At 64.7% G+C, this 179,230-nt stretch carries 185 protein-coding genes, 1 tRNA gene, 1 other RNA gene and 2 pseudogenes (1 of these 189 cut by a window edge); 70 read left to right on the plus strand and 119 right to left on the minus strand.

Going from position 1 to position 179,230, the window contains the following annotated elements:
* From infB to rimP, 3 genes are all read right to left on the minus strand, one after another.
* On the minus strand, positions 1 to 357 hold the start of the coding sequence (gene infB, locus DFO50_RS06835; RefSeq protein WP_028499892.1) for a translation initiation factor IF-2. The gene continues 2,544 nt to the left of window position 1, outside the view; 357 of the gene's 2,901 nt are visible here — the first part of the coding sequence; it begins with the start codon at positions 355 to 357; its stop codon lies beyond the left edge, outside the window.
* 49 nt (positions 358 to 406) lie between these two features.
* Positions 407 to 1,903 carry a transcription termination factor NusA gene (nusA, locus tag DFO50_RS06840; RefSeq protein WP_028499893.1) on the minus strand — a complete coding sequence of 499 codons (1,497 nt, stop codon included), beginning with the start codon at positions 1,901 to 1,903 and terminating at the stop codon, positions 407 to 409.
* Between the two features lie 72 nt (positions 1,904 to 1,975).
* Complete coding sequence (gene rimP, locus DFO50_RS06845) at positions 1,976 to 2,401, minus strand: ribosome maturation factor RimP (RefSeq protein WP_028499894.1); 426 nt, start codon at positions 2,399 to 2,401, stop codon at positions 1,976 to 1,978.
* Between the two features lie 284 nt (positions 2,402 to 2,685).
* Between rimP and DFO50_RS06850 the strand changes: the two genes are divergently transcribed.
* From DFO50_RS06850 to DFO50_RS06890, 9 genes are all read left to right on the plus strand, one after another.
* Positions 2,686 to 4,362 carry an AMP-binding protein gene (locus DFO50_RS06850; RefSeq protein WP_028499895.1) on the plus strand — a complete coding sequence of 559 codons (1,677 nt, stop codon included), beginning with the start codon at positions 2,686 to 2,688 and terminating at the stop codon, positions 4,360 to 4,362.
* 336 nt (positions 4,363 to 4,698) lie between these two features.
* Positions 4,699 to 5,046: an arsenate reductase gene (locus tag DFO50_RS06855; RefSeq protein WP_028499896.1), complete on the plus strand. Its 348-nt coding sequence runs from the start codon at positions 4,699 to 4,701 to the stop codon at positions 5,044 to 5,046.
* The gene (dapE, locus tag DFO50_RS06860) at positions 5,046 to 6,176 is read left to right on the plus strand and encodes a succinyl-diaminopimelate desuccinylase (protein WP_028499897.1); all 1,131 of its coding nucleotides are present in this window, start codon (positions 5,046 to 5,048) and stop codon (positions 6,174 to 6,176) included. The genes DFO50_RS06855 and dapE overlap by 1 nt, the downstream gene beginning before the upstream one ends.
* Positions 6,177 to 6,328: 152 nt before the next feature.
* Positions 6,329 to 6,952 (plus strand): MarC family protein, encoded by a 624-nt coding sequence (locus tag DFO50_RS06865; RefSeq protein ID WP_028499898.1) that lies wholly within the window; start codon positions 6,329 to 6,331, stop codon positions 6,950 to 6,952.
* A 56-nt stretch (positions 6,953 to 7,008) separates the two neighbouring features.
* Positions 7,009 to 8,016 carry an isocitrate/isopropylmalate dehydrogenase family protein gene (locus DFO50_RS06870; RefSeq protein WP_112692235.1) on the plus strand — a complete coding sequence of 336 codons (1,008 nt, stop codon included), beginning with the start codon at positions 7,009 to 7,011 and terminating at the stop codon, positions 8,014 to 8,016.
* A gap of 132 nt (positions 8,017 to 8,148) precedes the next feature.
* A complete protein-coding gene (pflB, locus tag DFO50_RS06875; RefSeq protein ID WP_199489762.1) occupies positions 8,149 to 10,410 on the plus strand; it encodes a formate C-acetyltransferase in 2,262 nt (753 codons plus the stop codon).
* Complete coding sequence (gene pflA / locus DFO50_RS06880; protein WP_051528977.1) at positions 10,407 to 11,138, plus strand: pyruvate formate-lyase-activating protein; 732 nt, start codon at positions 10,407 to 10,409, stop codon at positions 11,136 to 11,138. The genes pflB and pflA overlap by 4 nt, the downstream gene beginning before the upstream one ends.
* Before the next feature lie 212 nt (positions 11,139 to 11,350).
* Complete coding sequence (locus DFO50_RS06885) at positions 11,351 to 11,671, plus strand: type II toxin-antitoxin system RelE/ParE family toxin (protein WP_146745021.1); 321 nt, start codon at positions 11,351 to 11,353, stop codon at positions 11,669 to 11,671.
* Positions 11,668 to 12,000: an addiction module antidote protein gene (locus DFO50_RS06890; protein ID WP_028499902.1), complete on the plus strand. Its 333-nt coding sequence runs from the start codon at positions 11,668 to 11,670 to the stop codon at positions 11,998 to 12,000. The genes DFO50_RS06885 and DFO50_RS06890 overlap by 4 nt, the downstream gene beginning before the upstream one ends.
* Before the next feature lie 497 nt (positions 12,001 to 12,497).
* Here the strand turns inward: DFO50_RS06890 and DFO50_RS06895 are convergent, their stop codons facing one another.
* The 4 genes from DFO50_RS06895 to DFO50_RS06910 form a co-directional block, all read right to left on the minus strand.
* A complete protein-coding gene (locus DFO50_RS06895; RefSeq protein WP_028499903.1) occupies positions 12,498 to 13,271 on the minus strand; it encodes a MetQ/NlpA family ABC transporter substrate-binding protein in 774 nt (257 codons plus the stop codon).
* 62 nt (positions 13,272 to 13,333) lie between these two features.
* A complete protein-coding gene (locus tag DFO50_RS06900; protein WP_107888568.1) occupies positions 13,334 to 14,011 on the minus strand; it encodes a methionine ABC transporter permease in 678 nt (225 codons plus the stop codon).
* Positions 14,008 to 15,021: a methionine ABC transporter ATP-binding protein gene (locus tag DFO50_RS06905; protein WP_028499905.1), complete on the minus strand. Its 1,014-nt coding sequence runs from the start codon at positions 15,019 to 15,021 to the stop codon at positions 14,008 to 14,010. Before DFO50_RS06905 ends, DFO50_RS06900 begins: the two co-directional genes overlap by 4 nt.
* 259 nt (positions 15,022 to 15,280) lie before the next feature.
* Positions 15,281 to 15,460: a hypothetical protein gene (locus DFO50_RS06910; protein WP_028499906.1), complete on the minus strand. Its 180-nt coding sequence runs from the start codon at positions 15,458 to 15,460 to the stop codon at positions 15,281 to 15,283.
* A gap of 156 nt (positions 15,461 to 15,616) precedes the next feature.
* Here DFO50_RS06910 and DFO50_RS06915 point away from each other — a divergent pair, with 156 nt between their 5' ends.
* The 3 genes from DFO50_RS06915 to DFO50_RS18805 all read left to right on the plus strand — a co-directional run bounded on the left by DFO50_RS06915 (position 15,617) and on the right by DFO50_RS18805 (position 19,679).
* A complete protein-coding gene (locus DFO50_RS06915; RefSeq protein ID WP_051528978.1) occupies positions 15,617 to 16,579 on the plus strand; it encodes an META domain-containing protein in 963 nt (320 codons plus the stop codon).
* A 98-nt stretch (positions 16,580 to 16,677) separates the two neighbouring features.
* A complete protein-coding gene (locus DFO50_RS06920) occupies positions 16,678 to 18,756 on the plus strand; it encodes a TonB-dependent siderophore receptor (RefSeq protein ID WP_112692236.1) in 2,079 nt (692 codons plus the stop codon).
* A gap of 560 nt (positions 18,757 to 19,316) precedes the next feature.
* On the plus strand, positions 19,317 to 19,679 hold the full coding sequence (locus tag DFO50_RS18805) for a hypothetical protein (protein ID WP_146745022.1): 363 nt from the start codon (positions 19,317 to 19,319) through the stop codon (positions 19,677 to 19,679).
* A 348-nt stretch (positions 19,680 to 20,027) separates the two neighbouring features.
* On the opposite strand, the gene DFO50_RS06925 is transcribed toward DFO50_RS18805, so the two are convergent.
* On the minus strand, positions 20,028 to 21,323 hold the full coding sequence (locus DFO50_RS06925; RefSeq protein ID WP_107888571.1) for a type II toxin-antitoxin system HipA family toxin: 1,296 nt from the start codon (positions 21,321 to 21,323) through the stop codon (positions 20,028 to 20,030).
* Positions 21,313 to 21,573 carry a helix-turn-helix transcriptional regulator gene (locus DFO50_RS06930; protein WP_107888572.1) on the minus strand — a complete coding sequence of 87 codons (261 nt, stop codon included), beginning with the start codon at positions 21,571 to 21,573 and terminating at the stop codon, positions 21,313 to 21,315. Before DFO50_RS06930 ends, DFO50_RS06925 begins: the two co-directional genes overlap by 11 nt.
* Before the next feature lie 194 nt (positions 21,574 to 21,767).
* On the opposite strand from DFO50_RS06930, the gene DFO50_RS19125 reads away from it, so the two are divergent.
* Positions 21,768 to 22,184, plus strand: a complete 417-nt coding sequence (locus DFO50_RS19125; RefSeq protein WP_158537411.1) for a hypothetical protein — start codon at positions 21,768 to 21,770, stop codon at positions 22,182 to 22,184.
* Positions 22,185 to 23,014: 830 nt separating this feature from the next.
* On the opposite strand, the gene DFO50_RS06940 is transcribed toward DFO50_RS19125, so the two are convergent.
* The 18 genes from DFO50_RS06940 to ilvA all read right to left on the minus strand — a co-directional run bounded on the left by DFO50_RS06940 (position 23,015) and on the right by ilvA (position 34,721).
* Positions 23,015 to 23,389, minus strand: a complete 375-nt coding sequence (locus DFO50_RS06940) for a hypothetical protein (RefSeq protein ID WP_112692237.1) — start codon at positions 23,387 to 23,389, stop codon at positions 23,015 to 23,017.
* A 21-nt stretch (positions 23,390 to 23,410) separates the two neighbouring features.
* Positions 23,411 to 23,635 (minus strand): hypothetical protein, encoded by a 225-nt coding sequence (locus DFO50_RS06945; protein WP_112692238.1) that lies wholly within the window; start codon positions 23,633 to 23,635, stop codon positions 23,411 to 23,413.
* 44 nt (positions 23,636 to 23,679) lie between these two features.
* Positions 23,680 to 23,955: a hypothetical protein gene (locus DFO50_RS06950; RefSeq protein WP_112692239.1), complete on the minus strand. Its 276-nt coding sequence runs from the start codon at positions 23,953 to 23,955 to the stop codon at positions 23,680 to 23,682.
* 299 nt (positions 23,956 to 24,254) lie between these two features.
* Complete coding sequence (locus tag DFO50_RS06955; RefSeq protein WP_112692240.1) at positions 24,255 to 26,024, minus strand: DUF927 domain-containing protein; 1,770 nt, start codon at positions 26,022 to 26,024, stop codon at positions 24,255 to 24,257.
* Positions 26,011 to 26,319 carry a hypothetical protein gene (locus DFO50_RS06960; RefSeq protein WP_112692241.1) on the minus strand — a complete coding sequence of 103 codons (309 nt, stop codon included), beginning with the start codon at positions 26,317 to 26,319 and terminating at the stop codon, positions 26,011 to 26,013. Before DFO50_RS06960 ends, DFO50_RS06955 begins: the two co-directional genes overlap by 14 nt.
* Entirely contained in the window at positions 26,316 to 26,900 is a 585-nt protein-coding gene (locus DFO50_RS19480; protein ID WP_158537412.1) for a toprim domain-containing protein, read from the minus strand. Before DFO50_RS19480 ends, DFO50_RS06960 begins: the two co-directional genes overlap by 4 nt.
* An 80-nt stretch (positions 26,901 to 26,980) precedes the next feature.
* Complete coding sequence (locus DFO50_RS19485; RefSeq protein WP_112692243.1) at positions 26,981 to 27,412, minus strand: primase-helicase zinc-binding domain-containing protein; 432 nt, start codon at positions 27,410 to 27,412, stop codon at positions 26,981 to 26,983.
* Between the two features lie 10 nt (positions 27,413 to 27,422).
* Entirely contained in the window at positions 27,423 to 27,830 is a 408-nt protein-coding gene (locus tag DFO50_RS06975) for a hypothetical protein (protein WP_112692244.1), read from the minus strand.
* Positions 27,827 to 28,282, minus strand: a complete 456-nt coding sequence (locus DFO50_RS19490) for a hypothetical protein (protein WP_233495205.1) — start codon at positions 28,280 to 28,282, stop codon at positions 27,827 to 27,829. The genes DFO50_RS06975 and DFO50_RS19490 overlap by 4 nt, the downstream gene beginning before the upstream one ends.
* Positions 28,279 to 28,965, minus strand: coding sequence for a Rha family transcriptional regulator (locus DFO50_RS06985; protein WP_112692245.1), 687 nt, complete (start codon positions 28,963 to 28,965; stop codon positions 28,279 to 28,281). Before DFO50_RS06985 ends, DFO50_RS19490 begins: the two co-directional genes overlap by 4 nt.
* Positions 28,962 to 29,312, minus strand: a complete 351-nt coding sequence (locus tag DFO50_RS06990; RefSeq protein ID WP_112692246.1) for a helix-turn-helix domain-containing protein — start codon at positions 29,310 to 29,312, stop codon at positions 28,962 to 28,964. The genes DFO50_RS06985 and DFO50_RS06990 overlap by 4 nt, the downstream gene beginning before the upstream one ends.
* A gap of 10 nt (positions 29,313 to 29,322) precedes the next feature.
* Positions 29,323 to 29,553, minus strand: coding sequence for an AlpA family transcriptional regulator (locus DFO50_RS06995; protein WP_112692247.1), 231 nt, complete (start codon positions 29,551 to 29,553; stop codon positions 29,323 to 29,325).
* Between the two features lie 10 nt (positions 29,554 to 29,563).
* Positions 29,564 to 29,791, minus strand: a complete 228-nt coding sequence (locus DFO50_RS07000) for an AlpA family transcriptional regulator (RefSeq protein ID WP_112692248.1) — start codon at positions 29,789 to 29,791, stop codon at positions 29,564 to 29,566.
* Positions 29,792 to 29,943: 152 nt separating this feature from the next.
* On the minus strand, positions 29,944 to 30,582 hold the full coding sequence (locus DFO50_RS18810; RefSeq protein WP_146745023.1) for a hypothetical protein: 639 nt from the start codon (positions 30,580 to 30,582) through the stop codon (positions 29,944 to 29,946).
* A gap of 111 nt (positions 30,583 to 30,693) precedes the next feature.
* Entirely contained in the window at positions 30,694 to 31,911 is a 1,218-nt protein-coding gene (locus DFO50_RS07005; protein ID WP_112692249.1) for an integrase arm-type DNA-binding domain-containing protein, read from the minus strand.
* Positions 31,912 to 32,088: 177 nt separating this feature from the next.
* Positions 32,089 to 32,452: a transfer-messenger RNA gene (ssrA, locus tag DFO50_RS07010) on the minus strand.
* Positions 32,453 to 32,487: 35 nt separating this feature from the next.
* Complete coding sequence (locus DFO50_RS07015; RefSeq protein ID WP_028499918.1) at positions 32,488 to 33,150, minus strand: HAD family hydrolase; 663 nt, start codon at positions 33,148 to 33,150, stop codon at positions 32,488 to 32,490.
* The gene (gene ilvA, locus DFO50_RS07020) at positions 33,147 to 34,721 is read right to left on the minus strand and encodes a threonine ammonia-lyase, biosynthetic (protein WP_255420197.1); all 1,575 of its coding nucleotides are present in this window, start codon (positions 34,719 to 34,721) and stop codon (positions 33,147 to 33,149) included. Before ilvA ends, DFO50_RS07015 begins: the two co-directional genes overlap by 4 nt.
* Before the next feature lie 140 nt (positions 34,722 to 34,861).
* On the opposite strand from ilvA, the gene DFO50_RS07025 reads away from it, so the two are divergent.
* From DFO50_RS07025 to DFO50_RS07045, 5 genes are all read left to right on the plus strand, one after another.
* The gene (locus DFO50_RS07025; RefSeq protein ID WP_028499920.1) at positions 34,862 to 36,007 is read left to right on the plus strand and encodes a D-alanyl-D-alanine carboxypeptidase family protein; all 1,146 of its coding nucleotides are present in this window, start codon (positions 34,862 to 34,864) and stop codon (positions 36,005 to 36,007) included.
* A 51-nt stretch (positions 36,008 to 36,058) separates the two neighbouring features.
* On the plus strand, positions 36,059 to 36,334 hold the full coding sequence (locus DFO50_RS07030; RefSeq protein ID WP_107888574.1) for a YbeD family protein: 276 nt from the start codon (positions 36,059 to 36,061) through the stop codon (positions 36,332 to 36,334).
* Between the two features lie 112 nt (positions 36,335 to 36,446).
* The gene (lipB, locus tag DFO50_RS07035) at positions 36,447 to 37,070 is read left to right on the plus strand and encodes a lipoyl(octanoyl) transferase LipB (RefSeq protein ID WP_028499922.1); all 624 of its coding nucleotides are present in this window, start codon (positions 36,447 to 36,449) and stop codon (positions 37,068 to 37,070) included.
* The gene (lipA, locus tag DFO50_RS07040; RefSeq protein WP_028499923.1) at positions 37,067 to 38,017 is read left to right on the plus strand and encodes a lipoyl synthase; all 951 of its coding nucleotides are present in this window, start codon (positions 37,067 to 37,069) and stop codon (positions 38,015 to 38,017) included. The genes lipB and lipA overlap by 4 nt, the downstream gene beginning before the upstream one ends.
* Positions 38,018 to 38,269: 252 nt before the next feature.
* Complete coding sequence (locus DFO50_RS07045) at positions 38,270 to 39,115, plus strand: 23S rRNA (adenine(2030)-N(6))-methyltransferase RlmJ (protein ID WP_028498327.1); 846 nt, start codon at positions 38,270 to 38,272, stop codon at positions 39,113 to 39,115.
* 2 nt (positions 39,116 to 39,117) lie between these two features.
* On the opposite strand, the gene DFO50_RS07050 is transcribed toward DFO50_RS07045, so the two are convergent.
* The 6 genes from DFO50_RS07050 to radC form a co-directional block, all read right to left on the minus strand.
* Entirely contained in the window at positions 39,118 to 39,948 is an 831-nt protein-coding gene (locus DFO50_RS07050) for an ABC transporter permease (protein WP_028498328.1), read from the minus strand.
* A gap of 23 nt (positions 39,949 to 39,971) precedes the next feature.
* Positions 39,972 to 41,231, minus strand: coding sequence for an ABC transporter permease (locus tag DFO50_RS07055; protein WP_233495206.1), 1,260 nt, complete (start codon positions 41,229 to 41,231; stop codon positions 39,972 to 39,974).
* Between the two features lie 103 nt (positions 41,232 to 41,334).
* Positions 41,335 to 42,372, minus strand: a complete 1,038-nt coding sequence (locus tag DFO50_RS07060; RefSeq protein ID WP_028498330.1) for an ABC transporter substrate-binding protein — start codon at positions 42,370 to 42,372, stop codon at positions 41,335 to 41,337.
* Between the two features lie 87 nt (positions 42,373 to 42,459).
* Complete coding sequence (locus DFO50_RS07065; RefSeq protein ID WP_112692250.1) at positions 42,460 to 43,560, minus strand: ABC transporter ATP-binding protein; 1,101 nt, start codon at positions 43,558 to 43,560, stop codon at positions 42,460 to 42,462.
* A 351-nt stretch (positions 43,561 to 43,911) separates the two neighbouring features.
* Complete coding sequence (locus DFO50_RS07070) at positions 43,912 to 44,163, minus strand: hypothetical protein (protein WP_028498332.1); 252 nt, start codon at positions 44,161 to 44,163, stop codon at positions 43,912 to 43,914.
* Between the two features lie 52 nt (positions 44,164 to 44,215).
* Positions 44,216 to 44,890, minus strand: coding sequence for a DNA repair protein RadC (gene radC / locus DFO50_RS07075; protein ID WP_112692251.1), 675 nt, complete (start codon positions 44,888 to 44,890; stop codon positions 44,216 to 44,218).
* Positions 44,891 to 45,065: 175 nt separating this feature from the next.
* Between radC and coaBC the strand changes: the two genes are divergently transcribed.
* Entirely contained in the window at positions 45,066 to 46,247 is a 1,182-nt protein-coding gene (gene coaBC / locus DFO50_RS07080) for a bifunctional phosphopantothenoylcysteine decarboxylase/phosphopantothenate--cysteine ligase CoaBC (RefSeq protein ID WP_112692252.1), read from the plus strand.
* 97 nt (positions 46,248 to 46,344) lie between these two features.
* Complete coding sequence (dut, locus tag DFO50_RS07085) at positions 46,345 to 46,794, plus strand: dUTP diphosphatase (protein WP_112692253.1); 450 nt, start codon at positions 46,345 to 46,347, stop codon at positions 46,792 to 46,794.
* Here the strand turns inward: dut and DFO50_RS07090 are convergent.
* The 3 genes from DFO50_RS07090 to DFO50_RS07100 form a co-directional block, all read right to left on the minus strand.
* Positions 46,791 to 48,290, minus strand: a complete 1,500-nt coding sequence (locus DFO50_RS07090; protein WP_112692254.1) for a tripartite tricarboxylate transporter permease — start codon at positions 48,288 to 48,290, stop codon at positions 46,791 to 46,793. The two genes, dut and DFO50_RS07090, sit on opposite strands and share 4 nt — an antisense overlap.
* A gap of 9 nt (positions 48,291 to 48,299) precedes the next feature.
* Positions 48,300 to 48,734 (minus strand): tripartite tricarboxylate transporter TctB family protein, encoded by a 435-nt coding sequence (locus DFO50_RS07095; RefSeq protein ID WP_028498337.1) that lies wholly within the window; start codon positions 48,732 to 48,734, stop codon positions 48,300 to 48,302.
* A gap of 70 nt (positions 48,735 to 48,804) precedes the next feature.
* Positions 48,805 to 49,776 (minus strand): tripartite tricarboxylate transporter substrate binding protein, encoded by a 972-nt coding sequence (locus DFO50_RS07100; protein WP_112692255.1) that lies wholly within the window; start codon positions 49,774 to 49,776, stop codon positions 48,805 to 48,807.
* Positions 49,777 to 49,998: 222 nt separating this feature from the next.
* Between DFO50_RS07100 and DFO50_RS07105 the strand changes: the two genes are divergently transcribed.
* Together DFO50_RS07105 and DFO50_RS07110 are read left to right on the plus strand one after the other, a co-directional pair.
* Complete coding sequence (locus DFO50_RS07105) at positions 49,999 to 50,679, plus strand: winged helix-turn-helix domain-containing protein (protein ID WP_028498339.1); 681 nt, start codon at positions 49,999 to 50,001, stop codon at positions 50,677 to 50,679.
* Between the two features lie 22 nt (positions 50,680 to 50,701).
* A complete protein-coding gene (locus DFO50_RS07110; protein WP_028498340.1) occupies positions 50,702 to 51,196 on the plus strand; it encodes a prolyl-tRNA synthetase associated domain-containing protein in 495 nt (164 codons plus the stop codon).
* Here DFO50_RS07110 and DFO50_RS07115 read toward each other — a convergent pair.
* Positions 51,186 to 52,358 carry an MFS transporter gene (locus DFO50_RS07115; RefSeq protein WP_112692256.1) on the minus strand — a complete coding sequence of 391 codons (1,173 nt, stop codon included), beginning with the start codon at positions 52,356 to 52,358 and terminating at the stop codon, positions 51,186 to 51,188. The two genes, DFO50_RS07110 and DFO50_RS07115, sit on opposite strands and share 11 nt — an antisense overlap.
* Positions 52,355 to 53,548, minus strand: coding sequence for a serine hydrolase (locus tag DFO50_RS07120; RefSeq protein ID WP_107888579.1), 1,194 nt, complete (start codon positions 53,546 to 53,548; stop codon positions 52,355 to 52,357). The genes DFO50_RS07115 and DFO50_RS07120 overlap by 4 nt, the downstream gene beginning before the upstream one ends.
* 115 nt (positions 53,549 to 53,663) lie before the next feature.
* On the opposite strand from DFO50_RS07120, the gene DFO50_RS07125 reads away from it, so the two are divergent.
* On the plus strand, positions 53,664 to 54,545 hold the full coding sequence (locus tag DFO50_RS07125; protein WP_028498342.1) for a LysR family transcriptional regulator: 882 nt from the start codon (positions 53,664 to 53,666) through the stop codon (positions 54,543 to 54,545).
* Between the two features lie 75 nt (positions 54,546 to 54,620).
* Here DFO50_RS07125 and DFO50_RS07130 read toward each other — a convergent pair whose 3' ends face one another.
* Entirely contained in the window at positions 54,621 to 59,414 is a 4,794-nt protein-coding gene (locus DFO50_RS07130) for an NAD-glutamate dehydrogenase (protein WP_028498343.1), read from the minus strand.
* A gap of 535 nt (positions 59,415 to 59,949) precedes the next feature.
* Between DFO50_RS07130 and DFO50_RS07135 the strand changes: the two genes are divergently transcribed.
* From DFO50_RS07135 to DFO50_RS07145, 3 genes are all read left to right on the plus strand, one after another.
* A complete protein-coding gene (locus tag DFO50_RS07135; protein ID WP_028498344.1) occupies positions 59,950 to 60,714 on the plus strand; it encodes an ABC transporter substrate-binding protein in 765 nt (254 codons plus the stop codon).
* 26 nt (positions 60,715 to 60,740) lie between these two features.
* Positions 60,741 to 61,868, plus strand: a complete 1,128-nt coding sequence (locus DFO50_RS07140; protein WP_028498345.1) for a succinylglutamate desuccinylase/aspartoacylase family protein — start codon at positions 60,741 to 60,743, stop codon at positions 61,866 to 61,868.
* A gap of 309 nt (positions 61,869 to 62,177) precedes the next feature.
* Entirely contained in the window at positions 62,178 to 63,200 is a 1,023-nt protein-coding gene (locus tag DFO50_RS07145) for a GlxA family transcriptional regulator (protein ID WP_084299850.1), read from the plus strand.
* A 61-nt stretch (positions 63,201 to 63,261) separates the two neighbouring features.
* Here DFO50_RS07145 and DFO50_RS07150 read toward each other — a convergent pair whose 3' ends face one another.
* Both DFO50_RS07150 and DFO50_RS07155 read right to left on the minus strand, forming a co-directional pair.
* Positions 63,262 to 63,624: a hypothetical protein gene (locus DFO50_RS07150; RefSeq protein ID WP_051528686.1), complete on the minus strand. Its 363-nt coding sequence runs from the start codon at positions 63,622 to 63,624 to the stop codon at positions 63,262 to 63,264.
* A gap of 55 nt (positions 63,625 to 63,679) precedes the next feature.
* Entirely contained in the window at positions 63,680 to 65,866 is a 2,187-nt protein-coding gene (locus tag DFO50_RS07155) for a patatin-like phospholipase family protein (protein WP_158537413.1), read from the minus strand.
* A 262-nt stretch (positions 65,867 to 66,128) separates the two neighbouring features.
* Between DFO50_RS07155 and rdgB the strand changes: the two genes are divergently transcribed.
* The 4 genes from rdgB to DFO50_RS07175 are packed head-to-tail and all read left to right on the plus strand — an operon-like array spanning position 66,129 to position 69,938.
* A complete protein-coding gene (gene rdgB / locus DFO50_RS07160; RefSeq protein ID WP_028498348.1) occupies positions 66,129 to 66,728 on the plus strand; it encodes an RdgB/HAM1 family non-canonical purine NTP pyrophosphatase in 600 nt (199 codons plus the stop codon).
* On the plus strand, positions 66,725 to 67,918 hold the full coding sequence (gene hemW, locus DFO50_RS07165; protein ID WP_036385258.1) for a radical SAM family heme chaperone HemW: 1,194 nt from the start codon (positions 66,725 to 66,727) through the stop codon (positions 67,916 to 67,918). Before rdgB ends, hemW begins: the two co-directional genes overlap by 4 nt.
* 1 nt (position 67,919) lies before the next feature.
* On the plus strand, positions 67,920 to 68,300 hold the full coding sequence (locus DFO50_RS07170; protein WP_028498350.1) for a RidA family protein: 381 nt from the start codon (positions 67,920 to 67,922) through the stop codon (positions 68,298 to 68,300).
* Between the two features lie 51 nt (positions 68,301 to 68,351).
* Complete coding sequence (locus tag DFO50_RS07175) at positions 68,352 to 69,938, plus strand: mechanosensitive ion channel family protein (RefSeq protein ID WP_112692257.1); 1,587 nt, start codon at positions 68,352 to 68,354, stop codon at positions 69,936 to 69,938.
* Here DFO50_RS07175 and DFO50_RS07180 read toward each other — a convergent pair whose 3' ends face one another.
* Positions 69,939 to 70,835 carry an EamA family transporter gene (locus DFO50_RS07180; protein WP_112692258.1) on the minus strand — a complete coding sequence of 299 codons (897 nt, stop codon included), beginning with the start codon at positions 70,833 to 70,835 and terminating at the stop codon, positions 69,939 to 69,941.
* 88 nt (positions 70,836 to 70,923) lie between these two features.
* Here DFO50_RS07180 and DFO50_RS18815 point away from each other — a divergent pair, with 88 nt between their 5' ends.
* The 18 genes and pseudogenes from DFO50_RS18815 (at position 70,924) to DFO50_RS07260 (ending at position 85,561) form a co-directional block, all read left to right on the plus strand.
* Positions 70,924 to 71,205, plus strand: a complete 282-nt coding sequence (locus tag DFO50_RS18815) for a hypothetical protein (RefSeq protein ID WP_146745024.1) — start codon at positions 70,924 to 70,926, stop codon at positions 71,203 to 71,205.
* Between the two features lie 20 nt (positions 71,206 to 71,225).
* Positions 71,226 to 71,411 carry a Flp family type IVb pilin gene (locus DFO50_RS07185; protein WP_199489763.1) on the plus strand — a complete coding sequence of 62 codons (186 nt, stop codon included), beginning with the start codon at positions 71,226 to 71,228 and terminating at the stop codon, positions 71,409 to 71,411.
* A 46-nt stretch (positions 71,412 to 71,457) separates the two neighbouring features.
* Positions 71,458 to 71,961 carry a prepilin peptidase gene (locus tag DFO50_RS07190; protein WP_107888587.1) on the plus strand — a complete coding sequence of 168 codons (504 nt, stop codon included), beginning with the start codon at positions 71,458 to 71,460 and terminating at the stop codon, positions 71,959 to 71,961.
* A gap of 17 nt (positions 71,962 to 71,978) precedes the next feature.
* Complete coding sequence (cpaB, locus tag DFO50_RS07195; protein WP_107888588.1) at positions 71,979 to 72,926, plus strand: Flp pilus assembly protein CpaB; 948 nt, start codon at positions 71,979 to 71,981, stop codon at positions 72,924 to 72,926.
* Positions 72,927 to 72,940: 14 nt separating this feature from the next.
* Positions 72,941 to 74,320, plus strand: coding sequence for a type II and III secretion system protein family protein (locus tag DFO50_RS07200; RefSeq protein ID WP_199489764.1), 1,380 nt, complete (start codon positions 72,941 to 72,943; stop codon positions 74,318 to 74,320).
* 14 nt (positions 74,321 to 74,334) lie between these two features.
* Positions 74,335 to 74,763 (plus strand): CpaD family pilus assembly lipoprotein, encoded by a 429-nt coding sequence (locus tag DFO50_RS07205; RefSeq protein ID WP_199489765.1) that lies wholly within the window; start codon positions 74,335 to 74,337, stop codon positions 74,761 to 74,763.
* The gene (locus DFO50_RS07210; RefSeq protein WP_112692259.1) at positions 74,760 to 75,974 is read left to right on the plus strand and encodes an AAA family ATPase; all 1,215 of its coding nucleotides are present in this window, start codon (positions 74,760 to 74,762) and stop codon (positions 75,972 to 75,974) included. Before DFO50_RS07205 ends, DFO50_RS07210 begins: the two co-directional genes overlap by 4 nt.
* A gap of 2 nt (positions 75,975 to 75,976) precedes the next feature.
* Positions 75,977 to 77,359, plus strand: coding sequence for a CpaF family protein (locus DFO50_RS07215; RefSeq protein ID WP_107888590.1), 1,383 nt, complete (start codon positions 75,977 to 75,979; stop codon positions 77,357 to 77,359).
* Positions 77,356 to 78,333: a type II secretion system F family protein gene (locus tag DFO50_RS07220; protein WP_107888591.1), complete on the plus strand. Its 978-nt coding sequence runs from the start codon at positions 77,356 to 77,358 to the stop codon at positions 78,331 to 78,333. Before DFO50_RS07215 ends, DFO50_RS07220 begins: the two co-directional genes overlap by 4 nt.
* 1 nt (position 78,334) lies before the next feature.
* Positions 78,335 to 79,279, plus strand: a complete 945-nt coding sequence (locus DFO50_RS07225) for a type II secretion system F family protein (RefSeq protein ID WP_107888592.1) — start codon at positions 78,335 to 78,337, stop codon at positions 79,277 to 79,279.
* A complete protein-coding gene (locus tag DFO50_RS07230) occupies positions 79,279 to 80,058 on the plus strand; it encodes a lipopolysaccharide assembly protein LapB (protein ID WP_107888593.1) in 780 nt (259 codons plus the stop codon). The genes DFO50_RS07225 and DFO50_RS07230 overlap by 1 nt, the downstream gene beginning before the upstream one ends.
* A complete protein-coding gene (locus DFO50_RS07235) occupies positions 80,055 to 80,600 on the plus strand; it encodes a TadE/TadG family type IV pilus assembly protein (protein WP_107888594.1) in 546 nt (181 codons plus the stop codon). Before DFO50_RS07230 ends, DFO50_RS07235 begins: the two co-directional genes overlap by 4 nt.
* Positions 80,597 to 81,190, plus strand: a complete 594-nt coding sequence (locus DFO50_RS07240; RefSeq protein WP_158537414.1) for a TadE/TadG family type IV pilus assembly protein — start codon at positions 80,597 to 80,599, stop codon at positions 81,188 to 81,190. Before DFO50_RS07235 ends, DFO50_RS07240 begins: the two co-directional genes overlap by 4 nt.
* A complete protein-coding gene (locus DFO50_RS07245; RefSeq protein ID WP_112692260.1) occupies positions 81,187 to 82,740 on the plus strand; it encodes a TadE/TadG family type IV pilus assembly protein in 1,554 nt (517 codons plus the stop codon). The genes DFO50_RS07240 and DFO50_RS07245 overlap by 4 nt, the downstream gene beginning before the upstream one ends.
* 577 nt (positions 82,741 to 83,317) lie before the next feature.
* Positions 83,318 to 83,596 (plus strand): annotated as a pseudogene (locus DFO50_RS19970) (methyl-accepting chemotaxis protein); the annotation flags it as partial.
* 24 nt (positions 83,597 to 83,620) lie between these two features.
* The gene (locus DFO50_RS19975) at positions 83,621 to 84,031 is read left to right on the plus strand and encodes a CZB domain-containing protein (RefSeq protein WP_233495217.1); all 411 of its coding nucleotides are present in this window, start codon (positions 83,621 to 83,623) and stop codon (positions 84,029 to 84,031) included.
* Between the two features lie 71 nt (positions 84,032 to 84,102).
* Positions 84,103 to 84,774, plus strand: coding sequence for an energy-coupling factor ABC transporter permease (locus DFO50_RS07255; protein ID WP_112692261.1), 672 nt, complete (start codon positions 84,103 to 84,105; stop codon positions 84,772 to 84,774).
* Between the two features lie 13 nt (positions 84,775 to 84,787).
* The gene (locus DFO50_RS07260; protein ID WP_112692262.1) at positions 84,788 to 85,561 is read left to right on the plus strand and encodes an ABC transporter permease; all 774 of its coding nucleotides are present in this window, start codon (positions 84,788 to 84,790) and stop codon (positions 85,559 to 85,561) included.
* 43 nt (positions 85,562 to 85,604) lie between these two features.
* Here the strand turns inward: DFO50_RS07260 and DFO50_RS07265 are convergent, their stop codons facing one another.
* The 29 genes and pseudogenes from DFO50_RS07265 to DFO50_RS19505 all read right to left on the minus strand — a co-directional run.
* Positions 85,605 to 85,976, minus strand: coding sequence for a tail fiber assembly protein (locus DFO50_RS07265; protein WP_112692263.1), 372 nt, complete (start codon positions 85,974 to 85,976; stop codon positions 85,605 to 85,607).
* A gap of 9 nt (positions 85,977 to 85,985) precedes the next feature.
* Positions 85,986 to 87,176: a phage tail protein gene (locus DFO50_RS07270; protein WP_112692264.1), complete on the minus strand. Its 1,191-nt coding sequence runs from the start codon at positions 87,174 to 87,176 to the stop codon at positions 85,986 to 85,988.
* Between the two features lie 13 nt (positions 87,177 to 87,189).
* Positions 87,190 to 87,318 carry a hypothetical protein gene (locus DFO50_RS19780; protein WP_255420193.1) on the minus strand — a complete coding sequence of 43 codons (129 nt, stop codon included), beginning with the start codon at positions 87,316 to 87,318 and terminating at the stop codon, positions 87,190 to 87,192.
* A 156-nt stretch (positions 87,319 to 87,474) separates the two neighbouring features.
* Positions 87,475 to 87,846, minus strand: coding sequence for a tail fiber assembly protein (locus tag DFO50_RS07275; RefSeq protein WP_199489766.1), 372 nt, complete (start codon positions 87,844 to 87,846; stop codon positions 87,475 to 87,477).
* 9 nt (positions 87,847 to 87,855) lie between these two features.
* Complete coding sequence (locus DFO50_RS07280) at positions 87,856 to 89,052, minus strand: phage tail protein (RefSeq protein ID WP_112692265.1); 1,197 nt, start codon at positions 89,050 to 89,052, stop codon at positions 87,856 to 87,858.
* A gap of 13 nt (positions 89,053 to 89,065) precedes the next feature.
* Positions 89,066 to 89,635 carry a YmfQ family protein gene (locus tag DFO50_RS07285; RefSeq protein WP_028498366.1) on the minus strand — a complete coding sequence of 190 codons (570 nt, stop codon included), beginning with the start codon at positions 89,633 to 89,635 and terminating at the stop codon, positions 89,066 to 89,068.
* Positions 89,635 to 90,696: a baseplate J/gp47 family protein gene (locus tag DFO50_RS07290; protein WP_107888603.1), complete on the minus strand. Its 1,062-nt coding sequence runs from the start codon at positions 90,694 to 90,696 to the stop codon at positions 89,635 to 89,637. Before DFO50_RS07290 ends, DFO50_RS07285 begins: the two co-directional genes overlap by 1 nt.
* Positions 90,696 to 91,055 (minus strand): phage GP46 family protein, encoded by a 360-nt coding sequence (locus DFO50_RS07295; RefSeq protein ID WP_107888604.1) that lies wholly within the window; start codon positions 91,053 to 91,055, stop codon positions 90,696 to 90,698. The genes DFO50_RS07290 and DFO50_RS07295 overlap by 1 nt, the downstream gene beginning before the upstream one ends.
* Positions 91,056 to 91,180: 125 nt before the next feature.
* A complete protein-coding gene (locus DFO50_RS07300) occupies positions 91,181 to 91,807 on the minus strand; it encodes a phage baseplate assembly protein V (protein WP_112692266.1) in 627 nt (208 codons plus the stop codon).
* Positions 91,808 to 91,819: 12 nt separating this feature from the next.
* A complete protein-coding gene (locus tag DFO50_RS07305; protein WP_036385268.1) occupies positions 91,820 to 92,893 on the minus strand; it encodes a phage baseplate assembly protein in 1,074 nt (357 codons plus the stop codon).
* Positions 92,877 to 94,157: a DNA circularization protein gene (locus tag DFO50_RS07310; RefSeq protein WP_028498370.1), complete on the minus strand. Its 1,281-nt coding sequence runs from the start codon at positions 94,155 to 94,157 to the stop codon at positions 92,877 to 92,879. Before DFO50_RS07310 ends, DFO50_RS07305 begins: the two co-directional genes overlap by 17 nt.
* Positions 94,157 to 95,749 (minus strand): hypothetical protein, encoded by a 1,593-nt coding sequence (locus DFO50_RS07315; protein WP_146745025.1) that lies wholly within the window; start codon positions 95,747 to 95,749, stop codon positions 94,157 to 94,159. The genes DFO50_RS07310 and DFO50_RS07315 overlap by 1 nt, the downstream gene beginning before the upstream one ends.
* Positions 95,750 to 95,823: 74 nt before the next feature.
* Complete coding sequence (locus DFO50_RS19130) at positions 95,824 to 95,982, minus strand: hypothetical protein (protein ID WP_156952474.1); 159 nt, start codon at positions 95,980 to 95,982, stop codon at positions 95,824 to 95,826.
* A complete protein-coding gene (locus tag DFO50_RS07325; RefSeq protein ID WP_146745026.1) occupies positions 95,955 to 96,434 on the minus strand; it encodes a hypothetical protein in 480 nt (159 codons plus the stop codon). Before DFO50_RS07325 ends, DFO50_RS19130 begins: the two co-directional genes overlap by 28 nt.
* Complete coding sequence (locus DFO50_RS07330; protein ID WP_028498374.1) at positions 96,431 to 96,805, minus strand: hypothetical protein; 375 nt, start codon at positions 96,803 to 96,805, stop codon at positions 96,431 to 96,433. Before DFO50_RS07330 ends, DFO50_RS07325 begins: the two co-directional genes overlap by 4 nt.
* A 63-nt stretch (positions 96,806 to 96,868) precedes the next feature.
* Positions 96,869 to 98,290, minus strand: coding sequence for a phage tail sheath C-terminal domain-containing protein (locus DFO50_RS07335; protein WP_112692269.1), 1,422 nt, complete (start codon positions 98,288 to 98,290; stop codon positions 96,869 to 96,871).
* Between the two features lie 76 nt (positions 98,291 to 98,366).
* On the minus strand, positions 98,367 to 99,017 hold the full coding sequence (locus tag DFO50_RS07340; protein WP_028498376.1) for a DUF1834 family protein: 651 nt from the start codon (positions 99,015 to 99,017) through the stop codon (positions 98,367 to 98,369).
* Positions 99,014 to 99,373 carry a gp436 family protein gene (locus DFO50_RS07345; protein WP_084299875.1) on the minus strand — a complete coding sequence of 120 codons (360 nt, stop codon included), beginning with the start codon at positions 99,371 to 99,373 and terminating at the stop codon, positions 99,014 to 99,016. The genes DFO50_RS07340 and DFO50_RS07345 overlap by 4 nt, the downstream gene beginning before the upstream one ends.
* Positions 99,374 to 99,602: 229 nt before the next feature.
* Entirely contained in the window at positions 99,603 to 99,827 is a 225-nt protein-coding gene (locus DFO50_RS07350) for a hypothetical protein (protein WP_028498377.1), read from the minus strand.
* Positions 99,803 to 100,033 (minus strand): TraR/DksA C4-type zinc finger protein, encoded by a 231-nt coding sequence (locus tag DFO50_RS07355; protein WP_107888609.1) that lies wholly within the window; start codon positions 100,031 to 100,033, stop codon positions 99,803 to 99,805. The genes DFO50_RS07350 and DFO50_RS07355 overlap by 25 nt, the downstream gene beginning before the upstream one ends.
* Positions 100,030 to 100,635: a hypothetical protein gene (locus tag DFO50_RS07360; protein ID WP_107888610.1), complete on the minus strand. Its 606-nt coding sequence runs from the start codon at positions 100,633 to 100,635 to the stop codon at positions 100,030 to 100,032. The genes DFO50_RS07355 and DFO50_RS07360 overlap by 4 nt, the downstream gene beginning before the upstream one ends.
* Positions 100,636 to 100,646: 11 nt before the next feature.
* Complete coding sequence (locus tag DFO50_RS07365; RefSeq protein ID WP_107888611.1) at positions 100,647 to 100,886, minus strand: hypothetical protein; 240 nt, start codon at positions 100,884 to 100,886, stop codon at positions 100,647 to 100,649.
* Entirely contained in the window at positions 100,886 to 101,293 is a 408-nt protein-coding gene (locus DFO50_RS07370) for a M15 family metallopeptidase (protein WP_028498391.1), read from the minus strand. The genes DFO50_RS07365 and DFO50_RS07370 overlap by 1 nt, the downstream gene beginning before the upstream one ends.
* Before the next feature lie 93 nt (positions 101,294 to 101,386).
* Positions 101,387 to 101,818, minus strand: coding sequence for a Mor transcription activator family protein (locus DFO50_RS07375; protein ID WP_036385411.1), 432 nt, complete (start codon positions 101,816 to 101,818; stop codon positions 101,387 to 101,389).
* 188 nt (positions 101,819 to 102,006) lie between these two features.
* Positions 102,007 to 102,618, minus strand: coding sequence for a DUF3164 family protein (locus tag DFO50_RS07380; protein WP_112692270.1), 612 nt, complete (start codon positions 102,616 to 102,618; stop codon positions 102,007 to 102,009).
* The gene (locus DFO50_RS07385) at positions 102,615 to 102,920 is read right to left on the minus strand and encodes a hypothetical protein (protein ID WP_112692271.1); all 306 of its coding nucleotides are present in this window, start codon (positions 102,918 to 102,920) and stop codon (positions 102,615 to 102,617) included. The genes DFO50_RS07380 and DFO50_RS07385 overlap by 4 nt, the downstream gene beginning before the upstream one ends.
* Entirely contained in the window at positions 102,917 to 103,663 is a 747-nt protein-coding gene (locus DFO50_RS07390; RefSeq protein ID WP_112692272.1) for an AAA family ATPase, read from the minus strand. Before DFO50_RS07390 ends, DFO50_RS07385 begins: the two co-directional genes overlap by 4 nt.
* 38 nt (positions 103,664 to 103,701) lie before the next feature.
* Entirely contained in the window at positions 103,702 to 105,837 is a 2,136-nt protein-coding gene (locus DFO50_RS07395; RefSeq protein WP_112692273.1) for a Mu transposase C-terminal domain-containing protein, read from the minus strand.
* A 134-nt stretch (positions 105,838 to 105,971) separates the two neighbouring features.
* Positions 105,972 to 106,229 (minus strand): annotated as a pseudogene (locus DFO50_RS19505) (transcriptional regulator); the annotation flags it as partial.
* Positions 106,230 to 106,446: 217 nt separating this feature from the next.
* Between DFO50_RS19505 and DFO50_RS07405 the strand changes: the two are divergent.
* A complete protein-coding gene (locus DFO50_RS07405) occupies positions 106,447 to 107,157 on the plus strand; it encodes a S24 family peptidase (RefSeq protein WP_051528694.1) in 711 nt (236 codons plus the stop codon).
* Between the two features lie 161 nt (positions 107,158 to 107,318).
* On the opposite strand, the gene nadC is transcribed toward DFO50_RS07405, so the two are convergent.
* Both nadC and DFO50_RS07415 read right to left on the minus strand, forming a co-directional pair.
* Entirely contained in the window at positions 107,319 to 108,158 is an 840-nt protein-coding gene (gene nadC, locus DFO50_RS07410) for a carboxylating nicotinate-nucleotide diphosphorylase (RefSeq protein ID WP_107888615.1), read from the minus strand.
* A 70-nt stretch (positions 108,159 to 108,228) separates the two neighbouring features.
* The gene (locus DFO50_RS07415; RefSeq protein WP_107888616.1) at positions 108,229 to 109,239 is read right to left on the minus strand and encodes a nucleoid-associated protein; all 1,011 of its coding nucleotides are present in this window, start codon (positions 109,237 to 109,239) and stop codon (positions 108,229 to 108,231) included.
* A 459-nt stretch (positions 109,240 to 109,698) separates the two neighbouring features.
* Here DFO50_RS07415 and DFO50_RS07420 point away from each other — a divergent pair, with 459 nt between their 5' ends.
* Together DFO50_RS07420 and DFO50_RS07425 are read left to right on the plus strand one after the other, a co-directional pair.
* A complete protein-coding gene (locus tag DFO50_RS07420) occupies positions 109,699 to 113,301 on the plus strand; it encodes a transporter substrate-binding domain-containing protein (protein WP_158537416.1) in 3,603 nt (1,200 codons plus the stop codon).
* A 69-nt stretch (positions 113,302 to 113,370) separates the two neighbouring features.
* Positions 113,371 to 114,129, plus strand: a complete 759-nt coding sequence (locus DFO50_RS07425) for a 2-keto-4-pentenoate hydratase (RefSeq protein WP_028498399.1) — start codon at positions 113,371 to 113,373, stop codon at positions 114,127 to 114,129.
* On the opposite strand, the gene DFO50_RS07430 is transcribed toward DFO50_RS07425, so the two are convergent.
* The 10 genes from DFO50_RS07430 to mnmH all read right to left on the minus strand — a co-directional run bounded on the left by DFO50_RS07430 (position 114,123) and on the right by mnmH (position 124,404).
* On the minus strand, positions 114,123 to 115,274 hold the full coding sequence (locus DFO50_RS07430) for a M20 aminoacylase family protein (RefSeq protein WP_028498400.1): 1,152 nt from the start codon (positions 115,272 to 115,274) through the stop codon (positions 114,123 to 114,125). The genes DFO50_RS07425 and DFO50_RS07430 overlap by 7 nt on opposite strands.
* Positions 115,275 to 115,375: 101 nt before the next feature.
* Complete coding sequence (locus DFO50_RS07435; protein ID WP_028498401.1) at positions 115,376 to 115,801, minus strand: OsmC family protein; 426 nt, start codon at positions 115,799 to 115,801, stop codon at positions 115,376 to 115,378.
* Between the two features lie 92 nt (positions 115,802 to 115,893).
* Positions 115,894 to 116,514: a CoA pyrophosphatase gene (locus DFO50_RS07440; protein WP_051528695.1), complete on the minus strand. Its 621-nt coding sequence runs from the start codon at positions 116,512 to 116,514 to the stop codon at positions 115,894 to 115,896.
* 108 nt (positions 116,515 to 116,622) lie between these two features.
* Complete coding sequence (gene rho / locus DFO50_RS07445) at positions 116,623 to 117,879, minus strand: transcription termination factor Rho (RefSeq protein WP_028498403.1); 1,257 nt, start codon at positions 117,877 to 117,879, stop codon at positions 116,623 to 116,625.
* A 119-nt stretch (positions 117,880 to 117,998) separates the two neighbouring features.
* Positions 117,999 to 118,328 carry a thioredoxin TrxA gene (gene trxA, locus DFO50_RS07450; RefSeq protein WP_028498404.1) on the minus strand — a complete coding sequence of 110 codons (330 nt, stop codon included), beginning with the start codon at positions 118,326 to 118,328 and terminating at the stop codon, positions 117,999 to 118,001.
* A gap of 110 nt (positions 118,329 to 118,438) precedes the next feature.
* A complete protein-coding gene (locus DFO50_RS07455) occupies positions 118,439 to 120,031 on the minus strand; it encodes an ABC transporter ATP-binding protein (protein WP_028498405.1) in 1,593 nt (530 codons plus the stop codon).
* The gene (locus tag DFO50_RS07460; RefSeq protein WP_028498406.1) at positions 120,028 to 121,065 is read right to left on the minus strand and encodes an ABC transporter permease; all 1,038 of its coding nucleotides are present in this window, start codon (positions 121,063 to 121,065) and stop codon (positions 120,028 to 120,030) included. Before DFO50_RS07460 ends, DFO50_RS07455 begins: the two co-directional genes overlap by 4 nt.
* Positions 121,062 to 122,117, minus strand: coding sequence for a sensor domain-containing diguanylate cyclase (locus DFO50_RS07465; RefSeq protein WP_051528696.1), 1,056 nt, complete (start codon positions 122,115 to 122,117; stop codon positions 121,062 to 121,064). Before DFO50_RS07465 ends, DFO50_RS07460 begins: the two co-directional genes overlap by 4 nt.
* A gap of 6 nt (positions 122,118 to 122,123) precedes the next feature.
* Entirely contained in the window at positions 122,124 to 123,173 is a 1,050-nt protein-coding gene (locus tag DFO50_RS07470; protein WP_199489769.1) for a microcin C ABC transporter permease YejB, read from the minus strand.
* Positions 123,174 to 123,324: 151 nt separating this feature from the next.
* Positions 123,325 to 124,404, minus strand: a complete 1,080-nt coding sequence (gene mnmH, locus DFO50_RS07475) for a tRNA 2-selenouridine(34) synthase MnmH (RefSeq protein ID WP_051528697.1) — start codon at positions 124,402 to 124,404, stop codon at positions 123,325 to 123,327.
* Positions 124,405 to 124,421: 17 nt separating this feature from the next.
* On the opposite strand from mnmH, the gene selD reads away from it, so the two are divergent.
* Positions 124,422 to 125,462: a selenide, water dikinase SelD gene (gene selD, locus DFO50_RS07480; protein WP_107888619.1), complete on the plus strand. Its 1,041-nt coding sequence runs from the start codon at positions 124,422 to 124,424 to the stop codon at positions 125,460 to 125,462.
* Between the two features lie 224 nt (positions 125,463 to 125,686).
* Here selD and DFO50_RS07485 read toward each other — a convergent pair whose 3' ends face one another.
* The gene (locus tag DFO50_RS07485) at positions 125,687 to 126,439 is read right to left on the minus strand and encodes an ATP-dependent Clp protease proteolytic subunit (protein ID WP_233495208.1); all 753 of its coding nucleotides are present in this window, start codon (positions 126,437 to 126,439) and stop codon (positions 125,687 to 125,689) included.
* A gap of 91 nt (positions 126,440 to 126,530) precedes the next feature.
* Here DFO50_RS07485 and ettA point away from each other — a divergent pair, with 91 nt between their 5' ends.
* The gene (gene ettA, locus DFO50_RS07490) at positions 126,531 to 128,198 is read left to right on the plus strand and encodes an energy-dependent translational throttle protein EttA (protein ID WP_112692274.1); all 1,668 of its coding nucleotides are present in this window, start codon (positions 126,531 to 126,533) and stop codon (positions 128,196 to 128,198) included.
* Between the two features lie 72 nt (positions 128,199 to 128,270).
* Here ettA and sodC read toward each other — a convergent pair whose 3' ends face one another.
* Entirely contained in the window at positions 128,271 to 128,795 is a 525-nt protein-coding gene (sodC, locus tag DFO50_RS07495) for a superoxide dismutase family protein (protein ID WP_028498410.1), read from the minus strand.
* Positions 128,796 to 128,948: 153 nt separating this feature from the next.
* Between sodC and DFO50_RS07500 the strand changes: the two genes are divergently transcribed.
* The 4 genes from DFO50_RS07500 to DFO50_RS07515 all read left to right on the plus strand — a co-directional run bounded on the left by DFO50_RS07500 (position 128,949) and on the right by DFO50_RS07515 (position 135,318).
* Positions 128,949 to 129,215: a hypothetical protein gene (locus tag DFO50_RS07500; RefSeq protein WP_028498411.1), complete on the plus strand. Its 267-nt coding sequence runs from the start codon at positions 128,949 to 128,951 to the stop codon at positions 129,213 to 129,215.
* Between the two features lie 412 nt (positions 129,216 to 129,627).
* Positions 129,628 to 131,253, plus strand: a complete 1,626-nt coding sequence (locus DFO50_RS07505; RefSeq protein WP_107888622.1) for a Na/Pi cotransporter family protein — start codon at positions 129,628 to 129,630, stop codon at positions 131,251 to 131,253.
* A gap of 169 nt (positions 131,254 to 131,422) precedes the next feature.
* Positions 131,423 to 133,876 (plus strand): carbohydrate-binding family V/XII, encoded by a 2,454-nt coding sequence (locus tag DFO50_RS07510; RefSeq protein WP_112692275.1) that lies wholly within the window; start codon positions 131,423 to 131,425, stop codon positions 133,874 to 133,876.
* 95 nt (positions 133,877 to 133,971) lie between these two features.
* Positions 133,972 to 135,318: a Fic family protein gene (locus DFO50_RS07515; RefSeq protein ID WP_112692276.1), complete on the plus strand. Its 1,347-nt coding sequence runs from the start codon at positions 133,972 to 133,974 to the stop codon at positions 135,316 to 135,318.
* Positions 135,319 to 135,362: 44 nt separating this feature from the next.
* Here DFO50_RS07515 and DFO50_RS07520 read toward each other — a convergent pair whose 3' ends face one another.
* From DFO50_RS07520 to DFO50_RS07540, 5 genes are all read right to left on the minus strand, one after another.
* Complete coding sequence (locus DFO50_RS07520) at positions 135,363 to 137,576, minus strand: YgiQ family radical SAM protein (RefSeq protein WP_112692277.1); 2,214 nt, start codon at positions 137,574 to 137,576, stop codon at positions 135,363 to 135,365.
* Between the two features lie 174 nt (positions 137,577 to 137,750).
* Positions 137,751 to 138,083, minus strand: a complete 333-nt coding sequence (locus DFO50_RS07525) for a multidrug efflux SMR transporter (protein ID WP_028498415.1) — start codon at positions 138,081 to 138,083, stop codon at positions 137,751 to 137,753.
* Positions 138,084 to 138,188: 105 nt separating this feature from the next.
* The gene (locus tag DFO50_RS07530) at positions 138,189 to 138,830 is read right to left on the minus strand and encodes a LysE family translocator (RefSeq protein WP_028498416.1); all 642 of its coding nucleotides are present in this window, start codon (positions 138,828 to 138,830) and stop codon (positions 138,189 to 138,191) included.
* An 82-nt stretch (positions 138,831 to 138,912) separates the two neighbouring features.
* Positions 138,913 to 140,226, minus strand: coding sequence for an ATP-binding protein (locus tag DFO50_RS07535; protein WP_112692278.1), 1,314 nt, complete (start codon positions 140,224 to 140,226; stop codon positions 138,913 to 138,915).
* The gene (locus DFO50_RS07540) at positions 140,223 to 140,897 is read right to left on the minus strand and encodes a response regulator transcription factor (RefSeq protein ID WP_036385281.1); all 675 of its coding nucleotides are present in this window, start codon (positions 140,895 to 140,897) and stop codon (positions 140,223 to 140,225) included. Before DFO50_RS07540 ends, DFO50_RS07535 begins: the two co-directional genes overlap by 4 nt.
* A 182-nt stretch (positions 140,898 to 141,079) precedes the next feature.
* On the opposite strand from DFO50_RS07540, the gene DFO50_RS07545 reads away from it, so the two are divergent.
* Positions 141,080 to 142,333 (plus strand): DUF1615 domain-containing protein, encoded by a 1,254-nt coding sequence (locus tag DFO50_RS07545; RefSeq protein WP_112692279.1) that lies wholly within the window; start codon positions 141,080 to 141,082, stop codon positions 142,331 to 142,333.
* Positions 142,334 to 142,339: 6 nt separating this feature from the next.
* Here DFO50_RS07545 and DFO50_RS07550 read toward each other — a convergent pair whose 3' ends face one another.
* A complete protein-coding gene (locus DFO50_RS07550) occupies positions 142,340 to 142,942 on the minus strand; it encodes an ACP phosphodiesterase (RefSeq protein ID WP_107888626.1) in 603 nt (200 codons plus the stop codon).
* The gene (locus tag DFO50_RS07555) at positions 142,939 to 143,856 is read right to left on the minus strand and encodes a LysR family transcriptional regulator (RefSeq protein ID WP_028498420.1); all 918 of its coding nucleotides are present in this window, start codon (positions 143,854 to 143,856) and stop codon (positions 142,939 to 142,941) included. Before DFO50_RS07555 ends, DFO50_RS07550 begins: the two co-directional genes overlap by 4 nt.
* Positions 143,857 to 143,977: 121 nt before the next feature.
* Between DFO50_RS07555 and DFO50_RS07560 the strand changes: the two genes are divergently transcribed.
* Positions 143,978 to 144,973, plus strand: a complete 996-nt coding sequence (locus DFO50_RS07560) for a bile acid:sodium symporter family protein (protein ID WP_028498421.1) — start codon at positions 143,978 to 143,980, stop codon at positions 144,971 to 144,973.
* Between the two features lie 50 nt (positions 144,974 to 145,023).
* On the opposite strand, the gene rluD is transcribed toward DFO50_RS07560, so the two are convergent.
* The gene (gene rluD / locus DFO50_RS07565) at positions 145,024 to 146,079 is read right to left on the minus strand and encodes a 23S rRNA pseudouridine(1911/1915/1917) synthase RluD (RefSeq protein ID WP_028498422.1); all 1,056 of its coding nucleotides are present in this window, start codon (positions 146,077 to 146,079) and stop codon (positions 145,024 to 145,026) included.
* Between rluD and DFO50_RS07570 the strand changes: the two genes are divergently transcribed.
* From DFO50_RS07570 to DFO50_RS07595, 6 genes are all read left to right on the plus strand, one after another.
* Complete coding sequence (locus tag DFO50_RS07570; RefSeq protein WP_028498423.1) at positions 146,078 to 146,869, plus strand: outer membrane protein assembly factor BamD; 792 nt, start codon at positions 146,078 to 146,080, stop codon at positions 146,867 to 146,869. The two genes, rluD and DFO50_RS07570, sit on opposite strands and share 2 nt — an antisense overlap.
* 169 nt (positions 146,870 to 147,038) lie before the next feature.
* A complete protein-coding gene (pgeF, locus tag DFO50_RS07575; protein WP_107890262.1) occupies positions 147,039 to 147,779 on the plus strand; it encodes a peptidoglycan editing factor PgeF in 741 nt (246 codons plus the stop codon).
* A 6-nt stretch (positions 147,780 to 147,785) separates the two neighbouring features.
* Positions 147,786 to 148,328, plus strand: coding sequence for a DUF2946 family protein (locus DFO50_RS07580; protein WP_028498425.1), 543 nt, complete (start codon positions 147,786 to 147,788; stop codon positions 148,326 to 148,328).
* A 181-nt stretch (positions 148,329 to 148,509) separates the two neighbouring features.
* Positions 148,510 to 148,719 carry a cold-shock protein gene (locus tag DFO50_RS07585; RefSeq protein ID WP_028498426.1) on the plus strand — a complete coding sequence of 70 codons (210 nt, stop codon included), beginning with the start codon at positions 148,510 to 148,512 and terminating at the stop codon, positions 148,717 to 148,719.
* Positions 148,720 to 148,896: 177 nt separating this feature from the next.
* Positions 148,897 to 149,595 carry a pirin family protein gene (locus tag DFO50_RS07590; RefSeq protein ID WP_112692280.1) on the plus strand — a complete coding sequence of 233 codons (699 nt, stop codon included), beginning with the start codon at positions 148,897 to 148,899 and terminating at the stop codon, positions 149,593 to 149,595.
* A 47-nt stretch (positions 149,596 to 149,642) separates the two neighbouring features.
* The gene (locus DFO50_RS07595; RefSeq protein ID WP_107888630.1) at positions 149,643 to 150,032 is read left to right on the plus strand and encodes a DoxX family protein; all 390 of its coding nucleotides are present in this window, start codon (positions 149,643 to 149,645) and stop codon (positions 150,030 to 150,032) included.
* A gap of 56 nt (positions 150,033 to 150,088) precedes the next feature.
* On the opposite strand, the gene DFO50_RS19135 is transcribed toward DFO50_RS07595, so the two are convergent.
* The 6 genes from DFO50_RS19135 to DFO50_RS07615 all read right to left on the minus strand — a co-directional run bounded on the left by DFO50_RS19135 (position 150,089) and on the right by DFO50_RS07615 (position 155,080).
* Positions 150,089 to 150,184 (minus strand) — tRNA-Sec (locus DFO50_RS19135).
* Between the two features lie 108 nt (positions 150,185 to 150,292).
* Entirely contained in the window at positions 150,293 to 150,496 is a 204-nt protein-coding gene (locus DFO50_RS07600) for a cold-shock protein (RefSeq protein WP_028498429.1), read from the minus strand.
* A gap of 369 nt (positions 150,497 to 150,865) precedes the next feature.
* Complete coding sequence (infA, locus tag DFO50_RS07605) at positions 150,866 to 151,138, minus strand: translation initiation factor IF-1 (protein WP_028498430.1); 273 nt, start codon at positions 151,136 to 151,138, stop codon at positions 150,866 to 150,868.
* A gap of 344 nt (positions 151,139 to 151,482) precedes the next feature.
* A complete protein-coding gene (locus DFO50_RS19140; RefSeq protein ID WP_156952477.1) occupies positions 151,483 to 151,638 on the minus strand; it encodes a hypothetical protein in 156 nt (51 codons plus the stop codon).
* Positions 151,639 to 151,895: 257 nt separating this feature from the next.
* The gene (locus DFO50_RS07610; protein WP_112692281.1) at positions 151,896 to 154,379 is read right to left on the minus strand and encodes an ABC transporter permease; all 2,484 of its coding nucleotides are present in this window, start codon (positions 154,377 to 154,379) and stop codon (positions 151,896 to 151,898) included.
* Positions 154,376 to 155,080, minus strand: coding sequence for an ABC transporter ATP-binding protein (locus DFO50_RS07615; protein ID WP_036385283.1), 705 nt, complete (start codon positions 155,078 to 155,080; stop codon positions 154,376 to 154,378). The genes DFO50_RS07610 and DFO50_RS07615 overlap by 4 nt, the downstream gene beginning before the upstream one ends.
* Between DFO50_RS07615 and DFO50_RS07620 the strand changes: the two genes are divergently transcribed.
* On the plus strand, positions 155,079 to 155,672 hold the full coding sequence (locus DFO50_RS07620; RefSeq protein ID WP_107888632.1) for an arylesterase: 594 nt from the start codon (positions 155,079 to 155,081) through the stop codon (positions 155,670 to 155,672). The genes DFO50_RS07615 and DFO50_RS07620 overlap by 2 nt on opposite strands.
* Before the next feature lie 2 nt (positions 155,673 to 155,674).
* On the opposite strand, the gene DFO50_RS07625 is transcribed toward DFO50_RS07620, so the two are convergent.
* From DFO50_RS07625 to ald, 11 genes are all read right to left on the minus strand, one after another.
* Positions 155,675 to 156,139 carry a DUF4442 domain-containing protein gene (locus DFO50_RS07625; RefSeq protein WP_199489771.1) on the minus strand — a complete coding sequence of 155 codons (465 nt, stop codon included), beginning with the start codon at positions 156,137 to 156,139 and terminating at the stop codon, positions 155,675 to 155,677.
* A 168-nt stretch (positions 156,140 to 156,307) separates the two neighbouring features.
* Positions 156,308 to 156,868, minus strand: coding sequence for an EF-hand domain-containing protein (locus tag DFO50_RS07630; RefSeq protein WP_158537417.1), 561 nt, complete (start codon positions 156,866 to 156,868; stop codon positions 156,308 to 156,310).
* A gap of 94 nt (positions 156,869 to 156,962) precedes the next feature.
* On the minus strand, positions 156,963 to 157,736 hold the full coding sequence (locus DFO50_RS07635; RefSeq protein WP_028498435.1) for an RNA methyltransferase: 774 nt from the start codon (positions 157,734 to 157,736) through the stop codon (positions 156,963 to 156,965).
* Between the two features lie 39 nt (positions 157,737 to 157,775).
* Positions 157,776 to 159,104, minus strand: a complete 1,329-nt coding sequence (locus DFO50_RS07640; RefSeq protein ID WP_036385288.1) for a hypothetical protein — start codon at positions 159,102 to 159,104, stop codon at positions 157,776 to 157,778.
* The gene (locus tag DFO50_RS07645) at positions 159,101 to 159,823 is read right to left on the minus strand and encodes a class I SAM-dependent methyltransferase (protein WP_051528701.1); all 723 of its coding nucleotides are present in this window, start codon (positions 159,821 to 159,823) and stop codon (positions 159,101 to 159,103) included. The genes DFO50_RS07640 and DFO50_RS07645 overlap by 4 nt, the downstream gene beginning before the upstream one ends.
* Positions 159,820 to 160,746: a flagellar motor protein MotB gene (gene motB, locus DFO50_RS07650; protein WP_112692282.1), complete on the minus strand. Its 927-nt coding sequence runs from the start codon at positions 160,744 to 160,746 to the stop codon at positions 159,820 to 159,822. Before motB ends, DFO50_RS07645 begins: the two co-directional genes overlap by 4 nt.
* A 79-nt stretch (positions 160,747 to 160,825) precedes the next feature.
* On the minus strand, positions 160,826 to 161,686 hold the full coding sequence (gene motA / locus DFO50_RS07655; protein WP_028498437.1) for a flagellar motor stator protein MotA: 861 nt from the start codon (positions 161,684 to 161,686) through the stop codon (positions 160,826 to 160,828).
* 293 nt (positions 161,687 to 161,979) lie between these two features.
* The gene (locus DFO50_RS07660; protein WP_028498438.1) at positions 161,980 to 163,365 is read right to left on the minus strand and encodes an aspartate aminotransferase family protein; all 1,386 of its coding nucleotides are present in this window, start codon (positions 163,363 to 163,365) and stop codon (positions 161,980 to 161,982) included.
* Positions 163,366 to 163,457: 92 nt separating this feature from the next.
* Positions 163,458 to 164,792 (minus strand): glutamine synthetase family protein, encoded by a 1,335-nt coding sequence (locus DFO50_RS07665; RefSeq protein ID WP_028498439.1) that lies wholly within the window; start codon positions 164,790 to 164,792, stop codon positions 163,458 to 163,460.
* Positions 164,793 to 164,890: 98 nt separating this feature from the next.
* Positions 164,891 to 165,643 carry a gamma-glutamyl-gamma-aminobutyrate hydrolase family protein gene (locus DFO50_RS07670; protein WP_028498440.1) on the minus strand — a complete coding sequence of 251 codons (753 nt, stop codon included), beginning with the start codon at positions 165,641 to 165,643 and terminating at the stop codon, positions 164,891 to 164,893.
* Positions 165,644 to 165,676: 33 nt separating this feature from the next.
* Positions 165,677 to 166,807 carry an alanine dehydrogenase gene (gene ald / locus DFO50_RS07675; RefSeq protein WP_112692283.1) on the minus strand — a complete coding sequence of 377 codons (1,131 nt, stop codon included), beginning with the start codon at positions 166,805 to 166,807 and terminating at the stop codon, positions 165,677 to 165,679.
* Between the two features lie 363 nt (positions 166,808 to 167,170).
* Between ald and DFO50_RS07680 the strand changes: the two genes are divergently transcribed.
* Positions 167,171 to 167,716, plus strand: coding sequence for a cupin domain-containing protein (locus DFO50_RS07680; RefSeq protein WP_028498442.1), 546 nt, complete (start codon positions 167,171 to 167,173; stop codon positions 167,714 to 167,716).
* Positions 167,717 to 167,791: 75 nt separating this feature from the next.
* Positions 167,792 to 169,279, plus strand: coding sequence for an aldehyde dehydrogenase (locus tag DFO50_RS07685; protein WP_107888635.1), 1,488 nt, complete (start codon positions 167,792 to 167,794; stop codon positions 169,277 to 169,279).
* A 133-nt stretch (positions 169,280 to 169,412) separates the two neighbouring features.
* On the opposite strand, the gene DFO50_RS07690 is transcribed toward DFO50_RS07685, so the two are convergent.
* The gene (locus DFO50_RS07690) at positions 169,413 to 170,105 is read right to left on the minus strand and encodes an LrgB family protein (protein ID WP_028498444.1); all 693 of its coding nucleotides are present in this window, start codon (positions 170,103 to 170,105) and stop codon (positions 169,413 to 169,415) included.
* The gene (locus DFO50_RS07695; protein WP_233495210.1) at positions 170,098 to 170,577 is read right to left on the minus strand and encodes a CidA/LrgA family protein; all 480 of its coding nucleotides are present in this window, start codon (positions 170,575 to 170,577) and stop codon (positions 170,098 to 170,100) included. The genes DFO50_RS07690 and DFO50_RS07695 overlap by 8 nt, the downstream gene beginning before the upstream one ends.
* Positions 170,578 to 170,720: 143 nt before the next feature.
* Here DFO50_RS07695 and DFO50_RS07700 point away from each other — a divergent pair, with 143 nt between their 5' ends.
* Positions 170,721 to 171,626, plus strand: a complete 906-nt coding sequence (locus DFO50_RS07700) for a LysR family transcriptional regulator (protein ID WP_028498445.1) — start codon at positions 170,721 to 170,723, stop codon at positions 171,624 to 171,626.
* Here DFO50_RS07700 and DFO50_RS07705 read toward each other — a convergent pair.
* The 7 genes from DFO50_RS07705 to rnhB all read right to left on the minus strand — a co-directional run bounded on the left by DFO50_RS07705 (position 171,599) and on the right by rnhB (position 178,704).
* Complete coding sequence (locus tag DFO50_RS07705) at positions 171,599 to 172,651, minus strand: malate/lactate/ureidoglycolate dehydrogenase (protein ID WP_112692284.1); 1,053 nt, start codon at positions 172,649 to 172,651, stop codon at positions 171,599 to 171,601. The genes DFO50_RS07700 and DFO50_RS07705 overlap by 28 nt on opposite strands.
* Positions 172,652 to 172,736: 85 nt before the next feature.
* A complete protein-coding gene (ribD, locus tag DFO50_RS07710; protein WP_233495211.1) occupies positions 172,737 to 173,855 on the minus strand; it encodes a bifunctional diaminohydroxyphosphoribosylaminopyrimidine deaminase/5-amino-6-(5-phosphoribosylamino)uracil reductase RibD in 1,119 nt (372 codons plus the stop codon).
* A gap of 70 nt (positions 173,856 to 173,925) precedes the next feature.
* A complete protein-coding gene (nrdR, locus tag DFO50_RS07715) occupies positions 173,926 to 174,384 on the minus strand; it encodes a transcriptional regulator NrdR (RefSeq protein WP_028498448.1) in 459 nt (152 codons plus the stop codon).
* A gap of 89 nt (positions 174,385 to 174,473) precedes the next feature.
* Entirely contained in the window at positions 174,474 to 175,721 is a 1,248-nt protein-coding gene (gene glyA / locus DFO50_RS07720) for a serine hydroxymethyltransferase (protein WP_028498449.1), read from the minus strand.
* A gap of 106 nt (positions 175,722 to 175,827) precedes the next feature.
* Positions 175,828 to 176,925 carry a hypothetical protein gene (locus DFO50_RS07725; RefSeq protein WP_051528703.1) on the minus strand — a complete coding sequence of 366 codons (1,098 nt, stop codon included), beginning with the start codon at positions 176,923 to 176,925 and terminating at the stop codon, positions 175,828 to 175,830.
* Positions 176,926 to 177,572: 647 nt separating this feature from the next.
* Positions 177,573 to 178,091 carry a DNA-deoxyinosine glycosylase gene (locus tag DFO50_RS07730; RefSeq protein WP_051528704.1) on the minus strand — a complete coding sequence of 173 codons (519 nt, stop codon included), beginning with the start codon at positions 178,089 to 178,091 and terminating at the stop codon, positions 177,573 to 177,575.
* 4 nt (positions 178,092 to 178,095) lie between these two features.
* Positions 178,096 to 178,704, minus strand: a complete 609-nt coding sequence (gene rnhB, locus DFO50_RS07735) for a ribonuclease HII (RefSeq protein ID WP_112692285.1) — start codon at positions 178,702 to 178,704, stop codon at positions 178,096 to 178,098.
* Between the two features lie 199 nt (positions 178,705 to 178,903).
* On the opposite strand from rnhB, the gene DFO50_RS19785 reads away from it, so the two are divergent.
* Positions 178,904 to 179,230: SpvB/TcaC N-terminal domain-containing protein (locus DFO50_RS19785; protein WP_304598476.1), on the plus strand; the 327-nt coding region annotated here is incomplete at its 3' end.

Genomic DNA, 179,230 nt, shown 5'->3' on the forward strand with positions numbered 1-179,230 from the left:
AACCACCGGGGCCGGCGTCACGTCGGCGACCGGCGCGGCTTCGGCTGCGGCGGTTTCCGCAGCAGCGTCTTCCGGGCGAACCAGCGTGCGTTTCTTCTTCACTTCCACCTGGATGGTGCGCGAGCGGCCAGCGGCGTCATTGGCGCGAATCTCGCTGGTTTCCTTGCGCTTCAGCATCACGCGACCCTTGTCGCCGCGCCCACCGCGCAGAAATTCCAGCAGACGTGCCTTGTCCTCACGCGACAGCGTGTCATCAATCGAGCTTTTTGCAACGCCGGCTGATCTCAGCTGCTCGAGCAACTGCTCGGGCTGCATTTTCAGCTCGCCGGCGAACTGTTTCACATTCGTCTCAAGCATGCGGTTTCCTGTTCAATCCTTCGTATCCGGTCGTCCGGTCCGCCGGGCGTCAATTCTGTTCGAACCAGTGCTCACGCGCCTTCATGATCAGGGCACGCGCTTCTTCTTCGGTGATGTTGGTCATGTCGGCGAGTTCGTCGACAGCCAGGTCGGCCAGGTCATCGCGGGTGACGATGCCGTTGTCCACCAGCTTGACCAGGATTTCCTGGTTGAGGCCTTCCAGCTTGCGAAGTTCCTCTTCGACGCTGTTGACCTTTTCTTCCGACGCAATGGCCTGCGTCAGCAAGGCTTCGCGAGCACGGCTGCGCAACTCGTTGACCGTGTCCTCATCGAAAGCGGCAATGCCCAGCATTTCCTCGACCGGCACATAGGCGATTTCCTCCAGGGAGGTAAAGCCCTCGGCCACCAGCACTTCGGCCACATCGGCGTCGACGTCGAGATTGTCCATGAACAACTGGCGCATCGCGGCGTACTCGACCTCGGTCTTTTCCTCGGCTTCGGCGACGGTCATGATGTTCAGCACCCAGCCGGTCAGCTCGGACGCCAGACGCACGTTCTGGCCGCCACGGCCGATCGCCAGCGCCAGCTGGCCCTCGTCGACCACGACATCCATCGAGTGGTTGTCTTCGTCGACCAGGATGCGTTCGACTTCTGCCGGGGACAGCGCGTTGATCACATACTGGATGATGTCGCCGGCCCACAGCACGATGTCGACGCGTTCGCCGGCCAGCTCGCCGGTGACGGCCTGGACGCGGGAACCCCGCATGCCGATACACGTGCCCTGCGGGTCGATGCGCGGGTCGTTCGCCTTGACGGCGATCTTGGCGCGGCTGCCCGGATCACGGGCGCAGCCACGGATTTCCAGCAGTTCGTCCTCGATCTCCGGCACTTCCTGCTTGAACAGTTCGACCACGAACTGCGAAGCCGTACGCGACAGGATGATCTGCGGCCCGCGACCGGTACGGTCGACGCGCAGCAGATAGGCCTTGACGCGGTCGCCCACGCGCAGGTTTTCCTTCGGGATCTGCTGCTCGCGCGGCAGCAGGGCTTCGAGCTTGCCCAGGTCGACGATCACGTTGCCACGCTCGATGCGCTTGATCGTGCCGGAAACCAGCATCTCGTTACGGTCGAGGAAATCGGTCAGGATCTGCTCGCGTTCGGCATCGCGGATGCGTTGCAGGATGACCTGCTTCGCGGTCTGCGCGCCGATGCGGCCAAATTCGACCGGCTCGACCGGTTCTTCCTTTACAGTGCCCACAACCGGTTCGACGCCGAATTCCTCGGCGTCGGACATGGCGATCTGCCGGCTGGGGAATTCGTGGTCGTTGTCTTCGACCACCGTCCAGCGGCGATAGGTTTCATATTCGCCAGACACGCGATCGATGTGCACGCGCACATCGATCTCGTCCTGACTGATCTTGTCCTGGCTGATTTTCTTTTTGGTTGCTGAGGCCAGCGCCATTTCCAGCGCGCTGAACACAATATCCTTGCTGACGTTCTTTTCACGCGCCAGCGCATCTACCAGCAGCAAAATTTCGCGACTCATGCATTCCTCCGAATTCTTGTCACCGCATCCCGGCCCACATCGGCCGACGGCCGCTTCGCCCGTTCTCCCCGATCAGAACTCGGGGTCGAGCCGCGCCTTGTCGATGCTGGCGAACGGAATGGACACACGCTCGCCATCGATATCGATATCCACATTCCCGTCGACGAGTCCGATCAGCACGCCGGCAAAATTCTTGCGTTGCCCGACCAGCACACGCGTCTTGATCTTGACCCGCTCGCCGGCGAAGCGGATATAGTCCGCCTCTTTCTTCAATGGGCGATCCAGCCCTGGCGAACTGACTTCCAGTCGCTCATAGTCCACGTTTTCGACGCTGAACAGGCGTGTCAGGTGATTGCTCACCGAAACGCAATCGTCCAGCGTGATTCCCGCCGGGCAATCGATGAACACGCGCATGCCGCCCCCTCGGGCCAGCTCGAAATCGACTAGTTCATACCCCAGGCCAGGCAGGGTATTTTCCAACAGCGTACGAACATCCATCCAATAGTTTCCGGAAATAAAAAATGGGCGAAACGCCCATCCCTAAACGATCGGATCATAACAGCTATCCGCGTCAAAGGAAACACTGTCCCCACAAGCGCTTACGCGTCGCCGACCACCGGCCCGGGCGCGCAACGCGCTTTGACGCGCAGGAAACTCCACGGCTATAGTCTCGATGTCAAACGATCGTTTGGTACACTGCAGCATGGTCATACACGACCCATACTAAATACGATCCGCTGCCGCCATCCGGCAGGCCACGCGGACAAGAGGAGGATGCATCCATGGACAAACCCTGGCTCAAGAACTATCAAAGCGGCGTCGCCACCGACATCGACATGAATACGTTCCAGTCGATCTCCGAAGTGTTCGCGCGCGCGGTCGGAAAATTCAGCGACCGCCCTGCCATGGCCAATATGGGCAAGATACTCAGCTATGCAGAACTGGATGCGAACACCCGCCATTTCGCGTCCTACCTGCAGCACACGCTGAAGCTGCCGCGCGGCAGCCGCGTGGCGATCATGATGCCCAACCTGCTGCAGTACCCGATCTGCGTATTCGGCATCCTGCGTGCCGGCTACACGGTGGTGAACGTCAACCCGCTGTATACGCCGCGTGAACTCGAGCACCAGCTGCACGATGCCGATGTCGCCGCCATCGTCATCGTCGAGAACTTCGCCCATGTACTGGACCAGGTGCTGGCCCGCACGCCGCTGAAGCACGTGATCGTCACCGGCATCGGCGACATGCTCGGCTTCCCGAAGCGCGCGCTGGTCAACTTCGTCATCCGCAACGTCAAGAAGATGGTACCGCCGTACCGGCTGACCGGCCACATCCGCTTCCTCGATGCGCTGTCCATCGGCAGCCGGCAGGCGCCGGACCCGGTCGCGCTCGGCCATGACGACATCGCCTTCCTTCAGTACACCGGCGGCACCACCGGCGTGGCCAAGGGCGCAATGCTGACGCACGGCAATATCGTCGCCAACATGCTGCAGGCCGGCGCATGGGTGAAACCGGTCGTGCGCGAAGGCCAGGAAATCATCATCACTGCGCTGCCGCTGTATCACATCTTCTCGCTGACGGCGAACCTGATGGTGTTCACCGAACTGGGCGCACTGAACGTCCTGATCACCAATCCGCGCGACATTGCCGGCTTTATCAAGGACATCAAGAAGTACCCGGTCACGTCGATCACCGGCGTCAACACGCTGTTCAATGCCCTGCTGCACCATCCGGACTTCAAGACGATCGATTTCAGCACCTGGCGCATGGCGCTGGGCGGCGGGATGGCAGTGCAGCGCGCGGTTGCCGAACGCTGGAAGGAGGTCACCGGCGTGCCGCTGATCGAGGCCTACGGTCTGACTGAAACCAGCCCGGCCGCGTGCATGAACCCGCTGAACCTGTCCGAGTACAACGGCAATATCGGCCTGCCGGTCCCGTCGACCGACATCGAAATCCGCTCGCCGGATGGTCAGCCGCTGGGCTTCAACGAGCCGGGCGAGCTGTTCATCAAGGGCCCGCAGGTCATGAAGGGTTACTGGCGGCGTCCGGACGAGACCGCCAAGGTGCTCGGCGCCGACGGTTTCCTGGCCACCGGCGACATGGCCGTGATCAGCGAGGACGGTTTCATCAAGCTGGTCGACCGCAAGAAGGACATGATCCTGGTGTCCGGTTTCAACGTCTATCCGAACGAGATCGAGGATGTCGTCGCATCGATGCCGAGGGTGCTGGAAGTCGCCTGCATCGGGGTGCCGAGCGAGAAGTCCGGTGAAATCGTCAAGATTTTCGTGGTGCGCAAGGACCCGGCCCTGACCGAAAAGGACGTGCTCGACTACTGCCGCGAAAACCTGACGGCCTACAAGGTTCCGAAGCAGGTCGAGTTCCGCGACGAACTGCCGAAGACCAACGTCGGCAAGATCCTGCGCCGCGCACTGCGTGACGAGGAAACCGCTAGGGCGTAATGTACGGCCGCGACGCTTGTGGACAGTCTGCCGCCCGCGCCCCGCGCGGGCGGGACTGCTCCCAGGGCGGGCACCATCTGCCTCAGTGGCGTCGGTGCATGCCCGACTGACAGAAAATATTGTGAGCACGGCAGTCTGCCTGATTGAGCCCTGCCTCTTCCGTCCCCGCCGCCGCGGGGAAACCTCGCTGCGCTCGTCCGTTCTTCGTCGCGACGCTTGTGGACAGTCTGTCGCCCGCGCCCCGCGCGGCCGCTTTTTTATGTTGTCCGGCGTGCTATAGTCGCCGCGCCTGATTTCCCGGCACTGCCCCCGATCCCGAAGACGAAACCGATTTCAATGAGCACCCTTTACGGCATCCCCAATTGCAGCACGGTCAAAAAGGCCCGCGCCTGGCTCGACAGCCACGCGCAGCCGGTCACCTTTCATGATTTCAAGAAAGCGGGCCTGACGCGCGCGGACGTCGAGCGCTGGCTCGAACAGCAGCCGCTTTCGGTGCTGATCAACCGCAAGGGCACCACCTGGCGTGCACTGGACGAAGCGCAAAAGGCGGCCGCAGACGAGCGGGACAGTGCCATCGAACTGATGCTGGCCCGGCCGTCGCTGATCAAGCGCCCGGTACTGGAACATGGCGGCCGCGTGCTGGTCGGTTTTGACGAAACGGTTTACGCCGGGGTATTCGCCTGATGAATCCGACGCTCTCTCTTGCCTGCGACCTGATCGCGCGCGATTCGACCACGCCGGCCGATGCCGGCTGCCAGGAACTGATGATCGAGCGACTGGCCCGCGCCGGATTCACCATCGAGCGCATGCGTTTCGCCGATGTGGACAATTTCTGGGCCCGCCGCGGCAGCGACGGTCCGCTGCTGTGCTTTGCCGGCCATACCGACGTGGTGCCGACCGGCCCGCTGGACGCCTGGCATTCGGCACCGTTCACGCCGACGATCCGCGACGGCCACCTGTTCGGTCGCGGCGCCGCAGACATGAAAGCCTCGCTGGCCGCCTTCATCACCGCAATCGAGGACTTCGTTGCCGCCCATCCGGACCATCGCGGTTCGATCGCGCTGCTGATCACCTCGGACGAAGAAGGCATCGCCACCCACGGCACACGGCAGGTAGTCGAAACCCTGGCGGCACGCAATGAACGGATCGACTGGTGCGTGGTCGGCGAACCGACATCGGCGAAAACCTTTGGCGATACGGTCAAGAACGGCCGGCGCGGATCGCTGTCCGGCAAGCTGGTGGTCAAGGGCATCCAGGGCCATATCGCCTACCCGCATCTGGCGCGCAACCCGGTGCACCTGCTGGCGCCGGCACTGGCCGAACTGGCCGCCGTCAGATGGGATGACGGCAACGCCGATTTTCCGCCAACCAGCTGGCAGGTATCGAACCTGCATGCCGGTACCGGCGCGACCAACATCATTCCCGGCACCGCCGAGCTGATGTTCAATTTCCGCTTCTCGACCGAGCACAGTGCCGACAGTCTGAAGGAACGCGTGCATGCGATTCTGGACCGGCACGGTCTGGACTATGATCTGGACTGGACCCTGTCCGGCAACCCGTTCCTGGCCCGCACCGGCCGGCTGATCGAGGCGGTCAGTGCCGCCATCGAGGCCACGACCGGCCAGCGCCCGGCGCTGAACACCACCGGCGGCACGTCGGATGGCCGTTTCATCAAGGATATCTGCCCCGAAGTGATTGAATTCGGCCCGCTGAACGCCACAATCCACAAACTCAATGAATGCGTGGCGGTCGACGATGTTGCCCGCCTGTCCGAGGTCTACCGACGCACCCTGGTCGCCCTGCTGGCCGACTGAGCAGCGCCTGAAGGCGCCGGCCCTCCACTGTTTCACCACGCCTTTCGCCGCCGCGAAGGGCGAGCCCCGCTGCCGCCGTCAGCGGGGCGTCGTCATTGCACCGGGAGCCGGCGGCCCCGGTATTTCTCTTACCGTCGAACCATAATACGAACATGGAAGTCCTGAAAATATTCATTGCGCTGCTGGTGCTGGTCAACCCGCTCGGCGCCATCCCGATCTTTATCGGCCTGACGCCGAACGCGTCGCTGGACGAGCGCAACAAGATCGCCCTCACCGCCTCCAAGGCGGTGGCCATCGTCATGGTGCTGTTCGTCCTGATCGGCGACGGCATGCTGAAATTCCTCAACATCAGCGTCGGCTCGTTCCAGGTCGGCGGCGGCATCCTGATGATGCTGATCGCCATCGCCATGATGAATGCCAAGTCGGCGCCGACCAAGACCACCAAGCAGGAGCAGGAAGAGGCCGAGTTCAAGACCAATGTCGCCGTGGTCCCGCTCGCCATTCCGCTGATGACCGGCCCGGGCACGATCTCGACCATCATCATCTACGCCAGCACGGCCAAGAACTGGATGCACCTCGGCCAGCTGATGATCGCCTGCCTGCTGTGCGCCGCCACCTGCTTTGCCGCCCTGCGCGCCGCCACGCCGATCAGCCGCATGCTCGGCCAGACCGGCATCAATATCGTCAACCGGGTCATGGGCATGGTGCTGGCAGCGGTTTCGGTCGAAGTGATCGTCAACGGCCTGTACAGCCTGTTCCCGAAACTGGCCGGCTGAGCGGACAGGCAGACGCTACAATCATCCGTATCGCATAAGCAACGGATGGTTCCGCCGTGTCTCCCCTCTCCCTTTGCGTGATCGCCGGCGACGGCATTGGTCGTGAAGTCGTGCCGGCGGCCTGCCGGGTGCTGGCACGCCTGCGTCCCGATATCGGCATGATCGAGGCCGAGGCCGGCTGGGACACGTTTCAGCGCGTCGGCCAGGCCCTGCCCGACGCCACCCTGGCCACGGCGCGCGCCTGTGGCGCCGTGCTGTTCGGCGCCGTATCGTCGCCATCACACAGGGTCGACGGCTATCGCTCGCCGATCGTCGCGCTGCGCCGTGCGCTGGATACCCATGCCAATCTGCGACCGGTCAGGCCGCTGGGCGGCATCGGGCGTCCGGATGTCGATCTGCTGATCGTGCGCGAGAACACCGAAGACCTGTATATCGGCGAGGAGCGCAGCGATGGCGACACTGCCGAGGCCATCAAGCGCATTACCCGCCATGCCAGCGAGCGGGTCGGCCGCGTGGCCGCCCGGCTTGCCGCCGGGCGCGGCGGCAGACTGACCATCGTCCACAAGGCCAATATCCTGCCGCTGACCGACGGCCTGTTCCGCGACAGCGTCCGCGCCGCAGCCAGTGGCTGGCCGGCGCTGACGCTCGACGAATGCCTGGTCGACACCGCCGCGCTGCGCCTGGTCCAGCACCCGGAACACTTCGACGTGCTGGTCGCGCCGAATCTGTACGGCGACATTCTGTCCGACCTGGCCGCTGCCCATGCCGGCGGCCTCGGCCTTGCCGCATCGCTGAATCTCGGCGAACAGTGCGCCATCGCCGAACCGGTGCATGGCTCGGCCCCCGATATCGCCGGACGCGGCATCGCCAACCCCGCCGCCACCTTCGCCTCGCTGGCCCTGCTGCTGCGCCACCACTGGCGCGATGCGGACAGCGCGTCCCGGCTGGATGCCGCCATCGACCGCGTGCTGGCACAGGGAATCCGCACACCGGACCTTGGCGGCGACGCCAGCTGCGAGCAGGTGACCCGGGCCGTCTGCGACGCCGTGCTTGCCAGCCGCTGATTTGCGCAAACGAACCCGCAACGAACAAAATCGCGGGCAATAATTTGATAAAACGCAAAAAATTGCCCCGGACAGGCGCGATAATGAATCAGATTCTCTTCATATGTATTCGTTTCCGAAACGGAGCCTGCCATGAACGCGCGCGACACGATGCTCTCTCCCTCCATTGATCCCTGGACGGGTTTCGCTCCCGGCGTCTGGCAGCAGCAAGTGGACGTCCGCGACTTCATTCAGCGCAACTACACACCCTACGACGGCGACGAGCGCTTTCTGGCGCCGGCCACCGAGCGGACCCGGGCACTGTGGCAGGCACTCGGCAGCTTGCTGGCACAGGAACGCGAACGCGGCGTGCTCGATGTATCGACCGACAGGCCGGCCGGCATCACCGCTCATGCGGTGGGGTATATCGACCGCGGGCAGGAACTGATTGTCGGCCTGCAGACCGATGCGCCACTGAAACGCGCCATCATGCCGAATGGCGGCCTGCGCATGGTCGAAAGCGGGCTGAAGGCCTATGGCTTCGAGCTCGATCCGGCCATCCGCGACATCTGGACCCGCCATCGCAAGAGCCATAACCAGGGCGTGTTCGACATCTACAGCCCTGACGTGCTGGCCGCGCGCAAGTCGGCCATCATCACCGGGCTGCCGGACGCCTATGGTCGCGGCCGCATCATCGGCGATTACCGGCGCGTCGCGCTGTATGGGACAGACGTGCTGCGCGAGCACAAACAGCACGAATTCCATGCGCTGGACAACAGCGTGTTTACCGATGACGTCATGCGCCTGCGCGAGGAACTCAGCGAGCAGTGGCGCGCGCTGGACGAATTGCGGCAGATGGCCGCCAGCTATGGTTTCGATATCAGCCGCCCGGCAGCCACTGCCCGCGAAGCGGTGCAATGGACTTATTTCGCCTATCTGGCCGCCGTCAAGGAGCAGAACGGGGCCGCAATGTCGATCGGCCGCATCTCGACCTTCCTCGACATCTACCTGCAGCGTGATCTCGACGCCGGCCTGCTCGACGAAGCCGGCGCGCAGGAGCTGGTCGACGATCTGGTCATCAAGCTGCGCATAGTCCGCTTCCTGCGCACGCCGGAATACGACCAGCTGTTTTCCGGCGACCCGACCTGGGTAACCGAATGCGTCGGTGGCATCGGCGAGGATGGCCGTCCGCTGGTAACCCGCAACAGTTTCCGTTTCCTCAACACCCTGTACAACCTCGGCCCGGCGCCGGAACCGAACCTGACCGTGCTGTGGAGCGTGCAGCTGCCGCGCGGCTTCAAGGACTTCGCGGCCCGGGTGTCGATCGAAACCAGTTCGATCCAGTACGAAAACGATGACCTGATGCGGCCGAAATGGGGCGACGACTACGGTATCGCCTGCTGCGTGTCGGCCATGCGCATTGGCAAGCAGATGCAGTTCTTCGGCGCGCGCGCCAATCTGGCCAAGGCCCTGCTGTATGCAATCAACGGCGGCGTCGATGAAAAGAGTGGCGTCACCGTCGCCACCGGTTTCGAGCCGATCCGCAGCGACGTCCTCGACTACGACGAGGTAATGGCAAAGTTCGACCCGATGATGGACTGGCTGGCCGCAACCTACGTCAAGGCGCTGAACAGCATCCACTACATGCACGACAAGTACGCGTACGAACGCATCGAGATGGCGCTGCACGACCGCGACATCGTCCGCACCATGGCCTGCGGCATCGCCGGGCTGTCGGTCGCGGCCGATTCGCTGTCGGCCATCCGCCATGCCACCGTCCACGTGATCCGCAACGAGGCCGGCCTTGCCGTCGACTTCCGCATCGATGGCGACTACCCGGCCTACGGCAACAATGACGACCGTGCCGACCGCATCGCCGTGGCACTGACGGAAAGCTTCATGCGCAAGATCGCCGCGCAGCCGTATTTCTATCGCCATGCAAAACCGACCCAGTCAGTGCTGACCATCACCTCGAATGTGGTGTACGGCAAGAAGACCGGCAATACGCCGGACGGCCGCCGCGATGGCGAACCGTTTGCACCGGGCGCCAATCCGATGAACGGCCGCGACGTCAAAGGCTTTGTCGCCGCCGGCGCCTCGGTAGCCAAGATCCCGTATGACGCGGCGCTGGACGGCATCAGCTGGACCGCGTCGGCAACGCCGGACGCACTGGGTCGCAGCGATGCCGAGCGCATCCGCAATCTGGGCAACTGCCTGGACGGTTTCGCTGCCGCCGGCGGCTTCCATGTCAACGTCAACGTGTTCAGGCGCGAGACGCTGGTCGATGCCATGCAGCACCCGGAACGCTATCCGCAGCTGACCATCCGCGTGTCCGGTTATGCGGTGAATTTCATCAAGCTGACCCGCGAGCAGCAGCTGGACGTGATCAACCGGACTTTCCACGGTGCGATGTGAACGACTGTGGCTACCTGCATTCGGTAGAAAGCGGCGCGGCGGCTGACGGGCCGGGCGTCCGGCTGGTTTTCTTCCTGTCCGGCTGCCAGTTCCGCTGCCTGTACTGTCACAACCCGGATACCTGGAAGCTGCATCACGGCCGACCGGTCACGGTCGACCAGGCCATGGCCGAGGTCGAACCGCTGGCCGGCTTTCTGCGCCTGACCGGCGGCGTCACCATCTCCGGCGGCGAACCGCTGATGCAAGCGGCGTTCGCCGGCGCGCTGTTCCGGCGCTGCCGGGCGCTCGGCCTGCATACGGCACTGGATACCCAGGGTTTTCTGCATGCCGACGTCAGCGACGACTGGTTCGATCCGGTCGATCTGGTGCTGCTCGACATCAAGCACAGCGACCCGGCCCGCTACCAGGCGCTGACCGGCCAGCCGCTGCAACCGACACTGGACTTCGCCCGCCGGCTGGTCCGGCTCGGCAAGAAGATGTGGATCCGCTACGTGCTGGTGCCGGGCTGTACCGATGACGTCGCCGATGTCGAGCGGCTGGCCGACTTTGTCGCCACGCTCGGCGATGCGGTCGAGCGCGTCGACATCCTGCCGTTCCACCAGCTCGGCGCACACAAGTGGGCCGAACTCGGCCTCGACTACCGGCTGGCGGACACCTGTCCGCCGTCACCGGCGCTGCTGGCCCGCGTCCAGCGCCAGTTCGCGGACCGGGGCCTGACGGTGTATTGATTACCGGCTGCGATCTGTCTCGGCCAAGCCACAGATCGACCCTCGCCAGCCCCCTGCGCTGGCGTCGCTGCCGGCACTTGTCCCAGTCTCTACCGGGCATGCGGCACGGCGGCTGTCGGCGCCCCCTCCTCCCCGGATTGCTTCCCTTTCCCGCTGCATGCGCTCACTCATTCATTTTGTAATTTATAAGTTACAATAAGGTGTGCATGGCCATGGAACTCCATCGTTATCAATGTCCCGATGGCACCATCCCGCTGACAAACTGGCTGGACGGACTACGGGATGCACGACTAAGAGCGAAGCTGGAAATCCGTTTCCGCAGGCTAAGTACAGGGTTGCTGGGTGACATCAAGCCTGTTGGCGAAGGGGTGCTGGAACTCCGTGAGAATTGGGGTGCCGGTTACCGCGTCTACCTGGGCCGACATGGCACGCAGCTTGTCGTCCTGCTGTGTGGAGGCGACAAGCGCACCCAGGATGCAGATATCAGGCAGGCCAGAGAATACTGGCGAGACTGGAAGCAGAGGAATACATGAGTACAAAAAAGCATGTCGCTTCGGTACCTCACCATGAAGCAACACTCGCTGAACTGCGCACAGACCGCGCTTTTGCTGTCGAGTACCTGAGACTGGCACTGGAAGAACTGGATGATCCGGGCCACCGCGCGGCCGGCCTGCTGGCACTGCGCGATGTAGCGGAAGCGCATGGCGGACTGGCCGCCATTGCACAGGAAGCTGGTATTACCCGTGAGGCGCTGTACCGCGCCTTGTCGCCCAATGGCAACCCGACGCTGAAAACCCTGCTGGCTGTACTGCACGCAGTGGGAATGCGACTGTCTGTCGCGCCCGCTCCCGCGCACGACTGACATCACCCCGCCCGAAGCTGGCTATCCCGCTTTGTGGGTGAAAAGAGTGGTGTCAGGGCGGCATGAAAAAACCGCCCCCGGTTGAGACAGGAGGCGGTTTTTCGTATTGGTGCCCGAGGCCGGGGTCGAACCGGCACGACCGAAGTCGAGGGATTTTCTTGCCACTTCGGCTTTCGCCGCCAGCGCAAGCGCTGTTCGTGGTCTGGAGCACGCCTTCACCATAGCCTTGCGGCCACAGGTGCCCGCCGTCTGCTCTCTACACCTTCCCGCGAATCGGATGATCCGGGGCTTGGCTCGGCGTTGGCTCGGCTGCATGACAGCCAGGGCGTTCACCGAATTTGACGGGCGTCACCTTCGGGGTTTCCCCCGGAGGGCTCAAATTTTCAAGTCCCTTGTGTCTACCAGTTTCACCACTCGGGCTGGCAGGGGGCAGATTCTAACCGACCTGCCCATCGCCGGCAAAGACGCCGGCGTCGGGCAGATCAGCGTTCAGGCGCTCAGAAGGCCGGAACGATCGCGCCCTGGTACTTTTCCTGCAGGAATTTCTTCACGGCCGGGCTGGTCAGGGCAGCAGCCAGCTTCTTCATTGCCGGCGACTTGGCATTGTCCGGGCGGGCAACCAGGATGTTCACGTACGGCGACTGCTTGCCTTCGATCGCCAGCGCATCCTTGGTCGGGTTCAGCTTGGCGGCCAGCGCGTAGTTGGTGTTGATCAGCGCCAGATCGACCTGATCCAGCACGCGCGGCAGCGTGGCGGCTTCCAGTTCCTTGAACTTCAGGTTCTTCGGGTTGCTGGCGATGTCCTTGGGGGTGGCCAGGATGTTGCTCGGGTTCTTCAGCTTGATGACCTTGGCCTTGTCCAGCAGCAGCAGCGCGCGGCCACCATTGGTCGGGTCGTTCGGGATTGCGACCACGGCGCCGGACTTCAGGTCGGCCAGCTTCTTGATCCTGGTCGAGTAGGCGCCGAACGGTTCGACGTGCACGCCGACCACCGACACCAGATTGGTGCCCTTGCCCTTGTTGAACTCGTCCAGGTACGGCTTGTGCTGGAAGAAGTTGGCATCCAGGCGCTTCTCGGCGACCTGCACGTTCGGTTGCACGTAGTCGGTGAACACCTTGACTTCCAGATCGACGCCTTCCTTGGCCAGGACCGGCTTGACGAATTCGAGGATTTCCGCGTGCGGCACGGCGGTGGCAGCCACGGTCAGTTTGTCAGCGGCGTGAACCTGGAACGCGGCGACGGTAGCGAGTACAGCGAGCAGTTTTTTCATGACAAGCCTTTTTGGGACGAGAGAGGACACCCGGTCCCACGGACCGGGGGACAGAAAAACGGTTATTTGCGGGAGAAATGCTGGACCAGGCGGTCGCCGATCATCTGCAGCACCTGCACCATGATCAGCAGCAGGACCACGGTGACGATCATCACGTCAGTCTGGAAGCGCTGGTAGCCATTGCGCACAGCCAGATCGCCGAGGCCACCGCCGCCAACCAGGCCGGACATGGCCGAGTACGACACCAGGGTGATGGCAGTCACGATCACGCTGGCCAGAATGCCCGGCAGCGCTTCTGGCAGCAGAGCGTTGACCACGATCTGCCGGGTGGTCGCGCCCATGGCCTGCGACGCCTCGATAATGCCGCGGTCGACTTCGCGCAGCGCCGTTTCCACCAGCCGGCCGAAGAACGGCGTGGCACCGACCACCAGCGGCGGAATGACGCCGGCCACGCCGATCGAGGTGCCGGTCAGCAGCACTGTCAGCGGAATCATCGCAATCAGCAGAATCACGAACGGCAGCGAACGCAGCAGGTTGGTGATGAACGACAGCATCGAATACAGCCGCGGGCTGTCGAGCAGTTGCTGCTTGCTGGTCAGGAACAGCAGCACGCCCAGCGGCAGCCCGAACACCACGGTAAACACCAGCGACACGGCCACCATGATTGACGTGTCCTCGGTCGCCAGCCAGATATCCATCCAGTCGACATTGGTAAACAGATCGGCAAACATCGCGTTCATGCGCGCAGTTCCTCCACAATCACGCCGAATTCGGCAATCTGACGCAACGCGGCATCCTGGTCCCCCCCCGACAGCGCCAGAATCATCTGGCCATACGGGGTGTCCTTGATGCGGTCGATGCGGCCGGACAGGATGCTGAAGTCCATCCCGGTACTGCGCGCGACCTGGACCAGCACCGGGTCATAGGTGCTTTCACCACGGAAGGTCATGCGCACGATGCGGCCCGGCACCTGGGCGAAGTCGGCGTACTGTTCGTTCTCGTCGACATGCTCGGTTTCCTGCACGAAACGCCGCGTGGTCGTGTGCTGCGGGTGCAGGAACACGTCGGCGGCATTGCCGCTCTCGACCACCTGACCACGATCCAGCACCGCGACCTTGTCGCAGATGCGGCGGATCACGTCCATTTCATGCGTAATCAGCACGATGGTCAGCCCGAGTTCGCGGTTGATCTCCGCCAGCAGTTGCAGCACCGACTGGGTGGTTTCCGGGTCCAGCGCGCTGGTCGCTTCGTCACACAGCAGGATTTTCGGGTCGGTTGCCAGCGCGCGGGCGATGCCGACGCGCTGCTTCTGCCCGCCGGACAGCTGGTTCGGATACTTGTCGGCCTGTTCGCGCAGTCCGACCCGGTCGAGCAGTTCCAGGACCCGCTTGCGGATCTCGTCCCGGGACCGGGTGCCGCTGATCTTCAGCGGAAAGGCCACGTTGTCGGCCACCGTCTTTGACGACAGCAGGTTGAAATGCTGGAAGATCATGCCGACACGCTGACGCAGCCGGCGCAGTCCTGCCGCATCGAGTGCGGTCACGTCCTCGCCGTCGATAACGACCCGGCCGGCAGTCGGACGCTCCAGCAGATTGATCAGCCGGACCAGGGTGGATTTGCCCGCACCGGAACGGCCGATGATGCCGTAAATCTCCCCGTCCTCGATCGACAGCGTGGTCCGGGCTACTGCCTGGAACGTGCCGCCGTCAGGCCGGGTGTAGGTCTTTTCGACCTCGATTAGTTCAATCATGCTCACACTTTCCGTGCCGGTCCGGCACGGCCTGAAATACAAAAGCCCGCCGATGACGATCATGGCGGGCTTCAAGAACGGCTGGCACTGGGGGCGCAATAGGCACCCCTGACGCTTTAGCAGTTTTTACGCCCGCAAGCTGTGATCAAATCGGCGTAGAAGAATGCGGCTATCGTGCCGCGTCGCTTCTATATTGTCAAATTCAAATATAACAGATGTTTATAACAAAAATGTTCTTTAGAACCGGATTTACTGTGCATCAGTGCCCAAAGCTGAACGGCGAACGCACATAGAACGGATCAAGCGCATCGAAACGACGCTTGCCCTGTCGGCGCGGCACGCGCTTTTCCAGTCGGTCCATGGCCTTGTACGCAAACCAGACCCACAGCGGCATCAAGAAGAAATAACCCAAAACGATATAAGCGATAACGGTCGCCATGATTTCCTACCTCCTGCGGCGAATTATCTCAAAAATCAGTCGCTTACTCGTCCATGACAAGGACAAGGATTTATGTTTCCGCGACCTGACCCGGGTAGCGCTGGCGCTCGGGCACCGCTCCGGTACCCTGCCGCCTGCCCTTGCCCGGAGAATCCGATGATACTGCGCGCCGGCCTTTCCCTCGTCGCCATCCTCATGCTGTCTGCCTGTGCCGCTCCCCCGTCACCTCGTGCCACCCCGGTCGCCGATGAGGCACTCACCTTCGTGACCACGCCGGATTGCGCCCCCGGCACAGTCACTATCGGTTTTGCCGGCGACCGCATGCGGATGACGACGGCCTCGCGCCATTACACGCTGCACGAAACGCCCACGGCGCACGGCATGCTGTTTGTGGCCGAGGATGACCCGCACACCTCGTTCTGGAGCGAGGATGGCAGCGCGCTGGTCATGGTGCGCGGCAAGCATTATGCAACCTGCCGGATGGACAGGCCGAAGCCGTATCGTGCCAGTGGCAACGAACCGGGCTGGTTGCTGGATCTGCACTTCGACGGCCCCGGTCTGCGTTTTTCGACCGCCCGGGGAGATATCCGGGTAAAGCTGCCGACACCCGAAGCGGTGCGCAGCGGCACCCGCACCCGCTATGCCGGCCATGCCGACGGCACACCGCTGATCGTGGATATCAGCGAGCAGCGCTGCCTCGACAGCATGAGCGGCATGCCGTATCCGGACACGGTACAGGTCCGCCATGGTGACCAGCGCTTTATCGGCTGCGGCGGCGATCCGGCCTCGCTGCTGCAGGGCGGGGAATGGCTGGTCGAGGATATCGCCGGTCGCGGGCTGATCGATGCCTCACATGTCACGATCGACTTCGGCGAAGACGGCCGCCTGTCCGGCCAGGCTTCCTGCAACAGCTATGTCGGCGGTTACCAGATCGGTGGCGAAACCCTGCGCATCCCGCTGGCAATGACGACCATGATGCACTGTGCCCCGGCACTGATGCAGCAGGAAGAGCACTTCCTCAGCCTGCTGCGGCAGGTTCGCTGGTTCGAGTTCGACGCCGACGGGGCGCTGATTCTGGTCACCGAAAGCCATGAGCGCCTGATTGCCCGCCGGGCGTAGCACTGCATACCGTAGTGAGTTCAGATGGCAAGACGGGAATTGACAGCATTTATTGATAATCATTACCATTCGCGTTTTTACCATACAAAAAACTGCAAATGGCATCTTCCGGACCGTTCCCCGCCTTTACCCTGTCACCGCTGGCCCTGGGCCTGATGTTGCTGCCCTCCTTCGTCCACGCCGACAGCGACACTGTCCTGGAAACGGTCACCGTCAGCAGCGAACAGCCGCTGGCCGATCCGCGCCTGCCCGAGGTCACCACCGCCACCCGCACCCGCACACCGGCGCGCTACGTGCCGCAGGCGATCGATGCCGTCGCGGTCAAAAACCTCGATGCCTATGGCCAGACCGACCTCAGCCAGGCACTGACGGGAGTGCCGGGGGTGGACGCCAGTGGCGACACCCGTTTCGACAGCGTCTCGATCCGCGGCTTCAGCGCGGCCAACGATCTGTATCTGGACGGCTTTCGCGATGACATGCAGTACAGCCGCGACCTCGGCAATATCGAGCGGGTCGAGGTGCTGAAAGGCCCGGCCGCCGTGCTCTATGGCCGGGGCAGCAGTGGCGGCATCGTCAACCGGGTCAGCAAAAAGCCGCAGCCGGGTCTGCCGTCCAGCGTCTCGGCCCGGGTCGGCAGCGAAGGGTTGTGGCGCCTGCAGGCTGACCTCAATGGCAGCCTGTCCGATGACATCACCGTACGCCTGAACGCCGCGCAGGAAGAGTCCGACAGCTTCCGGGGTGACGCGTTGCACAGCCGCCGCCAGTTGTTTGCTCCGTCGCTGAACTGGCGCCTGACCCCGGCGCTCAACTGGCTGGTGCAATACGAGTACGGGCTGTACGACCGCACGCCGGACCGCGGGATTCCCGGCATCAACGGCCGTCCGGCCGATGTGGCGCTGGATACCGTGTACGGCAATGCGGCACGCGACTACATCCGCGATGAAACGCAGTCGCTGCGTTCGCGCCTCAGCTACGACCTGAACGAGCACTGGCAGTTGCGCCACCTGCTCGGCGTCATCAGGCTGGACAGCGATTTCGACAACACTTACCAGACCGGCGTCAGCGGCAACCGGGTCACGCGTCAGCGCTGGATCCAGGATCTGAACGCCCTGAACATCACCAGCAACTTCGAGGCCGAGGGCCAGTTCACCACAGGCCCGCTGGCCCACCAGTTGCTGGCCGGGATTGAAATCGGCAAGCAGAAGCGTGATCCGAAGCTGTACCAGAACGCCAGCCCGGTGCCGTCACTGTCGATCACCGACCCCGATACCCGATTGCAGTACAACGGGGCGATGAAAATCAACAGCGACAACCAGCACCGGGTCGATACCCGGGCACTGTACCTGCAGGACCAGTTGAGCCTCGGCCTGTGGAAGCTGCTGGCCGGGCTGCGCTACGACCGCTTCGACATCGACAGCAGCAACCAGCTGAACGGCAAATCGGAAAGCCGCTCCAGCCATTCGCTGAGCCCGCGCATCGGGCTGGTATGGACACCGCTGCGCGACCACTCGTTCTATGCGTCGTACAGCAAGACGTTCGCTCCGGCTGGCGGCGGCACCATCGGCATCACGCCGGGGGTGACAAGCAATGCACTCGATCCGGAGTACACACGCCAGTATGAGACCGGGGTAAAAAGCGACTGGCTGGACGGCAAGCTGTCGAGCACGCTGTCGCTGTACTCGCTGGAGCTGTACAACCGCCGCACCACCGACCCGAATGATCCGTCCCGGGTGGAACTGACCGGCCTGCAGCGCACGCGCGGCATGGAACTGACGCTGACCGGCCGTCTGGTCGGCGACTGGTATGCACGCGGCGGCCTTGCCCTGCAGAACCCGGAGGTCGTCCGTGCCGAGGCCAACCGCCAGGGCAAGCGCCCGGCCAATGTGTCGCGCCATAACGGCAGCCTGTTCGTCGGCTTCGCCCCCGAGAACGGCTGGTATGCCGAAACCGGCGTAACCGCCGTCGGCCAGCGCTACGCCGACACCGCCAACAGCGTGCTGCTGCCCGGCTATGGCCGCTGGGATGCGCGCGCCGGCTATCGCACCAGAAGCTGGGATGTGGAAGCCGCCGTCACCAACCTGACCGACCACCGCTATTACGCCAGCGCCACCAGCGCCGCACAGATCCAGCCCGGCGCCCCGCGCGCGTTTCTGCTGAGCAGCAACTATCGGTTCTAGTTTCTCTCTGCCAGTCGTTCAAATGCCCTCCTGCGCAAGCAGGAGGGCACATTCGCGCGTTGTCAGGATTTATCGCGAGCAGGCATTGAACCTGATAGCATTCCGGCCCCGACGGGCAATACTTTTGCGCCGGCCGCATACCCATCCATGGCGGCATCCCGCCTTGAAGAATACAGGCTCGCCGAAAACTTGAGCAGATCATGCCTGATGCTGCAAGGACTTGTCCGGCAGGCGGAAGGGATTGACCCCTTTCTCTTGCTTGCGGGCCCATACTGATGATTGACCTGCCTTCCCTGTCTCCATTCATTTCATGAAAAATGACCATTCCTGAAAAAATTGCCGTCCTTGTGCTCGGTTGCCTGGTTGCCGGTACCACCTGGGCTCTGTCGCCTGGCCAACCGGTAAGCCCGAAGCAATTTTTCCCCAGCCGCATATTGCCGGTATACGCACCGGACTCTGAGGGGTGGATCGTGACAGGCGTGGCAAGCAATGGCCTTTCTTTCGGAAAATGAGGGGCTGAAAGTACGGAGACCTATGGGGCACAAGCATTTGTATTTGAAATGCCTCCGACCCCCGACAGCGGCAGCTTCGTTGACTTCGTCAAAAAGCGCATTGCCTCAATGAATCCTCCGCCACGGTTTGTTGAAACGGCTTCTGACTACCAATATGACGAAGATCGCACTTGTCCATGCGTCAATGTTCATATCACTTTTGATGACACGGCAGCCCTTACGCCAACAGGCAGGCAAGCGCTCAAATTGCAGGTGACGTCCCGCTATTGCCGCCACCCGGTGCAGAAAAATCTGGGCTTCGGTGTTGCCTATTCCCACCGCGGAAAGACCACCGACGAGAGCATGGAAGGTGCGGCAAGAAGCTTCATAGAAGCCATCAGTGCGCCGCAGCTGGGTAGCAATTCACCTTGAGCCCACGCCTTGCCCTGCCTGGCGACCACTTCGTTCAGGCGAGCATCATGCTGATTGACTGAAGTGTGCAGGAACCGACCGTTCATGGCTTGTCCTTGCTGTTCGCAGAATCCTGCAAACAAGTGTGGGATGGCCCCCCGCATCAAGCGACTATTGAAAGTACGCAATCGAAGCGCTGCGGGCTGCTGCGAACCATTGCGAACTCAATCGAAAAGCCTGCCGGACTGCAGGCCGGCAAGCAGGTTTTCTTGCCATGCTGGTCGCCGTGAACGTGCATCAACCCAGTCAACCTTTCAGTGCCAGTTCAATTCCCGAATCCGGGAATCGAACCCGCGTCCGCACGGTAGCTCAGACGGAGGGTTCGGCGGCCGCGTCATTTTCGGCTGCGGGGTCGGTGAGCCGTCGAATCGTCAGGGTGCAGCGTTGATCAATCAAGGTATTGATTTGCTCAACAACTGGATTGCCAGCAAAACTGTGTCCAGGGTCAGACTGGAGCTTGCGCGCCGTCGCTGGCAGTAACTTTGCCAACTCCAGAATGCGCCGTTTGGCCTGTGCCCTGGTAAAACCTACGCCTTCGGCGAACTGCTCCCAGTGCCGCACCTGAACTTCGCTGAACTTGTACTTGCTGCCAATTTTCATCGCCATCTTCTGCGTCAGTGCTGGATACACCGCCGTCGAGAGTGTGTGGTAAAACGGTGCCAGAACGGGGGCTTTGCCTGAGTAAAGCAGAGAGAAATTCTTGGCATGCGCATCATGATTGCCGATCAGCGCATTGAAGATCACGTAGTCGAGCAGTCGCAGTACCTGTGGCGCACTGGGACGCGTCGCACTGCGTACCAGGTCAAAGCACTGGACCAGATCCGGACCACCTTCATTCTGGTACTTCAGTTCGGGCACCACGCCAAGTGCCTGGCAGAAGTCCTCTTGATGGAGGCGTTGTCGGTACCCCTGCATATCGATCAGTCGGTCGTAGCGTTCAACCAGCAGAAACGAGCGATCCAATACCCGGTGGACTTTTGATTTCGCTGGCTTGAGCTGCATGGCCTCTGCCAGAGCCATGCAAAATCTTTCGTTGATCACGCTGTCGTCAACGCCGTGGATGGCCGGTTTCAGGATGTGGGAGCTAGGCGTGCCGTTGAGGGGCAGCCCGATGCGCGCACCATCGAAAACCACTGGCAACTTGTCCTGGGCACCAGCCAGGGAAAGACGCAAGCCGTCTTTGCCCGCCAGCATGGGTCGACGCGGCAATTCATCCAGGATGGCAACGACTTCGTCGTCGCTCAGCCATTGAACGTCATCGCTGCGGGTTGGCACAGGCAAAGCCTGCCCCGGCTCAAGGAACGTCACGGCCCCGGCGCATTCGCCGCCGATGTGGTCCAGCAGCGCAAAGTCGTTCTGGCCAGACACCTGAAACTGCTGCGCAATCAGGCGGCGCATCTGCCCTTCGGGTAGAAGACCGGCAAAGAAGGGACGCGTTTTGCGATCATCGAACGGTGCCGCTTGCAGGGGCAGCGAGGCTGACAAGGCAACGGTGTCTTTGTGTGACAGCCAATCGGATACGTAGCAAAAGCGTAGCCGCCCATCGACCAGTGCCAACGTGCCGACACGATCGGCGAAAAGCCAGACTTCCAGCTCATGCGCCATGGTTGCCACCCTCGCGGTGATCGTTGTCCATGGATGATGGCAACCCGCTCAACTGGATCTCTCCCCCCAGGGCATCAATGACCCGCAGTACGTTCTCTAGTCGTAAGGTGGGTTTGCCTGCTTCAAGATCGACAATGAAGCGCACCCCCACCCCGGCCGCCAGAGCCAACCGGGGCTGGGTCAGCCCGAGCTGCTTGCGGGCGGCACGTAGTGCATCGCCGAGTTGTTGAGGTGATCGAATGGATGTCATGGCTTGCTCAGTTTCCCGATCGGGAAATTATTAGCCACAATCGGACTATGTGCAAGCGAAATTTCCCGATCGGGAAATTTCAGTGTGATTAGGGCATGGCCCGGTTATTTATTTCCCGATCGGGAAATAAAAGGCAGATCTCAATTCCAGATTGACACCCATACACACCCACTGTGGCGCGACTCGCCCGTCGCATGCCCGAACTGCGCCACTACATCCGCTTTGCGGAGAACAACGGCAGCAATCACCGCAAAAACTGCAGCGAACAGTTCGGCACAACATGCCGCCTGGCGCAGCGCGAAGGCAATCTGCTCTTCCGTGAACTTCGATTTTTTCATGACAAATCTCCTGCCTGGATGGGCTCAAATTTGCCAGAAATCTCTACTTCTCTCCGCTACGGTTTTTCGGGAGGAGGCCAGGCGGAGCTGCACCTTGCAGCACGATCAGACAAGAAAAAACCCCAACCAAGGGTGGCTGGGGTTTCAGAATTGGTGGGACGGCGGCAATCACAAAACGCCTCAAAAGTGCCGCCAATGCTAGGTTTCAATGATGCCTACTTTGCCAAGTACCAACAAAAATACCAACACATTCACTTCCTTGCCCAGCCTTGAGGCCATCCGTCACGCCTTCGACGGGCCGGCATAGAGCCGCTTTCTCAGGTGCCAGGTTTGTCAGCCGGCTATTCGCGCGGGCGCTGGTCGCTAGCCGGTTGTTATCAAATGTTATGGTCCGGAGTCTTGCTGTACGCGCGCGTACTGGTCGCGTAACCCCGGTGTACGGGGATTCCCTGCGTACCTGATGCGTACCGGCTACTTGGCCGGCACTGTGTGGTTGCCTCACTTCAAGTCAGCCTGCCCCGCTCAATGACTGCGGAAATTCGGTGCCTCAGTTCGGGGCGGTAGTAACCCGTGCTCGCCCAAGCCCCTCGCTTGGGTCCAGCAACTTGCACGGGGCGCTCGTGGGCACACTGGCAACAAAAGCCAGTTTTGGCTTTTGCAATGCGTGCAGGATGCCGGGTCTACAGCTTGGCTGCCAGCCCCCTGCTTGCCGACGGGCGAAACCGGGAAATCCCGGTATGGCCGTGCCGTGCGACCAAGCCCGAAGGGCACACGTCCTTTTAGGGACTCAAATAATCCTGCGCCCCCTCTCACAGCCCATTCATGGGGTTGATTTTGAAAATCAGCCATTCGGACGGGTGCGAGCGTGTTCACCGGCCGGCGGACGGCCCGCCAGCTTTAACACCGCTTTAACATCCGACTGAGCGTGAATGCGGCGCAAACCCGCGCCAGTCAAGGAAACAGGACAGGAATGGCCCTTTAACAAAATCGCCACGGGGGAAAATTTTCTGCGCGTGAGGGAACGGGCGGTCTATGGCCTGATCCCGGCCAGACTTTCGACCGCCCCCCGCCCCCATACAGGGCAGCCGGAATCGGTCAGCAGGTCATTGCCGCACCATGCCGAACGCTTGGGAGAATCCTTCCAGCGCAAGTCTCTGCCGCCCGTCTGCGCCATCAGCCCACAGTTTGGCGGCCGCCATGTCGTGCTCCATCGTGCGGGCGCTGTAGTAGGCGGTGACGGTCATTTCGATATGGCCGTCTGCTATGGCGTTCCAGACCTCTTGCCGATCCCGCACGGCAATCAGTTGCCCATCCTTCGCCATGCCGCGCAGGGTACGGGCGACGGACTGAACGCTTCCGCCGATCTCTTCGGCTATGGTGGTTGCGGTGTAAGGTGGTATCCCGTATTCCAGCCGGTCGCGTTCGGTTTGCACTTCCAGCATTTTCAGGATTGCGCGCTTTCTGGCGGTGTCCCTCATGTCTGTTTCCTTAATGTATCGCTACGCCGCGATACGGTATTGATCGTTCGTCCGGGCAGGCTGATGGCACTTCACCACACGGCTACCCTGGTCAGTCGGTCGCTCCACCAGTTCGGCGATCACCAGCCCCTTGCGATGCAAACGGACCATCGCCGCTGACAGCTCGGGCAGCTCGCGGAATCCGTCCAGGTGCGTTTGTATCTGGCTCAGGGTCAGCTCCCGGCCGGCGTCGGACAGTAGCGCCACAATCTCCCCGGCTAGCCCTCACGGCACCCTCGCCCCGGCCTTGGTCATGCAGCCTCCGATTCCGGCAGCGCTGCCACACAGCCGGCGAACTGCTGCTGAACTTCCTGTCGAGTCGCTCCCTGCGGCACGGACAGGGCGAAGGCGTCGCCATTGGCCCGCTCGATGCGCCAGCGCCGGTACTCCCACACGTCGCCCTGCGCGGCAGCTTCGGCCGCCAGCTGCCCCATGCCGCCGTCGAACTGGCGGACGGCGGCGCGTTCCTCGAACAGCTCACGGTCGGCTTCGTCCAGCGTGGCGAGGGTGATTGATTCTTTTGTCATCACTTGCAGCCTCACATATGACGGCTTTTCTCTATATGTGCACAAAACGTGGTGGAACAGGTGAAACGGTGGAACAAACCCCGCAAACCCGCCACCATGGCCGATCTAGCTGTTCCACCGCTGTGCCACCTTGTCAGCGTGTCAGGTGGAACAAGTACGAAATGGCCGGTTTTGTTCCACCTTGATTCGGTCAGGTGGAACACAGGTGGAACAGCCAAACCCGCCACAGATAAGGCTTTCAGAGAGTTGTTCCACCGTTCCACCTGTTCCACCTGTTTTTTTCGCGCGTGTACGTTTTGCTAGTCGCCGCTGTCGTCCTGCCGGCGCACGGTGGCGGTGAAGTGATAAAAGCGCCTCGGCGTCGGGTAGTCCGGCGTGCGGTGCTTGCTGGTCGCCTTGCCGTCACTGCCACGAGTCAACATGCCGGCCTTGGCTGCCACAGCAGCAGCAACCGCCCGGTCAAAGCCATTGGCAATTTCATCCACGAATACGGACGGATGCACCAGCCAGTTCAGGCTATCGACCGCGCGGCGGAAATAACCGGCGCAATCCCGCGTCATTGGCTCGCTGTCGCCGCTGGCACTGTCCCAGAGGATGAAGCGGCTATTCCCGTGCAGGGCAAACCAGCCCTCTATCTGCTCAAGAATCAACACATCTTCCCGATTGCCAATGCCGTAGCGGTCGAGCCAGTCAGCCATGCAGCCAATCACGGCAGCGCGGCCCTCTCCAGGTGCCCAGCCGGTCAGGCCGGCATCGGTTGCCAGTTCCAGCGCTTCGGCAATCACGGCAAAGCGGGCGGCCACCCGGCGTACCTGACCGCTAACAGAGGCAGGCAACACGCCCCGCAAGTCCTCAATGGCACGACGCAGGCGGCGGGTGATGGTGTCGGGCTGGCCGGCGACGTGGGCAGTAAAGGCGCGGCCGACGGTGCCGTGCTGGGCCGTGGCGGCCTGTTCCAGCGCTTCGGCCAGATCGCCCGAACTGGCGTAGCCATTGAGCGTATCGAACACCCCTAGCCCCTTGCCGGCGTCGGCCGGCAGGCTGGCCAGCCGCACTTCCTGCCCGGCATGGGTGCGGTGGCCGCCGCTGCTCATGAAAGCGGACAAGTCGATTTCCCCAGTGGACAGCACCAGCACACGCCAACGGGCTTGCTCACGGTTGCCGCCGTCCTTGGCCCCTTGCATCTTGCCGGTGCCGTTGAACAGTCGGTAAGCCGCCATGCTGACGGCGCGTGGATCGCCCTGGCCCATCTCGTCCAGCAGCATCAGACCGTCATTGCGCGCGGCAGCAGCATTGGCTAGTGCCAGCGCGGTACTGTCCCAGTTCAATACCTGGCCGCGCGGCTCACCCCATATGCTCGCACCGGCCTTGGCGCTGGTGGTCTTGCCGCAGCCGGACGGGCCGAACAAGTGAATGCCACCCGATTCCAGCTCAACCAGATGCAGCAACGGAGCGGCCAGCGCCGCGCCGATGGCCAGCATGGGCCGGGTATTACCCCGCGCCAGCTTCGCCACGCTGTCCCGCCAGCCCTCGGCCGTGCCGCACGGCTGGTAGGCGGCGGCGCTACTGGTATCGCCGTGATAGAACACGGGCGGACGGGCCTCTCCGATTACCTCCCCGGACGGCAGAATGTATGCGCCATTGCGCCAGCCGCCGCGCTCAGTAACGTGGTGCAGCGTGGTCGCCCCTTCCCGTTGCAGGTACAGCGCCAAATGTTCCAGTGCGGCGCGGCGCGGCGAATGTGCCAGCCCGCCCGCGCGCAACTGCGCCCAGCAATCCCGCTCTCCGATGCAGGCATTTGCCATGGCAATGAGGCGCGGCTCTTTGTCGATGCGGCTGATCCACTTCACCAGACGGTAAGCGTCGCCGCCGTCGTCGATGCCGCTGCCGACAATCTCCAGACGGTCGCACAGCCACAGCGGAGGCAGTTCCACCACCTCACCGCTGTCTCGGTCGGTCTTGGTGCCGACGTAGAACACACCGTCGCGGGTCACGTCAAAGCGCGGTTTAAGCGGATCGGGCGGCAGGGTTGCCGCGTCTTTGAGGGTTTGCAGGTCATTCGCGCTCATGGCACCGCCCTCCCACTGGCAAGGCGTCGATACGCTCACCACGCGCGGCAGCTTGCCGTATGTCGTCCAGGCTGGCACGCCCAATCGGCCCGATGCAGGGGCCGGCAAGACTCAGGGCAGCAACGGCATGGGCCATGACCACCTTGTCATCCAGCGACAGGGCAGCCCAGTTGGCCGCGAAGTGTGAAAACAGCACTTCGGCAATACCGTTAGCGTCGAGAGCGCCGCCGCTGTCCGCCAGCATATCCAGCACCCCATAGACGGCCGCTTCGGCTTTCCTTGCATTCGCGCTCATGTGGCGTTCCTTTTTTGTTGTTCGCCCCACACATCCAGCCAATCCACCCCCGGCAGTTCTGGCAGCAGCACCCGCACGCGCCGGCTCTCACCTCGAAGGCGTCGCGCCAGTCGCTCGGCCACCCGCTGACCGGTGCCGCTGGCATCGTGGTCGGCAAAAACCCATACGTCGGTCGCCTCAGGCGGCAGGATCACCCGCGCCAGCCCACCGGCTGATACGCACGCCCATGCCGGCAAGCCGGAACCCTGTGCGACAGCCAGCGCGGTTTCGATGCCCTCGGCCAGCGCCAGCCGGCCCGCCTCAGGTGGGTACAGCCGTGCCGCCGCGCCCTTGCTCGCTCCCTCGCGCACGGTGGCCAGCTTCTTGGCCGGCAGCAGTTCGCCGGCGAGACACTGCGTCAGCTTGTCGCTGCTGGCGCTCAGGTAGATGCGGTGCAGGCCGGCAAGCGTGCCGTCCGGGGCCGTCAGCCGCGCCAGCAGGGCCGGGAAGCGTCCCAGCTCCACCGCGCGCCCGTTGCTGTCTGGGTGCCAGTACGGCAGCGCCGGGTGATAGCGCAGCGCAGCCGGGCAAGTGTCGGCCACCGCCCCTAGCCCGCGCCTGGCCAAGTAGCGCCCGACCGGATCGGAGGGGGAGACGGAGCGGGCGGCGTCCCATAGCGCGCTCAGACGGTCGGTACGGTCGGCGCTGGCGCAGGGTGTCGGGTTGACAGCCTCGCGGTGCGGCAGCGAGGGGTGCGACAGCTCTGCGTCGCCCGCCAGCCCCAGTACGCCAGCCCCAGTACGCCGGCGACGGCCCGTAGCGCGTCGGCAAAACCGCAATCAAGCCAGTGCTCGACCAGCGCAAAGCCGTCGCCGCCTTGGCGGTCCAGTGCGCGGCAGACGAAACGGCCGGCGTCTTTGTCAATGAACTGGAAACGGTCACGCCCACCGCAGGCCGGGCAAGGCTGGTTGCCACGCTTGCCCAGCACGGCGGCTGCAATACCCAGATCAGCCAGGATCGACGGCCAGCGCCCGGACGCGGCGGCACGCACTGTGTCGACGCCCAGACGTGACTTGCCCCCCGGTGCGTAACTTCCCGGAAAATTTGCATTCATTGTGCTGCCCTCAGTTTTGAGGAATGGGATTGGAGCGGTTGCGGCTTGCCGCAATGCGTTCGTGCGCCCAGCAACGGGCTTGAGCCGCGCCAAGCGCGTCCAGCGCGTATTGCTGCATGTCGGCCAGCAGGGATGCCAAGCAGCCGACTTGCGAGAGCACCTTGTCAGTGCCCCCGATGTCATGCCCATCGTGGTGACGGATTAGGTGGCCGATGGCCTGTAATCCGGCGATGCTGTCTACCAACATCACTTCCGCCACCGATTCAGCCAGCGCGGCATCCTCCATGGTGACATTCGGCGCGTAGCAACCAGCGCTCTCAATGAACTTGTCAGACTCTTGCAGATGTTCGCGCGCGATAGCCAGCAGTTCAAAGCCGTTCTGGTCGCAGCGGATGCCCAAGGGCTTGATGGTGTTCATGCTCGCACCTCCGACACGGTGTAACCACGGTCGGCCGGGGCGATAGCAATTCGCTTGCCTTGCTGCACCAGCAGGCGCGCCACGGCGCACGCTTCGGCATGGGTCGGGACAGTGGATACAGGAACGGCGGAGAGTGGAAACAGGACGTGGACAGCGCGCAAGGCGATGCTAGGCATGGTGGCCTCCTTGTTTTTGGAAGCCTGCCACCCGTCGCCAAACGGAGGTGGCAGGCAAATAGCGGGGTTGGCGAACCGGAACAAGGGACCGGCAGACCCGAAGGTCTCCCCACTACTGCCCGCCATAAACTGGACGCACGTGCAGCGGTGTACGGACGTAAAAAAGCCGCCGGGGTGGCGGGTATCCGCCTTGTTGCTCGGGTCGCCAAACCCGGTACCGCTATTGAACGGTACGGGGGCAATGTAGCGCGATGTGAGGGAGTGAGCAAGGGTCATGCGGCCAGCCTCCCCGGTTGCGCCGGTCCGAATAGGCGGGCGAAGTCAGTTACACGGCGTTCGGCTTCACGGTAAGCAGCCTTGTGGTCGCCACCGTCAGCCAATGTATCGGCCACCGCTGCGCTCACCAGTTGGTAAGCCGTGCTGACGGCGTTCCGCATAGCCGGCGACAGGCTGGCTCGTTGGCCGGTCTCGATGCCGAACACGCGATTAATCAGCCGCTCGACGTTGGTATGGAACACCTGTTCCGGTGCCTCGCTGCCGCGCTGCTGGGCCGTCTGCGCCATGCTGCGGGCGGCATCATGGGCCAGGTGGTAGAACGGCAGGTATTGGGTCTGGCGGGCGTCCTGCTGCTTGCGCGCCTCGCCAAAGGCCCGCACTAGCCGGAACTTCACCTCGACCGCCTGTTCGGTGTTCCGCGAGAGGGTGACGGCAAAATAGGCTTGGTCCTCATTCAGCAGGGCGAAGCGCACCGGGCGGCCGCCTTTGGAGCCCGCGAGGGGTTTCTCTGTTTGAAACCGGAAAACCCCCAGCAGCCCGAGCTTGTCCCGGTAGCGCTCCAAGTTCTGTATCAGGTTGTCGTGCTGAATGCCAAGCTCATCGGCCACGATGCGCGAGTCAATACGCGGGCCGTCCTTGGCCAGCACCAGCGCCAGGCCGGTCTCATGTGTGGTCGGTGTCATGCCTGCCCCCTTCCGCTGGTCGCAATAAAGCCGGGACGCGGCCATGCGGGCACACCCAGCGAGTAGCGCGCCACATTGCGCCGCACTCGGCCCCGGAAGGTGATTTCCGGCTCGATGGTAGTGTGGATATTGAAGCCCTTGCCGCGCAGGTCGTGAATGCGCGCAGCGGCTTCGGGAATGGCGCAATCAGCGGTCAGTTCAAAACTCAATACGCCACGTCGCGCTCGCAGGATGGAGAGGACTTCGGCGCATTGGCCGGTCACGTCGGGCGGCGTCGCGGTGCTATGATTCGCGCTGGTGTTAGCGCTCGTTTTTCCGTTGGGGAAGCGGGCGTTTTTCTTTTTCATCTCCGCCCCCTTATGCCGTCTGGCCTTGTTCATCCAGCCATTGGCGCACTGCCTCTGCGCGCCAGCAGGTCACACGCTCAGAGAGCTTGACCGGGGCCGGGAAGGTACCTTCGCGTACGCGCCGCCATAGGGTTGAAGCGGAAAAGGGCAGGACTCCGGGGGTACCGGATTTGGTGTCGCCCACCAGTAACGGCAGGCGGACGTAACCAGTCTGCGGCAAGGTAATAACATAGATTTTCATCACCGTCTCCTTATGCCGCCCGACTGACCGAAATACGCGATTCGATCCAGGCATTAACCTCGGACTCGATCCAGCCGACGGCCTCCGCGCCTAGACTGATCGGCTTCGGAAAGGTGGCGTCATAGCACGGCGACTTCGGGTTGATTTTGTCGTAGATGGTAGAACGGGAAAGCCCTATGCGGGACTCCAGTTGCTTGCGGCGAAGAATAGATAGTGCGGTTTGGATTTGTGCGGCCATGCTAGTAACTCCGTAGCATTCGCCGGAACATACCGGCATGGCTCACTATTCTTTACGTTTCCAGCAGGATAGCCACCAGTGCCCGCAAAGCTACCGCTCTGCGCAGAAACCCCGCTTTACGCATGGGTTCCGCCATGCGCAGACGGGAAAAATCAAGGTAGTTTTTTCTTTTCTGCAGCGATCACTTCGGCAAGCTTCTTGTGCGACAGAGGAACCACTCGCACCAACTTATCCGCAGCCTTAGAAGCTGAAATGGTCGGGTCAATTTCCTCACGCCAGTATTTCAGGGCATCAGCGACCAAAGCGTAATTCCCAGCATGCCGCCTCCTCGCTAGTTCAGCAGCCGGATTTGTGCCGTGTTTTTTTCCGCCCCATGCAGCCTGCAGAATTCCAGCCCAGTAGCGGGCATCAGATGCATATGTCCATGCCTCATCACGCTTATTATTTTTCTCGGCTTTCATTGCCTGAACGGCATAAGCGACAATGGTACTCATCACTTGCAGCAATGCAAAAGGGGCGTTTTCTGGATCGCGTTCACCATCAAGCGACAGCCCAATTTCATCTACTGACTTGTCCCCATTTGTAGCTGGATCAATCCATGCATCCCCAAATATATTGCTGTCAAAGAATGACTCCGGGCTTTCAAACTCCCCAAAGTCAAGCCCAGGATGATCGGTCATCAGGTCGCGGCTTAGTTCAACCCAAAAATCATTAGCGCAGCTCAAAGCGGAACCAGCCTCAGTTATTGGTGTGCGCATCTCACGCGGCATACTTTCTGTAACTTCGTTCATAACACCCCTTTCACGCATCACCCTTGAATCAGATGCCGCGCCAGCCGGGCAGGGTATCCCGGTTTTCCTCTCGTCGGAGTAGGCGCGGCTAAAGGTGCCCCAAAGAGGGGGTCAGGCAGACCGTCGGAACGGGATTACCTTGCCACCCTCTTTCAGCGTACCTAGGTAATCCGCCCACGCTTGCATCATGCGGCGGCGCTCGGGCAGGTACTCGGCATAGTTGTACGTCGCTCTGATCTGGTTACGCTCTCCGTGCGCCATTTGCCGTTCTATCGCATCGCGGTTCCACCCTTGTTCGTTCAACAGCGTTGACGCCATGTGTCGGAAGCCGTGGCCGGTCATGGTGTCCTTGTCGAAGCCGAGCCGGCGCAAGGCGGCATTAACGGTGTTCTCGCTCATCGGCCGCCCGTTGGTGCGTGCGCCGGGGAACACGTAGCGGCCGCGCCCTGTCAGCGGGTGCAGCTCGCGCAGGATGGCGGCAGCCTGATCCGACAGCGGAACAATGTGCTTTTCGCGCATTTTCATCCGCTCGGCGGGAATGACCCATGTCGCCGCGTCCAGGTCGATTTCTGCCCACTCGGCTTGCCTCAGTTCGCCAGGGCGCACAAATACCAGCGGGGCCAGTTTTAGCGCACACTGCACCGGAAATGTGCCCTGATAGCCGTCGATGGCGCGCAGTAGTTCGGCCACGCCGCGCGGGTCGGTAATGGTGGCGAACGATTGCTTGATAACTGGGGCCAGCGCTCCGACCAAATCGGCGGCGGGGTTGCGTTCCGCGCGCCCGGTAGCGATGGCATAGCGGAATACTTGGCCGACGCTCTGCATGGCCCGGTGCGCGGTGTCTACGGCCCCCCTGCCCTCGATGCGGCGCAGGACGGCCAGAAGTGACGGGGCGTCAATGTTGGCGACCGGGCGGCCTCCCATCCACGGGAAAACGTCTACCTCAAAGCGGCGCATGATCCGGTCCGCGTGTCCGTCTGTCCACGTCGGCAGGTACTTGGCGTGCCACTCACGGGCGATGGCCTCAAACGAGTTTGCTGCATTGAGCGTGCCGGCCGCCTTCTGCGCCTTGCGCGCCTCTCCCGGATCAACGCCCCCGTCCAGCAACTTGCGAGCCTCGTCGCGGCGTTCGCGGACTTCTTTCAGACTGACTCCCGGGTACACTCCCAGCGCCAAGGTCTTTTGCTTGCCCCCAAAGCGGTAGGCCAGCCGCCAGTATTTGCCCACGGCGTTGACCAGCAGGAACAGCCCCGCCCCGTCCGACAGCTTGGCCGGCTTTCCATCCTCTCTAGGCTTGGCGTTACGGCAGGCTGTATCGGTTAGCGGCATGTTGATGGCTCAATGTTGGTACGACGATTTGCACATGGTCGAAATACCAGCAAAAAAACCAACAGATGGGCCGGTATGTAGGCACACATCATGGCATGTCATGACACAAACAAAAACCCCCGAAGCCAGTAGCGACGGGGGTTTTGAACTGTTGTGCCACACTGTGACACGTAGAATTGGTGGAGACGGCGGGGATCGAACCCGCGTCCGGAAGTCCTCTACGGTGAGTTCTACATACTTAGTCTGGCCATTTGGTTTTAACCGTTGTACCGCCGACCGACAGGCTGCACATTGGCGAGTCACCTTGGATTTAGTGCCGGATCAAGTGACCCGGTCCGACACGATCCCATCTAAATGACTCTACTGCCGGTTTGACCCGGCCTGCCCGATGGGCGAGACAGTGTAGAGTCTGGTGCAATTAAGCAGCCAGAGCGTAAGATTCGTCGTTTGCGACTATATAAATTCAGTGTTTAACGGGGTGACTGAGATCCCGGTATGCCCTCATCCGCTTTGCAACCCCCGTCGAAGCCATGTCGTCCCCGAAGAGTGCAGCCTGTGCGGCTTAAGTTACAGTGATTATACACGGTACTGGCGGCAAAGCGAGACCAGTTCGTCCGGCACGTCGATGGCGTGGTCTGCGCCCCATTTTTCCGGCATTTCCGCGGCATCGATATAGCCCCAGTTGACCAGCACGGTGCGCATGCCGACCGCCCTGCCCGCCTGGATGTCGCGTTCGGCATCGCCGACGTACAGGCAGCGGGTCGGCACGATGTCGATGGCGCGGGTCGCCCAGTGCATCGGCGCCGGATCGGGTTTGGCGACGCCGGCGGTATCCCCGCTGACCACCACCGCCGGCGGCACGGCAAAGCCCAGTTCGGGCACCAGCCGGTCGGTGAAGCGCGACGGCTTGTTGGTGATGATGCCCCAGGTCAGACCGGCCGCGTCGAGGTCGCAGATCATGTCGTTGATGCCGTCGAACAGCACGGTGTCGACGGCAAAGTGGGTGTCGTACAGGTCGAGGAAGCGAAGGCGCAGCCGCTCGAAATCGGCATGGTCGCGGTCGATGCCGAAGCCGAGCCGCACCAGACCGCGCGCGCCATGGCTGGCGATCGGCCGCACCGCCTCATACGGCTGGCCGGCACGCCCCTCTTCGGCCAGCAGCGCATTCAGCGCCCAGCCGAGGTCGCGCGCCGTGTCGGCCAGCGTTCCATCGAGATCGAACAGGACGGCATCAATCATGCCTGGCTCCGCTCCAGTTTTCCCAGGAACAGTTTGTACGCCGGGTTTTCGGTCTCGTCCACATACGCATAACCGAGCTCGAACAGGAAGCGGTTGAACGCCGCATGGTCGTTCGCCGCGACCTGCACGCCAACCAGTACCCGGCCGTAATCGGTACCGTGGTTGCGATAGTGGAACAGGCTGATGTTCCAGTCGGTCCGCATCGCCGACAGGAAGCGCATCAGCGCGCCCGGCCGTTCCGGGAACTCGAAGCGGAACACGCGCTCGTCTGCAGCCGGCGCATGGCCGCCGACCAGATGGCGAATATGCAGCTTGGCCAGTTCGTTGTCGGTCAGGTCCAGCGCTTCCAGTCCGCTGGCCGCCAGTTCCGACACGATGGCGGCAACGTCGCCGCGCTTTTCCACCTGGATGCCGACAAAGACGTGCGCGGTTTTCGCATCGCCATAGCGGTAGTTGAATTCGGTGATGTTGCGGCGGCCGACCAGCGAGATGAATTTCTTGAAGCTGCCCGGGGTTTCCGGAATGGTCACCGCCAGCACCGCTTCGCGCTGTTCGCCAAGCTCCGAGCGTTCGGATACATGGCGCAGGCGGTCGAAGTTCATGTTTGCGCCGCTGGCAACGGCAATCAGCGTCTGCCCGGCCAGTTGCTCACGCTCGACATAGGCCTTGAGGCCGGCCACCGACAGTGCGCCGGCCGGTTCCAGAATGCTGCGCGTTTCCTCGAACACGTCCTTGATCGCCGCGCAGATGGCGTCGGTGTCGACCAGGATCACTTCGTCGAGAAACTCGCGGCACAGGCGGAAGGTTTCCTCGCCGGCCAGCTTGACCGCCGTCCCGTCCGAGAACAGGCCGACATCCTTGAGTTCGACCCGATGACCGACGGAGATCGAGCGCGCCATGCTGTCCGAATCGAAGGTCTGCACGCCGATCACCTTGATGTCCGGACGCAGGCGCTTGATGTAACAGGCAACCCCTGCGGCCAGCCCGCCGCCGCCGATCGCCACGAACACGGCGTGGATCGGCTTGGTGCACTGACGCAGGATTTCCATGCCGATGGTGCCCTGGCCGGCGATCACGTCCGGATCATCGAACGGCGGCACATAGGTGGCGCCGGTCGATTCGGTCAGTTTGACCGCATGCAGGTAGGCGTCGGTAAACGAATCGCCATGCAGCACGACCTTGGCGCCGCGACGGGCCACGGCATCGATCTTGATGCGCGGAGTGGTTTCCGGCATGACGATGGTCGCTTCACAGCCAAGCTTCTGCGCCGACAGTGCCACGCCGGCGGCGTGGTTGCCGGCACTGGCGGTAATCACGCCGCGCGCCAGTTCTTCCGGCGTCAGCCGGGCCATCTTGTTGTATGCGCCACGAATCTTGAACGAGAACACCGGCTGCAGGTCTTCACGCTTGATCAGAATCTGGTTCTGCAGACGGCGGGACAGGTTCGGAGCCGGTTCGAGCGGCGTTTCCTCGGCGACTTCATACACTCGCGAGGTCAGGATGCGTTGCAAATAATCTGGATTTGACATGACAAGGGGGCTGGTAGCGTTACGCGGGGATGCTGAACAGATTAGCCCAAAGCGGGCGACAGGTGTTTGAAAAGCTGCACTGCACAAATCCTGCGCCAATTGGCGGCGCAAAGCCACATCGCCGGGAATCGACGCGTATAATCCGCTCGTTTTCCGACCGCCTCCCGAGTCTTCTTTTCGCAATGAAAAAACTGATTTCTGCTGCTCTGACCGCCTCCCTGCTGCTTTCCTCGACAGCAGGTTTCGCCGCCTCGGCTTCGTTTACGCCACCGCCGCCGGAGATCGCCGGCAAGGCTTATTTCCTGTACGATTTCTACAGCGGCCGCACCATTGCCCAGATGAATCCGGACCAGCGCGTATCGCCGGCATCGCTGACCAAGCTGATGACCGCCTACGTGGTGTTCAAGAACATCAAGGCCGGCCGCCTGAAACTCGACCAGACCGTTCTGCCCTCGGCCAATGCCTGGAAAACCGGGGGCTCGCGCATGTTCGTCGACCCGCGCACGCCGGTCACGATCAATGACCTGATCCACGGCATGATCATCGTCTCCGGCAACGACGCCTGCGTCGCGCTGGCCGAGACCGTTGGCGGCAGCAGCGAGGTGTTCGTGCAGATGATGAACCGCGAAGCGGCCAATCTCGGCATGCGCAGCACCCATTTCAACAACGTCGACGGCCTGCCGGACGCGAACCACTACACGTCGGTCCGTGACCTGGCGACGGTGTCGGCCGCACTGGTGCGCGATTTCCCCGAGTTCTACCCGCTGTACTCGATGAAGTCGTTCACCTACAACCACATCACCCAGCCGAACCGCAACCTGCTGCTGTACCGCGATCCGTCGGTCGACGGCATGAAGACCGGCTACACCGATGACGCCGGTTACAACCTGGTCGCATCCAGCCACCGCGACGGTCGTCGGGTGATTTCGGTTGTCGTCGGTACGGCCAGCCCGGAAGCCCGTGCGGTCGAAAGCTCGAAATTGCTGAACTACGGCTTGCAATTCTTCGATACGCCGCGACTTTATGCTGCAAACAAACCGGTCTCGACGGTCAAGGTCTACAAAGGTAGCAGTGACAGCGTGGGCATCGGCTTCCAGCACGATATCTACTCGACGGTTCCCAAGGGCACCGCCAGCCAGATCAAGGTGCAGATGACGACGACCCAGCCGCTGATCGCCCCGGTCAAGGCCGGCCAGGCGGTCGGCAAGCTGACGCTGACGCTGGATGGCAAAACCATCGCCGAGCAACCGGTCGTCGCCCTGAAGGCGGTCGACGAAGGCGGCTTCTTCTCGCGCCTGTTCGATACCATCCGCCTCTGGTTCGCCTGACCCGCGCCGGTGGCGCGTCCGCCGTGACGCGCCACTGCTCTGGAGACTGCCGTGTCTGAAAAATCGCAAGACACCCTGCTGGAATTCCCCTGCCGCTTTCCGTTGAAAGTCATGGGGGACAAACACGAGGAATTCGTTCCCGTCGTCATCGAGGAAGTACGCATTCACGCGCCCGACTTCGATGCCGAACTCGACCTGATGATGCGCGAAAGCAGCAGCGGCCGTTATCTGTCGCTGACGCTGACGGTCAACGCCACGTCGAAGGAACAGCTCGACAACCTGTATCGCTCGCTCAGCGGCCACCCGCTGGTCAAGGTCGTGCTGTAAGCTAGCGGACCGAACGGTTTTTCCCGGACCGCCCGACGGCCTTCGCCCCGCGAAGGCCGCTCGCACATGCGCTTGCAAGAGCGGCCGGTCCGCCACCTTCATTCAGCCAACTATGCAAATTCGCCACCTCGGCCTGGCCGATTACGAACCCGTCTGGCGCGACATGCAGGCGTTCACCGACGCCCGCACTGCTGACACGCCCGACGCGCTGTGGATCGTCGAACATCCACCGGTCTATACCCTCGGCCTCGCCGGCAAGCCCGAACACCTGCTGCGCCAGACCGACATCCCGCTGGTCAGGACCGACCGCGGCGGCCAGATCACCTATCATGGCCCTGGCCAGCTGGTGGTCTACCTGCTGCTGAGCGTGCAGCGGCGCGGCTACGGCATCCGCGAGATGGTGCGCCGGATCGAGGCCGCCATCATCGATACCCTGGCCGAGTATGGCGTCGACGCGCATGGCGACGAGAATGCGCCCGGCGTCTACGTCGACGCACGCAAGATCGCCTCGCTGGGCCTGCGCATCCGCAACCACGCGACCTACCACGGCCTGAGCCTCAATGTGAACATGGACCTGGCCCCGTTCGGCTGGATCAATCCGTGTGGCTACGAGGGCCTGCAGGTCACGCAGCTGGCTGAACTCCACACCCCGGCACCGACGCTCGCCGAGGTCGCCGACAAACTGATTCCGCATCTGGCCACGCGGCTGGCGCCAACAGAGGAAGAGACTGCATGAAAATCGACAATACGGCCGGCGTAAAGCACAAGGGTGAAGCCAAGACTGCGCGCATCCCGATCAAGATCGTGCCGCTGGAAGAAAAGCTGAAGAAGCCGGAATGGATTCGTGCCAAGTTGCCGACCGGCCAGCGTTTCTTCGAGATCAAGGACATCCTGCGCAGCCAGAAGCTGCACACCGTGTGCGAAGAGGCCAGCTGTCCGAATATCGGCGAATGCTTCAGCCACGGTACCGCCACCTTCATGATCATGGGCGATATCTGCACCCGCCGCTGCCCGTTCTGCGACGTCGGCCACGGCCGCCCGAGCCCGCTGGACCCGGACGAGCCCAAGCACCTGGCCGAATCGGTCGCCGCCATGAAGCTCAAGTACGTGGTCATCACCTCGGTCGACCGCGACGACCTGCGTGATGGCGGTGCCCAGCATTTCGCCGACTGCATCAGCGCAATCCGCGCCACCTCGCCGTCGACCCAGATCGAAGTACTGGTCCCCGACTTCCGTGGCCGGCTCGACCTCGCCCTCGACATCCTGACCCGCACCCCGCCGGACGTGATGAACCACAACCTGGAAACCGCGCCGCGCCTGTACAAGCAGGCCCGCCCGGGCGCCGACTACCAGCACTCGCTGGAACTGCTGAAGCAGTACAAGGCGCTGAATCCGAAAGTGGCCACCAAGTCCGGCATCATGGTCGGCCTCGGCGAAACCGATGAAGAAGTCTACGAGGTGCTGGAAGACATGCGCGCCCACGACATCGAGATGCTGACCATCGGCCAGTACCTGCAACCGTCCAACGGCCACCTGCCGGTGCTGCGCTATGTCCATCCGGACCAGTTCAAGCAGTACGAGGACCGCGCGTACGAGATCGGCTTCAAGCATGCCGCCGTCGGCGCGATGGTGCGCTCCAGCTACCATGCCGACCGTCAGGCGATGGACGCCGGGGTGGCCTGACCCGCTCCCCCTGCCGGCAACGGCATGGACAGAAAAGCCGGGAACGCAGACGATGCGTTTCCGGCTTTTTTGCGGGTGCCGGTCAGTTCCCTGGCCTTCACTGCCTGTCTTCGCTGAGCACTGCCGGCCGGCGCAGGAACGCATGGCGGCTCATGCGGCCTGTCCGTGCCGGGGTATAATCGGCGCCCGCGCCATCGGTCCGTCACGGACCGCCCCATTTACCCGCAGCCCGCCACACCCCCACCGGTTCCCATGCTCAGTTATCGCCACGCCTTTCACGCCGGCAACCACGCCGACGTGCTGAAACACACTATTGAATTGCTGCTGCTCGACTATCTGGGCCAGAAGGACAAGCCGTACTGGTATGTCGATACCCATGCCGGTGCCGGCTGCTACGCGCTCGATCAAGGCTATGCGACGCAGAATGCCGAATTCGAAAGCGGAATCGCCCGGCTGTGGGAGCGTGACGATCTGCCGGCACCGCTGGCGCGCTATGTCGACCTGGTCAGGGAGATGAATCCGGATGGCGTGCTGCGCTTCTATCCCGGCTCGCCATACGTGGCGGCACGGGCGGTACGCAATCAGGACCGGCTGCGGCTGTTCGAGCTGCACCCGGCCGACAGCCGCATGCTGGAAGAAAACTTCGCCGACAGTGGTCGCCGGGCGCAGGTCGTGGTCGGCGACGGTTTCAACGGGCTGAAGAGCGTGATGCCGCCGCAGCCGCGGCGGGCACTGACGCTGATCGACCCGCCGTACGAAGACAAGCGCGACTACCAGCGCGTGGTGCAGGCACTGGCGGACGCCCTGCAGCGCTTCCCGACCGGCACCTTCGCCATCTGGTATCCGCTGCTGCAGCGGCTGGAAGCGCGCGAGCTGCCGGCGGCGCTGAAGCGGCTGCCGGCCAGCGGCTGGCTTAATGTCACACTGAGCGTGCAGGCGCCGTCAGCGGACGGCTTCGGCATGCATGGCAGCGGCATGTTCATCCTCAATCCGCCGTGGAACCTGCCGGACACACTGGCGACGCTGATGCCGTACCTGGTCAGCGTGCTCGGCCAGGACGACCGGGCACGCTTTACGCTGGATCACCGCATCTCGTAGCCTCAGGCCGGTTTCGGTCCACGCTTCAGCCGCTCGCCCCGGCCGCGCAACCATTCCAGCACCAGCAGCATGACGGCCGACATCAGGATCAGGATGGCGGCGGCAGCGGCGATGGTCGGGCTGATGTTCTCGCGGATGCCGGCGAACATCTGCCGGGGCAGCGTCACCTGCTCCGGTCCGGCCAGGAACAGCGTGACCACCACTTCGTCGAACGAGGTGCCGAACGCGAACAGCGCGCCGGACACGATGCCGGGTGCGATCAGCGGCAGGGTGATGCGGAAGAAAGTTCGCACCGGGTCGGCGCCAAGGCTGGCACTGGCGCGCAGCAGGTTCAGATCGAAACCGCGCAGCGTCGCGGTCACGGTAATGACCACGAACGGCACCCCGAGCGCGGCATGGACCAGGATCAGCCCGGTATAGCTGTTGGCGATGCCGAGCGGGGCGAAGAACAGGTAGGTGCCGACACCGACGATGACCACCGGCACCACCATCGGCGAGATCAGGATGCTCATCAGCAGGGCCTTGCCGGGAAAGTCGCTGCGCGCCAGTCCGAGCGAGGCCAGCGTGCCGAGCACGGTGGCGATCACGGTAGCAGCCGGGCCGACGATCAGGCTGTTCTTCAGCGAGCGCATCCACTCGTCGGCAGTGAACAGCGTTTCATACCAGCGCAGCGAGAACGATTCGATCGGGTACAGCAGGAAGGTGCTGGACGAGAACGACAGCGGCACGATCACCAGCAGCGGCAGCATCAGGAACACCAGCACGCCGACACAGAATACGCGGAAGGCCCAGAACCAGGCTTTCTCCAGCGGTGTTGCATAGACAGGCAACATGACATTCACTCCTTTCGCCGGCCTCAGCCCAGGCTCAACCGGTTGGCGCCGACCAGCTTGCTGTACACCGCGTACAGCGCCATGGTCGCCAGCAGCAGCAGGCCACCCAGTGCCGCAGCCATGCCCCAGTTGATGGTGTTGTTGGTGTAGAAGGCCACGTAGTAACTGACCATCTGGTCGTTCGGGCTGCCGAGCAGCGCCGGCGTGATGTAGTAGCCGATGGAGATGATGAATGCCAGCAGGCCACCGGCGGCAATGCCCGGCAGGGTCTGCGGGAAGTACACCCGCCAGAACGCGCCGATCGGATGGCTGCCGAGCGACACGGCGGCTCGCAGATAGGTCGGCGGTATCGACTTCATCACGCTGTACACCGGCAGGATCACGAACGGCAGCAGGATGTGGACCATCGCCACGTAGACGCCAACGCGGTTGAATGCGAGTTGCAGCGGTTCATTGATGAGTCCCAGCGCCATCAGCCCGGAGTTGACCAGTCCTTCCGATTGCAGCAGCACGATCCATGCGGCGACCCGCACCAGCACCGAGGTCCAGAACGGCAGCAGCACCACGATCATCAGCAGGTTGGCCTTGCGCGTCGGCAGGTTGGCCAGCCAGTAGGCAATCGGATAGCCAAGCAGGATGCACAGCGAGGTAATCACGACGCCCATCCACAGCGTGCGGCCGAAAATGCTCAGGTAGGCGGATTCGTCGGCCGACATCCGTTCCACCTGGCCGCTGTCGCCGACGCGCATGTCCAGCGAAGCCAGCAGGTAGTACGGGGTATAGGACGAGCCGTTGCGGGCGATCGCGTGCCAGATGGCCGGATCGTTCCAGCGTTCGTCGATGTCGACGAACTGCGTTTTCAGCGGGCCGGCGGCAGGGTCCAGCGGCATATGCCGCGCAGTCCTGGTCAGCAGGGAACGCGAACCGGCAATTTCCATGTTCAGCCGCTTGGCGGCCTGGGCCACGGTCTTGTCGGCATGGGCGCGTTCCAGATCGCGCGCCAGTGCGGCAAAGGCGGTCTCGCCCGGCACCGCCTTGCCATTCCAGTCCTGCAGCGCGACCACGGTATGCGGCAGCGTGCCGACGACTTCCGGATTGTCGACCGCCCGCTTCAGCAGGCCGGCGATCGGCAGAATGAATACCGCCAGCAGGAACACCGCCAGCGGTGCGATCAGCAGCAGGGCGCGCACGGTTTTCAGCCGCTGCTGCCGTTTCAGCTGTACTGCCAGCGGCTCGCCGTCCAGCGACATCAATTGCCCTGCGGCATTGCGGGGAAGAGTCATGTCCATCGACGTCCTCGTTACGGTCTGTGGGAAACGCCGTCATGGCGAAGTGTTGCAGGCGGGCTGCCGGCCCCCGTCGCGGCGGGCGCCGGCAGCAGCCGTCTTACTTGGCGGCCCAGGCGTTGAAGCGGTCTTCCAGCTCTTCGCCGTGATCAACCCAGAACTGGACGTCCATCGCCAGCGCGCCCTTCAGGTTCTGCGGCGAGGTCGGCAGTTCGGCCGCGACCTGCGGCGGAATCAGCTTGATGGCGGCCAGATTGCTCGGGCCGTAGGCAATGTTTTCCGAATAGGTCTTCTGCTGCGCCGGCTGGCTGGCAAAGGCGATGAACTTCATCGCTTCGGCCTTGTTCGGCGAGCCCTTCGGGATGGCCCAGCTGTCCACGTCGTAGATCGAGCCGTTCCACACCACCTTCAGGTTCTTGCCTTCCTTCTGCGCGGTTTCGATGCGCCCGTTATAGGCCGAGCTCATCACCACGTCGCCGGAGGCAAGGAACTGCGGCGGCTGCGCGCCGGCTTCCCACCACTGGATGTTCGGCTTCAGCTGGGTCAGCTTCTTGAACGCGCGCTCGACGCCGGCCTTGGTGCCGAGGGTCTTGTACACATCCTGCGGCTTGACGCCGTCCGCCAGCAGCGCAAATTCCAGTGTGTACTTGGCGCCCTTGCGCAGGCCGCGCTTGCCCGGATATTTCTTCACGTCCCAGAAGTCGCTCCAGCTGGTCGGCGCGGTCTTCAGCTTGTCGGCGTTGTAGGCGATCGCCGTGCTCCACACGAAGATGCCGATGCCGCACTCGCTGACCGTGGCCGGCTTCATGTAGCCGGACTTGGCGCCGAGCTTGCTCCAGTCGAGTTTTTCGAAGATGCCTTCCTCACAGCCGCGCAGCAGTTCCGGGGTTTCGACCTCGACCACGTCCCAGGTCGGCTTGCCGGCCTCCACCATCGCCTTGACCTTGGCGACTTCGCCGTTGTAATCGACCGGAATGATCTTGCTGTTGCCGGCCTTCTCGAACGGGCGATAGAACGCCTTTTCCTGCGCCACCCGGTTTGCGCCGCCAAACGACACCACGGTCAGGTCCTTGGCCAGCACAGGGGAACCCGCCACCACGATGGCGGCGGCAACCGCCAGTTTCATGCACTTCGACATTCCATTTCTCCTCGGGATACAACTGGGTCTTGTGACAGTGTTCGGGTGACCGCGCTTGTCCCGGCGGCCGGCGGGAAAATCCCGTACTCAGGCGGCGTCGAGCGCACGCAGGTCCTCGCGCCGCCAGCCCAGCGTCAGCCGCGCGCCGTGGCGCTGCATGCTGTCGGTCAGATCGGCGATCGGCACCTTGATAAAGAAATTGGGTTGTCCCGGCACGTTGACGCGCAGGCGGACGTGGTCGCCGAGATAGATGGTTTCGGTCAGCGTGCCCTCGATGCGGTTGTCGCAGGCAGCCGCAGCCTGGTCGAGGCGGACGCGTTCGGGGCGGATCGACAGCGTGGTCGCGTCGCCGGGCGCGTTGACACAGATGGCGCGGGCGGACAGGTCCTGCCCTTCGACCCGGGCCACACAGTAGCCGTTGTCCAGCGACACCACCTGCCCGGCCAGCACATTGTTCTCGCCGATAAACTGGGCGACGAAGCTGTTGGCTGGCGTTTCGTACAGCGCGGCCGGGCTGTCGATCTGCTGGATGATGCCGTCCTTGAACACCGCAACCCGGTCGGACATGGTCAGGGCTTCGGACTGGTCGTGGGTCACGAACACCACGGTCACGCCCAGTGTCTGGTGGATATGCTTGATTTCCAGCTGCATGTGTTCGCGCAACTGCTTGTCCAGCGCACCAAGCGGTTCATCCATCAGCACCAGCTTGGGTTCGAACACCAGCGCACGGGCCAGCGCCACCCGCTGCTGCTGCCCCCCCGACAGCTGCGACGGGTAGCGATGGGCGAGTTTGCCGAGTTCGACCATACCCAGGGCCTTCTGCACCCGTTCGGCAATCTGCGCTTTGGCGACACCGCGCACGGTCAGCGGGTAGGCCACGTTGTCACCGACGCTCATGTGCGGGAACAGTGCGTAGTTCTGGAACACCATGCCGATGCCGCGCTTGTGCGGCGGCATGCGGTTCAACAGCTGACCATCGAGCCGGATCTCGCCGGCGGTCGGCGACTCGAACCCGGCCAGCATCATCAATACCGTGGTCTTGCCGGACCCCGACGGGCCAAGCAGGGTCAGAAACTCCCCGCGGCGGATGTCGAGGTCCAGGCGTTTGACTACCAGGCTGTCGCCGTCATAGCTCTTCTGCACGCCACGGAAGCTGACCAGCGTATCGGACTGCGTCTGCTGCTCCATCTGTCTCTCCTGCTTTGATCACCAGAAATACCGCTATGCGGAACACGGTTCTATTATTTGGAACAGAATATAGCCGCCTTCATCAGGACGTAAAGTATTTGCTCTAACCGTTCCAGCCGTTGATTTGTTTACTGCAGTGCAGCAAGCAGCATGCCAGCCAGGGCGAAAATCGCCCATGTCACTGATATGAAAAGAAATTATTTTATGCAGGTATTGGATTTACCGTAGACCTGTGCCCGAAAACCGGTCCCCGATAAACCCCAACGGCATCATGGATGTGCGCAGGTTTGCGCAACGGAAAGTGCCGCCACCGCCGGTATCGACGGTGGCGGCAGGGTGTCCTGACGTCGCTCAGTGCAGGCCGGCCCGGCTCAGGAAACGCACGCTGCCGACCCCTTCGACCCAGAAAGCGCCGTCGGTCATCGGCTCGGCATCTTCGAGATCGGCCACGGTAAAGCGGATGTCGCGCCCGTCGACCTTGCATGACAGTGCCACATCATCGTCATCCGGGCAGTCGTCCGACCCGCAGATGAAATCGGGAACCGCCAGCTGGTTGTTGACGACGATATAGTCCACGCCGCCCAGCATCGTGAAGATGTTCATGACGATTCTCCTCTCCCGTCCCGGTCGATAGGGTTCGTCCCCCCGGAGCCCGCTACAGCCAGCCGCGCTCGGCGAACGATGTGCAGCACGTTGTCGTGACCACCAGATGATCCACAAGCCTGATATCGACCAGCGACAGCGCCTTGCTGAGTGTTACCGTCAGATCCCGGTCCGCCCGGCTCGGTTCCGTTTCGCCGGACGGATGGTTGTGGGCCAGGATGACGCTGGCAGCGTTATGCCGCAATGCCGACTTGATCAGCTCCCGGGTGTACACGCGGACCTCGGTCAGCGTGCCACGACTCAATTCCTCGACCGCCAGCACCCGGTTCTGTGCCGACAGGTAAACGGCGACGAAGGTTTCCCGCACCGAGAAGCCGTAGCTGAGCCGCAGATAGTCGCGCACCGCGTCCGGATGACTCAGCGCATTGGCCTGTGACACCCGTTCCGCCAGGCAGCGACGGCCGATCTCGGCCGCGGCCGCCAGTTGCGCGAGCTTGGCCGGCCCGAGTCCTGGCTGTTCGAGCAGCTCGTTGACCGGGGCATGCAGCAATCCGCCCAGTGACACGAAATGCGACAGCATGTCGCGAGCGAGGTCGATCGCGCTGCGTCCCGCCGTGCCGGTCCGCAGCAGGATGGCCAGCAGCTCGGCATCGGACAGCACCCCCGCCCCCTGCAATATCAGCCTCTCACGCGGGCGCTCGCCCGGCGGCCAGTCGGTAATCGGCATTCCTTTCCCTTCGTATTAGCTGGAAAAACGCCAGGTGGCTGGAAAACCCCCGATTCATTATGCCGATGCCGGCACCCGGCGCCTAACGGTCGCCCCGGGCCCGGAGCTTGGTTACACTTGCAGTCGACTTCGCCCCGACCGGCGGAGATTTTTCCCACCTTTCCAGGCCCGATTCATGTCCCGACATTTCCTGATTGGCGTCGCCGGTGGCGTCGCTGCGTACAAGACCTGCGAACTGGTGCGCCTGCTGGTCAAGGCGGGGCACAGCGTCGAAGTCGCCATGACCGAAGCCGCCACCCACTTCGTCGGCCCGACCACGTTCCAGGCACTGAGCGGCAACCCGGTCTATCTGAATCAGTGGGACACGCGGCCGGACAACGGGATGGCGCATATCGAGCTGACCCGCCGCGCCGATGCGTTCCTGATCGCGCCGGCGACCGCCGACCTGATTGCCCGGCTTGCCCACGGTCTGTGCGACGACCTGATCAGCACGCTGGCCGCCGCGCGGACCTGTCCGCTGATCGTGGCACCGGCCATGAACCGCCAAATGTGGGACAACCCGCCAAACCAGCGCAATATCGCCCGCCTTGTCGATGACGGCGTGACCGTGTTCGGCCCCGGTTCCGGTGCCCAGGCCTGCGGCGAGGTCGGCGACGGCCGCATGCTGGAAGCCGCCGAGCTGTTCGATCTGCTGGACGGCTTTTTCGTGCCGGACAGCCTGGCCGGACGCAGGGTGCTGCTGACAGCCGGCCCGACCTACGAGGCCATCGACCCGGTGCGCGGCATCACCAATATCTCCAGCGGCAAGATGGGGTATGCGCTGGCCCGCGCCTGCCGCGATGCCGGCGCCGAGGTGACGCTGGTCAGCGGCCCGACCGCGTTGCCGTCACCAACCGGCATCACCGTCATCCCGGTGCAATCGGCGCAGCACATGCTGTCGGCAGTCGAGGCCAGCCTGCCCGGCCAGCATGTGTTCATCTCGGTCGCCGCCGTGGCCGATTACCGGGTCGCCAATACCAGCGAGCACAAGCTGAAAAAACAGGACGGTGGCCCGCCGGCGCTGATGCTGGTCGAAAACCCGGACATCCTCGCCAGCGTGGCGGCCCGGGCCGATGCGCCGTTCTGCGTCGGTTTCGCCGCCGAAAGCCAGAATCTGCTCGACTTTGCCGAGCAGAAACGCACCCGCAAGCGCGTACCGCTGCTGGTGGCCAACCTGGCACAGCAGGCGATGGGCGCCGACGACAACGAGGTCGTGCTGCTCGACGATGCCGGTCGTCATCCCCTGCCGCGCCAGAGCAAGGACGACACTGCCCGCGCCATCGTCGCCCATCTGGCGCGGGCACTGGCCTCGCGCTGAGCACCGAGCGGACGGCGGACATTGCCGACCGGTCGCCCGAGATGCCGAACTGCGGGATAATTGCCCGTTTTGCCCTCTGCAACCCGACTGGAACGCCATGCCCACCATCGACCTGAAAATCCTCGACCCGCGCCTGCAGTCCCATCTGCCGGCCTATGCCACGACCGGTTCGGCCGGTCTCGACCTGCGCGCCGCCATCGACAGTGACATGGTCATCGCCCCGGGGGAAACCCAGCTGGTGCCGACCGGCATCGCCATTCACCTGGAAGATCCCGGCTTCGCCGCCATGATCCTGCCGCGCTCGGGACTCGGTCACAAGCATGGCATCGTGCTCGGCAATCTGGTCGGCCTGATCGACTCGGACTACCAGGGCCAGATCTTTGTCTCGATCTGGAACCGCGGCCACGAAGCGTTCCGTCTTGCGCCGCTGGAACGCATCGCGCAGATGGTGGTGGTGCCGGTAGTCCAGGTCGACTTCAGGCTGGTCGACGAATTCCCGGTCAGCGAGCGCGGCAGCGGCGGCTTCGGCTCGACCGGCAAGCGCTAGGCCAGTACCGGGCGCCGGACCAGACGGCGCCACAGCGGCGGCGCCAGCAGGATGACCGCTGCCAGCCCCCACAGCGAGATCGCGATCGGCCCCGACCAGAGGATGCCGATCGCGCCATCGGAGATCGACAGGGCCCGGCGCAGGTTCTGCTCCAGCATTTCGCCCAGCACGAAGCCGAGAATCAGCGCCGACATCGGAAAATGCATCTTGCGCAGCAGGTAGCCGAATACGCCGAACAACACCATGAGCAGCAGATCGAACGTGGTGCTGTGGATCGCATAGACCCCGACCGCGCTGATCACGGCGATCAGCGGCACCAGTGCCCAGAACGGCACCGACAGCACGCGGGTGAACAGCCCGATCAGCGGAACGTTCAGCACCAGCAGGATCGCATTGGCGATAAACAGCGAGGCGATCAGCCCCCAGACAATGTCCGGCTGCTCGATGAACAGCATCGGTCCCGGCGTGATGTTGTACAGCGTCAGCGCGCCAACCATGACTGCCGTGGTGCCGGAGCCGGGCACGCCCAGGGTCAGCATCGGCACGAAGGAACCGCAGGCCGACGCATTGTTGGCCGCCTCCGGTGCGGCCACGCCACGGATGTCGCCGTTGCCGAAACGCCCACCCTTCCCGGCCAGCCGCCTGGCCGTCATGTAGGCAATGGCGCTGGCAATGGTTGCCCCGGCGCCCGGCAGCACCCCGACCACGAAACCGATCAGCGATGAGCGCAGCATGGTCGCCCAGGTCAGCGCCAGTTCGCGCAGATTGAATATCATCCGCCCGGTCTGACGGATCACGGCCTGGCCGTCCCGGGTCTGTTCCAGCATCAGCAGAATTTCGCTGACCGAGAAGAAGCCGATGATCACCACGATGAACGGGATGCCGTCCGACAGCGACAGCAGGTCGAAGGTGAAGCGGTAGGCCCCCGAGTTGGCGTCGACGCCGACCACCGCCATCATCAGGCCGATCAGCACCGCCAGCAGCGTCTTGACCGGCTTGTCGCCGACCATGCTGCCCAGGCAGGCAATGGCAAAAATCATCAGCGCAAAGTACTCGGCCGGGCCGAAGGCCAGCGCCCATTCCGCCAGCAGCGGCGCAAACAGTACCAGGCCAATGATCGCGATGTTCGAGCCAACGAACGAGGCCAGCGCCGAGATCGACAGTGCCACGCCGGCCCAGCCCCGGCGCGCCATCGGGTTGCCGTCCAGCGCGGTCATGATCGCACCGGCGTCACCGGGCACGTTCAGCAGGATCGACGAGATCCGCCCGCCGTACTCACAGCCCATGTAGACCGCCGCCAGCAGGATCAGTGCCGTCTCCGGCGGCAGCTTCAGCGCGAAGGCCAGCGGCAGCAGAATGGCAACGCCGTTGATCGGCCCGAGTCCCGGCAGCATGCCGACAATGGTGCCGATAAAGGCGCCCAGGAAACCGACCAGCAGGTTGTCGGGCCGCAAGGCAACCATGAAGCCCTGCCACAAGTGGGAAAGCGTATCCATATCCAGTCCTTATCGATCCAGAAGCCGGCCGGCCGGCAAGGTAACATCCAGCAGCCGGTCAAAGCCGTAGTACAGCCCGATGCCGGAAATGGCCCCCAGCAGCAGGCATGCCAGCCAGCCCCCGCCGAACAGACGGCCGATACCGACGATCAGCAGCGCCGACGCCAGCGGAAAGCCGAGCCATTCGAATACCGCCGCATAAGCCAGCAGCAGCAGCGCCAGCGATGACAGACGGCCCAGGGTCGCCGCGGATGGCCAGTCGGCACGGTCCCCCCGCCGGCAGGCCAGGCAGCCGGCACAGAGCGCCATCAGCACGATGACCAGCAACGGGTAGGCACGGGGGCCGATCGGCTCGTACGAGAATGCGGCTTCGATCTGCCAGCCGATCCCGGCTGCGACGGCGCACAGCGCCAGCCACACCAGGGCAAAAACACGATCACTCATGACAGCACTCCACCATCACGCCAGCGGTCGATGCTGGCGTGAGGCATGGGAAAACGGGAGGGAGCGGGATCTAGCGGACCAGGCCAAACTCGCGCGCCTGGCGCTGGTAATCGCTTACCGACTTTTTGACGAAGGCATCCAGTTCGGCGCCATCGAGAGACAGCGGGAACAGACCGCGCGACTCGCGCAAGGCGGCAAAGCCCGGTGCCGCAGCGGCCTTGCGAAACGCGCTGACCCACCAGTCGTAGTCGGCCTGGCTGACTTTCGGTCCGACGTAGAAGCCGCGGATGATCGGCCAGCTCAGTGCGTAGCCCTGCTCGCGTGCAGTCGGTATTGCCGCAAACTTGCCCGGCAGGCGCTGGTCGGCCAGCACGGCAAGGATGCGTACCCGCTTGGCATCGATCTGGGCCGCCGCCTCGCCGATATCGCCCGACACCACCTGCACATGCCCGCCCAGCAAGGCAGTGAAGGCCTCGCCGCCGCCTTCAAAGGCGACATAGCGCATCTTGCGGTAGTCGATGCCGGCCTGGCGCGCGACCAGTGCCGACTTCATCCAGTCCTGGCTGCCGATGGTGCCACCAGCACCGAACACGATCCGCTCCGGCGTGGCCCGCAGCGCCGACATCAGCGCCTTCAGCGAGCGATACGGCGAGTCGGCGCGCACCGCGATCATGCCGTAATCGGTACCGATGGACGCCACCCAGCGCACATCGTTCACGCCGTACTTGCCGTACTTGCCAAGTGCCAGGTTCAGCAGCGAGCCACTGGAGAACGCAACCACACTGTTCGGATCACTCGCGCGCTGGGCAATCACGCTGTTGTAGGCAACGGCACCAATGCCGCCAGGCATGTAGGTCACGCGCATCGGGGCGTCGATCACCTGGCCATCGAGCAATGCGCGTTGCGCCAGCTTGCAGGTCAGGTCGAAACCGCCGCCGGGTTTGGCCGGGGCGATACATTCCGGCCGGGTCGGCGCGGCCTGGGCCTGGCCACCGGCCAGTACGGCCAGCAGCAACCACAGGGATGCGATTCGGGGGGTCATGCTGAGGCTCCTGTTTCCGGGATTCCGGAGGTAATCCAGTATTGGTTTTCTAAAAAACACTATTAATTTCAGCAACTTTCAAACAAGGAACCTGCATGCTAATTGGCAAAAGCTTTCGTCAAACTTTCATCAAGACCCGCATTTACCTGTCGATGGGAAGTGGGTAAAACCGGAGTCTGGCGATGGCGAAATGCCGTCTTTCTTCCCCCCTGCGGACCCCGAATGCGCATTCTGCTGGCAGAGCCCTTTTCCCCATGCCCGGACCGGCTGGCCGGACCGCTGCGGCATGCCGGTCATGCCGTCGACGTCATCGACGATGGCGCAATTACGGACATTGCGCTGGCCAGCGAGGACTACGCGCTGGCCATTCTCGACCTCGCCCTGCCGCGCATGGATGGCCAGGCCGTACTGTCCCGTCTGCGCGCGCGAGGCCAGCGGCTGCCGGTCCTGATGCTGGTCAGCGGCGAGCAGCCCGGCGACCGGGCGCGCATGCTCGATCTTGGCGCCGACGACTGCCTGAGCCGCCCGTTTGCCCTGGACGAGTTCGGGGCGCGACTGCGCGCCCTGCTGCGCCGTGCCCATGCCGGCAATGCCAGGGTTCTGGCCTGCGGGTCGCTGACGCTGGACACCACATCGCGGTTGTTCCAGCTTGACGAGGCACCGCTGTACCTGCCCCGGCGCGAGCAGGCCGTGCTGGAAATCCTGATGCAGAAAAGCGGGCGGCCGGTCAGCAAGGACCAGCTGTTCAATCAGGTCTTCGGGCTGGACGAAGAGGCCAATGTCGAAACCATCGAGCTGTACGTGCATCGCTTGCGCAAGAAACTCGCCGACAGTGGCGCCTCGATCCTGACCCTGCGCGGCATCGGCTACCTGCTCGAACCGGCCGGGGCTTCACCGCGCTGAGCGGGGGGCTTACACTGGCCACATGACTCCGCATACCGAATCCGACCTGTATGCGCTGCTTGATACCCTGCGTATCCCGTTTCAGCGCATCGAACACCCGGCTCTCGACCGCATTGCCGACTTTGACCAAGCCGGCATCTCGCTGCCGGGCCAGGGCATCAAGAACCTGTTTCTGCGCGATCGCAAGGGCAAGCGCTATTTCCTGCTGGTGGTCGGCGCCTACAAGACTGTCGACCTCGAACGGCTTGCGGCGCAGATCGACGTCAACCGGCTCGGCTTTGCCTCCAGTGAACGGCTGGAACAGTTCCTGGGCGTCAAGCCGGGCTCGGTCACGCCGTTCGGCCTGATCAACGATGGCGAACAGGCCGTCGAGCTGCTGCTCGACGACGGACTGGACCCTGACAAGCTGGTCGGTTTCCACCCGCTGGTCAACGACTCGACCGTCTGCCTGTCCTACGCCGATTTCCTGCGTTTTATCGACCATACCGGCCATGTCCCACGCCGCGTCAGTGCCTGAGCAGCCCGTCCGGCCGGCGATCGAACAGCCGGACTTTCAGCAGCATCGACAGCAAGGCCAGTGCGGCGAACAGCCAGCCGCTCCACAGCGCGCCCTGCATGCCGTTCGCACTGATAAAGCCGCCGCCCACCGCCGAGCCGAGCATCACCCCCAGATTGGCGGCTGAAATGTACAGGCTGGTGGCAAAGGCCGGCGCCTCCGGCGCCGCGCTGGTCAGCCACACCTGGCTGACCACCAGGCCGCTGGTGTGCACGGCGCCCCACAGCAGGCAGATGACGACCATCGCCACCAGCGAGGGCGAGCCCAGGGTGAACAGGACCAGATAGGCCCCGCCCAGTGCCAGCGGATACAGCACGGCCGTTCGCACCAGGTTTCGCCCGAGCAGGCGACCGGCCAGCAGGTTGCCGGCTACGCCGCCAACGCCGAACACCACCAGCAGGACGCTGATTGCCTCGCCGCCCAGACCGGTCACGCGGGCCAGGTATTCCGCCGCATAGCTGTAGACGGAAAACATCGTCGCAAACACCAGCACGGTGGACAGGATGTTGAGCCACAGTGCGGGTTTGCGCAGGACCGCCGATGACCGCCCGGCGGCGGATCGGCTCCCCGGCGCCCCTGCCGGCAGCATCAGCAGCAGACCGGCCCCCGCCACGCCGTTGACCAGCGCACAGAACAGGAACGACGCCTCCCAGGAGAAACGCGTGCCGATCCAGGCCGCAAGCGGTACCCCCAGCACCAGCCCCATGCTGGTGCCGACAAAGGCCATGGTGGTGGCGTGGGTGGCCCGCGATGGCGGATACAGCGCCACGGCGGCGGCAAAGGCCTGCGCGAAGAATACCGGGTGCAGCAGCGCCGGCACGATGCGCAGCAGCATCAGCGTGACGAAATCCGCCGCCCAGGCCGACAGCGCACTGCACGCGGCAAACACGAACAGCGATCCCGCCAGGACCCGGCGACGGTCGAATCGCGACAGCCACAGCACCATGAACGGTCCGCACACGGCCACGATCAGTGCGAACAACGCCACCAGCCAGCCGGCCCGGGCCACCGTGATGCCAAAACGATCGACGATCAGCGGCAGGATGCCGACCACGCCGAATTCCACGGCGTACAGACCGAACAGCCCCAGCGCAATAAAGAACAGCGGGCGGGCGGCGTTCATGGCTGCTTGCCGGACGCTGCCGCGTCCCCTCCGGCATAGACCGCGTCGCGCAATTCAGTGACAAAGCGGCCGGACATGCCCTCGTACAGCGTGTTGGTGAACGCGACCACACTCAGCCCGCACTGGCGGTCGACAAACCAGGAATGACCATAGGCCCCGCCCCAGCGCCAGGTGCCGGGAGACTCCGGCGAGGCGGCCAGCAGCGGATCGCGCAGTACGGAGAAACCGAGCCCGAAGCCGAAACCCGGCGCATTGGCCAGCGCCAGCTCGCCGGTCTGGTTGCGGCCCATTTCGTCCACCTGCGCAGCAGGCAGCAAGGGCGCCCCGCCCTGGCGCAGCACTTCCAGCAGCCGCAGCAGGTTGCCGGCGCTGCCGACCATGCCGGCCCCGGCAGACGGATAGGCATCGCGGTCGACCGCTCGTGCCGGCTGGAAGCGGATGCCGGCCGTATCCTCGAAAGCAGGCACGATATCCAGCTCCCGCATGCGCCTCGGCACCGGCGTGTCGCTGACATAGGCCGCCGCCAGCCGTCCGGCGTCGACGGCATGAAAGTCGGTGTCGTCCATCCCCAGCGGGACAGTCACCAGCGCCCGTACCGCCTGTGCCAGCGGCATGGCGCAGATCCGTTCGATCAGTGCGCCAAGCACGTCGGTCGCCAGCGAATAGCCCCAGCTGCTGCCCGGCACATAAGCCAGTGGCACACCGGCCAGCCGGCGCAGGTTCTCTGCCAGCGTGATGCCGGACCGATCCATGCCGTCGGAGATGCCGGCACGGGCATATGGCCCATCGCAATCGGCTTCAAGGAAGCGATAGCCGAGACCGGCGGTATGGCTCAGCAACTGGCGTGGCGTGATTTGCGCCGGCGTGCCATCGGCCAGCCGGGGCTGAAAATCGGGCAGCCAGCAGGTGATGGGCGCATCCAGCGTCAGCCGCTGCTGTGCCACCAGCACCATCGCCGCAGCGCTGACAATCGGCTTGGACACCGAGGCCAGCCGGAACAGCGTGTCCGCAGACATCGGCCGGCCGGCCTCGCGATCGGCCAGACCGGCGGCGCGCTGATGGCGCAACTGGCCATCCTGCGCGACCAGAACCACGGCCCCGACCAGCCGCTGCTCGCGCAGGGCCTGGTCAATGACGTGATCGATGCGGGTGGACAGGCTGCCCGGCAGGGGAACAGACGGAGGGAGCATGGAGAAACCTCGGCAATGAGTGGAATGCCGATGATGAAAGCCGCCAGACTAAAGAAAAAGTAGGCTAGTGTTCCTGGATATACGGAACTTTATGTCCGCAATAAAGGGGTGAGGCATGGATAGCCTGAACGGGGTCACCGTGTTTGTGCAGGTGGCCGACACGCGCAGCTTTGTCGCGGCCGGCCGCCAGCTTGGCGTGTCGGCCTCGGCCGTAGGCAAGAGCGTGGCGCGGCTGGAGGACAAACTCGGGGTGCGCCTGTTTCATCGCAGCACGCGCAGCATCACGCTGACAGCGGAAGGCACGCTGTTCCTGGCGCGCAGCCGGCGCATTCTGGCCGAGCTGGAAGCCGCCGAACTGGAGCTGTCGCACAGCGCCGCCGCGCCGCGCGGGCGCCTGCGCGTCAGCCTGCCACTGGTCAGTTCGCTAGTGCTGCCGGTGCTGGCCGACTTCATGCATCACTATCCCGAGATCGAGCTCGACCTCGATTTCACCGACCGGATGGTGGACGTGATCGACGAAGGCTTCGATGCCGTGGTGCGAACCGGCGAGCCCACCGACTCGCGGCTGTCGTCCCGCCTGCTGGGCCACTACCGGCTGCAACTGGTCGCTTCACCGGCGTATTTTGCCCGTCACGGCCAGCCCCTGAGCCCTGCCGACCTGGTCCGCCACCGCTGCCTGCACTACCGCTTTCCGAACTCCGGCAAGCTCGAAGCCTGGCCGTTCATCGGTGGCGACGCCGTGGCGCCGGTGCTGCCGACATCCATGATCTGCAACAACATCGAGACCCGGCTGTGCTTCGCCCTGCGCGGGCTCGGCATCACTTGCCTGCCCGACTTCGCCATCCGCGAGGCGCTGGCCGACGGCAGGCTGCAAAGCGTGCTCGACGAGCATGTCGACCACAGCGGCAGCTTCCGGCTGTTGTGGCCGTCGGGCCGACAGGCATCGCCAAAGCTGCGGGTATTCATTGATTTTCTTTGCGAGCGGGTTTTCGCATAAGCCGGCATTGCACAGACAAAAACCCCCTGCCGGATACGGCAGGGGGTTTTCCGTTTCTGCAACGCAGCGGGTCGATTACGCCATCAGCTGATTGGCGATCTCGCGCATGCCGGCGGACAGCATGGCCAGATCCAGCTGACCGTAGCCCTTCAGCTCGGCCTGGGTCTGGCGCACGGCGACCAGCGCGCCGTCACGGCCGGACAGCCAGCTGGACGCGTAGTCGTCGGCACCGCATGCCGGGCACGCCAGCGCCGTGCTGGCCAGTTCGCGATGCAGACGATACAGGTCGTCGCGCAGGGCGGTACGGGCCAGCGACTGCCAGCGGTTGTCGCGCGGCAGGCGCGTCACGGCCTGGCTCAGCCAGTCGAGTTCCAGTTCGCGACCGAGCGCATAGTAGGTACGCGCAGCCACCACCAGTTCGACGCCGCTGGCGCGGGCCAGTTCGATGATGTCGAAGAACGCCGGAACGAATTCCAGCCGCGCCAGCGTCAGTGCCAGGCTTTCCGGTACGCCAGCCTCGATCCAGGCCAGCTGGCGGCTGGCAACGCGGGTGTTCAGCGTCGTCGGCACCAGGTCCGGCAAGGCGGCGAGCAGGGTCTGCGCGCCATCGTGGAACTGGGCCACCGCATCGGCCACACCGCTGTAGTTCTTGCGATTGCGCAGCAGCCAGCGGCAGGCACGCTCGATCAGCGTGCGGATCTCGACCATCAGTTCGACCTGCAGGTCGGCCGGTGCCCGGTTGTCCAGCGCCTCGATCGCACGCCACAGGCTTTCGGCACCGAAAATGTGGTCGGCAGCCCAGAACGCGCGGGCGATATCGGCCGCCGGCAGGTTGGTTTCTTCCTGCATGCGGAAGGCGAAGGTCGCCCCCATCCGGTTCACTACCCGGTTGGCCAGCTGGTTGGCGATGATTTCGCGCCGCAGGTGGTGCGACTTCATCGCTTCGCCGAAGCGCTGCTGCAGCGGGTGCGGGAAGTAGTCGACCAGCACCGGTTCGAAGTCGGCGCCATCCGGCAGGTCGCTGGCCAGCAGCGCCTTGTCGAGCGAGATCTTGCTGTAGGCGAGCAGCACGGCCACTTCCGGGCTGGTCAGCCCCTGCTTGGCCAGGCGGCGCTCGTTGATCTCGTCGTCGTTCGGCAGGAACTCGATCTGGCGCTTCAGTTCGCCGGTCTTTTCCAGATGGCCGATCATGCGCTGCTGCGCATTCAGCATGCCCAGGCTGTTGGCGCGGTTGATCGCCAGGATCTGCGTCTGCAGGTAGTTGTTGCGCAGCACCAGCTGGCCGACTTCGTCGGTCATTTCCGCCAGCAGGTCATTGCGCTGCTTCAGCGTCATGTCGCCGGCCTGGATCACCGAACCCAGCAGGATCTTGATGTTGACCTCATGGTCGGAGCAGTCGACACCCGCCGAATTGTCGATGGCGTCGGTGCAGATCAACCCGCCCTTGCGCGCGAACTCGATGCGGCCACGCTGGGTCGCGCCCAGGTTGCCGCCCTCGCCGACCACGCGCACATTCAGGTCGCAGCCGTCGACGCGCAGGCCGTCGCTGGCGCGGTCACGCGCATCGGCATGGCTTTCACTGCTGGCCTTGATGTAGGTCCCGATACCGCCGTTGTACAGCAGGTCGGCTTCCGCCTTGAGGATCTCGTGGATCAGCTCGGTCGGTGCCATGCTGGTGCGCTCGGTCTTCAGCCACGCCCTGACCTCAGGCGTCAGCTCGATCGACTTGGCGCTGCGCGGGTAGATGCCGCCGCCCTGCGAAATCAGCGCCGCGTTGTAGTCGGCCCAGCTCGAACGCGGCAGATTGAACAGCCGTGCGCGCTCGGCGAACGAGGCAGCAGCATCCGGGTTCGGGTCGAGGAACACATGGCGATGGTCGAACGCGGCGATCAGCCGGATATGTTCGGACAGCAGCATGCCGTTGCCGAACACGTCGCCGGACATGTCGCCAATACCGATGACGGTAAAGTCCTCGTTCTGGATATCGCGGCCCAGGTGGCGGAAGTGGCGCTTGACCGACTCCCATGCACCACGGGCGGTGATGCCCATCTTCTTGTGGTCGTAGCCGGCCGAGCCGCCGGACGCGAACGCGTCGTCGAGCCAGAAGCCGTATTCGGCCGACACGCCGTTGGCAATGTCGGAGAACGTTGCCGTGCCCTTGTCGGCCGCTACCACCAGGTACGGATCGTCGGCATCCAGCCGCACCACGTCGGCCGGCGGCACGACCTTGCCGGTCACCAGGTTGTCGGTAATGTCGAGCAGGCCGGAAATGAAGGTCTTGTAGCAGGCGATGCCTTCAGCCAGCCAGGCTTCGCGGTCGGTCGACGGCGGCAGCTGCTTGCAGACGAAACCGCCCTTCGAGCCCTGCGGCACGATGACCGAGTTCTTGACCATCTGCGCCTTGACCAGACCCAGCACTTCGGTACGGAAGTCTTCCATGCGGTCGGACCAGCGCAGGCCACCGCGGGCGACCTTGGAGCCGCGCAGGTGCACACCCTCGACGCGGGTGCCGTAAACCCAGATCTCGTACAGCGGCTTCGGGTCCGGCAGGAACGGGATCGCACCGGATTCGAGCTTGAACGACATGTAGGCCTTCGGCTGGCCGTCGCGGGCAGTCTGGAAGTAGTTCGAGCGGCGAATGGCGAGAATGACCGTCAGCAGACCGTTGAGGATGCGGTCCTCGTCGAGGTTGGCCACATTGGCCAGTGCATCGCGGATCTCGCCCAGCAGCCGTTCCGCCTCTTCGGCGCTGGCGCGGGCCGGATTCTGCCGTGCGTGGAACAGCGCGACCAGACGGGTGGTGATGGCCGGATAGCCAGCCACGCACTGTTCGACATACTGCTGGCTGAAGGTCAGACCGGCCTGGCGCAGGTACTTGGCCAGCGCGCGGACCAGCGCGATCTCGCGCCAGTCGAGCCCGGCAACCAGCGCCAGGCGGTTGAAACCGTCGCTTTCCAGCAGCCCGCGCGAGATGGCCATCAGCACGTTCTGCAGGTTTTCGCGGGTGGCGTCGTCTTCCAGCGCTTCGGCGGCGACGTCGAGGCCGAAATCATTCAGCCACAGGTCGATGCCGTCGGCGCGGTTGACCCGGTACGGGCGTTCGTCCTGCACCTTGACGCCGAGGTTTTCCAGGATCGGCATGCTCTGCGACAGGCTGACCGGCGAACCGAAGCGGAACACCTTCAGGTGCCAGCCGCTGCCAAGCCGCGACAGCGGGCGGTAGAGCTTGAACGCGATCGGACGCTCGCTGGTCAGCGCGTCGAGGCGGGCGATGTCGGTCACGGCATTGCGCGGTGCAAACTCATCGCGATAGGCAAGCGGGAACGCAGCCTTGTACAGGTTCTGCAGCCGGTTGCCGTCTTCCTCGCCGCGCTGCTCGATCAGTTGCTGATGCAGCTCATCGACCCAGCCGCGTGCGACACGGGCGATTTCCGCTTCGATGTCGTCGACGTCGTATTCCGGCAGCGACGCGTCCTGGATATTGACGATGTAGTGCACGCGCGCCAGGTTGGCATCGGCCACCGAGACCGAGAACTCGCACGACTTGCCGTTGAAGGCGTCGAGCAGGATTTTCTCGACCCTGACCCGCAGTTCGGTATTGAAGCTGTCGCGCGGGATGAACACCAGGCAGCTGACGTAGCGGTGGTAGATGTCGGTACGCGCGAACAGGCGGACGCGCGGGCGTTCCTGCAGGTTGACCAGGCCCTGGGCGATGGTCAGCAGTGCATCGGTCGGGATTTCGAACAGTTCGTCGCGCGGATAGGTTTCCAGCACGAAGTTCAGCGTCTTGGCCTTGTAGCTGTCATCGACGAAGTCGCACAGCCGCACCACTTCGGCAATCTTGTGCCGCAGGATCGGAATGTCCTTCGGCGACGTGTGGTAGGCGCTGGCGGTGTACAGGCCGAGAATGCGGCGTTCGCCGACCACACTGCCGTCGGCGCCGAATTTCTTCACCGCCACGTAGTCGAGGTGGGCTGCGCGGTGGATGCGCGAAATCGACTGCGACTTGTTCAGCACCAGCGCCTGCGGATCGCGGGCACGGGCCTTCATCTGTTCCGGCAGTTGCTCGAAGCTGCCGGAGAACTGCTTGCCGCCCTGGTTGCGCAGGATGCCCAGACCGCTGTCGGCGACGATGCGCAGTGCATCGTGACCATCACGTTCGACGAGGTCATAGTCGCAATAGCCCATCAGCACAAAGTGGCTGTCGGCCATCCACTCCAGGAAGGCGGCTTCTTCAGCGTCGCCGGGACGGCCGGCCAGTTCGGTCTGCAGCTCGCCCAGACGCTCGCGCATCGCCGGCTGGTCGACCACGGCGGCACGCACCGCGTCAAGTACCTGCGCCAGTTCGGCGTTCAGGCTGTCCAGCAGTGCCGCGTCGGTCACGCGGTCGATTTCGATATGGATGAACGATTCCAGCGGCAGCGTGCGGTCTTCGGTGCGGCGGATCTCGGTAATGGCGCCGGCGGCATCGCGGCCGACCGACAGCACCGGGTGGACCAGTTCGTGCAGCGCCAGGTTGTGGCGGGCCAGGAACATCGCCAGCGAGTCGATCAGGAACGGCATGTCGTCATTGACGATCTCGATCACCGAGTGGGTCGACTGCCAGCCGTGGCGTTCAAGCTCCGGGTTGTAGATGCGCGCCTTGTGCGTGCCGGGCTGGCGAACGCGGGCGAATTCGATATGCGCCATCGCCGCGCCGAACAGATCCTGCGCGGACGAGCGCTTCAGATCGGCAGCTTCGGCTTCCTCGTAGTACGCGTGGAATACCGTCGCCATGCGTTTGGCCTGCTCTGCGGACAGCGACTGACGGGCTACGTCGTCGATTGCCGCAATCAACTGGGCCAACTCGGTCTTGTTATTGAGAGACATGATCTCCTCTTGAACGCCTTAGCGTTGTGTTGAAGGCTGCTGAGAGCGTCTTATGACCCCGCACACGGACCGTGACCGGCCGGCGGATGCGGGGACATGACACGCCCTGACATCGGACGTACAACCTGTGGATTCTAATCGTCAGTTGCGGCAACTCATTTCGGTTTTGCGACGCTGCATTACAGCCGGAGCGCAGGATTGTCCGACAAAAACCGGCGGAAAGCGACGCTGACGAAAACGCCAGTTTCGCCCTGGCGACACACATTTACAGCGCAAAAACACAAGAAAACACGAAACTTCGTCAATTATCGCGATCCAGGCAATGATTAACCAACAAACAGACCGGAAAACAGTTTTTTCACCTGCCGCGACCTTTTTGCGCCGAACTTCCCGCCCGGATCCACTTTTCATTGTGAGGGTAAAATCCTCATGACACTATCCGCTGGCCGCTTCCGTCAGCATGGCGGGGCAGGACCGGAGCCGGCAGCGCATGCGACAAGACATGCCGGACCGGGACAAGACAAGAGAGACAGAGATGAAGACACTCACCGCAGCCCTCGCCACCGCCGTGATGCTGGCCACCACCGCGGCCGGCGCCGAGACCCTCCGCTTCGGCATCGACGCCAATTATCCCCCTTTCGCCAAGCAGGGCGCGGACGGCAAGCTGCAAGGCTTCGATGTGGACATCTCCTATGCGCTGTGCACGGCCATGAAGGTCCAGTGCCAGATCGTGCCGCAGGACTGGGACGGTCTGATCCCGGCACTGAACGCCAACAAGTTCGATGCCATCCTGTCGTCGATGCAGATTACCGATGAGCGGCGGAAGGCGGTCGACTTCAGCCACAAGTACTACAGCACCCCGGCACGCATGGTTGCCCGCATCGGTACCAAAGTCGACCAGAATGCATTCCGGGGCAAGAAGATCGGCACGCTGCGCGCCTCGACGCAGGAAAAATTCGCACGCGACTACTGGGGCAAGGCCGGGGCGACGGTGGTGTCGTACGGCAAGGCGCCTGAAGCCTTCCTCGACCTGACTGCCGGCCGCATCGACGGCGTGTTCGTCGACAGCGTGGTCGGCGAGACCGACTTCCTCAAACGGCCGCAAGCAAAGAACTTCGCCTTCGTCGGTCCGTCGTACAACGATCCCAGGTACTTCGGCGACGGCGCCGGCATCGCCGTGAAGAAAGGCAACACCGTACTGGTGCAGCGCCTGAACAAGGCCATTGACCAGATCCGCGCCGATGGTACCTACAGGAAAATCCAGGACCGCTACTTCAACTTCGACGTATACGGCAAGTAAGCCGCGCCGACACCGGAGAGCCACGCATGGAATCCAGACGACACCCGCTGACCAGTCCCAGCCTCGGCACCCGCCGCGAGCTGACCAGCCTGCATTTCGGCGCCCCCGGCGCCGGGGGCAAGGTTTATATCCAGGCTTCGCTGCACGCCGACGAACTGCCCGGCATGCTGACCGCCTGGCACCTGCGCCAGCGGCTGACCGCGCTGGAGGCGGAAGGCCGCCTGCGCGGTGAAGTGACGCTGGTGCCGATGGCCAATCCGGTCGGCCTCGACCAGACCCTGCTCGGGGTACAGATCGGCCGCTTTGAACTCGGCTCCGGCCAGAACTTCAACCGCTACTATCCGGATCTCGCCGACGTGGTCCATGACGCCGTCGCCGGCCGGCTCGGCGCCGATGCCGGCGCCAACGTGCGGCGGGTGCGGGAAGCGCTGGCCGCGGCCCTGGCGCGGATCGCGCCGCAGAACGAGCTGGACAGCCTGCGGCTGACGCTGATGCAGCTGGCAGCCGATGCCGACGTGGTGCTCGACCTGCACTGCGATTTCAACGCCGGCCTGCATCTGTACACGCTGACACCGATGTGGCCGGACTGCGAGCCGCTGGCCCGCTATCTGGGCTCGTGCGCACAGTTGCTGGCAACCGAGTCCGGCGACTCGCCATTCGACGAAGCCTGCTCCGGCTTCTGGCTGAAGCTGCAGACACGGGTCGCCGCCCGGACACCAGCCACGCCAATACCGCTGTCCTGCCTTGCGGTTACCGTCGAGCTGCGCGGCCAGGACTACGTCGACCACGCACTGGCCGCGCAGGACGCCGACGCCATCATCGCCTTCCTGACCCATCGCGGTCTGGTGGCCGGCACGCCGCCGCCGCTGCCGGCGCTGCGCCATCCGGCCACGCCGCTGGCCGGCTCGGAGCCCCTGCTCGCCCCGCATCCCGGCGTGATCGCCTTTCATCGTGCGGCCGGCGAGACCGTCGCCGCCGGTGACGCGGTGGCCGACATCATCGATCCGCTGGAAGGCCGGGTCAGCACGCTGACCGCGCCGCGTGCCGGCATGCTGTACGTTCGCGAGCTGCGGCATTACGCCACCACCGGCATGTGGGTCGCCAAGATTGCGACCGCGGAAGCCTTCAGAACCGGCAAGTTGCTGAGCGCATGACCACCCCCGGTCAGGGGGCCGGCGCAGGCGGGCGCAGGCGCTGCGATGCACAACCGGATGTGCCGGCATGACGTCGCGTTTCGGGTTACACTCCGCACATTCCCGTCCCGTCCCGGCGTGCGCTCCACCCGGGGCGTGTGCCTCCTGCGCGTTGGCAACGCCTGGTGGCGAAGTTTTACCCGGCCCGGCCGATAAATCATGACGGGGCAATAGCCCGTACGACTTCGCCTCCCCGCCCTCGCCACCGCGAAGGCCCCGCCGACCACTGGCGGGAAGGGGTTGTCAGCAACCTCACGCATTGAACTCTCTGTGCCGACACCGCTCCGCAAACGCCCTTCCGCCCACGACAGCATCGCACCGCCGACCCGGCGCTACGGTTTCCTGTTATTGCCGCAGTTCTCGCTGTCCAGCTATGCGCTGGCACTCGATGTGCTCGACTGCGCCAATGACCGGGCCAAGCGCCCGTTGTTCGAGATGCTGACCCTGTCGCTCGATGGCAACCGGGTACGCGCAGCGAACGGCGTGCAGATGGCCGTCGACCTGACACCGAAGACCGCGCCGAAGCTGGACGGGATTTTCCTGTTCTCCGACGACCTGTCCGTCGATGTCGACATCGACGCGCTGTCGCAGGCGCTGTCGCCGTTCGCCCACGAACCGCTGCTGCTGGCCGGCATCGAGACCGGTGCCTACTGGATGGCGCGCGCCGGGCTGCTGAGCGGCTACCGGGCCACGATCCACTGGCAGGAAATGGCCCGCTTCTCCGAAGCGTTCGACGATGTGATCGTCAGCTCGAACCTGTTCGAGATCGACCGTGGCCGCGCTACCTGCGCCGGTGGTGCCGCGACGCTGGATTTCATGCTGGCGCTGATCAGCCAGCAGCATGGCAACGAGTTCGCCGCCGAGTTGTCCGAGCTGTTCAGCCTGGAACGCATCCGTCCCGGCAATGAACGCCAGCGCATTCCGCTGGCTACCCGCATCGGCGGCAGCCAGCCGAAACTGACCGAAGCCGTCAGCCTGATGGAAGCCAACATCGAGGAGCCGCTGTCAACCGATGACATCGCCTTCTATGTCGGCGTGTCGCGCCGCCAGCTCGAGCGGCTGTTCAAGCAGTATCTGAATACCGTGCCGTCGCGCTACTACCTTGAGCTGCGGCTGAACCGCGCCCGCCAGTCGCTGCAGCAAACCAGCAAGTCGATCGTGCAGATCGGCCTGTCGTGCGGCTTCTCCAGCGGCCCGCATTTCTCCAGCACCTACCGCAACCATTTCGGCATCACGCCGCGCGAGGAACGCGCGCAGCGCGCACTGCCGGGCCGGCACGCCGCCGAAGCCTGATTCGCATGCCCCCGAGATTGAAAAAAGCGCCCCGGGGCGCTTTTTTCAATCCATGACCGGCCTATTGCAGCAGATCGCCACCGACGCCCAGCAAGCGCGTCGCGGTGCCTCTGGTCATCTGCTTGCCGACCACCTTGTCATCCATGAACTGGACCAGCACGGCAGTATCGCCTTCGCGCCACATTGCCCCGCCGCCGTCGACGCCCATGAACTGGCCGCCGACCATCTGCGACGGCTCGCCGATGATTGCCGCCACCTCGCCACGGCTCATGCCGTCACGGATCTGGTCATAGTTGGCGCTGGTCAGCCGGGTGGTGCCGCAACCGGCCAGCAGCGCCACCAGCAGCACGACGGCAATGACAATGGCCGCAAGTGCGTAGTAGCGGGCCCGGTTGTTGCCGGGTTTGTCGCAGCAGGAAGGCATCGGGGGCTCCTTTTCCGGATGACGGGGGCGGCTGCCGATTATCCGCCCCGCCCGCTCAGTAATCCAGACCGAGGTACATGTAGCCGGTCAGCTGCCCCCCATCGGCATAGCCAAGGCCGATAAAGAACGGCCCCAGCAGGCTGTCGGCGACGGCAAACACCGAACCGGCCGGAATCCAGCGGTTGCGCTGGGTCAGCCCGTCCGGCGTGCCCCACACCCGTCCCGCTTCCAGCGACGCCCCCAGATACAGGCCGGTGCCGATCGCCGAGGGCAGCGTCGCCACCCGCCGGTAGCCCATCAGCCGCAGCAGCGCGGTACGGTCGCCAACCAGTTGCTCGTTCTTGTAACCGGACAGATTGAGAAAGCCCCCCAGCGAGAATGCATCGTCGCTCTTCAGGTCCTGCAGGTCGGAAATCGAACTGCCCTTCAGCGTGGCGCGGAACACGGTGTCCTTGTCCCACAGGAACGCCTTGTCCAGCCGCAGCTGCGCCGAATGCGAGGCCTCGCTCGCGCCCAGCGCCGGCACGCCCTTGTACGCGGATGCTGCCACCAGGAAGCCGTCGCGTGGCAGGCGCGGATTGTCGAACTGGTCGATCACCGCACTGGCGGTCAGGCCGCCGATCCGCTGCCGGGTCCGGTCGATGAAATTCGGGTCGCCAATGTCGCGCTCGACCCGGTCGTAGCCGGACACCACGCCCAGACGGACTTCGCCGTAGTTGCCGAGCGAGCGGCCGTACTCGACCGTGGCCCGCGCCGCTGCCAGGCGGAACTGGGCAGACTTGTCTCCGTTGGCGGTGTACAGCGTATACGGCCGATCGTGATAACCGATGCTGGCCGCCACGAAGTTGTTCGAATCGGCGGCAAACGGCTGGTAGAACTCCGTGCGCAAGCCATTGTCCTTGCCGAGCACGATGCTGTTGCGCCACTCGCCCCCCGCCTCGTTCACCCAGCGCCGGGTATGGCCAAAATACAGGTTGAAGGTCGAATCGCCTTCGGTTTCCCCGGCCAGTCCCATGCCGAAGCGCAGCACGTTCGGTGCAATGGCACGGTCCTCGGCCCGGACGTCCAGCGTGGTCGAGCCATCCTGGTCCTCGATCAGGCTGTAGTTCAGCCGCTCGTAGTCGCCTGTCGCATAACGCGCGCGCAGGGTGTGATGAAAGGCTTCGGTATCCAGCGGTTTGCCAACCAGCGGTTCGACATCGGCCGCCAGCAGGGTCGGATTGGCGATCCGGGTTTTCTGCACCTTGACGTGGTCGACAATCACCGGAGTCAGTGGCACGTCCCGATGGCGCTGCCAGGCCGAATACTCGTCCTCGCCGACCGACAGCCAGGCCAGATCGGCACGGCGCCGGGCAATGGCCTGCTGACCGAGTTCGGCCAGTTCGCGACTGGCGCTGAAGTCGGCGCTGGTGTACTGGCCGAGATCGGGCCGGATGACGATATCGCGTGCATCGAGCAGTTTCATCTGCTGCGCCACATTCTGCTGCACGCCGATATTGGTACTCTGGGCAATGACGTCGAAGACGGTGCGGATCTGATCCTTCTTCAGCGCGCGGGTACCGACATCGACCACGATCAGGATGTCGGCACACTGGTTCTTCAGGTTCTCGATCGGCAGCTGGCGCGCCAGACCGCCGTCGACCAGCAGGGTGTCCTTGTAGTCGACCGGCTCGAACAGTCCCGGCACCGCCATGCTTGCCCGCAGCGCGGTCGCCAGATCGCCACTGTTGAAGGTGACCGGCTGGCCGGTGATCAGGTCGGTCGCCATGGCCTGGAACGGAATCGGCAGCTTGCCGAAGTCCGGCACCCGCGCATCGCGCGCCAGCGAGCGGATGAACAGGTCGATTTCCTGCGAGTTGATCGCGCCACGCGGCAACCGCAACTGACCGTCGCTGAAACCGAAGCGCATGTTGAAATAGTTGACGAAGTCGTCTCGCTTGGCGCTGAACGGCACGTCGGCCCGATTCGGGCTGCCGGCCAGCATGCCGTCCCAGTCGGCATCGGCGAACGCTTTCTTCAGGGCCTCGATCGGCTGGCCGCTGGCATAGAAGCCGCCGATCAGCGCACCGGCCGACGCGCCGGAAATACAGTCGACAGGGATGCGCATCCGTTCCAGCTCGGCAATCACGCCGAGGTGGGCGAAGCCGCGCGCGCCGCCGCCGCCGAGCACCAGCCCGACCCGGGGCCGGGGCGGCGCGGGACGGCTGTCGGCCCCCGTCGCCGGCGGCGCATCGTCAGCCATGGCGGGCGCGGCAAGCCCCCAGCCGCCCACGACCATCAGAAGCGAAACGAAGAAACAGCAGAAACGCGTAGGCAAGGGCATGCAGAACCAGTAAGGGTGGATACGACCGCGGTGGGCCATGACATGCCGATCCGGCATGCGTCAGGTCGGCATTATATTGAACGGGAGCGGATTTTCCCGCCCCGCGTCAGTCGCATCGGCGTCGATGCTGCCGCTGGCAGGTTACAATCCGCTGTCCGCCTCCCGACTCCAGATACCCCGCATGTTCCCGAAACTCGTATTGGCATCGAACAATGCCGGCAAGCTCAAAGAATTTTCCGCCCTGCTCGCACCGCTCGGCATCGGTGAAGTGATCCCGCAAGGACAGCTTGATGTTCCCGAAACCGACGAGCCGTTTTCCACCTTCCTGGAAAACGCGCTGCGCAAGGCCCGCCACGCCAGCCGGCTGACCGGCCTGCCGGCACTGGCAGACGATTCCGGCCTGTGTGTCGATGCACTCGGCGGCCAGCCCGGCGTGCTGTCGGCCCGCTATGCCGGCGAACCGAAATCCGATGCGCGCAACAACCAGAAACTGCTCGACGAGCTGGGGGATCGCACCGATCGCGCCGGTCACTACTACTGCGTACTGGTGCTGGTCCGCCATGCCGACGACCCGCAGCCCATCGTCGCCGATGCGCTGTGGCGTGGCGAGATCCTCCGTGCGGCGCGCGGCGATGGCGGTTTCGGCTACGATCCGCTGTTCTGGCTGGCCGGGCATGACTGCTCGGTGGCCGAGCTCGATCCGGTGATCAAGAACCGTGACAGCCATCGCGGCCAGGCACTCGCGGCGCTGGTGAGCAAGCTCGGGGCTGTTGCCCGGTGAGCACGACCCTGGCCCTGCCCGGCGCCTCGGGCTGGCGGCTGGATGCACCGCCGCCGCTGTCGCTGTACGTCCATATCCCGTGGTGTATCCGCAAGTGCCCGTACTGCGATTTCAACTCGCATCAGGTCCGGGATGACCTGGACGAGACGCGCTATGTCGATGCGCTGCTGGCCGATCTCGATTGCGCGCTGCCGCTGGTCTGGGGACGCCCGCTGCGGACCATTTTCATCGGCGGCGGCACGCCGAGCCTGTTCTCCGCCGAGGCCATCGACCGGCTGCTGTCCGGCGTGCGGGCGCGGCTGCGACTCGACCCCGATGCCGAGATCACGCTGGAAGCCAACCCGGGCACGGCCGAAGCCGGCCGTTTCCGCGACTATCGCGCTGCTGGCATCAACCGGCTGTCGATCGGCATCCAGAGCTTCGATGCCCGCTACCTGACTGCGCTCGGTCGCGTGCATGACAGCCGCGAGGCACACCATGCCGCCGATCTGGCCGCCGATATCTTCGGCAATTTCAACCTCGATCTGATGTATGCACTGCCGCGCCAGTCGCTGGCCGATGCCCTGGCCGATGTCGATGCGGCGCTGGCCCATGCACCGACCCATCTGTCCTGCTATCACCTGACCATCGAACCGAACACGCTGTTCGCCCGCCATGTTCCGGCCAAACTGCCGGACGACGACACCTCGGCCGACATGCAGGAGGCCATCGAGGCCAGACTGGCCCGGGCCGGTTTCGAGCACTACGAAACGTCGGCGTTCTGTCGCCCCGGCCGGGCCGGCCGTCACAACCTGAACTACTGGGGTTTTGGCGACTACATCGGCATCGGCGCCGGCGCGCATGGCAAGATCACCCTGCACGACCGTGTCCTGCGGCAGATGCGTCACAAGCAGCCGGCCGCCTACCTGCAGGCAGTCGGGCGCGGCGAACCGGTACAGAACGAGCACGAGGTCGCACTGGCCGACCTGCCGTTCGAGTTCATGATGAACGCGCTGCGGCTGATCGACGGCGTGCCGAGTTCGCTATTTGGCGAACGAACTGGTCTGCCGCTGGCACGCATAGCCCGCCCGCTCGGCGAAGCGGTCGAGCGCGGCCTGCTCGACCCGGATCCGACCCGGCTGCGGCCCACGCTGCAGGGCCAGCGTTTCCTGAATGATCTACTCACCCTGTTTCTTCGAGAGGAAAACTGAAATGGCAGAAAAACACATCATCCATACCGATCGCGCTCCCGCCGCCATTGGCGCGTATTCGCAAGCCGTCCGCGTCGGCGACATCGTCTACCTGTCCGGCCAGATCCCGCTTGACCCGGCCAGCATGCAGCTGGTCGACGGTATCGAAGCCCAGGTCCATCAGGTGTTTACCAACCTGAAGGCCGTGACCGAAGCCGCCGGCGGCTCGCTCGACCATATCGTCAAACTGAATATCTTCCTTACGGATCTGGGCCATTTCGCTAAAGTGAATGAAATCATGGGCCAGTATTTCCAGCAGCCGTACCCGGCACGTGCCGCGGTCGGCGTGGCCGCGCTGCCGAAGGGCGCGCTGGTCGAGGCGGAAGGCGTAATGGCACTGTAAGCCGCCCTCTCCCGCGGCGGGCAGTTCCCTTGTCAGCAGTCTGGAGCCGAAATGCGTGCCATCCTGTTGTTCTGGCTGTTCCTGCTCGCCGCCACACCACTCCGGGCGGCGGACGCGGCCCCTGTCGCCACGACAGCCACGGCCGCCCCGCCACCGGCTACCCTGCGCATCGACAATCGCGACGTGGTGGTGTTTCGCAGCGTGCTGCTTGGCTATCCGCCTGCAGAGCGGGCCGCCGCCGCGAACTCGCGGGTCGAACAGGTTCTGGAGCGCCACCCGGACGGCAAACTGCAAACGCGCGAACTGCCGCAGGGCACGTCGATCCAGATCGATGACCGCTTCCTGTTCATGGTCGGCCCCGGCGACGCCGATGCGCTGACCGGCGAAACCCGCGCCGACGTGGTCCGCCACGCGCTGACCACCCTGAACACCCTGATGACCGAGCGGCGCGAACTGCGCTCGCCGGGCCGCTTCCTGTTTGCCCTGTTGCGCTCGGCGCTGATCCTGCTCGGTGTCGCGCTGGCGCTGACCGCCGGCGCCAGGGCCACGGCCAGCGCGCGACGGCTGGCCGAAGCCCGCCTGACCGGCAACCATTTGCTGTTCCGTACACCGTTCTGGCAACGCGCAGTGCGCGGTACGGTGCGGCTGGCCAGTGCGCTCTGGGTCCTTGCCGTGCTCTATATCGGACTGTCGATGCTGCTGTCGACCTTCCCGATCACCCGCGCCTGGGGCGAGGCCCTCGATGTGACCCTGCTCGGTTTTGCGCTGCGCATCGGTCTGGCCACCGTCGACGCCCTGCCCGGCATCGGCGTGGTGCTGGTCATCATCGTCCTGACGCGCTGGGCCGTGCAGATCGTCCACTACCTGCTGTCCCGGGTCGAAAGCGGCGAGCTGACCCTGCCCCTGTTCGATCAGGACACCGCCGGGACGACGCGCAAGCTCCTGATCGTTGCCCTGTGGCTGTTTGCGCTGGCAATGATGTATCCGTATTTCCCCGGCGCCAACACCGATGCCTTCAAGGGGCTGTCGGTGGTGATCGGCCTGATGGTGTCGCTCGGCGCATCGAGCGTGGTCGGCCAGTTCGCCAGCGGGCTGATCCTGATCTACTCGCACGCGATCCGTCCCGGTGAATACGTGTCGGTTGGCGAGATCGAAGGCACGGTCGCCAATATCGGTCTGTTCGCGACCAAGATCCACACCAATCTGCGCGAGGAAGTCAGCATTCCGAACTCGGTGCTGGTCAGCCAGAGCGTCAAGAATTTCTCCCGCCTCGCGCACGATGGCGGCGTGATCCAGCTGGTCACGCTGACCATCGGCTACGGCACGCCATGGCGCCAGGTCGAGGCAATGCTGCTGATGGCCGCCGATCGCACCAGCGGCGTGCGCCGCGACCCGAAGCCGTTCGTATTCCAGACCCGGCTGTCGGACTACTATGTCGAATACAGCCTGCGCGTGGCGCTGGACGAACCGCGTGAGCGACTGCGCATTCTCGACGAGCTGCACAGCCACATTCTCGACGTGTTCAACGAGTACGGCGTGCAGATCACCTCGCCGAACTACGAGGACGACCCGCACACGCCACAGATGGTGGCACCGGAAGACTGGTATCCGCCGCCGGCCCGCCGCCCGCCGGCCTGATCAGGCGGCCCTTGCCCTGATTCGCGCCATCCACCCCCCGCCGAACACGTTGACCACCAGCCCGACGATCAGCAGCGCACTGCCGCCCCACTGCAGCGGGCTCGGCCATTCATCAAGCAACAGTGCCGCCGTGCTCAGGCCGACCACCGGAATCAGCAGCGAGAACGGTGCCACCCGGTTGGCCGGATGGCGTGCCAGCAGACCGCTCCACAGGCTGTAGCCGAGCAGCGTCGCGCCGAATGACAGATAGGCGACGGCGGCCAGTGATTGCAGGCTAAAGCCGGCCAGCGCCGCCCACACCGTCGACGGTCCCTCGATCGCCAGCGACAGGGCAAGGAATGGCAGCGGCGGCACCAGACTCGACCACACCACCAGCGCCAGCATGTCCGGGTGGTGGCCTTCCTGCGTCATCTTGCGCACCACGATATTGGACGCCGCCCAGCAGGCCGCGGCCGCCACGGTTAACAGGAAACCGAGCAGTGTCATGCCATGGCCGTGGCTGGCACCGATCAGGGCCAGCCCGGCGCCGGCGAACAGCAGGCCGGCCAGTTGCGGCCGCGTCCAGTGCTCGCCAATCAGGCAGGCCGCCAGCACCAGGGTCAGGAAGGCCTGCGACTGCAGCACCACCGACGCCAGCCCGGCCGGCATGCCGACATACAAAGCCGAGAACAGAAAGCCGAACTGGCACAAGCCGACGGTCAGCCCGTAGGCAACCAGCCAGCGCCACGGCACTGCCGGCCGGCGAATCAGGAAGATGGCCGGCAAAGCCGCCAGGGTAAAGCGCACGCCCCCCAGCAGCAGCGGCGGCAGACCGGCCAGGCCCCACTTGATCACGACGAAGTTGACGCCCCAGACGACAACAATCAATAGCGCTTTGGCATAATCTGACAATGGCATGAAAACTCCGAAAAACAGGAAAAACTCACCAATACTCTCAAATAGTTGAACGATTTACTTCTGTTTCAATCGCCAGCAGATTGCAGCCATGGCGGCCGCTCAAACACAAGATTTTCGCCAGCCATCAAATGCGAAATGTCAATTCGTACTTCTGCGGATTGAATTTGATGCAAATTTCATCAAATATGCAGCGACGATTGATGTGCATCAACCACCGGAAGTCCGGAAAGGTCGATATTGCGCCCAATCCCAGACGCCCCGGAGTGCCTGGCATCATGTGCGCGGCAGACCCTCTTCGTCCATGCGCCATGAACGCCGTTCCGGAGCGGCGATGGCTTCCCTGCTGTGGGGAGTGCCATTGTTTTTGTGAACGACCCCGGAAAAACTGCCATGAAACTGAAATCCTTCCTGAAAAAATTCGCCCGCGACGAACGTGGTGTCAGTGCTCTGGAATACGCGATCCTGGCGGCCGTGGTTGCTGTGGCCGTGGCTGCACTTGGCCCCAAGATCTCCACACTGTACGACGACCTGTTCACCCGCGTTACGGATGCTGCAACTCCTACCACCAAACCGTAACAAGCCAGCGCAATAGCGTGATTCTGGCCACCGGACCGGTCCGCTGATGGGCTGGCTGTCACTGGTCACGGCCATTCTTTGCAGCCTGCTGCTGTTCAGACTGGCCTGGTCCGACTTGCTGCATCGCAGGCTGCCGAACTGGCTGGTTCTCATCCTGTGCCTGCTGTTTCCCTTGTCGACACTGGCCATGGGCTGGTCCCCGGCGCAGATGTTCCCACATCTGTTTGTCGCCGTGGTCACGCTGTTGTTCTGTGCCGTGCTGGTCGCCATGGGCGGCTTCGGCGGCGGTGACGCCAAGCTGGCGGCAGTAGTCATGCTGTGGGCAGGTCCGGCAGCGACCGGTACCACATTGCTGCTGATCTCCCAGGCCGGGCTGCTGCTGGCACTGGCGGGAATGGCAGCGCAGCGCAGCCTGCCCCGCCTCACTCCCGGCAGCCGGCTGCACCGCTCGCTGTCCTGTCTGGCCCCGACCCCTGGCGTACCGTACGGCATTGCACTGTCCTTCGGCGGCCTGTATGCCGTGTGGACCGTCCTCTCGACGCACCCATGATCAACGGCTGAATCTGAATGAAACTTGTACTTCGAGGCTGCCTGCTGCTGATCGCGGCGGCCGTGATTGCGCTTGTGCTGCGCACCGCCTTGCTCAATGCCAACACCCCGGCCGCCCCCGCCAGGCCGGAGCGGGTACCGGTCCGTGTCGCCGCCACCGAGCTGCCGCCGGGTCGTCTGCTGCGCGACAGCGAGATGAACTGGCAGGACATGGCCGTCAATCAGGTGCCGAAAGGTGCCATCACCCGCAACGAAACCGACAAGCTGGCCCAGCTGAAAGGTGCACTGGTGCGCCATCCGCTGGCTGCCGGCGCGCCGATCCGTCTTGAAGACGTGATCGCCGCCGACACGCCGGGCTTCCTCGCTGCCGCCCTGAAACCGGGCATGCGCGCGATCTCGGTGCCGATTACCGATGTGTCCGGCAACTCCGGCCTGATCCAGCCCGGTGACTTTATCGATCTGATCCTGACCCAGTCGATGCGCGAAGCATCGCCCGGCCAGGCGGTAGTCAGCGAAACCATCGCCACCGGCCTGCGCGTCATTGCCGTCGGCAGCACCATTGCCCGCCCCAAGGACGCCGACAGCGCCAATACCCGTGCCAGCACGGCGTCACTGGAAGTGTCGCCGCGCGCAGCCGAGATCATTACCGTCGCGGCACGCATGGGCGAACTGTCGCTGGCGCTGCGCAGCTTCGCCAACGAGGGACGCGAAGGCGCACCGACCGAGGAAATCCCGCCGGCACGCGGCATGACCTGGGCCGGCGACATCTCGCAGGCCGCCCGGGCAGCGACGCCACCACGCAGTGAGCGTGCTTCACAGCCATCGGGAGGACTCTCCACCGGCAATGCGGCGGGCGTAGTCATCCTGCGCGGGTCGAAACGCGACAACCAGACCGGCGTGCCCACCGGCCTTGCCGGGCTGCTGGTGCCCGCCCCTGCCACGGCTCCCGTGCCGCCACCGCAATGAATCGAAGCCTCGCCATGATGTATTCCCCTTCCCGTTTGCTGCTTGCCAGCCTGCTGCCCCTGTCGCCACTGCCGGCCCTGGCCGCACCGGCCGTCTCGGCCAATGCCGAACTGCTGACACTGGCGATGGGCAGTGGCGAACTGCTGCACCTGCCCGGGGCGGCAGCGACCGTCTTTATCGCCGATCCGGACATCGCCGATGTGCAGGTGCCCAGAGCCAATGCCGTGTTCGTGCTCGGCAAGAAGACCGGCACCACCACGCTGTACGCACTCGATGCCGCCGGCCGGCCGTTGCTGCAGCGGCGGATCGCGGTCCAGCACAATGTGACCGAACTGTCCCGGCTGCTGCGCCAGCGCTTCCCGGACCTGCGGCTGAAGGTTGAATCCGCGCCCGGCTCGCTGATGGTGTCCGGCGCGGTCAACAGCGCACAGGAAATCAATGCCGTCGCCCAGACCCTGCAACCATCACTGGGCAGCAAGGAGACGCTGATCAACCGGCTGACGCTGTCCAGCCCGACCCAGGTCCACCTGCGGGTGCGCATTACCGAGGTGTCACGCGATGTGGTGCAGCAGCTCGGTATCAACTGGGCGGCGATCGGTACGTCCGGCAACTCAATGTGGGGCTTTATCAGTGGCCGCAACACCTATACCGATGCCGGCAAGTTCATCCTGCCATCCGGCGGCGGCTACTCGCTGCTCGGCGGTTACAAGACCGGCAACACGTCGATCACCGGCGTGATCGACGTCCTCGACCGCGAAGGGTTGATGACGATACTGGCCGAGCCGAACCTGACCGCCGTGTCCGGCGAGACCGCCAGCTTCCTGGCCGGCGGCGAATTCCCGATCCCGGTCGCCCAGACCGGCAGCGGCAGTGGCGGCTCGGCGGCGATCACGGTCGAATTCAAGTCGTTCGGCATTGCGCTGGACTTCACTCCGACCGTGCTGGCCAACGACCGCATCAGCCTGAAAGTCAGACCGGAAGTCAGCGAACTGAGCCAGGCCAACAGCATCGTCATGAATGGCTCCACCATCCCGGGGCTGTCGATCCGCCGGGTGGAAACCACGGTCGAGCTCGGCAGCGGCCAGAGCTTCGCCATCGGCGGCCTGCTGCAGAACAATGTGCGCGACATCCTCAGCCAGTTGCCCGGTCTCGGCCAGTTACCGGTTCTCGGCAAACTGTTCTCGTCGACCGACTATCAGAACAACAAGTCCGAACTGGTAGTGATCGTCACACCGTATCTGGTGAAGCCGGCCGGTGCCGGCCAGCTGCGTTCGGCACTGGACAGCATCCGCCCGGCCAGCGATGTCGAAACCGTGCTGCAGCAGCAGATTGGCCTCGATCCGCTTGATGGCGACACGCCGCGCCTGACCGGCAATGCCGGCTTTGCCTACTGAACCGGGAGCGCCTCATGCCGAATTCTCGTTTCCCCCTGCTCCGTGTCCTCCCCCTGCTGCTGCTGACGGCCTGCGCGCCGTTTGGCACCGCCAGAATGCCGGACGCATCAATCATCCATGTCGATGCCAGCGGCCACGCCAGCGTGCCTGACTGCACACCGCTGACCCAGCGCTCATACATGTGGGACACGCTCAAATTCAGGAAACGGCCGGCAGTCGCTTTTGGCTGCGCGACCCAGCGCAATCTGGCCACGATGATTGCCGATCCGAACGATCTGCTGCGCGGCCGCGGCTACGCTGGCCAGGATGCCACCACCGCCAGCAGCGCGGTCCAGCGCTACAAGGACGGCAAGGTCACTCCGCTGCGTGATACCTCGTCAACCGACGGCCAGCAGGGCAGCAACAGTGGCGGTGGCAGCGGCGGTGGCGGAGGATCGCAATGAGCATGCTCGACATGCTGCGCCCGTCGGCCGGCAAACAGACCAGCCATGCCGAATTCGTCGCCTTTCTGGCCGACGACGAGAGCGCCGCCATCGTTCAGCGCTATGTTGCGCAGCGGATGCTGCCGCATGCGCATGTGGCACGCGGCAACGTCGACCAGGCGATTGAATTCCTGCAGAAGCTGGAACGGGCGCCGTTGCAACTGCTGATCGACGTCTCCGGCTCGGACACGCCGCTGTCGGAGCTGGCGCGGCTGGCCGATGCCTGCGAGCCGTCGGTCGAGGTCTATGTGGTCGGCGGCAAGAACGATGTCGGCCTGTATCGCAGCCTGCTGCAGCTCGGCGTGCGCGACTATCTGGTCAAGCCGCTGACGGTCGACCTGCTGATGCGCATGCTCGGCAAGTCCGAACCGCTGCAACAGGCGCGCACCGGCAAGGTCATCACCCTGCTCGGCACCCGGGGCGGTGTCGGTGTCAGCACCATCGCCACCCATCTGGGACGCTATCTGGCCAATGTCAGCCAGCGCCGGGTGGCACTGGTCGACCTGAACCTGCATGGCGGCACCGTCAATATCCTGCTCGGACTGGACAGCAATAACGGGCTGACCGATGTGCTGCAGAACGTGCAGCGGCTGGATACCCAGTACATGGAACGGACGCTGGTTGCCCACAGCAGCCGGCTGTTCGTGCTGTCGGCCGAACTCGATTTCGAGCAGGCGTTTCCACTGCGCGCCGGCGCGGCCGCCGAACTGATCAATGTGCTGAAACAGCACTTCCACTACGTGCTGGTCGATGCCCCGCCGCCTGGCCTGTGCCATGGCGAACTGACCGAGGAAGCATTGACCCAGTCCAAGGTGGTGTACGTGGTCGCCGACCGCAGCGTCCATTCGGCGCGCAATATCGCCCGGCTGGTGCGCTATGCCGGCAACCGCGAAAACGAACCGGTGGTGTCGCTGCTGCTGAACCAGCCGGCGCCGGTCAGCGCCGCCCATGTCGCCAGCGCCGACCTTGCCGACGCCTGCCGGCGCGCGGTACTGCAGGAACTGCCGTATGACGCGCTGAGCGTGGCCACCGCCGAGAATCTTGGCGAGGCCCTGGCGGCGAAATCGACCTTCGGCCTGGCCATCGCCCGGCTGGCCGACGACCTCAGCGGCACGGCACAGAAACCGCAAGTGCTGTCGCGCTGGCGTCAGTTGCTGAAACGGGGAGGCTGAGCATGTTCGGACGCAAGCAGAACGAGGCGCCGGTCGCCGCTGCACCGGCCCCGGTCTCCCGCACGGGCAGTGCCGAGCCGGCGGCCGTGCCCGAGCGGCCGGTGGCGGTCGACGACAGCGAACTGCTGGTTCGTTCGTCCGAGTTCCACACCCTGCGCAATGCGGTGTTCGCATCGATGAACGTGTCGGTTGCGGTGCTGAAGACCCGCGAGCAGGTACGCAGCGATGTGGAAAAGATCGTCTCCGACCTGATTGATCACGAGCGCATCCGCATCACCACCCAGGAGCAGGGCCAGGCCGTCGACGAGATTCTCAACGACATGTTCGGCATCGGCCCGATCGAGCCGCTGCTGGCCGATGACAGCGTGACCGATATCCTGGTCAACGGCCCGGACCAGATTTATGTCGAACGCCATGGCCGGCTGGAACTGGCACCGCAGAAGTTCCGCGACAATGCCCACGTGGTCAATGTCGCCCAGCGCATTGCCGCGTCGATCGGTCGCCGGGTCGACGAAAGCAGCCCGATGGTTGACGCCCGGCTCGCCGATGGCAGCCGGGTCAACGTGGTGCTGCCGCCGCTGGCGCTGGATGGCGCCTGCATCGCCATCCGCAAATTTTCCAAGAAGAACATCACGTTCTCGCGCATGGTCCAGCAGGGCAACCTGTCGGCACCAATGGCGAAACTGCTGGAAATCGCCAGTACCTGCCGGCTGAATGTGGTGATTTCCGGCGGTACCGGCTCCGGCAAGACCACGCTGATGAATGCGATGTCACGCACCATCAGCAGCAATGAACGCATCCTGACCATCGAGGACGCCGCCGAACTGCAGCTGCAGCAACCGCACGTGGTCCGGCTGGAAACCCGGCCGGAAAACGCCGAAGGCCTCGGCCAGATCTCGCAGCGCGACCTGGTCCGCAACGCGCTGCGGATGCGCCCCGACCGCATCATTCTCGGTGAAACCCGGGGCGCGGAAGCGTTCGACGTGTTGCAGGCAATGAACACCGGCCACGACGGCTCGATGACCACAGTCCACGCCAACACCCCGCGCGATGCCATCACCCGGCTGGAAAGCATGGTGATGATGTCGCACGGCAGCCTGCCGCTGGTATCGATCCGCCGCCAGATCGCCGGCGCCGTGCACCTGATCGTGCAGATCGAGCGCATGCGCGACGGCATGCGCCGCATTACCAGCATCACCGAAATCGCCGGCATGGAAGGCGACGTGATCATTACCCAGGACCTGTTCCAGTTCAAATACGACCCGAGCACCTATGGCGACGAGGTCAAGGGCAGTTTCGAGAGCTCGCGCATGCGTCCGGTGTTCGCCACCCGTGCGACCTACTACGGACTGGAGACAGCGCTGCTGGAGGCGATGCAGTCATGAACCCGGCCACCCTGAATCTGCTGACGCTGGCGGTGTTCATCGCCGCGCTGCTGATCGGGCTGGCCGTGGTCTGGAGCCGCGACGCGTGGCGCCAGCGCCCGCCGCAGCGCATACGCGACCGCCTGTTTGCCAGCCTGGCGGAACGCATGGTCGATACCGGCGGCAGCGATGCTCAGGGAGGCGATGCGCTGTTCAAGCGCCGTCAGCAGGATGGCCTGTTGCAGCGGCTTGCCGCCCGCTACCTGGGCCGCCTGAAAACCGTCGCCGGACCGCGCGACAGCAAGATCCTGCTCGTAGTCATCATTCTCCTTACCGTTGCCGGCATGCTGCTGGCGCCGCTGCTGCCGCTGGCGCTGTGGCAGTCGGCGCTGCTGGTCGCCGCCCTGCCGCCGCTGCTTGCCGTGCTCGGCTACCGTTTTCTGGTCGCACGCTTCAACCGCCGTTTCCTGCAGCTGTTTCCCGACGCGCTCGATCTGATCGTGCGCGCGGTGCGCGCCGGCGTGCCGGTCGCCAAGGCCATCCACAGCGCCGGCGACGAATTTGCCGCGCCGATCAGCACCGAGTTCCGGCTGATGGGTGATGCCCTGCGGCTCGGCATCGACATGCAGCAAGTGCTGGAAGACGCCGATCGCCGCATTGCCATCTCCGATTTTTCGTTCTTTGTCGTCTGCCTGCAGTTGCAGCGCGAAACCGGCGGCCAGTTGACCGAGACGCTGGAGAACCTGTCGCAGATCATCCGCACCCGGCGCGAGCTGGGTCTCAAGGCCAAGGCGCTGACGGCCGAGGGCCGTACCGCCAGCAAGGTGATCGCGGCCGTCCCGGTCTGCATTCTGGCCGCGCTGTGGATCAGCAATCCGAGCTATATCGGCGTGCTGTTCCATACCGAGAGTGGTCGCCACATCCTGTGGGCCGCCATTGCACTGGCAAGCACCGGCCTGCTGCTGATCAACCGGATGTCGAGACTGGAAACCTGAAATGGACATCAGTACTGATACCCTGATCGACCTGTTCCTGTTCGTGGTCATCTGCACGGCCGTGCTGTTCTATCTTGGCGCACGCTCCGGCGTTGGCAACCGCGTGTCCACCCGCCTGCGCACCCTGACCGAGGCCCGCCCCGGAGCCGGCAGCAGCAGTGCGAATGCCAATATGCCGCCACTGAAACGACTGCTGCGCCGGCTGGCCCGCTTTGGTGACCGGTTGCCGCTGTTCGATGCAATGCAGCGCACCCGGCTGGCCACCGTGCTGCGCCAGGCCGGGCTGCGCAGCCCGCTGGCGCTGTCCATCCTCGCCAGCGCCAAACTCGGCTGCGGCGTGGCTCTGGTTCTGCTGCTGCAGGCGACCGCACCGGACCTGCTGGGTACCACGCTGTCGATGCGCGCACTGGCCGGCATCGGCGCCTTTGTCATCGGACTGATCCTGCCCGAGTACGCACTGAAGCACCGGGTAAAGAACCGGCAGCGGCAGATCGAATCTGCACTGCCGAATGCGCTCGACCTGCTGGTGATCTGCACCAATGCCGGTTACAGCCTGGCCGCCAGCATGGGCCGCAGCGCACGCGAGCTGGAACGGGTGTGCCCGGCGCTGGCCGATGAACTCAATGTGACCACCGGCGAATTGCAGCTCAGCGGCGACAGCAATGCCGCGCTGCGCAATCTCGCCGACCGGGTCGGCACGCCCTCGGTGCGCAGTCTGGTGGCGACGCTGATCCAGGCCCAGCAGTACGGCACGCCGATTACCCAGTCGCTGCGCATGCTGGCCCGCACCGAACGCAACACCCGCATGCTGGCGCTGGAAGAAAAGGCGGCCAAACTGGCCACCAAGATCACCGTACCCATGATTCTGTTCATCCTGCCGACCGTGGTGCTGATCGCCGGCGGCCCGGCCGCGCTGAACCTGATGTCCGCTTTTGGAGGCCGCTAATGTCCCGCGCATCCCTGCTGTTCCCGTTGCTGCTTGCCACCGCACTGTCCGCTTGTGGCACCTATGCAGCTCCCTCGCGCACGGCGGCAACCAATCTGTCGTCGCCGGATGCCGACCTGCGCCTGGCGCGCAGTGCACTCGAAAGCGGTGACACCAGCATGGCGGCAACGCTGTTCGGCAAAGTGCTGGCGGGAACACCGGACTCGGCCCCGGCCCGGCTTGGCCTGGCCGACAGCCTGTTCCTGGCCAATGAGCTGGAGCAGGCGCGCCAGGCCTATGCCGCCCTGCCGCCCCATGGTGCCGAAGCGCGCGCAGCCGCCCTCGGTCTGGCCCGCATCGACCTGCGCCAGCGCCAGCCGGACGCTGCCATCCCCCGCTATCAGGCGCTGCTGGCCCAGCGCCCCGACGATGCCCAGGCACTGGCCGGCCTCGGCGTCGCCTATGACCTGAAAGGCGATCACGCCCAGGCACAGGCGACCTATCGCGCCGGCCTGGCCGTCCATCCGGCCGACATGGCCCTGCGCAACAATCTCGGCCTGTCGCTGATCCTGTCGCACCAGCCGCGCGCCGGTGCCAACATGCTGCTCGACTTGGCCAATGTCCCGTCCGCTCCGCCCCAGGGCCGGCAGAACCTGGCGCTGGCCTACGGCATGCTCGGCAATGCCGATGCGGCAGAACGCATCCTGCAGATCGACCTGCCAGACAGCCAGGTACAGGACAATCTGCGCTTCTATCGTGCCGTGCGAGCCCGGCTCGGCCAGCAGGGCAAAGGCTCGTGATCCGGCGCTGGCGCGACGACAGCGGCGCCTCAGCGCTCGAGTTCGCGCTGGTCATGCCCCTGGTGCTGATCCTGATCGTCGGTACGATCGACGTGGCCATCGCCATGCTGACCGATGGCTTTCTCGAACAAAGCGTCCGTGCCGCCTCGCGGCTCGGCCTGACTACCACTGAGCCGAGCGGCAAGTCACGTGACGACGCGATCCGCGAGATCATCCAGAACGGCGTCGGCAACTGGGTCGGCAAAGACAATGTATTGCACATCGAGACCCGAACCTACAAATCGTTCGCCAATGTCGGCCAGCCGGAACCGTGCGGCGACGATTCGTACAAGAAAACCGGTACCTGCACGGGCCCGTTCACCGATATCAATCACAATGAAACATGGGACGCGGACATGGGCGGCAGCGGTGCGGGCGGGCGCGGCGATATCGTGTCGTACCGGGTCTGGTTCGACCGGCCATCCTTTACCGGCATTCTCGGTCTGCTTGGCCGGGACCTGTACCATTTCGAACGCCGCATCGTGATACAGAACGAAACATGAAACCACTGACCCATTTCTGGCGCGATACCCGCGGGACAGCGGCGCTGGAACTGACGCTGCTGGCGCCACTGTTCATCAGTCTGCTGCTGGGGTTCTTTGAAGTCCATCAGTACCTGCGCACGCTCAGCGTCGTCGAGCGCACGGCGTTCTCGATCGGCGACATGGTCGCGCAGCGCTCCAGCCTGCGCGACAACGATTCGCCGAATGACAGCGGCAATATCGGTGTCTACTGGGAAGCTGCCGCCGTCAGCGCAGAGCCACTGGACATGAAAGCCAATGGCATGGTGGTCATTACCGTGGTCAACGATGCCGGCGGGGCCAGGCCCAAGACAGCCTGGCAGCGACAGGCCGCAGGGAGCCAGGGCTGGAAATCCGGCGCCGTCTCGCAGCTGAATGCGGCACAACCCCTGCCGCCGGGCTTTCCATTCTACGCCGGCGACAACACCGTGGTGGTCGAGGTGATGTACACGTTTACACCGTTCGAGGCACTCGCGCTGTTTCTGCCCAGGGACCAGTTGCCAAGTACGGAACTGTATCGCCGCGTCTACTTCCGCCCCCGCTTCCAGAATCTGGACACCCTGCAGAAATGACCCCTACGTCCTCTGTCCGCCGTCAGCGCGGTTCGGTCACTCTCATGTTCCTGTTCAGCATGACGTCAATCATGCTGAGCCTGCTCGCCGCCATCGACATCATGCGCTACAACCTGGTGCAATCCCGGCTGCAGAGCGCGCTGGACGCGGCCGTGCTGGCGGCAGGCCGCAACCTCGGCAATCTTGGCGATTCCCCGAGCCAGTCCTCGCAGCAGGCCTGGCGGCAGGATGCCATCGGCTATCTGAGCGCCAACATGCCCAATGGCTACCTGGGCAGCAATTACGACATCGACAAGGTCGAGATCACCGTCAGCGGCGACGCGCGCACCGGCCAGCAGATCGGCATGCGCGCCACCGCAGAGCTGCCACTACTGGTTGCCGGTTTCCTGACTACCAAGACCCTGCCGCTGGCGGCCGGCAATACCGCCATGCGACGCAGCCGCAGCGATCTGGAGCTGGTGATGGTGCTGGACAATACCGGGTCAATGGACTGGGGCGACAACAACGACTGGCCCAGCAAACCGAGCCGGCTGGATGCACTGAAAAGCGCCGCCAACACGCTGGTCGATACGCTGTTCAGTGAAAACATCCCGAACTCGAGCTTCAGCATCGGGCTGGTTCCGTTCGCCACGACCGTCAATCCCCGGGACATGAACGGCAACAAGATGACACGTCTGCTGAAGAATGGCTCAACGTCTCCACTGACGTCCTCCAGCTGGGATGGATGCCTGGTCGACCCGCGTGAGGCAGGCGGCTATCTGCCCACACCGCCCAAGGCCCAGAATCCGGCAAGCCGTCCTTTTGCCGCCTATGCCAGGATGACCAGAAATCCCTACAACTCCTCGCTTTACACGCTCAGCACGAATGGCTGCATTCAGACACCAACCACTTTTCTGACCAGCAATAAAGCCACCATCAAGAAAGGCATCAGTGCCATGACGCCCGATGGAGGCACGGTCATCCCTGCCGGTACGATGTGGGGCTGGCGCATGCTGTCACCGGACTGGCGGGGGGCCAATGGCTGGGGCAGCCCCACCCTGCCCCAGGACAGAAGCAGCTTTCTGACCAAGGCCATGATCATCATGACCGATGGCGAAAACGGAGGCATGCATACCCGGGCCAATGCCCGCTACACCCAGTTTGGCATGCCGGACCCCAGCAAACTGACGTCAACCTGGAACGGTTATACAGGCACCTACAGCCAGCTCTCGGCTTTCGAAGCAGATGAAGGCAGTGCCAGCCTGCCGCCGTATGGCCTGCTTTACAAGTACGCCAATGACAACGCCAACTCGGCACAGCAGAACGCCAATGATGCGACCTCCCTTGCCACACTCAACCGACTGCTGCTGGCAACCTGCTCGGCGGCCAAGGCAGACGGCATCAAGATCTGGACCATCACTTTCAGTAGTGGCGCCAACAATCCGGTCACCCAGAGCGCCATGCGCAGTTGTGCCAGCGAAGCCTATTACCACGCGCCCAGCAGTGCCGACCTGCAGACCATTTTCAAGAGCATCGCCGGCCAGCTGAGCGAACTGCGTCTGGTGAAGTAGGCACAACCCCAATGTCATTAACTTGATCTTGATCAAGATCAAGTCCGCGCTGAAATGACAAGGTATTAGACTCGCTTGCGTGGCCGGAACGGCCCGCGCAAGACGAGCCGCCTTACTTCATACAGACCCCAGCCCGGGCCGGGACAGACGGAAAACCATAATAATCATGATTTTTACTGGACGACGAGAACGCGCCGCGCTGACCGAGCGCAATGAGCAATTGACACAACGCGCCGCCGAGCTGGAGGAGGACCTGGTCCAGGCGCGCGCCGAACTGGCCGATGCCCGGCTGCAACTGGACGAACACGAACGCCGGCTGGCCCGTCAGGGGGCTTACAACGCCGCCCTCGGTCGCTGCTGTGACAGCGTCGAGGCCATCCGCGCCTCGTTCGCCGAACTGGCCGGACAGCTCGACCACGAATTCGATACCGCCTGTGAAGCCACGCAGACGCTGAGCAGCAGCGAAACTGCGCTGAGCGGTATTTCCGACAGCTTTGACCACATGGTCAGCGCCCAGTCCGAGACCGCAACCCGCATTGATACCCTGTCCGAACACTCGGGCAATATCGGCCGCTTCGTGCAACTGATCCACGACATTGCCGACCAGACCAATCTGCTGGCGCTGAACGCAGCGATCGAGGCTGCGCGTGCCGGCGAGCAGGGACGCGGTTTTGCCGTGGTGGCCGATGAGGTCCGCAAGCTGGCCGAACGCACCAGCCAGGCGACCAGCGAGATTGCCACCCTGGTCAACACCATCGTCACCGGTACCCAGGACGCACGCCACCAGGTGGAAAGCACGGCCGAGCAGGCCCGCGCCTATCACGCCACCAGCCTGGAAACCACGCATACCGTCAACGTGCTGGTTCGCCACAGCGGCAAGATGGCCGGCGCCATTGCCGAAGCGGCGCATGCCAGCTTCCTCGATATCGTGCGTCTCGACCACTTTGCCTTCAAGCTCAGTATCTACAAGGCCTTCCTCGGCCTGGTCAAACTGGACGAGCACGATATCTGCAGCCATCAGCACTGCCGGATGGGCAAGTGGTACTACGACGGTCGCGGCGCGCAGCAATGCGGTGACAGCGCCGTGTTCCACCGTCTGGAAACGCCGCACCAGCAGGTGCACGAATATGGCCGCAATGCGGTTGCAGCGCTGAACGCCGGCGATTTCAAGCACGCGGCGGACGCACTGGCCGCGATGGAAGACGCGTCCAACCACGTGACCGAGCTGCTGGCGCAACTGGCCGAGGCCAGTTGCATGCAGACCCGGCTGCAGGCCGCGACCGGCAAGTAACCCCGTGCGGCGGGCCGGATGCGGGACAGGTGATATGATGACTTTATCCCCTGCCCCGCTCCAGCCGCCGCATGAACCTGCCCGCCGACTTCTTCTCCCCCCCGATCCTGCTGACCGCCGGTGCCGGCGCGCTGGCCGTGCTCGGTCTGGCGGCGACCCGGGTGCGCTGGCGCAAACTGGACCCGGTGGCGCTGAATGCATGGATGGGCGCCTGCGTCGTCATCATCCTGTTCTGGCAACTGAGTGGCGGCTTCAAGCCGGGGCTGTCGTTCCATCTGCTCGGCAGCACCGCATTCACCCTGCTGGCCGGCCCGTGGATGGCCATGATCGGCATGGCCACCGTGCTGCTTGCCCTGGCCGCCTGGGGCACGCTGGACTGGGGGTCGCTGGGGCTGATTTTCCTGATCTGCGTCGCCTGCCCGGTCACGATCACCGGCGTGGCCCTGCGGCTGGCGCAGCGCTTCCTGCCGGCCAATTATTTCATTTATCTGTTTCTCAACGCCTTTCTGATCGGCGGGGCCAGCTTCTTTGCCAGCGCACTGCTGCTGGTCGCCACGCTGGGCCTGGCCGGCACCTATCCGGCCGACGAACTGCTGTACGACGTGCTGCCGTTCTATTTTCTGCTGTCCTGGTCCGAGGCGTTCACCACTGGCCTGATGATGTCGATCTTCGTCGTCTACAAGCCGCACTGGGTCGCCACTTTCGACGACCGCCGCTACCTGTACAACAAACCCCCTCTTTGATGCCGGAGTCCACATGACCGCCTTGCCGAGTTTCAGCCTGCGCTTCTGGCCGGTCTGGCAGCGCAATTTCCTGGTGTGGAAAAAACTGGCCGTGCCGTCGGTACTCGGCAACCTTGCCGATCCGATGCTGTATATGCTCGGCCTCGGTTTCGGCATCGGCAGCCTGCTGCCACAGGTCGACGGCGTGCCGTACCTGCAGTTTCTCGCTGCCGGCACGCTGTGCTATTCGACCATGAACAGCGCCACCTTCGAGGCGCTGTACTCGGCGTTCTCGCGCATGCACGTGCAGAAATCCTGGCTGGCCATCATCAACGCGCCGATCGACATCGACGACGTGGTGCTGGCCGAATGGCTGTGGGCAGCCAGCAAGAGCGTACTGTCCGGACTGGCGATCTTTCTGGTCATGTGGGGACTGGGCCTGACGCGCCTTGCCGACGCGCCATGGCTGATGCTGGTCGTGCTGCTGGCCGGCCTGACCTTCTCCGCCATGGGGCTGGTAATGACCGCGCTGTCGCCGAGCTACGATTTCTTCATGTACTACTTCACCCTGGTCATCAGCCCGATGGTGCTGCTGTCCGGCGTGTTCTACCCGGTCGCCCAGTTGCCCGGCTGGTTGCAGACCGTCGCCGGCGCCCTGCCGCTGACCCAGGCCATCAATCTGGTCCGGCCGGTGGTCAATGGCGGCTGGCCGGTGTCGGTGCTGCAGCCGGTGCTGATCATGGTTGTTTATGCGGCTGCCTCGTACTGGCTGGCCGTGGTGCTGATCCGCCGCCGTCTGGGACGCTGATGTCAGCAGGCGGCGGATCTGGCATTCACTAGCGCTTACGTTGTCACTGCGGCCAGTCGATATGCTGCGGGAACCCCGGTTGCAGTGGTAGGTCGCGGAGTGCCTGCCGGTAAGCGCGGACTTCGGCCAGTTGCCCGGCGCTGATCGGGTAGTCCGGCATCAGCAGGTAGTCGGTGGCGGTGATAAGGGCATCGCGACGGGCGCGAGCGGTATCAGCCAGGGCATCGTCGCTCGGGGGTTGCGCATCGCACAACACCGGGTGGCCGTATTCGTCCGCTTTGATGCGCTGGCCGGCGGACTGGCCGGCGAGCAGCGTGGTGTGCTCGTCGATGGTGATTTCGACGGCATCGGCAGGGATGGCGTCGCCATGGATTTCGGCGGAATAAAAACCACTAGTCGATTTTGAATAAAACATTGGTATCCCTTATTTCCCCAGCGCAAACCAGACGCCGTTAGTGGTTACGTTCGATCCTGCATAAACCGATAGTCCGGAAGCCGTCCACGCCTGCGTCGACACAGGAATAGCAAAGCTTGGAAGGAATGCCCCGGCAACCAGTGTTCCCGTCGGAAATGCCATTGGGTATGTAATTGCAACATTCGTCGCCGATGCAATCGAGTACATCCCCCACTGCAAGATCAACCCGCCTGGCAGCCGCTGATAGCCACTTGTGGCCAGTGACTGGTTCGCCCCCAGAAAAGCCATGAACGGCACTTTGTCCGACCCCAGCTTACTGACCTCGGTCGCCAGTTGCGCCGCATCGGCCGCACCGGGATTGACCACCGCGCCAAACAGGCGGATGACCCAGCAGCCGGTGATATTGAGCGGGCGGGTCTCGACGCCACCGGCAGGTAGTGCGGTCGATTCCCCTGCGACCGTGACCAGATACCCATTAACACCACTACCTGCGCCACCGTTCGAGATGCCGGTCGACAGTGCGGAATAAGTACGCCCAGACAATGGATGAACATGGCTCCGGATTTCATCTGGCTGAATCACCCCATCAGCCCCCGCCGACAACATCCCATCCCCACGCATGAACACCGCACCGAAACTCCCCGCCGACTTGCCGTTGTAGTCCGGCAGCCTGAATGTGGTCGACCCATCCCCGGCCGTGAACTTGCCGCGCTCGGTCGGCGTGGCCAGCCAGGCAGCATCGGTTGCAACCGGCACATTGCCGGCAGCGATGCCGGCCCAGGCTTCCGGGTACAGGCTGCGCGACAGCGCCTGTCCATCTGCCGGTGCATAGCCGGCCGGAATCGCTGCACGGTTCGGGCACCACAGCGGGAACAGCAGCGGCAGGCCGGTATTCTTGCCGATGGCCTTGCTGACGAAACCGGTCGTGGCGAGCTGGTCAGTTGCCGTCCCGACTTCCGCAGTCGGTGCGACCGGGGTGCCGGTCAGCACGGCATTGTGTTTGCTGGCCAGCTTCTCAACCAGCAACGACTTGATCTGGTCATTTCGAGCCGGGTCCAGGCTGCCGCCAAGACCGGTCACGACATTTTCCAGTTCCCTGGCCACGCTGTTCAGCCAGTCAGCGGAAACGATGGTGCCCAGTTCTCCGGTGGACGGCGAGCCGTCATGAAACAGGCCATCCGGTGTATCGATCTGTTGCATCGCAGTCTCCCGGTCAGTGTTGATGGGCCATACGCATAGCAGCGCAAGCCGGCTTGAGGTCGTCCATCACGCTGTTGATGACCGGCTTGCCATCATCAAAATACGGCTCCGGGGTATCGATCGGGTGCATCACATCCTGCATGGTCTTGCCTCCTGTCAAATGGACAACGTGTCCATGGCCAGAATTTTCAGGGCAAGGGCACAGGGGGCAGGAGCTGAAGCCGTTCAGTAGCTAATCAGTAGAATCACACCAGATGTCAGCAGGTAATGAATTTGGCACCTGCTGGCGCCAGGGTTGTCACTGCGGCCAGTCGATATGTATCGGGAACCCCGGTTGCAAGGGCAGATCGCGCAGCGCCTGCCGATAGGCGCGGACTTCGGCCAGTTGCGCGGCGCTGATCGGGTAGTCCGGCATCAGCAGGTAGTCGGTGGCGGTGATCAGGGCATCGCGACGGGCGCGGGCAGCGTCAGCCAGGGCATCGTCGTCCGGGGCTGGCGCATCGCACAGTACCGGATGACCATGCTCGTCGGCCTCGATGCGCTGGCCGGCGGACTGGCCTGCGAGCAGTGCGGCGTGCTCGTCGTGGGTGATTTCGATGGCATCAGCGGGAATATTGTCACCATGGATTTCCCGGTTATAGAAACCGCACTTCGATTTTGAATAGAACATTTTCATCCCTCAAATCCCGATAGAAATGACATTGAAACTGACACCGGCACCTATTGCTGCACCACTATTGGAGTCCACCAGATTGAATGAACGCTGCGACGGGGTATCCACTGCGCCCCCCTGGATGACAACTTTGGCATTCGGAGACCCGGGAACTTCGCCCAGTGCCCTGACAGGGTACGAGATGGGGTATGTCCAGGTGGCGACACCGCCGGCTGTGGTGGTCAGTTTCCCCAGCTGGATGATCATGCCCCCCGGCAATCGCTGATAGCCATTCACGGTCAGCGACTGATTCGCTCCCAGGAACGCCGCAAACGGCACCTTGTCCGACCGCAGCTTGCTGACCTCGGTCGCCAGTTGCGCCGCATCGGCCGCACCGGGATTGACCGCCGCACCGAACAGGCGGATGACCCAGCAGCCGGTGACGTTGAGGGGGCGGGTCTCGGCGCCGCCCACGGAAGATGTGCCGGTCATTTGGCCTCCGCCAGCGTAGGCCAGTGACGTCCCGGATGACGAACTGATGGGGAACTGCAGGTTGCCATACGGGATGGTGTGCACATGCGACCGCAGCTCGTCCGGCTGAATCACCCCATCCGCCCCAGCCGACAGCGCCCCATCCCCGCGCATGAACACCGCCCCGAGACTCCCCGCCGACTTGCCGTTGTAGTCCGGCAGCCGGAACGTGGTCGCCCCATCCCCGGCCGTGAACTTGCCGCGCTCGGTCGGCGTGGCCAGCCAGGCGGCGTCGGTGGCGACCGGCACATTGCCGGCGGCGATGCCGGCCCAGGCATCCGGGTACAGACTGCGCGACAGCGCCTGGCCATCGGCCGGCGCGTAGCCAGCCGGAATGGCAGCACGGTTCGGGCACCACAGCGGAAACAGCAGCGGCAGGCCGGTATTTTTGCTCATGGCCTTGCTGACGAAGCCGGTCGTGGCGAGCTGGTCGGTTGCCGTGCCGGCCGCCGCGGTCGGTGCGACCGGCGTGCCGGTCAGGACAGCGTCGTGCTTGCTGGCAAACGTCTCGGTCAGCAGCGACTTGATCTGGTCGTCGCGGGCCGGGTCGAGCGTGCCGCCGAGGCCGGTAACGACGTTTTCCAGTTCATTCGCCACGCTATTCAGCCAGCTGGCGGAGACGATGGTTCCCAGTTCCCCGGTGGACGGGGCGCCGTCATGGAACAAGCCATCCGGCGTATTGATCTGTTGCATTGAAGCCTCTCAATCAGGATTGGTATGCGAAGTACACAAAGGTGTGCGCCGGTTTCAGGTCGTTCATCACCGCCTCGATGACCGGGTCGCCAAACGCGGTCAGGCGTTCGCCGGCAGCGGACTGGCCGGCGCGGAAGCGGTAGACGAGTTGCTGTCCGCCATGGACGATCACCTGCCATACCCAGTGGATGTCGGCCGCCCACAGCCGGTCGCCGGCGCGGTTGATGCCGGCGCGGAACGGCTGGGGTTCGGCGATGGTGATGCGGTAGCCCATGCCGGCCGCCAGGCGGATGAAGTACGGGATGCTGAGTCCGCCGGTTTCGGCCAGCTTGGCCAGCACGTTCTGCAGGCGCTGCTGGTAGGGCATGTCGACCGACGGGGTGATGCCGCACACCCGCTCCCAGTCCGGCAGCAGTTGTTCGGCGAAGAACGGCGTCACCGCACCCCGGACCCGGCCGGCGCCGGTCTGCGTGGCGTCGAGCGCGCCGCCCTCGGCCCGCAGGCCGGCACGCAGCGCGCTGCCGTCCGGGGCGTAGCTGACCGGAGGCAGCAGCAGGGTCAGTAGCTCGCGATGTCCGCTCATTACAGCGCCCCCACCGTGACGTTGCCGAGGCGAACCCACTCGACCTTGCCGGCGTCGACCAGCGGCACCACATTGGCCGTCGGCTGGACGATGGCGCGGTCGACCACGCCGGGCAGGTCGGAGACCAGCGCCTCGATGCGGCTGCGGATCACGCTGTCACCGGGCGAAAGCTGGTTGAAGTAGCCGGCCAGCGCGGCCTGGATCTGGGCCTGGGCGGCGGGCAGGGTCAGCCCGGACAGGGAGACCCGGATGTCGATGTCGATGGTCTTCGGCGTCGGTGCCAGCACCAGGCTGTTGCGGGCGGTAACCGGCCGCAGGTCGTCGATATGCGCCTGTACGGCGGCCAGCGTGGCATCGGACGGCAGTGCGCCGCCGGCGGTGATGACCACGTCAACGGTGCCGAGGCCACGGCGCAGCGGGTACACATAGGCCGCCGAGACGCCGGCGACTTCCATCGCCCAGCGCCGGTAGTCGTACTTGTTGCCACCGGCCGGCGGGCGACGGATCAGTTCCAGCAGGCGGGCCAGCAGTTCGCTGTCCGATTCTTCATCGACGCCGCCGGTCATGTCATGCAGGACAGCCTGGCTGGATACGCCGGATGGTGCCGCGGTCAGCTCAACGGTCGTGTCGATGCCGACAATGCCCACGGTACCGGCGCTGGCGGCGGCAATGGCGACGCTGGCCTTGCCGGCCGCGTCAATCGCTGCCGCCCGGGTGGTGACATAGCTCTGCTCGCCCAGCCGGGCGGTCAGACCGGCCGGCAGTGCCGCACCCGGCGTGCCGGTCACCTGCAACACCCCCTGTGCCGCCACCGCCGGCTTGCGGCTCAGGCCGCGCACGCGGGCGTGCAGTTCCAGGTACTCGCGGTCGGCGGTGTCGGGAAAAATCTGGCGCACGATCCAGGTCTGGTGCTGGTACAGCCCCTCGACCGCGCTGGCCACCGAGGTGGCGCGGATGAAATAGTCGCTGTCGGCGCCGGTGTCGGCGTCGGGCAGCTGGTTCTTGATGTCGCGCAGCAGGGCGTCGCGAATGCTGGCGAAAGCGGGTACGGTAAACGGCATCAGGCCACCTTCACGGGATGTTGGAAGTGATGGAGACGACCGCTGGCGTCCGTCACCCCGATCTGCAGCGCCAGCCAGCCGGTCGACGGCGTGTCGGGCCGCGAGGTGGTGACGTCGATCAGGGTGGCGCGACCGTCCTTGAGCAGGGGGGCCAGCGCTTGTTCGCTGTACTGGCAGGCCAGTACGGCAACGCGGCTGACATCCTTCTCGCGCTGCAGTTCATGCAGGCGCGAGCCCAGCGTCGGATCGGCCCAGTAGCTGCCGAGCGGCGTCATCAGCCGCAGGTAGACTGCGTTGGCCAGGGTGTCGGTGCGGGTACCGGCGTAGTCGCCGGTTTGCGGGTCGATAAGAGCGTCCATGAACCGATTGTGCCGGGCGGCCCGGATGGCGCTCAGTTGGGTGCTTTCAGTGCACAGCGACAGCCGGCCATAAATGCAGAAAGGCAGCGCATCGCGCTGCCTTTCTGCATCGGGTATGGCACAGCCTAGTTCGGCGCGCCGGTCACGCCGCCGGAGTCGCCCGGGTGGGTGTGGCTCATCAGGCTCTTGCCGCCGGCCACCACGTCGGCGGTCGCGGTCAGGCCGCCGGTAATCGCCGCGCCGCTGCCGCCCTGCAGCGCCATGCCGCCATTGCCGCTGAACTGGCCCTGGGCGGTCAGCTGGGCGCTGGCAGTCAGCATCGGCGTGTTGAAGTCGGCCTTGTCGCTGGCATTGACCTCCCACTGCTTGCAGTTGACGCGGAACACGTCACACTCGGTCTCGATCACCCGCCCGCGCTTCAGCACGATTTTCGCGCCCTCGTCGGTGTACAGCGCCACTTCGCCGGCTTCGAGCGCCTTCAGCCGGTAACTGCCGTGCTCGGTGGCGATCACGATGCCGTGGCTGGTTCGTCCGCCAATCGGCAGCACCACCGCCATCGTTCCCGGCAGCGGGTTCGAGGTAAAGCCGTAGTGCTGGAACAGTTCGTTGTCCTGCAAGCGCTCGCCGGCCAGGCCGTCAGCCTGGACCAGTTGCGTGGCCGATGCGCTGTCGGCGCGCGTCAGCACGCCGCGAAACGCCTGGCGTACGCCCGACATTGCCCGCTGGATTCGTTGGTCCACATCATTCCACATCATGTTCTCCTGTCATTTCTTGCTGCCGCGTCTGGCGCGGCGGGTCCATTTGCCCGGATCGGCATCCACGACCCATACGCCGTCCTCGACCAGGGTCAGCGTGGTGGTCGCCTGCTGCTCGCGTCCACCCTGGAACTTGCGCGACATCAGGAAATACTCACCGTCGATGTCGTGCGGCTCACACAGCACATGGATGCGCTGGCCCGGTTCCCACAGCACGCCATCGCTGGTGCGATGGCCACTGACCACGGCGGTCAGCGCAAAGCTGCCGCGCCGGGCATCCGCCATCAGCTTGCGGGCGGCCAGTCCGGCCAGCACGTCGTTCTCGACGTCGTTTCTCGGCCGGATCAGTTCACGCTGCAGTTTCAGCTCTGGGTTGGTCGCCACTCCCTTGATGGCATGCTTGCCAGCGTTGAGCGCATTGCCCTGCGACTGACCGAGTACGGTGATCTTCGAATACAGCCCGGTCATGTTGCGACGGCGTTTCAGGCTGACCAGGTTGTTGCCACGGCCGGCGCGGCGCATCACCAGGCTGGCCACCGGTGGCTGGCTGTAGTCGGGGCCGTCGATCACCAGCGTGCCATCCGGCTGGAACCACGCCCACAGGCCGTTGGCTTCGACCAGCTTTTTCAGCAGGTCCCAGGCGGTCGAGCCGGGTTCGACGTCGACTTTCTCCAGCCGCCGCGCATACTTCGGATCGAACTGGATCTTGTCGATACCAAGCGGCCGGACGACATCGGCCATCAGCTCGGCCAGCGTGATCTGCTTGCGGTTCAGCAGCGGTGCGGAGCAGTCGACCAGCACGCCGCCGAGGTCACGACCGCTCAGCATCAGCGTGTGGCCGCCCTTGTCGATCGACTCTTCGATCTCGTCGATGTAGCCGGTCATCACCGTGTCGGCACCAACGCGCACCTGGATGGTGGCGCCGATGTCGACAATGGCCGGCACTTCGCCCCGTGGCAGGCCCAGCGTCACATGCCAGGCATCGGCAATCGTCTCCAGATTGGAGTCCAGGTCATAACTGCTCCACTGGCTGTGGACCTTGCCGCCGATCAGCAGCGATACGGTGTTATCGGGCGTAGGCATTCAGCGTGTCTCCGGTCTGCAGGCCATTGGGGTTGATCAGGGTCGGATTCAGCCGGGCCAGTTCGCCGGCGCGGCTGTAGTCGCCGTACCAGCGGAAGGCCAGCAGGTGCAGGTTGCCCGGCGCCTCGACGCGGCGTGTCACCAGCGGCGGCAGCACGTCGATCACGGACACGGCCGCACGCTGCACGCCGAGTGCGGCATCCTTCAGCGATTCGGTCACCGGGCGGGCGGTCTCGACCGGCAGCAGGTCGCGCCAGGCATCGATGCTCGCCTGCAGCGATTCGCGCACGTCATTGCTGATCTGCTCGATCTCCTGCGGCGACAGCGTTGGCTGTTCGGCTTCGGCCGCAAAAATCTGCCCGGCGGTCTCGGCCAGTGCGGTCGAGGCCGCCACCCGCACCATGGCCGTCACCAGCGCGACATCGTCGGCATGGGCGCCAACCGGCTGGACGGCGGCATTCGCGGCAGCGGAACCCGAGCCGCTGCTGCCGGCCGTGGTCGACACCGTGCCGGCCGCGACCCGGGCCGGCAACTGGACCACGCCATCAAACTGGCGCACCAGGCTTTTCCAGTCGGACAGCACCGCGCCGCTGCCGAAACCGCACTGCTCGGCCATGCCGCGCATCATGCCCACCACATCGCTGGCGAAGGCGCGCGGGTAGTCGATCATGTCCAGGGTAGTGCCAATCACGCCGCTGATCTGGCTGCGGATATTGCTCAGCGTGCCGGTCAGCACACTGCGCAGCGCGTTCAGCCGTGCCAGGTTGTTCTTGATTCCCTTCAGTGTGTCGAACACCGACGAGAAGGCTCCGGCGCCGTTGCCGAAGGCAGCCGACATCAGCAGGGAAATCACGTCGGCCAGTTGCAGCGGCAGCTGGCGGACGAAGAACGGGTTGCCCGGCGTGGCCTCGGTAAAGTTCAGCACCACCGTGCACGAGTCCGGCGTTTCGCCTTTGTGGGAGATGGTGTAGCCGGTCGGCAGCGCGTCCTTGATGCTGCCGAACACCGGGTGGATCAGTTCACCGGTCCCGCCCTGGTCCAGCACCGCCAGCAGGGTCTGCAGCCGCGATTCATAGCTGTCGCCATGGAAGAAGGCCGTGATCTTGACCGTGCGCGCCTTGCGGCCGAGGTCCTCGACGTCGGCACCGTCCAGGTACGGGTATTCATGGCTGGCCACGGCGCGGCTGGCGCTGTCCTCGGTTTCCAGGCAATCGAAGGGCACGCCACGGAACGACGCGTCGAGCAGGGTGTATTCCCAGGCCATTATTGTCTCCTTGTGTTGCGGGTGTTGGCTTCGGTGACGATGGAGAAGATCTTGTCAGCCAGCCCATGGAGGTTCACGCTGATATTGATGTTCTGCATGGTGTTGCCGGCTTTCTGTGCACTGTTTGCTGCCCGATCGAGCCGGGGTGAACGCGGCGTCTCGCCCAGACCAAAGCGGCCTGCGGCCTGCCGTTGCAGGGCCGGGTCGAATTTGCGGACGGCCTGTTGCAGGCTGGAAATCGGGAGCGGTTTGAAAACCGGCGGACTGATGTCCTTGCCGAAGCGGGTGACAGCCATTCGCCTGGCCGTTTTTTCGTGATCTTCCTTGGTGACCTTGGACGCGATGTAGCCCAGCGCAGCGGCCCATGCGACGCCCCCGGCCGCCGCCTTGTATGGCATCGGAACCATATTGAATGCCTCGCTGGCAGCCCCGGTCAGCACAGCGCCTCCGAACAATGCCCACGGATCGTCCATTTTTATTGGCATGAGCTTGTCCCAGCCCTCGCGCACCAGCGTGACGGGAGGGGCAAGCTTGTCCCGCTCGGCCTGGACTTCACGCATCCTGGTCTTGCCGTTATCCGAGTTTTTGAACGCCGCCAGTTCGGCCTCGAGAGGCTTGGCTGCGGCGCTTTGGGATGCCTGATCCATCCGGGCACGGATGGCCGCAGTCCGACTGCTCATCGCGACCAGTGTTGGCACCAGCGAGGGGTTGGTAATGCCGGCCTTTTTCAGCGATGCCTCGGTTGTCAGGCCTTTTTTCGCCAGCGCATCCGAAAGGCCAAGGATGCCGTCCACCCCATTCTCGCCGGTGAACTTGCCATCCTTCACATACCGGCGGGTATTGATGCCGGTAACCTGGCCGATCTGCTTGAGCACTGTCGGATCAGCCAGATTTCTCAGCCCGTGCGCAGCCTCCGCTGCCGCCCATTTCGGATCGTTCTTGCCGGACGAGCGCATCAGTTCCGGCAGCAGCGAAGCGGTCAGGTTCAGCCCTTTCTCGCCATTGATACCGACGGCAGCAGCTTCCTGCCACAGGGTCGAATCCCCGCGTGAAAGTTGACCGATATCGATGTTCCTGCTCTTGCGGTGGACCTGAAGCAGGTTGTGCACGGCACCCACCCGCGAACGGTCGATGCCCATCTGTTGGGACAGTGCGAGATCCATGCCGGCCACATCGCTCGGCGCGACCTGATAGACCGTCGCGGCACGCCCGCTTTGGCGCGTACTCTCTTTGTTGTCTGCTGCTGCGTACCTGGCTTTGTTGAATACTTCGGCCGCGCCCAGCATGTCTTTGGAAGGTTGATAGGCGTCGGGAGACAGCCAGTCCACAAACTGGCCCAGTGCCTCGGCTTCCCTGGCATCCAGCGAGGCATTGGCCGCCCGCAAGGCCTTGACTCTCGCCCAGTACTCCCGGTTCGCCTTTGTGCTCTCGGCAAGCCCAATCATTTGCCCCGGCACAGAAATGGCAGTCATTGCCCCCGAGAGCACTTTCGGGGCCCAGCGGGAATTATTGAACTTCCGGATGGCGGCCAGTTGCGGATCGTTGTCGGAATTAATCTCTTTTACAGCCGAAGAGGATGACTGTTTACTCATAGCATTCTTGACCTGTAGGTAATGGAAAGGCGCGCGGGCTTTCACCCGCGCCCTTCCGTTGCGACCATTCCCTGTCACTTGCCTTCGGCGGGAATCCGGCGGCGTTGCGATGTGACGCGGCGACCGGCAGCAGAGGCGCCGGCGCCGTTGTCCTCATCGGCGACTGCCCGCGACATCGCCAGCAGGTACAGCCACTCGGCTTCGGTCAGTTCGACAGCTGGCTTGCCAAACACCGCACCAGCCTTTTCAGCGTGGCGGTACTTGAAGCGTTCAAACGCGCTGTCTGTGGCGTTTTTTTTACCTCGTCGAGCAAGGCGTCAAAGGCGTCGTCGCTCATCCGCGTCGGGCTGTAATCGCGCTCGAAGCCCAGGTACTCGTCGAGCAGGAAGACCTTCTGTTCGCGGGTCAGCGTTTCCGCCAGCTGGTCGGCCGACTCGAACACCGGCTTGCCGGTCTCCGGGTCGAGCACGGCCTGCGCCAGCAGCAGGTCGGCCAGATGCCGCTCGTACAGCTCGCCGCTGGTCGGCGTCAGCTCGACATCGGCAAACGCCAGGTGAGCGGCCAGGCCGGCTGCGCCGTAGTCCTTTTCGGACAGCAGGCGCAGCGTCAGGCTGGCGTCACCGAGCGCAACCGGGTGGCGGGCAGCGCCGGCGTGCTTGAGCTTTTCCAGCAGGGTCATGGTCATTCGATCACCCGGCGCAGCGATTGCAGCTTCAGCGTGCGACGGCCTTCGCTGTCGACGGTGAACTTGTTGCCGATTTCAATCACGAAGCAGTCGAGGTAGCTTTCGCGCTGGCCGTCGCCGGTCGCCGGGTAGATGGTCAGCTTGGCCTTGTCGATCGCTTCCCAGTCGAGGTCGCCGGACAGCGGGATCGCCACGGTCAGGTCGAGCGAATATTCGGCAACGCCCTTCGAGTAGCCCTTTGCACGGCCGCTGCGGGTCATGGTTTTCACCAGCTTGCGGCCGGTCTTGGTGACGACATTGAGGTCGATGACTTCGATTTCCTTGCCGTCGACTTCCAGCGCCATGGCGCCGGCGTATTCCTGAAGTGCCATTTGAATTCTCCTGATGGGTTGGGGGCGGTCTTTCCGGACCGGGTGGCCGCCCCCGGGTGGTGGTTACAGCAGCAGGTCGATGCGACCGGCGAACACGTGCAGACCGTTGACCACGTCGACCGGGATCTTGGCGTCGAGGCGGTTCACGTCCTGGCTGTCGCGCTCGACGATCAGGCCGGCCTTGTTGGCGTCCACCGCTTCGACGATTTCCAGCTCTTCCAGCTTGTAGAGCACGTCCAGCAGCTCGGAGCGGACCTTGTCCGGCGTGCGCTCGCTGAGCTTTTCGCGCGGGAAGCGCAGGCTGATGCGTTCACGGCAGGCCTTGCGGACGTAGTCCAGGGTGCGGATGGTGGTGATGTCGAGCAGCGCCACGTCGTCGACGCCTTGCGGGTCGCGGGTGTAGGTGCTGATGGCACGCACGATCTGCACGCGGTCGCCGGGGCCGACTTCCAGCGGGGTCAGGCCGTGGTACAGCGCGTTTTCCTGTTCGGTGCGACTCGGCCACTGGTCGATGCCGGTCACGTCCAGGCCCTTGATTTCCAGGGTGTTCAGCGGGCGGGCCGGGTCTTCCTCGAAGGCGAGCACGGCGGCGTAGCCGGCGGCGATTTCAGCCGGCAGGCGCACCGAGCCACGGTGCCAGGCACCGGTGACGCGGCCGCTGTTGATCAGGCCGGCCAGGGTAGAGCCGCTGGCCAGGCTGCCGGCATGGCCGAACACGCCGACCGCGCCGCGCTGTTCCATCGGACCGGAGACGAACTCCAGGTGGGCGCGGATCGCACCCAGGCTGACGCTGTCGGCCAGCGGGCTGACGATCAGGTTGTGACCGCCGGCCACGACGGCGGCCAGGGCCGGCGCCAGGTCCGGATCGACGGCGCCATGGGCCATCGCCTCCACGGTGGCGGACACGCCCGGGGCGGTAACCGCGCTCTTCAGCACGATGCCGTTGCCGAAGCTGCCCTTGTGGCGGGCGGCCAGCGTCAGCACGCCGGCTTCGACCGTGGCGGTCAGCGGCAGGTCGGCCTTCTTGTCCAGCGCAACCTTGAGCGCGGTGGCGATGGCGGCAGCGGTGTCGCCGCTGGCGATGGCGGCGTCGATGCGGGTCGCGCCGACCGACAGGCTGACCACGCCGGCGCCAGTGGCCGGACCGGTCACGGTGACGGTGCCGGTGGCAGCCACGGCGGCTTCGGCGTCGTCGACGGCGATCACGGTCAGTTGCAGGTACGGATTGGCGGTGATGGCGGCGCGCGCCATCAGGTGGGCGGCGGAACCGCGACCGAACAGCTGTGCGGCCTGCTCGTCACTGAACACGTCGACCGGTGCCAGCGCCGGCTGGGTGCCGGTGGCCAGGCGCTGGCCGATGGCCAGTACCTTCTGCAGGTTGCCCGGCAGGGTGCGCACGGCCAGTTTGGTGTTGAACTCGAAATACTTGCCCGGTTTGCGGATGCTGGCCGGGATGCTGTCGAAACTGATGTTCGGGCTGGCCATTACGCGGCTCCTTTCTGTTGTTGCACTACGTGCGAATCGTGGGTGTGACCGGTGAAGCCGGACGCGGCGTCTGCTTTCATGCTTCGCTCCTGGTGGAAATGAGATCCCGGGCGTCGGCGACGCCATCGTCCGGGGTCAGGTGGTAGTCGAGTCCGGTACGCAACCAGTCCGGGGCGGGCTGTTCCAGCCGGCCGGCGTATTGCGCAAAAATCCTGTCCGGCTCGGCCGGGTGTTGCGGGGAAGGCCAGTGGCCGCGCGGCAGCGCGTCCTCGATCCAGGCGGTCTGGAAATCGCAAGCGAATACCGACAGCGCCTGGGCGCTGGTCTGCACGCCGGACAGCGAACGCACGCGGCCCGGCAGCAGCGCATCGATCGGCAGGCCAAGGTCCTGGCCCGACAGCAGCCGGCGCACCGCGTAGACCAGCGGATAGCTGCCGACTTCGCCCGGACCGGCGCCGCCATGGCGGCCGGCGGCCTCGCCACGCACACTGCGGTCGGCGACCATGACCACGAACTGCCCGGTCGCCCTGAATTTCTGCCGGCTGGTGCCGTGCGCTACGGTCTGGCTGATGCCGCCGAAGGTCACCCACGCGGCCGGAAAGCGACGGATTGCGTCCGGCAGCGATTCGTCCAGTTCGCCGCCATAGCTGCCGACCTCGCGCACCAGTTGTCCCAGCCCCTGCCGCAGTCGCTCGATGATGGCGTTCTCGGTCCGGATCAGGATCATGGCTGCGTGCTCCCGCCGGCCGGCAGGCGGCCCAGCGTCAGCGTGCCGGCCGCGACCAGTTCGAGGAAACGCTGTGCGTCGCGGAAGCGCTCGCGGATGTCGAGGCTGGTCTGGGTGGCGGCGCCGCACAGCCGGTAGCGGGCGATATCGCACGCATAGCCGGTCAGGATCTTCGGCGTGGTGGCAAACGGCAGCGGGTAGCGCACGGCCAGGTAGCCGTCGATTTCGCTGCTGGCGCTGTCCAGCGCCCGGGCCAGTACGGCGTCGTCGATGCGACCGCTGTTGTTGCGGTCGGTCAGCGCGATCACTTCCGCTGCGCCGAAACGCAGCACCATGTCGTCTTGGGTCGCGTACACGTTCAAGCCTCCTTGCCGGACGCGGTACGCCGGTCCGGGATGGGTTGCGCCGTCGATGCGGCGAGGGAGAAATATCGATGTGCCATGCCGTGCAGTGTGCCGCCCGGCCCCGGGTGGCCGGCAGCCGGGCGCCTTCAGTAGGCTGACGACCGGGTCGGCGCGAACGACGGGCAGCAAAAAGGGCTGCCCCTGGAGGGGACAGCCCTTTTCTTCCTGCCGGATGCGGTATTCAGCCGATTGCGCGGCGGACCATTTCGACGGCCAGTGCGGTGCCGATGGCGACGATGCCGCCGCTGATGGCGCCGACCCGGGCCGCCTGCTGCTCGACATGGCGCAGGCGCTCGTCCATGGCGTCGAGACGCTCGTTCTGGCTGGCCTGACTGGCGACAATCATGTCCAGCTTGCCTTCGATGCGCCCCAGCGCGCGGGTCAGTTCGTTGTGTTCATCGGCCATCGGCTTCTCCGTTGTTCGTGGCGGGCCTGGCAGGCGACGCAGCGGGTGCAGCCCGGCACGGCGGCACGGCGTGGCACCGGGATTTCGCCGTCGCAGTCCTCGCAGTGGTCCTGCCCGGCGCCGGCATGGCCTGCGCGATGCGCTGCCAGCGCCGCCTCGCGCTGCCGCGCCTCCAGCGCCTGGGCGCGGTCGTAGTAATCAGTCATTCGGGGGTCTCCGCACCCGGCTCGCCATGCAGGCGAAGGAAGGCGCTCAGTTGGGCGTCGAGCTGGCGGCACCACTGGCCGTAGTCGGCGGCGTGTTCAAGGAGGTCGGCCGCCGGTAGCCCGGTGTCGGCGCCGGTGGCCGCACCGGCTTGTGCAGCATGTCCGGCGTCGGCTGCGGGCACAGCCGGATCACGTTCGGGGTAGCCGAGGGTGGCGCGGTAGACGCGCAGGCTGTCAGGGCCGAGGCCAGTAAAGCGGTCGCCATCATGACGGGTCGCATCGTCGATTCTCCGGGTCAGTTCGCGCCGGCTGTCGGCCAGCCGGGCGCGGGTTGCAATCAGTTCCCGTCCGGTCTGCTGCGCCAGCGCATCAAGGCGCTGCTGCTCGATCAGCGCTGCGCCCAGTTCGGCGGCGCGGGCATCGGCCATGGTCTGCAGCGCACGGGCATGGCTGGCGTCCAGGCTGGCCAGCCTGGTCTGCCAGTCACTGGCAGCATGGCGGCGACCGGCATCGAAGCCGAACCAGCCGGCCACGGCCAGCGGCAGCAGCAGCGCGCCGACGCGCAGCGCAAGCGACAGCGGGGTGGGTTTCAGGTCGAACATCGGCAGTCCTTTCAGGTCGTTGGCGGGTCCTGCGGCCGGGGCCGGCTGCGCCAGGCGGCGATCAGCCGCAGCGCGGCGGCATAGCCGCCGACCAGGCCGAGGTAGATCAGCCAGGTTTCCGACGTCAGCGTGTCGTGGATGCCCTGATAGATGAACATGCCGGTCGACGAGGCGCTGGCGATGTTCGCCCACAGTTTGGTGTGGCTCAGGCGGCCGCTGTCGGCGTGGGTGAGCAGCTCGGACCAGCGCATCACGCCCCGCCCTTCGCCAGTTCAAAGTGCGGGAACTCGCGGAAGCGGGCGGTCGGCCTGCCGTACCAGTTCAGGCCCAGTTGCTCGCCGATGCGGCCCATCTGCTGCCAGTGCGGATGCGCGGCATCCCACATCGCCTTGCCGTTGATCAGCGGCACCACGTCGAAGGCACGGGCGGCCGGCTTGCCGCCCAGGGTGAAGTTGTGTGCGGACTGGCCGGCACGGGCGTTGGTCACGCGCGGACCGGGCCGGGTGCGGCCCTGCGCGTACAGCGCGTCCTGCTCGGCGCCATCTCGGTACGTGCAGGTAATCAGCGGGTCCATGCCGGCCGCACGGCACTGGCGCAGAAAGGCGGTGCACAACGGCTGCAGGTCGGGATGAAGGTCTTCGATTCGGCGGCTTGCCATGATGAAATTCGCAGGAAACGGAACGGCACCAGCATAAAAAAACGCCCCGGGCGGGGCGTGGTGACAGGCTTCAGTAAGCCGGGTGCCGGCAGGCTAGAACAGGGCCGGCTGCGTGCTGTCGGCAAGCTGGTCGGCTTTCTTCAGGACCAGCCATACGTTGCGCTCGGTCATCTGGTACTTGCGTGCCAGCTGGTTGGCGGCGAACAGGGCGGCGTGTTCCCGCGTCATCGCGTCGAACTCGGCGCGGATCATGCGGTCGCGCACTTCGCGCATGGCTGCCGCACAGCGCGGAATCGCCAGCACCTCGCCGCCGAAGTGGCGGGTCAGGATGTCGGCCGCCTCGACGCCGACCACTTCGGCCAGCGCGTCGTAGCGGATCTGTCCGTCGCGGCGCTTGTTCTTGCTGACCGGGAAGGTGGTCCCGCCCCAGGCCTCGATCAGGCTCAGCGTGCGCGGCAGGCCGATCAGGGTGGCGATCAGCCGGGCCATTTCCGGCAACAGGTATTCGACTTGTTCCAGTTTCATGCCGGTTGCCTCCCGGGCCGACAGGTGACGGCCACCGATGCCGGATGACGTGTCATGTGCTTTCCTTTTGATATGGGCAGTAGGAAACCGGCCGGGCATGACCGGTTTCATTGTCCTGCGCAGCTTAGGCGGTCACGCCGGCGCTAACCCGGTGGGTGATTTCATCGCCTTCGCCGATGGTGACCCTGTCACGCGCCGGCGATGTCGAGCGGGATCGGCCGGTACTGGTCGCTGTCGCCGATGCGTTCGTACACGCGGATATAGCTGCGCGAGCACTGCACCCGTACCGAGTCGTTCAGCGCGTCCATCGCGCGCTGCCACTTGCCGTCGTGGATATCGAGCCGGCGCAGGCTGAGAATGCGGCCGGTACTGATCTTGCCTTCCTTGTCGACATTGAATGCGTCGTTGATCAGCGCGCGGATTTCGCTGCGCGCACCGGCAGTCCATTCGTGGACGCACTCGTCGATCAGCGCCTTGGCGGCCTGCAGTCCCTCGTCGAAGGTCAGCGTGTCCTGGACGGCACGCTGGACCTTGTAGCGGCCGTCGAAGCCGACCAGCGACACATTGCCCTTGGCACCGCCGACGCGGGCGTCGTAGCGCTCGGCCGACAGCTCGATAAAGGCGCCGATGTCGGCGAACACGCCAGCCTTGAATGCAGCCAGGGCCTGGCTGAGGGTGCGGGCCCGCTCGACGATGTCGTCGACCAGTTCATCGCGGGCCAGGTCGATCGGCTTGATGGCTTCCAGCGGGATCAGGCGGCCTTTGGCATCCTGCTTGTAGCCGTGCGGAATGGCATTCATGGTTTGCTCCGTTGTCGGTTCGTTGTCGGTTCGTCGGGGGTGGGCGTTTCCAGCCAGGTCACCCGGCAGCCGTCGATATGGATGCTGAACAGCTCGCCGATGCCAGTACGGCGGCGGGTCACGCAGCTGGCCTGCCGGCGCAGCCGCCGGCCGTCGACGGCGGCGACAACCAGGGTCAGTTCGTCGTCGAGGCCGGCGGCCAGCACCGGCACGCCGAGGGTGCGCAGGTGGCGCAGTACCCGGTTCTGCCGGCCCAGCCGTGCGGTCACGCCAGCGTCGAGGATGCGGTTCGGGGTGCTCATCCGGCCTCCCCCCGCCCGCGCCGGCGTGGTGCGTCACCGGTGTACAGCGGTCGTTCTCCCCAGAGCGCGCGGTCGACTTCGTCCCAGCCCTCGACCAGCGCCGTGTCGTACACATTGACCAGGTTGACCGACACCCGCCGCACCGAGCCGTGCGCCAGGGCGACCAGCTGCGCCAGCAGGTCATCGGCGACGCGGATGTCCGGGCAGTAGCTGTCGGCCAGCCGGCGCGCATCGTCATGGCTGACCGGGGCGGCCGGCAGCCAGCTCAGCACCCGGCCATGGAAACGCTCGTGACGCTTCAGCTTGTGCGGCAGCCGTTCCTCGCCGACCAGCAGCAGGCTGGACTGGCTGCCTTCGTAGATGTCGCGCACCAGCTCGATCATCACGTCGCGGGTCGCCGCATAGTCGAACTCGTCCAGCACCAGCGGGCGGCGGCTGGCGACCAGCTGCTCGCAGATCTGGTCCAGCAGCTGGGTGGTGCGGCCGACCGGGCGGATGCCCATTTCCTGCAGGATTTTTTCCAGCAGATCCTTGCGTGCCCAGCTGGAACGCAGTTGCACGTAATAGGCACGGGTGCGGTTGGCCACCGCCAGCGTGGCCGTGGTCTTGCCCCAGCCGGACGGGCCGTAATAGACCGCCAGCCCGGGCAGGCCGTCCTGACGGTGCAGCAGTTTTTCCATGACCACCGCGACCAGGTCGAGGCTGGAAATGGCGGCGATGCGGTTCGGTGCGCAGGGATTCATCGGCGCGGTCCTTTCTTGTTCGGTGTACCGGGGGCCGGCTACGCGGTGGCGTCGCTGTGACCGGTCTGCTTCATCACGTTGAATTCATGGCTGCGGGCATAGCTGGCCAGCCACCTGGCCTCCCGCGCCGTCAGCGGCGTACCGTCAGCGGTGCGGGCCTCCAGCATCAGCCAGGCGCGATAGCGCAGGGCCGGTGTCGGCGGCACGCTGAAGTCGTCGCCGGCCGGCGCGGGGGCAAGCCGGCGCGGCGCGGCCTCGACGGCGGGCACGTCAATGGCATCGAGCCGCTCGAAGGCGCCGGCGATGTCGCGTCCGGCCAGCCCGGGCAGTACCGGTGCCGTGACCGGTGCCAGTGCCGCCCTGCCGTCACGCTCGGCCTCGACCGCATCGCGCCGCTCGTCGAGCCGGCGCAGGGCGGCCTCGGCACGCGCTGCACGCTTCTGCTCGATCACCGGCCGGGCGAAGTACGCGGTCCGGTTGGCATTCCAGTCGGCATGGCAGACAAAGCGGCCATCGGGCAGGTACACCCACACCCGCTCGGCTTCATGGATGTCGTAGGCGACCTGTACCGACTCGCCATGCAGCTCGGTCAGCGCGGTGCTGAAATAGACGTTGTTGAACAGCCGCACCTGGCCCCGGTCCACCGTCCGCTCCAGCCGCGGGCGGAACAGGCGTTCCAGCGTGGCATCGTCCTCGCGCTGCGCCTGCCAGCCGCGCTGCTCGAAACCGGTCCAGACCGCATCCGGGCTGCGCTTTTTCAGACTGGCGTGCGGGCGGGCGTTGTACTCGGCGACCCGTTCGCCGGCGAAGGCCAGGAAATCGTCCCAGCCCATCATCGGCAGCCGGCCACCGTGGCGAACCGCGGCGCGGGTGATGCGGAACTGGCGCTGCCGCGCCTGCCGGTCCATGTCGGCGCCGATATAGCTCGGCAGTTGTTTGGCCGCGCTGACCCACAGCGTCTGGTGCAGCCGTTCGATCACGCCACGGGCCTGCGAGTTGTAGGCGACCGAGTGGCTCATGCTGATGCCGAGCCGGCCCATCAGGCCGGTACCCTCGTCCTTCATCAGCGCGTTGACGTAGCCGGAGCCGTTGTCGACGTAGAAGATCGCCGGCGTGCCGGCCTGGCCGACCGCCATCCGCAACGCGTCCAGCACGGCCAGCCCCGACTCGGCCAGGTCGATCGACCAGCCGACCACCCGCCGGGTGGCGATGTCGATGATGCTGGTGATTTCCGGCCGGAACGGTCGCCCGGTCAACGGATGCTGGACCTCGGCATCGAAGCAGTGACCGTCGGCACTCCACACGTCGTTCGGCAGCAAATCAGCAAAGTCACGACGGACAAACGGCTGCAGGCGCTTGAGTTCACGCGCTTCAAGCCGGCCGGCCTCGCGGCTGACCGTGCCCAGCTTTCTCAGAAAACGGCGTACCACATGGATGCTCGGCAGTTCGCGTTCCGGGTCCTGTGCCAGCTGCCCGGCGACGAACAGCCGGTAGGCGAGTTCGACCGACGGTTTCTGCGGCTGTTGCCAGTGACCGAGGAAATCCCGCGCCCACCACGGCAGCGACAGGTCGGTCTGGCGCACCTTCGGCGCCAGTTGGCAGGCTTCGCGGCGGGCAAACCAGCGCTTCAGCGTGCGGATGCCGGGCAGCCCGTCGCCATGGCGACGACCGCGTTCGTCGCAGGCCCGCTTCAGCATCGCCACGGTCAGTGCGTCGGCCTGCCCGGTCTGCACGCTGGCCAGCAGGTGCTGCATGGCGCGCTCCTTGCTGAGTCCGCAACTGCCCATCAGCCGCTCGATGGCCGTCAATACGCCCATGCGCGCGGCTTCCACGCCCTGCTGGCGGCCGGTCAGCGAAACCGGTTCGCGCAGCGCCGGTTCCTGCCATGCCGGCGCCGGTGCCACGACCGGCCCCGTCGCCAGCAACTGGCGGGCAACCCGGGCCCGCAGGCAGTCACGCGCCCCGATCGGCAAGGCATCCAGCGCATATTCCCGTCCGCCGCCGCGGCCGGCGCGCTTGCGCGATGCCCAGCCTTCCCGCTTGGCGAGCAGCTGGTTGCCGCGCTCGGTTGCCGGCAGTCCCGGCAGTTTCAGTGCCGCCAGTTCCGCCGCGCTGTAATGGGTCTTGATGCTGACCGGCGACGGGGGGGCGGGCGACTTCAGGCACGCTGGCATGGCAGCGGCTCCTTGCCCGGGAATGCAATCGGGGTTGTTTTCGGACTTTTCGGTCTGCAAACGTCATCAACCGTGGTCGAAAGCCCACTTTCGGGTGCGCCAAGTTGATGAGTTTCCTCAGTTCTCTCAGAAATGCGTGACAAAACTGGCTTAAAATGTCGCCGTTTGTATCGGCTTGGCCAGATCGATTCCGGCGCAACCCCGATCGCGGTCGCAATGATGCGTTCTGCCTTCGGCCACGGGCGATCCAGCGCTGCTTTCAGTGTTCCCGCACTCAATGCGCTCTGCCGGGACAACTCCCGCAATGACCAGCCCTCCTTGTGCAGGGCTGCGACGATGTCCGCCCGATGCCAGTCGTGGGCGGGCTTTTTTGGCGGGTGTGATGCACTCATGGATGACTCCTTTCGGGTGAGTTCATGAGCGCATGCTAACCCCAGAAGAAACACACAACAACCACTTTTGAGATATTTCTGTCTTTTTTCGGGGTCGTTGGCAACACTAATCGAGGTTTAAATGGCGAATACTTATTCGAATCAGGCGGTTGACGCAAACCCCGAACGGGGTGTCGTCGCCAAAGAGTCGATTCTGGGTTCCTACGGCAAACCCCGAATGGAGTTCCCTGTTTTGGGCGACCGTATCCGTGTCGTGCGCGATCAGGTCGCACACATGTCCCGCGACGATTTCGCGCAACAATTGCAGATGACGCGCAGTTCGCTGCAGCTGTATGAGGATGGCAAGCGCGAGCCGAAGCCGTCGCTGCTGCGGGCGATGGCCGCGCAGTTCAATGTCGATCCGGGCTGGCTGCTGACCGGTGAAGGCGCGATGCTGCGCGGGGCGCCCCTGCCCGAGGCCGAGCAGTGTCTGTGCCTGGACACGCTGGGCAGTCCGGTCGATCTGGACGAGTTCGTGTTCGTCCCCCGCTACAATCTGCAGGCATCGGCCGGGCACGGTGCGGCGAGCGACGGCGAGAAGCCGGTGTTCACCATGGCGTTCCGCCGCTACTGGATCGTCAACTACCTGCATGCGGACCCGCACGACCTGTCGGTCATCTCGGTCAAGGGGGATTCGATGGAGGGGGTACTGAATGACAAGGACGTCATTCTGATCAACCGCAGCGATACCTCTGCAACCAGCGGCCTGTTCGTGCTGCGCATCGACGGGGATCTGGTGGTGAAGCGCGTGCAGCGGCTACCCGGTGGCACACTGGAAATCTCCAGCGCCAACGAGGCCTACAAGCCGTTTTCGGTCGACAGCCACAACCCGCCGGACGATTTCTCCATCATCGGCCGCGTGGTCTGGTTCGGACGCCAGATCGCCTGAACGATGCGGGCGGTGTCACACAGCGCGTCAAAACCGCGCCGGCACCGCCCCGCCCGCGCCAGACACCGCCCGCCCCCGATCCGCCGCAACCCGCGCCACGACAGGCCCGGACAGATCCGGGCGCTATGGACGGGGAGTGACAGACAGGTGAGCAGCCCACATCAGGCGAAACGCATCGACAGGTCGATGGCCTGTACGTCCTTGGTCAGCTTGCCGATGGAGATCCGGTCGACGCCGGTTTCGGCGATGGCGCGCAGCGTGTCGGCGTTGACATTGCCGCTGGCTTCGAGCCGGGCACGGCCTGCGGTCAGTGCCACGGCGGCACGCAGACCGTCGGTATCGAAGTTGTCGAGCAGCACCAGGGTTGCCCCGGCTTCGAGTGCCTGCTCGAGCTCACCCAGCGTTTCCACCTCGATCTGCACCGGCACCGTGGCCGGCACCGTGGCGGCTGCCAGTGCCAGTGCCTCGCGGATGCCGCCGGCAGCGGCAATGTGGTTTTCCTTGATCAGCACACCGTCGTACAGGCCGATGCGCTGATTTTCGCCCCCTCCGACGCAAACGGCGTACTTCTGCGCCAGGCGCAGGCCCGGCAGGGTCTTGCGCGTGTCATAGACCCGGGCCCGGGTGCCGGCAACCAGGTCGGCATGCCGGCGGGTCGCGGTCGCGGTCGCCGACAGCAACTGCAGGAAGTTCAGTGCGCAGCGCTCTCCGCTGAGCAGGCCACGGGCCGGCCCGTCCAGCTCGCACAGCACCGCGCCGGATTCGACGCGGTCGCCATCGGCAACCCGCCACACGATGTGCACGGCCGGCTCGACCTGGCGGAAGCACTCGGTGAACCAGGCGATGCCGGCGATAACGGCCGGTTCCCGGGCCAGTACCGTGGCATGGCCCTGCGCGTCGGCGGCAACCAGACTGGCCGTCCAGTCACACGCGCCGATATCCTCGGCCAGCGCAGTGGCAACATCACGGGCAATCAGGTGGGCGGCAGGCAGGACGGGCATGGGAAGCGACTCCGGAAACAGGGCGGAAAGAGGCCGAGTCTAGCCGCGTCGGCGCCCCGCCGCCAGCATGCTACTCGTTCGGCGGGCGACGCAGCAGCGTCAGGGTCAGCGTGAGTTCGCCCTCGTCATCATCGCTGGAACGCACGCCCTGCAGGCTCAGCTCGGATGGCAGCAGCACGCTGATGCCATGGCCGACCCCGACCTTGCTCCACGTCCGCTCCAGCCGCTTGAACACCCGTTGCGCCGGCAGGCCGGCATCATGGTCGAGCGCAAAGCCATAGGACTCGGCCGCATTGTCCAGTGCCTGACTGACGTGCTCGCGCGGCACGAATTTCTCGGCCATGGCCGCCACCTGACGCGGCGACACATCGGTTTCCTCACGGCACAGCGTCAGCACCTCGTCCTTGAAGCGCGCCTGTGCGGACGGGTCGTCAATGTCATCTGACAGCTGGTCAAGCACTTCCACCATCATCTTGCTGCTGGAGCCGGTATCCGGCACGCGCAGCGCCTTGAGGAAATCGTCGAGCCAGAACTTGGTCTGGTTGCCAAGCCGGTCGACGGCATAGACCGTCGGCCCGTTTTCCAGAATCAGCGCCCCCTTGTCGATCAGACGCGGGTTGATCCCCGACGCATGCGACACATCGAACACATTGGCCGACTCGATCACGGTCAGAAAATCGTCACGGACCTCGGACTTGAACACGCCCAGACCACGCTGGGTGTCTTCGCCATAAGGCAGGCCGTTGAACAGGATGACCAGCAGATCCCCCTCGCGAATGTTCGGATGCTGCGAATGCGCCTGCAGATGCCTGGCGATCCGCTGTGACACGGCCAGGAAATCCAGCTCGCCACGGAAGAACTGACGGGTGAAATGATAGAGCTCGTTCTGGTTCAGATCGGACTCGTGAAAAAACTGGTACTTGCGCTTGTCGGAGACGATCCCCTTCAGGTAGCCCGCCAGAATCAGGTCCGACACCGCCTCGTCAACCTCGGTGGCCCGATCGGACAGCTGCAGGCGCTCTCCGCGGGACAGGTTGCCGACACGATGCACTGCCAATCGCTCTACGCTGGGTTCGTCCATGTTGCTGTACTTCCTTGGTGTGATCGTTGCAAGGCGCAATTATTCCCAGCGCGAGGCCACTTGACAACACGACCGTGCCCACAGGAGCCGGGCACCACCACGCGGGGAAGGAAAAGTGATGGCGCCGGCCGGATATTGGCACCGGTTTTTTTTGAATTCTGTTTTCGCGTGAAATTCAAATAGCGGTTATCCATTAGCCTCATGACATAAACTCTCAAGCGAATCAAGATTACCGCCCACGGCAAACAGAAACGCATGCATAATTTGCCAGGATTGCAAAACCCGTTCCAGCCGTGGATGATCAATCAATCGCGTCGCTGCACAGCCCGTCGCACCATGCCAAAGATTCTTCCTGAAATACCCGCCCCCGCGAAAGCAGCGGGAATACATGACTGCATCAGTGAACCACACCGCCAAAATATGCAGCCATCCAGATTGATTCGTACCGCCATCCTGCTGATGGCACTCCTTGTCCCCGGCCTGGGCCAGAGCCGGGAGGCATCGCCGCAAGCGGCGCATGCCGATGCCTCCCCGGCCCGGGCCACCGTCGCGCTCAATCAGGCCGATCAGGCCTGGCTGAGCAGCCACGGCCAGAAAATCGTGGCCGGGCTGGTGCCCAACGACCTGCCCCCCTTTGATCTGGTCGACTTTGAAGGCAGATACCGGGGCATCAGCGTCGACTACCTCGAAGCAGTCGGGCGCGAACTGGGAGTGAATATAGAATGGCGGCCATATCCATCCCGGACACAAATGAAAGCCGCGCTGCGCAATGGCGAAATCGATGTCGTGACCACCGCACACATGCGCCAGGAAAACCAAGACATTCTTTATTCACACAATTACATTCCCAACAAGCTGGCTATCGTCGAGCGATCCCCTGCACTTGCCCGGCATGATGAAAACACCGCCCCCACACTCGCTTTCGTCCGTGAGCACATACAGCCCGGCCAGTTGAAAAAATACTATCCCGACTGGCGTCATCAGCCCTACCGGGGAATTATCGAGGCATTGCAGGCCGTTTCCTTTGGCGACGCCGATGCCTATATCGGCAACATGACGGTCTCCAACTACGATATTGACCAGCTGCAATTGCTGAACCTGAAAATTACCAATTTCGCCGCTTTCGACGAGGATGGTTTTTCCTTTGCCGTCAGCAACCGCCAGCCCGTACTGCTGGACATGGTCAACAAGGCGCTCATGGCCCTGCCCTCCACATTCCAGGTGGAAGCACGCGCACGCTGGGAGACGTTCGCCAACCACATGCAGCCGATCACGAAGGTACAGCTGTCGGCCGCGGAGAAGAACTGGATCAGCCTGCACCCGGTCGTCAGCTACGCCGGCATCAGTGACATGCCACCCTTCATCTTCCGCGGCAGGGATGGCCAGCCAGCCGGCCTGTCGGTCGACGTGATGAACCTGATCGGCGAACGCACCGGTCTGAAATTCACCGGCACGCTGTACGATACCCAGGCCAGGGCGCGGGAAGCGCTGGCACAGGGCAAGGCCCAGTTGCTGTCCTCGATGTACGAGATGCCACCGGACAAGCACCTGCCACTGCGCTCGCTTCCCTACCTGAGCGACCTGATGGTCATCGTTACACGCAAGGGCGAAGCGCACCTGCGCAATATCGGCGCCCTGACCGGCAAGACCGTTGCCGTGATGACGATGAATCCGCTCCACGACACGCTGCGCCGGCAATACCGGGGCGTCACCGTCCACCCGGCCAGTTCGGCCAGGGAAGCACTGGAGCAACTGGCCAACGGCAAGGTGGATGCTGCCATCGTCAGCATCTCCATCGCCAATTACCGTCTCAACCAGTTCCATCACAACCGCCTGGTCATCAGCGGCACCGCCGGCGATCTGCCGCGACCGATCAGCCTCGGCATTGCTCCCCACCACCCGGAGCTGCTGGATATCGTCAACAAGGCCATCATCAGCCTGTCGCCCAGCGAGCTTGAGTCGCTGCGGCATCGCTGGCTGACCAGCCGCCCGCATCCGGAATCGAGCTGGGACCGCTACAGCGACCTGCTGTTCTATGCGGCGGCGGTCGTCGTTGCCGCCCTGCTGATGATCCTGCTGTGGAGCCACTCCCTGAAACGGGAGGTCCGCCGCCGGAAAAGCGCGGAGCGCACATTGCGCGACCAGCTCGCCTTCCAGTCCACCCTGCTCGACAGCATCCCGCAGCCGGTGGTCGTCCGCGACCTGGAAGGCAAGCTGCTGAGCTGCAACCGCTCGTACCTGTCGTTCAACAAGCGCCCCGGCTCGGCGCTGGTCGGACGCCGCCTCGATGAAGTGCCCGACCTGACCATCGACGATGCCTCGGTACGCCTCATCATGGCGCTGTACCGCCAGTCGCTGGAAGAAGACCGTCCCATTTTCCGGGACGTGCAGGTCACCCGGTTTGGCCAGCAGATCGACCTGCTGTTCTGGACGACCCCGTTCTATGCTGCCGACGGCCGTCAGCGCGGGCAGCTGGGCGGCTGGCTCGACATTACCGAACGGGCCCGGCTGGCAAAGGAACTGAAGGTCGCCAAGGATGCGGCGGAAAGTGCGGACCGGGCCAAATCCACCTTCCTGTCGACCATGAGCCACGAGATCCGCACACCGATGAACGCCATCATCGGCCTGCTTGACCTTGCGCTGCGCCAGCCGCCACCACCGGACAAGCTGCGCGAGACGCTGGATACCGCCTGCCATGCCGCCCGACAGCTGATGGCACTGCTGGACGATATCCTCGATGTTTCGAAGATACAGGCCGGCAAGCTGGATCTGGCTCCACGCCCGGTCGAGCTCGGCACGCTGGTTGACAGCACGGCCCGGGTCTTTCACGGACTGGCGCGCCAGAAGGGGCTGGCGTTCGACATCGATGCGGATCCGACGCTGGCCTGCTGGGTCATGGCCGATCCGGTACGGCTGCGTCAGATCATCACCAACCTGATGTCCAATGCGATCAAGTTCACCCATTCCGGCGGCATCAGGCTTTCCAGCAGCCTCCAGCCGCAGGGATCGGGCCAGGTACAGCTGAGCGTCAGTGTCATCGACAGCGGCGTCGGCATCGATGCGGCCGAGCAGGCCGGTCTGTTCCAGCCCTTCGTCCAGTTGCCGAGCCGCGCCCATTGTGGCGGCACCGGACTGGGTCTGGCGATCTGCAAGCAGCTGATCGATCTGATGGGGGGCGAGATCAGCATGGCAAGCACGCCGGGCAAGGGCACCACCGTGTCGTTCCAGGTCAGGCTCGATATCGCGCCACGACCGGCAGTCCAGGCCGAGCGCCCGGACCAGAACGACGGCCAGATGGTGGAAGGGCGGTTTTCCGGCCTGCGCGTCCTGATCGTTGACGATCACCCGGCAAACCGTATCGTGCTCCGCAACCAGCTGGAGTATCTGGGGTGCCGGGTCGTCGAGGCCATCGATGGTCAGGACGGGCTGGACAGGTGGCGCGCCGACGAATTCGACCTGCTGATAACCGACAGCTACATGCCCCGCCTGAGCGGCGAGGCCCTGACCCGCACCATCCGGGCCGACGAAGCACGCCAGGGGCGCGCAGCCATGATCATTATCGGCCTGACGGCCAACACCCAGCCCGAGAGTCTGCGCGATGCGACGGATGCCGGCATGACCATCTGCCTGTCAAAACCGGTCGACATCGACATGCTGGTGGACATCATCTCGGAGCAGTTGCCTGCCCACCCAGCGCATCCTTCGGCCGACGCCGTCTCGCTGGACCGGCTCGACGAGACCTTCCATGGCAACCGGCATGCCGAACGGACCTTTCTGGCCCAGTGGCGCGACAGCAACGATGCCGACCTGGCCCGCATCGGGCAGGCATGGCGGCAACAGGATTTCCGCGCGCTCGGCGAGCTGGGCCATCGACTGAAGGGCCCTGCCCGGCTGATCGACTATCCGGCTTTCATCGATGCCTGCGAAGCGGTCGAACAGGCGAGCGCGTCCGGCTCACACCCGGCGATGACCGAAGGGGTTGCCCGACTGCAGCAGGTCGTGCTCACCCTGAACGCAAAAATCCTGGAGCGGCTCTCGGTGCTGGACCGGGCGGAGGGCTGATGCCCTGCCGCCCATTGCGCAACGGGCGGCAATGGCGTAAAGAAAACCATCACCACTCACGTCCGCACCATGTCCGACTCCCTCTCCGTTGCCGCCCGCCTGCTCTCCGACCGCCGCCGCAGCGGCCAGCCCGGTCCCCGGTTGCCCCCGGACTGCCGCCCGGCCGATGCCGACAGCGCCCTGGAGATCCAGGAAGCGGTCATCGCCCGGCTCGGCGAGCGCATTGGTGGCTGGAAATGCGGTCTGCCTGGCACCGAACAGCCGATTGCCGCCCCCATCCATGCCGGCGACTGCCACGCAGACAGCCCGGTCCCGGTCCGTGGCAACAGCGTGCAGGTCGAACCCGAACTCGCCTTTGTCCTGGCCCATGATCTGCCGGCGCGCTCCGTTCCTTACCGGGAAGCGGAAGTGGATGCCGCCATCGGCAGTATCCACCTGGCGCTGGAACGGGTCGGCAGCCGTTACCTGCCGGCGGAAGACACGACGTTCCCGGAACGGCTGGCTGACGGTCTGAGCAATGAAGGCCTGGTTATCGGTCCCGCCGTCGGAATGACCCTGGCCCGTCGTGCCGCGACCTTTCCGCTGCAGGTCGCCTGGGGCGGAAAACCACGGCTGGCACTCGACGCCCGTCATCCCGCGGGCCTGCCACAGGCGCCGCTTTACTGGCTGGTCGAGTTCCTGCGCAGCCGCGGCCGGACGGTCCGGGCCGGTCAGCCCGTCATCACCGGTTCCTATGCCGGCGTGGTGACGCTGCCGGTCGCGGAGACCCTCACCCTCCGCTTTGGCGAGCTGGGGGTGCTGACCGTACGTTTCGAATCCGCTCAGTAGCGCGTGCCGCGCGCCATTTCGACAAAGAACCCGGCGCCGTAGCCCAGCGCCTGGTCATTGAAGTCGTAATGCGGATTGTGCAACGGCGCGACATGGGCGTCCCCGTCGACCCCGAGCCACATATAGGCGCCAGGGCGCCGCTGCAGCATCAGCGAGAAATCCTCGGAGGCCATCGACGGCACGCAGTCGAACTCGACCGCCCCGTCTCCCACCACCCGGCGTGCGGCAGCAATGGCCAGATCGGTCTCCCGCGAGGTGTTGACCGTCGGCGGATAGCCATCGATATGACGCACATCCGCCGTGGCGCCGAAAGCGGCGGCAGTATTGCCGGCAATTTCGCGAATCCGCCGTTTCGCCAGCTGGCGGTCCACTTCACGCATGGCGCGGACGGTGCCGCGAATGACGGTGCTGGCCGGGATCACATTCCACGCATCGCCACCGTGCAACTGGGTCACGGTCACCACCAGCGCCTCATGCGGATCGATGCTGCGGCTGACGATGCTCTGCAGGCTGGTCACGATCGTCGCTGCACACAGCAGGCTGTCTACGCCCTTGTGCGGCTGCGCGGCATGGGCCCCCGTGCCGCTGACGATGATCTCGAACGTATCCAGTGACGCCATCATCGGCCCGGGATTGATGGCGAAATGACCAAGCTTCAGCCCGGGCCAGTTATGCAGTGCATAGACGGCATCGCATGGAAAACGGTCGAACAGCCCGGCCCGGATCATCTCTCCCGCGCCGCCGGCCATTTCCTCCGCCGGCTGGAAAATGAAATGCAGCGTACCGCAGAAATCACGATGTCGGGCCAGATGCGCCGCCGCCCCCAGCAGCATGGCGGTATGGCCGTCATGCCCGCAGGCATGCATGCATCCCGGATGGGCAGAACGGTAATCGAAGGTATTTTCTTCACTGATCGGCAGCGCATCCATGTCGGCACGCAGCCCGATCGACGGGCCGGCACCATTGCGCAGGGTACCCACCACGCCGGTCCCGGCGATGTTGCGCTCGACATCGAGCCCGAATTCAACCAGCTTTTCCGCAACCAGGCCCGCCGTGCGGTATTCGTCAAAAGCCAGTTCAGGATGGCGGTGGATCAGGCGCCGCCAGGTTTTCATCTGTTCAAGCAGATCTGCGTCGAGGGTCATGCGTGCCTTCGCCAGGAAACCGGTAGTACATATCAGTGTGGACAAGCCGCATTGCCAGTGTCAATCCGGACCCGCCCCCCACTTGTCCTGATACAAATCCGCTAGCCGATCAGGCGCGCCGACAGGGTAAGGGTCGCATTCAGCAGTTTAGAGACCGGACAACCGGCTTTCGCGGCATTGGCCGCGCGGTCAAAAGCCTCCGGGTCCCCGCCGGGGATACGGGCCACCACGTCCAGGTGCACGGCCGTGATGGTGAAACCGCCGTTCCCTTTCTCCAGCGTCACCGCAGCCCTGGTCTCGATGCTGTCCGCCACCATGCCGGCATCGCCCAGTTGCAGCGACAGCGCCATCGAGAAGCAGCCGGCATGGGCAGCACCGATCAGTTCTTCGGGATTGGTGCCGGGCCCGCCTTCGAAGCGGCTTTTGAATCCGTAGGGCGTCTCCTGCAAAACGCCGCTCTGGGTCGAGATCGTACCCGCGCCATCCTTGATGCTGCCATGCCATTTTGCCGATGCCGTCTTCTGCATGAGAGCGCTCCTGAAGGGGGAATGGAAGGCGCGGCAGGAATGCCGCGCACTCTCGTTGTAGGCGACAAGACGACGATAGACCAGCGGCAGTGTCAGCGACCGGTCACGGCACAGGCAAGAATGCGCAGCATGGCGGCGGTGGCACCCCAGACAAAGTGGTCGCCGTGGCTCAGCGACAGGTAGTGGCGCAAACGGCCGTCGCGCTCGATGGTATGCCTTTCGTACTGGCGTACATCCAGCACCCTGTCCAGCGGCAGCTCGAAGATCTCCGCCACCTCGCCCGGCTGCGGCACCAGCCCGGCCGGCGGCAGCAGCAGGCCGACCACCGGCGTGACGGAGAAGCCGGTAATGGTCACATACGGAGGCAGCTCGCCGACCAGTCGCACCAGGTGCGGCGCCAGCGCAATTTCTTCCTGCGCCTCGCGCAGTGCGCAGGCGACGGCATCGACATCACCGGGCTCGCGTTTGCCGCCCGGGAAGCTGATCTGCCCGGCATGGTGGCGCAGCCCCTCGGTACGCCGCGTCAGCAGCACACCCGGCCCGTCCGGACGCCAGACCAGCGGCACCAGCACCGCAGCAGGCCGTGCGTCGGCATCGTGGTGACGATCGGGGATATCGCCGGCCTGCTGGCCTGGATCGAAGCGGGCAAGACAGTCGGACAGCCAGCGCGCGGCGTCCGGCAGCGCGGGAGGCAGAATCAGGGAGGGAGGCATCGTCACGGGATTGTCGGTCTCGAATCGGGGACCTGCGCATGCCGGCGCAAAAAACGCCGGGCGACAGGCACCCGGCGTTTTTATCACATCCGCAACCGTTCCACGCGTTCAGCGACGCATCGAGTCGAAGAACTGCTGGTTGGTCTTGGTGCTCTTGAGCTTGTCGAGCATGAACTCCATCGCCTCGATGTCGTCCATCGGGTACAGCAGCTTGCGCAGCACCCACAGGCGCTGGAGCTGGTCCTGCGGCAGCAGCAATTCCTCGCGGCGGGTGCCGGAGCGATTGATGTTGATCGCCGGGAAGATCCGCTTTTCCGCCATGCGGCGGTCCAGGTGGATTTCCGAGTTGCCGGTGCCCTTGAATTCTTCGTAGATCACATCGTCCATGCGGCTGCCGGTATCGATCAGCGTAGTGCCGATGATGGTCAGCGAACCGCCCTCTTCGATGTTGCGCGCCGCACCGAGAATGCGCTTCGGGCGTTGCAGCGCATTGGCGTCCACACCACCGGTCAGCACTTTGCCGGAACTCGGCACGACGGTGTTGTAGGCACGGGCCAGACGGGTGATCGAGTCGAGCAGGATCACAACGTCCTTCTTGTGCTCGACCAGGCGCTTGGCCTTCTCGATAACCATTTCGGCGACCTGGACGTGGCGGGTGGCCGGTTCGTCGAAGGTCGACGCCACCACTTCACCCTTGACCGTCCGGGTCATTTCCGTCACTTCTTCCGGCCGTTCGTCGATCAGCAGCACGATCAGGATCACGTCCGGATGGTTGGCGGCGATCGCATGGGCGATATGCTGCAGCATCACGGTCTTGCCGGACTTCGGCGGAGCAACCAGCAGGCTGCGCTGACCACGGCCGATCGGCGCGACCAGGTCGATGACGCGACCGGTGATGTTTTCTTCGCTCTTGATGTCGCGTTCCAGCGACATCCGCTCGGTCGGATGCAGCGGCGTCAGGTTTTCGAACAGGATCTTGTTCTTGGCCTTGTCCGGGGTCTCACCGTTGATGCGGTCGACCTTGACCAGCGCGAAATACCGCTCGCCTTCCTTCGGCATGCGGATTTCACCCTCAATGGTGTCACCGGTATGAAGGTTGAAGCGGCGGATCTGCGACGGGCTGATATAGATATCATCCGGGCCGGCCAGATACGAGGTATCCGGGGAGCGCAGAAAACCGAAGCCGTCGGGCAGGACTTCAAGCGTGCCATCGCCAAAAATGCTTTCGCCTTTCTTGGCCTGGTTTTTCAAAAGCGCAAAGATGAGATCCTGCTTGCGCAGGCGGTTCGCGCCTTCGATTTCGAGTGAAGCCGCCGTCTCGACGAGTTGGCTGACGTGCTGATGTTTAAGGTCGGAAAGATGCATAAAGGGTGAGTGCACGCGAGGAACGTGTGGGGGGTGACGCGGAAGGAGGAAGGGGAAACGGTACGGTTTCGGGCGGCCTGGACGCCGCCCGAGAGATTTCTTGACTCAGCTTAGACAGATTAGATGTTGCTGTCAACAAACGCGGTCAGCTGGCTCTTGGCCAGAGCGCCGACCTTGGTGGCAACCACATTGCCGTCCTTGAAAATCATCAGCGTCGGGATGCCGCGGATGCCGTACTTCGGCGGCGTGGTTTCGTTCTGGTCGATGTTCAGCTTGGTGATTTTCAGCTTGCCGTCGTATTCCTTGGCAATTTCATCGAGAATCGGCGCGATCATTTTGCAAGGGCCACACCATTCGGCCCAGTAGTCGACCAGTACCGGGCCTTGTGCCTTCAACACTTCTTCTTCAAAAGAGGCGTCGGTGACATGGACGATCAGTTCGCTGCTCATTGTGTTCTCCGTGTTGGTGCGCGTGGGCTGTATCGATTGATAGTAACAAGCGCATCCTGCGCCGACAAGGCACGCGACCGGGTGTCGTGCTGCATTGCACGGTCATGACACTAGCAAGCGGGTGCCGGCGCCACACCCAGCGCCGCCTGCAGCAATTCCCGGGTGTACGACGCCTGTGGTGCATCGAACACTTCCCGCGTCGGTCCGGCCTCGACCACCCGTCCGTTGCGCAGCACCACTACATCATGGGCAATGGCGCGGATCACCGCCAGATCGTGCGAAATGAACAGATACGCAAGACCGTATTTCTGCTGCAGCCGTTTCAGCAGCTCCAGCACCTGGCGCTGGATCGACACGTCCAGCGCGCTGGTCGGCTCGTCCAGCAGCAACAGCCGTGGCTCGAGCACCAGCGCCCGGGCAATGGCTATGCGCTGGCGCTGCCCACCGGAAAACGCATGCGGATAGCGATCACAGGCCTTCTCGTCCAGCCCGACTTCGCGCAGGATCTCCACCACCCGGGCCCGGCGTGCCGATGCCGACAGGTCGGTCCGGTGCAGCGCCAGTCCTTCACCGACGATCTCGCCAACGGTCAGCCGTGGCGACAGCGAGGAATACGGGTCCTGGAACACCATTTGCACGTCGCGCCGCAAGCTGCGCAGCGCACGCGGCGCCAGAGCCAATACCGACTGCCCGGCGAAGACCACGCGGCCGGTAGCCGGCAGCAGCCGCAGCAGCGCCAGCCCGAAGGTGGTCTTGCCGGAGCCGGACTCGCCAACCAGGCCCAGTGTGCGCCCCGGCGCAATGCAACAGGACACCCCGTCGACCGCCACCGTTTCCTCACGCCGGAACCAGCCGGCCTGACGGGAGAAAACGACCCGCACCGCCTCCGCGTCCAGCAGCGGGGGCTCGGTCGACGGCGCCTGCGGTGCCAGCGGCTCGGGGCGGCTGGCCAGCAGCGTCCGGGTGTACTCGTGCCGGGGCCGGGCAAAGACGTCCGCCACCGGCCCGCTCTCAACCAGCGCACCATGGCGCATCACGGCCACGCGATCGGCAAAGCGCTGCACCAGATTCAGATCATGGGTAATGAACAGGATCGCCATGCCGAACTCGCGCTGCAGCTCGTCGAGCAGCGACAGGATCTGCGCCTGGACGGTCACGTCCAGCGCCGTAGTCGGCTCGTCGGCAATCAGCAGTTGCGGACGACAGGCCAGCGCCATGGCAATCATCGCCCGCTGACGCTGACCGCCGGACAGCTCGAACGGATAGCGCCCGAGCTTTTTTTCCGGCTCGGGAATGCGCACCCGCCCCAGCAGCGCCAGCGCTTCCGCCCGCGCCTGCCGGCCGCTCAGTCCGCGGTGGACGGTCAGCGACTCGGCAATCTGGTTGCCGATGGGATACAGCGGGTTCAGCGCCGTCATCGGCTCCTGGAAGATCATGGCGATATCGTGCCCGCGCAGCCGGGCAATATCGCGCTCGGGCAACGTGGTCAGCTCCCGCCCCGCCCAGCGCACGCTGCCGGACAGGGTGGCTTCCGGATGCAGCCGCAGCAGTGCACTGGCAGCCTGGGTCTTGCCGGAGCCGGACTCGCCGACCAGGGCAAGTTTCTCGCCGGCACGGATGTCGAATGTCACTCCGTCGACCACAGCCTGCCCATCGTAGCGAACGGCAAGGTTTTCCACCTGCAGCAGCACCGTATCGCTCATCGTCCCTCCCGGCGTGGGTCGAAGGCTTCGCGCAGGCCTTCACCGATAAAGATCAGCAATGTCAGCGTGCCGGTCAGCACCAGAAAGGTCGACAGACCGATCCACCAGGCATCCAGGTTGTCCTTGCCCTGGGCCAGCAGTTCGCCAAGGCTGGCCGTGCTCGATGGCACCCCCAGGCCGAGAAAGTCGAGCGAGGTCAGCGCCAGAATGGCGCCGGACACGCGAAACGGCAGGAAGGTGATGACCGGCGTCATCGAATTCGGCAGCACGTGCCGCCACATGATCTGTGCGCTGCCGAGGCCGAGCGCGCGCGCCGCCAGCACATATTCCATCTGCCGGTTGCGCAGGAATTCGGCCCGCACATAGTCGGCCAGTCCCATCCAGCCGAACAGCGCCAGCAGGATCAGCAGCAGCGACAGGCTCGGCGTGAACAGCGACGCAAAAATGATCAGCAGGTACAGCTCGGGCAGCGAGCCCCATATCTCGATAAAGCGCTGCAGGAACAGATCGGTCTTGCCGCCGAAATAGCCCTGCACCGCACCGGCCAGCACACCGACCAGGCTGCCGACCACCGTCAGCGCCAGCGCGAACAGCACCGACAGCCGGAAGCCGTAGACCACCCGGGCCAGCACGTCGCGTCCCCGGTCATCGGTTCCCAGCCAGTTCTCGCGCGACGGCGCCGCCGGGTTCGGGTCGCGCGCATAGTAGTTGATGCTGTCGAAACGGTACGGCACCGGCGGATACACGGCGAAATTGCCACCGCGCTTCAGCCTGTCGACGATGAACGGGTCGTGATAGTCGGGTGGCGTGACAAAGTCTCCGCCAAAAGCGGTTTCCGGATAGTCGACCAGCAGCGGAAAGTAGTACCGGCCGTCATAGCGCACCAGCAATGGCTTGTCATTGCACAGCACGTCGGCGAACAGGCTCAGCACAAACAGCAGCGTGAACAGGATCAGGCTCACATAACCGCGCCGGTGTGCGCGGAAACGGCGCCAGGCCCGGGCGCGGGGCGGCAGCGCGGCGGCTTCGGTCATGCCTGCGCTCCGCTTTCGACGGACATGATGCAGTTGCGACCGGCTTCCTTGGCCCGGTACAGCGCCGCGTCGGCGCGGGCCAGCAACTGCATCGGGCTGTCGGCCAGCTGATTGCCGCAGGTCGACACGCCGATGGATACGGTCAGCGGCACACGCCGCCCGTCCGGCAGTACGACCGGCTCGCCGCCGATCTGGGTGCGGATGCGGTCGGCCACCAGCCGAGCCTGACCCAGCGCGGTCTGCGGCAGCAGGACTGCGAATTCTTCGCCACCATAGCGCGCGGCCACGTCACAGCCGCGCAACTGACCGCGCATGCGGTTGGCCAGCGTGCGCAGCACGATGTCGCCGGCGACGTGACCGTGGGTATCGTTGATGCGCTTGAAATGATCGGCATCGAGAAACAGACAGGAAATCGGCGCGCCATGCCGGCGCGCCCGCGCCAGTTCCTCGTCGATGCGCTGGTCGAAATAGCGCCGGTTGTAGAGGCCGGTCAGCGGATCGGTCAGGCCGAGCTGCTTCAGCCGCTCGCGGTTCAGCACATTGTCGAGACACAGCGCAGTCACGGCAGCGAACCGTTCAATGAAGTCGGTGGCCTGATCCGGTGCAAACCGCTCCGGGTCGCGGCTGCCGAGTACCACCAGCCCGATCAGTGTGCTGTCGCGCCACAGCGGCATCAGCGCCACACTGCCGGGCAATTCTGCCCAGTCCAGCGCCAGTTCGCCGAGCACCTCGCCCGGACTGCCGAGCCGCACCCGGGTCGGCAATTCACCAAGGCGCTCGACCAGCCGGGCCGGCTCCCGCTCGAGCAGCAGCCCGTCCGGCAGGACCTCGTCGTAGCCAAGGATGGCGGACACCTCGCCATGGCTGTCGGCCAGCAGCAGCCATGCCTGTTCCAGCGCCATGCGCGCCGGCAACTGATCGCGTATCCCGGCCAGAAACTGGCCGAAGCCGCTGGCACCGATCAGTGCCAGTTCGATCGCCTGGAATCGCCGCAGCACCACCTCGTTGCGCTGGGCGTTCTCCAGCATTTGCGCATAGGACAGATCCATCATCGGCTCCTATCCGCCCACAGAGTCGAAGCGCAGGCGCGGGTCGACCCAGACATAGCACAGGTCGGACAGCAGCCTCGCCACCAGCCCGATCAGCGTAAACAGGTACAGAGTGCCCATCACGACCGGATAGTCACGCTTGACCACCGCGTCGTAGGACAGCAGCCCGAGTCCGTCGAGCGAGAAGATCGTCTCGATCAGCAGGCTGCCGGAAAAGAAAGCGCCGATAAAGGCGGAGGGAAAACCGGTAATCAGCGGGATCATCGCGTTGCGGAACACGTGTTTGTACAGGATGCGGTTTTCACTGACACCCTTGGCCCGGGCGGTCAGCACATACTGGCTGCGGATCTGCTCGAGAAAGGTGTTCTTGGTCAGCAGCGTCATCACTGCCAGGCTGCCGACCACCGATGCCGTCACCGGCAGCACCATGTGCCACAGATAGTCGGCAATGCGCGCGGGCCAGTCCAGCTCGTTCCAGTTGTCGGACACCAGTCCGCGCAGCGGAAACACTTCCAGGAAACTGCCGCCGCCGAACAGTACCAGCAGGGCCACGCCAAGCACGAAGCCGGGGATCGCATAGCCGACCAGCAGCAGCGTGCTGGTGGCGACATCGAAGGCGGAACCATCGCGCACGGCTTTGCGAATGCCAAGCGGAATCGAGATCAGATAGGTCAGGAAGAACGTCCACAGGCCGAGACTCATCGACACCGGCAGCTTGGACACCACCAGCGACCCCACCGACTGGTGATGATAGAAGCTCTCGCCAAGATCGAAATGCAGGTAGCGCCAGATCATGTCACCAAAACGCTGGTAAGCCGGTTTGTCGAAACCGTACAGCGTTTTCAGTTCGGCCAGCCGGTCGGCATCCAGCCCGCCCGATGCGCGGTAGAAGCCGGTATTGGTCGTCACCATCTCGCCGACCTGCGCGCCACGGAGTTCGCGGGCCAGTTGCTCGACCGGGCCGCCCGGCACGAACTGGATCACCATGAAGGTGACCAGCAGGATGCCGAACAGGGTCGGCACCATCAGCAGCAGGCGTTTGGCGATATAGCGCCACAGGTTCATCAGTCGGTCCGGTCTGGCGGGGCGATGCCACAAGAATAAGGGTTGCTTGCACCCGCCGCCAAGACATAAACACGACTTCTGGCAGGGGATGACATGGTGACAGCACTGTTTGCGCCGGTCGTCGGCGAAAAGCCGTCAGCCTGTCTCAAGACGAGGGGGGCGGCGCCGATATTTTTTGCCGGTCATCCTGCCATTTCGCCGCCAGTGCGGTCAGCGCCGGAACGGACAGGTTGTCCAGCCGCAAGTGCTGCGCCTCGGCCAGATTCGCATAGTGACGATCCGTCGAACGGCCATACAGCGGATCGTAATGCTCGACCAGCAGCGCCTCGACCAGTGCCGGGAAAGCGCCGGCCTTGATCAGCGCTTCCCACTGCGCCAGTTTTTCCCGGCCGTGCAACTCGCGCAACTGACCGAGCCGCGCCATCAGCGGCGCCGGCTGGCGCAGGAAGTAGTCGTAATCCTCCAGCAGGAAGCGGACCCGCTCGCCGAGCGGCACCTCCAGACACAGACAGTCCCCCTGATGCATCGCATCGATCAGGCTGCCCGGCACGGTCAGACGGCCGATCCGGCGCGACTCGGCCTCGATATGGACCGGCCTGGCCGGGTCGAGTGCGGACAGCGCCAGCCACAGCAGACTCTCGAAACGCTTCTGCGACGGTTGCGGTTCGTCCGGCAACGCCCCCAGCACCGATCCGCGATGGCAGGCCAGCCGTTCGAGGTCGAGCACCTGATGCCCGGCCTCCGCCAGCGCATCGAGCAGCCGGCTCTTGCCCGAGCCGGTCGGCCCGCACAGCACGCGGAACCGGAACCGGGCCGGCGCTTCAGCCAGCGCATCCATTACCTGCTTGCGGTACTGCTTGTAGCCGCCTTCCAGTTGCCGCGCGCCCCAGCCAACCTGCTGCAGGATCAGCGTCATCGCACCCGAACGCTGTCCGCCGCGCCAGCAGCAGACCAGCGGGCGCCAGCTCTTGGGCCGGTCGTGGAAACGGGCATCAAGGTGATGGGCGATATTGCGCGCGACCAGCGCAGCCCCCACCTTGCGCGCTTCGAAGGGCGATGCCTGTTTGTACAGCGTGCCGACGACGACGCGCTCGTCGTCGGACAGCACCGGACAATTGATGGCACCGGGAATATGATCGTCGGCGAACTCCGCCGGCGTGCGCACGTCGATGACCTCATCGAATTCGTCGCGCTGTGCTATGGTCGCGGGCGGCAAGAAACGCATGATAAAGGGCAGTAAAAATGAGTGATGTCAGACTGACGCAATTGTCTCACGGTGGCGGCTGCGGCTGTAAAATCGCGCCCGCCGTTCTGGAAACCATCCTCGCCGGCGTACGGCCGTCGCTGCCCTTCCCCGACCTGCTGGTCGGCATCGACACCTCGGACGATGCCGCGGTCTACCGCATCAACGACAGCCAGGCCATTGTCGCCACCACCGATTTTTTCATGCCGATCGTCGACGACGCGTTCGATTTCGGCCGCATCGCCGCCACCAATGCGCTGTCGGACATCTATGCCATGGGTGGCAAACCACTGTTTGCCCTGGCCATTGTCGGCATGCCGGTCAATGTGCTGCCGCCGGAAACCATCCGCCGCATCCTCGACGGAGGCCAGTCGGTCTGCGCGGCGGCCGGCATCCCGATCGCCGGCGGTCACTCGATCGACAGCCCGGAACCGATCTACGGTCTGGTCGGCATCGGCATTATCGACCCGCGCCGGATCAAGACCAATGCCGGCGCCCGCGCCGGTGACCGGCTGATCCTCGGCAAGGGACTGGGAGTCGGCATCCTGGCCCAGGCCATGAAAAAGGGACTGCTCGACGACGCCGGCTACGCCGCGCTGATCGGCAGCACTACCCGGCTGAACACGGTCGGCACCGAACTGGCCGAACTCGACGAGGTGCATGCGCTGACCGACGTCACCGGCTTCGGCCTTGCCGGCCACCTGCTGGAAGTCTGCCGCGGCGCCGGCCTGACCGGCATGATCGACATCGACCGGGTGCCGGTCATCCGCGAAGCGCTTGGCTTTGCCGAACAGGGCATCGGCCCGGGCGCCATCGAACGCAACTGGGCCAGTTTCGGCGATGGCGTGCGCTTCGCCCACGACGTGCCGGCCTGGAAACAGCGGCTGCTGGCCGATCCGCAGACCAGCGGCGGCCTGCTGGTCGCCGTGGCGCCGGAAGCGGCCGATGCCGTTCTGGCCCGTTTCCATGCTGCCGGCTTCGATTACGCGGCAGACATCGGCGAGCTGGCCCACGGTCACGCCGGCGTCGTCGTGCGCTGACCTTACCAGCCGGGGCATGCCGGTCGGCATTGGCGAGCAGATTGCGCAACGCAACCCGCAGTGGCTGCTGGTCGGCGACGCTGATCGCATCGTGCCGCGCCAGGTGGCCGATGCCTACGCCGACGGTTTTCCCGCCGGCCGGCAACCGGCAGTGCGTGCGTTTCCGACCTGCACCACTCGTGCTGCTGGGCGGAAATCTGGACCGCGCTGCCGGCCAGGCGCCCCTAGCTGCGGGTCCGGGGGCGTTTGCTGCCGCCCGGCTTCATGGCCTTGACCTCGACCTCCACCGGACGGACCGGCTCCGCATCCAGCACCGGCGGCGTCGTTGCCTCCGCCTTCTTGCCGCGTGCGGCGCGCGGCGGCGCCGGCAACTGCCGCGCGGCAATGACTTTCTGCATGCGGCGGCGGATCTCGTCCGAATCCATCCAGATGTCGGCGCCACGCATGATCGCCTCCAGTTCCTCGCTGGACAGGAACGGGTAGCACAGCCGGTGCATGACCTTGTCGAACCACTTGCCATGCGCAATCACTTGCGCGTGCTGCTCGTTGCCCTTGCCGATCAGGCTGCCGGAGTAGTTGTGGAACATCAGCTGGCAGTTGTCGTGCACGATCAGCTCGTCGCCGGCGAGAAAGATCAGCGAACCCATCGAGTAGGCGCGCGCTTCCAGCACGGTGATGACCTTGGCCTTGCAGGCCTGGATGTTGTTGATGATCTGCAACCCGGTGTCGAAAATCCCGCCGGGGGTATTCAGGTGCAGGAAGATCACGTCGTATTCGCTGGCAGTCGACAGCGCGTTCAGCAGATCGGTATAGGCGATCGCCGGACCGATCTCGCCGGACAGATAGAAGGAGATTTGCCGGGCGACCACCTGACTGTCGTAGCGGCGGAAATAGGGTACCGGAACCGGGACGACCTCCTCGTCCTCGTCATTGCCCTCGTTGCGCATGCCCGCGGGTATCGAATGCCTGCTCATCATTGCCCCCTTCTTCTTGTCATGCCGGCCACCGGGGCGGCCGGCTTTGCTACACTCCACGGCTTAGACACTGACTCTTCCTACGGAATTCTGCATGGCCCAATATGTAATGTCGATGCTCCGCGTGAGCAAGATCGTCCCCCCCAAGCGTCAGATCATCAAGGACATCTCCCTGAGTTTCTTCCCCGGTGCCAAGATCGGCCTGCTGGGGCTGAACGGCGCGGGCAAATCCACCGTGCTGAAAATCATGGCCGGTGTCGACAAGGAGTATGACGGCGAAGTCCAGCACCTGGCCGGCGTAAAGATCGGCTATCTGGCGCAGGAGCCGCTGCTCGACAATGACGCCACCGTGCGCGAGGAAGTCGAAGCCGGCATGGGCGACGTCATGGACGCGCAAAAGCGGCTGGAAGAAGTCTATGCCGCCTACGCCGAGCCGGATGCCGACTTCGATGCACTGGCCGAGGAGCAGGCGCGGCTCGAGGCGATCATTTCCGCCGGCGCCGGCGACAACACCTCGCTGCAGCTGGAACTGGCCGCCGATGCGCTGCGCCTGCCGGCATGGGATGCCCGCATCGGTCAGCTGTCCGGTGGTGAAAAGCGCCGCGTGGCACTGTGCAAGCTGCTGCTGTCCAAGCCGGACATGCTGCTGCTCGACGAACCAACCAACCACCTCGATGCCGAATCGGTCGAATGGCTGGAGCAGTTCCTGGTGCGCTTCCCCGGCACCGTGGTCGCCGTTACCCACGATCGCTACTTCCTCGACAACGCCGCCGAATGGATCCTGGAACTCGACCGCGGTCACGGCATCCCGTGGAAAGGCAACTACAGTTCGTGGCTGGAACAGAAGGAACAGCGCCTGGAGCAGGAATCCAGGGGTGAAGCTGCGCGCATGAAGGCCATGAAGCAAGAACTGGAATGGGTGCGGCAGAACCCGAAGGGACGCCAGGCCAAGTCCAAGGCCCGTATCGCCCGCTTCGAGGAACTGTCGTCGTTCGAATACCAGAAGCGCAATGAAACCCAGGAAATCTTCATTCCGGTCGGCGAGCGGCTCGGCAGCGAAGTGATCGAGTTCGACCAGGTGTCGAAGGGCTTCGGCGACCGCCTGCTGATCGACAACCTGAGCTTCAAGGCACCGGCCGGCGCCATCGTCGGCATCATCGGCCCGAACGGCGCCGGCAAATCGACGCTGTTCAAGATGATTGCCGGCCGCGAACAGCCGGACAGCGGCACGGTGAAGATCGGCCAGACCGTGCAGATGGCCTTCGTCGAGCAGAGCCGTGAAGGGCTGGACGACGACAAGACCGTGTTCGAGGACGTGTCCGGTGGCCAGGAACTGGTCAACGTCGGCAAGTTCGAGATGTCGAGCCGTGCCTATCTGGGCCGGTTCAACTTCAAGGGCGGCGACCAGCAGAAGAAGGTCGGCTCGCTGTCCGGCGGCGAACGCGGCCGCCTGCACCTGGCCAAGACGCTGCTGAAGGGCGGCAACGTGCTGCTGCTCGATGAACCGTCCAACGACCTCGACGTCGAAACGCTGCGCGCACTGGAAGACGCGCTGCTGGAATACGCCGGCACCGTGTTCGTGATCTCCCATGACCGCTGGTTCCTCGACCGTATCGCCACCCATATCCTGGCGGCGGAAGGCGATTCGCAGTGGACCTTCTTCGATGGCAACTATCAGGAATACGAAGCCGACAAGAAGAAACGCCTTGGCGACGAAGGCGCGAAGCCGAAGCGCATCCGCTACAAGCCGGTCACGCGCTGATCACGTAGCAGCAGCTTCAACCACAACGCGGGCCTTCGGGCCCGCGTTTGTCGTTTGCGGCGATACGTTCTGCTAGCGGATTACCCCGCAGGCGACACGGGCACCGCCGCCGCCCAGCGCCGCCGGCATGTCGGCGTGATTGTCACCACCGGCATGGATCATCAGCGCATGCCCGGCCAGATCGGACAGTTTCAGCCGTGGCGCCAGCACCGGCTGGGTCGCGCGGCCATCGGCACCGACATACAGCGCCGGCAGGTCTCCGAGATGGCCTTCGCCCCACGGGCCTTCATGCCGGCCGGTTCCGGCCGGATCGAAATGGCCGCCGGCCGCGCCGGCCGGCACCATCTTGCCGTCGATCAGCTTCGGACCGCAGTCCGCACTGGCATGCAGATGGAAGCCATGAACACCGGGCGGCAGGCCGTCCAGGTTCGGCGTGAACACCACACCGTAGGCCGACTGGGTGGCCTGTATCGTGCCGATCTGCCGGACCGGGCCTTTCTGGTCGACCAGCTGCATGTCGACCGGCACCGGTGCCGCAGCCAGTGCGGAACCGGTCAGGCCGGCCATCATCAGCAGAGCGGGCAGTCGTTTGTTCATGGTTTCTCCTCTTGTGGGTAAGGGGCGGTGACGGGGCGCCGTCAGGCCTCTGAATATAGACACGATCGCCGCGGCCTTGTCGTCCGGCTTGCATATCAAATGAGAATCATTATTATTGATGGTATGCAACCCTGTTTTACCGGAGTCCCCATCATGCTGGTTCTTGCCTTCCTGTTCTCGCTGGCTGCCGCGCTGGCGCTCCATGTCGCCTCGCCCACCCAGCAACTGATCGCCCGCCGGCTGCGGGCCGGTCGCCGCTACGCAGGCCTGCTCACCCTGGTGGCGCTGCTGTGTGCGATGCAGGCACTGGGTGCCGCAGCCGGTCTGGTCACGGCGCTGGCCCTGGGTGCTGCCAATCTGTGCATCGTGTCGCTGCTTGCCGCCGAGCGCCGCCGGGCACTGAGCAGCAACAACACCTGATCCGGTCATCGCCTCCAGCCCCGCGCCACCGGCGCGGGCATTTCCGTTTGCGCCCGCCTCCGGGCGCGATTTGCCTTTCCCGTGCATTTCGCCTATGTATACAGGTCCTGCCCCATGAGCCCGGACGGCTCATGGATGTGAGCACAATGATTACAGTGGCATCGCCCGACTGACAGGATCTGTCGGCAAGCACGGCAGTCTGCCTGATTGAATCCTGCCTCTTCCGCCCCCGCCGCCGGGGAGAAACCTTGCTTCGCCCGTCCATTCTTCGCAAGCGGGGTATGCGGACAGTCCGAGGACCTGATTCAGGCCCCATGCCTGCCGGCAAGGGCATTCTCCCGCACGTTGCTGACCGTCCCGCCCGCTTTTGCCGGCATCCTGCCCGCCGCGCCGCCACCCGGGAGGAAAGAACATGTTCATCTTGCTGCATCTCGCCGGAGGCGTGGCGCTGCTGACCTGGGGACTCCACATGGTGGAGTCCGGTTTCATGCGGGCGCTGGGCTCGTCGCTGCGCCGTTTCATGGCCAGCAGCCTCGGCAACCGCTTCAGCGCGCTGTTCGCCGGACTGGCGGTGACCGCCGCCCTGCAGAGCGCCACCGCCACCGGGCTGATCGCCACCTCGTTCGCCGCCCGGCGCATCATGCGCCCGGTGACCGGGCTGGCCATCATGCTTGGCGCCAATATCGGCTCGACCCTGATCGTGCAGGCGTTCTCGCTGAACCTGAGCTGGATCTCGCCTGCCTGTCTGGTTGTCGGCATGGCCATGTTCGAGCGCGGCAAGGGCTCGCAGATGCGCGATTTCGGCCGTGCCATCATCGGTCTCGGCCTGATGCTGCTGGCGCTGGAACTGCTGGTCGACACCATGGCACCGGCCGAGGCGGCCCCGGCCCTGCGCACGGTGCTCGGGGCGCTGGCCGACATGCCGGCACTGAATGCCGCCATCGCCGCGCTGCTGACCTGGGCCGCCCACTCCAGCATTCCGATCGTGCTGTTCGTCATGTCGCTGGCCACCTCGAACGCCATCCCGATGAGCACGGCCATCGCCATGGTGCTGGGCACCAATATCGGCAGCGCGCTGAATCCGTATTTCGCCGGTGCGAAGGGCAATGACAACCTGCGGAAACGCCTGCCGGCCGGCAATCTGCTACTGCGCGGCGGTGTCTGTCTCGTGCTGCTTGCCGTCACCGGCCCGCTGGCCGATGCATTGATGCAGTTGCCGGGTATCCCCGGCCACCGGATCGCCGATTTCCATACCGGGCTCAATATCGCCATTGCGGTGCTGTTTATCGGTCTGCTCGATCCGGTCGCCCGCCTGCTGGAAAAGATCTACCCGCAGAATAATGAAGCGGCTGAAGATCCGGACGCGCCCCGTCATCTGGACTCGTCGGCCATCGGCACGCCGGAAGAGGCGCTGGTCAACGCGACCCGTGAAGCGCTGCACATGGGAGATATCGTCGAGGACATGCTGACCCAGAGCCTGCCCGCGCTGCTGACCGGCGACCGGCGGCTGATTGCCACCATCGCCCGCCGCGATGATGCGGTCGACCGGCTGTACGAACGCATCAAGTTCTATGTAACCGCCGTGACCCGCGACAGTCTGGACCCCGAACAGGGCAGCAAGGCGATGGCCATCATTGCCTTCGTCATCAATATGGAGCACATCGGCGACATCATCGACCGCAACCTGATGGAACTCGCGGCCAAGAAGGCCAAGAACCGGCTGCGCTTCTCCGGCGACGGCGCAACCGAGCTCAGTGCCCTGCACGAACTGGTGCTGGAAAGCTTCCGCCGCGCCATGGCCGCCTTCATGGCCAATGACCTGCACGCGGCCGGCCGGCTGCTGGAAGACAAGGCCCGGGTGCGCGACATTGTCCGCGAGGCCGGTGACAACCACCTGGCACGGCTGCGTGAGGGTCGCAAGGACAGCATTTCGACCAGTTCGCTGCATCTGGACGTGCTGCGCGACTTCAAGCGCATCCATTCGCATATCTGCGCCATCGCCTACCCGGTAATCGAACGCAGCAACGGCCGCGACTGAACGCGGCAGACATCTCTGGAAACAGATTTGTGCCGGATGGACACAGTCTGCTGGCCTTGCTGTTATACATTTCTTTTTGTATGTATATTGGCAAAGCCACTGGCTCATCCACCGGGCCCTGTCTACAACGCAAAGGGACGGCCCGGCTTTCCCGTCCCCGGAGATTTCCATGCGTACCCGTCTCATCAACCGCCCGGCACTGCTCATCGGTCTGGCCCTGGCGTTCGGCAGCATCCTGCCACTGCACGCGCTGGTGGCACCGGCACAGGCCGCTGCCGCACCGACCCTGGCCCCGACCTGGCCGCGCACCCTCAGCGCCGGCGACAGTCACGTCGAGCTGTTCCAGCCGCAGATCGAAAAGTGGGATGGCAATCAGCTGTCCGGCCGCGCGGCGCTGGCCATCAGCAGCAAAAAGGGCGCGCCGTTGTACGGCATCGCCCACTTTCGTGCCAACGCTGCCATCGACAAACCCGGCGGCATCGTCACGCTGACCGGCATCGTTATCGACGACGTGCAGATCCCGACCGCCCAGGACCGGGCGGCCGGCTACCGCACCATGCTGCAGCAGCGTCTGCCCACAGGCGGCATGTCGGTCCCGCTTGACGAGCTGCAGACCAGTTATCTGGTTTCACAGCAGATCGGCAAGGCCGGCAGTGTCGCCGTACGCAATGATCCTCCACATATCATGTTCGCCAGTACGCCCACTTTGCTGGTCCGCATCGATGGCGCGCCGGTACTGCGTCCGGTCTCCGGCGCCAGTGGCTGGCAACGCGTGATCAATACCCGGGCACTGCTGCTGCGCGACGCCAGCGAACGTTATCACCTGAACGCCGCCGGCAGCTGGTACGAGGCGCCGGCGCTGAACGGCAGCTGGGTCGTGACCGGCAAGCCGGCGACGAACCTGCTGGCCGCCGCCCAGGCGGCCGCGAAGGCCGTCAAGCCGGACCCGATGCTGCCGACCAGCGGCAAAAAACCGGCAACGGCACCGGCGGTACTGATCGCCACCGAACCGACCGAGCTGGTCGTCACCGACGGCCAGCCGGCCATGCAGCCGGTCGATGGTGTCAACCTGCTGACTGTCGGCAATGCCGACCATGCGCTGTTTCTCGACCCGGCCAGCAATGACTACTATCTCCTGATTTCCGGGCGCTGGTTTGCCGGCCGTGACCTGGCCGGTCCCTGGCATGCGGTCGCCGGTTCAGCGCTGCCGGCCGACTTCGCCCGCATCCCGGCCGGCAGCCCAAAAGCCAATGTGCTGGTGTCGGTGCCCGGCACCCCGCAAGCGCGCGAAGCCGTCATTGCCGCCTCCATTCCGCAGACCGCCACGGTCTATCGCAACAAGGCCAGCCTGACTGTCAGCTACGACGGCGCGCCGCACTTCATCCCGATCGCCGGCACGAGCCTGCATTACGCGCCGAACAGCGCACTGCCGGTCATCGAGGTCGACAGCCGCCACTACTATGCGCTGTCCAGCGGCATCTGGTTCACGGCGGCCACGCCAACCGGTGCCTGGCGGGTAGCGGACAGCGTACCGGGGGCGATCTACACCATTCCGGTCTCGTCGCCGCTGCACTACGTAACCTATGTCCATGTGTACTCGCACACGCCGCAATACGTGGTCGTCGGCTATACCCCGGGTTATTTCGGCGTGATGGTCGCCCCCGGCGGTACCGTCGTCTACGGCAGCGGCTACAGCTATGCGCCATATACCGGCGAGGTCTGGTACGGCTATCCGGACACGTATGGTTATGGCGCCGGTTTTGCGGTCGGCACCACGGTCGGGTTCGCCTTCGGCTTTGCCGCCGGTGCCTGGTGGGGCGCACCGTCACCGTACTGGGGGCCGTACTGGGGCTGGTGGGGCGGCGGCTATCCAAGCTGGCAATACGTGAATGTCAACCAGACCAATATCTATGGTCGCTGGGGCCAGGGCACCGTCACTCATGTCGACGGCTGGAACGGCTGGACCGGCAACCAGTGGCACGGCACCGCTGCCGCCGGCTTCAACCCGTATACCGGCAGTCACTTCCAGGCCAGCCGGGGTGCAGTCGGCAACGCCTATTCCGGCAACTATGCCGCCGGTCGGCAGGGATCGTTCAGCAGTCCGGCAACCGGGCGCACCGGGGCCGGCCGGCAGGGCATTGCCGGCAACGCCGCAACCGGCAACTATGCGGGAGGCAGCCAGGCCGCCGGCGTCAACCGCCGCACCGGCCGTTTCGGCGCCGAGCAGACCACGGTGACCGGCAATACCGCCAGCGGTGACCGCACCGTGAACAGCAAGGGTTTTGTCGGCAACCGCCGCACCGATTCCGGCGTGGCCTGGAACAACGGCGAGATCTATGCCGGGCATGACAACAATGTTTACCGCCGCAGCCCGGACGGCAGCTGGGAACAGCACACGCCTGACGGCTGGCAGCCAGTGCCGGCCGGCAACAGGGAGACGTCGCGCCTGAACAGCGAGCACCAGGCCAGGCAGGCCGGCAACCAGCGGCTGCAGCAGGCGCCGGCACGACAGTATTTCCAGCCCCCGGAAGGCGGTGCCCGACCCGGTCAGGGTGCCAGCCGACCCGCTAGCGGTTTTTTCCCGCGCGCTGGCGGCGGCTTCCATGGCGGTTTCCGGCGCTGACTGTTGCGGCGGCATCACTTGATGCCGCCGTGAATTGACGCGGCCACTGGCGGTCGTTATATCTCGACGCAATTCTCTTGATTTTGCGTTGAAAAATGGCAAAGGTTGAAATTCCTCCCGACTTCATGGCCATCATGGCAAGCAAAGGCGACGCGGTGCTGGCGCAGCTCGCCCGCCATACGGCAGTCGACGCCAGGGGGCGCTACCTGCACTGGCATGAATTCAGGTGGCGCGTCGCCGGCGGCATCGACAAGGAAGTGGCATGGGCTGCCACCCGGCTGGCGCGCGCCTGCTCGCAACACCGCCTGGATGGCCTGCACAGCGAACAGGGCAACGCGCTGGTCTACGCCATCCCTGCCAGCCTGCAGATCCACCTGCATGCCATCGACCGCCTGTGCGCGCCGTTACTGGAAACCGACGACGATGCTGCAGCTGCCGGTCCCGAGCGCAATCGCTATCTGGTCGATGCACTGACCATGGAGGAAGCCATCACCAGCGCCCAGCTGGAAGGCGCGGCGACCACGCGCAAGATCGCCAAGGCCATGCTGGAAAACGAACGTCTGCCCCGCGATGAGGGCGAGCAGATGGTGTTCAACAATTTCCTGCTGATGAAAGCGGCCAAACGCGCCCGGAATGAGCCGCTGTCAGTGGAGCGGATCTGCCGTCTGCACGACATCGCCACCCGCGACACCGGCAATGCGCACGTCCAGCCCGGCAGGCTGCGTGACCATGACGAGGTTGTCGTGCAGGGGCTGCATGGCGACGTGCTGCACCGGCCGCCTCCAGCCAGTCAGCTTGTTTCCAGGCTGCAGCAGCTGTGTGCGTTCGCCAATACGGCTCACGATGGCCTGGACGGACGCCCGTTCATTCATCCGGCGGTCAAGGCCATCATCCTGCATTTCATGCTGGGTTATGAACACCCGTTTACCGATGGCAATGGCCGCACCGCTCGCGCGCTGTTCTACTGGTTCATGCTCAGGCAGGGCTACTGGCCGTTCGAGTACATCTCCATCAGCGCGCTGCTGAAGGAAGCGCCGGTCCAGTATGGCGAGTCATACCTGTTCTGCGAAACCGACGCGTTCGACCTGACCTACTTCATCGACTTCCAGCTGCGCATCATCCACCGGGCCATTCGTCAGTTCCTCGCCCACCTGCAGCGCAAGCAGCAAGAGCATGCCGAGTTGCTGTGCTGGCTGGACACCCAGGGCATCGCCGACACGCTGAATGCACGACAGGGCCTGCTGCTGCGCAAGGCATTGCGCCATCCGGGCCGGGCCTTCACCGTCAAGGAGGTGAAGCACGATTTCGGCGTTACCGAAAACACTGCGCGCGCCGACCTGCAGAAGCTGGTGTCACTGCAGGCGCTGGTACCGGCCAGGGAAGGCAAGACCATCCGCTACATCGCCCATGTCGATGCCCGCAATCTGCTGCGCCAGACGTAAGCACGGGATGCCGGGTCGCATGACCTGACACCCCGCCGGCGCGGCTACCTGCGACCGCGCGGCTTTCCCGCTGCAGCCGCCTGCCTGCCGCCGCCCGACTTGCCGGCCGGCCGGCCCCCGCCACCACTGCGCGGTTTTGCCGCCACCGGCGGCGCATGGTGATAAGCCCGCTCCTGCCATGCCGGCCCGCTGCGCCCGCCGCCCGGCTGCTGCGACGGCACCAGATGCCAGGGCCCATTGCCGATCAGGTCACCCCGGCCCATGTTCAGCAATGCCTCGCGCAGCAAGGGCCAGTTGTCCGGATCGTGATAGCGCAGAAAGGCTTTGTGCAGCTTGCGCCGGTAACCGTCCTTGATCACATCGACCTTTTCCGAGCTGCGTCCGATCTTTTTCAGCGGATTGCGCCCGGTATGCCACATGGTGGTGGCCAGCGACATTGGCGTCGGCGTGAACGACTGCACCTGATCGGGGCGGAAGCCGTTGTGCTTCAGCCACAGCGCCAGGTTCAGCATGTCGCGATCCGACGTGCCCGGATGCGCGGCAATGAAATACGGCACCAGATACTGTTTCTTGCCCGCCTGCTTCGAGAAGCGCTCGAACAGCTCCTTGAAGCGCTCATAGGTGCCGATGCCCGGCTTCATCATCTTCGACAGCGGACCTTCCTCGGTATGCTCCGGGGCGATCTTCAGCAGCCCGCTGACATGGTGGGTCACGAGCTCCTTGATGTATTCCGGCGAGCGCACCGCCAGGTCGTAGCGCAGGCCGGAGCCGATGGTCACACGCTTGACGCCGGGCAGCGTGCGCACCTTGCGGTACAGCTGGATCAGCGGCCCGTGGTCGGTACCGAGGTTTTCGCAGATGCCCGGATAGACACAGGACAGCCGGCGACAGGACGACTCGATCTTCGGGTCCCTGCACGCCAGCCGGTACATGTTCGCGGTCGGCCCGCCGAGGTCGGTGATATGGCCAGTGAAACCGTGGGTCTTGTCGCGGATATCCTCGATTTCCTTGAGGATGCTTTCCTCGCTGCGACTCTGGATGATGCGTCCCTCGTGTTCGGTGATCGAACAGAAGGTACAGCCACCAAAACAGCCGCGCATGATATTGACCGAAAAACGGATCATGTCCCAGGCAGGGAAGCGCGCATCGCCATAGCTCGGGTGCGGGTTGCGCGCATAGTGCAGCCCGAACACATAGTCCATTTCCTCGGTGGTCAGCGGGATCGGCGGCGGCGAGATCCAGACATCGCGATTGCCATGCTGCTGGATCAGCACGCGGGCGTTGCCCGGGTTCGACTCCAGATGCAGCGTGCGGCTTGCATGCGCATACAGCACCGGATCGTAGGCGACCGCCTCGTAAGCCGGAATGCGCACCGCCGTCCGCGTTCGCGTCGCCTTGCGCGCGGCGACCCGCTCGGCGGCGGACACCAGCCGCACCGGCTGCGGCGCGGACGGATCGCTGGCCGTCGCCTGCCTGTCGCCCTCTTCCGCATACGGGTTCTGGTGCGGCTCGACCCGCCCCGGGGTGTCGACCGTGCTCGAATCGACCACGCTCCAGTCATCGCCGGGCAACCAGCCCTGCGGCACCAGGAAAGCGGCGCCACGCACATCGCGCATGTCGGCCAGCCGCTCGCCACGCCCCGCGCGGTGGGCAACCTCGACCAGTGCGCGTTCGGCATTGCCATACAGCAGAATGTCGGCCTTCGAGTAGATCAGCGCCGACTGGCGTACCTTGTCGCTCCAGTAGTCGTACTGGGCAATGCGACGCAGCGAGGCCTCGATGCCGCCGATCATCACCTGCACGCCCGGATAGGCTTCGCGACAGCGCTGCGCATAAACGGCCACCGCACGGTCGGGCCGGCGGTTGGCCTCGGCATTGGCGGTATACGCATCGTCGGAGCGCGGTTTGCGGTCGGCGGTATAGCGGTTGATCATCGAATCCATATTGCCGGCCGACACGGCAAAGAACAGGTTCGGCTGACCAAGCTGGCGGAACGGCTCGGCCGAATGCCAGTCCGGCTGGGCAATGATGCCGACCCGGAATCCCTGTGCCTCGAGCAGCCGGCCAACCAGCGCCATGCCGAAACTCGGATGATCGATATACCCATCGCCGACCACGACAATGATGTCGCAGCTGTCCCAGCCAAGCGCATCCATTTCCCGACGACTCATCGGCAGAAACGGCGCGGGCTCCGGGCTCTCCGCCCAGTATTTCGGGTAGGAGAAGATCGGCAACGGGGGAACGGAATGCGGGGTCATGGACGGCAGGTTCTACGGCAAGGCGCGCATTGTGCCAGATTTGCCCGCCACCGGCACGAAGTGATTGATTTCATTCGGGATAAACCCTCGTGCCAGCGGGGGTAAGGCGCGGCTCGACACACCATGCAGCCGGCATGGCCATGGCCGGACTGATGCCACTGTCAGGCGACGGGGCTAATGCCCGCCCGCATTCGAGAAGACGTTCATGATGACCACCCCGGACAGGATCAGCCCCATGCCGAGCAGGGCCGGCATGTCGAGCTTCTGGCCGAAGACCAGCCACCCGGCCAGCGCCACGATGACAATGCCGACGCCGGACCAGATCGCATAGGCAATGCCGACCGGTATGGTGCGCAAGGTCAGCGAAAGCAGATAAAAAGCCGCGCTGTAGCCGACGACGACCAGCAGCGACGGCCACAGCCTTGAAAAGCCGTCGCTGGATTTCAATGCCGATGTGGCAATGGTTTCACAGACGATGGCAAGCAGCAGAAACACCCAGTTCTTCACGACGACTCCCGACAGCAAGCGGCAGATTCTGCAGCCACATCCGGCAATTCGCCAGTCTTGTCAGTCACCGCGAAATCTGCGCACGGCGGGCCTTGCTGCCGTCGGTCAGACTGCCTTGTTGCGCAGGCTCAGCAGGCTGAACCCCAGCGCCACAAACAGCCCGCCCGAGATCCGGTTGAACAGGCGGACGCGCGATGCACTGGCGAACTGCTGCTTCAGCGCCCGGCCAAGCAGCACATAGACCGCATGGGCCAGCACCGCGCAGCAGGCAAAAGTGCCGGTCAGGACAAAAAACTGGGTCAGGACCGGCGCTTCCCGGGTCAGGAACTGCGGGAACAGCGCGGAGAAGAACAGAATGCCCTTCGGATTGGTCAGCGCAACGGTCATGCCATGGCCGAACAGCCGCCAGTCCGCGCCGGCGCTGGCCGGTGCCTGCGTGCTGGCCATTTCCGAAAACAGGCTCACCTTGCTGCGCCACTGGCGAATGCCCAGGTAGACCAGATAGGCGGCGCCGCCAAGCTTCAGGGCGGTAAAGGCCACGGCCGAAGTCGCCAGCACCACCCCCATGCCCGCCATCGCCACGGCAGACACCAGAAACAGGCCGGCGGCATTGCCCAGCGAACTGATCATCGCCCGGCGCGGGCCGACCGACACCGAATTCGAAATGGCCATCAGCACGGCCGGGCCGGGAGTAAAGGTCACCAGCAGCGCGACGCTGCAGAAGATCAGCCAGTTGGAAAGGTGCACGTTCAATGTCCTGGACAGGGTGGAATGGCCACAGTCTATTGCGATTCGGTTTTCCGCGCCGCCCCGGATCGAATCCAGGCGCCTATTTTCCGCCTGCTTCGCGCAAATGCAGCGTGACCGCCAGCCCGCCGTCGGCCGAACGGGCAAACGACACCCGCCCGCCGCACAGCTCGACAATGCGCGACACGATGGACAGACCGATGCCCGCGCCCGGCATGCTCTGTCCCGGCGGCCGGAAGAACCGTTCGCCGAGCCGCACCATCACTGCCGGGTCGACCCCCGGCCCGTCATCGCTGACCGTCAGCCGTGTGCCGTCAATATCGATCCACACCTTGCCATCGGGCCGGCCGTAGCGTCGTGCATTATCGACCAGATTGCGCACCGCCAGCGCCAGCCAGTCACAGCGTCCCCAGACCGGCAATGGCGTGCCGACCCGCCGCTCGACCCGTTCGCCACCATGGCGCTCGTATTCGTCCACACAGGCGGCCAGATCGATGATTTCCAGTGACGGATGGGTATCGTGGTCGAGCCGGGCCAGTTCCAGCAACTGGGCGACCAGCCGGCCGGCATTGGCCGTGGCCGAACGGGCATTGGCCAGCGCCCGCACCCGCGCCTCGTCGCGCGAGGTGCTGGCCGCCAGATCGAGGCTGGCCTGGATACCGGCCAGCGGCGTACGCAATTCGTGCGCGGCATCGGCGACAAAGCGCCGTTCACGCTCGATCCGGGCCGCCAGCGCATGCTGGTGCCGGTTCAGCGCCTCGCGCAACGGCAGCGCCTCGCGAGGCACCGCGGTCGCAAACGGCGACAGGTCGTCGGCCGGCCGCGACTGTACCTCGCGGGCAAAGGCGTTCAACGGCTGCAGGCCGCGCCACACCCCCCACAGCGTCCACGGAATCAGCAGCCCGAATGCCAGCAGCAGCGGGACCAGGATATCGTCGGCCACTTCCAGCGCCAGCTCGGTCTCCACCGCATGCGGCACGCCGACCACGACCAGCCGGGTGCCGACCCGCTCACCGTACAGCATCCAGTCATGGTCATCGAGGCGGATGGTATGGCTGCCGAGCAGCGGCGGCAGCGGCAGGGACGGCCCCTGCGAATCGAGCAGGCCGCCATCGGCGCCGTAAACCGCATACCCGCTGTCGGGCCGCTTGATCTTCTTGTGCTCGCGCTTGTGCGAATCGCGATCCAGATGCAGCTCGATCGCATCGGCATGCTGGATGTCGTACAACTGCGTGGCACGCCGCAGTTCGCCCTTCAGCAGATCGCGGACCTCGTGCCGGACCTGGACTGTCACCGTCACCATCACCACGGCGCCGGCAACGACAATGCCGACCGCCAGCCGCAGACAGACCCGCAGCAGCAGTGAATGGCGCCACCCCGTCAGCCAGCGGATCATGCCAGCCGCCAGCCGAGGCCACGCTCGTTGACGATGCGCCCCTCACCGAGTTTGCGCCGCAGCCGGGACAGGTGAACGGCAAACGGATTGCTGCTGTGCTCGGGCATGTCGTCGTAGATATGCTGCTCCAGATGGGACTGCGACAGGGTCGCCCCGCGATGGGTGACAAAAGCATGCAGCATGCGCAGCTCGACCCCGGTCAGTTCCAGTGGCTCGCCGCCCAGCCACGCCTGGCTGGCGTCGCAGGCCACTTCGATATCGCCCCAGCGATCGCGCTCCACCGTCACCGGCGCAATCCGCCGCTGCAGCGCCCGGACCCGGGCCAGCAGCTCGGCCAGGTCGAACGGTTTGACCAGGTAGTCGTCCGCGCCGAGGTTCAGCCCTTCGATGCGGTTCTCCACGCTGTCGCGCGCGGTCAGCACCAGTACCGGCAGTTCGCTGCCGTGTGCGCGCAGCCAGGCCAGCAGCGCGGTGCCGTCCAGCCCTGGCAGACCAAGGTCGAGAATCACCAGTGCCGGCTCCGGCCCGGCAGCGAGACGATCGCGCGCGGCCAGCCCGTCGGCAATCCACTCCGCCTCGAAACCGGCGTCAGCCATGGCGTCGGACAGGGTTTCGCCAAGGATGCGGTCATCCTCGACGATCAGGCAGCGGGGCAGTCGGTCGGTATCCATCGGCATGGCATCCTGGCAAGGCAATACGGTGGCAGTAAATCCGGAGCGGTTTAATCCAGCCTGAAGCTGGCGCCATTATCGGCCAGCGCGCGCCGGGGCGAAACGGCACCGGCGCATTCCTCCATGCAGCCGGAATCGCCACGGGCATACAATGGCGGCTGCCTATTTTTCCTCCCCCGTCCATGATCCGGCCTATCCCCCTTCTGTCCCTGCTGGTTGCCGCTGCCCTCGCCGGCTGCGCCACCCAGACTCCGGCTCCCGTCGCCCCGGCCCCGACCGCCAGGCCGGCCGAGCCCGTCACCCCGGAAGTGCTGTTCCCGGAACCGGCCCCCGAGCCGGTCCCGGAACCGGCCACACCGACACCGCCGGTCACCGCACCAGCCGGCACGCCGCACCCGACCGGCATGCCGGCCTTCCCGGCCTATCCGAACGAAGCGGCGGCCCGTGCCGCCGTGCAGCGTCTGCTGCCCGGCAATGTGCGCGATCGCGCCGGCTGGACCAACGATATCGTCAATGCCTTCAGCGCCCTGCACCTGTCCTATCGCGCCGACAACTTCTGCGCCGTGATGGCAATCATCGAGCAGGAATCGCTGTGGCAGGCTGACCGGGCGATTCCGGGCCTGAACCAGATGGTGTGGAAGGAAATCGAGACCCGGCGGCAGAAATACCTGATTCCGAAGCTGGTGCTGGACGCCGCGCTGCTGAAACATTCGCCGAACGGGCGCAGCTACAAGGACCGCATCGACTCGCTGCGCACCGAACGCGAAATGAACGACCTGTTCGGCGACATGATCGACGAACTGCCGTACGGCAAGACGCTGCTGGCCGGCAAGAACCCGATCCGCACCGGAGGGCCGATGCAGGTCAGCGTCGCCTTTGCCGAGCAGCAGGCGAAATACCGTCCGTATCCGTACCCGAAGAAGGGCACGATCCGCGACGAAGTGTTTACCCGTCGTGGCGGCATCTATTTCGGCACCTCGATCCTGCTCGACTACCCGGCGCCGTACTCGCAGATGCGCTATCGCTTCGCCGACTTCAACGCCGGCCGCTACGCCAGCCGCAATGCCGCCTTCCAGCAGGCAGTCGCCCGGCTCAGCGGTCGCAGGCTGTCGGCCGACGGCGATATCCTCAGTTACGACGGCGGCTCGGCCGGTGCCAGCGACACCCAGGCAGCCGTCCTGTCGCTGGCTGGCCGGCTCGGTCTGTCAGCGGGCGAGATCCAGCGCGATCTGAAGCTGGAGAAGGTCGGCCCGTTCGCCGGTACCCCGACCTACCAGCGCCTGTTCGCACTGGCCGACCGCCAGTACGGCCACCAGCCGCGCGAAACGCTGCCGCAGATCCAGCTGACCGGTCCGAAGATCCAGCGCAAGATCACCACCGCCTGGTTTGCCGACCGGGTCGAAGGGCGCTATCGCAGTTGCCTTGCACGGCGATAGCCACACTCAGGCACCGGTCCGGTCCCTGTCTGCGCGCAGGCTGGCGGTAAAAGCCTGCGCATCGGGAAAGAACGCCAGGAAATCGGTCTCGAAGCCGGCATAGTCGTCCAGCAGTTCAAGACCGCCGCCGGCCAGCGGATTGGCCCGCCGCAGCCGGTGCTGCGACATCCGGTCCAGCGCGGTGGCAATCGCGCGCGGATCGCGATAGCTGGCCAGCCAGTCCTGGGCGGCCATGCACGGCGCGACATCGCCGAACGAGGCCGGCAACTCGCCGGCGCGCTCGGCGACCAGCCCGTAAACGCTTCGGGTGTAGACGCGCAGCGGTTCATCGCGATAACGCGCCCAGTGCACGGCAAGGAAATGGTCATAGAACATGTCGACCATCACCCCGGCATAGCGGCGACGCAGGGTGCTGACCCGCTCGCGGCTCTGCCGGAATGCCGGGTGCGCATCCGCGTAGAGGTCGATCGCACGGTGCAGGCGTACCCCGGCAGCCAGGTCGGCCGGCAGCGAGCCCGGCAGCACGCCCTTGACGAAATCACCGGCCAGCCCGCCCAGCCGGTCGGCCGGGTCGTCGCCGGCCAGTACCAGGTGCGCCAGATAGTTCATGCCCTTCCCCCTGCGTTCGTTGCCGGCAAGGCCCGCGCCGTGGCGCGGACCAGATTCCAGATGACCTCGGCCGCCAGTGACAGCGAGCGGTTGTGACGTCTGGCCAGCATGATCTGCCGCGTGACCTGCGGCAACAGCGGCAAGGCCAGCAGCCCGGCATTGTCCGGCAGCGGCAGGGCCAGCGCCGGCATCACCGAAATGCCGATGCCCGCCTCGACCAGCCGGAACACCGTGGTCGCGTGCCCGACCTCCTGCGCGATCTCGCAGACAATTTTCCGTTCGGCCAGCACCCGGTCGATCAGTGGCCGGCTGCCGGAGTGACAATCGAGCAGCACCAGCCGTTCGCCGGCCAGCGCCTCCCAGCGTACCGCGTGCTGGCCGGCCAGCCGGTGACCGCGCGGGCAGATCAGGCAGAACGGATCGGTCAGTACTGTCTCCAGTTCCAGTTCGTCATGCCGGATCGGATCGACAATCACGGCAAAGTCCACCTCGCCATCACGCACCGCCTCCAGCACCTGCCGCTGTGCCAGATCGTGCAGCACCAGCCGGACTTGCGGGTATTGCCGGTTCGATTCGGCAATGACCGTCGGCATCAGGCTGGCGGAAATCGTCGGTGCGCAGGCGACCTGCACCCGGCCGCTGCGCTGTGCGCTGCGGCTGCGCGCCGTCAGCAGCAGGGTGTCGAGTTCCCCCAGCAGCCGTTCCAGCTCACCGGCCAGCACCCGGCCTTCCGGCGTGGTTTCGACATCGCGCGTGGTGCGATCCACCAGGCGGACCGCCAGTTCGGCCTCCAGCTCACGCAGGCAGCGGCTGACTGCCGACTGGGTCAGACCGATTTCGGCACCGGCACGGCCAAAGCCACGATGGCGGACGACGGCCAGAAATACGCGCAGCTGGCGCAAGGTAATGTTCATGCGTGAAATTCATCAATGCATCTGATAAATGAATTTGTATCCTATTCGGTTTCGCGGTGAAATGCAGCGCATGACGGCCATCCCGCCGTATTCCTGTCCTCCACCTCCGCCGGAACCTGCCATGAGACGTCCCCGCTTCCTGCCGGACAATTTCACCCTCGCGCTGGTCGCCACCGTCATTCTCGCCAGCCTGCTGCCTTGCGAAGGCCGGGTCGCCGAGACTTTCGATCTGATCACCAATCTCGCCATCGGGCTGCTGTTCTTCCTGCATGGCGCCAAGCTGCCGCGCGAAGCGGTGGTCGCCGGCATCACCCACTGGCGGCTGCATCTGGTGGTCCTGCTGTGCACCTTTGCCGTTTTCCCGCTGCTGGGCCTGGCGCTCGGCCCGCTGCTGAAGCCGATGCTGACCCCGGAGCTTTACCTCGGTGTGCTGTTCCTGTGCACGCTGCCGTCCACCGTGCAGTCGTCGATCGCCTTTACCTCGGTCGCGCGCGGCAATGTCCCGGCGGCCATCTGCAGCGCCTCGGCATCGAACCTGATCGGGATTTTCCTGACCCCGCTGATCGGCGGGCTGATTTTCGCCAGCCAGGGTGGCGGCTCGTTCTCGTATGACGCAATCGGCAAGATCGTACTGCAACTGCTGGTGCCGTTCATCGCCGGCCAGATCGCCCGGCGCTGGATCGGCGCCTGGGTCGACCGCCACAAGCCGGTGCTGAAGTTCGTCGACCAGGGCTCGATCCTGCTGGTGGTATATACCGCCTTCAGCGAAGCGGTGATCCAGGGGCTGTGGCACACCACGCCGCTGCCGGCACTGGCCGGGCTGGTCGTCGCCAGCGGGCTGCTGCTGGCGCTGATCATGACCATTACCGTGGTCGGCAGCCGCAAGCTGGGCTTCGACAAGGAGGACGAGATTGCCATCGTGTTCTGTGGCTCGAAGAAAAGTCTCGCCAGCGGCGTGCCGATCGCCAAGGTGCTGTTCGCCGCCCATGCGGTCGGCGGCATCGTGCTGCCGCTGATGATCTTCCACCAGATCCAGTTGATGGTCTGCGCAGTGATCGCACAGCGCTATGCGCGCCGCGATCGCCGGCCGGAATCAGGTTTCACGCAACAGGCATAAAGAAAACGGGCACCGTGAGGTGCCCGTTTTACGCTGACATGCAGCGACTGTCAGTCCTTGGTGTAGACGACTTCCCAGCCATTGAGCTCGTCGTCTTCCTCGTCCCAGTCGTCGTCATCATCCACCAGCGTGCCGTCACGCAGCACGGCGATCAGCTCCTGCATGTCGTCAGGAATGCGCGAACGCCAGCCCATCAGCTTCTTGCTGTCCGGATGGATCAGCGCCAGCCTGGCCGCGTGCAGCGCCTGGCGGCCAAAATCAGCCAGCGCGCCGCGCACTTCCGGCGTGGCCGGCAGACGGGGGTTGCCGTACACCGGATCGGCAGCCAGCGGGCAGCCGATATGGGCCATGTGCACGCGAATCTGGTGCGTGCGGCCGGTTTCCAGCCGGCACTCGACCAGCGTGTGATGCTCGAAGCGTTCCAGCGGCCGGACATGGGTGATGGCCGGCTTGCCGCCGTGCGACAGCACCGCCATCTTGATCCGGTTGCGCGGATCGCGACCGATCGGCTGGTTGACGGTAATGTCGCCCGCCACGTCACCGCAGGCGATGGCGCGGTAGTGGCGCTTGACCGTGCGGGCCTGCAGCTGACGGATCAGGTCCAGCTGCGCGGCCACGGTCTTGGCGACCACCAGCAGACCGCTGGTATCCTTGTCGAGCCGGTGGACAATGCCTGCACGCGGTACGAAACGCAGCGCCGGCACGTGGAAAAGCAGCCCGTTGAGCAGGGTGCCGCTCCAGTTGCCGCTGCCGGGATGGGTCACCATGCCGGCGGGTTTGTCGACCACGAGGATGTGGTCGTCCTGATACACGATGGGGATGTCGAGGTCTTCCGGCGCAAATGCCAGTTCTTCCTGTGACAGCTGTTCATCCACTTCGATTTGCTGGCCAATGATGACCCGCGTTTTGGGTACCGTAACGGTAAGACCGTCCACTCGCACATGGCCATCCTTGATCCATTGCGACAGCCGGCTGCGCGACTGATCGGTGATCAGTGCGGCAAGAGCGGCATCAAGACGGTCCCCGGCCAATTCGGCCGGTATGCTGAGGACACGAGATTCGACGATATCGTTATAATCGTCGAACTTTGCAACGAGATCGGTCATGAAAAATATTGCGGTTGTGATGCTGATTGTGGCGGGCCTGGCCGGCTGCGCCAGTTCGTCCGAGCCGAACGACGAGACGCGCGGCTGGCCGGTGGAAAAGCTCTATTATGAAGCGCATGACGAGCTGAACAGCGGAAATTATACGCGGTCGATCAAGCTCTACGAAACGCTGGAGGCGCGCTTCCCGTACGGACGGTATGCGCAACAGGCCCAGATGGACCTGGCCTACGCGCATTTCAAGGACCAGGAGCCTGCGCTGGCGCTGGCTGCCTGCGACCGTTTCATCAAGCTGCACCCGGCGCATGCGAACGTCGACTACATCTATTACCTTAAGGGCCTGATCAACTACAACGAGGACGGCGGCATCCTGGCCAAGTACACCGGACAGGACCGTGCCGAGCGTGACCCGAAGGCCGCCCGTGAATCCTACCTGGCATTCAACGAGCTGGTTACCCGCTTCCCGGACAGCAAGTATGCGCCCGATGCGCGGGAAAAGATGACCAATCTGGTTTACGGTCTGGCCGAGCATGACCTGTTCGTGTCGCGCTACTACATGCGCCGCGGTGCCTACATCGCGGCAGCAAACCGCGCCCAGAACATGGTGAAGGAATTCTCCGACACGCCGTTCGTCGAAGAAGCGCTGGCCATCATGGTCACCGCCTACGACAAGCTCGGGCAGCCCCAGCTGAGCGACGACAGCAAGCGCGTGCTGGCGAAGAACTACCCGAACAGCCAGTATCTGGAAAAGAACTGGACCCCGCGTCAGGTGCCCTGGTACCAGTTCTGGTAACAGCAGGTTCCCGATGATGAAACGACGGCCGGACTTCCCCCCCGGCCGTCGTTTCGTCGCGTCCCGCCGACCCGCATGGTAAGGTTCGAGCACGCCCGTGCGCGGCCACAAGCCCCGCTCCGGTCGTCCATTCCCGTTCATCACCTTGCCGGTCACCCCGGCCATCGCCATGCAGACCCTCTCTTCCCTTCTCGCCGACTGGCCCGCTCCGCCGCACGTCCGGACCCTGATCACCACACGGACCGGCGGAGTCAGCACCGGCCCGTATACCGGCTTCAATGTCGGCACCCATGTCGGCGACGACCCGGTTGCGGTGGCCGCCAACCGCGCCTCGCTGCGCCTGCATGTGCCGGTCGAACCGGCCTGGCTGAACCAGGTACATGGCACGACCGTGGTCGATGCCGCCACGGTCTCCACCAGCGAACCGCCGGCCGCTGACGCCAGCATCGCCCGGGGCCCAGGTGCGGTGTGCGCCATCATGACCGCCGACTGCCTGCCGGTCCTGCTCAGTGATCGCGCCGGCAGCGTGGTCGGCGCAGCCCATGCCGGCTGGCGCGGCCTGTGCGATGGCGTGATCGAGGCCACGGTCGAGGCGATGCAGCGTCCGGCCGGCGAGCTGCAGGCCTGGCTCGGGCCGGCCATCGGCCCCGATGCCTTCGAGGTCGGCGCCGAGGTCCGCGCCGCCTTTGTTTCCCGGGATGCGGATGCCGCACAGGCCTTTCACGCCATACCGGACGGAAAATATCTGGCCGACATCTACCTGCTGGCCCGCCGGCGTCTGGCCCGGCTCGGCATCACCGCCGTCCATGGCGGCGAGCACTGCACGGTGACCGATCGTGACCGCTTCTTTTCCTACCGCCGCGACCGCGTGACCGGCCGCATGGTATCGCTGATCTGGCTGGAGGGCTGAACAGCGATGGACGACATCGTGCATCGCGCCCTGGCCAGATGGCCGAACGTCCCTGACGTCTACGGCTGGTTGACGCTCGATGCGCGCGGCCACTGGTGGATACGCGATGCGCGACTCGATCACCCGGCCACGCTGGCCTTTATCGCCCGCAACTACCAGCCGGACGCACAGGGCGCCTGGTTTTTCCAGAATGGTCCGCAACGGGTATTTGCCCGCCTCGGGGCGGCGCCGTTCGTGGCCCGACTCGCCCCCGGGCTGCAGACCCGCCCCGATACTGCCCTGCTGCCGCACGAAGCATGGCTGACCGCAGAGGGCGACCTGTTCCTGTATGCCGGTCCGGGCCGGGTCGCCCTGCTCGACGGCCGTGATCTTGCCCGCGCCGATTTTCTGGCCGCCGATGGCCACCCCGGCGACGAAGCCATGCTGCTGGCAGGGAAGATCGACGGCTGGCATGTACGACTTGCGGATCTGCAGCTGCCGCTGCACGCCGTCGATGCCGCCACGGTACCGGAACGGGGCGGATTCGTCCGCGATCCGCAGCCGGACTGAGCCGGCTCCGACCACCGCCGCCACATCGCATACGGGCAGAATCCTGTCACTGCCCGGCCCCTCTTGCTCCCGCTCCGGCACAACGCTACTATCCGCGAATCAGGCCTTCCTCGGCCTGCCACGCCCGCCGTGGAACCACGGTACGGGCGGGTTTCTGTCTGACGTTTAGGGAACGTAGTTCATGAGCAAGCAAACCGGTACGGTGAAATGGTTTAACGAAACCAAGGGCTTCGGCTTCATTACTCCGGACGAAGGCGGCGACGATCTGTTCGCCCACTTCTCGGAAATCCAGAGCAAGGGTTTCCGGACGCTCGCCGAAGGCGACCGGGTCGAGTATGAAACCAAGACCGGCCCCAAGGGCATCGCCGCAGCCAATATCCAGAAGCTGTAGGCCCCTCCCGGCCCAGAGAGAACCGCGGCATCGTCCGCGGTTTTTTTTCGCCTGCCCATCCTGGAAATAACGTTCAATAAAATTGAACAATCTGAACCGATTCTTTCGCTATCTTCCCGATTTTGCTGTGCGTAACATGCGTCCATTCACTCAGGAAACAGACGCCAGGAGGGCATCATGCTGACAATCAGACGTGCGGAAGACCGGGGCGTCGCCGAGTTCGGCTGGCTGTCCAGCCGCCACACCTTCTCCTTCGGCCAATACCGCAATCCCCGTTTCGACGGCTATTCGGACCTGCTGGTCATCAATGATGACGTGGTATCGCCGGGCCAGGGCTTCGGCCGGCACGGCCACCGCGACATGGAAATCATCAGCTATGTGCTGGACGGCCAGCTCGAGCACCGCGACAGCCTCGGCAACGGTTCGGTGATGATGCATGGCGACGTCCAGCGCATGAGTGCCGGCACCGGTGTGATGCACAGCGAGTTCAATGCATCGGAAAGCCACTGCGTGCATTTCTACCAGATATGGATCCAGCCGGACCGTGACGGCTATCCGCCGAGCTACGAACAGACCCGGCTCGACCCGGCGGCACTGGCCGGCAGGCTGGCGCTGATCGCAGCGCCGGCCGGCGAAGGCGCCGCCGTCGCGATACACCAGGATGCGCGCCTGCATGCCGGTCGTTTCAGTGCCGGCGCACGCCTGACCCATGCACTGCCGGCCCGGCGACGCGGTTATCTGCAACTGGCCCGGGGCTCGCTGACTGTCAACGGGCTGCCGCTCGACGAAGGAGACGGGCTGTTTATCGAGGACGAAGCCCGGCTCGATCTGGAATCGGTCCAGGACAGCGAAGTGCTGCTGTTTGATCTGCGCTGAATCAGGCGTTTCGCCCTGCTCATCGCGCTTTTACCAGGAATCCAGTCATGACCCGCAACGCACCGCTGTTCGCCATCGCCCGCATTCTGATGGCCGTTATCTTCATCATCTCCGGCTTCGGCAAGATTACCGGCTTCGCCGGTACGACGGCCTGGATGGCCTCGATGGGCCTGCCGTTCCCCGCCGTGCTGCTGGTGCTGGCCACCGTGGTCGAGCTCGGTGGCGGCATCGCGCTGGCGCTGGGCTTCCAGGTCCGTTACAGCGCGGCACTGCTGGCCCTGTTCACTCTGGCCATCACGCCAGTCTTCCATGCCTTCTGGGCAGCGGCGCCGGAAGCGGCGGAGATTCAGCAGCTGATGTTCCTGAAGAACCTGGCCATGGCCGGTGGCCTGATCCACATGGCAAACTGGGACTTCAACCGCAGGCAAGCCGCGTAGGCCTGCGACAGAAAAGAGAAAGCCGGACCTTTCCAGGTCCGGCTTTCTTCATGTTCTGGCGGTAGGAAATGGGAGTCGAACCCACCCGGGACCGCTGGCGGCCCCAACTCGGTTTTGAAGACCGGTCGCCCCACCGGGGACGCCTTCCTACCCTTGCCTGCAAGGCCGTGATTATACCGGCATAGCCTGCACCCACAAAGAAAAACCCCCTGTCACGCCATGCGTGACAGGGGGTTGGATTCAGGCTGTATTACAGCGTATTACAGCGGCTGGATCTTGGTGGCTTGCGGGCCCTTTTGGCCACGGCCGGACACGTAGCTGACCTTCTGGCCTTCGGCCAGGGTCTTGAAGCCGTTGCCGGCGATTTCGGAGAAGTGAGCGAACAGATCGTCACCGCCCGCGTCCGGAGTGATGAAGCCAAAGCCCTTAGCGTCGTTGAACCATTTAACGGTACCGGTTTCCATATTATCTTCCTTAAAGATAAAAATTATGCCCTACACATTATGTGTACAGCGAAAACACAGAAATCAAGAAGGGAATATGAACCTGAAGTACCGACGGGCGGAAACTGCAATTGAACCAAACTCCACAACCTTGAAACTCTTGCGCGGAAAGTTATACGCGGGTCAGAAACCCGGGTCAACACTTTTTTTCATCTTTCTGCCCCGCGAAGAGCGGAAAGACGGGCGAGGCGTGATCCCCCGCCGAACTGCGCCGCAAGTCTACCCCAGCGGGGCGCCGCAGGCTATCGCAATACGCCAGGAATTATCAGAAAAGGAAAGCCCGTCGTGTCGACGGGCTGTCTGTACGTCTGGTCTGGCGGCGTTAGCGGATCAGCGGCGGCCGTTGTAGGACGAGTTGTTGGATGCAGGGACATGGGGACGTTCTTCCTTGTGACGGAAGCGGACCCGGCCTTTGCTCAGGTCGTAGGGCGACATCTCGACGGTCACGCGGTCACCGGCCAGCACGCGAATGCGGTGCTTCTTCATCTTGCCGGACGCGTAGGCGGAAATCTCGTGTCCGTTGTTCAGCTTGACCCGGAAGCGGGTATCCGGCAGAACTTCTTCAACGATGCCTTCCATTTCAATCAGTTCTTCTTTAGCCATAATGTTCCTTGTTCGCTCCCGGCTGCTTGATCAGCGGGAAGCAGATAGTAAAGTCGCGCAAAGCCGACCGGCCGTCATGACATCGACAACCCGGGGCGGGTTCGCGTTCGACTGCTGAATGCGTCAGTTGCAGCGGGGGGGAAAGTCAGGTGAAACGCCGCGTTGCGATCGTGATGGTTCGCAGAAACGGGCCAGTGACTTATCCCTACAGGAAGAGGACAGGCAGCGGCGGGAAATGCAACCATTCGTGCCACATCAAAAGTTGATGTACCCGGTATTATACATTGCGAGCGGCCACTTGACACAAGGCCGGATTCGCGCGCTGCGGCAGCGCCCCCTTCCCGCTAGCGCCGCTGCGTGCCCAGCGCGTCCTCGTAGCGCTGGCGGATGCGCGCCGCGCGCCCGCTCAGCGGTGGCACGACGTGCATCAGCACGGGCATTTTCTTGACGAACTCCCGCGTCAGCTCGACCAGTTCGAAGTCGAAAGTTCGCAGCACCATCGACTGACATCGCAGCTCGACTATCGTCGCCGTCTTCCCCGAGGGGAGCTGTACGATCGTTCCTATCCGGTATTCAAGCACACCGTCTCCCTGACATGGCCGGGTGCCGCGCCGGTAGGGGCGGTCAGTCCCGCGATCCCAGAGAGGCTAGTCGCGCCCTGCGGCCCTGTATGCAGGAAGAGTCCGAAAACGCGCCGGGAAATATCAGATAAAAGTGTGGTTTTTTGCCGGTCAGGCAGTGTTTTCCGGTTTGATAATCAGCTGTCGACAGCGATCTCCCGCAGTTTTCGTGCCGGCGGCCGGTTCAGTACCCGGGACACCGCCCAGGCGCCGGCCAGCAGCGCCGCCCCGCCCGCCATGGCCACGCCATGGACGAACAGCCACGGATTCACGCCGATATCGACATCCAGCGCCTGACGGCCCAGCACCATGGCCAGCGTACTGGCGCCGGCGGCGGCCAGTGTGCCGGCCAGCACACCCAGCCAGACGAATTCGGCCATCAGTACGGCGACCAGCTGGCGTCGCGTCGCCCCCAGCGTCCGCAGCAGGACGGCATCGCGGGTGCGTTCCGCCTGCGTCGCCACCGTCGCCGCCAGCAGGGTGATGCCGCCTGCCGCCAGGGTGAACAGGAACAGGAATTCGATCACCTGAGCCAGCCGGTCGATCAGCGCCCTGACTTCCGCCAGAATCGCGCTGACATCGACCACGGTGACATTGGAGAAGGCAGTCGAGGCCCGCTCGAACGGCTTCACCGCAGCGGCAGGCAGATAGAAGCTGGACACATAGCTGGCCGGCGTATCGTCCAGCAGGCCAGGGCTGGCGAGAACGAAGAAGTTGACCTGGAACGAGTCCCAGCGCACCTCGCGCAGGCTGGTGACCGGCGCCTCGACCCGGCGGCCGGCCACGTCGAAGGCCAGCCGGCTGCCAAGGCGGATACCCAGTGTATTCGCCAGCCCGGTCTCGACCGAAAAGGCCGGCTTGCCCGCTGTGGCGGCAGTCCAGTATTCACCCGCCGTGATCCGGTTCGACGCCGGGACGCCGGGACGCCATGACAGGTTGAATTCGCGCTCGGCCAGATTGCGCGCCCGCTCGTCCGGATACTGGTCGGCACGGATCGGCCGGCCGTCGATGGCCAGCAGCCGCGCGCGCGCCATTGGTGCAATCTCGGGCGTACCCAGGCCCAGCGTCCGCAGCGACGCGGCAAATGGCGCACGCTGTTCCGGCTGGATATTGATGGCAAAGCGGTTGGGCGCGTCGACCGGCAACTGGCGCTGCCAGGCATCGAGCAGGTCGCCGCGCACCACGGCCACGGTCAGCAGGGCCATGGTGCCGACCGCCAGCGCCCCGGCCTGCAGGCTGGCCAGCCACGGCCGCCGCCCAAGCAGGCCCAGTCCGTAACGGAAGCCGACGCCGCGCGCCGGCAGGCGTACCAGCAGGGCCAGCAGGCTGCGCACCACCAGCCAGACCACGGCCATGAACACCACGAAGCCGCCCAGCCCCCAGGCGGCCAGGCCAGCATCGCCAATGGCCACCCATGCCAGCCAGGCCAGCGCGGCCAGTGCCATGCCCCCCGCCAGCCGGCCGGATGTCGAGGTCGACAGCCCGGCGCGCAGCGCGGCCATCGCCGGCGTCCGGATCAGCGCCAGCAGTGGCGGCAAGGCAAAGCCGGCCACCAGCACGACGCCGATCGCCGGAGCCAGCAGCCAGGTCCCAATGCCGGCCGGCGGCAGGGCGGCGCCGGACCAGGCCGTCAGTTGTGCCGCCAGCAGGGACTGGGTCAAGCCACCGGCCAGCAGACCAAGCAGCGAGGCCCCGAATGCCACCAGCGCCAGTTGCCCGCCAAAGACCAGCAGCCGGAGGCGATAGGTCGCCCCCAGCGTCGACAGCACGGCGGCAGCCCGCGTCTGCCGCATCAGCCAGTGCCGGGCGGCCAGCGCCACGGCAGCGGCGGCCAGACAGACAGCCGCCAGTGCGGTCAGACCGAGAAAGCGGCTGGCGCGTTCCAGCGCGGAACGGATTTCCGGCCGCGCTTCGCGGATATCCTCGATCCGCTCTCCTCGCGCCAGTCCGGGCCGTACCGACGCGGCAAACGCGGCGACATCCGCCGGCTTGCCGGCCAGCAGCAGCCGCCAGCGCACCCGGCTGCCTTCCTGCAGCAGCCCGGTCGACGGCAGGTCGGCCTGATTGATGATGACGCGCGGCACGAAGTTGTACAGGTCGAGCGCCCCGTCGGGCTCCCGTTCCAGCACGGCAGCGAGGCGGAAGGCCCGGTCACCGAGCGACAGCGTGTCACCAACCTTGAGCCCGAGCCGGTTCAGCAGCCGCGGGTCGGCCCAGGCCGTGCCGCTGGCCGGCGCCTGACGACCGCTGTGCCGGCTTGCGCCGTCACCGAGGGTGACTTCGCCGCGCAGCGGCCAGTTTGCACTGACGCCCTTCAGCGTCACCAGTTGCGGCATGCCGCCGGCGAAGGCCATCGACGGCAGCGTGGCCGTCAGCCCGGTTTCCAGCCGATAACGCCCTGCTGCCGCCGCCAGTCCTGCGCGCGGTACATGGTCGGCATTGATCACCAGATCGGCGGCCAGCAGTTCTCGCGCCCGGCTTTCCAGTGCCCGGCCGGTGCGGTCACCCAGCAGGGTCACGCTGGCCAGGGCAGCCACGGCGACCGCCACGGCTGCCAGCAACACCACCAGATCGCCGGCGCGCAGTTCGCGCCAGGCCATGCGCCAGGCAAGGCCGATCATGCCGCCTCCCGGGTTTCTTCGTGCAGGCGGCCGTGGTCGAGCCGGACCACGCGGCGGCAGCGCGCGGCCAGCGTATCGTCATGGGTGACCAGGATCAGGGTGGTGCCACGCTCACGGTTCAGTTCGAACAGCAGGTCGGTGATCATGGCGCCGGTATCGGCATCGAGATTGCCGGTCGGCTCGTCGGCGAACAGCACGGCCGGTTCGGCGACAAAGGCGCGCGCCAGTGCGACCCGCTGCTGCTCGCCGCCAGACAGTTCGCGCGGGCGATGCCGCTGGCGATCGGCCAGCCCGACCCGCTCCAGCAGGGCGGCCGCCTGTTCGCGCGCATCGCGCCGGCCAGCCAGTTCCAGCGGCAGCATGACGTTTTCCAGTGCGGTCAGCGCCGGCAGCAGCTGGAAATTCTGGAACACGAAGCCGACCGCGCGCTGGCGCAGCCGCGCCCGCCCGTCTTCGCTGAGTCCGGTCAGTGATTCCCCGGCCAGCCAGACATCGCCCGCCGTCGGCAAATCCAGTCCGGCCAGCAGGGCCAGCAGGGTCGACTTTCCGGAACCGGAACGACCGACGATCGCCAGCGTGTCGCCGGCCTCGACGTCGAGGTCGAGCCCTGACAGCAGGGTCAGGGTTTCCGCACCCAACTCGACTTGCCGGGACAGCCCGCTGGCTCGCACAATGGTCCGGGGTTCGGAAGGAGTCGACATGCGCATTCGCTTTCTGCTGTTGTTGTTGGGGTGCTGGCTGGCCGTGCAGGCGCAAGCCGCCACGGTCATGGTATTCGGTGATTCTCTGTCTGCCGGCTACGGACTGCGTCCGGGTGAAGGCTGGGTCAGCCTGCTGGCGCGGGATCTGGGGCCGAAACATCGCGTCATCAATGCCAGCCAGTCCGGGGAAACCAGCGCCGGCGGGCTGACGCGGCTGCCGGCCGCCCTGGCCCAGCATAAACCGGATGTGGTGGTTCTGGCACTCGGCGGCAACGATGGACTGCGCGGGCTGCCGCTCGACGCCTTGCGTTCCAATCTGGCCAGCATGGTGGCACTGGTCCGCCAGCAGCATGCCCGACCGCTGCTGGCCGGCATCGAGCTGCCGCCGAACTACGGCCAGCGCTACACCCGCGACTTTGCCGCCGTATACACCGGCCTGGCCCGGCAGCAGAAAGTGCCGCTGGTGCCGTCGCTGGTCGCCGGTTTCGGCGCCAATGCCGCGCTGTTCCAGAATGACGGCATCCATCCGGTCGCGGCGGCACAGCCGCTGATCGTCAAACTGGTCGAACCCAGGCTGCGCCCGCTGCTGTAGCGTCAGGCGCCGCCGCCCTTGTCCTTGCGGCGGATATACAGCGTCTTGACCACCCGGGCGACCACCTCGCCGCTGGCGTCCAGCACGTCAACACCGAGTTCGGGCAGGTATTTGTCACCACTGGCGGTGCGGGCGCGGATGTCGTCCAGCTGTGCATCGCTGATGCTGAAGCGCGCCCTGACCGTGCCCCGCCCCGGCTTCAGGTAGTCGATGCGGCCGGCCCGGTCCCAGACGATGTAGTCCCGCCCCAGCCGCTGGATCAGGATCAGCATGAAGAACGGATCCGTCATCGCGTACAGGCTGCCGCCGAAATGCACGCCGACATAGTTCCTGTTCAGCCGTCCCAGCCGCAGTGCGACGTCGACCGACGCCCAGCACGGGTCGATATGTTCGATGCGGATGCCCGCGCCCAGGAACGGCGGCCACAGGTTGATCACGGTCTTCAGTACGCGCGGCGACAGGGTCATGGGAAAATAGAACGGTCGTTTTAATTTTCCCATCATTGCCTGCACCACCCCCAACGTCAAGCGGGAACGAAAAAGCGCCGGCACGATACCGTGCCGGCGCCAGACTGTTCCCTGCCCCCGCAGCGGCGGGGACGGAAGGGACTGGATGCAATCAGGCAGACCACCGGATCAGAAGCCGGGGCCGAAACCGGGACCGCCGTGACGCAGGCCGCCCTGGCGACCGAATCCGTCGGCAGCAATGGCGAACTCGGCCTTGGAGATCTTGCCGTCCTTGTTGGTGTCGATCTGGTCAAAGCGACGTTCCAGGAAGCGGTCGCCCCTGGCCTCGGCCTTGCTGATGAAACCGTCCTTGTTGGTATCGAGGCGGGTAAAGCGGGCATCGAGGAAATGCTTGCGTTCGCTGTCGCGGGCTTCCTGCATCTTCTTGTGGAAGGTATCCAGCTCTTCCTGCGTCAGCTGACCATCCTTGTTGGTGTCGATGGCGTCGAACAGCACGGCCAGATGCGGGGCATTGGCTTCGGCTTCGCTGCGGCTGATCTTGCCGTCCTTGTTGGTATCGACCCGGGCGAGGAAATCGGCGCGCATGCGCTCGAAGTCCTTCTTGTCCATGTCGTGGTGACGACCATGGCGCGGCATCATCATGTCGCCGTTGTCGGCCGGGGCGGCAGCAAAGGCGGCGGTGGAAAGAACGGCGGCGGCCAGTGCGGTAACGAGCAGATGGCGTTTCATGTCTGACTCTCCTTGTTTGGGTGACGGAACCAGATTACCCATCCTATATGGTGCAAATATGAGGAAAATAAGGAGAGAGTGTGCAGAAAAACAATCAGCCGCGCTGGCGCACGCGCTCGAACAGGCAGATGGCGGCGGCCGCGGCGACATTCAGCGACTCGGCCTCGCCCGGCATCGGGATGCGCACCCGGTCGCCGGCTTCGGCCAGCACGGCCCCGGACACACCGGCCCCCTCGTTGCCGAACACGAATGCGCACGGTCCGCGCAGGTCCAGCTGCCACAGCGGCACGCTGCCGGACAGATGGGTCACCAGCCGGCGTCCGTCGAAGGCCGACAGCACGGCCGGCAGGTCGGCACGCTCATGAATGGCGAGGGCGAACTGTGCGCCCATGCCGGCACGCAGCGTCTTGCCGGCCCAGACATCGGCGCAGCCGCGTGACAGGTATACGCTGCGCACATCGGCGGCCGCCGCGGTCCGCAGCAGGGTGCCGAGGTTGCCGGGGTCCTGGACGTCATCGAGCAGGATGCAGGACGGATCGGCCACCGCCATCGCCTGCGGGATGCGCGCCACCGCCACCACTTCCGGCGGCGAGCTCAGCTCGCTGACCTTGCCGAGCAGCGGCGCACTGACCGTTGCACAGTCGCAGGCCGTGCCAATCCGGCCCAGCAGGGCGACGACTTCGGGATGCGCCAGCGCATCCTCGCGCAGATACAGGGCATCGAGTGTGTGGCCGGCGCGCAGATAGGCATCAACCAGATGCAGGCCTTCCAGCGCCAGCAGGCCGCTGCGGCGGCGCTCGGCCGGCTTGCCGAGCAGCCGTTCCAGGGTCTTGAGCGCATCGTTGTGCGCCGAGGAGATGTGTTTCATGGCGGCGAAGTGTATCACCGCCGCGCGGCGGCCCCGGCCTCAGGCCGACAGCGCGCCGGCGGCATGCTTGATCCGGGCATAGATTTCGTCGTCGATGCCGGTGTGGCGGTCCTTGTTGTCGGCGTACAGCACGCCGGCCAGTTTGCCATTGTGGAAGATCGACACCATCACGCAGCCCAGCGGGCTGGCCGCGTCCCAGAACGGGTGCGGGTAGCGCGACGTCAGGGTCGGCCACTGCTCGGCCGTGGCGCGGAAAGCCTGCGCCCGTGCGGTCAGCGAGGCAAAGAAGCCGGGGGCGGCCGGGTCGACATGGACGCTGATCAGCGGGTCCTTGCTGTCAAAACCGATCTGGAAGCGGCACAGCAGGCTGCCGTCCGGCCCGATCGGGAAATAGGCCGTCCGTTCAACGCCGAACACGGTGATGATGCGACGCATGACATCACAGACCGACAGTTCGAAACGGGCCATTTCGGCACGGCTGTCGTCAGTCCAGTCCAGTTCGAGAAATTCGTTCTCCGATACCAGCGGCGGTTCGGCCACCAGCGGCAGCGAGCGGGCCGGGTCGGCATAGGCACGGGTATAGGGAGAACGCGCCAGGGTCAGCGAGGACTGGACCACACTGGCCCATACCTGGTCCTCGGGCACCAGCAGCAGGCCGGCCACGCCGCGCAGGTGCGACTGCAGGTCCTGCTGCCACCAGCCGGAGGCAAGGTGATTGGCGGTGTAGATCGCATGCCGCAGCAGCAGACGCTGACGCGACAGGTCCTGCTGGCCGAGCAGCAGTTCGGTCATCTTGGCCGGCAGGCCGGCAGCCTGGAACACCGAGCGCACGAACAGGCTGTAATCCTCGCCCAGCGCGCGCTGGGCGGCACGCTCGACATCGCCATCCAGCACCAGATCGTTGTCGATGGCGTAGAACGCCAGCGGCACGTTGTACAGCAGCGCGCCGGTAAAGAATTCTTCGACCTTGTGCACTTCGATGATCGACAGCCACTCCTTGACCAGCAGGGCCGCCAGCCGCGCCCGGGCCAGCAGCGCCGCCACATTGCGCTTGCGCTGGCGGGTGATGCCCGGATGGGTGTCGATCGATGACAGGTGGCCGAAGTGGGTCAGGAACGGGTCGACGCCGGTCAGCAGCAGCGCATGTTCGACGCACACGGTATCGGTCAGGGTCCGTGCCCGGTCAACGGTACCGATATGCCGCAGCAGCTGGAACACCAGCAGCGGATCGTGCAGGACGACGTTGGCGATATCCACGCTATTGAGTCGCTCGCGGTCGGCCATCACCAGCGCAGCCATGTGCTCGCTGGAGAAGCCCATGACCGGCCAGGGCTGAGCGGCAAAACGTTGCAGTTCGAGTCGGTTCATCGCCGGTTCTTCCAGAAATAGAGTTGCGAGTCCATCGCATCGTCGAGCGGCACGGTCCGGTCAGGGGGCGCACCGTCGACGCTAAAAGTATTGCTGATCAGGCAGCCATCGGCCGGCGCATCCTTGCGGAAGCGTGCCCAGACCCGGCTCATCGGCGCCGGCGACAGGTACACATAGACCACGTCAAAACCGTGCCAGTCCTGCTTCCAGATGTCGCCGTAGCGCACCCGGAGGTTGTCGAGGTCGCGACCGCGCCAGCGGCACAGCAGCCAGGGCAGCCAGGCACTCTCGACACCGATCACGGTCAGGTCGGGCCGGCGCCGTGCCAGCGGCACGACCACGCTGCCGGTACCGGCGCCGAGATCGGCGAAACGCACGCCCTGCGGCACGCTGCCGGCCAGGGCATCGACCGCGGCGCGGCTGGACAGAAACAGGGGCACCCGTTCGGTCATCGCATGCCGGCACACGGCGAACAGCGCCAGCGCGGCAAGGGCCCAGGCCCAGGCCGGCAGGGCCAGCGATGCCAGTCCGACCAGTAGCGGCCAGAACAGTGCATACACCGCCAGCACCAGGCCACGAGCCCCCAGCGCCAGCGCCAGCAGCACCGTCAGCGGCGGCGCGATCCAGATCGGCGCCACGGCGACCGAGGCAGACAGTCCGAACGCCAGCAGCGCCGCCAGCGGCAACGCGGCCAGGTGGCGCGGCAGGCGCGAGATCACTGCGGCGGGCCCGCCTTGGCCGTACCGGCCGCCGTCGCCGGCGACGGCACGACCGGAGCAGCGGCATCGGGCGCATCGGCCTCGTTGTTTGGCGTTCCTCCCTCGCCGAGGATCTGCTCCTCGTTCTGCTTGTTCAGCACGATGATGGTGATGCGGCGGTTGGTCGGGTTGTACGGGTTGGCGGCATCGAGCGGGTTGGCGGCCGCCAGCCCGACCACGCGCAGGATCTTCTGCTCGGTCATGCCGCCATCAAGCAGCTCGCGTCGCGCGGCGTTGGCGCGGTCGGCCGACAGTTCCCAGTTCGAATAGCCCTTTTCGCCGCCGGAGTACGCGGCGGAGTCGGTATGACCGGAAATGGACAGGCGGTTCGGCACTTCGTTGAACATCTTGCCCAGCTCGTGCAGGATCACCTTGGTGTGCGGCAGCAGCGCCGAGCGGCCGGAGTCGAACATCGGCCGGTTCTTCTCGTCGACAATCTGCACGCGCAGCCCTTCAGGCGTCATCTCCAGCAGCAGCTGGTTCTGGTACTTGCGCAGTTCCGGGCTGGACTGGATCGCCTGCGAGATACGCTGCTGCAGCTTGGACAGCACCATCCGTTCGCGCCGGCGTTCCTCGCTCTTGTCCGAGCGCTTGACCTGACCAGCCGAGCGGGTCACGTCGGCACCGCCGCCCTTGATGACGCTGGTGGTGTCGCCCGAGCCCTCGCCGCCGGCCAGCGCGACCTTCAGCGGGGTCTTGAAATATTCGGCGATGCCGGCCAGCGTGCCCTGCGATACGGACGACAGCAGCCACATCAGCAGGAAGAACGCCATCATCGCCGTCACGAAGTCGGCGTAGGCGATTTTCCACGCGCCGCCATGGGCGCCGTGGCCCCCCTTCTTGATGCGTTTGACGATAATGGGACGTTGCGATTCGTCAGCCATGGAGACTCCGGATTACGCGGATCGGCCCGCAGGCCGATCCGTCATGCAACACGGCCCCGAGGCGGGGCCGGTCACGGGCTTAGCGGTTCTTGGTGCTCTTCACGTGCTCTTCGAGCTCGAGGAAGCTCGGACGGTCGACGCCGTACAGCGCCTTGCGGCCGAATTCGACCGCCACCTGCGGCGCATAGCCGTTCAGGCTGGCCAGCAGCGTGACCTTGACCGTGGTCAGGACCCGGGACAGGTCGGCCACCTTGCTTTCCAGGCGTACCGACAGCGGCGTGATGAAGCCGTAGGACAGCAGAATACCGAGGAAGGTACCGACCAGGGCCGCCGCAATCAGCATGCCCAGCTCGGCGGGAGGAATGCCCACCGACTCCATGGTGTGCACCACGCCCATCACCGCCGCCACGATACCGAAGGCCGGCAGGCCGTCGCCCATCTTGGCCAGCAGTGACGCCGGCACGCTGGCCTCGTGGTGGTGGGTTTCGATTTCGATGTCCATCAGGTTTTCGATCTCGAACGGGTTCAGGTTGCCGCCGACCATCAGTCGCAGGTAGTCGCAGACAAACTCGATGACGTGATGGTCACCGACGATGATCGGGTATTTGGAGAAGATCGGGCTTTCCTGCGGCGCGTCGACATCGGCTTCGATCGACATCATCCCTTCCTTGCGCACCTTGGTCAGGACTTCGTACAGCAGCGCGAACAGCTCCATGTACAGCGCCTTGTTGTACTTGTCGCCCTTGAACAGGGTCGGCACTGCTTTCAGGGTCGCCTTCAGCGGCGCACCGCCACCGCTGACCACCGTGGAACCGATCGCCGCGCCGAAGATGATGATCAGCTCTGCAGGCTGCCACAGGGCGGCCAGGTGACCGCCGGCAAACAGGAAACCACCGAACACGCAACCGAGTACGATGACGTAACCAATAATAACGAACATGTAGGGAGATCCCGTCTTCTCTTTATCTGGTGAACGAGGAGGCGAACCGTATTTGCATCGGGTCCACGCCGGCCTCCGTTGTCTGTTATCGGCCACCGTGCGGAAAACATGGGGCCTAACAAGAGACAATTCCGAAATCGCTGCAACCAGCGTCTGTCATGCCGCAAGAATACTGGCAAGATTCTAACAAAGTCGCCTTGCAAACCGCATGACCCAAGTCCGAAAAGACAAAAAAAAACGTCAGGGCGCACGTGGCGACCTGACGACCAGGTGACCTCCCGGAGAGAATCTGCTTATACCAGTCCGCGTTCCTGCAGCAGTTTTTCGGTCTGCTCGACGCATTCCACGGCGGTCGACAGCATGGCGTCGATTTCGGTGCGGGTAATGATCAGCGGCGGCGCGCTGACCATGCTGTCGCCGCAGGCGCGCATGATCAGGTTGTGCTTGAAGAAGATATCGCGGCACAGCGTGCCGACGTCATCGCTGCCGGCGAACATTTCACGCGTGGCCTTGTTCTTCACCCAGGTGAAGGCCTGGATCAGCCCGACCCCGCGGACATCGGTCACGTGCTCGAAACCGCCGAACGCCTCGCGCCAGCGCTTCTGCATGTACGGGCCGGTGTCTTTCTTCACCTGCTCGACGATGCCCTCGTCGCGCAGCGCGCGCACATTGGCATGGGCGACGGCGGCCGAGACCGGGTGGCCCGAATAGGTGAAGCCGTGGTTGAAGTCGCCGCCTTCGATCAGGGTGCGGGCAACCTCGTCACCGATAATGACGCCGCCGATCGGCAGGTAGCCGGACGACAGGCCCTTGGCGATGGTGAACAGGTGCGGCCGGAAGCCGAAGTGTTCGTGACCGAACCAGTCACCGGTACGGCCAAAGCCACAAATGACTTCGTCGGCGACCAGCAGGATGTCGTACTTGTTGCAGATGCGTTCGATTTCCGGCCAGTAGCTTGCCGGCGGGATGATCACCCCGCCCGCGCCCAGGATCGGTTCGCCAACGAAGGCCGCGACCTTGTCGGCGCCGATTTCCAGAATCTTTTCTTCCAGCCAGCTGGCGGCGCGCAGGCCGAAGTCCGCCTCGCTCTCGCCGTCGCGCCCTTCCTTCAGGTACCACGGCTGACCGATATGGGCGATGCCCGGGATCGGCAGGTCGCCCTGCTCGTGCATATAGGTCATGCCGCCGAGACTGGCGCCGCCGATGGTCGAACCGTGATAGCCGTTCCAGCGCGAGATCAGCGTCTTCTTGCCCGGCTTGCCCTTGATCGACCAGTACTGGCGAACCATGCGGATCACGGTATCGACCGACTCCGAGCCCGAATTGGTATAGAACACGTGCTGGTAGCCGGGCTGGGTCACTTCAGCCAGCAGCGTGGACAGTTCGACCACGCGCGGGTGGGTGGTCTTGAAGAAAGTGTTGTAATAGGCCAGGTCTTCCATCTGCTGTCTGGCGACTTCGGCCAGGTCCTTGCGACCGTAGCCGATGTTGACGCACCACAGACCGGCCATGCCGTCGGTGATCTTGTTGCCTTCAGAGTCCCACAGATAGATGCCGTCACCCTTGACGATGACGCGTGAGCCCTGCCTGTTCAGCGATCCCATGTCGCTGAACGGGTGCAGGTGGTGGGCGGCGTCGAGTTCGCGGTATTCATTCGTGGAACGGGCAGTCGTGCTCATGGTCGATTCCTCTCGGTTCTGCGCGCGTCCGGCACTGGCGGCGCACGCGATCGGCCACCGGGTCCATCCCGGCGACCGGAATGGGGTCCGGCTTATACGTGCAGCAGCAGGAACTTGCGTTCCCACGGGCTGATCACGCGGAAGTACTCGGCGAATTCCTTCTGCTTCATGCCGATGAACAGTTCGACGAACCGTTCGCCGAGCACGGCGGCGATTTCCTTGCAGTGGGTCAGCCGTACCAGCGCCTCTTCGGTGCCGTGCGGGAATTCGGTCGGCACGTCATAGGCGTTGGAGGCCACCGGATCGCGCGGATCGATGCTGTTCACCAGCCCGAGATAGCCGCAGGCCAGCGAGGCCGCCATGGCGATGTACGGATTCACGTCCACCCCCGGCACGCGGTTTTCCACCCGGCGTCCGGCCGGACTCGAATGCGGTACGCGCAGACCGACGGTGCGGTTGTCGTAGCCCCACTCGACGTTGGTCGGCGCGGCCACGTTCGGCGTGAGCCGGCGATACGAGTTCACGTATGGCGCAAAGAACGGCATGGTTTCCGGCAGATACTTCTGCAGTCCGCCGATAAAGTGGAAGAACGCCTGCGACGGCGAGCCGTCCTCGTTCGAGAACAGATTGCGGCCGGTGTGCTTGTCGATGATGCTCTGGTGCATGTGCATCGCACTGCCGGGCTCGCCTTCCATCGGCTTGGCCATGAAGGTCGCGTACATGTTGTGGCGGAAGGCCGCCTCGCGCACCGTGCGCTTGAACAGGAACACCTGGTCGGCCAGCGCCAGCGGGTCACCGTGCTCGAAGTTGATTTCCATCTGCGCGGTGCCGACCTCGTGGATCAGGGTGTCCACTTCGAGGTTCTGCGCATGGCAGTAGTCGTAGATGTCCTCGAACACCGGGTCGAATTCGTTGACCGCATCGATCGAGTACGAGCGGCGACCGAATTCGGCGCGACCGGTCCGGCCGACCGGCGGCTGGACCGGGATGTCCGGGTCCGGGTTCGGCGACAGCAGGTAGAACTCCATTTCCGGCGCCAGCACCGGTTCCCAGCCCCGGGCCGAGTACAGTTCCAGCACCCGGCGCAGCACGCTGCGCGGCGAGGTCTCGACCGGCGAGCCGTCGGAACGGTAGCAGTCGTAGATCAGTTGCGCGGTCGGATCGGTCGCCCACGGCACGAAGCGCAGCGAGGTCGGGTCGGGACGCAGCACCATGTCCGGGTCGGTCAGGTCCAGGTAGCAGTCATCGGGATAATCACCGGTGACAGTCTGGATCAGTACCGCTTCAGGCAGCCGCATGTCCGGTTCCGACAGGAACTTGTCCTTCGGAATGATCTTGCCGCGTGCCACGCCCGTCATGTCCGGCACGATGCATTCCACTTCGGTGATCCGATGTTCTCGGAGCCATTCGCTGATGTAGTCACTCATGATGGTTTCTCAACTGATTCAAGCCGTTTTCAGTTTCTTGCTTTGGGTGGCGTAACGGGCCGTCCTCCCGACCCGTCCGCCGTGCGCGGGGAGACGGCTTACGCCCGCCGCGCGCTCTGGTGCGCACGGCAGGCTTCGCCGAACGCACCGAAAATCGCCTGCGACACCGGGTTCCCGGTGCAGCGCCATTCCGGATGCCACTGCACCGCAAACGCAAACTGCTTCGCGCCGGACACCGAGAACGCCTCGATCAGTCCGTCGTCGGCCCGCGCTTCCTCGCTCAGGCCCGGCGCCAGTTCCCTGACCCCCTGCTGGTGCAGCGAGTTGACCTGGGCCTCTTTCAGGCCGGTCAGCCGCGCCAGCAGACCCTCGGCGGTGAAGGCCACACGGTGGGCCGGTGCATATTGCTGCTCCAGCGGATCGTCCGGCGACTCGCGGTGATCGCGCATGCCCGGTTCTTCCTGGACGTGCTGGTACAGCGTGCCGCCAAAGGCAACGTTGATTTCCTGGAAGCCGCGGCAGATGCCGAGAAACGGCACGCCCCGCTGCAGCAGCTTGCGAATCAGCGGCAGCGTGGTCGAGTCGCGGGCCGGGTCATGCAGGGTGCCGGCGCGGCTTGGCGTGCCGTGATAGTGGAACGGTTCGATATTGGACGGGCTGCCGGTCAGCATGACACCGTCGACCCGGTCGACGACCTCGTCCAGCCACGCCCCGTCGCCGAGCGCCGGCACCAGCCACGGGATGCCGCCGGCACCATCGGTAACACCGCGCACGTATTTGTCGCCGACGGCATGGTACGGGTGCGCACCGATCTGTCTGATGTCGCACGGAATGGCGATAAGGGGTCGCATGCGTGTTCTCCTCTGTGTTGCAGACTCGTATTGTTATCGTGACAACAGTGCTTCAACGGCCGTGGCCGCCGGCACATAGTCATAGCCCAGCTCATGGGCCACGGCGGCATGGGTCACCTGCCCGGCACAGACATTCAGCCCGGCAAGCAGATGCGGATCGGCCGCCAGTGCCGGGCCGGTTCCGAGCGCCGCCAGCTTGCGTATGAAAGGCAGCGTCGCATTGGTCAGCGCCATGGTTGCCGTGCGCGACACCGCGCCGGGCATATTGGCAACGCAGTAGTGGACGATGCCGTCCACCTCGAAAGTCGGCTGCTGATGCGTGGTGGGACGGCTGGTCTCGAAGCAGCCGCCCTGGTCGATAGCCACGTCCACCAGCACCGTACCGGGCTTCATCAGCTTCAGCTGCGCACGCCGCACCAGCTTTGGTGCGGTGGCACCCGGCACCAGCACGGCACCGATCACCAGGTCGGCCTCGCGCAGCCCGTCTTCGATGTTCTGGACAGTCGACATCAGTGTCTTGATCCGGCCGCCGAACACCATGTCGATGTCTTTCAGCCGCGCCAGCGAGGTATCGAGCAGCGTCACGTCGGCGCCGAGTCCGGCGGCCATCCGGGCTGCATTCAGGCCGACAACCCCGCCACCCAGCACCAGCACCCGGCCCGGCGCGACGCCGGGGACACCGCCCAGCAGCACCCCGCGGCCGCCATGCGCCTTTTCGAGGCACGCTGCACCGGCCTGGATCGCCATGCGGCCGGCCACTTCGCTCATCGGTGCCAGCAGCGGCAGCCCCCCCTGGGCATCGGTGACGGTTTCATAGGCAATCGCCATGCAGCCGGACTCGACCAGCAGCCGGCACTGTTCGGGATCGGGTGCCAGATGCAGATAGGCAAACAGGGTCTGGCCGGGACGCAGCATGCGGCATTCGACCGGCTGCGGTTCCTTGACCTTGATCACCAGCTCCGCCTGCTCGTAGACCTGTGCGGCAGTGGAGGCCATCTGCGCGCCGGCGGCCACGTATTCGCTGTCATCGAATCCGGTGGCGGCACCGGCCTGACGCTGCACCAGGACCGTGTGGCCCAGCGACAGCAGTTCCCGGGCACCGGCCGGGGTCAACCCCACCCGGTACTCGTTATTCTTAATTTCCTTGGGCACACCGATCAACATGGTAACGTCCTCGTTCTTCACGGTTTGAAGACTGCGTCGGTACTGTTGCAGACGTTTAAGAAAATGCACAAAACAGGCTTTGTGTGTTTATGATTTTGACTATAAAATCTTGGCAGTGGCAAGGTTTTTCATTGCTGCCACGCAACATTAAGCAATTCGAATGCCTAAAATCGTAAACACCATACGTCTAATATCATTAACATTCCGGACCCCTTTCCCCACCACGCCGGAGGTCGCGCCATGAGCCGCGCGCCCCACGACGGACACGGCGGACTGGCTCTGGCCGTCCTGACTCCGCGCACGACGGGCCGGAGCGGCGCCGCGGTCGGGTTCAAAGAGACCGGACAGATGAGAGCTGATGCGATGGATGTAGGCATGCGCCTGAAAATGGTGCGCGAGAAGTTCGGACTGTCCCAGCGCGAGCTGGCCAAGCGGGCCGGTGTCACCAACGGCACCATTTCGCTGATCGAGCAGAACCGGGTCAGCCCGTCGATCAGCTCGCTGCGGAAAGTCCTTGAAGGGTTGCCGATGACGCTGGGTGATTTTTTCACCTTCGACGCCGAGCCCCAGCACATGCAGGTGTTTTACCGGGCCGAAGAACTGCCGAATCTCGGCAACGAGCGGATCAGGCTGTCGCTGGTCGGTTCGGCCCACCCGAAGCGTGACATGGCCATCCTGTCCGAGCGCTACGAAGTCGGCGCCGACACCGGGCCGGACATGCTGCAACACGAAGGTCAGGAAGGCGGCATTGTCGTCAGCGGCGAGATCGAACTCACCGTGGCCGACGAGACGCGCATCCTCGGCGCCGGCGAGGCGTATTACTTCGACTCCCGCCAGCCGCATCGCTTCCGCAATGTCGGCAGCGAGGTCGCCGAGGTCATCAGCGCCAGTACCCCGCCGTCGTTCTGACCTGCACGCATTTTGGCCACGGCATGACGCGGTGGCCGGAAATCCCGGCAGGGACAACACAGGGGACATAAAACCATGGCAGACATGACGCTTAGTGACTGGCAGGCCCGCGCGGCCATCCTCAATATAGAGGGACGCGCCTTCATCGACGGGCAGTACACGCCGACGGCATCGGGCGAAACCTTCGCCTGCGTATCGCCGATCGACGGCCGCAAGCTGGCCGACATCTCGCTCGCCGGTGCCGACGACGTCGAACGCGCAGTCGCGGTTGCGCGCAAGGCATTCGACAGCGGCGTCTGGTCGCAGATGGCGCCGCGCGCGCGCAAGGACACGCTGAAGCGCTTTGCCGACCAGGTGCGCGCGCACGCCGACGAACTGGCGCTGCTCGAATCGCTCGATATGGGCAAACCGGTCGCCGACGCGGCGTCGGTCGACGTCAGCGGTGCGGCCTATGCGATCGAGTGGTACGGCGAGGCCATCGACAAGATCGGCGGCGAAGTCGCGCCGGTCGACCCGAAGCTGCTGGGTCTGGTCACCCGCGAAGCGATCGGCGTGGTCGCCGCCGTGGTGCCGTGGAATTTCCCGATCATGATGGCCAGCTGGAAGATCGCTCCGGCGCTGGCGGCCGGCAACAGCGTGATTCTGAAACCGAGCGAAAAATCGCCGCTGACCGCCATCCGGCTGGCCGCGCTGGCCCGCGACGCCGGCATTCCGGACGGCGTGTTCCAGGTGCTGCCCGGCGCCGGCGATACCGGCCGCCTGCTGGCCCTGCACATGGATATCGACTGCCTGGCCTTTACCGGCTCGACCGGGGTCGGCAAGCTGATCGCCGGCTATGCCGCCCAGTCGAACCTCAAGCGCGTCTGGCTGGAACTCGGCGGCAAGTCGGCCAATATCGTGCTCGATGACTGCCCCAACCTGCTGCGCGCGGCACGCTCTGCCGCCGGCGGCATCTTCTTCAACCAGGGCCAGGTGTGTTCGGCCGGCTCGCGCGTGCTGGTGCACAACAGGATCAAGGACCGCTTCGTCGAGGCGCTGGCCGAGGCCGCACGCGGCTGGCAACCGGGCAACCCGCTCGATCCGGAGACGACGATGGGCGCCATCGTCGACCGCATCCAGTTCGACAAGGTGCGCGGCTATATCGATGCCGGCCGGCGCGAATCGACGCTGCTGTTCGGCGGCAATGCGGCGGAACCGGTCAAGAACGGCCTGTATATCGAGCCGACCGCCTTCCTGACCGAGCCCGGTTCGGTGATCGAGCGCGAGGAAATCTTCGGCCCGGTGCTGTCCATCGTCGGTTTCGACGACGTCAACGACGCCGTCCGTCTGGCCAACGACAGCATCTACGGCCTGGCCGGTGCAATCTGGACCAGCAATCTCAGCACCGCCCACACCGTCTCCCGCGCACTGCGTGCCGGCACGGTCTGGGTCAACTGCTACGACGAGGGCGGTGACATGAACATGCCGTTCGGCGGCTTCAAGCAATCCGGCAACGGCCGCGACAAATCGCTGCATGCGCTGGAAAAATACACCGAACTGAAGAGTACGGTGATCAAACTGTAACGCGGGCAAACCCCGTCAGCAAAAAACCGCCAATATTGATTGGCGGTTTTTTTCAGTCCGTCTTTCCGTGCAGTTTCAGCAGTCAGGCAAATACCAGCACCACCGCTGCCGGCAGCCCCAAACAGCCCGGCACTCAGAACATCAGCTTCGCAATCAGCGGTGCCCCCAGCACGGTGACAAAACCGGCGATCATCATCACCAGGCAGGCGACCACGCCCTGGGCATCGCCCATCTCGCGCGCCTTGGCGGTGCCGGCGCCGTGGGCTGCCGCGCCGAAGATCGCGCCGTGGGCCAGCTTGCTGCGGATCACCGGCAGCAGGTGCAGCACCGTCTCGCCCATCGCCATGCCGGCCACGCCGGTAATGACCACGAACAGGGCGCTCAGATCGACCGGCCCGCCAATGCTGCGCGCCGCTTCCATCGCGAACGGGGTGGTGATCGAACGCACGGCCAGCCCCTTCTGCAGCATCAGCGGCAGGTCCAGCAGGCGGGCCAGCCAGACCGAGCTGACCACCGACATCGCCGAGCCGGCCAGCACGCCAACCGAGATCGACAGCCAGTGCTTGCGGATCATGTCGCGGTAATCGTAGATCGGCAGCGCAAAGGCGATCGTCGCCGGGCCGAGCAGCCACATCAGCCAGCGGGTATCGGCGATGTATTCGCTGTAGCTGATGCCGGCCAGCAGCACGATGGCCAGCAGCAGCATCGGCGTGGCCAGCAGCGGCATCAGCCAGATTTTGTGCTGCTTCACGTACATGCGCTTGTTGATGTAGTAGAACACCACCGTCAGCACGAAGCAGCCGGCTGCAATCAGGGTTTCAGTCATGGCGGCGGCCTCGCGGCATCTGCAGGGCGCCGGCCGGCGCCGGGCCGGCGGCAACGTGACGGTTGCTGCGGCGGCGCGACAGCTTCAGCTCGAAGCGGTACAGCCGGTCGACCACGAAGGCGGTCGTCACCATGACCATCAGCGTGCTGACGACGATGACCACCAGCACGCGCCAGCCGTCCACCACCACCACATCCGGATACTTGATCACCGCCAGCACGGCCGGGATGAAGAACAGCAGCATTTCGGCCAGCAGCCAGTTGGCGCCACGCCGGATCCAGTCCGCCCGGACGATGCCGGTAAACAGCAGGCCGACCATGACCATCATGCCGATCATGTTCGACGGCAGGCCGAGGTCGAAGCGGTGGCGGGCCAGATCGGCCAGCAGCCACAGCACCGAAATCCCGACCACCTGCAGGATGGTGACGAGTGCGCGCATGAACGGAAAGGACCGTTGCGCCTGCGTTTCCATGATGTTCATTCCTTGCCGGGTGCCCGCCGCGCGGAACAGCCCGGCCAGCCGGGGCACCTTGTTACTGCGCAGTATATGAACCCGCCTTCAATTAAAAAAATGAATTAAAATCATGCGAATCATTCCAATATGGAATACATGACATGGACATTCGTGCGCTGCGCTACTTCGTGGAGGTGGTCAGGCAACACAGCTTTACCCGGGCCGCCGAAGTGCTGCACGTGACCCAGCCCACGATCAGCAAGATGGTCAAAAGCCTGGAGGAAGAACTGGGCGGACCACTGCTGCTGCGCGAAGGCCGTCAGTTGCGGCTGACCGATGCCGGCCAGGTGGTGTTCGTCCGTGGTCAGGCGGTGTTGGCCGAAGTGGCGCGGCTGCAGCTGGAGCTGGACGAGGTCGCCGGGCTGGCGCGCGGCGAGCTGGATGTCGGTATTCCGCCGATGGCCGGCCGCTACTTTGCCCGCCTGATCGCCCGCTACCGCAAGCTGTATCCCGGCGTGACGCTGCGCCTGCGCGAGCAGGGCGGCAAGGCACTGGAGCAGGCGGTTCTCGCCGGCGAACTGGATCTTGGCGTCACCGTGCTGCCGCAGATGGCGCCGGAACTGCTGACGCTGTCGGTGACCCGCCATCCGCTGATGGTGACCTTTCCGGCCGAGCGCGCGCCGGCCAGTCGCGACGGGGTCCGGCTGGCGGATCTGCGCGACGAACCCCTGGTGCTGTACGAAGACGATTTCGTGCTGTACCGCGTCATTCTCGATGCCTGCGCCGCCGCCGGTTTCAGCCCGCAGATCGCCGGCCAGAGCCGGCACTGGGACTTTATCGGCGAACTGGTCGCGGCCGGCGCCGGCATTGCCATCCTGCCGGCGCCGATCGCCGCCCTGCTCGACCCGCTGCGCATCTGCTGCCGCGAGCTGGTCGACCCGCCGCTGCGCTGGGAGCTCGGCATGGTCTGGCATGACGGCTATCTGTCGCAGGCCGCCCGTGCCTGGCTGGCTCTGTGCCGGGAAGCGTTTCCGGAAGCTCAGCCCGCGACGTCGACGCCAAGCTGAGCAGCGGCGGCGAGGATGCCGTCCCACTCGCCGTCGGCAATCTCGATGCCGTCGACCAGCCGCTGCGCGCGGCGCTGCCGCTCCGGGTCGCCGGCCAGTTGCACCGGATCGGCCGGATCGGGGGACGGCGACGATTTGACGTAATCGACCAGCGCATCGTACTCGGCGGCAAACCACTGCATGTCGACCAGCCGTGCCGGGTCGATGACCAGTGTGGTCATGTTGTTGACGATGCCGCCATCGCGCGGATGCGCCGGCTGGGCCGAGCCGCCGCCGGACAGCAGGCCGGCCAGCAGCTCGGCCGCCATGATCAGGCCGCCGCCCTTGTGCCCGGCAATCGGCCGCAAGGCCCCCAGCGGCGGCTCGAACATCACGCGCGGCTCGCGGGTCGGGTGCCCCGCGGCATCGAGCAGGACGTCGTCGTCGAACTGGCGCCCGGCCAGGTAGGCCACGCGTGCCTTGCCGTAAGCGACCATGCTGGTGGCGAAATCAAGCACGAAGGCCGGATGCCGCTCACCGCCCGGAATGGCGATGCAGACCGGATTGGTGCCGAAGCGTGGCGACGAGCCGTTGAACGGCGCGACCAGCATCTGCGGGAAATCGATGACATTGACGAAGTGGATGGAAATCATGCCGGCAGCAACCGCCTGCTCGCCATAACTGCCGATGCGACCCAGATGATGGGTCGCCGACAGCGTCATCAGCACCAGGCCGGTCTGCTGTGCACGCGCGATGGCTGCGTCCATGGCCTCGCGCCCGGTGCGCTGACCAAAGCCGCGGTCGCCGGCAAACTGCAGGATGGCGCCGCCATCGTTCAGCAGGCGTGCCGGCGTATTCGGTTTCAGCGTGCCCTGGCGGGCACTGGCGATATAGAACGGCAGCATGCCGACGCCGTGGCTGTCGTGGCCGCGCAGGTTCGCCTCGATCAGATGGGTCGCCACCAGGTCGGCTTCGTCGGATGCGCAGCCTAGGGCGCGCAGGGTGGCCGGCGCCAGCCGGCGCAGACGGTCTACAGAAATTTTCATTAAGTGATATCCGGCAAACAACTTGCCCTGACTATAGCGCCGACCGGCTGCCGGGCTAAAGCCCGATGCGCGCCCGCCTCCGCTGTCAGCGCACCGGGCGCAGTGTCAGCCGCAGATCGTCACCGACCGGGCGCACGTCATGCCAGGCCAGACGAACCTTGTCTTCCAGCGATGCCAGCGGCGGCAGGTTGAATGCGCCGAGCGCCTGGTGGCCGATGATCGCCGGCGCGACATAACAGACCAGTTCGTCCAGCAGGCCTGCACGCAATACGGCGCCGGCCAGTCCCATGCCGGCCTCGACCAGCAGATTGTTGCAGCCCTGCAGGCCAAGGTCGGCAACGATGGCGGACAGATCGACCCGGCCGTTCGGGGCCGGCACCACCCTCACCAGATTGCCATGACCGATATACGGCGCATGGCGTGCGCCTTCGCTGACACAGGTATACAGCCGCACCCCGCCATTCAGATAAATGGCCCGCACCGGGCTGGTGGCCAGCCGGCTGTCGACCACGGCGCGCAGCGGACGCCGCAGCGGCTGTTCGCGCATCAGCGCAGCGGCCGGCGACATGCAGTCCGCCGGCGGCTGCAGCGGATCGATGCCGCGCACGGTCAGTTGCGGATCGTCGGCCATCACCGTGCCGCTGCCGGTCAGGATGGCGCAGCTTTCCGCCCGCAGGCGCATGACATCGCGACGCGCGGCGGGTCCGGTAATCCACTGGCTGCGACCGTCGTCGAGTGCCGTCTTGCCATCCAGGCTCATGCCCAGCTTGACGGTGACCCATGGCCGGCCGCGCGTCATCCGCGACATGAAGCCCCGGTTCAGCGCCAGCGCCTCGGCCTCCATCAGGCCGGACTCGGCCAGGATGCCGGCAGCACGCAATCGCGCCATGCCCTGCCCGGCCACCAGCGGATTGGGATCGGTGCTGGCGACCACCACCCGCGCCAGCCCGGCACCGACCAGCGCATCGGCGCACGGCGGAGTGCGACCATGGTGGCTGCACGGCTCCAGCGTCACATAGGCCGTGGCGCCGCGGGCGAGCTCTCCTGCCTGGGCCAGTGCATGCGGTTCGGCATGCGGCGTACCGGCGGCCACATGCCAGCCCTCGCCGACAATCCGGCCCCGGTTGACGATGACGCAACCGACGCGCGGATTCGGTGAGGTGGTACGCATGCCGAGCGCGGCAAGCTGCAGCGCCCGGGACATGTGGAGGTGATCTTCAGCAGTAAACATCGACAGTCCGTCACGGCAACGGGCGCTGTGCCCGCCCACCGGTTCAGTGTTGCTTGCGCGAAATTTCGCGAATGGCTTCGGAGAATTCCGATACATCCTGGAAGCTGCGGTAAACCGACGCGAAGCGGATATAGGCAACCTTGTCGAGCCTGGCCAGCTCGCTCATCACCATCTCGCCCAGCTCGCGGGCGCTGACTTCGCGCTCGCCCAGTGCCAGCAGTTTCTGCTTGATATGCTCGACCGACTCGTCGACCAGTTGCGTCGATACCGGCCGCTTGTGCAGTGCACGGTTGAAACCGATCCGCAGCTTGTCCTCGTCGAACTCGGCGCGGTGGCCGTCCTGCTTGACCACCTGCGGCATGCGCAGCTCCGCCGTCTCGAAGGTGGTGAAGCGCTTGTCGCAGCCGAGGCAGCGGCGACGGCGACGGATGCTGGAAGCGTCCTCGCTGACGCGCGAGTCGACCACCTGGGTATCCAGATGGCCGCAGAACGGGCATTTCATATTCGGGGACTCCAGATAGGCAAATAGCGACGGACTCGCGTCCGTCGCCTTGGGTACCGCCCGGCGCCGCCTGAACGGCAGCCGGATTGTTACTTGCCGTAGACCGGCAGGCGGGCGCAGAGCGCCTTGACCTTCTCGGCCACCGTGGCCAGATTGGCGTCGTCGGCCGGGCTGTCGAACACGTCGGCAATCAGGTTGGCCAGTTCACGCGAGTCGGCTTCGGTAAAGCCACGGGTGGTGATCGCCGGGGTACCGATGCGGATGCCCGAGGTCACGAACGGCTTTTCCGGATCGTTCGGGATCGCGTTCTTGTTGACGGTAATGTGGGCGCGGCCCAGTGCGGCTTCAGCGTCCTTGCCGGTGATCTGCTTGGCGCGCAGGTCGACCAGGAACACGTGGCTCTCGGTACGGCCGGACACGATGCGCAGACCGCGCGCGGTCAGCACTTCCGCCATCGCCTGGGCATTGACCTTGACCTGCTTGGCCCAGTCCTTGAACGCCGGGCTGGCCGCTTCCTTGAACGCCACGGCCTTGGCGGCGATGACGTGCATCAGCGGACCGCCCTGCAGGCACGGGAAGATGGCCGAGTTCAGGCCCTTCTCGAATTCGGCCTTGGCCAGGATCACGCCGCCGCGCGGACCGCGCAGGGTCTTGTGCGTGGTAGTGGTGACGAAGTGGGCGTGCGGAACCGGGTTCGGGTATTCACCCGCGGCGATCAGACCGGCATAGTGGGCCATGTCGACAAACAGGTAGGCGCCGACTTCATCGGCGATCTTGCGCATGCGCGCCCAGTCGATTTCCAGCGCGTAGGCCGAGGCGCCGGCCACGATCATCTTCGGCTTGTGTTCACGTGCCAGGCGTTCGACCTGTTCGTAATCGAGTTCTTCCTTGTCGTTCAGACCGTACTGCACCACGTTGTACAGCTTGCCGGAGATGTTGACCGACGCGCCGTGGGTCAGGTGACCGCCATGGGCGAGGCTCATGCCGAGGATGGTGTCGCCCGGCTTCAGCACCGAGACGTACACGGCCTGGTTGGCCTGCGAGCCGGAATGCGGCTGCACGTTCGCGTATTCGGCACCGAACAGCGCCTTCAGGCGATCGATGGCGAGCTGTTCGACCTGGTCGACATATTCACAGCCGCCGTAGTAGCGCTTGCCCGGGTAACCTTCGGCGTATTTGTTGGTCAGCACGGAGCCCTGGGCTTCCATGACGGCGGGGCTGACATAGTTTTCCGAAGCGATCAGTTCGACGTGGTCTTCCTGACGGCGAGACTCGGCATCCATCGCGGCGGCGAGTTCGGGATCGAAGACATGAATGGTTTGGTCGGCTGCGAACATCGTATTTTCCAAGTGAACAAGGGGCACAACTGGTGTGAATTCTAACCCATGGACCGCGACACCGACACGGCACAGCCGTATCGGTTTGCGACCGGTACAGTCGGGTTCAGTGGAGATTTTCCGGCGGCGTCAGCGTGATCGCGTCGTTGCAGGTCAGAAAAACCGGCACCTCGTCGATGCGGTCCGGCTGGATCGTCCCGACCACCCGCACGTCCTCGACCTGACACTCGGCCATCAGCGCACGGAAGTTTTCCTCGATCCGCTCGACCGCATCCAGCGGCGCAAGCGGCCAGACGAAGGCAGCCCAGTTCTTGTCGTCGCCGGGACTGGACACGGTAAAGCGCAGCTCGCCATTCTCGTGCGCAGCCGCCACGCCGGCGATCCCGGCATTGCCGGCGCGCAGCTTGCGGATGATATTGGACGCCCACATCTGCATATTGACGTCCAGCCGCAGCGCAGCGCCCTGACGCAGCGCTTCCGGCACCACGTTCGGCACGGCCGGAATCGGGAACAGCGTCACGCCCGGGGTCTTCATCTGTTCGTTGAGCTGCTGCATGAACGGCATCCCCCACTCGCCCATCGAACCGCCCAGACGGATGGCGGGTGCCTCACCGGGGTTCTGCATCGCCACGCCGAGCAGATAACGGACGAATACGCCTTCCTCATGCACCGGCACTTCACTGCCGGCCAGGTCCAGCGGCACACCGCGCGCGGCATCAGTCAGGAAGCTGCCGAAGCGGAACCATTGCGAGAACGCGACACTGGCGAGCGTGTCGGCATGCAGCAGACGACCGGACAGCGACACTTCGGCATCGGCACGCACCACGCCGTGCTGTCTGAGGATGGCGAGCAGCGGCGCCGCGTCGACCTGCGCCGGCAGCGTGGTGGCCGTCTTGCTGCCGGCGGCCAGCACCACCGGCACGGCAAACACGACCGCATGGCGCGCCGTCGACGGCGACGCCAGCGTATCGACCAGGCTGTGCCACAGCGTGCGGAATGCCGTCTGGTCAGGCGCCAGTTGCAGGGCGACCGACAGCGACTGGTTGTCGTCGAACTCCAGCTTTTCCGCCGTCAGTCGACGCAGTTCACCGCGCTTGCGCTCGGCCTCCGCGCCATCCGGCTCGGTCAGCAGCGACATGACGGCACGAATCAGTTCGTTCTTGGGGGCGACGCGCGGCATCAGGCGCGGATCAGGCAGCATCATGAAAACGGGTTCCTCGGTTTTTCCAGCAGGCGATCGTGCATTGTCTCACAAGCCGCGGCGGGCTTTGGCAAGGGCGCAACGCCAGCCGGCGGTGAGCATGTTCATTACCGAATATTGAACCACGTAATGATGGTGGCAAGAAAGGATGACCAGACTGTCCGCCGGACACGCCCCCGGTGGTTCCAGTGGCGGCGAGGCCCGCTGGCGCGCCATGTCCGATGACGAACCCATGCGAAGTTCAGAAATCACGACACCGGATTACAAATCTTCACTTTTGAACGTTTCGCGGTTGACAACGAACAAACCGACCCCCATAATTCGCAGCAATTGAGACGCAGCAATTGCTTCTTGATAGTTTCTCCTCTATTTCTCCTTTGTAGAATTCGGCGCGACCGCAAGGTTCGCGCCATTTTTTTTGCCCGCACAACCCCGATCCGGCAAAATTCTTGATAATCAATGCATTGTAGAGAATATGCTCTAGTGGATTTCTGGCCACACCGGAAAAATCCGCAGCTAGCCGCCGCCCGGACAGGCAGCCATGCACCGCCCGCGGACGGCCATCCGCCCGGTTTTCAGTGATTTGCGAAACCGAACCTTCATCCGCGCGTCACCATCATTGTCATGAAACGAACATCCGGAACCGGGAATCAGTCGCGCAGCCAGCCGTCGATCTGCTGCCAGACCTGCAGCTTGGCGGCATAGGCCCGGGTATTGGCCGGGCTGGACGATGGCAGTTCCAGGCAGTGCAATGCCATGCCCTGCAACTGAACCGCGGCCCGCGCCGCCGTCTTGCCGTTGAAAGCAACCAGCCGCAGCGCCGGCAATGACGCCAGAAAATCGACCAGATCGTTCTGCCGCGCATCACGAATCGCCACGTCCAGACTGCCGCGCCGTCTGGCCTCGGCCACCACGTCCCAGAGCCCGATCCGCTGCGCCAGCAGCGCCTGCAGGCGCGCCGGGTAATCGAGACTGACCAGATCGTGCCCGAGCACATCGCCAAGCAGGCGCCAGAACTGGTTGTGCGGATACGCGTAATACTGACCGGCGGCCAGCGAGGCCTCGCCCGGCAGGGAGCCCAGCACCAGCACCCGCGTATCGGCGGCGACCACCGGCGGGAAACAGCGTTTCAGCGCCGGCGCCTCAGGTGTGGAGGGATGGGCCGGCATCCGTTCAGACCGGCAGATCCAGCCCGCCCTGACGGGCCGCCAGCACGCGTTTGACCGGACCAAAGCTCTGCCGGTGCACCGGCAGCACCCCCAGGCGTTCGATGGCCGCCACGTGTGCGGCGGTCGGGTAGCCCTTGTGCTGGGCAAAGCCATAACCAGGATACTGCCCGTCCATGGCAATGCAGACTGCATCGCGCGCCGTCTTGGCCAGGATGGAAGCCGCGGAAATGGCCGCAACCTTGCTGTCTCCCTTGACGATGGCGCGGGACGGCACATCCAGTTCGAAGCCCGGCAACCGATTGCCGTCCACTTCGATTTCGTCCGGCAGCACCGTCAGGCCCGCCACCGCACGGCGCATCGCCAGCATGGTCGCCTGCAGGATATTGAGCCGGTCGATTTCCTCCACCGTCGCCTCGGCAATGCACCAGGCCAGCGCATTGGCCTTGATCAGCGGCGCCAGCGCCTCGCGCCTCGCCTCGCTGAGCGTCTTGGAGTCGGCCAGACCGGCAACCGGCCGCGCCGGATCGAGAATCACCGCGGCGGCGAACACGCTGCCCGACAATGGCCCGCGGCCCGCCTCGTCGACCCCGCACAGTTTGATCCATTCACTCATCCGACGACTTTCCTTTTCCGGCCCGATACAAGAGCGCCAGTTTACCGGAAGCCCGTCCTCCCTGCCCCCGGCCGGCCTTGCGGACCCCATTCGTCAGCCCCGGCTGGAATCTTCAGGGGTCGCTTTGTAAACATAGAAACATGTCACGGCTATCCATGGCCAGCGACCCAACGCGCACCCTGTGACAGGTTTCCCCATCGTGCAAAATGAACGTTTCACGCCTGCTGTCACCTTCAGCAGCCCGACCCTGCCCACCATCCACGACGCCCTTCCCGGCCCCGGTGACGGCAGCGGGCCCACCCTCTCCGCCGGCCTGGTCTCGTTCGACATCCCGCTGTCTCTCCCCGTCGCCCGCGAATCCACCCCCGCCCTGACCCTCGGCTACAGCGCCGGCGCCGGCAACGGCCCCTGCGGCACCGGCTGGCGGCTCGCCCTGCCGACCATCCAGCGTCGCACCCGCCTCGGCGTCCCGCAGTACAACGACGACGACGTGTTTGTCGGCCCCGATGGCGAACCGCTGGTTCCC

Origin of the sequence: Microvirgula sp. AG722, assembly GCF_003269145.1 — a bacterium.
Taxonomy (GTDB): domain Bacteria; phylum Pseudomonadota; class Gammaproteobacteria; order Burkholderiales; family Aquaspirillaceae; genus Microvirgula; species Microvirgula aerodenitrificans.

Coding starts and splice junctions, on each gene's coding strand:
- nusA (WP_028499893.1), bottom strand. CDS start 1,903: ATGAGTCGCGAAATTTTGCTGCTGGTAGATGCGCTGGCGCGTGAAAAG.
- rimP (WP_028499894.1), bottom strand. CDS start 2,401: ATGGATGTTCGTACGCTGTTGGAAAATACCCTGCCTGGCCTGGGGTAT.
- DFO50_RS06850 (WP_028499895.1), top strand. CDS start 2,686: ATGGACAAACCCTGGCTCAAGAACTATCAAAGCGGCGTCGCCACCGAC.
- DFO50_RS06855 (WP_028499896.1), top strand. CDS start 4,699: ATGAGCACCCTTTACGGCATCCCCAATTGCAGCACGGTCAAAAAGGCC.
- dapE (WP_028499897.1), top strand. CDS start 5,046: ATGAATCCGACGCTCTCTCTTGCCTGCGACCTGATCGCGCGCGATTCG.
- DFO50_RS06865 (WP_028499898.1), top strand. CDS start 6,329: ATGGAAGTCCTGAAAATATTCATTGCGCTGCTGGTGCTGGTCAACCCG.
- pflB (WP_199489762.1), top strand. CDS start 8,149: ATGAACGCGCGCGACACGATGCTCTCTCCCTCCATTGATCCCTGGACG.
- DFO50_RS06885 (WP_146745021.1), top strand. CDS start 11,351: ATGGAACTCCATCGTTATCAATGTCCCGATGGCACCATCCCGCTGACA.
- DFO50_RS06890 (WP_028499902.1), top strand. CDS start 11,668: ATGAGTACAAAAAAGCATGTCGCTTCGGTACCTCACCATGAAGCAACA.
- DFO50_RS06895 (WP_028499903.1), bottom strand. CDS start 13,271: ATGAAAAAACTGCTCGCTGTACTCGCTACCGTCGCCGCGTTCCAGGTT.
- DFO50_RS06900 (WP_107888568.1), bottom strand. CDS start 14,011: ATGAACGCGATGTTTGCCGATCTGTTTACCAATGTCGACTGGATGGAT.
- DFO50_RS06905 (WP_028499905.1), bottom strand. CDS start 15,021: ATGATTGAACTAATCGAGGTCGAAAAGACCTACACCCGGCCTGACGGC.
- DFO50_RS06910 (WP_028499906.1), bottom strand. CDS start 15,460: ATGGCGACCGTTATCGCTTATATCGTTTTGGGTTATTTCTTCTTGATG.
- DFO50_RS06915 (WP_051528978.1), top strand. CDS start 15,617: ATGATACTGCGCGCCGGCCTTTCCCTCGTCGCCATCCTCATGCTGTCT.
- DFO50_RS06920 (WP_112692236.1), top strand. CDS start 16,678: ATGGCATCTTCCGGACCGTTCCCCGCCTTTACCCTGTCACCGCTGGCC.
- DFO50_RS18805 (WP_146745022.1), top strand. CDS start 19,317: ATGCCTCCGACCCCCGACAGCGGCAGCTTCGTTGACTTCGTCAAAAAG.
- DFO50_RS06925 (WP_107888571.1), bottom strand. CDS start 21,323: ATGGCGCATGAGCTGGAAGTCTGGCTTTTCGCCGATCGTGTCGGCACG.
- DFO50_RS06930 (WP_107888572.1), bottom strand. CDS start 21,573: ATGACATCCATTCGATCACCTCAACAACTCGGCGATGCACTACGTGCC.
- DFO50_RS19125 (WP_158537411.1), top strand. CDS start 21,768: ATGCCCGAACTGCGCCACTACATCCGCTTTGCGGAGAACAACGGCAGC.
- DFO50_RS06940 (WP_112692237.1), bottom strand. CDS start 23,389: ATGAGGGACACCGCCAGAAAGCGCGCAATCCTGAAAATGCTGGAAGTG.
- DFO50_RS06950 (WP_112692239.1), bottom strand. CDS start 23,955: ATGACAAAAGAATCAATCACCCTCGCCACGCTGGACGAAGCCGACCGT.
- DFO50_RS06955 (WP_112692240.1), bottom strand. CDS start 26,024: ATGAGCGCGAATGACCTGCAAACCCTCAAAGACGCGGCAACCCTGCCG.
- DFO50_RS06960 (WP_112692241.1), bottom strand. CDS start 26,319: ATGAGCGCGAATGCAAGGAAAGCCGAAGCGGCCGTCTATGGGGTGCTG.
- DFO50_RS19485 (WP_112692243.1), bottom strand. CDS start 27,412: ATGAATGCAAATTTTCCGGGAAGTTACGCACCGGGGGGCAAGTCACGT.
- DFO50_RS06975 (WP_112692244.1), bottom strand. CDS start 27,830: ATGAACACCATCAAGCCCTTGGGCATCCGCTGCGACCAGAACGGCTTT.
- DFO50_RS19490 (WP_233495205.1), bottom strand. CDS start 28,282: ATGACCCTTGCTCACTCCCTCACATCGCGCTACATTGCCCCCGTACCG.
- DFO50_RS06985 (WP_112692245.1), bottom strand. CDS start 28,965: ATGACACCGACCACACATGAGACCGGCCTGGCGCTGGTGCTGGCCAAG.
- DFO50_RS06990 (WP_112692246.1), bottom strand. CDS start 29,312: ATGAAAAAGAAAAACGCCCGCTTCCCCAACGGAAAAACGAGCGCTAAC.
- DFO50_RS06995 (WP_112692247.1), bottom strand. CDS start 29,553: ATGAAAATCTATGTTATTACCTTGCCGCAGACTGGTTACGTCCGCCTG.
- DFO50_RS07000 (WP_112692248.1), bottom strand. CDS start 29,791: ATGGCCGCACAAATCCAAACCGCACTATCTATTCTTCGCCGCAAGCAA.
- DFO50_RS18810 (WP_146745023.1), bottom strand. CDS start 30,582: ATGAACGAAGTTACAGAAAGTATGCCGCGTGAGATGCGCACACCAATA.
- DFO50_RS07005 (WP_112692249.1), bottom strand. CDS start 31,911: ATGCCGCTAACCGATACAGCCTGCCGTAACGCCAAGCCTAGAGAGGAT.
- DFO50_RS07015 (WP_028499918.1), bottom strand. CDS start 33,150: ATGATTGATGCCGTCCTGTTCGATCTCGATGGAACGCTGGCCGACACG.
- DFO50_RS07025 (WP_028499920.1), top strand. CDS start 34,862: ATGAAAAAACTGATTTCTGCTGCTCTGACCGCCTCCCTGCTGCTTTCC.
- lipB (WP_028499922.1), top strand. CDS start 36,447: ATGCAAATTCGCCACCTCGGCCTGGCCGATTACGAACCCGTCTGGCGC.
- lipA (WP_028499923.1), top strand. CDS start 37,067: ATGAAAATCGACAATACGGCCGGCGTAAAGCACAAGGGTGAAGCCAAG.
- DFO50_RS07045 (WP_028498327.1), top strand. CDS start 38,270: ATGCTCAGTTATCGCCACGCCTTTCACGCCGGCAACCACGCCGACGTG.
- DFO50_RS07050 (WP_028498328.1), bottom strand. CDS start 39,948: ATGTTGCCTGTCTATGCAACACCGCTGGAGAAAGCCTGGTTCTGGGCC.
- DFO50_RS07055 (WP_233495206.1), bottom strand. CDS start 41,231: ATGACTCTTCCCCGCAATGCCGCAGGGCAATTGATGTCGCTGGACGGC.
- DFO50_RS07060 (WP_028498330.1), bottom strand. CDS start 42,372: ATGTCGAAGTGCATGAAACTGGCGGTTGCCGCCGCCATCGTGGTGGCG.
- DFO50_RS07065 (WP_112692250.1), bottom strand. CDS start 43,560: ATGGAGCAGCAGACGCAGTCCGATACGCTGGTCAGCTTCCGTGGCGTG.
- DFO50_RS07070 (WP_028498332.1), bottom strand. CDS start 44,163: ATGAACATCTTCACGATGCTGGGCGGCGTGGACTATATCGTCGTCAAC.
- radC (WP_112692251.1), bottom strand. CDS start 44,890: ATGCCGATTACCGACTGGCCGCCGGGCGAGCGCCCGCGTGAGAGGCTG.
- coaBC (WP_112692252.1), top strand. CDS start 45,066: ATGTCCCGACATTTCCTGATTGGCGTCGCCGGTGGCGTCGCTGCGTAC.
- dut (WP_112692253.1), top strand. CDS start 46,345: ATGCCCACCATCGACCTGAAAATCCTCGACCCGCGCCTGCAGTCCCAT.
- DFO50_RS07090 (WP_112692254.1), bottom strand. CDS start 48,290: ATGGATACGCTTTCCCACTTGTGGCAGGGCTTCATGGTTGCCTTGCGG.
- DFO50_RS07095 (WP_028498337.1), bottom strand. CDS start 48,734: ATGAGTGATCGTGTTTTTGCCCTGGTGTGGCTGGCGCTGTGCGCCGTC.
- DFO50_RS07100 (WP_112692255.1), bottom strand. CDS start 49,776: ATGACCCCCCGAATCGCATCCCTGTGGTTGCTGCTGGCCGTACTGGCC.
- DFO50_RS07105 (WP_028498339.1), top strand. CDS start 49,999: ATGCGCATTCTGCTGGCAGAGCCCTTTTCCCCATGCCCGGACCGGCTG.
- DFO50_RS07110 (WP_028498340.1), top strand. CDS start 50,702: ATGACTCCGCATACCGAATCCGACCTGTATGCGCTGCTTGATACCCTG.
- DFO50_RS07115 (WP_112692256.1), bottom strand. CDS start 52,358: ATGAACGCCGCCCGCCCGCTGTTCTTTATTGCGCTGGGGCTGTTCGGT.
- DFO50_RS07120 (WP_107888579.1), bottom strand. CDS start 53,548: ATGCTCCCTCCGTCTGTTCCCCTGCCGGGCAGCCTGTCCACCCGCATC.
- DFO50_RS07125 (WP_028498342.1), top strand. CDS start 53,664: ATGGATAGCCTGAACGGGGTCACCGTGTTTGTGCAGGTGGCCGACACG.
- DFO50_RS07130 (WP_028498343.1), bottom strand. CDS start 59,414: ATGTCTCTCAATAACAAGACCGAGTTGGCCCAGTTGATTGCGGCAATC.
- DFO50_RS07135 (WP_028498344.1), top strand. CDS start 59,950: ATGAAGACACTCACCGCAGCCCTCGCCACCGCCGTGATGCTGGCCACC.
- DFO50_RS07140 (WP_028498345.1), top strand. CDS start 60,741: ATGGAATCCAGACGACACCCGCTGACCAGTCCCAGCCTCGGCACCCGC.
- DFO50_RS07150 (WP_051528686.1), bottom strand. CDS start 63,624: ATGCCTTCCTGCTGCGACAAACCCGGCAACAACCGGGCCCGCTACTAC.
- DFO50_RS07155 (WP_158537413.1), bottom strand. CDS start 65,866: ATGGCTGACGATGCGCCGCCGGCGACGGGGGCCGACAGCCGTCCCGCG.
- rdgB (WP_028498348.1), top strand. CDS start 66,129: ATGTTCCCGAAACTCGTATTGGCATCGAACAATGCCGGCAAGCTCAAA.
- DFO50_RS07170 (WP_028498350.1), top strand. CDS start 67,920: ATGGCAGAAAAACACATCATCCATACCGATCGCGCTCCCGCCGCCATT.
- DFO50_RS07175 (WP_112692257.1), top strand. CDS start 68,352: ATGCGTGCCATCCTGTTGTTCTGGCTGTTCCTGCTCGCCGCCACACCA.
- DFO50_RS07180 (WP_112692258.1), bottom strand. CDS start 70,835: ATGCCATTGTCAGATTATGCCAAAGCGCTATTGATTGTTGTCGTCTGG.
- DFO50_RS18815 (WP_146745024.1), top strand. CDS start 70,924: ATGGCGGCCGCTCAAACACAAGATTTTCGCCAGCCATCAAATGCGAAA.
- DFO50_RS07185 (WP_199489763.1), top strand. CDS start 71,226: ATGAAACTGAAATCCTTCCTGAAAAAATTCGCCCGCGACGAACGTGGT.
- DFO50_RS07190 (WP_107888587.1), top strand. CDS start 71,458: ATGGGCTGGCTGTCACTGGTCACGGCCATTCTTTGCAGCCTGCTGCTG.
- cpaB (WP_107888588.1), top strand. CDS start 71,979: ATGAAACTTGTACTTCGAGGCTGCCTGCTGCTGATCGCGGCGGCCGTG.
- DFO50_RS07200 (WP_199489764.1), top strand. CDS start 72,941: ATGATGTATTCCCCTTCCCGTTTGCTGCTTGCCAGCCTGCTGCCCCTG.
- DFO50_RS07205 (WP_199489765.1), top strand. CDS start 74,335: ATGCCGAATTCTCGTTTCCCCCTGCTCCGTGTCCTCCCCCTGCTGCTG.
- DFO50_RS07210 (WP_112692259.1), top strand. CDS start 74,760: ATGAGCATGCTCGACATGCTGCGCCCGTCGGCCGGCAAACAGACCAGC.
- DFO50_RS07215 (WP_107888590.1), top strand. CDS start 75,977: ATGTTCGGACGCAAGCAGAACGAGGCGCCGGTCGCCGCTGCACCGGCC.
- DFO50_RS07220 (WP_107888591.1), top strand. CDS start 77,356: ATGAACCCGGCCACCCTGAATCTGCTGACGCTGGCGGTGTTCATCGCC.
- DFO50_RS07225 (WP_107888592.1), top strand. CDS start 78,335: ATGGACATCAGTACTGATACCCTGATCGACCTGTTCCTGTTCGTGGTC.
- DFO50_RS07230 (WP_107888593.1), top strand. CDS start 79,279: ATGTCCCGCGCATCCCTGCTGTTCCCGTTGCTGCTTGCCACCGCACTG.
- DFO50_RS07240 (WP_158537414.1), top strand. CDS start 80,597: ATGAAACCACTGACCCATTTCTGGCGCGATACCCGCGGGACAGCGGCG.
- DFO50_RS07245 (WP_112692260.1), top strand. CDS start 81,187: ATGACCCCTACGTCCTCTGTCCGCCGTCAGCGCGGTTCGGTCACTCTC.
- DFO50_RS19975 (WP_233495217.1), top strand. CDS start 83,621: ATGGCCGGCGCCATTGCCGAAGCGGCGCATGCCAGCTTCCTCGATATC.
- DFO50_RS07255 (WP_112692261.1), top strand. CDS start 84,103: ATGAACCTGCCCGCCGACTTCTTCTCCCCCCCGATCCTGCTGACCGCC.
- DFO50_RS07260 (WP_112692262.1), top strand. CDS start 84,788: ATGACCGCCTTGCCGAGTTTCAGCCTGCGCTTCTGGCCGGTCTGGCAG.
- DFO50_RS07265 (WP_112692263.1), bottom strand. CDS start 85,976: ATGTTTTATTCAAAATCGACTAGTGGTTTTTATTCCGCCGAAATCCAT.
- DFO50_RS07270 (WP_112692264.1), bottom strand. CDS start 87,176: ATGCAACAGATCGATACACCGGATGGCCTGTTTCATGACGGCTCGCCG.
- DFO50_RS19780 (WP_255420193.1), bottom strand. CDS start 87,318: ATGCAGGATGTGATGCACCCGATCGATACCCCGGAGCCGTATTTTGAT.
- DFO50_RS07275 (WP_199489766.1), bottom strand. CDS start 87,846: ATGTTCTATTCAAAATCGAAGTGCGGTTTCTATAACCGGGAAATCCAT.
- DFO50_RS07280 (WP_112692265.1), bottom strand. CDS start 89,052: ATGCAACAGATCAATACGCCGGATGGCTTGTTCCATGACGGCGCCCCG.
- DFO50_RS07285 (WP_028498366.1), bottom strand. CDS start 89,635: ATGAGCGGACATCGCGAGCTACTGACCCTGCTGCTGCCTCCGGTCAGC.
- DFO50_RS07290 (WP_107888603.1), bottom strand. CDS start 90,696: ATGCCGTTTACCGTACCCGCTTTCGCCAGCATTCGCGACGCCCTGCTG.
- DFO50_RS07295 (WP_107888604.1), bottom strand. CDS start 91,055: ATGGACGCTCTTATCGACCCGCAAACCGGCGACTACGCCGGTACCCGC.
- DFO50_RS07300 (WP_112692266.1), bottom strand. CDS start 91,807: ATGTGGAATGATGTGGACCAACGAATCCAGCGGGCAATGTCGGGCGTA.
- DFO50_RS07305 (WP_036385268.1), bottom strand. CDS start 92,893: ATGCCTACGCCCGATAACACCGTATCGCTGCTGATCGGCGGCAAGGTC.
- DFO50_RS07310 (WP_028498370.1), bottom strand. CDS start 94,157: ATGGCCTGGGAATACACCCTGCTCGACGCGTCGTTCCGTGGCGTGCCC.
- DFO50_RS07315 (WP_146745025.1), bottom strand. CDS start 95,749: ATGAGTAAACAGTCATCCTCTTCGGCTGTAAAAGAGATTAATTCCGAC.
- DFO50_RS07325 (WP_146745026.1), bottom strand. CDS start 96,434: ATGACCATGACCCTGCTGGAAAAGCTCAAGCACGCCGGCGCTGCCCGC.
- DFO50_RS07330 (WP_028498374.1), bottom strand. CDS start 96,805: ATGGCACTTCAGGAATACGCCGGCGCCATGGCGCTGGAAGTCGACGGC.
- DFO50_RS07335 (WP_112692269.1), bottom strand. CDS start 98,290: ATGGCCAGCCCGAACATCAGTTTCGACAGCATCCCGGCCAGCATCCGC.
- DFO50_RS07340 (WP_028498376.1), bottom strand. CDS start 99,017: ATGATCCTGATCCGGACCGAGAACGCCATCATCGAGCGACTGCGGCAG.
- DFO50_RS07350 (WP_028498377.1), bottom strand. CDS start 99,827: ATGGCCGATGAACACAACGAACTGACCCGCGCGCTGGGGCGCATCGAA.
- DFO50_RS07355 (WP_107888609.1), bottom strand. CDS start 100,033: ATGACTGATTACTACGACCGCGCCCAGGCGCTGGAGGCGCGGCAGCGC.
- DFO50_RS07360 (WP_107888610.1), bottom strand. CDS start 100,635: ATGTTCGACCTGAAACCCACCCCGCTGTCGCTTGCGCTGCGCGTCGGC.
- DFO50_RS07365 (WP_107888611.1), bottom strand. CDS start 100,886: ATGCGCTGGTCCGAGCTGCTCACCCACGCCGACAGCGGCCGCCTGAGC.
- DFO50_RS07370 (WP_028498391.1), bottom strand. CDS start 101,293: ATGGCAAGCCGCCGAATCGAAGACCTTCATCCCGACCTGCAGCCGTTG.
- DFO50_RS07375 (WP_036385411.1), bottom strand. CDS start 101,818: ATGAAACTGGAACAAGTCGAATACCTGTTGCCGGAAATGGCCCGGCTG.
- DFO50_RS07380 (WP_112692270.1), bottom strand. CDS start 102,618: ATGAATGCCATTCCGCACGGCTACAAGCAGGATGCCAAAGGCCGCCTG.
- DFO50_RS07385 (WP_112692271.1), bottom strand. CDS start 102,920: ATGAGCACCCCGAACCGCATCCTCGACGCTGGCGTGACCGCACGGCTG.
- DFO50_RS07390 (WP_112692272.1), bottom strand. CDS start 103,663: ATGAATCCCTGCGCACCGAACCGCATCGCCGCCATTTCCAGCCTCGAC.
- DFO50_RS07395 (WP_112692273.1), bottom strand. CDS start 105,837: ATGCCAGCGTGCCTGAAGTCGCCCGCCCCCCCGTCGCCGGTCAGCATC.
- DFO50_RS07405 (WP_051528694.1), top strand. CDS start 106,447: ATGGAGTTCCCTGTTTTGGGCGACCGTATCCGTGTCGTGCGCGATCAG.
- nadC (WP_107888615.1), bottom strand. CDS start 108,158: ATGCCCGTCCTGCCTGCCGCCCACCTGATTGCCCGTGATGTTGCCACT.
- DFO50_RS07415 (WP_107888616.1), bottom strand. CDS start 109,239: ATGGACGAACCCAGCGTAGAGCGATTGGCAGTGCATCGTGTCGGCAAC.
- DFO50_RS07420 (WP_158537416.1), top strand. CDS start 109,699: ATGGCACTCCTTGTCCCCGGCCTGGGCCAGAGCCGGGAGGCATCGCCG.
- DFO50_RS07425 (WP_028498399.1), top strand. CDS start 113,371: ATGTCCGACTCCCTCTCCGTTGCCGCCCGCCTGCTCTCCGACCGCCGC.
- DFO50_RS07430 (WP_028498400.1), bottom strand. CDS start 115,274: ATGACCCTCGACGCAGATCTGCTTGAACAGATGAAAACCTGGCGGCGC.
- DFO50_RS07435 (WP_028498401.1), bottom strand. CDS start 115,801: ATGCAGAAGACGGCATCGGCAAAATGGCATGGCAGCATCAAGGATGGC.
- DFO50_RS07440 (WP_051528695.1), bottom strand. CDS start 116,514: ATGCCTCCCTCCCTGATTCTGCCTCCCGCGCTGCCGGACGCCGCGCGC.
- rho (WP_028498403.1), bottom strand. CDS start 117,879: ATGCATCTTTCCGACCTTAAACATCAGCACGTCAGCCAACTCGTCGAG.
- trxA (WP_028498404.1), bottom strand. CDS start 118,328: ATGAGCAGCGAACTGATCGTCCATGTCACCGACGCCTCTTTTGAAGAA.
- DFO50_RS07455 (WP_028498405.1), bottom strand. CDS start 120,031: ATGAGCGATACGGTGCTGCTGCAGGTGGAAAACCTTGCCGTTCGCTAC.
- DFO50_RS07460 (WP_028498406.1), bottom strand. CDS start 121,065: ATGACCGAAGCCGCCGCGCTGCCGCCCCGCGCCCGGGCCTGGCGCCGT.
- DFO50_RS07465 (WP_051528696.1), bottom strand. CDS start 122,117: ATGATGGATCTGTCCTATGCGCAAATGCTGGAGAACGCCCAGCGCAAC.
- mnmH (WP_051528697.1), bottom strand. CDS start 124,404: ATGCGTTTCTTGCCGCCCGCGACCATAGCACAGCGCGACGAATTCGAT.
- selD (WP_107888619.1), top strand. CDS start 124,422: ATGAGTGATGTCAGACTGACGCAATTGTCTCACGGTGGCGGCTGCGGC.
- DFO50_RS07485 (WP_233495208.1), bottom strand. CDS start 126,439: ATGATGAGCAGGCATTCGATACCCGCGGGCATGCGCAACGAGGGCAAT.
- ettA (WP_112692274.1), top strand. CDS start 126,531: ATGGCCCAATATGTAATGTCGATGCTCCGCGTGAGCAAGATCGTCCCC.
- sodC (WP_028498410.1), bottom strand. CDS start 128,795: ATGAACAAACGACTGCCCGCTCTGCTGATGATGGCCGGCCTGACCGGT.
- DFO50_RS07500 (WP_028498411.1), top strand. CDS start 128,949: ATGCTGGTTCTTGCCTTCCTGTTCTCGCTGGCTGCCGCGCTGGCGCTC.
- DFO50_RS07505 (WP_107888622.1), top strand. CDS start 129,628: ATGTTCATCTTGCTGCATCTCGCCGGAGGCGTGGCGCTGCTGACCTGG.
- DFO50_RS07510 (WP_112692275.1), top strand. CDS start 131,423: ATGCGTACCCGTCTCATCAACCGCCCGGCACTGCTCATCGGTCTGGCC.
- DFO50_RS07515 (WP_112692276.1), top strand. CDS start 133,972: ATGGCAAAGGTTGAAATTCCTCCCGACTTCATGGCCATCATGGCAAGC.
- DFO50_RS07520 (WP_112692277.1), bottom strand. CDS start 137,576: ATGACCCCGCATTCCGTTCCCCCGTTGCCGATCTTCTCCTACCCGAAA.
- DFO50_RS07535 (WP_112692278.1), bottom strand. CDS start 140,226: ATGATCCGCTGGCTGACGGGGTGGCGCCATTCACTGCTGCTGCGGGTC.
- DFO50_RS07540 (WP_036385281.1), bottom strand. CDS start 140,897: ATGGATACCGACCGACTGCCCCGCTGCCTGATCGTCGAGGATGACCGC.
- DFO50_RS07545 (WP_112692279.1), top strand. CDS start 141,080: ATGATCCGGCCTATCCCCCTTCTGTCCCTGCTGGTTGCCGCTGCCCTC.
- DFO50_RS07550 (WP_107888626.1), bottom strand. CDS start 142,942: ATGAACTATCTGGCGCACCTGGTACTGGCCGGCGACGACCCGGCCGAC.
- DFO50_RS07555 (WP_028498420.1), bottom strand. CDS start 143,856: ATGAACATTACCTTGCGCCAGCTGCGCGTATTTCTGGCCGTCGTCCGC.
- DFO50_RS07560 (WP_028498421.1), top strand. CDS start 143,978: ATGAGACGTCCCCGCTTCCTGCCGGACAATTTCACCCTCGCGCTGGTC.
- DFO50_RS07570 (WP_028498423.1), top strand. CDS start 146,078: ATGAAAAATATTGCGGTTGTGATGCTGATTGTGGCGGGCCTGGCCGGC.
- rluD (WP_028498422.1), bottom strand. CDS start 146,079: ATGACCGATCTCGTTGCAAAGTTCGACGATTATAACGATATCGTCGAA.
- pgeF (WP_107890262.1), top strand. CDS start 147,039: ATGCAGACCCTCTCTTCCCTTCTCGCCGACTGGCCCGCTCCGCCGCAC.
- DFO50_RS07580 (WP_028498425.1), top strand. CDS start 147,786: ATGGACGACATCGTGCATCGCGCCCTGGCCAGATGGCCGAACGTCCCT.
- DFO50_RS07585 (WP_028498426.1), top strand. CDS start 148,510: ATGAGCAAGCAAACCGGTACGGTGAAATGGTTTAACGAAACCAAGGGC.
- DFO50_RS07590 (WP_112692280.1), top strand. CDS start 148,897: ATGCTGACAATCAGACGTGCGGAAGACCGGGGCGTCGCCGAGTTCGGC.
- DFO50_RS07595 (WP_107888630.1), top strand. CDS start 149,643: ATGACCCGCAACGCACCGCTGTTCGCCATCGCCCGCATTCTGATGGCC.
- DFO50_RS07600 (WP_028498429.1), bottom strand. CDS start 150,496: ATGGAAACCGGTACCGTTAAATGGTTCAACGACGCTAAGGGCTTTGGC.
- infA (WP_028498430.1), bottom strand. CDS start 151,138: ATGGCTAAAGAAGAACTGATTGAAATGGAAGGCATCGTTGAAGAAGTT.
- DFO50_RS19140 (WP_156952477.1), bottom strand. CDS start 151,638: ATGGTGCTGCGAACTTTCGACTTCGAACTGGTCGAGCTGACGCGGGAG.
- DFO50_RS07610 (WP_112692281.1), bottom strand. CDS start 154,379: ATGATCGGCCTTGCCTGGCGCATGGCCTGGCGCGAACTGCGCGCCGGC.
- DFO50_RS07620 (WP_107888632.1), top strand. CDS start 155,079: ATGCGCATTCGCTTTCTGCTGTTGTTGTTGGGGTGCTGGCTGGCCGTG.
- DFO50_RS07615 (WP_036385283.1), bottom strand. CDS start 155,080: ATGTCGACTCCTTCCGAACCCCGGACCATTGTGCGAGCCAGCGGGCTG.
- DFO50_RS07625 (WP_199489771.1), bottom strand. CDS start 156,139: ATGACCCTGTCGCCGCGCGTACTGAAGACCGTGATCAACCTGTGGCCG.
- DFO50_RS07630 (WP_158537417.1), bottom strand. CDS start 156,868: ATGAAACGCCATCTGCTCGTTACCGCACTGGCCGCCGCCGTTCTTTCC.
- DFO50_RS07635 (WP_028498435.1), bottom strand. CDS start 157,736: ATGAAACACATCTCCTCGGCGCACAACGATGCGCTCAAGACCCTGGAA.
- DFO50_RS07640 (WP_036385288.1), bottom strand. CDS start 159,104: ATGAACCGACTCGAACTGCAACGTTTTGCCGCTCAGCCCTGGCCGGTC.
- motB (WP_112692282.1), bottom strand. CDS start 160,746: ATGGCTGACGAATCGCAACGTCCCATTATCGTCAAACGCATCAAGAAG.
- motA (WP_028498437.1), bottom strand. CDS start 161,686: ATGTTCGTTATTATTGGTTACGTCATCGTACTCGGTTGCGTGTTCGGT.
- DFO50_RS07660 (WP_028498438.1), bottom strand. CDS start 163,365: ATGAGCACGACTGCCCGTTCCACGAATGAATACCGCGAACTCGACGCC.
- DFO50_RS07665 (WP_028498439.1), bottom strand. CDS start 164,792: ATGAGTGACTACATCAGCGAATGGCTCCGAGAACATCGGATCACCGAA.
- DFO50_RS07670 (WP_028498440.1), bottom strand. CDS start 165,643: ATGCGACCCCTTATCGCCATTCCGTGCGACATCAGACAGATCGGTGCG.
- ald (WP_112692283.1), bottom strand. CDS start 166,807: ATGTTGATCGGTGTGCCCAAGGAAATTAAGAATAACGAGTACCGGGTG.
- DFO50_RS07680 (WP_028498442.1), top strand. CDS start 167,171: ATGGATGTAGGCATGCGCCTGAAAATGGTGCGCGAGAAGTTCGGACTG.
- DFO50_RS07685 (WP_107888635.1), top strand. CDS start 167,792: ATGGCAGACATGACGCTTAGTGACTGGCAGGCCCGCGCGGCCATCCTC.
- DFO50_RS07690 (WP_028498444.1), bottom strand. CDS start 170,105: ATGACTGAAACCCTGATTGCAGCCGGCTGCTTCGTGCTGACGGTGGTG.
- DFO50_RS07695 (WP_233495210.1), bottom strand. CDS start 170,577: ATGGAAACGCAGGCGCAACGGTCCTTTCCGTTCATGCGCGCACTCGTC.
- DFO50_RS07700 (WP_028498445.1), top strand. CDS start 170,721: ATGGACATTCGTGCGCTGCGCTACTTCGTGGAGGTGGTCAGGCAACAC.
- DFO50_RS07705 (WP_112692284.1), bottom strand. CDS start 172,651: ATGAAAATTTCTGTAGACCGTCTGCGCCGGCTGGCGCCGGCCACCCTG.
- ribD (WP_233495211.1), bottom strand. CDS start 173,855: ATGTCCCGGGCGCTGCAGCTTGCCGCGCTCGGCATGCGTACCACCTCA.
- nrdR (WP_028498448.1), bottom strand. CDS start 174,384: ATGAAATGCCCGTTCTGCGGCCATCTGGATACCCAGGTGGTCGACTCG.
- glyA (WP_028498449.1), bottom strand. CDS start 175,721: ATGTTCGCAGCCGACCAAACCATTCATGTCTTCGATCCCGAACTCGCC.
- DFO50_RS07725 (WP_051528703.1), bottom strand. CDS start 176,925: ATGATGCTGCCTGATCCGCGCCTGATGCCGCGCGTCGCCCCCAAGAAC.
- DFO50_RS07730 (WP_051528704.1), bottom strand. CDS start 178,091: ATGCCGGCCCATCCCTCCACACCTGAGGCGCCGGCGCTGAAACGCTGT.
- rnhB (WP_112692285.1), bottom strand. CDS start 178,704: ATGAGTGAATGGATCAAACTGTGCGGGGTCGACGAGGCGGGCCGCGGG.